Genomic DNA, 227331 nt, shown 5'->3' with positions numbered 1-227331 from the left:
AGCTGACCGTGAAGCGCCAGGCCGACGCCATGCGCGAACTGACCCTGACCGACGCCCTGACCGGCGTGGCCAACCGCCGCAGCTTCAACGAAGCCATGGACAACGAGTGGCGCCGCTGCGCGCGCTCGGGCACGCCGATGGCGCTCATCATGATCGACATCGACCACTTCAAGAACTACAACGACGCCTACGGCCACCAGGCCGGCGACCTGTGCCTGCAGCAAGTGAGCGCGGCCATGAAACGCTGCGCCGGCCGGCCCCCGGACATGCTGGCGCGCTACGGCGGCGAAGAGTTCATCATCCTGCTGCCGCAGGTGGGCGCGGAGGGCGCCGAAGTGGTGGCCCAACGCATCCTGGACGAAGTCCGCCTGCTGCAGATACCGCACAAGGCCTCGTCGGTGGGACCGCAGGTGACCGTGAGCATGGGCGTGTCCACCGCGCTGCCGGACGAGAATGTCGACCCCAGCGCCCTGATCCGCAGCGCCGACGCCCTGCTCTACCGCGCCAAGGAAACCGGCCGCAACCGCTATTGCATGTCCGCCCAGGACTGAGCGGGCGGACGCGCAACTTCCTGCGTTACGGCAGCAATTACGCGCTTCATCAGCGCTCCAGGTAAATTGCCATTGTAGACTTGGATTAAGTTATCGGATAATCAACAATCCAATTAATACCGACGCATCACAAACTCCGCCACGCACACCGGCTTGGCCTGCCCTTCGCGTTCGATCACCACGCCCCATTCCACCTGCGCGCCGCCTTCGATGTCTTCGATGGACTGGATGGTCATGCGCGCGCGCAGGCGGCTGCCGACCGGGACCGGGCCGGGGAAGCGCACTTTGTTGAGGCCGTAGTTCAGCCCCATCTTCATGTCCACCATGTGCAGCGCGCTCTCCAGCATGGCCGGCACCAGCGACAGCGTAAGGAAGCCGTGCGCGATGGTGCCGCCAAACGGCGATTCGCGCTTGGCACGTTCCACGTCGACGTGGATCCACTGGTGGTCGTTGGTGGCGACAGCGAACTGGTTCACGCGCTCCTGCGTGATCTCGATCCAATCCGATACCGCCACGTCCTCACCCACCAGCGTCTTCATTTCCTCCAGCGTGGCGATTTCACGCATGGGCCGCTCCCGCCGGCCGGCGCCGGAACATGCCCATCCCTTCCACCGTGCACACCAGCTCGCCGCGCTGGTTGGTGGCCTTCCAGACCGACACGATCACGCCCCGGTCCGGCTTGGAGCTCGATGGCCGCACTTCCTTGGTCACGTAGCTCACGCTCAGCGTGTCGCCCGCGTACACCGGCTTGATCCAGCGGATGCCGTCCAGGCCGGGCGAGCCTAAGCTGGAGGAATCGTTCAGGATGCCGTCCACCACCAGCCGCATCATCATGCTGCAGGTGTGCCAGCCGCTGGCGGCCAGCTTGCCGAAGATGGAATGCGCCGCCGCTTCGTGGTCCACGTGGAAAGGCTGCGGGTCGAACTGGGTGGCGAAGGCGATGATCTCCTCCTCCGTCACCAGCCGGCTGCCGAGCGCGATCTCCTGGCCTTCAACGAAATCCTCGAAATACCATTTCTTCATGCAGCCTCTCCTTGCCTTAAGCAGCGTGTTTGAATCCGGGTTGGGCGATAAAGCGTTCCAGGTGGTGGTCGGCGTCGCCCAGGGTCAGGTCTATCATGGTGAGGCGCTTGAAGTGGTGCGCCGCCGGCAGCTCGTCCGTCACGCCCATGCCGCCGTGCAGCTGCACCGCCTGCTGGCCGACGAATTTGCAGGCCTGCCCCACGCGCACCTTGGCGGCGGACACCACGCGGCGGCGTTCTTCCACGTCGCTGGAGGCCACTTTCACCGCCGCCAGCATGGCCATCGAGCGGGCCTGCTCCAGGTGGATGAACATGTCGGCCATGCGGTGCTGCAGGGCCTGGAATTTGCCGATGGGCGCGCCGAACTGCTGGCGCGTCTTCAGGTAGTCCAGGGTGGCGGCAAAGATGGCGTCCATGGCGCCCACGGCTTCCGCGCACAGCAAGGTGGCGCCGTAGTCGGCGGCCGCGTCGAGGATGTCCCAGCCGGCGCCGACGCCGCCCAGCAGCGCGGACGCAGGCACTTCCGCGCCAGTAAACTGCACGGTGGCGGCGCGCTGGCCGTCGATGGTGCGGTAGTCGGTGACTTTCACGCCCTTGGTATCGGCCGGCACCACGAACAGCGAGATGCCGCCCTTGTCGCGCTGCTCGCCGCCGCTGCGGGCGGAGACGATGAAGGCGCCCGCCTGGCCGCCGTGGATCACCACGGTCTTGGCGCCGTTCAGCACGTAGCCATTACCCTGCTCATGGGCGGTGACCGCGATGTCACTCAGGTCGTGGCGCGACTGCTGTTCGCCCAGCGCGCAGGCCAGCTTCAGCTCGCCGCCCGCCACTTGCTCCAGCAGCTGCTCGTGGCCGCCGGCCAGCTTGAGGAATTGCGCGCCCATCACGGTGGCCAGGTAGGGTTCCACCACCAGGCCGCGGCCCAGTTCCTGCATCACCACCAGCATGTCCACCGCGCTGCCGTTGAAGCCGCCCTGCTCTTCGGGCACCGGCAGCGCCAGCATGCCCAGCTCGCCGAGCGTGGCCCACGCTTCGTCCGACACGCCGGCCGGCGAATGGATGATGCGCTTGCGGGTTTCGAAAGTGTAGTCCTTGTCCACCCAGCGGCGCAGGGCATCGGCGAACTGCTGCTGTTCTTCTTTGAAAGTAAAGTCCATGCTGTCTCCCCTCACAGGCCCAGGATCATCTGGGTGATGATGTTTTTCTGTATCTCGTTCGAGCCGCCGTAGATCGACGTCTTGCGGAAATTGAAGTAGTAGCCGGCCAGCGGCGCGTGGTCGTCGTCGCCGGTGACCGCGTGCTCGGACTTGCCTTCCAGGTAGCTGGTGTCGAACGGCAGCGCGTCCGGGCCCAGCGCTTCGATCATCAGCTCGGTGAGGATCTGCTGGATCTCCGAGCCGCGCACTTTCAGCATGGACGCTTGCGGGCCGGGGGTCTGGTCTTCCTGGCAGATGGTGCGCAGCACCGTGGTCTCCAGCGCCATCAGCTCGATTTCCAGGTTGGCCACCTTGGCCGCGAACAGCGGGTCGTCCAGCAGCGGCTTGCCGCGCTTGAGCTGCTTGAGCGCCACCTTCTTGAGGAACTGCAGCTCGCGCTTGGAGCGGCCCACCGCGGCGATGCCGGTGCGCTCGTGGCCCAGCAGGTATTTGGCGTAGGTCCAGCCCTTGTTCTCTTTGCCGATCAGGTTGGCGACCGGCACCTTCACGTTGTCGAAGAAGACTTCGTTCACTTCATGGTCTTCGTCCAGCATGATGATGGGGCGCACGGTGATGCCCGGCGTTTTCATGTCGATCAGCAGGAAGGAAATGCCTTCCTGTTTGCGCACGGTGCTGTCGGTGCGCACCAGGCAGAAGATCATGTCGGCGTGCTGGCCCAGCGTGGTCCAGGTTTTCTGGCCGTTGACGATGTAATGGTCGCCCACGCGCTCGGCGGTGGTTTTCAGCGAGGCCAGGTCGGAGCCGGAGCCGGGCTCGGAGTAGCCCTGGCACCACCAGTCTTCGCAGCTCAGGATGCGCGGCAGATAGTAGGCTTTTTGCTCTTCATTGCCGAAGGCCATGATGACGGGCGCCACCATGTTGATGCCGAAGGGCAGCACGGGCGGCGTGCCGGCGATGGCGCATTCCTCTTCCCAGATGTGGCGCTGGGTGGCGTTCCAGCCGGGACCGCCGTACTCGACCGGCCAGGCCGGGGCCACCCAGCCTTGCTTGGCGACGATCTGGTGCCAGCGGACGATGTCCTCGCGCGATAGGCGCAGATGCTTGCGCACCTTCTGCTGCAGGTCGGCGGGCAGGTTGGCTTCGAGGAAGGCGCGCACCTGGTCGCGGAACGCCAGATCCTCGGACGAGTAGTTCAAATCCATGCTGTCTCCTTGTTTTGATCAGCCGCAAAAAGCACGACCGTTCATTTATTGTACCGCACAAGGAGACAGCTTCAACACCTTTTAATGCGCCACGGCCTCCAGTTGTACCATTTCACGTTTGAAGCCTTGCGGCGTCAGGCGTTGCTCGACCAGCGCCTTGGACACTTCCACCAGCCGCTCCTTGCGGACGGAGACGATCTCGTCGATGACGCTCAGTTCCGCCGGCATGCAGACGATAACCCAGATCGGCAGTTTCAGCAGCTTCTCCAGATAGTCCAGCCGCGAGCCCTGCATGGCGAACATCTGGTTGCCCTGCCCGCCGATATGCTCCACCGTGTGGCGGAAGTTGCCCACCTGGAGGCTGAAGGTGTCGGCTTCGCGCGCCAGTCCGGCCGGGCTCACGCCGGCCGGGAACAGGATGCCGGCCAGTTCGGCCAGCCCTTTCGGTGGACGCGGGCCTTTGGGGCCGCCGGTGCCGCACCAGTCGTCATCGTCCCAGCCGAAATAGCTGCGCGCTTGGCCGCGCGTGTACTCGGCGGCGGCCAGCAGTTCGCGCTCGTCGGCCGAGCCGCGTTTGCCGAAGAAGGGAAAGTGGTGCAGCGGCTTGCCGAACAGCGTGGCCGTTTGCGCCAGGTACAGCTCGGTGTCCAGGATGTGGTTGTGCCACGCGTAGTCCACATAGCGCGACGGCGAAATGGCTTTGCCCGGGTTGCTGTGGGTAAGGAACAGGAAGCCCTTGTAGCGGGTGATGGCGTCCGCCGCCTGCTCCAGCGACAGGCCGGGACGGTCTTCGGGATTCATCAGCTTGTAGGCCAGCGGACCGAAGTCCAAGCTGTTCAATTTTTGCAGGAATTCCTTTTGTGTCTCCGAAATTTTGGACATGACTCTACCTCCACGTAGTGGCCGCGGTTTTGGATAGGTTCCAACCACGCCGACCACTACGCGGCCGTCACCCCTGTCCCGTGCGGTGACGCCGGGACTTGTTTTGCTTGCGAACCATATTATTTCAATAATATTTCGAGATACTCACCAATTGTCACAGCGGGCCGCATATTTAACAATTGAGCGATCGTTCACCATAGTAGAGCGCGCTATCAATTGTGAACTTTCTCACAGGCGCGGCAGCCACATGATGGCGGCGGCGGCGAAGATGCCGAGGCCCATGGCGGCCGTCAGCACAGCGAGGCCGGCTGCCACGGCGAAGCGCGCGGCCGCCCCGCCGCCGTCCCGCGCACGCAGGTAGAGCTGCAGCACGGCCAGCGGCACCAGGAACTGGGCGAAGGCCAGGAAGGTGAGGAACGGGCCGGTGAAGGTCTTGGGATCGAATCCGGCCGGGCCCTGGTTGATGAAGATCCAGAACATCAGGCCGACACGGAAGAACCAAACGCCGCTCACCACCAGGAACAGGCGCAGCGCCCAGGCGCGGTGCTTGGCGAAATTGCGGGCGCGCGCGTGGCGCACGGCCATGGCGGCGCACAGCAGGATCAGCACGCCGTTCACGCTGACGCCGATGTGCTGCGACAAGCCGCCCACGGTGCCGCGCGCCCACACCATGTACAGGCCGGTGAGGCTGGCCACCGCTGCGAGCAGCACGTAGACCCGCCCGTTCCAGCGGTGGAAAGCGGGCGCGCGGCTGCGCACTTGCGGGATCAGCTGCAAGGCGCCGCCGACCATGATGATGACCGCCAGCAGCATGTGCAGTCCGAAGGCGGCGTTGCCTGCCGCGTCGCCCGGCACGTGCGCATGCGGCGCCACCGAGTTCCAGCGCGCCGGGTCGCCGCGCACCACGGCGCCGCCATAAAGCGCCGCAACGTACCAGGCGAACAGCAACTGGCCAATGACGGCCACGCTGAACCAGAGCCTTGCCGACGCTTTCAATGCTGTGGTGGCGGCCTGCGGGCCGAACATGTGCTGCGGGACGGGTTGAGCTTGAATACTGGTCATTAGAGGTCTCCGGTTGGTAGTCGTGCAAGCAAGATAGACCGGCACGCGCGCGTCCAGTCGCCTGGGGGTCATGCGGTGCGATGGGCTACGGTTTTCGGGGCGTGAACGACGGCCTGCGGCTTGAACGGCAAGCTGCGAACGGTTATTGTTGCAGGATGACTAAAGCGCCACCTCCACCCTCGCCGCCTCCACAGCCTTCCAGGCCGCTACCGGCTGCCGGCCGCGCGGCGCTGCCGACGTGGCGCCAGTTCCTGGTGGTGCTGTTCCTGACCGGGCAGCTGTCCTGGCTGCTGCATGCGCTGTCGAAGACCACCTTCATCACGGTGGCGGGCCACATCGTCTCCATCGGCATGGCCATGCTGCTGGCCTACACGGCGTCCACGCGGTGGCGCGTGCGCTGGGTGCCGCAGTCGCTGCTGCGGCTGGCGGCCGTGGGGATGACGGCGCCGGTCGCCGCGCTCGCCACGCTGGTGGCCGTGCAGCGCGGGAACACGCTGATCTTCATGCGCTCGTCCCGGGAAATGTCGGGCTACGCCATGCTGGCCATCGTGATGTTCGTGCTGGGCACCATCACCGCCATGGTCGGCTTGCGCATGGAGCGCCGGGCGCGCGAGCGGGCCGCACTGCTGCAGGCCGAGCGCGAGCGCAATACGCTGGAACGCGAGCTGCTGGACGCGCGCCTGCGCCTGCTGCAGGCGCAGATCGAGCCGCATTTCCTGTTCAACACGCTGGCCAACATCCAGGCGCTGGTCGAATCCGGCTCCGAGAATGCGGCGCCGGTGCTGCGGCACCTGATCGCCTACCTGCGCGCCGCCATGCCGCGCCTGCACGACGCCGATGCCACTCTGGGCAATGAATTACAGCTGGTGCGCGCCTACCTGGAGCTGATGCACCTGCGCATGCCGGACCGCCTGCGCTACAAGCTGGACGCGGCGGCCGAACTGCACGGCCTGGCCTTCCCCGCCATGGCCTTGCTGACGCTGGTGGAAAACGCGGTGCGCCACGGCATCGATCCGAGCACGGACGGCGGCAGCATCGAAGTAGGCGGCAAGGCCGATGCGGCAAGCGGGCTGGTCACCCTGTGGGTCAGCGATACCGGCGTCGGCATGTCCGAGTCCGCCCAGCCGGGCACGGGGCTGGGCAATGTGCGCACCCGCCTGCAGGCCTTCTACGGCGCCGCCGCCCGTCTTGACCTGCTGGAAACCGAGCCACACGGCCTGCATGTTGAACTGATCTTCCCTCCACGGAGCACCGCATGAACCGCACCACCGCCCTGATCGCCGACGACGAACCGCTGCTGCGCGAACACTTGCGCTCGCAACTGGTGCGGCTATGGCCCGAGCTGGACATCGTGGCGGACGCGCGCAACGGACGCGAGGCGGTGGAGCTGTTCGACGCGCACCAGCCAGACATCGTGTTTCTGGATGTGCACATGCCCGGGCTGAACGGCATCGAGGCCGCGCGCGCCCTGGCGCGGCGGGCGCAGATCGTGTTCATCACGGCGTACGAACAGTACGCGGTGCAGGCCTTCGAGCAAGGCGCGATCGATTACCTGGTAAAGCCGGTAGACCCGGCACGGCTGGCCGACACGGTACGGCGCCTGCAGGAACGGCTCAGCACAGGCTCAGGCACCGGGCACGGCGCGGCGACCGACGCGATGCTGGACGCGGTGCTGGAGCGCATGGCCAACGAGCTGCGCCAGCGCGCGCCGGCGCGCGCTTGGCTGCAATGGATCAAGGCATCCAGCGGCAGCCGCATGCGGCTGATCCCGGTGGAACAGGTGGCCTATCTGCGCGCGGACGGCAAGTACACCACGGTGGTGTGGGACGACGGCGAAGCGCTGATACGCAAGAGCATCCGCGAGCTGGCCGACGAGCTGGACCCCGAGCGCTTCGTGCAGATCCACCGTTCCGCCATCGTCAACCTGCACTACGTGCGCGAAGTGGTGCGCGGCGTGAACGAAACCGCCGACGTGCACCTGCGCGGGCACGCGGAAGTGCTGCCGGTGAGCCGCAGCTATCTGCACCATTTCCGGCAAATGTAGCCGCCGGGGATAGGCCTATTCCAGCGTGAACGGCAGGTCGCGCCCTTCGACGGCCTTGTTGCCGGCGTAGTCGGCGGCCAGCACGCGCAGGCGGTAGTTGCCGGGCGCGAGTTCGGCTACATTCCACATGCCGGGCGTTACCTGGCCGTGGATCATGCGGTTAGTCAGCGTGTAGGCGAAGCGGGTCGCTTTGCTGCCGTAGACGGTGATGCCGCTGTTCGGCGCGTAGGCATATTTCACAGCCTCGCGGTTGCGCGGCAGTTCGTCGTACACCTGCGTGATCTGCGGCTGTTCGTAGCCCGCCACCGGGCTGCCGTCCTCGCGCAGCAGCTGGTAGCCCAGCGCGTAGAGGCCGAGGCGGCGGCGCGCCTCGTTGCCGTCCATCTGGTCGTAGGCGTCCACCACGATGCTCAACTCGCCCACGCTGCGCTGCACGATCAGCGGCTTGCGCTTGGCGGCCTTGATGACCTTGCCCCGGCTGTCGAACAGGGTGATGCTGTTGATGCGCGGGAGTACCGTGTCCAGCTGGCCTTTGAACGGCAAGCTGAGAGGGTTGAGGGCTTTGCCCTGGTCGTAATAGTCGAGGTGGACGTGGGCCATGCCGTTGATGGTGCCCAGCGTGTCGCCCGCCGCGAAGCGCGCCCCGCGCCGCACGCGCACGCGCTCCGGTTTGCCCTTGGCGTTGCGCAGCAGCTGGAAGCGTTCGTCCAGCGCGGCGTTTTTGGTGTCGCGGCCCACGCGCATGTGGATGTAGGAGATGTTGCCGAGGGCGATGCCTTCGCTCAGGCTGCCGAAACCCCAGTTGGGCAAGGGGTCGTTGACCTTGACGGGCGCCACGGCCAGCACCGGTTTGCCGACGTCGGCCTGCACGTCGAGGCCGGCGTGGAAGTGGTGCCGGCTCTCGCCTTCGAAGCTGCCGCGCACTTCGCCCATCACGCCGACGATTTCATGTGGCTCGTTTTGCGGGCCGACCGGCCACAACATCGTGGCCACGGGGGCAGACCGCCGCCCTGTCCCGGCCGGAGCCGCAGCCGTAGCCGGCGCGGCGGAAGCGGCTTGCGCGGCGCCCATCGGCAATGCGGCCAGCGCGGCAGACTGCGGTGCGGTTGACGGCGACGCCGCAGCCAAAGCGGCGGCCGCTGGCGGCGCGGTGCCGCTGGCGACGGCGGGCGTTGTTGCGGGCGGCGGCGCGTCTGCGGGCGTGGCGGCGCTGAGGCGGTGGATGCGGAAGGTGGCGGCGTCGCTCACCACCAGGCTGCCGTTGCGCGCCAGCGCCAGGCCGCGCGGCGCGTACAGCTGCACTGAGCCGTCGCTGCCGTAGCCCGGCTCCACGCGCTGCCCGATATCGATCAGCCCGCCCAAGCCGCCCTGCGGCGTCAATTGCAAAATCCGGCCTTGCGATCCGGTGGCGATGTACAGGTGGCCGTCGTGCGTGCGCGCCAGCGCCATCGGGCGGCGCATGAGCGCCTGGCGGTCGCTGTCTGCCGTCCGCAGCACGGTGCTGACCATGCCGTCCTTGCCCAGCTTGCGGATGGCGTTGTTGCGCGTGTCGGCGATCAGCAGCGCGCCGTCGGCGTCCAGCACCAGCGCGCACGGCGTGTCGAAGCCGGCCTTCAGCGCCGGCCCGTCGGCGTCGCCGGGCGCGCCGCTGCCGGCCAGGGTGGTCACTGTGCCGTCCGGTGCAATGCGGCGGATGGCGTCGTTATAGGTGTCGGCCACGTAGACCACGCCTTCCTCGTCCACCGCCACGCCCACCGGGCCGTTAAACTGCGCTTCCCGGCCCTTGCCGTCAACCTTGCCGGCCACGCCGCTGCCGGCCAGCGTGCTGACCGTGCCGTCCGGCGCCACCTTGCGGATCGCGTTGTTGCCGGTGTCGGCCACGTACAGATTGCCCTTGCCGTCAATAGCGATGCCGGAGGGCGTGTTGAACATCGCTTGCGCGCCCGGCCCGTCGGCAAAGCCTTCCTTGCCGCCGGCCACGGTGGAGGTGGCGCCGCCGGGCGTGAGCTTGCGGATGCGGTTGTTGTCGCCGGCGTCGGCGATGTAGATATTGCCCGCCTCGTCCACCGCCACGCCATATGGGTCCGCGAAGCGCGCCACGCTCAGCGGCATATTGCCTTCCGCCGCGCCGGCCAGGCCGTCGCCGGCCAGCGTGGTGACGCGCGCGGTCCAGAAGACCGGCGTCTGCGCTGCCGCCTGCCCCTGCCCCGCCGCCTGAGTCGCCGGCTGCTGCGGCGCGCGTGCCTGCAGATAAAAATACACGCCCGCGCCGGTCAACGCCGCCGCCACGCCTATGCCCGCCAGGGCCAAATGATTCCGCTTCGCCGCCACGTTACAACCCATCCATGAATGAAGACCGAGCTTAACCGAAACGTGGTGCCGATGCTATAGTTACCTTTCTGATAACTAGCCCGGAGACTGCCATGCTGAAAGCCTCGCTGCTACCCCTTACCCTGATGCTGGGCCTGTGCAGCTTCGGCGCCGCCGCCAAGGTGCAGCAGTTGCCGGGCTTCGCGGCCAACAGCAAGGAGGCCAGCATCGCGGTCGACATCAACGCCAACGGCCAGGTGGCGGCCGTCATCGAGGACGAGGACGGCAAGCAGCGCGCGGTACTGTACGACAAAGGCGTGCTGGAACTGGGCACGCTGGGCGGCAGCGACAGCTACACCAAGGGCATCAACGACGACGGCCTGGTGGTGGGCTCGGCGCAGGACGCCAAGGGCCACTGGCGCGCCTTCCTGGTGCGCAAGGGCGAGCCGATGCGCGACCTGGGCACGCTGGGCGGCGGCAGCAGCTACGGCGCCGCCGTCAACGCCGCCGGGCAGGCGGCAGGCTTCGCCGACACCGCCGACGGCTATTTCCGCGCCTTCGCGCTGGACGTCAACGGCGAGATGCAGGATCTCGGCACGCTGGGCGGCAACATCAGCTACGCGTCCGGCATCAACAACAGCGGCGCGGTGGTGGGCACGGCCGCCCTGCCGGACGGCTACCGGCGCGCCTTCCTGTACCGTCCGGACACGGGCATGGTCAACCTGGGCACGCTGGGCGGGCGCTCCAGCGCGGCCACCGGCATCAACGACGCGGGGCTGGTGGTGGGCGCGTCCGAAATGCCGAACCGGCGCTGGCACGCATTCCTGCACGACGGCCGGAAGATGGTGGACCTGGGCGCGCTGATCGGCTACGGCAACAGTTACGCCACCGGCATCAACGCGGCGGGCCACGTGGTGGGCACCATCCTGATCGGCGAGGAGCGCCGCTCCTTCGTCTACCGCGACGGCAAGATGCTGGTGCACCAGGCGGGCAAGGGCCTGTACCTGACCAACGCCATCAACGACAACGAGCTGGTGGCCGGGGCGACCTATTTCAGCAAGCGCTACGCGGCCGCCACCATGCGCTCGGACATGATACCGGTGGTGCCGAAGGGTCACCGCGAGTTTGTCGGCATGGCGGCGATCGCGATCGGCACCGCCATGGCGCTGATGCTGCTGCGGCGGCGCTATCGCGGCATTGCGCTGGCGCGCTACTAGGCGCTATTTTTTCCGCACGCGCTTGAGGAAGGCCGGCAGCAGGTTGAACAGCTTGACCAGCGCGTGCATCTGCCACGGAAACACGCAGCGTTCGTCGCGCCGGGCGATGGCGGCGGCGATGCGCTGCACGGCTTCCGCTTCGGACATGAGGAAGGGCTTGTGGCTGGCGTCGCCGTGGTTCAGTTCGCGCAGGCGCGCAGTGTCCACATAACCGGGCACGATGACGGTGACGGCGATGCCGAACGGCGCCAGCGCCTTGCGGTAGGCGTCGCAGATGGCGATGGCGGCACGCTTGCTGGCGCTGTAGAGGGAGCCGTTCGGGTAGTCGTCCTGCAGGCCGGCGATGGAGGCCACCGCCACCAGGTGGCCCCGCCCTTTGCCGCCATCGCGCGCCATGATGGCGTCGGCTGCGGCGCTGAAGGCGTTCTCCAGGCCGCCCACGTTCACGCGCAGCACGGGCAAGGTGCTGCTGCGGTCGCGCGCGATGGCGGCGGCATCGGTGTACTGCCCGGCGGTGACGATGAGCAGGTCGATCCCCGCCGCCTCGGCCACTTCCGCCACCGCCCGCGCCACGGCGGCGCGGTCGGCGATGTCGCAGGCGTGGACGCTGACGCGGCCGTCCCGCGCGAATGGCACGCCGTCCAGCTTTTCCGGGTGCCGCCCGCAGACGGCCACGCGCGCGCCCCCAGCCCAGTAATGCTGCGCCAGCCCAAGGCCGATGCCGCTGGTGCCGCCGATAATCATCACGCTCATCGGCACGTTCATGCCAGCGCCTTGTTGTAGCGCGTGGCGCGGCGCATTTGCGGGCGGCGGCCCTGGGCGGCCAGCGCGTAGGCTTCCGCGCCGCGCTCGTAGCCGTACCGCCACTGCGCCTCCACCTGCTCCACATAGCGAGGATAGCTGGGCGGCGCCACCAGCCGCACCCGGTTGCGCAGCCAGTCCACGCGCTTCTGGAGACCGTTGCCGCGCAGCGCGATGCCGACGTCGCTGGTGTCCACCCACACGTCCACCGGCTGGCCGTGCACGTGCTGCATGCGGCGGTTGCCGTCAAAACCGAACACTGCGCGCAAGGCCGGGATGGCCATCAACTGGTCGTACGGCGGCTTCATTTCCATGGTGACGTGCCGCGCCAGGCTGCGCGCCAGCTCCACCGGGAACAGGTCCACCACGCCGCCTGTGTAGTCGCCGCCGGCCACGGAATGGCAGCGGAAGTAGTACATGTCCGAGATGGAGATGCGCACCGCGTCCGCCAGCGGCATGCCGGTGTCGACCAGCAGCGCCGGCGCCACCGCGTCGGTCCAGCCGCCGCTGCCGATGGCGGACGGCAGGCCCTCGGCCAGCGCAGCGGTACGGCTGCCGCAGAACAGCGTCACGCCGTACAGCTGGCGCCCCTGGCGGGCTTGCCCCACCTCGTGCTCGCCGAACAGCAGCTTGCCGCCGATGATGGCCAGCGCGGCGCCACCCTGCCCGGCCGCCGGCGGCAACGGCAGCACGGCGGGGATCTCGAACAGGTAGTCGTGGAACAGGTCCGGCAGGCGCGCGGCCCTGCCTGGGTGCAGGCGGCGCAGCGCCACGTTGGCCAGCGCGCGCAGCGGCGCGGCCTGCGGGCCGGACTGCAGGCCGCAGAAGAATTCATACATCTGCGGCGAAGCCACCCAGGCTTTGCGCGCGGCGCTGTCCGGCAGGCTGCGGATGATGGCGCCGGCCACCGCGCCGCCGCAGGTGGCCAGCAGCAGGTCCGGTTCCTGGCCCGCGTCCACGGCGGCGGCATGCATGCCGAGGTAGTAGCCGAAGCGGAAGCCGCCGCCGGCCAGCACCATGCAGCGTTCGTAGCGTTCATCTGGTTGAGCTTGCATCATGCGTGCCATAATGCACAATTACATAGTTAATAACAAGGACAGTTCGACCATGGAGCCGGAAGCCGTGCCCAGCATGCGCGAGCGCGTGACACAGCTTGCGCTGAATGGCGCCCTGTTCGGGCTATGTTACCCGCTGGCGAACCAGCTTGCCCACCGCGCCGGCATTACGCGCAGCGCGGCGCTGCCGTGGGATGCGGCGCTGCCCTTCCTGCCGTGGATGGTGCTGCCCTACATGACGTCCGGCTTGCTGTTCGTGCTGAGCTTCCTGCTGGCGGGCAGCCGCGCCGAACTGTCCGCGCTGAGCCGCCGCGTGGCGTTTGCCACCGTGGCCGCGTGCCTGGTGTTCGCCGCCTTCCCGCTGCGCTTCGGCTTCGAACGGCCCGCCGTGGACGCGGCGCTGCCGGCTTGGCTGTTCGCGCAATTGTCCGCCATGGACCTGCCGTACAACCAGCTGCCGTCGCTGCACGTGGCCTACTGCCTGATCTTCTGGCCGGCCCTGAGCAGCGCGCTCCGCAGCCGTGCGGTGCCGCGCGCCCTGCTGGCCGCCTGGCTGGTGCTGGTCGCGGCCGCCACCGTATTCACTTACCAGCACCACCTGGCCGACGTCGCCGGCGGCGCCCTGCTCGGCCTGCTGGCCATCCGCGCCCTGCCCGCCCACGCTGCAGCGGCGCATGCTGTGCCAGCCGGCTTGGCCGCCGCCGAAGGCGCCGCCGGGCGCGCCACCGCCAGGCCGGTCGCGTTCTGCTACACGCTGATGGCCGGCTTGTCCCTGCTGGCGTGGTTCGCGCTGGGCGGCCCGTGGTGGCTGTACCTGTGCGCCAGCCTGCTGCTAGTGGCCTGGGCCTACCACCGGCGGAACGCCGCCTTCCTGCACAAGCGCCACGGCCGCTATCCGCTGTGGGTGTGGCTGCTGTACGCGCCCTACCTGGGCGGCTACCTGCTGACCTGGCAGCTGGTGCGCTGGCGCGAACGCCACCGGCCGCCGTTCGACCGGCTCGGCGAGCGCCTGTGGGTGGGCCGCCGCCTGAGCAACGCCGAAGCGGCGCGCCTGCCCGCCGACTGCGCCGTGATCGACCTGTCCAACGAGCTGAGCGAAACGCAGGCGCTGCGCAGCCGCCCCTACCAGCACTTCCCGCTGCTGGACCTGCACACGCTGGACGCGCACTCGGCCCAGCCCATCCTGGCCGCCATCGCCGCCCACGTCGGCCAAGGCCGCAACATCTACCTGCACTGCGCCATGGGTTACCAGCGCAGCCGCGTGATCGCCCAACTGTACAAGGAGTATGAAAAGCAATGAGTCTTTCGATCTACCAGCTGAAACCGAAATTCCAGCAACTGCTGCAGCCGCTGATGCGCGCGCTGGTGCGCTGCCGCGTGACGCCGAACCAGATCACGCTGGCGGCCATGCTGCTGTCCGTGGCCTACGGCGCGGCGCTGGCGTGGCAGCCCGACTGCGCCGGCCTGTGGCTGGGCCTGCCCCTGTTCCTGCTGCTGCGCATGGCGCTGAACGCCATCGACGGCATGCTGGCCAGCGCCACCGGGCAGAAGACCCGCCTCGGGACACTGCTCAACGAGATCTGCGACCAGGTGTCCGACGCGGCGCTGTACCTGCCCTTCACGCTGGCCGCCGCGCTGCACGCGCCGCTGGTGGTGCTGTGCGTGGTAGGCGCGCTGCTGGCCGAGTTCTCCGGCGTGCTGGCGCTCAGCGTGGGCAGCGCGCGCCGCTTCGACGGCCCCATGGGCAAGAGCGACCGCGCCTTCTGGTTCGGCCTGCTGGCCCTGCTGATCGGCTACCAGGTTGCGCCGCTGCTGCTGAACGGCATACTGGTGCTGGTGATCGTGCTGTCCGCGTGGACCGTGTTCAACCGCCTGCGCCAGGCGCTGCGGGCTTCTGCGCCAGCGACACAGTAAAGATGCCTTCCAGGCCGATGCTGGTGGCGATTTTCCGGCCGCCGGCATAGGCCACCAGCCCGTCCATTTCCGCCTGCGGACGGGGCCGCATCTGCCACGGCGTGCCGCGGTGGCTGGTCAAGGTCAGCGCGATCATGTCCAGCTGCGGGTGCCAGGGCTGGCCGGTGTAGATCAGGTAGCCGCCCGGCCGCAGCACGCTGAAGATGCCCTTCAGCGACGCGGCCACCGGCTCGTTGTCGCTGAACAGCTCGTGCAGGCCGGACACGATGACGATGTCGTACTCGCCTTCGGCAAACTGGTAGCTGGCCGGGCTGAAAGCGTCGCGCAGCTGGAACTCCACGCTGGCGCGCAGCTGCAGCTGGGACGCCAGCGCGCGGGCCTGGTCCAGGTTGTGCTGCGCATAATCGCGCAGGGTGACGTGGATATCCTTGTCCTGGAAGCGCTTCACCGTTTCCAGCACGTAGCGGCCGGAGCCGGCGGCGATGTCCAGGATACGCAGCGGCCCCTGGCCCGTGTGCGCTGCGATGCGCTCGCCCAGCATCTGTTGCAGCTGGCGCTTGCGCAGGCGGATGCCGCGCCAGCCCACCGCGTCCAGGTAGCCCCGGTCCATGGTCTTGCCCATGATGAAGCGGCCGCCGGCCTGGTTGCGGTACACATAGTCCAGCGAGGCGCCGGAATCGAAGCCGTGTTCCAGGCCGATCTTCATGCCGTCGCTCACGCCGCCCATGGCGCCCAGCATCACGCGCTGCAGGCCGAACCAGGCCTTGGCCAGCGCGCCGCAGCTCTCGCCCGCCTGCATGGCGGCATAGCGGCGGGCGCTGTGGCTGTCGCGGTCCGCGTTCAGGTAGTGCGACGGCGCCAGCGGCGCGCGCTGGAAGCAGTGCTCCACGAACTGGCGGCTTTCGTGCAGCGCCACGCCGGTGTCCTGCTCGTAGTACAGCGCGTGGAACGCGTCCGGCAGGCGCACGTAGCGCTTGAGCGGCGAGGACAGCCGCTCGAAGAAGGTCTGCTGCGGGCCTTCCTTCACCACGTAATCCTTGCCGGCGGCCAGCATCAGCACCGGCGTGTCGATGGCGGCCGCGTCGTGCACGATGCGCTTGGCGGTGTCCGCCAGGCCGAGCAGCACGCAGGCGGAGATGGCCTTGGCGATCAGCGGGTCGGCGCCGTAGGCGGCCGCTTCCTGCGGCGAATGGGTCAGCATGCCGGGGCGGATGTAGCTGGTGACGAACAGCTCCGGCTTGAAGCGGCGCGCAAAACGCAGCGCGGGCTTGGCCAGCGGCACGTACAGCTTGATCTCGAACGCGGCGGCGGCCATGATGACGCCGCGCACGCGCGGTGCGTAGTCGTGCAGCCAGGTGGCGGCGATGACGGCGCCCACGCTGTTGGCCACCACCAGAATGTTTTCCTCGGCGAAGCCGTGCACCTCGCGGATGTGGCGGATGAAGGTGTCGAAGTCCTCCACCAGGGTCTCGAAGCTGGGCGCGTCGCCGCGCTCGCCGGGCGAATAGCCGTGGCCGCGCGCGTCCCAGGCAAAGGCGTGGTCCTGCGTGAAGCCGAACTGCTCCACCAGCGGCTGGATGCGGCCGGAATGCTCGTGTCCCCGGTGCAGGAACACCAGCGCGCGCTGAGGCCCGTCCTGGCGCGGCGCCAGCGGCGCCCAGGCGCGGTAGAACAGGCGCGTGCCGTCCTTGCAGTCGAAGCCGGATTCGGTGGTGCGCCAGGCCAGTGAACGTTCAGCTTTCATGCGAGCTTCCCTTGTGTGGTGGTGATGAGAAAGTACAACAGCGGCGCGGTGACCACCAGGCTGTCCACCCGGTCCAGTATGCCGCCATGGCCGGGGATCAATTGCGAGAAATCCTTTACGCCCAGCACGCGCTTGGCGGCCGAGAACATCAGATCGCCGCAAAAACCGCCCAGCGACAGCAGCACGGCGAATGCCGCCAGGTGGCGCGCATCGGACAGGTGCAAATAGCTGCCCAGCGCCAGCGACAGCAGCAAGGTCGCCGCCACCCCGCCCAGCAGCCCCTGCCAGGTCTTGTTCGGGCTGATGCCTGGCGCGATGCGGTGCCGGCCGAACAACGTGCCGCTGATGAATTGCGCCACGTCGTTCAGAGAGGTCAGCACGTACAGGTAAAACAGCCAAGCCAGGCGCTGGTGCGGCGCCAGCGGCAGCGCCTCGTAGCGCGGCAGGAAACTCACGCTGAAGCACAGGCCCAGCCACAGCAACCACACCAGCGCGCCGCTACTGCGTACTCGAAGGAAATATATCAGTGTTATAAGGATGGCAAGCGCCAGCAGCAGCGTAACTGCCACGGCGTTGACGAAAATCAATGCGATTGTGGCTGCCAGGGTAGCGGCGGCGGGCCAGCCGAAGCTCCCTACGCCTCCCTGGTCCCTGCCCCGGCTTGCAAACGGCGCCAGCTCGCGCAAGGCCAGCGCGCCGATGAGCAGCGCCAGCATCGGCGCACCCGCCGGATGCAGCAGCAGGCTGACCGTGACCACCGGGAAAATCCACCACCAGGCATGGACTTGCAGCCTGAGCTGGCTCTGCGGCCGCGCGCGCAGCGTCAAGCCGACGCCCAGTGTCGCCATGCCCAGCATCAGGTACAGCATGCCCAGCGCCGTCAGGATTTCCGTACCCAGCAGGGAAAGCACTAATTGCATAATCGCCTCAATTGCTTGAAATGCAATTATACGATGAACTTCCTCTTAGGCAACGTCCTGGGCCACCGGCAGGGCTTCTGACTTCCAGCGCAACATGCCGCCGGCCAGGTTGGCTACCTGCTTGAAGCCGGCCTTGGTCAGCAGCACGCTGGCCTGGGCCGAACGCACGCCGGAGCGGCACACGGCGACCACCGGGCGCTCGCGGTCGAAGTCGTCCAGCCGGTCTTTCAGCTGCGACAGCGGGACCAGCCGCGCACCGGGCAAATGGCCCAGGCGGTCGATGAACTCGGGGGGCTCGCGCACGTCCACGATTTGCACCTGATCGGCATGTTCCAGCAGCGCCATCGGTTCGATTTCCCACACGCCGCTGAACCGCAGCGTGAGCGGCGCCCAGGCGGGCGTGTCCGGCGGGGCCTCTCCCTCGCCCTCGCCTTCGGGCCGGCCGCAGCGCAGGTTGGCGGGCACGGCCACCGCCATCAGCTTGGGATGCGGCAGGTTCAGGTTGTTCATGTGCCCGGCGAAATCGCCCTCGTCCACGTCGCCGCCCAGGCGCGGGTTGAAGCGGCGCTCCTCGGCCACGCTGGTGACGGTGATGCCGCGATAGTCGTGCGCCGGATACAGCAGGCAGCTGGCGGGGAGCGTGAGGATCTGTTCGCGCACCGAGGCAAACAGCTGCTGCGGACTGCCGCCCTGGAAATCGGTGCGGCCGCAGCCGCGTATCAGCAGGCTGTCGCCGGTGAAGGCCATGCTCTCGTCGTCCAGCACATAGGTCAGGCAGCCGTTGGTGTGGCCGGGCGTGGCGCGCACGGTGAGGTGGCGGCTGCCGAACTGGATACGGTCGCCGTGGCGCAGCGGGCGGTCCGCCAGCGCCACGCCGGCCGCTTCCGCCACCGCCATGCTGCTGCCCACGCGCTGGTGCAGGCGCCAGGCGCCGGTCACATGGTCCGCGTGCACGTGCGTATCCAGCGAGGCCAGCAGGCGCAGGTCCAGCTCGCCCAGCAGCGCCAGGTCGCGCGGCACCTGTTCATAGACGGGATCGATCAGCACGGCCTCGCCGCTGTCGCCCAGCAGATAGGTGTAGGTGGAGGACGTGGGATCGAAAAGCTGGCGGAAGATCATGATCGTTCAAGGAAGAGTCGATCATTCAATCATAGCAAAGCGACATGGGAATGCCATGTTGCCGGGCAAAAAAAAAGCCCGCTACGGGAGCGGGCTAAATCTAATCTCTTGGAGGAGAATAGAGGAGACAGGAGCTATGATGCCGCGTCGCAGCATATAAATCCACTTTATCTTTCTGATGACAGAGATAACCAAAACGAATATGCCTCGCATCTTCAGCAGTCGTGTGGCCCCTACTGCACCGCCCTGCTGCCTGCGCGAGCCAGGCGTGCTGGATTCCTGGGGCGCAAAAAAAAAGCCCGCTACGGGAGCGGGCTGAATCTATCTCTTGGAGGAGAGTAGAGGAGACAGGAACTATGATGCCGCGTCGCAGCATATCCGTCCACCTTATCTTGATGCCCAGAGCGACAATTAAGTCAAACATAAGGAAATCCACTTTGGTGGTCCCGCCACCGACCAAAACCATCAAGCAATCAGCGCTTCGACTCACAGAGTCGTGGCAAAAAAAAGCCCGCTGCGGGAGCGGGCTAAATCTAATCTCTTGGAGGAGAATAGAGGAGACAGGAGCTATGATGCCGTAGCGCACCATATTTTGCTACTTTATCTTTCTGATGATAGGAATCATCAAAATGCATATCTCCCTACTACTGCGAAACGTGTGAGTACCCAGTTTGCGTGCGGCGCCGTTGCAGGCAAATATGCAATCTAGCAAATCGCGCAACGCGCCGAACCCAGGCAAAAAAAAAGCCCGCTACGGGAGCGGGCTGAATCTAATCTCTTGGAGGAGAATAGAGGAGACAGGAACTATGATGCCGTAGAGCATCGTATATTTCTACTTTATATTAGTGATGATAGAAATAAACGATGCGTATAACTTGGCAAAGATACTTACTTTCCCACGTCGGCTGCGTATGGGAGCACGCGGGAGGCCAGTCGGGTATCGGTCTTCAGCAGGCCTACTTCATCCGCCAGGATATGCACCGCTTCGTTCAGCAGCACGTCCTTGGCGGCCTTGGCGGCCTTCTCCGCGTCCAGCTCGGCGCTCAGGCCGCGCTCATCCGCCTGCAGGCCGTCGTCGGTGCGCAGCGCGCCCTTCACCGCCGCCACTTGGCGCGCGGCCTTGGCGTTGGCGTTGGCCGGCTTGGCTGAGATGGCCTTGTTCAGCGCTTCCTTGGCGTCCGGGATCAGCACCGGATCGTCCGGCGAAGCCACCAGGCTCAGCAGGCGGGCTTCACGCAGCTTGGCGCGCGCTTCCTGCTGGTCGCGCTCCTTGCGGCGCACGGTCTCGTTCAGCGAAATGGTGTTGTCCTTGCGCTGCTTCTTCACCAGGGCGATGTCCTCGGCCAGGTACTGGAAGTCCTTGTCCTTGGCCACGCGCGCCTCGTGCTTCTTGTCCAGCATCGGCACGATGTCCTTCAGCTCGCCTGCCGGGATGTAGACGGCCGGCTTGATGGCCACCCATGGCAGCGCGTTGTCATAACTCGACTCGCCGAAGCTTTCCGGATCCGACATGGACGGCAGGCTGATGTCCGGCGTGACGCCGCGCAACTGGGTGGTGCCGCCGTTGATGCGGAAGAACTGCGCCACCGTCATCTTCAGCTCGCCGTAGCGCGGCTTGTCGCCCTGCGAATAGCGGTCCAGGTTGACCAGGGTCTGCACGGTGCCCTTGCCGAACGACGGTTCGCCGATCACCAGGCCACGGCCGTAGTCCTGCAGCGCGGCGGCGAAAATCTCCGACGCCGAAGCCGAGCTGCGGTTGATCAGCACGCCCACCGGTCCGTCCCACGCCAGGCCGGCGTTGGTGTCGCTTTCCACTTCCACTTTGCCTTGCGCGTTGCGCTGCTGCACCACCGGGCCCTTGTCGATGAACAGGCCGGTCAGTTCCACCGCTTCGGTCAGCGAGCCGCCGCCGTTGTTGCGCAGGTCGATCAGCACGTTGTCGACTTTTTCCTTCTTCAGCTCGGCCAGCAGGCGCGCCACGTCGCGGGTGGCGCTCTTGTAGTCCTTGTCGCCACGGCGGCGCGCTTCGAAGTCCAGGTAGAAGGTCGGCAGCGAAATCACGCCGACACGGCGCTTGGCGGTGCCGTCGCGCACTTCGAGGATGGATTTCTTGGCCGACTGCTCTTCCATGGAAATTTTCTTGCGCACCAGCGACAGCTGCGACAGCTTGCCGTCCGGACCGGCGTCGGCCGGCAGGATCTGCAGGCGCACCACGGAATCCTTGGCGCCGCGGATCTGCTGCACCACGTCGTCGATGCGCCAGCCCACCACGTCGGTGAAGTTGCCGCTCTCGCCCTGCGCCACGCCGACGATGCGGTCGCCCACCTTCAGCTTGCCCGACAAGGCGGCCGGGCTGCCCGGCACCACTTCGCGCACCACGGTGTAGTCGTCGCGCTGCTGCAGCTGGGCGCCGATGCCTTCCAGCGACAATCGCATGGCGATGTCGAAGTTCTCGGCGGCGCGCGGGCCCAGGTAGTTGGTGTGCGGCTCGATCGACATGGCGTAGGCGTTCATGAAGATCTGGAACACGTCTTCATTGTTCAGCTTGCGCGAACGGCTCATGTAGTTGTCGTAGCGCTTGTCCAGCGTCTCGCGGATGGCCTTGTCGTCCTTGCCGGCCAGCTTCAGGCGCAGCCAGTCGTTCTTGACGCGTTTGCGCCACAGGTCTTTGACTTCGGCCTCGGTCTTCGGCCACTCGGCCTTTTCACGGTCGATCTGGTAGCTCTCGTCGACCGAGAAATCGAATTTGGTCTTCAGCAGCTCGCGCGCATACGTGATGCGCTCGTTGAAGCGTTGCTGGTAGAGGTTGTAGATGGCGAACGGCACCGTCAGGTTTTCCGACATGATGGCGTCGTCCATCTTGGTGCGCATGGCGGCGAACTGGTCCACGTCGGCTTGCACGAAGAACAGCTTTTCGCCGTCCAGGGACTTGAAGTAGCGGTCGAAGATCTTCTCCGACATCGCATCGTCCAGCGGGGTAGCCTTGTAGTGATAGCGCGACATGACGTGCGAGGCCCACAACGCGGCCTGCGACTGCACCGCTTGCGGCTTGACGACGTCCGCTGCCTTTTCGGGCGCTGCTGCGCCCACCTGTACCGAAACGGCCAGCGCAATCGCGCTCAACAGCATCTGCTTCTTCATCGGCTTACTCCGAAAACTTGATTTCATGGAAAACTGGGTCCTGCTGCGCTTTATTCTACAGGATAGCAGGCCTATGGCGGCCCGCTGGAGAGCACAGTTTCAGTGAGGAAGCTTAAGCCATGATTAAAGGCGGCTGCGCTTTAATCATGTAACAAATCGTGATCCTCCGCCCGGCGCCGGCCATTTTGCCAAGATTTCGTTGCAGCAAGAAAAGCAAGCTGGAACAATAGAGACCGGATTCCCAACAGACCTGAACGATGAGCGACAGCGCCCCCGTTACCAACGATGAACTCAAAAAATACCTGCTGCGCTACTGCACCCGGGAACTGGCGCCCCATTTCGCGGTAATGCTGCGCGGCACATGGGGCAGCGGCAAGACCTGGTTCATCGACCGCTTGCGCGGCGTCCTGATGGATGTACACGAGAAAAAGGTGATTTACGTGAGCCTGTACGCCGTTACCAGGCCATCCGACATCACCGACCAATTCTTCCAGCAGCTGCATCCCCGGCTGGCCAGCGCCCCGGTTCAGAAATCATGGTCCATTGTGAAAAGTCTCGTCAAAGGCACCATCAAGGTCGACCTGAACGGGGACGGCGGCGATAAGGATGAGCTTCAAGTCAGCATCCCGGACCTGGAAAAATCGGCCAACCCGGAAGACTCGGTGCTGATCTTCGACGACTTGGAGCGCAGCGGCATGCCGCCATCCGCCGTGCTCGGGTACATCAACCAGTTCGTCGAGCACGGCGGCTACCGCGTCATCATCCTGGCTCACGAACAGCAGATCGGCGACCCGGACTACCATCAGACCAAAGAAAAAGTCATCGGCAGGACCTTCGAAATCCAAGCCGACGCCCGCGAAGCACTCAACAGCTTCATCGGCGAGCTCAGCGCCGACGACGCGATCAACATTCTGCGTACGCGCAAGGATCGTATCCTGGCCGTGATGGACGCGGCAAACCACAAGAACCTGCGCCAGTTGCGGCAAGCGGTGCTGGACTTTTCCGATATCTGGAATTGCCTGTCCAGGCAGGACGGCAACCTGAAAGACCATACCGGGTTCCTGGACCGCCTGGTACACGACGTGTTCGCGCTCAGCATCGAGCTGCGCGCCAAGACCATCACCACCCGCGACATATACAAGCTCTTCAAGACCGAAACCAAGCGCACGTCGGCGACCATGGGCATGCCTCGATCGCTGGCAGAACCGACCGAGGCGGAAACGCGTTTCCAGCTGCACGACATGGCCTACACACGCAAAGTTGCCCTGCCGCCGGACACTTATGCAACATTCTTCGCCTGCGGCTGGCTGCCGGACGACAATGCGCTGGCGGGCATCCGGGCCAGCGCGTTTTTTACGACGGAAAAAGCGCCCGCCTGGAAGCGCCTGGTACACAAGCATCTGCTGAACGACGCCGATTTCGATGCCCTGAAGGCCGAAGTCTATGGACAGCTCGCAGAGGGCCGCTTCCCCGGCAAACCCGAGCTGTTCCACAACGCCGGCGTGCTGCTGCAGCTGTCGCAGGAAGGCCTGCTTGAGCACGGCGCAGCGCACGTGCTCACTCTCGCGAAAGCCGCCGTCAACAAGCTGTTCGCGCAGCCGCTCCCGGAAACGGACCTGGCGCCGGCCGGCTACGTCAAACCTATCGCGCAGGAAATGACCTTCGGCATGCAATACGCCGGAGTCGCCACCGCCGAGTTTATCGAGCTCGCCGCCTACTACGACGACGCCAAAGCAGCCGCCCGCGCGACCGAACTGGGCAGGCTGGCGCGCAGCTGGCTCGACGAACTGCGCACCGATCCTGTCCTGTGGGCCGACCGGATCCGCAGCGGCGGCGGTGACTTGGCACACTTCGCCTTCAGGCCGATTTTCTCCGAGCTCGTTCCGAAGGACTTCGCGGCACAGCTGCTGGTGGCGCAAACTCCCAAGCTGCACATCGTTGCCGACGCCTTGAAGTCGCGCTACGACCACATCAAGCCGGCCGAGTGGAAACTGGAAGAGCTGCCATTCTGGATGCAGGTGTCCCCTTTGCTGCACGAGGGCGTCGCATCCCGGTCAGACACCAGCCTGTCGGCGCATACGCTGCGGACCAAAGTCCTGCCGGACATCGACCGCTTCATCGCCAATATGCAGGCGGTAGCCGCTCTAGCCCCCGGCACTGGCGAGGCCGGGGACGCTCGGGATTAGCCCGGCGCCGAACCACACCAGCGCGATAATCGGCAGATATGGCCACGAGCGCAGCGAAATCTTCCAGTCCACCGAGGACGGCCAGCAGGCCAGGAATTGCGGCGCCACGGCGAACGCCAGCGGCAGGTCCAGCGGCTGGAACTGCCAGCCCGGCTGGGTGCGCCACAGCGCCACCGCCACCGGCACGGCCAGCACCAGGAACGGCGCCAGCGCCACCGGCGCCGCGTTGTACCAGCGCACCCGCGTCAGGCTCACCGAGCCGAGCTGCCAGCTGCGCCCCACCTTGCGCGGCATCACGGAAAAGCCGGCCGGCCGCGCGCCCGTCAGCAGGCCGACGCAGAAATGCGCCAGCTCGTGGCAGATGGTGCCGGCCACGGTGAACAGGAAAAACACGGGGTGGACGGAGGACAGGCGCCGGATCACCAGCGCCAGCGCCAGCGACGGCAGCAGGTACAGCAGCACGTCCTGCAGCACGTCGCGGTGCTGGCAGAACCAGGCGGGGGCGATGGCGGCGCAGTCGAACATGTCAGTTTCCGGCGCCGCGCATGGTCTTATTCGGAGTAGAAACAGCGGCCGCAGGCCTGGCGGTAGCTTTCATTGCCGCCTATGCTGATCTGCTCGCCTTCCTTCATGCGCTTGCCGTCCTGGTCCACGCGGATATTCATCGTGGCTTTCTTGCCGCAAGTGCAGATATTCTTCAGCTCCTCGATGTCGTCCGCCAGCGCCAGCAGGTAGGCCGAGCCGGGGAAAGGCTCGCCCCGGAAGTCGCTGCGCAGGCCGTAGGTGATGACCGGGATGCCGCGCACCTGCGCCAGCTTGTGCAGCTGCTGCACCTGGACGGTGGTGAGAAATTGCGCTTCGTCAATCAACAAGCACGCGATGCGTTGATCAATCTGCTTGAGGAAGTCGGTCTCGGCGTCGAATACTTCAGTCTCGCGCTGCGGACCGAGGCGGGAAGTGACTTTGCCCACGCCGTAGCGGTTGTCGATGGCGGCGGTAAACAGGCGCACGGTCTGGCCCTGCTCTTCGTAATTATGGGCGACCTGCAGCATCGCCGTCGATTTGCCGGCGTTCATGGCCGAGTATCGGAAGTAGAGTTTTGCCACAACTGTTGCTTGAAAAAATGATCAGAGCCGGATTATAAAGCGTCGCGGCAGCCGTGGGCAGGTCTTCGCCGCCCTTGCCGGGCCATTATGCGCGCTCTGCGTGCGGATGGCGCGCCCAAGTGCGCGGCGCGCGAAATAGGCGCATACTTTGAACATGCAAAAATTGCATATACAAGAACACAATGATTCCTTCCCAGCGTGTAGCGTGCGGCCTAACATCCGCCCTTTTCACGGAAGGCGCGGCCGACACAATCGGCCGGCGCCGTTTCTAAGCGAGGAGTGTTTATGAACAAACCCCACGAGGCCGCCCTCTTCGGCCTGATCGGCAATACCCCGCTGATCGAAGTCACCCGGCTGGACACCGGCCCCTGCCGCCTGTTCCTCAAGCTGGAATCTCAAAACCCAGGCGGCTCCATCAAGGACCGCATCGGCCTGTCCATCATCGAGGCCGCCGAGCGCGACGGGCGCCTGAAGCCGGGCGGCGTCATCATTGAAGCGACCGCCGGCAACACCGGCCTGGGCCTGGCGCTGGTGGGCCGCATCAAGGGCTATCGCGTGGTGCTGGTGGTACCCGACAAGATGTCCACAGAGAAAGTGTTGCACCTGAAGGCGCTCGGCGCCGAGGTCCACATGACCCGCTCGGACGTCGGCAAGGGCCACCCCGAGTACTACCAGGATTACGCGGCCCGCCTGGCGCGCGAGCTGCCCGGCGCCTTCTACGCCGACCAGTTCAACAACCCGGCCAACCCGCTGGCGCACGAAACCACCACGGCGCCCGAGATCTGGGAGCAGATGGAGCATGAAGTGGACGCCATCGTGGTCGGCGTGGGCTCGTCCGGCACCTTGACCGGGCTGAGCAACTTCTTCCGCAAGGTGCAACCGCGGCTCGAATTCGTGCTGGCCGACCCCAAGGGCTCCATCCTGGCCGAATACGTTGCCAGCGGCAAGGTGTCGGACACCAGCGGCTCGTGGGCGGTGGAAGGCATCGGCGAGGACTTCATCCCGTCCATCGCCGACATGACGGCGGTGCGCAAGGCCTACACCATCACCGACCAGGAAAGCTTCGACAGCGCGCGCGCCCTGCTCAGCGCGGAAGGCGTGCTGGGAGGCTCGTCGACCGGCACCCTGCTGGCGGCGGCGCTGAAATACTGCCGCGAGCAGACCGAGCCCAAACGCGTGGTGACCTTCGTGGCCGACACCGGCACCCGCTACCTGTCCAAGATGTACAACCACGGCTGGCTGGTGGACCAGGGCATGGTGCAGCGCCCGCAGACGGGCGACCTGCGCGACCTGATCGGCCGCCGCTACGACGAGGGCGACGTGGTCAGCGTGGCCCCGTCCGACACCTTGCTGGTCGCCTTCAACCGCATGCGCGCGGCCGACCTGGCCCAGCTGCCGGTGCTGGAACAGGGCAAGCTGGTGGGCATCATCGACGAATCCGACCTGCTGCTCAAGGTGGACAACCACGCCGAACAGTTCAGCAGCCTGGTGGGCGCCACCATGACGTCGCGCCTGGAGACCTTGCACCCATCCTCCAGCGTGCAGGCGCTGCGCAGCACCCTGGACCGGGGCCTGACCGCCGTGGTGGCCGACGGCGGCAAATTCTACGGCCTGATCACCCGCTTCGACCTTCTCAACCACTTGCGCAGGACTTTATCTTGAGCTCAAACACCGACCGCAAAGCCCACCTGGCCACCCGCGTGATCCACGCGGGCCAGTCGCCGGACCCCTCCACCGGCGCCATCATGCCGCCCATCTACGCCACCTCCACCTTCGTGCAGGAAAGCCCCGGCGTGCACAAGGGCCTGGACTACGGCCGCTCGCACAACCCCACCCGCTGGGCGCTGGAGCGCTGCGTGGCCGACCTGGAAAGCGGCGTGCAAGGCTACGCCTTCGCGTCCGGCCTGGCCGCCATCTCCACCGTGCTGGAACTTGCCGACGCCGGCTCCCACATCGTCGCCGGCGACGACATGTACGGCGGCACGTACCGCCTGTTCGAGCGCGTGCGCCGCCGCAGCGCCGGCCACGACTTCACCTATGTGGACCTGACCAACCCGGAAAACCTGCTGGCCGCGCTGCGCCCGGAAACCCGCATGGTGTGGGTGGAAACGCCGACCAACCCCATGCTCAAGCTGGCCGACCTGCAAGCGATTGCCAAGATCTGCCGCGAACGCGGCATCATCGCCGTGGCCGACAACACCTTCGCCAGCCCGCTGGTGCAGCGCCCGCTCGAGCACGGCTTCGACATCGTGGTGCACTCGGCCACCAAGTACCTGAACGGCCACTCGGACATCATCGGCGGCATCGCCGTGGTGGCGGGCGAGGAGCGCCAGGCCGCGTGGCGCGAGCAGCTCGGCTTCCTGCAGAACTCGGTGGGCGCGATCGCCTCGCCGTTCGACAGCTTCCTGGCGCTGCGCGGCGTGAAAACGCTGGCCATCCGCATGGAGCGCCACTGCGCCAGCGCGCTGCAGCTGGCCGAATGGCTGGAACGCGAGCCCAAGGTGAAGAAGGTGTTCTACCCGGGCCTGAAATCGCACCCGCAGCACGAGCTGGCCAGGCGCCAGATGGAAGGCTTCGGCGGCATCATCTCCATCGACCTGAACACCGACCTGGCCGGCGCGCGCCGCTTCCTGGAACGCTGCGAAGTGTTCGCGCTGGCCGAAAGCCTGGGCGGCGTGGAAAGCCTGATCGAGCACCCGGCGCTGATGACGCACGCCAGCATCCCGGCCGCCCAGCGCGCCGCGCTCGGCATCGGCGACGGGCTGATCCGCCTGTCGGTCGGCATCGAAGACCTGGCCGACTTGCGCCAGGACCTGCAGCACGCGCTCGACGCCATCTGAGCGGGCGCAGCGGGAGCCGGAGCCGGCCGGGAAGCCGACCGGTTCCGGCTAGCGCGGCTTGACCGGGTCCGGCACGTTGAACACGCGCCGCACGAAGCTCTCCATGGCCTGGAACACGCCCTCCACGCCGAAGCCGGCAATGAACGACAGCGCGGACCCGCTCAACGTCCACGCGCCCGCCAGCGCCGGCTCTGCCGTGCTGCCGGTGCCGCTGGCGTTGACGAACAGGCCGATGCACGCGCCTATGGTGGCGCCCAGCGCCAACTGCCCCAGCGCCAACGTATAGTCGCGCGGCGACAGCATGCTCTCCCGCATCTTGCGCCACAAGTCGCGCACCACCGCCGCGCCGGCACCCAGGATGCCATAGCACAGCGGCAGCACCGCGCTGCCCAGCACCAGCGTGAGGATGCGCGCCGTTTCCTCGTCACCGCCCTGGCGCGGCGAACGGCCCGCGCGCAGCCTCGGCTCGGGGATAGGCTCCAGGAAGTACGTCACCGTGTGGTACAGCGCCTTCCATGGCTGCAGCCACGCGGCCAGGTTGCGGCGCGTGACGGCGCGCTCGCGGTCCAGGCGGCTGTCCTGCATGCACAAGTGATATTCCTCCACGCTGCGGTAGCGCTGCGCCAGCGGCGTGGGGTCCAGGTCCGGCGCGCGGGCCGGGTCGCAATACACCACCAGCGGCGGCGCCGGCGGCGCGGCGGCCCCAGCCCCAGCCCCTGACTGCGGTGCGGCCTTTGCCAGCCGGGCCAGCTCGTCCGCCGCCAGCTTGGCCTCGGCGCTGGACACCTTGGCGGCATCGCCGTCCCGCGGCGCGCCGTTGCGCAAGCCGCCCGGGCCGGACGGCCCGCCCAGGCCGGGAACCGGTGCCGCACCGCCCTGGCCGCCGTCGGGGCCGGCCCGCCTGTCGTTGCCGCCCGTCCCGGACCCGGCGCCGCCCTGCCCGGCGCGTGCGGCCTGGTCCGTGCGCTCGCCGGAACGCGCCGCAGCGCCGCGCCGGTCCGTATGGCGCCCCCAGAATTTGCGCTTGCGCGGATCGTCCTCGCCCACCACCAGCAAGGTGAAGGCGATGGTCGCCCCGCTGGCCGGCTTGGCGGCGGCGTTCAGCTTGTCTTTGGCTTTCAGCAGAATGGCGGCCTGGTGCGCCTGGGCCCTGGGGCCGTCCTCGGGCGGCCAGCCGATCTCGCAAATTTCCTCGATCAGCATCTGCACGTCCGGCTCCAGCCCCTTGTCCCAGCGGCCGGAAATAAAGTCGAGCAGCAGGTAGACCTCGCTCAGCTCGCGCACAAAGATGAAGTCGCGTATCTGGACCGGACGCGCGGGTCCGTCGCGCTTTTCCAAGTCAGCCATGGCGCACCTCCCTACGCCACAGCATGTTCCCTCAAGGCTCAGCTGCCATGATCTGCGTCAAGCATGGCAACCGAACTCGCTATTCTCCCGGGCGATATTTGCGTTCCAGGTGCTTCTCCACGTCTTCCTTGTAGAACAGCACCTCCTTGAACTCGCCGCGCGCGTACATCTCGGCCTGGTCCATGAAATGCGGCGAGGCCGGGTTGCCGCTTTGGCCGCCGGCCAGGATGCTCTTGGCGCGCACCCGCTTGCCGAACTCCACCGCCGCCACGAAGCTGTTGCCGCGCTCGCCGTAAATGCGCCTGGTCTTGGGCGTGGAAGTCTGGCCGTACGCCGCCAGCGCGCCCCAGTTGCCGGAAGCGTAAGGCACGGGGATGCTGGGCTTGCTGTCGTCGAAAGGCTGCACCACGTCGCCGGTCAGGCGCTGGAAGCGGTTGATTTCGCCCCACGGCGTCTGCCAGCTGCCGAAGTCCTCGGTCAGCTTGGCCGACGCGCGCGCCAGCGCATACAGGCGCTCCTGCGGCGCCAGCTGGGTGGCGATATAGTCCAGCACCGGCATCTCCTTCTTCTTGGCAGCCGGGCCGAAAATCTTGGCCAGGTCCTGCAGCCAGAAGATGGCCAGCGAGGTCGGCACCGAGGACAGCGAATAGCGCATGTCCCAGCGCCGCAGCACGTGCACTTGCGGCGCCAGGCTGGACTTCAGCGCGTCGCCGTCCGGCAGCTCTTCCCAGGCCGCGAACAGCTGCGGCAGCAGCGGCTCGAAGGCGGTCAGCTGGCTGTCGTAGGCGGACGCGATCAGGCTGTCCAGCGTGAAGTCCTTCTTGTTCTCCAGTACCCGCACCGCGTGGATGCCGCGCGCATTCTCCGGCTGCGCGGCCATGTAGGCCGGGTAGTCGGCCGCTTTCGGGCTGTAGGGGCCGGCCGCCGTGTACGGCGTGCTGTTGGTGTTCTGGATCCAGCCGTTTTTCGGGTTGAACAGCTGGATGGTGTCCTTCACCGCGTGCAAGCCCTTCCAGTCGGTGGCCGGGTCGCTGCCGTCCACCGGCTTGCGGTAGTCGAACCGCGGGTCGCGCACCGGGATGAAGTTGCCGTGGAAGTAGGCGATATTGCCGTCCGCATCCGCGTACACGGTGTTGTTGGACGAGTTGGTGCGCAGCTCCATCACCTTGTAGAACTCGGCGTAATTGCGCGCCTTGGTGCGCAGCCAGGACTGCTGCAGCGCTTTCAGCGGCTCGTTCATCAGGCTCACCGACACCCAGCGGCCGTCCGCCGAGCGCACCACCGGGCCGTGGTGCGTGAAGTAGGCGGTGACGGTTTTCTCCGCCATGCCGGCGGCGGTCTTGTACGGCAGGCGGATCGGCACCGCCTTCACCGGGCGCTCCTCGCCGCCGTACTTGTAGAAGAACTTGCCGTCCCTGGCGCTCACCGTTTCCAGGAACTCGTCGATCACGTCGCCGCCGCCGGAGGTGTGCATCCAGCCCAGGCGGTCGTTGAAGCCCTGGTAGACGAAGAACTGGCCCCAGGTAACGGCGCCGTAGGCGTTCAGGCCTTCCTTGCTGCTGACCTGCACTTCGGGCCGGAAGTAGAAAGAGGTATGTGGATTGATCATCAGCAGCGCGTGGCCGGACTTGCTGATGGCGGGCGCGATGGCGAAGCCGTTCGAGCCGCTCGGCTCATGGTCCAGGTCGCTTCCGGCATGGGCCACGGCGGGGTTCGGCGACGGGCCGGTCTGCGGCGCCTTGCCGTAGAAGCGTTCCAGTTCCTTCAAGTCCACCGACTCGATGTCGCCGCCGATGCTGCCTTCGCTGAAGCTGAGCGCCATCCACGGCTCGAACTGCGCGATCAACGCCGGCTTCACGTCCGGGTGCGTCTGCAGGTAGTAGTTCAGCCCGTCGGCCCAGGCGTTCATCAGCTTTTTCAGCCAGGCCGGACTGGCCGCATATTGGGCTTTCAGACTGTCCGGCGAGATGAACAGCTTCATGCGCAAGTCGCGGTACAGCTCGGCTTCGCCCTGCACTTCGGCCAGGCGGCCCATGGCGTTGATGAAATTCAGTTCCACGCGCGGGAAGTCGTCCTCCGCCTGCGCGTACAGCAGGCCGAACACCGCGTCCGCGTCGCTCTGGCCGTAGACGTGCGGGATGCCCCACTTGTCGCGCAATATCGTCACCCGCTGCGCCAGCGCCTTCAGACGGGCGGCCTCTGCCTTTGAAGCGGGCGCGGCCGCAGCCGGCGCGGCTGCCGGCGACGGCGGCGACGCCGGCTGTAGGGCTTGCGCGGACAGGGGAACGGCACAGGCGGCCGCAAGCAGAAGACTCAATCTCGACATACGGCCCACTCCAGGTGCATTGTTTTTATTCAGGAAGCATCACTCGGCACGACTAACTCAGGAAGCATCGACCAGCTGCGCGATGCGCTCGCGCAGCTCCGCGTTCTCATTGCGCAGCTTGGAGACGCGGTCCTTCAGCTGCGCCACTTCGGCGCGCAACTGCTCCACTTCGCTCAGCGGCTCGGCGTGGCCGCCCTCCTCGCCGCCCTTGGCCTCCTTGGGCGGACGCGACGCGGCGCGCTGCTCGCGGATCTCCTTGGCGGCCTGCTGCAGCAGCTTCTTGCCGCCGGCCACCGCCGCCACCTGCTCGGCTTCCGGCAGCGAGGCCACCGTGGCGGCCGCGTTGATCGAGATGGTGCCGGCGCGCACCGCCTCCACCAGTTCCGGCGCGGCGGTTTTCTGGATCTTTTCGATCTGGCTGATGGTGTTGCTGCTCAGGCGGGCGGCGCGGGCGATATCCTCGCGCGAGGTGCGCACCTTGGCCGGCGGGGGCGCCGACTCGTCGGCCGGCTCGGGTGGCGCGATGCTCGCGTCCTCGGCGGCGGCCTTGGCGGCGATCTCGGCGGCGCGGGCGTCCATGATGTCCTTCTTGCGCAGCGCCAGCACGCCGCGCTGGAAGTCGGACACGCTGCGGCGGCCCAGGTGGTTGTCTATCATCCACAGCATCACGTCCTCCATGCTGTGGAAGGACTCGTTCTGGATCACCTTGAACGGAATGCTGTGGCGCTGGCAGATCGAATAGCGGTTGTGGCCGTCCACCAGCACGTCGTTCCACAGCACCAGCGCGTCGCGGCAGCCCTCGGCCAGGATGCTGCGTTCAAGCGCAGCGTACTCGGCCTCGGTGAGCGGGTCGATATAGCTGCGCAGCATGTCATTGATTTGGATTTGCATTCGGTATTCCTGGAAAAAGCAGGCGCGGCCGGCGCGCTACGCGCACCCTGCCCCATCGCCGTCCAGCATGCTACACCAATTGCGTGTCCAACCCAAGGTGCCGGGGCCGCCGCCACGCCGGCCCGCTGGCGCTGCCCCGTTCAAGCCCGGCGCACCCGCAGCACCCGCTCCGCGCCCACCGTGTTGACGGCAAAGCCATTGCGGCCCGCCGCCTTCACGCCGTACAGCGCCTGGTCGGCCGCCCGCATCACATCGTCGGCCAACACCGGATGCTCGGTGGTCAGCGCGATGCCGACGCTGGTGGTGACCGCCAGCGTCGTCGTGCCGATCACGAACGGCGCGCGCATGGCGTCGATGATCTTGCTGCCCAACAGGCTCATTTCCGCGCCGGACGGCAGTTGCTCGAACACGATGACGAACTCGTCCCCGGCCAGCCGCGCCACGGTGTCCGTATAGCGCACCGCCTGCGTCAGGCGGCGCGCGAACTCCACCAGCACCGCGTCGCCGGTCGCATGGCCGTGCAGGTCGTTGATGGCCTTGAAGTGGTCGATGTCGAGGAAAGCCATGCCCACCTGCTCGCCGCTGCGCTGGGCCCGGGCCAGCGCGCGCGGGAAGTATTCGTCGAACATGCGGCGGTTGTTGATGCCGGTCAGCGCGTCGGTGGTGGCCAGGCGGTGCAAGTCCTGTTCGGCCCGCTCGCGGCGCTGCGACAGCGAGAAGAACGCCCGGCTCAGCTGGGCGAACTCATCCCGGCCCCGCACGTCGAACACCTGGATATCGGCGGCGCCGTTCTCGATGTCCACCACATTGCTGTGCAGGCGCAGCAGCGGGCGCAGCATCAGCTTGACCAGCAGCCAGCCGAACAGGCCAGCCAGCAGCGTTACCATGGTGGCCGCGGCAAACGCTCGCACGCGCACGCTCACCATGGGCGCAAACGCGCTCTGGATCGGATAAGACACGGCGATGGTCCAGTCCACCTCCCGCAGGCGCTGGTGCGCCAGCAAGGTGGGCACGCCGTCGTCCAGCACCGCATCGGTCCAGCCTTCGGCGCTGCGCAGCACGGCGTCCACGATGGAACCGTCGCCAGCGTCGCCCCGGCTCAGCAGCATTGCCTTGTTCGGGTGGTGTACAAAGGTGCCGTCGCCGGCCACGATGAACAGGTAGCCGCCGGCGCTGGCGCGCAGATTGTCCAGCCGCGCCGAGAACGACGGCCGCAGCAGTTCGATGGCGCCCAGCAGCACGCCGATGGTCTTGCCCTCGGCGTTCAGCAGCGGCTGCGTCAGCACCACCACCGGCTTGCCCGACAACACGCTGCGGAACGGCGCCGACGTCACGCCCTCGCGGGTGCGCAGCGTATCCTGGAAATACTGGCGCGCCGCCACGTTCAGCGTGCCCTTGGCGCGGCGGTCGCGCAGGCTAGCCACCAGGTTGCCGGCGGTGTCGAACACCGTCACGTTGAAGAATTCGTCGCGCAGCGTGCCGTGCGCTTCCAGCAGCGTCTGCATGTCGTCCAGCGACGGTTCGCTGCCCGACACCTGCTCGGTGAGCGACTTGAGCAGCTGGCGCTTGGCGATGATGTCGCGGTCCACATAGGCTGCGGCGCTGGCCAGCAGCGTCATCTCCTGCTGCGCGATGGACTGCCGCATGGCCGACTCGGCGATCAGCAGCGACACGCCGCCCACGCCCAGCCCGGCGATCAGCACCATGGCGGTGACCAGCAAGGTGATTTTGAATTTGAAACTGAGGAAAAAGTGTAAAACCGGCCGCATCGAAGCCTCCTGCCGCGCACGGGGCGCATAGCGCTACAAACCAATGGCGGAGGTTGGGCCAGTTCAGTTGCCAAGCGCGAAGATCAGGCGCCGGCGGATATGGCGCAATTATAGGGGATATTTCCGTCAGGAATACAAGTAGAGGTAAGGCGTTGCAGCTCAGCAACGAGGAGACCGGGTTCAGCTACGCGCCGCAATGTGGCGGAAAGTGGTTAAATTAACATCCTTTTGGCCCGATGGGTCAGACTTACGCTGCTTGGAGGCGCAAAAATGAATACACATCGTGCACTGGTGGGCCTTGCCCTTGCCATGTTCGGTATAGACGGCCGTGCCGACGGCTTCGTGAACGTCTACGAAATTCCATCCAGTGTGTCGATGAATGTGATCGGCAACCAACTCACGCATGAAATACTGAACAGAACATTGCACCACTGGGACAAGCACGAGGCGCAGCAGAAGGCGGAGCGCGCCAAGGTGAAGTCGATAGCGCCGGCGTCCGGCGGCAGCGTCGCTGGCCGGCTGACGAGAGACCTGCCCGGCAAGGATGCGCGCGGCGCGGAGGCCACCTACAGGCAAGCTTTCCAGTACCACGAAATCGTCATCAAGAAATTCGGCCTCGCGTCCGGCGACCTGGGGGTGGCTATCGCGAGCAGCATCGCCGGGGCGTGGATGGCCTACAACAACAAGTCATTTCCGGATCAGTACTATTTGCCGCTGGTGCGGCAAATGCAGAAGCGCGTGCGCGAGAGCGCCGGCCTGAGCGCCCTGCCCGCGGCGGAACGCGCCACAGCGTACGAGGCCCTGGCGATCGTCGGCATGATGCTCGCGAGCAGCCAGATTACGCTGGAACGCAATCCACAAGCGGCAGGCGCTTCGGCATTAAGACAGAATATGCGAACACAGGGCGGTGAAATGCTGACACGCATGTTGAACTTGCCGCCCGAACAAGTGGGCATCAACGCGTCAGGCTTTGTTTCGCTTGCCGACGCGCAGCGCTAGTTCGCTGCCGCGCGCGAAACAAACAGAGTGGTCCCGAGCCGGAATCGAAAAGACAAAAGCGCGCCTTATCTTCATTGGCCATCGCAAATTTTTGTGGCACACATGCCCCTAAAAATGCCCCTAAAGGCCGAAATGTTACGGGTACCATTCCCATTCCAAGCCCTAAAACCTTGATTTAGCTTGAATTCCTGATCCTGCAAGGAAGCAATACCATCGGTAATACCATCAAAAAAACGCGTTAACAGTGCCGGAATCTCACACGATTTGCAGCGATCATTTTACACCGATGCACTGCATTGTTGGCGCGTGCAAGCTAGACCGACCTCGTCAGAACCGCCGTCATGCAAGCGACAGCAAAACCATGCAAAGAGCGATCAGCGCTATTGAGCTGTGTTTTGCGCAAGCCGATAGTAGAATCGGATCATGTCGCCGTAGGCTGTTGATTTGCGCCGAAAATTGACCCATTTTTGGAGTGAACCCCTCGGACTGGACCAAGGCCAGTCCGAGGGGATCACTCCAGTGCCGCGACTGCGACGACGGCGTCATCGAGATCGACAACTCGGCCGCCGAACGCGCCCTGCGAGGCATCGCCATCGGACGGCGCAATTACCTGTTCGCCGGCGCCGACACGGGTGACGAACGGGCAGCGGCCATTTACTCGTTGATCGGCACGGCCAAGCTCAGCGGCATCGATCCGGAGGCTTGGCTGCGCCATGTGCTTACTCACATCGCCGATCATCCCGTCAACCGTGTCGACGAGTTCCTGCCCTGGCATTGCGCCGGGCAGTTGGCCCCTGCCTAAGACTTCCTTGCCGCTTCCCAGCGGGATGCAGCTATATTGCAGCCACTGATCAGCTGGAACAATACGGTTCTGGGTGGATGCTTACCGTTTATCAATGGCCGCCGACTCTTCTAACATTCGAGCGTGTCTGCCTTGCCGTTAATTTGCGGCGCCTCCCCCTCTCTCTGCGCCGTTCTCCTGTACTGGCCGGGCGCAACAGCCATCACGCGCTTGAATGCGGCGCTGAAGGCGCTGTCGGATGTGTACCCAACCGAGGCCGCAGCTTCTGAGATCGAGGCCCCTGCCCGAAGCTCACGTCTCGCCAGATACATGCGCCATTGAGTCAAGTAGGCGAGCGGCGGGACGCCCATCATTTCTCGGAACCGCACCGCAAGTGACGTTCTCGACATCCCCGCTGTTTTCGCAAGTTCTTCAAGCCCCCAGTTCCGGAAAGGTTCGCTATGGATGCTACTAAGCACAGTGGCTAACCGATGGTCGCCGAAGCCCTTCAGCCATCCCTCGTCGCCATCCGAAGCATGTACGAGATAGGCTCGTAGTGTCTGGATGAATAACAGTTGGGCCAGTCCTGATATGACAACGTTTCGGCCAGGCCGACCGCCTTTCATTTCCGATACCAGTTGCTCAAGCAACCAGGCAAGCGGCTTGGCTTCGTCTTTGGTTCCTCGCACATGAATGAGTGGCGGCAGACCATTCAGAAGGAAGGCTTGCCGATCTGCATCAATCTGCACGGTGCCTCCCAGCATGGTGAAGTCACAACCTTCGCCAAGCTGATATTGATCGTCACCGTCCCGAACGACTGGCGTGGTCGCCGCATCAGGAACCAGCGCTGAGGCGCTGGCAAGAGTCAGGGTGCGTGTGCCATTGGTAATCAGGATGTCGCCAGTGTCCACTCGGGCCGGCTCAGCCATGCCGTCAATGGAATACCAGCAGAGCCCCTCTGTAACCGCACAAAACTTGATCGCATCCAGATTGGCAAAGCGGCGCGCCCAGGTGCCTCCTGCCACTACCCGCCCAGACAGTTCGCAGCGTGCCTGAAGAAAGTTCAGTAGGTCTGAAAGGGGATCAGCCTGAGAATTTGAACTATTGCGCATAAAAATTGAACTATTAAGTCTTCTACGTACACAACTATTAGCCTACCATGCAATGAACTAATTCGTCTCGGAGATATCGCATGCCTCTCAATCATTTCGTCACGCTCGGGCGTTCTGGCCTACGCGTCAGCCCGTATTGCCTCGGAACCATGACCTTCGGTGAAGACTTCGGCTGGGGCGCCAGCCCCGAAGAGTCGTTCGCCATGCTCGATGAGTATCGAAATCGCGGCGGAAACTTCGTGGATACGGCCAATATCTACACCGCCGGCCATTCCGAGCAGATCATCGGCGACTATCTCAAGCAGAACAAAGTCCGGCGCGACGAGATCGTGCTCAGCACGAAGTTCTATTGCAACCTGTTCCCGGGCGATCCGAACGGTGGCGGCGCCGGACGCAAGGCGCTCATCCAGCAGTGCGAAGCGTCGTTGAACCGGCTCCAGAGCGACTACATCGACATCTACTGGCTACACAACTGGGACCGGACGGCACCCATCGAAGAAACGTTGCGCGGGCTCGACGATCTCGTCACGGCCGGCAAGATCCGTTACGTTGGCTTCTCGGATATTCCCGCCTGGAAAACGGCTGAGGCACAGACCATCGCCCACTTCCGCGGATGGGCGCCGATTATCGCGCTGCAACTCGAATATTCGCTGCTGGAGCGGACCAGCGAAGGCGAACTGTTTCCGATGGCGCAGGCAATGGGAATGGGCATCATGCCCTGGTCGCCGCTCAAGAGCGGTTTCCTGAGCGGCAAGTTCCGGCGCGGTGGCGCAGGCCAGGTCGATACGAAGCGTACCAGCATGGTCGGCATTCCGGGCGAAGCGGATTACGACATCATCGAAGCCGTCGTCGAGGTTGCATCGGAACTTGGCATCAGCCCCGCGTCGGTCGCGCTGGCCTGGGTCCGTTCACAGGCGGGTGTCACGTCCACCCTGATCGGTGCCAGGAGGCTCGATCAGCTCAAAGCCAATCTCGACTCTCTTGAAGTGACGTTGTCCGCCGAACAAATCGGCAAACTCAGCCTGGGCTCCAAGCCGAAGCTGAATTTCCCGGCCGAGAACAACGAAACCCTGGCACCGATGCTGGCATTCCCCGGCCTGACGGTCGATGGCCGAACCGTGCCGTCATTTGCTCAGACCTGACGGGGGGAGCATGAAGGAACACTATATCGCCACACATGAAGTATCGCTGCATACTGTCGAGTATGGTGAGGGAACCGCTGTGCTGTTCTGTCACGGGTTCCCCGACACATCGCGTAGCTGGCGTCGTCAGATGGAGGCGGCCTCCAATGCGGGTTATCGCGCGATCGCATTGGACACCCGAGGGTACGGTGAGAGTTCCGGCCAGGACGATGCTTCCGCATAACCGGCATTTAGTACCGTCGGGGATCTTGTTGCCGTTCTGGATGCCTTGAATTGCGAAACAGCGACACTTGTCGGCCATGATTTTGGTGCAGTTGCTGCGTGGACTGCTGCCCTGATAAGGCCCGACCGATTCCGCGCGGTCTTCGACTTGAGCGTGCCGCCGTTAGAATTCGGGCGTGGAAACTTTCTGACTGATTTGCGGAAAAACGGTCAGCATGATTTCTACATGTTCCGGCAGATGCGTCCGGAGGCCGACGCAGAGTGGGCTGACGCAAAAAATGCGCTCCCCGCGACTTTCTGCTGGACGTCTGGGGAAGCTCCGAAAGAAGCGCATTGGCATCCGATGGATATCAACCGCGGCCTGCTCAGGTCAGTACCACAGGGCCTACTGAGCTTCGTTGATCCCGCAGATTTTGCCGTCATGGTCAGCCAGTTTGAGCGTAACGGATTTCACCGCCCGCTCAATTACTACCGTGCGCTGGAGTCCTATCTCAACATGACGTCGGCTTTCGCTGGCCGCAGGATTCAGATCCTGTCTTTCTTACTGGTTGGCGCAGCGGACGGTCTGAACGCGCTACATCCCGTCACACCAGAAGTTCTGAAGCATGTCCTTACGGACCTACGAAGATTTATTGCGCTGCCGGAAGTGGGTCACTGGCCTCAACTGGAGGCGGTGGAGCAAACGAACGCCGCGTTACTCGGCTTTTTAGATGCAAGCAATTAGTAGATCTACACACCAAATTACCACGAACTTATTTTTTATCCAGTAAAAGGAGATATAGCAATGAGCACAGCACAAGCACCCATCGGTTCAGGTCTTAGCCGCGCGTCCACGACCGTCGACATCATTAAGGGTGTCGACCTAGTCGGCAAGATAGCGATCGTCACAGGAGGCTACTCAGGCCTCGGACTTGAAACGGCGCGCACGCTCGCCTCCGCGGGCGCGAGAATCATCGTGCCGGCGCGTGACGTCGAACGCGCGCGCAAAACCATCGCCGAAGCGGGCGGCGGCATGGAGGTTCAATCGATGGATCTCACCGATCCCCGCTCGATCGACGACTTCGCACGCGACTTCATTGAAACAGGTATGCCACTTCATCTACTCATCAACAACGCCGGCATCATGGCGTTACCCGAGTTGAAGCGCGATGCGCAAGGCAACGAGCTTCAGTTTTCCACCAACCACCTCGGCCATTTCCGACTGGCTCTGCGACTCTGGCCGGCGCTCAAGCGAGCCGGTGGCGCGCGCGTCGTATCCGTCTCGTCCGCCGGGCACCGCTTCTCGCCAGTCGTCTTCGACGACATCAATTTCGAGCGTCGTGACTACGATGCTTTCAAGGCCTACGGTCAGTCGAAGACGGCCAACATCCTCTTCGCGGTCGGCCTCGACCGGCGAGGCAAGGACGACGGCATTCGCGCGTTCGCACTCCATCCGGGCGGGATCGCAGGAACGAATCTCGGCACGCACGTCGGCGTGGAAATGCTGAAAAAGACGGGGTTCGTCGATGCGAATGGCCGGCCGGTCGTCGATCTGGCCCGTGACCTGAAATCGGTGCCGCAGGGCGCGGCTACCCATGTCTGGTGTGCGGTCAGCCCGCAACTCGACGGTAAAGGTGGAGTTTTCTGCGCCGATTCCGATATCACGCCCGTTCTGCCGGAGGGCAATTCGTTCGATCTGTCTGAAGATCGTACCAATCGCGGCACCGGAGTCCAGGCGTATGCAGTTGATCCCAACGCCGCCGAAGAACTCTGGCGCAGAAGCGAAGAAATCACTGGCATCTCTATCGTAAGCGTCTGCCCAGTGACGTCTTGAATGCTTGGGAAATGTGATCGATGATGGCATCACTCCGCTGGGAAGCGGCGTGATCTCAAATGGCTGCTGGCAGGTTGCAGTTCCAGGGCAAGAAATCATCAACCCGGTTTACGGGATAGTCAGCGATATGCGTCAGCACGTGACGCAACCAGGCTTCGGGGTCGACACCGTTCAGCTTGGCCGTGCCGATCAGCGAGTAGATCGCGGCGGCGCGTTTGCCGCCACTGTCGGCGCCGGCAAACAGATAATTGCGTCGGCCGATGGCCACGCCACGCTGCCGGTAGTGGCCGCGTGCTGATCCGCTTGGGTTCGATGGACACTTTGGGTACGAGAATTTGGTCGGTTAATGGCCTATTTCAAGCCCTTCAGAAACCGTACTCCGAGCGAAGGCCGTAGGGGTTTGATCGCTGAGAGCCATGTGAGGCCGAATCTCATTGTAGTCCACGCGCCAGGCCTCCACGATGGCTTGAACCTCGGCCAAGGAGGTGAACCAGTGGACGTTGAGGCATTCATCACGCAGCGATCCGTTGAACGTTTCGATGTAGCAATTATCGGTCGGCTTGCCGGGCCGGCTGAAATCGATCTTGGCCTGGTGGTGATAGGCCCACAGGTCCAGCATCTGCCCCGAGAATTCGCTGCCGTTATCGACAAACAGGCACCGCGGCGGCGCGCATTTAGCAACGATGCGGTTGAGGGCCGCAACCACGTCCTCGCCACGGAGGCGATGTCCGGCCACGATGGCCAAGGATTCCCGGCTGTAGATGTCGATGATCGTCAGCAGCCGTATCTTGGTTCCATCTGCAAGTTGGTCGGCGACGAAATCCATGCTCCACGCGTCGTTTGCCCGACGCGGTTGCATACGCGCCTGGCGGGCAACAACACTTTTGCGCCGCTTCTTGCGCCAGGCGCGCAACTGCAACTGCTCCAAACAATACCAGCGGTAAGTCTGGTTGACGCCCAGCTGGAAGCCCTCGCGTTTGAGCAGCACGTGCAACCGCCTGTAGCCCCAACGTACCCGCACCTAGGCCAGCTCCCGCAAGCGTTGCCGCAGCGCCAGCTTGGGGTCCTTCCTGCTCGACAGATACTGCGTGCTGCGCACTTGCTTGATCAGCCGACAGGCCCGCGCCAGTTTCAATCCATAGTGATCGATGATGTAGGCCACCACCACTCGTTTCAGCGCGGGCCGTCCCACTTTTTTGACGCGACGTCCTGCAGGATCGCCTTGTCCAAGCTCAGCTCGGCCAAAAACTTCTTCAGCCGTGCGTTCTCGTCCTGCAAAACCTTGAGTTCCCGCACGCCTTCGGATTGCATGCCGCCGTACTGCTTTTTCCAGCGATAAAAGGTCTGCTCTGAAATGCCGAGCTGCCGGACAATGTCCCCAACCGCCATGCCCAGTTCGGCCTGCTTCAACACGGATACAATCTGTTCCGCCGGAAAATGTTTGCGCTTCATGGTCAAGCCCTCCCGTCAAGGAATTATTGACCAAAAACTCGCGCCCGGAAGTGTCTAATTTCGCCAGGGCAGATCACTAAGTCGCCTAACTCACACCAAACGGCCTCCTAATTTTCCGGGGCGAGTCAGCGCAACACGCACCGTCAAAGAAAGAGGCCGGCGCTTCATAGTTCTCCGTCCACAAAATAGCCCACGCCTCGCACAGTCTGTATCAGTTTAATCGGGAACGGATCACCGGTACCAGCAATCGCGCGCGCTTGACCTTGCCGATCGTTGCCAGATTTCGCCACCCCAAAATAGAAAAAGCCCCTGGAAATCAGGGGCTTAGTCTCGGTTTAATGCCGCGTGCTGCGTGCTGCAGCCAGACGGGGAATTATTCCCACTCGATGGTCGCAGGCGGCTTGCCGCTGATGTCGTACACGACACGGTTCAAGCCGCGCACTTCATTGATGATGCGGTTGGACACTTTGCCCAGCAGCGAGTGCGGCAGGTGTGCCCAGTGCGCCGTCATGAAGTCCTGCGTCTGCACGGCGCGCAGCGCCACCACGTATTCGTAGGTGCGGCCGTCGCCCATCACGCCCACCGATTTCACCGGCAGGAACACCGCGAACGCTTGCGACGTCGCTTCGTACCAGTTCTTCGGCAGCTCTTCCGTGTTCACAGCCTGGCCGGCCACGAACTCGTACGGGGTGTTGCGCAGCTCTTCGATGAAGATGGCGTCGGCCTGGCGCAGCAGGTCGGCGTATTCCTTCTTCACTTCGCCCAGGATGCGCACGCCCAGGCCCGGGCCCGGGAACGGGTGGCGGTAGACCATGTCATGCGGCAGGCCCAGCGCCACGCCCAGCTTGCGCACTTCGTCCTTGAACAGTTCGCGCAGCGGTTCCAGCAGCTTGAGCTTCATGGTGTCCGGCAGGCCGCCCACGTTGTGGTGCGACTTGATGGTCTGGCCCTTCTTGCCCTTGCCGGCCGATTCGATCACGTCCGGGTAGATGGTGCCCTGCGCCAGCCACTTGGCGTTGACCAGCTTGGCCGACTCCACCTGGAACACTTCCACGAATTCGCGGCCGATGATCTTGCGCTTTTGCTCAGGGTCGGTCACGCCGGCCAGGTGGCCCATGAACTGGTCGGTGGCGTCCACGCGGATCACCTTCACGCCCAGGTTCTTGGCGAACATGTTCATCACCATCTCGCCTTCGTTCAGGCGCAGCAGGCCGTGGTCGACGAAGACGCAGGTCAGCTGGTCGCCGATGGCGCGGTGGATCAGCGCGGCGGCCACGGACGAATCGACGCCGCCCGACAGGCCCAGGATCACTTCATCGGTGCCCACTTGCGCGCGGATCTTCTCGACCGCTTCAGAGATGTAGTCCGGCATGTTCCAGTCGGATTTGCAGCCGCAGATCTCGTGCACGAAGCGGCCCAGCATGGCCTTGCCCTGCTCGGTGTGCGTCACTTCCGGGTGGAACTGCACGCCGTAGAAGTTGCGCTCTTCGTCTGCCATGGCGGCGATCGGACAGCTCGGCGTGTCGCCCATCAGCTTGAAGCCCGGCGGCATGTCCAGCACCTTGTCGCCGTGGCTCATCCACACTTTCAGCATGCCGTGGCCTTCCGGCGTGACGAAGTCGTTGATGCCGTCCAGCAGCTTGGTGTGGTTGCGGGCGCGCACTTCGGCGTAGCCGAATTCGCGCACCAGGCCGTTCTCGACCTTGCCGCCCAGCTGGGCCGCCATGGTCTGCATGCCGTAGCAGATGCCCAGCACCGGCACGCCCAGTTCGAACACGGCCTGCGGCGCGCGCGGCGAGTCGCCTTCCAGCGTGGAGTTGTGGCTGCCCGACAGGATCACGCCGGAGGCGCCGTAGTTGCGCACGAAATCGTCGCCGATGTCGTAGGGGTAGACTTCGGAGAATACGCCGGAGTCGCGCACGCGGCGGGCGATCAGCTGGGTAACCTGGGAACCGAAATCGAGAATGAGGATTTTAGAGTGCATGGATGAGCGCTAGAACTTAAGGGGAATATATAAAAACGCCGGCGGAGCATGCCGCCGGCGTTTGAGGGAAGCGTTAGTCGCCGGAACGGTAGTTCGGCGCTTCCTTGGTGATCTGTACGTCGTGCACGTGCGATTCGCGCATGCCGGCCGACGTGATCTCGACGAATTCCGCTTTCTCGCGCAGCTCGTCGATGGTGGCGCAGCCGCAGTAGCCCATGGACTGGCGCACGCCGCCCACCAGCTGGAAGATGATCGCCAGCACGCTGCCCTTGTAGGCGACACGGCCTTCGATACCTTCAGGCACGAACTTGTCGGCCTTCATGGTGGCGTCCTGGAAGTAGCGGTCGGCCGAGCCGTCCGACATCGCGCCCAGCGAACCCATGCCGCGGTAGGACTTGTACGAACGGCCCTGGTACAGGATCACTTCGCCCGGCGCTTCTTCGGTGCCGGCGAACATGGAGCCCATCATCACGGTCGATGCGCCCGCTGCCAGTGCTTTCGAAATGTCGCCCGAGAAGCGGATGCCGCCGTCGGCGATGCACGGCACGCCGGTGCCGGCGAGCGCTTCAGCCACGTTGGAGATGGCGGTGATCTGCGGCACGCCCACGCCAGCCACGATACGGGTGGTGCAGATGGAGCCGGGGCCGATGCCGACCTTGACCGCGTCCGCGCCGTATTCCACCAGCGCCTTGGCGGCCGCTGCGGTGGCGATGTTGCCGCCGATGACGTCCACGTGCGGGAACTTGGTCTTGATCCACTTTACGCGGTCCAGGATGCCTTGCGAGTGGCCGTGGGCGGTGTCCACCACCAGCACGTCCACGCCGGCCGCCACCAGCAGCTCGATGCGTTCTTCGTCTTTGGCGCCCACGCCGACAGCCGCGCCCACCAGCAGCTTGCCGTGCTGGTCTTTGGATGCGTTCGGGTGTTCGGTCGATTTCTGGATGTCTTTAACGGTGATCAGGCCGCGCAGGTTGAAGGCGTCGTCCACCACCAGCACGCGCTCCAGGCGGTGCTTGTTCATCAGGCGTTTGGCTTCGGTCGTGTCTGCGCCTTCTTTCACGTACACCAGCTTGTCGCGCGGGGTCATCTTGGCGCGTACTTCAGCGTCCAGCTCCTGTTCGAAGCGCAGATCCCGGTTGGTGATGATACCAACTACTTGCTTGCCCTCTACCACCGGGAAGCCGGAAATGCCATACTGCTCCGTCAGCTTGATGACTTCGCGGATCTTCATGTCCGGCGGGATCGTGATCGGATCGCGCAGCACGCCAGCTTCGAAACGTTTTACGCGCGCTACTTCGCGGGCCTGGTCTTTCGGCTTCAGATTCTTGTGGATGATGCCGATGCCGCCTTCCTGCGCCATGGCGATTGCCAGGCGGCCTTCGGTGACGGTATCCATCGCGGCCGACAGCAGCGGAATATTCAGCGAAATGTTGCGGGTCAGGCGAGTTTTGAGAGACGTATCCGCAGGCAGAATATTGGAGTACGCAGGGACGAGGAGCACGTCATCGAAGGTGAGTGCTTTTTGAAGTAAACGCATAGTACGATTTCCTATAGGCGCAAAAGTCGATTATACAGTAAGTCACGCCCTACGTCTTTACCCCGGGGAAAATTGGCGACGCGGGTTGACAGCATAGTCAAAGCATGGAAATCTGCCGCAAGGAATAAAGGGATCTATCCACTATGAAACATTACCGAACGGCCCGCGCGCTCGCCGCATTGCTGGCGCTGGCTGCGCTGCCTGCGCTGTCCCATGCCCAATATATGTGGCTGGATGAAAAGGGCATGAAGCAGCTGTCGGACCAGCCGCCGCCGCCGTCGGTGCCGCAGAACCGCATCCTGAAGCAGCCGCGCGCCGCTGCGGCCGCCCTGGGGCCGGCTTACGCGCCCGCTGCTGGCCAGGCCCCTGCCCCGGCGGCCGAAGGCGAGCCGGCGGACGCGGCCGACGCCAAAGTAAAACGTCCGCCCACGCTGGCCGAGCGCAACGCCGAGTTCGCCAAGCGCAAAGCGGAAAGCCAGGCGGCCGAGCAGAAGGCCACGCAGGAAGCCACGCGCAAGGCCGAGCAGGCGGCCAATTGCGACAGCGCGCGCAGCAACCAGGCTGCGCTCGACTCCGGCAGCCGCATGACCGAATTCGACAAGAGCGGCCAGCGCGTGTTCCTCACCGACGAGCAGCGCGCCGAGCGCTCGCGGCGCAACCAGAAGATATTGGCAGATTGCTCTAAATAAAGACATCCAGCAGTATAAAATGATGTTATCGCTACCAAAAACCAAGAAAAATACCGGATGACCAAACCACATAATGGCAAGAGCCGCGCCAGCGGCCGAGTAACCCTGGCGGCAGTTGCTGCGCGCGCGGGCGTCGCAACCATGACGGCTTCGCGCGCCATCAGCCAGCCCGAGCTGGTATCGCCCATGCTGCGTTCGCGCGTCGAACTGGCCGTGGAAGAGCTGGGCTACGTGCCCAACCGCGCCGCGCGCGCCCTCGCCTCGTCGCGCTCGAATGTCATCGTAGTGCTGGTGCCGTCGCTGTCGAACGCCGTGTTCACGGCGGTGCTGCAAGGCATACAGGACGCGCTCGATCCCTACGGCTACCAGATCCTGATCGGCAACACGCGCTATTCGGACGCCGAAGAGGAAAAGCTGCTCAACGTCTACATGCAGTCCAACCCGGACGGCATCCTGCTGTCCGGCATGTCGCACAGCAAGGGCGTGCAGAAGATGCTGGACACGTCGCGCGTGCCGGTGGTGTCGATGATGGACCTGTCGCCCGACCCGGCGCAGCTGTCGGTCGGCTTCTCGCAGGTGCAGGCCGGCTACACCATGGCGCGCTACCTGATCGACAAGGGCTACAAGCGCATCGGCTTCATGGGCGCGCAGCTGGACGAGCGCACCATCAAGCGCGCCGAAGGCTACCGCAAGGCCATGGAAGAAGCCGGCCTGGCCGATCCCAAGCTGGAACTGATGGTGGCCGATCCGTCCACCATCGCGCTGGGGGCCGAGCTGGTGGGACGCATGCTGTCGGCCACGCCCAACCTGGACGCCATCTTCTGCTGCAACGACGACCTGGCGCACGGCGCCATCTACCAATGCCAGCGGCGCGGCATCAGCGTGCCCGAGCAGCTGGCCATCTGCGGCTTCAACGACCTGCCCGCCTCCGCCTGGATGAATCCGTCTGTCACGACCATCGGCACGCCGCGCTACCGGGTCGGCTTCGAAGCGGCCACGCTGCTGCGCGGGGTCATCCGCGGCGAGCAGCCGCCCGCCGCGCAAATCGACCTCGGTTTCACCCTCATGGCCCGCGAAAGCGCCTGACCCGTCTCCCCTCCTCCTCCGCTGCCGAGCCGAGCCGCATTTCGAATACGGCTCTGCCCAGCAAGACTTTGCTGCGGCGCAGCATCGAATCTTCTTTACATTTTTTCTCGCCACGTTAAACTCCGGTCCACTGATAGCGCTAACAGATAGCGCTACCAAACAGGACTGGATATGACTAAAAAAACGAAACCGACCCGTTGGGTGGTGATGGGTGTTTGCGGCTGTGGCAAGAGTTCCGTCGGCAGCCGCCTGGCGCAGGCGATCGGCGCCAGGTTCCTAGAGGGCGACGCCTTCCATTCGCCTGCCAACGTGGCCAAGATGTCGGCCGGCACGCCGCTGAACGACGCCGACCGCGCCGAGTGGCTGCTGCAGCTGATGGCGGAGATCCGCAACGCGCGCGAACGCGGCGAGAGCCTGGTCCTGTCCTGCTCGGCACTGAAACGCCGCTACCGCGACCTGCTGCGCGAGGGCGATCCGCAACTGCGCTTCGCCCACCTGAGCGGCGACCGCGAACTGATCGCCACCCGCATGCTGGCCCGCATCAACCACTACATGCCGCTGTCCCTGTTGGACAGCCAGTTGAACGTGCTGGAGCCGCTGCAAGCGGGCGAGGCAGGCATCACGCTGGATATCCGCAGGGAGCCGGCGCAGCTCATCAGCGACATCCTCAACAGCAATCCATAACTAAATCCTCAACGGAGACACGATGCTTATTACCCGCAACAAGATCCTGACCACTTCGCTGGTCGCCATGGCCGCCCACATTTCCAGCGCCTACGCGGCGGATGAGCCGCAGGCCGCGCAAGCCGCAGCCAAGGCCGCCGACAACGGCAACGTGGCCGAGGTGATCGTCACCGCCACCAAGCGCTCCACCTCGCTGCTGAAAACCCCGCTGGCCGTCACCGCGCTGAGCGGCGCGGCGCTGGACGACGCGCACGTGAAGAACCTGGAGGACCTCACGCACCTGTCGCCCAGCTTCCAGGCCACCAGCCAGGGCGACCACGCGGTGCTGCTGCTGACCATGCGCGGCATCGGCAACGACGGCGCCAAGACCGAACAGGCCGACCCGGAAGTGTCGGTCTACGTGGACGGCGTCTACTCGCCGCGCGCGGAAGGCGCCACTGCCCTGCTCTACGATATGGACCGCGTGGAGGTGATGCGCGGCCCGCAAGGCACGCTGTGGGGCCGCAACTCCACCGCCGGCGCGGTGAACATGGTGAGCGCCAAGCCGAAGTTCGGCATGACCGAGGGCAGCGCCGAGATCACGCTGGGCAACTACAACCGCACCGGCACCCGCTTCATGTACAACCTGCCGATCACCGAGCAGTTCGCGCTGCGCGTGGCCTATGCCGGCGAGTCGCACGACGGTTACGTGGACTACCAGCAGCCGCCCAACATTCCGGGCCTGGACAAGAACGCCTTCGTCACCAGCGGCGACAAGTACAACGCGCAGGACCAGAAGGCGCTGCGCATTTCCGCCGCCTGGCAGCCGAACAGCAGCCTGCGCACCGACCTGTCCTTCGAGACCTTCCGCGACGACGGCACGCCGTCCATGAACCTGAACCAGGAGCCGCGTCCGGGCCAGAAGCTGTGGTCCGCGCTGATCCAGATCGCGCCCTATCTGCACCGCAAGGTCGACACCATCCGCACCCGCACCGACTGGAACGTGAACCAGGATATCGACCTGGCCTTCATCGCCGGCGCCCAGCGCACCGACGGCGCCATGCAGTTCGACGCGCGCGGCGGCTACACCGTCCCGACCAGCAATACGACCGGCGGCGTGCTGCGCAACACGCGCATCAACTGGGAGCACTACACCAACGCCAGCGCCGAGCTGAACCTGAAGTCGTCCGGCAAGAAGACGGTGGACTGGCTGGTGGGCGCGTACGTATTCCACGAGAAGGCCGGCATCCGCCTGGACCAGCCGGCATGGTCCGGCACGCAAGCCGGCTACGGCTGCACCAATTGCGGCTGGCCGGCGCTGACGCAGAACAGCTTCGTGCAGCCCAACCAGGACACCAAGTCGCACGCCTTCTTCACGCAGAACACGTGGAACGTGGCCGAGACCTTCCGCCTCACCGGCGGCCTGCGCAAGACCTGGGACGAGAAGCACAACCGCGGCGGCACCAACTTCTACTGCCCGACCACGCAGCCGGCCAACGGCAAGCCCTGCCTGCCGATCACGGCGCAGGACGATCCGCGCAATGTGGGCTTCGTGCCCAATCCATCGGTGATCGGCCCGGACGGCAAGCCGGCGCTGAACAACGACGGCCAGCACAAGTGGAGCAAGCCGACCTGGCTGCTGAAGGCGGACTACGACGTGACCAAGGACATCATGGCCTACGCCAGCGTGAGCACCGGCTACAAGTCGGGCGTGCTGACCGACGGCGGCGTGCACACCGCGCCTGAAACGCTGACCAGCTACGAGCTGGGCGCCAAGGGCAAGCTGATGGGCGGCAAAGTCACCTGGGCCACGTCGCTCTACTACGCGGACTTCAAGGGCTACCAGATCTCGGTGCCGACCACCTTCCCGAACGGCGCCAGCTTCCTGCTGACGGCCAACGCGAAGGGCGCGACGGCCAAGGGCTTCGAGGGCGAGCTGACCGCGCGCGTGACGCCGGTGGACACGCTGAACGTGGCCATGGCGATCCAGCGCACCGAGATGGATACGCTGCTGACGGCGGACCCGAACAACTCCAGCTACAACAACCTGCCCGGCCCGAACGGCACCAAGGTGCGCGACCTGAAGGGCAACGAGCTGCCGCACGCGCCGCATTTCTCGCTGAACGTTGGCTACCAGCGCCACTTCAACCTGGAGAGCGGCGCCCGCATCTCGCCGCGCATCAATATGCACTACGAGACCGCGAGCTGGCTGGACGTGTTCAATGACGGCGAGCCGGACCGCCAGCGCGCCTACACCCGCAGCGACTTCACCGTGCGCTACAAGCCGGCCGGCGACAAGCACTGGCAGGTGGAAGCGTTCGTGCAGAACCTGGAGAACAAGGACATCAAGACCACCGTCAACATCGTGAACCTGCCGCCGGCAGCGAGCGACCGTCCGGTATGGCAGGCGATGTACCTGGCGCCGCGCACCTTCGGCGTGCGCCTGACCGCCGACTTCTGATAGCGCTTGCGCCGCCCCCGCCATCAATCGGGGGCGGCGCGTTCGCGTTAAACTCGGCATCGTTCCCTATCACCGAAAGCAATCCGTGGCTGTAGTGCTCAATTCCCCCTTGTCGTGGCGCGAGAAGTTCAGCTACGGCATTGCCGATATGGGTTTCAATTTCTATTGGACCAATATCGCCACCTTCCTGCTGTTCTTCTATACCGACGTATTCGGCATCTCGGCCGCCGCTGCGGCCTCCATGCTGTTCATGATCAAGATCGTCAACGCCTTCACCGATCCGCTGATCGGCGCCCTGGCCGACCGCACCACCACCCGCTTCGGCAAGTTCCGCCCCTACCTGGTGTGGATGGCGCTGCCGCTGGGCGCGGCCGCCGTGCTCACTTACACCACGCCGGACCTGGACCAGGACGGCAAGCTGGCCTGGGCCTACGGTACCTACCTGCTGATGATGGTGTGCTACACCGCCATTAACATCCCCTACAACGCGCTGTCCGGCGTGATGTCCGGCGACCCGCAGGAACGCTCCACCATCAACGGCCTGCGCTTCATCTTCGCCTTCGCCGGCAGCACGCTGGTGACCGCCGCCACGCCCTTCATGGTGCGCCTGCTGGGCGGCGGCGACGACAAGCAGGGCTGGCAGCTGACCATGCTGGCCTGGGGCATCGCCGCCTCGGCGCTGTTCGCGCTCACCTTCTTCAACACGCGCGAGCGCATCGCGCCGACAGCCTCCCAAAAGAGCAACGTGGCGCAGGACATCCGCGACCTCACCCGCAACGGCCCCTGGCTGGTGCTGTTCTTCCTGGCGCTGATCATCATGATCACCATCACGCTGCGCACCTCCACCGCCATCTACTATTTCAAGTACTACGTCGGCCGCCCCGAGCTGATGGCCACTTTCGTGCCGGCCTACATGGTGGCCGCTGCGGCGGGCGCCTCGCTCACGCCGCTGATGACGCGCTACGTGGACAAGAAAAGGCTGCTCATCATCCTCATGGGCTGCACCACGCTGCTGTCGAGCGCGTTCTTCTTCGTCGGCAAGGACCAGGTATGGCTGATGTACACGCTGCAGATCGCGCTCGGCTTCGTGCTCGGCCCCAAGTCGCCGCTGGCGTTCTCCATGTACGCCGACACCGCCGACTACAACGAGTGGCGCACCGGCCGCCGCGCCACCGCCATGACCTTCGCCGCCGCCACCTTCTCGCAGAAGCTCGGCACCGCGCTGGCGGTGGCGGTGATCGGCTCCCTGTTCACGGCGCTGGGCTATGTGCCCAACGCGGCGCAGACCACCGGCTCGCAGGCCGGCATCGTGTGGCTGATGTCGCTGATCCCGGCCTTCTTCGCCGCGCTGGCCGTGGCCGTGATGTTCTTTTATAACCTCGACAAACAAAAACTGGCGCTGATCCAGTCCGAACTGGCCGTCCGCAAGGCCACCTGAAATCCGGAGATACCCATGCTACGCCCCACCCACGATGGCGACCGCTACGAACTGACCAGCCCCACGGCCATGCCGAAGGCCGGCGGTTTCCTGTGGAACCAGAAAATGATGATACAAGTGACCTGCCGGGGCTACGCCACCGCGCAGTTCATGCAGCCCGAACCCGCCAAGTACGCCTACGCGCCCAACCTGGAGGCCAAGACCTTCATGCAGCCGGAGCAGAACTACTACGCCCATCATCCGGGCCGCTTCGTCTACGTCAAGGACGAGGAAACCGGCGAGTTCTTCTCCGCGCCGTACGAGCCGGTGCGCGCGCCGCTGGACAGCTTCCGCTTCTCGGTCGGCAAGAGCGACATCGAATGGACCGTGGAGCATCTCGGCATCCGCGTCGAGCTGACCCTCAGCCTGCCGACGCAGGACGTGGTGGAACTGTGGTCGGTCAAGGTGGTGAACCTGTCCGGCCGCCGGCGCAAAATCAGCGTCTATCCCTACTTCCCGATCGGCTACATGTCGTGGATGAACCAGTCCGCCGAGTACCGCGTGGACCTGGGCGGCGTGGTGGCCAGCTGCGTCACGCCGTACCAGAAGGTGGCCGACTATTTCAAGAACAAGTTCTTCAAGGACCGCACCTACTTCCTGTGCGAGACGCCGCCCGACTCGTGGGAAACCATGCAGCAGGCGTTCGAAGGCGAAGGCGGCCTGCACGCGCCGTCCGCCGTGCGGCAGGACGAGCTGGCGCGCGGCGACGCGCGCTACGAAACGCCCACCGCCGCCGTGCAGTACCGCCTCACGCTGGACGGCGCAGAAGAGCGCGCGCTGCGCTTCATCTTCGGCCCGGCCTTCGACGACGCGGAAATCCGCGCCATGCGCGGCAAGTACCTGAGCCAGTCCGGCTTCGCCGAAGCGAAGCGCGACTACGCCTGGTACATCGAGCAAGGCCGTGGCGTGCTGCAGATCGAAACGCCGGACCCGGAGCTGGACAATTTCGTCAACAACTGGCTGCCGCGCCAGGTCTACTACCACGGCGACGTGAACCGCCTGACCACCGATCCGCAGACCCGCAACTACCTGCAGGACAATATGGGCATGAGCTTCATCAAGCCCCAGGTGACGCGCGCGGCCTTCCTGCACGCGCTGTCGCAGCAGGAGGCCAACGGCGCCATGCCGGACGGGATTTTGCTGGTGGAAGGCGCGGAGCTGAAGTACATCAACCAGGTGCCGCACACCGACCACTGCGTGTGGCTGCCGGTGTGCCTGAAGACCTATCTGGACGAAACGGCGGACTACGCCATGCTGCGCGCAGTGGTGCGCGGCGAAGACGGCGTGCAGCAGACCGTGTTCGAGCGCATCTCGCGCGCCATGGACTGGCTGCTGGAAGCGCGCGACGAGCGCGGCCTGAGCTTCATCGCCCAGGGCGACTGGTGCGACCCGATGAATATGGTGGGCTACAAGGGCAAAGGCGTATCCGGCTGGCTGACGGTGGCCACGGCCTACGCGCTGAACCTGTGGGCGGACATGTGCGCCCAGGCGGGCCACGGCGAGCGCGCTGCGCACTACCGCGCCGGCGCGGCCGAAGTGAACGCCGCCGCCAACAAGCACTTCTGGGACGGCGAGTGGTTCTCGCGCGGCATCACCGATGACGGCGTCACCTTCGGCACCAGGAAGGACAAGGAAGGCCGCATCTGGCTCAACCCGCAAGCGTGGTCCATCCTGGGCGGCGCCGCCAGCGCGGAGCAGCGGGAAAAGATGCTGGCCCAGGTGGACCAGCAGCTGAGCACCCCGTACGGCGTGGCCATGTTCGCGCCGCCCTTCAGCGCCATGCGCGAGGACGTGGGCCGCGTCACGCAGAAGCATCCCGGCTCGGCCGAAAACGGCGCCGTGTACAACCACGCCGCGGTGTTTTATATCTATAGCCTGTACACCGTGGGCGAGAAAGACCGCGCCTACAAGCTGCTGCGCCAGATGATCCCCGGCCCGACAGAGGCGGACTACCTGCAGCGCGGCCAGCTGCCGGTGTTCATCCCCAACTACTATCGCGGCGCGTATCACCAGTATCCGAAGCAGGCCGGCCGTTCCAGCCAGCTGTTCAACACCGGCACCGTGTCCTGGGCTTACCGCTGCTTCATCGAAGGCCTGTGCGGCCTGCAGGGCGATGCCGACGGCCTGCGCATCAACCCGCAGCTGCCGGCGGAGTGGGACGGCATCAAGGTCACGCGCATGTTCCGGGGCGCGAAATTCGTGCTCAACATCCGCCGCACGGATGTGAAGGAAGTGATGGTGATGCATGCCGGCCAGTTCCTGCCGTCTGCCCACATCGGCAACATCGCTCCGGGCGCCACCTACAACCTGAGCGTGTTCATTCCGGCATGAGGGCCGGGCGCGCACTCGATACGGTCGCGGCCGCGGCCGCAGCCATGGCGCTGGCCTGCCCCGCGCAGGCCGCGCCACCGGCTGCCACCGCCGACGAGCGCGCCGCCCGCATGGTGGCGGCGATGACGGCGGAAGAGAAAATCCAGGCCGTCTTCGGCTACTTCGCCACCGACTTCAAGAAGAAGAACCATATCGCGCCCAAGGAGGCGCGGCGCGACTCGGCGGGCTACGTGCCCGGCGTGCCGCGCGTGGGCCTGCCGCCGCAATGGCAGGCCGATGCCGGCATCGGCGTGGCGACGCAAAGCAGTTCCGCGCGGCCGTACGAGCGCACCTCGCTGCCGTCCGGCCTGGCCACCGCCGCCACCTGGAATCCCGCGCTGGCCTATGCCGCCGGCGCCATGATAGGCAAGGAAGCGCGCCAGTCCGGCTACAACGTGATGCTGGCGGGCGGCGTGAACCTGATGCGCGATCCGCGCAACGGCCGCAATTTCGAGTACGCCGGGGAAGACCCGCTGCTGGCGGGCGTCATGGTGGGCGAGCAGGTGCGCGGCATCCAGTCCAACCACATTGTCGCCACGGTCAAGCATTTCGCCTACAACGGCCAGGAGACCAACCGCTTCACCGTCGATGCGGAGCTGGACGACGCGGCCGCGCGCATGTCGGACCTGCTAGCCTTCCAGATCGCCATCGAACGCGGCGATCCGGGATCCGTCATGTGCGCCTACAACCGCGTGAACGGCGTGTACTCCTGCGAAAGCCCTTACCTGCTCAATGAGGTATTGAAGCAGGACTGGGGCTACCAGGGCTACGTGATGTCCGACTGGGGCGCGGTGCATTCCACCATCCCCGCCGCCAATGCGGGGCTGGACCAGCAGTCCGGCTGGCCGTTCGACCAATCCCCCTATTTCAGCGACGCGCTGCGCGAAGCGGTAACCAACCGCCACGTGCCGCAAGCGCGGCTGGACGACATGGTGCACCGTATCGTGCGCGCCATGTTCAAGCACGGCGTGATGGACCACCCGGTCGCCGTCGAACCGGAATCGGGCATCGACTTCAACGCACACGCGGCCGTGACGCAGGCGGCCAGCGAGGAAGCCATGGTGCTGCTGAAGAACAGCGGCGCGCTGCTGCCGCTCGCGGCCGGCACGCGCTCCATCGCCATCATCGGCGGCCACGCGGACAAGGGCGTGCTGTCCGGCGGCGGCGCTTCGCAGGTGCACGCGCATGGCGGCATGGCGGTGCCGAACGAAGGCCCGGCGCATTTCCCCGGCCCCATGGTGTACCACCCGTCTTCACCGGTGCAAGCCCTGGCCGCGCGCAGCAAGGCGCGCCTTGCCTACCTGGACGGCAAGGACATCGCGGCCGCCGCCACGCTGGCCGCCGCGAGCGACGTGGCCATCGTGTTTGCCACCCAGTGGACCGCCGAAAGCGTGGACGCCCCTTCCCTGTCGCTGCCGAACGGGCAGGACGAGCTGGTTGCCGCCGTGGCGCGCGCCAACCCGCGCACGGTGGTGGTGCTGGAAACGGGCGGCCCGGTCACCATGCCGTGGCTGGGCAGCGTGGGCGCCGTGCTGCAGGCCTGGTATCCCGGCACGCGCGGCGGCGTGGCGATAGCACGTGTGCTGGCGGGCGAAGTGAATCCTTCCGGCCGCCTGCCCGCCACCTTCCCGGCCTCGGAGAACCAGCTGCCGCGCCCCGCCATCCCGCCGGAAGGGCAGCGCGCCGACTACAACATCGAAGGCGCGGCGGTGGGTTACAAGTGGCACGACCGCACCGGCCGCAAGCCCCTGTTCGCGTTCGGCCACGGCCTGTCCTACACCAGCTTCGACTACGGAGGGCTGACGGCCCAGTTGAAGGACGGCGCGGTCTCGGTCCGCTTCACGGTGCGCAATACTGGCCCGCGCGCGGGCAAGGCTGTGCCGCAGGTGTATGTGGCTCCAGCGGATGGCCGCTGGGAGGCGCCGCAGCGCCTCGGCGCCTGGGACAAGTTCGCGCTGGAGCCGGGTGCCAGCCGCACCGCCACTGTGGCGATCGATCCGCGCCTGCTGGGCGTGTACGACAGCGCCAGCAAGACCTGGCGCATTGCCGGGGGCGACTACGACTTCATCCTGGCCAGCGCTTCCGACGCGCCCGCAGCAACCGTCCGCCTTCGCCTTCCCGCGCACGCCGTGGACGTCCGGGGCCGCCCGGCGGGCGCGCGTTAGCCCCGCACGGCCCGGTTGTGCTTACTGATATTCCAGCTTGGGATACCAGTCGCTGCCCCGTCCCGCCGGCGTGAGGTCGAGGATATTCCACAGCGGCGTGGGATCGGGGGCAAGGCGCGGGTCCTGGCCGGGATCGCGCGCAAAGGCCAGCTGGCGCTCCACCGGCGAGCGCCCCAGCACAGCGAGCGCCGCCCGCTGCGTGATGTCGCGCGCCGGGATGTCCAGCAAACCGAGAAAGGCGGTGCACATCGGACACGGGAGCTCGCGCCGCGGGCCGTACATCCAGAAGTAAGTCACCAGCGTGTCGTGTTTGCCGAACAGCGCGGCCAGCGCGGCCAGCGCGCACGGTGGCGCAGTTCGATTTCCTCCTTCAGCAGCGCGGTGCGGTATTCGGCGCTGTCGTTCAGATAGGGCTTGCCGCCTGCTTCAGCGGCAAGGTCGGCGGCGAGTCTGGGCTGGGTCATGGCGGGCTTCCCGGCAACATTATCGATCTGCCTACCCCTACCCCGCCCCATCCGCGTTCACTGTGCGCCGTCCCACATATCTGGGGTATGATCGGTTTGTACTAAGCAAGTTTCCCCTTTTACTAATGCCCCCCCGGCCCCTTCATGAGACTCTCCCCGTTTATCACGCAATACCTCGAGAGCATCCTCGCTGAGTGGGAAGCGTTCGCGCGCACCCAGGAGCCATCGGCCATCCATATGTCCTCGCTGGCGTTGCGCGACCACGCAAAACTGATCCTCACCACCATCGCGGCCGAAATAGAAACGGCGCAAACGCCGCATCAGCAGCAGGAAAAGTCGCGCGGCCTGGCACCCGAGGCGCTCGGCCAAAGCGCGGCGGCCACCCACGGCACGCTGCGCCAGCTGAGCGGCTTTTCCCTGATCCAGCTGACGGCTGAGTTCCGCGCGCTGCGCGCCACCGTGCTGCGGCTTTGGCTGCCGCACGTGTCCACGGTGACGGAAACCACGGCCAGCGACATGGTGCGCTTCAACGAGGCCATCGACCAGGCCCTGTCGGAATCGGTAGTCACCTATTCAAAGCGGGCCGGCGCCGCGCGCGACACCTTCCTGGCCATTCTCGGCCACGATTTGCGCAGCCCGCTCGCCACCATCTCGCTGGCCGGCGCCTACCTGGCCACTTCCCCGCTCGATCTGGACAAGAGCCGCGAAGTGGGCAAGAAGGTGCAGCGCGGCGTGGCGTCCATGACTTCCATGGTCAACGACCTGCTCGAGTACGCGCGCGTGCAGCTGGACGGCGAAATACCGATTGCTGCCGAGATGATGGATTTGACGGAGATTTGCCAGCCGGCGCTGGAGAACGCGCGCGCCGTGCATCCGAACTGCCCGTTCGAGTTTTCCGCCTCGGGCGACCTGCGGGCGCGTTTCGACCGGCACCGCATGCAGCAGGTGCTGTCCAACCTGCTGAACAACGCGGCCCAGTACCGCGACCAGAGCGCCCCGGTCAAGGTCATGGCGGTGGGCGAGCCGGATGCGGTGGTGGTGACGGTGCAGAACCACGGCCAGCTGATCCCGCCCGAGGCGCGCCAGGCCATTTTCGACCCGCTGGTACGCCTGCCGAGCGACGACGGCGGCAACGGACGCTCGGCCCGCAGCATCGGCCTGGGCCTGTTCATTGCGCGCGAAATCACGGTTGGCCATGGCGGCACGCTGGAAGTGGAATCGGACGCGCAGAACGGCACCGTGTTCACGGCCCGCATTCCGCGCTGAAGACTTTACCCGGCCTTGCGCACCTTGCGGCGCCGGGCATTCTTCGGGTCGGCGATCAGCGGGCGGTAGACTTCCACCCGGTCGTGCTCGCGCAGCACGGTGTCCAGCGTCTTCTTCTTGCCGTAGATCCCGACCGCCATCGCGGCCAGGTCGATGCCGGGCACTTCGAGCGCCAGGCCGCTCACGTCCAGCGCCTGCTGGATGGTGGCGCCGGCTTCCAGCCGCAGCGCGCGGCGGAACTGCAGCGTGTCGGTGGCGTAGCACACCTCGATGTTCATTTGGCCCATGAGTTGATCAGCCGCCATATACCGTGTCGGCCCGCTTGCAGAAGGAATCGACCATGCTATTGGCGATCATGCCGAACACCGGCCCCACCACCTGCTCCAGCAGGCGGCTGGAAAATTCGTAGTGCAGGTCCAGTTCGACCTTGCAGGCGTCCTCGCGCAGCGGCTTGAAGGTCCAGGTGCCGTCGAGGGTCTTGAAAGGACCGTCCACCAGCGTCATCTTCATGCTGGTGGACGGCGTATTCACGTTGGACGTGGTAAAACTCTGGTGGATGCCGTGATAATGGATGGCCAGGCTGGCCACCACGGTGTTTTCGCCGCGTTCGCGCACTTCGACGCCGCCACACCAAGGCAGAAATTTGGGATAATCTTCGACCGTGGCCACCAGCTCGAACATCTGTTCTGCGCTGTAGCCCAGGATAACCGACTTGTGCACTACTGCCATTGTGTTACCGTTTGCTATGATGTTGGTTTATCCGCGCTCCGCGCGCGGCGAAACCGTAGTTTAACCGACCCGCACTGTTTTACCCACCACCCATGACTATTGCCGATAACAAAAAAGCCTTTCACGATTTCTTCATCGAGGACCGCTATGAAGCGGGCCTGGTGCTCGAAGGCTGGGAAGTGAAGGCAATCCGCGACGCGCGCGTGCAGATCAAGGAGGCCTACGTCACCATCAAGGGCGACGAGCTGTTCCTGTTCGGCGCCCATATCAGCGCCCTGCCCACCGCGTCCACCCACATCAGCCCGGAAGCCGTGCGCACCCGCAAGCTGCTGCTGCACCGCGCCGAGCTGGACAAGCTGATCGGCAAGGCTACCCGCTCCGGCTACACGCTGGTGCCGCTCAACCTGCACTACAAGGGCGGCCGCGTGAAGTGCGAGATCGGCCTGGCAAAGGGCAAGAAGCAGCACGACAAGCGCGCCACCGAGAAGGACCGCGACGCCTCGCGCGAAGTGGCTTCCGCCATGAAACAGCACCGTCGTTAATTTGTCACTTCGGTGCCACTTCCTTCCGTGGGCGCGTCGATCTAGTTTCTATCTAGAAACTCCCATGGTAAACTGCCGTGGCAAGATACTTTAACGACGGCGAGGAAGAACATGGTGACGAAAACCGCAGCAATCCTGATATCCGGCGCACTGCTGGCCGGCTGCGCGGGCCAGCAGCTACCCCAGATTCCTCTGACTCCGTACAGCCCGGCGCCGGTCGCCAGCAACTTCCCCACCTCCAACCAGTACACGCTGCAGGCCGCCGCGCACTGGGGGGCCATCGCCCAGCATATCGAAAAAGGCCTGGCGGCGGACTTGAAGAAAAGCCCGCAGCGCCCCTTCTACATCGCCGAGCCGGCGCCGCAGGCCTCGCCGTTCCAGCGCGCGCTGGCCGCGCAGCTGGTGTCCGCGCTGGTGCGCGGCGGCCATGTCGTCTCGCGCACCCCGGCCGGTTCGTACAAGGTGGATATCGACGTGCAGGCCTATACCTTTGCGCCGGGCCGCCAGCAGTTCCGCTATCCCGGCGAACCCACCGTCCTCACCGCCGGCGTGCTGGCGCTGACCGCGCTGGAACCCGTGGTGGGCTTGCTGGCAGGCGTGGCCGCCTTCGACGCCTACCAGTACCAGCATTCCAAGTTCACGTCCGGCGTCACGCCGCAGACCGAGCTGCTGGTGACGGTGTCCGTGTCCGACCAGTACCGCTACTACGCGCGCAGCAGCTCGGCCTACTACGTGGCGGACAACGACCGCTCGCTGTACGGCATTGCGCCGGACGTGCCGGCGGAATCCAGACTCGTTAAAACGTACCAAGTAAAGGGTGACCGATAATGCGCTACCTCGCGCCGCTGTGCGCCTTGCTGCTGCTGGGCGCCTGTTCCAGCACCCCGCCCAAGGAAGAAACCAACTACGCCACGGTGTCGTCCAACCAGTTCATCGCCTCCAACTACAAAGCGGCCGACATGCTGCTGTCGCAGCTGAACGGCAAGCTGTTGGCGGACAAGCCGCTGATCATGGCCACCGTGGTCAACATCGACGCGCTGGAGCAGACCACCACGCTGGGCCGCCTGGTGTCCGAGCAGATCTCCACCCGCCTGTCTCAGGGCAATCTGAACATGGTGGAGATGAAGCTGCGTAACAACGTGTACCTGAAGCGCGGCCAGGGCGAGCTGATGCTGACCCGCGAAATCGGCCAGGTGGCGCAGACGCACAACGCGCAGGCCATCGTGGTGGGTTCCTATGCGGAGACCAGCGACATGGTGTTCGTGAACGTGAAAGTCATCCAGCCCAACACCAACTTCGTGCTGGCGGCGCATGACTTCGCGCTGGCCAAGGAAGGCATCGTGCGTTCGATGCTGATGCAGCACTAAACGCTGAACTGAACTTCAGGCACGGCTGGCCAGCAGCGCCAGCACCTGTTCGGCGGACGCGGTGACTTTCAGCGCCAGCAGATCGTCCGCCCGCGTCACGCCCGCATTGATGGCCGCAATCGGCTTGCCCGTTTCAGCGGCCAGCTTGCAGAAGCGGTAGCCCGAAAACACCATCAGCGACGACCCCACCACCAGCAGCGCATCGGCGTCCGCCATGGCGTGCAGGGCCGCCTCGGTGCGCGGCTTGGGAATGGTGTCGCCGAAGAACACCACGTCCGGCTGCAGCACACCGGCGCAGCGCGCGCAATGCGGCACATGGAAGTGCTCCAGCGCTTCCGGCTCCAGCTGCGCATCGCCGTCCGGCAGCCGCTGGGCGTCGCTATCGGCCAGTTGCGGATTCTCGCGCAACAGTTGCTGCTGGATGTCGGCGCGGGCGTATTGCGCGCGGCACGCCAGGCACACCACGCCGTGGATATTCCCGTGCAGTTCGATCAGGTTAAGGCTGCCCGCGCGCTGGTGCAGGCCATCGACGTTCTGCGTGATGACGGTGGCCACCCTGCCGCCATGCTCCAGCGCCGCCAGCGCGCGGTGGCCGTCGTTCGGCGCCGCCTGCGCCAGCGTGGGATAGCCCACCATGCTGCGCGCCCAGTAGCGGCGGCGCACCGCGCCCGAACGGCGGAACTCCGGTCCTTGCACGGGCGCGCGGCCGCGCCGCACGCCGTCCTTGTCGCGGTAATCGGGAATGCCGGAGGCGGTGCTCAAGCCGGCGCCGGTCAGCACCAGCACTTTGCGGTGGCGTCCCAGGAAGGCGCCCAGCTCCTCGGCGCCTGCGTGGGCTTCGTGTTCGGAAAAGATCTGCATGAGGCCATGCTAACCGAAAGCGGTTTACTTCGCCTGCGGGAAGCTGAAACCAGCCTGGTACTGGTGATAGCCGTCGAAGTCTTCCTTGCCCACGGGGACGCCGTGGCTGCGCAGAATGGCGTGCGCGGTCACCAGGTGGAAGAAGAAGTTCGGCAGCGCGTAGGAGACCACGTAGTCACGCCCTGAAAACACCGGCGACACCAGTCCGGCCGTGGTCACCACCTGCATGTTCTCGGCCGCGTCGATGCGGTCTTCCGGCACTTGCTCCAGGAAGTCCACGGTGGCGGCAATGCGGGCGCGCAGCTGGTCCCAGTCCTGGTCGCCCCCGCCCAGCACCGGCAGGTCGGCCTGCAGCAAGGGGCAGCAGGCGCGCACGGCGAAGCTGCACGCGGTGGTCACTTGCTGGGCAAAGGGAAACATCCCTTCGGCCAGCGCCACGCGCACCAGCGGCCGGCCGGTGCGCCGCTCATGGTTCTCGGCCACGCGCAGCGTGGCATGCAGCTGCTGCAGATAATGTATGAACACCGGCACGCTGGCCGTGTAAAGCGTGGTCCCCACGATAATCTCTGTTTTATTGACGACAAGCTACACTCTGCCATTGTGGAGAGGCAATAGCAATATCTCTGAGCACAAGCGTCGTTTTACAGTGTTATCAATGCGTTCATTTCTCCCCACTTATCGACCACGGTTTCCACAAAACCGAAGCTGGCATACAGATCTTTCGCGGCACTATTGTCGGGCTTATAAGAAATGGAGATGAATTTTGCGCCGGCGCGCGACGATATTTCTTTCAGCCCCAATCCCAGCGCGATGCGCCCATAACCCTTGCCCTGATGGCGGCGGTCCACCATGAAACGGTAGATGGAATAGCTGCCTGGCGCCTCTCCTTCCTCTTCCATCGACACATACATCAGGAAACCGATAACTTCTTCTTCCTTGTAAATGGCGCGGGTATGGAAGTTGGGATAGAAACTCGCCTGCGCAATCGAGTAGGCATTGCTGGCAATATAATCTTCCTGGTGTTTCAGTAATTCGAGATTGCAAACCCAATCCCAGTTTTCTTCGGTAACGGCACGTATGGTTATAGTCATATTGATGCGCTGATGCGCTGCTTCAGTTCTTCCACGGACGCGCGCCATTCTTCATAGTGCTCGCTGTCCTGCCATAGTTCGCGCAGCTCGGAGCGTTCGGACAGAATATGTTCGATGGCGCGCTGCGATTTTTCGATCAGGTCGGTGCGGCGCCTGGCGGCCTTCTTGCTGACCTCCGCCACCCAGGCATCCACGTCCTCCGTGTTCTCGTCGTCCTCGCCCGCCGTGCCGCGCTGGCCGTACAGGCGCGCCAGCACCTCGATGGCCGCCAGCCCTTCGGCCCCGAACGGCGCCTCCAGGTAATCGGCGCTGTCCGGCGACAGCACGTTGTTCAGCGTATCCTCGATAAAGAACAAGTCCTTCGATTCCTGCAAATCCTGCGCCCAATCCAGCGCGAAGTCATTGCCGAATGCGTCCACCGCCCAAGTACCCATATTAATCCTTTGAAAATTTGACGAGATAATACGCCCGCAGTCACCGCTACGCCAACAGGAAATCCGGCTCGCGCTGGAACAGGCCGGCGATCCAGTCGGCGAACACGCGCAGCTTGGGGGCGGCCATGCGGCCTTGCGGGTACAGCAACGAAATCGGCATGGGTGTGGGCGGCCACGCGGACAGCACTTGCACCAGTTCGCCGGCCTGCAGATGCGGGCGGGCCTGGTAGGCGCCCACCTGGGCCAGGCCCAGGCCCTGCAAGGCGCAGCTCAAATAGGCGTCGGCGTCGTTGACGGAGATGGCGCCCGCCATGTCCACCTTCATCACTTTGCCGTCCACCTGGAAATCCCAGTCGAAGGCGCGGCCGGTACGGCCGGAAAAGTGGATCACGCCACGGTGCGCGCGCAACTCGTCCAGGGTGCGCGGCACGCCGTGGCGCTCCAGGTAGGCCGGCGCGGCGCACGTGAGAAAACGCATGCTGCCGATCTGGCGGCCCACCAGCGACGAGTCCTGCAACTGGCCCACGCGCAGCGCGCAGTCGATGCCCTCCTGCACCACGTCCACGATGCGGTCGGTCAGGCTCAGCACCAGTTCCACTTCGGGATACGCCGCCGTGAACTCGGCCACGCGCGGCATCACCACGCGGCGGCCCAGCGTGCCCGGCAAGTCGATGCGCAGCTTGCCCTTCGGCTTGCCTGCGCTGGCGCCGCGAAAGTTCGCTTCCGCCGCCTCCACCGCGCCCAGGATCTCCACGCACTGGCGGAAATAGTCGGCGCCGTCCGGCGTCAGCGACAGGCGGCGCGTGGTGCGCTGCAGGAGCCTGGTGCCGAGGAAGGCTTCCAGGTTCTGCATGGTGGCCGTCAGCGCCGCGCGCGGCAGGTTCAGCGTTTCGGCCGCCTTGGTGAAGCTGTTCGCTTCCACAATGCGGACGAAGGTTTGCATGGCTTTCAGGCGGTCCATTGTTCACTCATTGCTCATTGATTGTTCAATTAATCCGAAAAGTGTATGAGGATTATGCCCTAATTATCTTCTTATGACTTCTCTCTAGAATGGCCTCATCGCATATCCATTCCGAGAGGCACATATGAACAAGGACATTTCAAAAGGCATGGTCTGGCTGCTGGCCATCGCCTGCGGGCTGATCGTGGCCAATCTGTACTACGCGCAAACGCTGGTGGGCCCGATCAGCGCCGCCACCGGGCTGTCGCCGCAAGCCGCCGGCCTGATCGTGACGCTGACGCAGGCCGGCTACGCAGTGGGACTGCTGTTCGTGGTGCCGCTGGGCGACCTGCTGGAGAACCGCAAGCTGGTGGTGGGCGCGCTGCTGTTCACGGCCGTGGCGCTGGCCGCCGCCGCCGCCAGCACCAGCGCCTGGGCCTTCCTTGCCGCCGCGCTGGCCATCGGCCTGGGTTCGGTCGCCGCGCAAGTGCTGGTGCCGTACGCGGCGCACCTGTCGCATGAAGCCACGCGCGGCCAGACCGTGGGCAAGGTCGTCAGCGGCCTGCTGATGGGCATCATGCTGGCGCGGCCCGTGGCCAGCCTGGTGGCGGACGCCAGCAGCTGGCACGTGGTCTTCGGCGGCGCCGCCGTCGCCACCGTGGTGCTGGCCGCCGTGCTGCGCCGCAAGCTGCCCGAGCGCGTGCCGTCGGCGCCCGTGCCGTACCGCGAGCTGATGACCTCGCTGTGGCAGCTGCTGCTGAGCCAGCCCGTGCTGCGCCGCCGCGCCGCCTACCATGCGGGCCTGTTCGGCGCCTTCAGCCTGTTCTGGACCGTGACGCCGATGATGCTGTCCACGCCCGCCTTCCACCTGTCGCAAAGCGGCGTGGCCGTATTCGCGCTGGTGGGCATGGCCGGCGCCATCGCCTCGCCCATCGCCGGCAAACTGGCGGACTCGGGCCACACGCTGATGGCCACCGCCGCCGCGCTGGCGCTGGGCGTGGCGGGCTTCCTGCTGCCGCTGTTCGCGCCGGACTCGCCGGCCATGCGCAACGTGGCGCTGGCCGTGCTGACGGTGGCCTCCATCGTACTGGACATGGGCGTGGCCGCCAACCTGGTGCTGGGCCAGCGCGCCATCTTCAGCCTGGGGGCGGAACTGCGCAGCCGCCTGAACGGGCTGTACTTCGCGCTGTTCTTCGCCGGCGGCGCACTGGGTTCGGCAGCGGGCGGCTGGGTCTACGCCAACTACGGCTGGCACGCCGCCCTGCTGACCGGCGCAGCCTTCCCCGGCCTGGCGCTGCTGTACTGGATGACCGAATACCTGGCAAGCCGCAGCGCCTCACGGCCGATTCATTACACGATGTAATAACAGTAGCTCCTGGCGCGATCTTTATCGGCATGGTTGTTGGAAGTAAAGTCCTTCTCACCAACAACCCAGCCCATCCATCAGGAGCTAGTCATGACCCAACAGCAAAAAACCATCATCGTCACCGGCGCGTCGCAAGGCATCGGCGCAGGCATCGTCGAAGCCTTCCTGGCGCGCGGCTACAACGTGGTCGCCACCTCGCGCAGCATCAGCCGGTCCGAGGCGTTCAAGCCTTCCGCCCACCTGGCGCTGGTCGATGGCGACATCGGCGAGCTGGCCACCGCCGTCAAGGTGGTAGCGGCGGCAGTGGAGCGCTTCGGCGGTATCGACGGGCTGGTGAACAACGCCGGCATCTTCATCGCCAAGCCCTTCCTCGACTACACCCCGGCCGACTTCGCCGCGCTGTCGCACACCAACCTGGAAGGCTACCTGTACATCAGCCAGCTGGTCATCAAGCAGATGCTGGCGCAGGAGCGCGGCGGCAGCATCGTCGGCATCTCCAGCACGCTGGTGGGCAGTCCGAACCGCGCCCTGACCGCCGCCGTGCCGATGATTACCAAGGGCGGCATCGAAGCCGTGACCCGCAGCCTGGCGTCCGAATTCGCGCCGCAAGGCATCCGCGTCAACGTGGTGGCGCCCGGCATTGTCGACACGCCGCTGACCAATGGCATTCCGTCCGACTTCCTCAAGTCGCTGGCGCCGAACAATTCCACCGCCAGCGTTGAGGACATCGCCCATGCCGTGGTATATCTGACGGAAGCCAAACAAGTCAGCGGCGAAGTGCTGCGCGTCGACGGCGGCGCCCACAACGGTAAATGGTAAGGAGAAGAACATGAAAAAAGGATACTGGATAGTCGCTTACCGGTCGATCTCGGACCAGGCGAAAATGAAGGCCTACGCGGAATTGGCGCAGGCGCCGATCGAGGCCGCCGGCGGCCGCGCGCTGGTGTTCAACAAGCGGCCGCAGGTGGAGGAAGACGGCATCGAGCAGCTCACCGTGCTGATCGAGTTTCCCAGCATTGAAGCGGCGCGCCAGGCGTACGACAGCCCGGCCTACGCGGCGGCGCTGGAAGCCTTGGGTGACGCCGCCGAACGCGACTTCCGCATCGTTGAAGGCTTATAGCTGAAGCCGAGCCAGGCCGGACACAAGCAGCCCGCCTGGCGTCTGACGCAGATCAATGTGCGTCGCGTTTAGCTGTTTGAATAAAGGTATATCATGAAACTCACCCGGATTTCCTATAGTTGCGGAAGCGAGGTTCATCATGAAACGCAAACAACAGCAGACAAGCGAAGAGGCCGAAATAGCCAAACTCTTTAGAAAACGCCCCGGCGAGCGGAGGGTGCATCCTCCGCCAAGCCGCGGCCGTATTCCGCCCGAGGTGATCAGGGCAGCGGTTGCAGCAGTGATTCTTGAACGGAACAAGCCCTGAGCCGCCCGATGGACTATGCGGCGAACGTCTTCATCAATTGTCCTTTTGACGCTGAGTACGAGCCGCTACGTAATGCCTTGGTGTTCGCCATATTCGACTGTGGTTTTATCCCTCGCTGTGCACTTGAGTACGTCAATAGCGGGGACGTCCGGTTCGAGAACATCAACCGGCAAATATATGAATCGAGATTTGGAATACACGACATCTCCAGAACCGAACTTGACAGCGTCAACGGCCTGCCACGCTTCAACATGCCTCTGGAACTGGGGGTGTTTATAGGTGCGGCGCGGTACGGTGGTCCAAACCAGAAAAACAAGAGCCTGCTTATCCTGGACACCGAACAGCATCGATACCAGAAATTCATATCGGACATTGCCGGTCAGGACATCCGTGCTCACGCCAGCAGCGCCACCTCGGTTATCAAGCACGTCCGCAACTGGCTAAGCTGCGAATCGAAGAGGAGAGACGTGCCCGGTGGCGACCATATAGCACTGCGCTATGCTCGGTTCATGCTGGAGCTGCCCGAAATGTGCCGAAAGGCGCGTGTTGATCCGATTGAACTTATCTACAGCGACTACACCGCGTTCGTCTCCGATTGGGTGGCGGGCACATCTCACGCTTAGCCCTTTCTATTTAGTTTGCGTCTTCACCACCTGCATCGCGGTGGCGATCAGGCCGCTCATGTCGCCCAGGTTGGCGGGGACGATGAGCGAGTTGTTGGTCCGGGCCAGCTCGGCGAAGGCTTCCACGTATTTCTCGGCCACTTTCAGATTCACCGCGTCCGAGCCGCCCGGCGACTGGATGGCGGCGCCCACTTCGCGCAGCGCGCCTGCCGTGGCGTCGGCAATCGCCGTGATGGCGGCCGCTTCGCCCTGAGCGCGGTTGATGGCGGCCTGCTTTTCGCCTTCGGAGCGCGCAATCGACGCTTCCCGTTCGCCGGTGGCGATGTTGATCTGCTCCTGCTTGCGGCCTTCGGAGGCGGCGATCAGCGCGCGCTTGCTGCGCTCGGCCGTGATCTGCGCCTGCATGGCGTGCAGGATCTCGGTCGGCGGCGTCAGGTCCTTGATCTCGTAGCGCAGCACTTTCACGCCCCAGTTGGCGGCCGATTCGTCGATGGCGTTGACGATGGCGGTATTGATGTGCTCGCGCTCTTCAAAGGTCTTGTCCAGTTCCATGCGGCCGATCACCGAGCGCAAGGTGGTCTGCGCCAGTTGCGTAATGGCGGCGATGTAGTTGGACGAGCCGTAGGACGCGCGCATGGCGTCGGTGATCTGGAAGTACAGGATGCCGTCCACCTGCAGCTGCGTGTTGTCCTTGGTGATGCAGACCTGCGGCGGCACGTCGAGCGGAATTTCCTTGAGCACGTGCTTGTAGGCGATGCGGTCCACGAAGGGCACCACGATGTTCAGGCCGGGCCCCAGCGTGGCGTGGTACTTGCCGAGCCGCTCCACTACCCAGGCGTGCTGCTGCGGCACGACGTTGATGGTCTTGAAGACGAATACCAGCGCCAGGATGAAGATGACGAAGCTGACGTTGCCGATGCCGATTTCCATAAGATTCTCCACGTTTTGTCTGTTCTTTCAGGGTTCAGGCGCCGACGATCAGCCGGCTGCCGCGTACTTCGCGTATGGTGTACAGGCCCGGCGCGGGCAGCGCGGACGCGCCCGGCGCCAGTTCCACGTCCCACAGCGCGCCGCGGTACATCACGCGCGCCGTGCCGTCCTGCCAGGCCGGCACGCTGACGGTCTGGCCGATATCCATGTTCACGTTCGGGTCCACCGCCGCGTCCACGCCACTGCGCTTGCCGTACTTGCTGCGGTACAGCAGCCCGGTGGCCAGCACGCCCACCACCGCCGCCGTCACCGTCTGCACCGGCCCGGACGCGCCGCCGAACGCCACCGCCGCGCCCGCCGCCAGCCCGACCGCGATCATCAGCAGGTAGAAGGTGCCGGTCAGCAACTCCAACACCACCAGCACGCCTGCGGCCAATAGCCACATGCTCCAGTCAGACATGATGCCTCCTCGTTGTGAAAAATAAAAAACCCCCGCTGCCTGCGAAGGCGACGAGGGTTCTTGCTGCAATGTGTAAGGTTTTGATGATTTTTTGCTAAACGTTCCAATAGCTCCAGTCTAACTCAAATCACCCTTACGTCAACTTGTTTTATTGCAATGCTGCCAGTTTCTGCCAGGTATCGATGACCGAGTCCGGGTTCAGCGACATCGATTCGATGCCCTGTTCCATCAGCCACACGGCCAGCTCAGGGTGGTCCGAAGGGCCCTGGCCGCAGATGCCGATGTACTTGCCCTGCTTCAGGCACGCCTGGATGGCCATCTGCAGCAGCGCCTGCACGGCAGGATCGCGCTCGTCGAAGTCGGCCGCCAGCAGTTCCATGCCGGAATCGCGGTCCAGGCCCAGGGTCAGCTGGGTCAGGTCGTTGGAACCGATCGAGAAGCCGTCGAAGAACTCCAGGAAGCGGTCGGCCAGCACCGCGTTCGACGGCACTTCGCACATCATGATCAGGCGCAGGCCGTTTTCGCCGCGCTGCAGGCCGTTCTTGGCCAGCAGGTTGACCACTTTCTCAGCCTGGCCCAGGGTGCGCACGAACGGCACCATGATCTCGACGTTGGTCAGGCCCATGTCGTTGCGCACGCGCTTCATGGCCAGGCATTCCATTTCGAATGCGCCGGCGAAGTCGGCCGACAGGTAGCGCGCCGCGCCGCGGAAGCCCAGCATCGGGTTTTCCTCGTCCGGCTCGTAGCGCGAACCGCCGATCAGCTTCTTGTACTCGTTCGACTTGAAGTCGGACATGCGCACGATCACCTTCTTCGGCCAGAACGCGGCGGCGATGGTGGCGATGCCCTCGGCCAGCTTGTCCACGTAGAACGCCTTCGGCGAAGCGTGGCCGCGCGCCACCGACTCCACGGCCTTCTTCAGGTCGGCGTCGATGTTCGGGTATTCCAGGATGGCTTTCGGGTGCACGCCGATGTTGTTGTTGATGATGAACTCCAGGCGGGCCAGGCCCACACCGGCGTTCGGCACCGACTGGAAATCGAAGGCCAGCTGCGGGTTGCCCACGTTCAGCATGATCTTGGTTTTCAGCGGCGGCAGTTCGCCGCGCGCCACTTCCGACACTTCGGTTTCCAGCAGGCCGTCGTAGATCTTGCCCTCGTCGCCCTCGGCGCAGGACACGGTGACGAAGGTGCCGTCTTTCAGGATCTCGGTCGCGTCGCCGCAGCCGACAACGGCAGGCACGCCCAGCTCACGCGCGATGATCGCCGCGTGGCAGGTACGGCCGCCACGGTTGGTGACGATGGCGGAAGCGCGCTTCATGACCGGTTCCCAGTTCGGGTCGGTCATGTCGGCCACCAGCACGTCGCCCGGCTGCACGCGTTCCATTTCGGATGGGTCGGAAATCACGCGGACCGGGCCGGCGCCGATCTTCTGGCCGATGGCGCGGCCGGAGGTCAGCACGGTGCCGGTTGACTTCAGCTTGAAGCGCTGCTGCGCGTCGGTCGATTTCTGCTGCGACTTCACGGTTTCCGGACGCGCCTGCAGGATGTACAGCTTGCCGTCGCGGCCGTCCTTGCCCCACTCGATGTCCATCGGACGCTGGTAGTGGTTCTCGATGATGACGGCGTACTTCGCCAGCTCGACGATTTCCTCGTCGTTCAGCGAGTAGCGGTTGCGCATTTCGATCGGCACGTCCACGGTCTTGACGGAACGGCCGGCTTTCGCTTCGGCGGTGAATTCCATCTTGATCAGCTTGGAGCCGATGTTGCGGCGGATCACCGGCGACTTGCCCTGCTCCAGCATCGGCTTGTGCACGTAGAACTCGTCCGGGTTGACCGCGCCCTGCACCACCGTTTCGCCCAGGCCGTAGCTGGAGGTGATGAAGACCACGTCCTTGAAGCCGGATTCGGTGTCGATGGTAAACATCACGCCCGCCGCGCCCACGTCCGAGCGCACCATGCGCTGCACGCCGGCCGACAGCGCCACTTCGGCGTGCGTGAAGCCTTTGTGCACGCGGTAGGAGATGGCGCGGTCGTTGTACAGGGAAGCGAACACGTGCTTCATGGCGTCCAGCACGTTTTCAATGCCGACCACGTTCAGGAAGGATTCCTGCTGGCCCGCGAAGGACGCGTCCGGCAAGTCTTCGGCGGTGGCGGAGGAGCGCACGGCGAAGGACATTTCGGTTTCGGAATCGGCCACCAGGCGCGCGTAGAATTCCTCGATTTCAGCCTGCAGGCGAGGCTGGAACGGGGTTTCCACGATCCATTGGCGGATTTCGGCGCCGGCTTGCGCCAGCGAGCGCACGTCGTCGATGTTCAAGCCGTCCAGGCGGTCGGCGATGCGCTGGGCCAGCGGCTTGCCGCCGGCAACGCTGTGCGACAGGAAGTCGCGGAAGGCCTGGGCCGTGGTGGCGAAGCCGCCCGGAACCCGGACCCCGGCGCCAGCCAGCTGGCTGATCATCTCGCCCAGGGAGGCGTTCTTGCCGCCGACGGACTCGACATCCGTCATGCGCAAGTTCTCAAACGAAGCGACATAAACGGCATCGCCGTTCTGCTGCTCCTTCAGTGCTGCGTTAGTCATAGTGACACCTTTACTGATGATAGAAATCTTTACGCAGGCTGGCCGATATTGATTCTTGTTATTCTTAGCATCGTGCAGCACAATCTTACCGTTGCTGTGCATTCTACAGCCTGCGGCGCAAATTGACGATTCACAACATAGCTCTAAGCACTCCCTCATGACACAAGAACAACGTCCGCCCCTCCCCGCCGCCGCGCGCACCGTGTTTTTCGTCTCCGACGGCACCGGTATCACTGCGGAAACCTTCGGCCATTCCGTGCTGACGCAGTTCGAATTGCGCTTCCGCCAGATCCGTTTGCCGTTTATCGACACGCTGGACAAGGCATATGACGCGGCCCGCAAGATTAATGAAGCGGCCGCCACCGACGGCCAGCGGCCGATTATCTTTTCCACGCTGGTGAAAACGGAATTGTCGGAAGTGATCCGCAAATGCAATGGCATGCATATGGACCTGATCCAGACTTTCGTGGCGCCGCTGGAGCAGGAATTGGGCGTGATGTCGACGCACACCATCGGCCGTTCGCACAATATCGTGGACAGCGAGGAATACAAGAACCGCATCGAGGCGATTAACTTCTCATTGGCGCATGATGACGGACAGTCGCACAAGAACCTGTCGTCGGCGGATGTGATCCTGGTCGGCGTGTCGCGTTCGGGCAAGACGCCCACCAGCCTGTATCTGGCGATGCAGTACGGCATCAAGGCGGCCAACTACCCGCTGATCCCGGACGATTTCGAGCGCGGCAAGCTGCCGTCCTCGCTGTACCAGTTCAAATCGAAGATTTTCGGGCTGACCATCACCCCGGAGCGGCTGGCCGAGATCCGCAACGAGCGCCGCGCCGGCAGCAAGTACGCGTCCATCGAGAACTGCCGCTACGAGGTGAACGAGGCGGAAATGATGATGAAGCGGGAAGGCATCCGCTGGCTGTCCTCGACCACCAAGTCGATCGAGGAGATTTCGACCACGATTTTGCAGGAAATCAAGCCGAACCGGCGCGAGTACTGACCTCCACCCGCGCCGCCTGCCGGCGGCGCGTCAGCAAATACACCAGCGGGGCGAACGAGCCCAGCGTCAGGGTGGCCACGATCCAGGGCCATGGGTTGCGCCCCGTCGCCCTGGCGTCCTTCCATATCCACGTCAGCACCAGCACCAGCGCTATGGCCAGGTCGGCCAGCACCTGCATGCCGGCCCAGGTGCGGAACTGCACTTCCCAGATGCCGAAATAGCCGTGCTGCAGCAGCGCCGGCAGACTCAGGGCGCTGAACAAAACCAGGACGACGGTAATCAGGGTACGCTGCATGATGATTCCTTTCAAGGTGTGAATGCCCATTATCGGCATCGCCGTTTCGACGCGCCATTACCTGCAAGGTAATGCTCCCGCGCCGCCCTCCCCGGTTAGAATGGGCCGCATGAATAATTCAACTTTCGGCGAACATTTGCGCGAGTGGCGCCAAATGCGGCATCTCAGCCAGCAGGGCCTGGCGGAATGCGCGGACCTCTCGCCCCGCCATTTAAGCTTCCTGGAAACCGGCCGCTCCAGTCCCAGCCGCGAAATGGTGCTGCGCCTTTCGGACCGGTTGAACATTCCGCCGAGGGAGCGCAATACCATTTTGGAGGCGGCCGGCTTTGCGCCGATGTATAAAATCAGCGCGCTGGACGCGCCCGAAATGCAGGCGGCCAGGCATTCGCTCGATATTGTTTTAAAGAGCCATATGCCGAATCCATGCCTGGTGATGAATGGCCGCTACGAAATTGTTGCGATGAACCAGGCGGTGGGCGTGTCGTTGCGCGGGGCCAATCCCGCCTTCCTGGCGGAGCCGGTCAACGTTGTGAAATTCAGCCTGCATCCGGATGGATTAGGTTCCAGCATCATCAATTACACGCAATGGCGAACGCATATATTGGAGCGCCTCAACCGGCAGCTGGAATCAACCGGCGATCCTTATTTGAAATCGCTTATTGCCGAAGTGGAGGACTATCCGCTGCCAGCACTGCGGAACGATGCTGCCGGCCAGGAATATGACCCTCTCGGCGTATTATTGCCGCTGCGCCTGAGAAGCCCTCTCGGCATATTAAGCTTCATCAGCACGGTTACCATCTTCGGCACGCCGCACGATATAACGCTGAAGGAACTGGCCATCGAGACATTCTTCCCCGCCGACGATTTCACGGCAGCCGAACTCGCGCGCCAGTCTGCAGAAACGCCGCCCTCGTGCCCGATACCAGCTTGATCGCGCCAATAACTGGCATGGCCTGCCTATGAAACAACAGCGGCCGCATCTCTGCGGCCGCTGTTGAAAGTAGATTCCGATTAAAAGAACTGGCGCCAGTCGTTCAGCCAGTCCGGGAATTCTTCGACCGGCATCGGCTTGGCAATGTAATAGCCCTGCGCATAAGTGCAACCCAGGCCTTGCAGAAAATCCCAATCCTGTTTGGTTTCCACGCCTACCGCCACCGAACGGCGGTCCAGGCTGCGCGCCAGGCCGAGGCAGGATTTTAATACCGTGCTGATGGCGCGCCGGCGCGATGCGCCGTCGACGAAACTGCGGTCTATTTTCAATTCGGTAAATGGCACCGCCGCCAGCAATTGCAGATTCGAACGGCCGGTGCCGTAATCGTCAATCGCCAAACCGAATCCCTGCATGCGCAAACGCAGCAGCCTTTCCAGGAAATGCGGTTCGGCAGACAGCACCGCCGATTCCGTCATTTCAAAAGTAATATAATCAGCCAATATACGGTGGCGTTCCAGGCAGGCGCCGATCTGCGCCATGAATTGCGGATGCGCCAGCGTGGCCTGGTCCACATTAATCGACACCGAAATCGGAATGCCTTTATCGTGCAGCGCGCGGCAGGCGGCCACCGATTTCTCTATCATGCTCCAGTCGAGAAAATCGATGCGTTTATTTTCCTCCAGCGCGCGCATGAATGCGGCCGGGCCCAAAACGCCGTGTTCCGGATGCCGCCAGCGGGCGAACATTTCCAGCCCTTTCACCAGGCCGGTTTCCAGTTCGATTTTAGGCTGAAAGAATGGATCGAATTCGCGCGCCTGCAATCCGCGTCCCACTTCGGCAAAACTGAATACCGGCCCGGGATTGGCGCCGGCAACGGCGCGCGCTCCCTGGTAATTGCTGATTAAGGTCTGCAGGCGCTGCTCGCCCACCGGTTTGGCAATGGCGCCGAGTAAATCCACGCCATAAGCCTGAGCCATGGTTTCAATCGAAAACAGCACGTCTGATTTTTGAGCACCGGCAACGATAATACCGGCGCGGCTGCCTGCTTCGGCCAGGCGGCGTATCAATTCCAGCGCGTCGATGCCCGGCAGCGCCAGGTCGAGGATGGCGATATTCACCGCCGGCACGAAGTCCGCGCTCAGGTGGCGCAGCACGCCGTGGCCGTCCGGAGCGTCGACAACCTGGGCCGCGCCAAGGCGGCGCAGCATGTCCACCAGCGCCTGGCGCTGGCCAGGATCCCCTTCCGCTACCAGAAACTGCAACTGCGCGATGTCCATGCCTGCTCCAGAGAAACTAGTTTATTGCTGATTCTGCCTGACTTGTTCGAAAAAGCATACTGCCGCGCATGCGGCAACGTTCAGGGATTCGACTTGGCCGAGATGGGGGATGACCACGGTCTGGGTCGCCAGGGACAGCAAATCGTCCGCCACGCCCTGCCCTTCGTGTCCGAACACCCAGGCCACCGGCTTGCTCAGGTCGGCGTCGTACAGGCGGGTGCTGGCGTAGCCGCTGGTGGCCAGCGTGGGGATTTTGGAGGCGGCCATCAGCGGCGCCAGGTCCACGTTTTCAAAGATATCGAGCACGAAATGGGCGCCCATGGCGGCGCGCAGCACTTTCGGCGACCAGCAGAACGCCGTGCCGCCGCTGCAATACACCTGCTTGATGCCGGCGGCGGCGGCGCTGCGCAGGATGGAGCCGACGTTGCCGGGGTCCTGCACGTTGTCCAGCAGCACGGCCGAGACCGTCATGGCGTCCGGCACGGCGCGCTCGGGGGTGTCGATCAGGAACATCACGCCCACGCCGTGCTCGACCTGGCTGACGGCGTTGTACAGCGCGTCCGGCAAGGCGATGGTGTGGCCGCGCTGGTGCTCGATTTTGCCGACGATGTCAGCCACTTCCGGGTTGTTCAGGGCGGATTCGCCGACGATGCACTGCACCGGCAGGCCGCGCAGCTCCAGGTAGGCCTGGCACAGGTGCACGCCGTCCAGCAGCGTCTGGCCGGCCTTCTTGCGGGCCTGCGAGCTGGTGGCCAGGTGCTTCAGGTCTTTGTATTGCGCGTTATCGCGCGAGGTGATGGTTTTCATAACAGATTATTCATAAACAGCAGCTCGCGCACGGGTGCGAACGAGCGGCGGTGCACCGGCGACGGGCCGTGCTCGCGCAGGCGCTCCAGGTGCAGCGCGGTACCGTAGCCCTTGTGCTGGTCGAAAGCATACTGCGGATAGGCGGCGTGCAACCGCACCAGCGCGGCGTCGCGCGCGGTCTTGGCGAGGATGGAGGCGGCCGAGATGGCGTCTTCCTTGTCGTCGCCGCCGATGATGGCGATGGTCTGTATCATCATGCGCGGGCAGTGGTTGCCGTCGATCAGCGCCAGGGTCGGCTTGGTGCCGAGCGCTTCCACGGCCCGTTTCATGGCCAGCATGCTGGCCTGCAGGATGTTGAGCTTGTCGATTTCGGCTTCCGAGGCCTCGGCAATGGCCCAGGCCAGCGCATTGCTCTTGATCAGCGGCGCCAGCATGTCGCGCTTGGCTTCGGTCAGTTTCTTGGAGTCGCGCAGGCCCTCGATCGGACGCTCGGGATGCAGGATCACTGCCGCCGCGAACACAGGGCCGGCCAATGGGCCGCGCCCGGCCTCGTCCACGCCGCAAATGATCTCGTCAAGCGAGCGCGGCAGATCGTCGAACAGGCCGGGTTGGGGAGTTTTCATTTCTTCAGTACTTTCATCACTGCCGCCGCGCTTTCCTGCGCACTATTGCGCAGCAGGCTGTGGTGCATCTCGGTAAACCGCTCCGCCAGGTTCAGGCGGTGCGGCGCGTCGCTCAGCTGGCGCCACATGGCTTCGGCCAGGTTCTCCGGGCTGGCCGCGTCCTGCAGCAGCTCCGGCACCAGGAAGTCGCGCGCCAGGATATTCGGCAGGCCGATCCACGGCTGATAGCCAAAATGGCGCAAAATCTGCCATTCCAGCGCCATCATCTTGTAAGCGATCACCATCGGCTTCTTGAACAGCGCCACTTCCAGCGACGCCGTGCCGGAGGCGACCAGCACCGCGTCCGCCGCCGCGATGGCGGTGTGCGACTGGCCGTCCAGCAGCTTGATCTCGACGTCCTGCAGGCCGGCTTCGGCCACCAGCTGCAGGAAGTACTGGCGCTGCTTCTCGCCCGCCATCGGCGCCACGAAATGCAGCGAACGGTCGCGCTTCTTCAGCAAACGTGCCGCCTTCATGAACGCTACCGTGTTGTACTTGATCTCCGACATGCGGCTGCCCGGCATGATGGTGACCACGTTGGCCACCTCGGGCAAGCCCAGCTGGCGGCGCGCGCCGGCCTCGTCCGGCTCCAGCGGCACCAGCTCGGCCAGCGGGTGGCCGACGTAGCTGCACGGCACGCCGGCCTTGCGGTAGATCTCTTCCTCGAAGGGAAACACCACCAGCATGTGCGACACGGCGCGGATGATCTTCTTGATGCGCCCGCCGCGCCAGGCCCAGATCTGCGGCCCGATGTAGTGCACGGTGGGGATGCCGGCCGCCTTCAGCCGCTCTTCCAGCCCGAGGTTGAAGCCGGGATAGTCGGCGCCGATGAAGACGTCCGGCCGCTCGGCCAGCAGCTGGTCGCGCAGCGTGTTCTGGATGCCCTTGATTTCGCGGTAGCGCGGGATCACGGCCAGCAGGCCGCGCACGGTCAGCTTGTCCATCGGCCATTGCGATTCGAAGCCGTGCTCCATCATCGCCGGGCCGCCGATGCCGTGGAAGCGCGCCTGCGGCAGCTGCGGCCGCAGGCCGGACAGCAGGCGCGCCGCCAGCACGTCGCCGGACGGTTCGCCGGCGACCACCGCGACCGATATGTCAGCGGACGATGCCACGATTCGCCGTATCGAGGAATTCGCGCATGGCGCGCGCGTGCACGGCCACGTCCTCGGCCAGGGCATGCTCCTGTTCGAGCATGGCCGCCTTGGCCTCTTCCAGCGTGAGGCCGGAGCGATACAGCGTTTTGTAGGCTGCGCGGATGGCGTTGATCTGCTCGCGCGTGAAGCCGCGGCGTTTCAAGCCTTCGATGTTGACGCCGTGCGCCGCTGCCGGATTGCCGTTCAGCAGCACGAATGGCGGCACGTCCTGCGTCAGGCTGGTGCTCATGCCGACGAAGGCGTGCGCGCCGATCTTGCAGAACTGGTGCACATTGGCGAAGCCGCTCATGATGACCCAGTCGCCGATCTCCACGTGGCCCGCGATCTGGGCGTTGTTCGAGAAGATGGTGTTATTGCCAACAATGCAATCATGCGCCAGGTGGACGTAGGCCGAGATCCAGTTGTCGTTGCCGAGCCTGGTCACGCCCTTGTCCTGCACGGTGCCGGTGTTGAAGGTGCAGAATTCGCGGATGGTGTTGCGGTCGCCGATTTCCAGGCGGGTCGGCTCGCCCGACCATTTCTTGTCCTGCGGCGCGGCGCCGATGGACGAGAACTGGAACAGCACGTTGTCGCGGCCGATGGTGGTGTGGCCTTCGATCACCACGTGCGGGCCGACCTTGGTGCCGGCCGCGATGCGCACGTTCGGGCCGATCACCGAGTACGGGCCCACCGTCACGCTGCTGTCGAGCTGCGCTTTCGGGTCGACGATGGCGGTAGCATGAATTTTAGCCGATTCGTTGCTCATTACTGCCCCGCTGGCTGGCTCGCGTCGGTGCTGCTGCGGATGGTGCACATCAGTTCAGCTTCCACGGCGGTCTGGCCGTCGACGGTGCCGACTGCCTTGTATTTCCAGATGCCGCGCGCCACGCGCAGGATTTCCACGTCCATCTTCAGCTGGTCGCCAGGGCCCACCGGGCGCTTGAAGCGCGCGCCGTCGATGCCGACGAAGTAGACCACCGAGTTCTCGTCCGGCTTGATGCCCATGGACTTGAACGACAGCAGCGCGGCGGTCTGCGCCATCGCTTCGATCATCAGCACGCCCGGCATCACCGGCTTGTGCGGGAAGTGGCCGTTGAAGAACTCTTCGTTGACGGTGACGTTCTTGATGGCGGTGATGGACTTGTTCTCTTCGTAGTTCAGAACGCGGTCCACCAGCAGCAGCGGATAGCGGTGCGGCAGGTAGGCCTTGATCTCGCAGATATCCATGGTCTTCGGGGCGGTGCTCAATTCAGGTGTAGTGGTCATGATTCGTCTTGATCTTTTGTTTTAATGTTTTTTTCCAGCGCGCGGATTTTATCGCGCATTCCCGGCAAATTGCGAACAATGGCGGCCGATTTTTCCCAATCGGCGTTTTTTGCCAACGGATAGAAGCCGGTGTACTGGCCCGGCTCCAGTATCGAACGCGATACCATGCTGCCGGACGAGACGTGCACGCCGTCCACGATTTTCAGGTGGCCCAGCACCATGGCGGCGCCGCCGAAGGTGCAGTACTTGCCGATGATGGCGCTGCCCGCCACGCCGACGCAGCCCGCCATCGCCGTATGCGCGCCGATCACGCAGTTGTGGCCGATCTGGATCTGGTTGTCCAGCTTCACGCCGTCTTCAATAATGGTGTCCGCCAGCGCGCCGCGGTCCACCGTGGTGTTGGCGCCGATGTCGACGTCGTCGCCGATGACCACGCGGCCGGTCTGCGGAATCTTGATGTAGACCCCGCCCTCGTTGGCGAAACCGAAACCGTCGGTGCCGATCACGGCGCCGGAATGGACGATGCCGCGCTTCCCGATGATGCAGCGCGCATGGAAGGTCACGTTGGCGAAGAAGTGCGTGCCCTCGCCCACCTGCGCGTCGCGGCCGACGAAGCAGCCGTGGTCGATCACCGCGCCGGGGCCGATCACCGCGCCCGCCTCGATGCTGACGAAGGGGCCGATGTGCGCGCCGGGGTCCACCTTGGCCGTGGCGTGCACCGCCGCAGAGGCATGGATGCCCGGCTCGGGCACGATGGCCGTCAGCGCTTCGAAGTATTGCGCGGCGCGGGCAAAGTACACATAGGGGTTTTTGACAATGATGCGCGCGCCCTGGTAGGTCGCGGCCACGGTCTCGTCGTCCTGTGCGGAGACGATCAGCGCGGCGGCCTTGCTCTGGCCGGCCTGGGCGCGGAATTTGCTATTGCTGAGAAAGCTGATGTGCGAAACGCCGGCGTCCGCCAGTGGCGCGATGCCGGACACTTCCAGTGCCGCATCGCCTACCAGCTGCCCGCCCAAGCGTTCGACCAATTCTCCTAGTCGAGTGCCCATCGGGGTGTTCCAATCTATATCTGTGTGACTATTTGTTTTTGTCGAGCGCCGCCAGCACCTTGTCGGTGATGTCGATGCGCGGGCTGGCCCACACCGCGTCCTGCAGCACGATGTCGAAGCCTTCGGTCTGCGCCAGCTGCTTGATGATCAGCGTGGCCTTGTCGGAAATGACGGCGCGCTCCTCATTGGTGCGCTGGTTCAAGTCTTCGCGGAACTCGCGCTGGCGGCGCTGGAATTCCTTGTCCAGTTCGAAGTACTCGCGCTGGCGCTTCACGCGGTCGGCTTCGCCCAGCGCCGGCAGTTCCTTCTCCAGCTTCTCGGACGCGGTTTTCAGGCGCGAGGCCAGGTCCTGCATGGCCTTCTCGCGCGCCTTGAATTCCTCGGCCAGCTTGTCGCCGGCCAGCTTGGCCAGGCGCGATTCGTTATAAATCCGCTCGGTGCTGAGCCACGCAATCTTGGACGACTGCGCTTGCGCCGGCCCCAAAGCGCTCAAGCCCAGTGCAAGCACGGCCAGATACTTGGCGGCCTTAGCCGATGCGGTAGCGGAAGCAGTCTTCAACGTGTTTCTCCGAATCAAAGTTAGTACCCTTAGAATCCATTACCCATCTGGAACTGGAAGCGTTCCAGGCGGTCGCCAGGTTTGGCGTTCAAAGGCTTAGCATAACTCAACTTCAGCGGACCAACCGGGGAAATCCAGTTTACGCCCAGGCCGGTGGAGAAGCGCAGCTCCGAGAAGCGCATCTTCTGGCCTTCCTGGTAGACCTGGCCGCCGTCAAGGAAGCCGAACCAGCGCAGGCTGCGGTCCTGGCCGGAGCCCGGGAACGGCATCTGCAGTTCGGCGTTACCGATCAGGCGCGAGGCGCCGCCCAGCGCATCGCCGTAGCGGGTGTCGACGATACCGAGCGAGGAGCTCAGGTAGCCGCGCACCGAACCGATGCCGCCGCCGTAGAAGTTCTTGAACACCGGGTACGGCTTGTCGCCGATGCCGTGGCCGTAATCGATCTCGCCCTTCAGGGCCAGCGTGACTTTCGGGTGCAGCGGCTTGAACAGCTGGTGCTCGTACACGGCGCGGAAGTACTTCGACTCGCCCACCACGTCCAGTTCCAGGTTGATGCGCTGGTACTGGCCCACGGTCGGGGTCAAGGCGCTGTCGCGGCTGTCGCGCGCCCAGGCGGCGGTCAGCGGCACGGCCACGGTCTTGGCGGTGCCCACCGGGCTGCCGGTGATGTCGCGCACGTAGTCCTGGTAGCGCACCGGGCTGGTTTCGTCGGTGGTGATCGACGAACGTTCCAGGCCCGCGCCGAAGAACACGGTGTCCACTTCCGAGAACGGCACGCCCCAGCTGATACGGCCGCCGTGCTGTTTAATCGTGTAGGAACCGATGTTCAGCGCGGGCGGGTTCAGGGTGCGGATGTACAGGTCGAACGAGCGGCTCACGCCATCATCCGTGTAGTACGGATTGGTGTTCGAGAACTCGATGGTGCGGCTGTACTTGCTGGTGTTCAGGTTGATGCCGACGGTGTTGCCCGAGCCGGCGAAGTTGGCCTGCTGGATCGACGCCGAGAAGGTGAACTTCTCGGCCTGCGAGAACGCGCCGCCGATCTGGAAGTTACCGGTCGGCTTCTCGACCACGGTCAGCTGCACGTCCACCTGGTCCGAGGTGCCCTGCGCTTCCGGCGTGTCGATGGTCACGTCCTTGAAGTAGCCCAGGCGGTCCACGCGGTCGCGGGTCAGCTTGATCTTGTTGGCGTCGTACCAGGACGACTCGAACTGGCGGAACTCGCGGCGGATCACTTCGTCGCGGGTGGTGGTGTTGCCGGCGATGTTCATGTGGCGCACGTAGGCGCGCTTGCCCGGGTCGATCAGGAAGGTGAAGCTCACTTCGCGCTTCTCGCGGTCGATCTGCGGATCGACGTTGACGTTGGCAAAGGCGTAGCCGAAGGTGCCCAGGCGGTCGGTGATCAGCTTGTTGGTGGCGGTCAGGCGCTCGCCCGAATAGACTTCGCCTTTGCGCAGCAGCACCAGCTGGCGCAGCTCTTCCTCACGGCCGAACATCTCGCCTTCGAACTTGTAGTCGGCGACCTTGTACTTCTCGCCTTCGCTGATGTTGATGGTGATGTAGATGTCCTTCTTGTCCGGGGTGATCGAGACCTGGGTCGATTCGACCTGCATCTCGATGTAGCCGCGGTTCAGGTAGAACGACTTGAGCGATTCCAGGTCGCCGGTCAGCTTGGTCTTGGAGTACTGGTTGGCCTTGGTGTACCAGCTGAACCAGCCGCCGGTGTTCAGCGCCAGGTTCTCGCGCAGTTCCTTGTCGGAGAAAGCCTTGTTGCCCACCAGGTTGATCTGCTTGATCTTGGCGATTTCGCCCTCGTCCACCGCGAACACGATGTTGACGCGGTTACGCTCGATCGGCGTGACCGTGGTGGTGACCTTCACGCCGTACAGGCCGCGCGACAGGTACTGGCGCTTCAATTCCTGCTCGGCGCGGTCCACCGACGCCTTGTCGAAGGTCTTGGTCTCGCCCACGCCGATGTCCTTCAGCGCCTTGACCAGCATGTCCTTCTCGAATTCCTTGGTGCCGGTGAAGTCCACCTTGGCGATCGCCGGGCGTTCCTCCACGATCACCACCAGCACGTCGCCGTCCTGCTCCAGGCGCACGTCCTTGAAGATACCCGAACCGTACAGGCCCTTGATGGCGGCCACGCTCTTCTTGTCGTCGAAGGTCTCGCCCACGCGCACCGGCAGGTAGCTGAAGACCGTGCCGGCCTCCGTACGCTGGATGCCTTCGACACGGATGTCCTTGACGACAAAGGGATTGATGGCGAACGCGCTGCCGGAGCAGAGAGCCAGGGCGGCGGCGCCGATCAGGCTGCGGCGAAAGGAAGGCAAGGCAATACGGTCAGAATATAATTTCATTGGTGGTATTCGATGGCTCAAATCAATGGCTCAAATTACAGACTACATAAACTTATTAAAGCAGGCGCGCCACGTCGTTGAATACAGCCAGTGCCATTAATGTCACCAGCAGACCAACGCCGAGGCGCTGCGCTATCTCGCCAAAACGCTCCGGCACTGGACGCCCGGTCAAAACTTCCAGCGAATAATACAGTAAAAGTCCACCATCAAGAACGGGAATCGGTAGCAAATTCATCACCCCGAGACTGATGCTGATGAAGGCAATGAAGCTCAGGTAGCTGGCAACGCCTATCCGTGCGGTCTGTCCGGCGTAGTCCGCAATGGTGATAGGGCCGGTCACGTTCTTCCACGAGACTTCGCCGACGATCATTTTCCCTATCATTTTCAGGGTCAGGACGCTGGTGTCCCACACCTTGACGGCGCCCTTGCCCACCGCCTCCACCGGCCCGGCGGTCACTTCGATCATATCCGGGCCCTGTCCGGCGTAAGCGCCGATCTTACTGACTGTTACAGATCCTTTACGCTCCACATCCGGCGTCACGGTCAGTTCGAACCGCTCACCGCCCCGCGGGCCGCCGCGCAGGCCTTGCAGCCGCAGCGCTTTGCCGTTCGAGCCGCGCACCACGGTGAGGAAGGCGATCCAGTCCTCCACCGGCTTGCCGTCGACGGCTTCGATCAGGTCGCCGCTGCGCAGGCCGGCGCGTTCGGCGGCGCTGCCCGGCAGGATGTCGCCCAGCAGCGCGGGCGGGCGCGCCAGGCCGAAGCCCAGCTTGCCGGCCACGTCGGACTCCAGGTCCATGCCCTGCGTGGCGCTGGCCGGAATGTTCAGCGTGTGGCGCCCGCTGCCGGGACGGTCCACTTCCAGCACCATGCCCTGCTTGTCGATGGCGGTCTGGATCACGGCCCAGCGCAGGTCGGACCATACGCGCACGCGCTCGCCGTTCACGGAGGTGACGATGTCGCCGCCTTTCAGGCCGGCCGCGAAGGCGGCGCTGTCGGCGGCGGGCGGCGCCACTTTGGAGGAAGGTTCGGCAATGCCGGCCATGTACAGGCCGGCGAACAGGAAGATGGCCAGCAGGAAGTTGGCCAGCGGGCCGGCGGCCACGATGGCGATGCGCTTCCACACGTTCTGGCGCGTGAACTCGCGCGCCTTGTCGGCTTCGGACAGCGGGCCGATGTCGGTCTCGCGGCTGTCCAGCATCTTGACGTAGCCGCCCAGCGGCAGCGCGGACACGGCCCACTCGGTCTGGTCCGGGCCCACGCGGCGCGACCACACCACCTTGCCCATGCCGACCGAGAAGCGCAGCACCTTCACGCCGCACCAGCGCGCCACCCAGTAGTGGCCCAGCTCATGGAAAATGATCAGCGATCCCAGCGCGACCGCGAAAGCCAGCAGGGTCGTGAGCAGGTTCATGGTGTGCGCAAGCCCGCAATAGTACTGTTAATAATACGTTCGGCGGCGGCGCGCGCCAGGCCGTCCTGCTCCATCACGGCGGCGATGCTGGCGGCGGCGCCGTGCGGCAGCTCCTGCATCACTTCGGCGATGACGCGGTCGATCTGGCGGAAGCCGATGCGGCTGTCGAGGAAGGCGGCCACCGCCACCTCGTTGGCCGCGTTGAGCAGCGCGGGCGCGGTGCCGCCGGCCTTCAGCGCCTCAAAAGCCAGCGCCAGGCAGGGGAACTGCACGAAGTCGGGACGTTCGAACTGCAAGGTGCCCACCTGCGCCAGGTCCAGCTGCGCCACCCCGGAAGCGATGCGCTCCGGGTAGGCCAGCGCGTGCGCGATCGGGGTACGCATGTCCGGGTTGCCCAGTTCGGCCAGCACCGAGCCGTCGTTGTAGGACACCATGGAGTGCACCACCGACTGCGGATGGATCACCACTTCGATCTGCTCGGCGGAGGCGCCGAACAGCCAGTGCGCCTCGATCACTTCCAGGCCCTTGTTCATCATGGTGGCCGAGTCGACCGAGATCTTGCGGCCCATCGACCATTTCGGATGCTTGCAGGCCTCGTCCGGCGTGACCGTGTCGAGCGTGTCGACGGCGCGCTTGAGGAAGGGGCCGCCGGAAGCGGTCAGCAGGATCTTGGTGACCCCGCAAGCGCCCGGCACGCGGCTGTAATGCTGCGGCAGGCACTGGAAGATGGCGTTGTGCTCGCTGTCAATGGGCAGCAGCACCGCCCCGCTCTCGTGCACCGCGTCCATGAACAGCTGGCCGGACATGACCAGCGCTTCCTTGTTCGCCAGCAGCACCTTCTTGCCGGCACGCGCGGCGGCCAGGGTGGGCGCCAGGCCGGCGGCGCCGACGATGGCGGCCATCACGGTATCGGTTTCAGCGGCGCTGGCGATGGCGCACAGCGCCTGCTCGCCGTATTCGACTTCGGTGCGCAAGCCTTTCGCCTGCAGCAGCGCCTGCAGCTGCGCGGCGGCGGCGGCAGTGCCGACCACGGCGCGGGCCGGTTTGAACTGTTCGCACTGCGCGGCCAGCTCTTCCACGCGGCTGTGCGCGCTCAGCGCGTAGACCGAGTAGCGCTCCGGGTGGCGCGCCAGCACGTCCAGCGTGGAGACGCCGATGGAGCCGGTGGCGCCTAGAATGGTGATGCGTTGCATGGTACTCCTTATGCCCAGCCGGCGATCAGCGCGGCCAGCGGCAGCACTGGCACCAGGGCGTCAATACGGTCCAGCACGCCGCCGTGGCCCGGCAGCAGGTTGCTGCTGTCCTTGGCGCCGGCGCGGCGTTTCAGCATGGATTCAAACAGGTCGCCGATCACGCTGAACGCGCAGATCACGACCAGGATAATAATGGTCAAGCCCCAGCCGCGCCTGGCCTGCAGCGTGACCACGAAGGTGTCCTGCAGCCAGGGGAAGGACGGCGCGGCCAGCACGCTCACGGCCGACAGCAGCACCACGGCGATGCAGCCGCCGATGGCGCCTTCCCAGGACTTGCCGGGCGAAATGGTGGGCGCCAGCTTGCGCTTGCCGAAGGCCTTGCCGCTGAAGTAGGCGCCGATGTCGGCGATCCACACCAGCGCCATGGCCGAGATGAGGAACAGCGGCGACTTCAGGTACAGCGCCAGGATGGCCACGAAGCAGCTCACCAAGGTGATGGCGTACACCACGCTGAGCATCTTGTTGCCCAGGCTTTCGCTGGGCGGCAGGCCGGTGTACAGCGTGGGCGTGAAGCGCAGCAGCCAGATGGCGAAACCGAGCGCCAGCCAGAACGTGACCGGGCCGCTCAGGCCGTGCAGCAAAAAGGTGTAGCCGAAGGCCGCCGCCCACACCGCCGCCGCCAGCAGCGGCCGGGGGGTCTGGAACAGCCGGAAGCTCTCCCACACCGCCGCGCCGAAGAAGGCCAGCACCACCACGGCCACGGCCGGATAGTAGTTGAAGAACAGCACGGGCAGCAGGACCGCCAGCAGCGCGACAGCGGTGATAATCCGGGTTTTGAGCATCAGGTGGTCTTCTCGGCCAGTTGGTCGCCGGTGCGGCCGAAGCGGCGCTCCCGGTTCTGGTAGGACGCGATGGCCGCGTCCAGGCTCTCGACGTTGAAGTCGGGCCAGTAGGTGTCGGTGAAAAACAGCTCGGTATAGGCCAGCTGCCACAGCAGGAAGTTGGAGATGCGCTCTTCGCCGCCGGTGCGGATGAACAGGTCCGGCTCGGGCGCGTAGGCCATGGCCAGGTGCGGCGCCAGCTGCTCTTCGCTGAAATCGGTGGCGCCGGGGTGGGCGGCCACCATCTTGCCGACCGCCTGCATGATGTCCCAGCGGCCGCCGTAGTTGGCGCAGATGGTGACGGTCAGGCGGGTGTTGTTGGCGGTCTTGCGCTCGGCGGCGGCGATCATGCCGCGCAGTTTCTCGTCGAAACGGCTCAGGTCGCCCACCACCTTGAGGCGGATGTTATTCGCGTGCAGCTTGGACACTTCGCGCTCGAGCGCGGTGACGAACAAGCGCATCAGCAGCGACACTTCCTCTTCCGGCCGGCGCCAGTTCTCGGAACTGAAGGCGAACAGGGTCACGTATTCCACGCCGCGCAGCGCGCAGCCCTCCACTACTTTGCGCACCGCTTCCACGCCTTTGACGTGGCCGGCGACACGCGGCAGGAAACGCTTGGTCGCCCAACGTCCGTTGCCGTCCATGATGATGGCAACGTGGCGGGGCACCTTGGGCGCATCCGGAACCGCAGTCGTCGAACTCGAATATTTCATGAACTCTAAAGCCAAAAAAGGTGTCGCCACAATGGGGACAGGCCGCCTGGTGCGGCCCGTCCCCTGTTTCCGATACGGGTTATTCCCCGTACTGTAACCGTAATGTAACCGTACTGAGCTTAGACGGTCAGCACTTCTTTCTCTTTTTCAGCCAGCAGCTTGTCGATGTCGACGATGGCCTTGTCGGTCAGCTTCTGGATGTCGTCCGAACCACGGCGCTCGTCGTCTTCCGAGATGGCCTTGTCCTTCACCAGCTTCTTCAGCGTTTCGTTGGCGTCGCGGCGGATGTTGCGCACGGCGATCTTGGCGTCTTCGCCTTCGCTCTTGACCAGCTTGACCATCTCCTTGCGGCGCTCTTCGGTCAGGGCCGGGGTCGGCACGCGGATCTGGTCGCCCTGCGACGACGGGTTCAGGCCCAGGTCGGCGTCGCGGATGGCTTTCTCGATGGTGGCGCCCATCTTCTTCTCGAACGGCGTCACGCCGATGGTGCGCGCATCCACCAGGGTCAGGTTGGCCACCTGGCTCAGCGGGGTCGGGTTGCCATAGTACTCCACCATCACGTGGTCGAGGATGCCGGTGTGGGCGCGGCCGGTGCGGACCTTGGCCAGGTCGCCCTTCAGCGTCTCGATCGACTTGACCATGCGGTCTTGCGCGTTCTTTTTAACGTCAGCTACGGACATGCTGTGCTCCTGTATAACTTGAAAAGTATCTTGGTAAAAAATCAAACGTGAACCAGTGTACCCTCATCCTCGCCCATAATCACGCGCATCAGCGCGCCCGGCTTGGTGATGGAGAACACTTTGATCGGCAGTTTCTGGTCGCGGCACAGCGCGAATGCGGTCGCATCCATCACTTGCAGGTGCTTGGCGATGGCTTCGTCGAACGAGATCGTGTGGAACAGGGTCGCGTTCGCGTCTTTTTTCGGGTCGGCGGTGTAGATGCCGTCCACCTTGGTCGCTTTCAGCACGATTTCCGCGCTGATTTCCGAGCCGCGCAGGGCGGCGGCCGTGTCGGTGGTGAAGAAGGGATTGCCGGTGCCTGCGGCGAACACGACAACCTTGCCCTCTTCCAGGTATTGCAGCGCTTTCGGGCGCACATAGGGCTCGACCACCTGGTCGATGCCGATGGCCGACATCACGCGCGCGGTCACGCCGGCGTGCTTCATGGCGTCGGCCAGGGCCAGCGCGTTCATCACGGTGGCCAGCATGCCCATGTAGTCCGCAGTGGCGCGGTCCATGCCTTGGGCGCCGGGCGCAACGCCGCGGAAGATGTTGCCGCCGCCGATCACTACTGCCAGTTCCACGCCCAGTTTCGCTACCTCGGCCACATCGGCCACCATGCGCTCGATCGTGCCGCGGTTGATGCCGTAGGCATCGTCGCCCATCAGGGCTTCGCCGGACAATTTGAGGAGGACGCGCTTGTAGGCTGGTTTTGACATGAGCTGGGGCTCCTTAGTTGGGTTTATTCGGGTGTGGCGGACGGAGGCGAGGTTATGCGACGCATATGATACCCGCACCTCCGCTTGCTGCACCACTCGCTTGCATTCAAGCAACAAGCAAGTGGTTTGGGCTTAAAAAAACGGGCCTTGCGGCCCGCTTTTAATTATGCGCCTTTGGAGGCGGCCATTTGCGCTGCAACTTCAGCAGCGAAATCGTCTACCTTCTTCTCGATGCCTTCGCCAACCACGTACATCGTGAAGGCTTTCACGGATGCGTTGTTCGCTTTCAGCATGGCTTCGATGGTCTGCTTGTCGTTCTTGACGAAGGCCTGGTTCAGCAGGGACACTTCTTTCAGGAACTTCTGCACGGAACCTTCCAGACGCTTGGCAACGATGTCAGCCGACTGGGCTGGCTTGCCGGCGGCTGCGGCCTGGGCTGCATCTTCGTCAGCTTTAGCCTGGGCAACCGAGCGCTCTTTTTCGATCAGTTCGGCAGGCACCTGGTCAGCCGACAGCGACACTGGCTTCATTGCGGCGATGTGCATGGCCACGTCTTTGCCGACCTGGTCGTCCGCGCCTTCGAACTCAACCATCACGCCGATGCGGGTGCCGTGCAGGTACGACGCCAGCTTGGCGGTGGTTTCGAAACGCTGGAAGCGGCGGATCGACATGTTTTCGCCGATTTTGCCGATCAGGGCGGTGCGCACTTCGTCCAGGGTCTTGCCTTCGCCGGCTGGCAGGGCCAGCAGGGCTTCCACGGTGGCCGGGTTGTTTTCGGCAACCAGGCGGGCCGCGGTGTTGGCCAGGTTCAGGAAGTCGTCGTTTTTAGCAACGAAGTCGGTCTCGGAGTTGACTTCGATCAGGGCGCCAACGCCGTTGGCGATGTAGGTTGCCACCACGCCTTCGGCGGTGATGCGCGAGGAAGCCTTGGAAGCCTTGCCGCCCAGCTTAACGCGCAGCAGTTCTTCGGCCTTGTCCATGTTGCCTTCGGCTTCGGTCAGGGCTTTCTTGCATTCCATCATAGGCGCGTCGGTCTTCGCGCGCAGTTCGCCTACCATCGCTGCAGTAATAGCTGCCATGTAATTCTCCTGTGTATTCGATGAGTGGTATGGGGTGGCTCGCAAGCCTGCACGCCCATACGCTGTCGTTAAAAAAAAGGGGGAGCAGATGCCACCCCTTTTAAACTGCTGATTTGCTGCTTGGAAGCCTGCCTTGCGGCAGGCAGCCAATTAGGCTTGTTCGCTAACTTCTACGAACTCGTCGCCAGATGCGGTCTTGATCGTTTCCAGCACGTCGGCGGTCGAATTTGCACGGCCTTCGATGATGGCGTCGGCCACACCGCGAGCGTACAGCGTGATCGCTTTCGAGGAGTCGTCGTTGCCTGGAATGACGTAGGTTACGCCTTCTGGGGAGTGGTTGGTATCGACCACGCCGATGACTGGGATGCCCAGTTTAGCGGCTTCGGTGATGGCGCCTTTGTGGTAGCCAACGTCCACGACGAAGATTGCGTCAGGAACGCCGCCCATTTCCTTGATACCGCCGATGGACTTTTGCAGCTTGACCATCTCGCGTTGGAACATCAGCGCTTCTTTCTTCGACAGCTTCTCAACGGAACCGTCTTCGATCTGGGCTTCCATGTCTTTCAGGCGCTTGATCGAGGTCTTGATCGTTTTGAAGTTGGTCAGCATGCCGCCCAGCCAACGCTGGTCAACGTAAGGAACGCCAGCACGTTGCGCTTCAGCAGCGATGATTTCGCGCGCTTGACGCTTGGTGCCCACCATCAGGATGGTGCCACGGCTCGATGCCAGTTGGCGAACGTGCTTCATCGCCTCCTGGTACATGCCCATGGTTTTTTCCAGGTTGATGATGTGGATTTTGTTGCGGTGGCCGAAGATGAACGGAGCCATCTTTGGGTTCCAGAAACGGGTTTGGTGACCGAAGTGGACACCGGCTTCCAGCATTTCACGCATAGTTACGGACATATTAGCTCCAGGGTTTGGGTCTGGAATCCGATCAGTCACCCTTTGACAGGCACCCTTGGCGACCGGATTCGCGTTTAAAAAATTTAAGGATTTACTACGTTGCTCAAAAACGAATTCAAGCAACCCGAAATTCTACTCTGAAAACACCGTTTCAGGCAAGTGCGGCGACGGCTTTCGGGCCAATAAGCTTGCATTGGATGCAATTTCGCGCGCGCGGCGTTGCGCGACAGGCGTATGATGAGCGAAACGGCATCGCCACTCTCATCTTCAACTCAACTTGGAGAGCCCATGGACAAGGACGCGTCGCAGCCCGACCTTCAGGAAGATCAACGCCCGGCCATGCCGTTCCGGACCCTGCTCTACCGCTTCATGTTCTTCGACTGGCTGTTCAGGGACGTGAGCGCGGCGCGCGACCTCTTTGAGCGGCACGCGGCGCTGGCGCACAACCGCTTCATGAGCCGCTACCTGCCGGTCTACCTGCGGCGCTGGTCGGTGGTGGCGGCCCTCGATTTCGCGCTGGGCTTCCTGTTCGAGCGCGCGCTGCAGGCCACGCTGCTGTCGGCCTGGTTCTTCACCTGGTCCTGCGTCACCATTTCCGGCATGGTAGTGATTACCGCCGCCTGGCTGTTCCTGACCTTCGGGCGGCTCTCCTGATCAGAACTCGCCGCGCGCGCCGCGTTCCAGCATTTTCAGGATGGTGGCGCGCACGCGCTGCACGGTGGCGCCGACATGAGGCGGCAGCTCGCCTTGCATGTCAATTAACATATCCATGTCCATGGTGTAGATCCACAGGCCGTCGTCCTGCTCGACCACGGAGATCCGGCACGGCAGCAGCGCGGCCATGCTGGGGTTGAAGTCGACCATGGTGCGGGCGGCTGCGGGGTCGCAGTAGGAATACACTTTGAGGAATTTGCCGGGCTTGCCGGAGCGCAGTTCCAGCTCCTTGGACAGGGGCAGCTCGCCCACCGCGCGGATGTTGTCTTCTGCCGCCACGCTGGCGAAGGCGTCTTCTATTTCGGTTATCGTGACGCCGGGCCGCACTTTGCGCGCCCAGGTGATGCTGGCGGCTGGATTGCCCGGGCCGGCGGCGCGTCCCGTGGCGCCCCTGCCACCCGGGCTGACCGTGTCAGCCGTGCTGCAGCCGGCCAAGACCAAGGCCAGGCAGCACGCGGCGGCGAGGCCGGTCGCGGGAATCCTGATGGTGCTACGCATGGTCGCGCCCTTATGTGGCTGGCAAACCGCGAGCATAGTGGCAAGCAGGACGCCGCGCAAGTGGGCCGTGCGGCGGGATTCGGCCGAATCCGGCGGATCAAAGGTTCAGGTCGTCCAGGATGGCGTCCAGGCCGGCGCGGGCGCATTTGTCGTCCAGGTCGCCGGACGGGGCGCCGGAGATGCCGATGGCGCCGTAGGGCGCACCGGCCGCTTCGATCAGCAGGCCGCCGCCGATGGCCGCCACGCGGGGGATTTCGCGGATGCCGCTGGAGGCCGAACCCGGCAGCGTGGCCTTGGCCAGCTCGGTGGTGTTCATCTTGAAGCTGGCGGCGGTCCAGGCTTTGTTGATGGCGGTTTCCGGGGTGTGCGCGCCAGCGAACCGGTCGCGCAGCACCGCCTGGATCTGGCCGCTGCGGTCCACCACGGCCACCGCCACCTGGAAGCCGCCGCTGCGGCAGGCTGCCAGCGCGGCGGACGCGGCTTTCAGTGCGGTTTCGGGCGTCATCAGGCGGATGGCGTAGCTGGCGTCGGCGGCCAGGACGGAGGAAGGCGCTCCCGGGAGGATGGCGGCGGCGGCCAGTGCGCTGGCGATGGCGTGCTTCATGGGGCGGTCCTTTCGGGTGGTGATGTGGCGGAGATGGCTTGCCGCGCGGTGGCGAGGCGGGCGTCGAGGTAGGCGCCGTACATGCCTGCCGTGTCGCCGCCTTTCAGCGGCGGCGCGAGCTCGGCGCCGTTCGGACCGACAAACAGGACGGTTGGCGCGAAACGCACGCCAAATTGGCGAGCCAGCGCGGCGTGGCTGGTGGCGGCGCCTTCCAGTCCGGTGGCGGCAACGCCGCCGCCAACCTCGATTTCGCGGATGGTATAGGCGCTGTGCAGCATGGGAGCGAGGTAGTTGTGGCGCACGGTGTGGCAATAGCGGCAGTCAGGCAGCGAGAAGAACAGCACCAGCGGCATCCCTGTCCGCGCGGCATGGCGGCTGTCGCGCTGCAGGTTGGACGCCAGCGGTATTGGCGGTACTTGAGGCGCCAGCGCCGCGGCCGGGGCGCCGGCATTGGCGATGGCGGCGGGCGCGGCGGCTGACGCGGTCGAGGCGTCTGAGATGGCAAAAAAAGAGGCCAATGTGGCCAGCATGACCGCCGCCAGCGCCGTCTTCATGGCTTGCGCGCGTCGCGGGCGATGTCGTCGAAGTCCTCGTCGAGCATCTCGCCTATTTCAGTTCTTGCCAGCCTGCCCTGGCGGTCGAACACATACAGCGCCGGGATGCCTTTCGGCTTGCCAAGCGCCGATTCGAAGGCGCGGTAGTCCAGCGTTACCGGATGGGTCAGCCCGTACTTTCGCACCCAGGCAGCCGCCTTGGCCGCCTGCGCCGGATCGCCCGCCTCGATGTTGACGCCCACCACTTCGAGCACCTGGCGGTTGTCGCGGTACAGCTTTTGCAGCTTGGGCGCCTCGTTCATGCAAAACGGGCAGGTGCTGGAGAAGAACGCCACCACCGTGGTTTTGCCCATGAGGCGCGCAGGCGCAACCGCCGTGCCGTCCAGCGCGGTAAATGCGGGCAGGCGTGGCGTGGCGGCGGACAAACCGGGCTGCACCGCCAGCACGCAGGCGGCAAGCCATGCCAGCGCGCCGCGCATCATGCCAGTATGCCCGGATTGCCCTGCACCCCGATCAGGCGCGGCGCGTTCAGCTTGCGCGGCTTGACCGTCTTCTGGCTGCGCAGCCACGTGCCCACCACGTCCCACACCGGCTCGCCGCTCGCGCCCTCGGCCACCGGCGCCCAACCGGCCACCTTGTACACCTTGGCCGCGTCGATCGGCTTGCCGTTCAGGCGCATGTCCTGGATGCGCGCGCCCATCTTCGCTTTCGGATCGATGGCGTAGGTCATACCCCCTACCCTCACCATGTCGCCGCCCTGCTGGTAGTACGGGTCCGGGTTGAACAGATTGTCGGCCACGTCCTCCATGATGGTCTTGATGGTGGCGCCGCTCAGTTCGGACACGGTAGTGTGCGAGTAAGTGGTCGCCGTCTGGTCCATCAGGTGCTCCATCAGGATGGGACTGTTCGGCAGCAGCGAAGTGCCCCAGCGGAAGCCGGGCGAGAAGGCGATTTCGGCCTGCTTCACGTCCATCAGCGCATCGACAATCAGCTGGTCGAAACTGCCGTTGAAATTGCCCCGGCGGTACAAGGTGCCCTCGGTCACCGCCAGCCGTTCGTTCAGCTTGCCCTCGTACGGCGCGCGGATGCGGGTAATCAGCGCGTCCATCTCCCGGTCCGCCGGCAGGATGTTGGAGAACACCGGCAGCAGGCGGTACTGGTAGCCCTGCACCTGCCCGCCGCGCACGTCGAAGTCCAGCACGCCGAGGAATTTGCTGTTGCTGCCCGCATTGGTCACCAGCGTTTTGCCGCCGCCATTGCTGACGATGACCGGCGCCGGCACGCCGTCGTGCGTGTGGCCGCCCATGATGGCGTCGATGCCGCGCACGCGCGAGGCCATTTTCAAGTCCACGTCCATGCCGTTATGCGACAGCACCACCACCACCTTGGCGCCCTTGGCGCGCGCCTCATCCACCGTCTTCTGCATGCTCTCCTCCTGGATGCCGAAGCTCCAGTCGGGAATGAAGTGGCGCGGATTGGCGATGGGCGTGTACGGGAAGGCCTGGCCTATCACCGCCACCTGCACGCCATTCATCTCCTTCATGGTGTAGGGGCTGAATACCTGGTCGCCGAAGTCGTTGGTCTTGATGTTCTGGGCCACGAAATCGACCTTGCCCTTGAAGTCCTTGTCGACGATCTCCTGCACCCGCTTGTCGCCCAGCGTCATTTCCCAGTGCGCCGTCATCACGTCCACGCCCAGCGCCAGGCAGGCGTCCACCATGTCCTGGCCCTTGGTCCACAGCGCGGTGGCGGAACCCTGCCAGGTGTCGCCGCCGTCCAGCAGCAAGGCGCCGGGGCGCGAGGCCTTCATACGCTTGACCAGCGTGGCCAGGTGCGCAAAGCCGCCCACCTTGCCGTAAGTGGCCGCCGCGCGCTCGAAATCAAGGCTGGTGAAGGCGTGCGCCTGCGGCGTATTCGGCTTGAAGCCGGACGCGCGCAGCAGGTGCTCCCCCACCAGGTGCGGCATCCTGCCCTCGGCTTCGCCGAGGCCGATGTTGACGCTGGGCTCGCGGAAATACACCGGCTTGAGCTGCGCGTGGCAATCGGTGAAGTGCAGGAAGTGCACATTTCCGTAACGCGGCAAGGCGTACAGCGCGTCGGCCGATTGCGCCGCCAGCGCCCCCCGGGCGTTGAGCGCCATGCCGCCGGCCGCCGCAATGCCCAGCACCTGGATAAAATCGCGTCGATTCATACCCATCGGCTCAGTCCTTGTTGACGGGGGATGCCGGGTCGAGCAGCAGCGCCATCACATCCTTGAGCTGCTGCTCGTCGAGTATGCCCTTGTGGCCGAAGCGCGGCATGTTGGAACACGCGGCGTAAGCCTGCGAGTTGTACAGCTTGGCCCAGGTGTACTTCAGGATTTCTTCGCTCTGCCCACGCAGCTTGCCGAACTGGTACAGCGACGGCCCGATATTCCCGAACGAGATTTCAGCCTTGGCCAGCTGGTGGCAAGCGTAGCAATTGCCGCCGTTCGGCACGCCCGGCTTGTCGGACGATTGCATGCCGCGCCCGTTCTGGGCGATCTTCTCGCCTTCCTGCCAGCGGCCGATGTACTGGCCGTCCGAAGGATACTTCACCAGCTTGAGCTGCTCGGCCTCCAGCTTGGCCGCCAGCTTCTTCGGCCGCTTTTCCGGCGCCGGATACTGGCTGCACAGCTTCTGCGCCTCGTCCTGCTGCAGCACGCCTTCCACCGTGGCCGGCCCCTTGGAGCGGAAGTCCGCCCTCATCAGTTCCTGCGCCTGTTTTTCGTAGTCGGCCGCCAGCAAGGGCTGCGCGGTCAGCCCGAAGGCGGCGGCGGAGGCCAACATTAATACGCTGTATTTCATGTGGTTCTCCTTAGCGCTTCAGCGCCGGTGCGTTGTAGGTGCCGCCGTCGGCGTTCTTGGCCAGGAACATGGTCAGCGCCGTGATCAGGTCCGAACCGTAGACCGGCTCCGGGAAGCGCTGCTGGCGGAAGCAGTCGTTCAGGCGGTGCTGCATGGTGCGCACTTCGCCCTGCGACACGCGGTACGCCGGCCAGGTGGTGTAGGCCGCCTGCGCGTTGGCCTTGTTCAGGATGTTGGGCAGCTCCTGCAGCCGGATGCGCTGGCCGTTGACGGAGTGGCAGGTGGCGCAGGCGAAATCGTGCGCGCCGCCACGGTAGTAGAACAGCTTCTTGCCCACCTCGTAGGCGGCCTTTTCCTGCGGGTGGCGGGTGGAGACCGCCATCTTCATGCCCTTGGACTGCGCCGTGATGTAGGACACCAGCGCTTCGATGTCGGACTGCTTGCCGGCCGCGCCGAATGGCGTCTTGGTGGCCTGCTCGAGCGTCAGTCCCTGCAGGGTGGTGCGGCAGTGCACCAGGCGCTGCTCCAGGTCCATGACCTTGTTCACGTCCTTGAAGTAGCGCGGCAGTTCAACGTAGGCGCCCTTCAACACGCCCGGGCCTTTGCCCAGGTCGCACTGTTCCAACGTGGCCTCGCGCGGGCCGTCCTTCTTCATCCACAGCTCTTCGCCGCGCATTTCCCACAGCTCGGCGGGATTGCCGTCGGCCAGCAGCTGCCGGTACTTTGCGATTTCATCGGTGGCCGATGTCTGCGCCAGCGCCGTGCCCAGCGCGGACACGGCCAGTGCGGCCATCAGGTAGGAACTAGTCCGTTTCATTGCATCTCCGTTTCTTATCAGGTGGGTGGTCTGCGCCACTTGCTGCCGGGTGCTACTTTTAAGCTACGACTACTTCGTCGGTACGGCTGTCGCCCTTGTTGTCGGTCCATTTGATGACCACTTTGTCGCCCTTGGCGCCGCCCTTGAACTTGAAGGACAGGAAGGGGTCTTTCGACACCGAGGTGCCGAACTGCGCGTCCAGCACGGTCTTGTCCTTGCAGGTGGCGACCAGGGTCTGGATGAAGTGCGCCGGCACCGCCTGGCCGGAAGCGTCCTTGCGCTGGCCGGTTTCCATGTCGTGGCGGATCAGTACTTTGACTTCAACCGTGTCGCCGGTAGCGTTGGCGCGGATGCGCATCGGATTGCCCATGATGTTTTCCTTAAGTTGGTTGATGGGGGCGGATCAACCGCCGCAGCCGCCGAGGGTGACCTTGATTTCCTTGCTGGCGGCGTACCATTTGCCGTCCGCCTTCACCAGCGCGTGCACGTTCGAAGTGCCCCCCATCTTCACGCGGGTGCTCACCGCCGCCTCGGTGCCGGCCGGGATCTTGAAGGTGGCAGACAGCGGGCTCGGATTCTTCTCCACCAGGATGGCGATCATTTCGGTGTTCGGCACGCTGCTCGATACCGACACCGGCACCACGGCGCCGTTTTCAGCGATGTCCGGACCGGTCACGGCGACGTCCTTGCTGACGGAGAACGTGTTGCCGCCCATGGCTTTCAGCGCGTCTTCCAGGGTCTTGGCATCGAACATGCCGGCTTGCCAGTCGGCGGCAAACACGTCGCTCGGTTTGAGCAGGCCGGCCGTGATGGCCAGGCCGAGGATGGAACCGATGCGCAGGGCATCCCGTCGATTCTGATTCATTGAAGTCTCCCTTTATTAATATGGCTGTCCCGGATTGCGCCTACTTGGCGCCGTCCAGTATCCAGCCGACCATCACTGCAATGTCTTCGTCCTTCAAATGGCCCTGGGCCGGCATCGGCACCGGTCCCCACGCGCCCGCACTGCCCGCCTTCACCTTGCCGGCCAGACGCTGCGCCGCCGCCGCATCGCCCTTGTACTTGGCGGCGATGTCCCGCAATGCCGGGCCGACGATCTTGTTGCCAACGCCGTGGCAAGCCATGCACGCGTTCTGCTTGGCCAGCGCCAGTCCGCCGGCGGGCGTCTTGGCTGCGGCCGGCGCAGGCGCTGGTGCCGCCATCGACACGGCGGCAACTGCGGCAGCCACCGGCGCCTTGCCGGCCAGCGCGGCCTGTGGCGCCGGCTGCGTGGTGTCCACGCCGCGCACCGCGCCGAAGCTGCGGTTCTGCGCCGACAAGTCGCCGTGCACATTGCGTGCCGCCGCAGGCAGTTCCGAGCGTAGCTTCACATCGCCGCAATTGCTCATGCAGGCCGTGCTGCGCACATCGGCCTTGCCCTTCACGTCCCACATGCCATGCGCCTGCGTCATGCCGTTCCGGTTCGGCATCCGCGCCTGCACCTCGGCGATATTGCGGTCCGACAGCACAAAGTCATCCGGCACCACTTCCGCCATGTTCAGGATGTAGGCGGTGACCGCATACACTTCCTCGGTAGTCAGGCTCTTGGGCGCGGTCCACGGCATGGCGCGGTTGATATAGTCCCACAGCGTGGACACCGTGGCCACCTTCATCATCGTGGTGCGCTGCGGCTGTTTGTTATCGCGCAACGACGCCACCCGGCCGGACTTGACATCCTCTTTCGTCGTGCCGCCGACTATCGGTGTAAACACCTCGTTGGATTCGCCGAACGTGCCGTGGCAGGAAGCGCATTTGCCCTCCCATACCTCCATGCCCTTGACCACGCTGCCCGAACCTTTGGGCAAACCCTTGAAGTCCGGCCGCACGTCGATATCCCACGCGGCCACTTCCTGCGGCGTGGCGGGCCGGCCCACGTTGGCGTAGGGCGGCGCGGCCAGCAGCGTGCACGAGGCGGCTGCGCACAGCAGCGCTACGGCGGCCTTAATAAACCTGGACATTCGACACCTCCCCGGACGCCGCCACTTGCCACGACTGGATGGCGTTGTTGTGATAAATGGAGCGCGTGCCGCGTACGGCACGTAGCTCGTTGATCTTCGGCTGCACGTAGCCGGTTTCGTCGATGGCGCGCGCCTGCAGCACGGCCGGCGCGCCGTCCCAGGTCCAGTCGATGTTAAAGCGGGTCAGGCACTTCGGCAGCAGCGGCGACTCCAGCCGCGCGGTGCGCCAGTTGCGGCCGCCGTCGGTGGACACGTCCACGCGTTTGATCTTGCCCCGGCCCGACCAGGCCAGCCCGGTGATGTTGTAGAAGCCCGTGTCGAGCAGGCGCTGCCCGGCCGACGGCGTGGTGATCACGGACTTGCATTCCTGGATGGCGGTGTACTGTCGGTACATCCCGTCCGGCATCGCATCGATATAGTGGATCGCCTCGTCCTTGCTGGCATAAGGCTGGTCGCCGACCTCGATGCGGCGCAGCCACTTCACCCAGGACACGCCCTGCACGCCGGGCACCACCAGGCGCAGCGGGTAGCCGTTCTCCGGGCGCAGCATCTCGCCGTTCATGGCCCAGGCCACAATCACGTCGTCCAGCGCGCGCTCGATGGAGATGGTGCGCGTCATGCCGGAACCGTCCGCGCCTTCGGCCAGCACGAAGCGCGCCGTTTTCTTGTCGCAACCGCAGTCCTCCAGCAGCACCGACAACGGCACGCCGGTGAACTCGCTGCAGCTCAGCATGCCGTGCGAGTACTGCACCGACGGCACCGCCACATTGCCCCACTCCATGGCCGTATTGGCGCCGCATTCGATGAAATGCATGCGCGACACCGACGGCAGGCGCATCAAGTCGTCCATCGTGTAGACCTTCTGCCGGCACACCAGGCCGTTCACCATCAGGCGGTGCTGGCTGGGGTCGATATCGTGCCAGCCCTGGTGGTGGCGCTCGAAATGCAGGCCGCTGGGGGTGATGATGCCGAACAGGCTTTGCAGCGGCGTGAACGACACCGAGGCCGCGTTCACGCGCGTCAGCCCCGGCGACTCGCGCCGCTGCAGCGCGCCTTCGAAGCGCGATGGGATGCCGTAGGGATTGGTCGCCACCGGTTTGCCCAGCGACGTGGAATGCTCCGGAAGCTTCAGGATGGCGGGGTCGCCGCCGGCTGCCGCCTGGCCGAGGGCCGTGCCGCTGGCCATGGCCGCGCCGGCTGCCAGAAAGCTTTTGCGCAGAAAGCTGCGCCGCTGGTCGTTCATGCCGTTGCTGGTGATGTCCAGCGCCAGCTGGCTGTCCACGAAATTCTCAGGGGCGCGCAAAATGCGCCCAGGCTTCGGTGCTGCGCCTGCCATGCCGTCTCCTCGTTCTTGTTGACTGCCTGAACTGGAGTATATGACTAATCACGCATATTTGCGAAAGAAAATTTCGCGATGTGACAAAAAAACACGCGGCTGGATTCAAGCCTCGGCGGCGACCAGGACAGCTTGCGGCTCGGGACGCTGGCCGCTGCGGGCCAGGATGTCGGCGCTGACGCGCGCGCACACGCTCTGGCAGATGCCCAGCGTGGCAGGATCGTCGATGCGGTAGTAGACCTGCGTGCCCTCCTTGCGGCGGGCCAGGATCCTGGCGCGGAACAGCATATTGATCTGGCGCGACACGTTGGCCTGGCTGGCCTCGATCTCGACCACGATCTCGTTCACGGCCCGTTCGCCATGGCACAGGCTGTGCAGGATTTTCAGGCGTGTCGGTTCGGACAGCAAAAAGAAGACGTTCGAGACTTCCTCGAACAATTCGGCCATCTGCTCTTTGCTTAAGCGGTTATCCACGGGGTTCTCATCGACGGTTGGGGTAACAATTATATCAAGGCTTCAGATAGACGAAGCCCTCCTCCGCCTGCAGCCGCGCGATCTCGGCCACGCCGGACGGCACGATCTTCGTCTCCGGCAGCAGTTTCGACTTGTCCAGCTTGCGCGCGTCCAGCGTGTTTTTGCAGACCCGGAATTCCACGCCGCGGTCGGCCAGTTCCTGCACCGGGATGTCGTAAGGATTGCCGTTGGCATTCTTGGCGCCGTCCACCAGGAAGTCGATGCCGGGGCCGTGCGTGACCACCACGATCTTGGCCGCAGGGCTGGCGTTCAGGTGGTTGCGGATGTTGTTCAACACGGCGGTGGCGGCGTCGCTGTTGTTGACGTGGTAGACCACCTTGATTTGCGGCGCGGCCATGCCGGCGGCGGGAATCAGCGCCAGCAGCGCCAGCAGCGCGAACAGGACAGCAACAAACGAGCGCAGCACCTTCATCGACTTCTCCTCGGATTGGTTTTGTTATTTGCCCAGGCTTTCGCGCTCAAGCAGCAGGTAAGTGCCGTAGGCATTGATGCGGTTGGCTTCCTTGAAAGCAGGATACTGCTCAAAGCGGCTCCAGTCCATTTGTTGGTAAGCCTCGTCGAAAGTCTGCATGTCCGCCACCGCCCTGCCCATCTGCTCGCGCAGATAAAGCAGATAGCTGGTGGTGAGCGCCAGATCGGCCTGTGGCTTGCTGGACGCCGGGCCGTGGCCGGGGACCACCACCTTCGGCCCGGCGGGAAAGCGCGCCAGCGCCTGCAGCCAGGCCTTGCTGTCCGCCTCGCCCACGAAAGGGATGCGGCCGGTGAAGAACAGGTCGCCCGCGAACAGCACCTGCGCGTCCTCCACGTACAGCATCAAATCCTCCGGCGAATGCGCGCCGCCCACGTCGAGCAGCGTGAAACGGGTGCCGCCCAGTTCGAACTTGAGTTGCTTGTCCGCGCCGAACTCCAGCCAGCGGTCGGCAGGCAGCAGCCGCGTGGCGCCATCCACCCACGGCGCCAGCGACGCGCGGCGCTCGGCGAGCCGGGTCTGCGTGAACTCGGACATGAGCGTGGCCTTGCCCGCGCCGTGCGCCCAGATCTCGGCGCCTTGCTGCTTGAACGCTTGCAGGCCGTAGAAATGGTCGGCGTGATAGTGGCTCACCACCACCCGGCGCACCGGCTGATCGGTTACGCGCGCGATCGCCTTCAGCATGGCCTCGCCCAGCGCCGGCGTGGCCAGCGCATCGAACACCAGCACCCCGCCGCGCGTGACGACAAAGCCGGCGTTCGACATGAAGCCCTTGTTCTGCGCGCTCGCCATGCCGGCCTGGCCCTGGAAGTAATAGACCTGCGGCGCGACCTGGATGGGCGTCAGCTCGATCGGCGGCGCGGACGCGGCAGCCGGCGCGCATCCGGGCAGAAGAAGGAGCAACAGCGGCATCGCCATGCCCACCGCAGCGGCATATATGCGCATATGACTATCCTCGCAAGTTAGATGCTTACATCTTGCCACAAAGGGCCAAGCTTTAGGTCATGTCCGGCCAGCAACCCTGTAGTATTATCATCCTAACCACACTCCTGGAGACAACATGAAACTCGGCGCATTCTCTGTCAGCCTGGCCGTGAAGGACATCGCCGCATCGCTGGCCTTCTACGAGAAACTTGGTTTCAAGCCCTTCGGCGGCGACCTGGCCAACAAATGGATCATCCTCAAGAACGGCGAGCACATCATCGGCCTGTTCCAGGGCATGCTCGACAAGAACACCCTCACCTTCAACCCCGGCTGGGACCAGAATGCCCAGCCGCTGGCCGAGTTCACCGACATCCGCGACATCCAGCGCCAGCTCAAATCCGACGGCGTGACCCTGACCGCCGAAGCCGACGAAACCACCACCGGCCCCGCCTACGCCATCCTGCTGGACCCTGACGGCAACCCGGTTTTCCTTGATCAGCACGTATAAGTAGCCGCTGCGGCAGCTTGTGGCCGAGGGTTTCCTGCTATAGTCATTCTATGGAAACCCCGCTGAAAATTGTGGCTGTCTGGGACCAGGAAGCGCAAGTCTGGATTGCGGACAGCGAAGATGTGCCCGGCTTGGTAGCGGAAGCCGAGGCTATACCTGCCCTGCTGGCAAAGCTCAAGATTCTGATTCCTGAGATGTTGATCGAAAATGGCCGGCCACAGCCGGCTGGGACTGCGATCCCCTTCAAGCTTGCGGCGAGCATCCGCGCTGTCGCCACCTGATGCACGGTTATACAGCAGATCTCAAAAAAATCCATGCCGGCACATGGATGCCACTTTAAGCGCTCGGGCAAAGGCGACCACGAAATCTGGTACAGCCCGCTATCGGGACTATCCTTCCCTGTCGATCACAACATCAAATCGCGCCACACCGCAAATGCAGTACTAAAGCAGGCTGGTCTGCCCAAACTGTTTTGATATTTATCGCGCCCGCCGTTCCTAGTGAGAATGCACGCATTTTCAGTTCCTGATGAGATGCTATCCTGACAAGCCCTATTGGCTTACAAGGACTTCAATGAAACGCATCTTACGATTCCTCGCGTGCGCAAGCATGGTCGTCTGCATGGCAGCGCAGGCGCAAAGCGCGCAAGTTATCGAGCAGGCTAAATCCGCCGCCGGCAACTGGCTTGCTTTGGCGGACAGCAACCGGCATGCCTCCACCTGGACCGAAGCGGCAGAGCCGTTCCAGAAGGCTGTATCGCAGTCGGATTGGACACAGGCGCTGCAATCCCTCAGGGCGCCCCTCGGGCCGCTGAAAAGCAGGACAGTGAAATCGGCCACGTTCGCCAAGAATCCGCCGGGCGCGCCGGAGGGCGAATACGTTGTCATCGTCTACGCCAGCACCTTCGCGAACAAGCCGGACGGGGTCGAAACCGTGACGCCGGCACGCGACAAAGACGGCAACTGGAAAGTCTCCGGCTACTTCCTTCGGTAGGGAACGCGCCGGCGCTGAGAAGCGGATCATTTTGACGGGTAATAACGCCGGTCGATGAAGCTCACGACGTCACGCGCAAGGTCCACCAGATGCCCAGCCATGGCTGGTCGACGCCGGTAAGCAAGATCAGCCCGCGTTCATCGTACGCCTTCTGAATTTCGGGCAAGGGGAAGTACGCTCCCCGGCGCACCGGGACTGCAACGTCTATCGCGGCCGGGGGAGGAACTGCGGTATCGGCGGCAGCAAGGGGATGCCGTCCGGCCCCAGCCCCGGCGCGCGTGCTGGATCCGGTTCATGCATGCGCGATGGGACAGACTTCGGCAACGACTCGGCAAGTGCAAAGATTTCACCCTGGCGGCGCTCCAGCGCCACATTCGCATCCAGCCATATTTCGAGGTAGCGCCGCCCCTCCACCCAGCTCAGCGAGGAAACCGCCTTGCCATTGGGCTCCTGCATCACCATCAGCCGTGCGGGCGATGCGCCTACCCGGTCCGGTTCATCTTTCGGATCGCGCCACATTGTTACGCCGTCGACCGACATGTCATGCTCGAACAGCGTCAGCACGTGGCCATCGCTCATGCGGAAGCTTCTGTAAAGGCGGGACCTGATATTACCCACGTCTTCCGTCATCCCGCCCAGGCTGGCCAGGCCAGCCAGCGGTGTGCCGGCCAGCTCGACGGGCCGGAACGGCAGACCTTGCAGCGCCACGGGCAGCGGCTGCAGCCTGGCGCCGATCTCGTAACGATTGAGATCGCCGCCGCAAACAGCCACATATCCAGTGCGCGCAAGCGTTTCCGCCGCCTGCGCCTTGTGCGCCGCGTAGTCCGGGGAAGTAGGCGGCGGCCCCAAGCCACACGATTCCGCGTGCGCAGGCAGCGCCAGCACGACTGTGGCGGCGAGAATTCATTGCTTAACTTGCATCTTTTCCTTAATGAAGGTCGCGCAGCAGGGTTGCCGGGATAATGTTATCCATACTACAACGACATGAATCCCGCGAGAAGGTGGTGGGTCGTTTATAATTTCACCTATACATTCACACAGATTACCTACCCCATGGCTATTACCATCCATACCGCCGAAGATATCGAAGGCATGCGCATTGCCGGCCGCCTCGGCTCCGAAGTGCTGGATTACATCACTCCGTTCGTCAAACCGGGCGTCACGACCGGCGAACTCGACCGCCTGTGCCACGAGTACATGGTCAACGTGCAGGGCACCATCCCGGCCCCGCTGAACTACTGCCCGCCCGGCTACACGCCCTACCCGAAAGCCATTTGCACCTCCGTCAACGACGTGATTTGCCACGGCATCCCGGGCGACAAGGTGCTGAAGAACGGCGACGTGGTGAACCTGGACATCACCGTCATCAAGGACGGCTACCATGGCGACAACAGCCGCATGTTCTTCATCGGCGAGCCGTCCATCCTGGCCAAGCGCCTGTCCGACATCACCTACGAATGCATGTGGCTGGGCATTTCCAAGGTCAAGCCGGGCGCGCACCTGGGCGACATCGGCCACGTTATCCAGCAGCACGCTGAAAAAGCGGGCTACAGCGTGGTGCGCGAATTCTGCGGCCACGGCATCGGCAAGGTCTTCCACGAGGAACCGCAAGTGCTGCACTACGGCCGCCCCGGCACGCTGGACGAGCTGAAGCCAGGCATGATCTTCACCATCGAGCCGATGATCAACGCCGGCCGCCGCGAAATCCGCGAGATGAACGACGGCTGGACCATCAAGACCAAGGACCGCAGCCTGTCCGCGCAGTGGGAACACACCGTGCTGGTGACCGAAACCGGCTACGAAGTGCTGACCATGTCGGCCGGCACCCCGCCGCCGCCGGCCATCATCGCCGCCCAGGCAGCATCCGCACCAGCAGCAGCGCCGGCCGCAGCCCCTGCCGCCGCCTGATCTGCGCATGCCAGCTGCCGCCATGAAGAAGGAGCTGCGCGAGCAGCTGAAAAGCCAGCTCAAAGCCGGCCGCCAGACCGTCATCGCCGGTTTCCGCGAGGACGGCATGCCCGAAAAACTGCTGCGCAACCTGCGCCAGGTAGTGGACGGGGTGCTGTGCACCGCGTGGCAGGAGGCGGCGCTGCCGCCCGAAACCGCACTGGTGGCGGTGGGCGGCTTCGGGCGCGGCGAGCTGTTCCCCTATTCCGACGTCGACCTGCTGATCCTGCTGCACCAGGCGCCGGATGCGGACACCCGCGCGCGGCTGGAAGAGCTGGTGCAGCTGCTGTGGGACCTGGGCCTGGAAATCGGCTCCAGCATCCGCACGGTGGACGAGTGCATGAGCGAGTCGCAGGCCGACATCACGGTGCAAACCAGCCTGCTGGAAGCGCGCCTGGTGTGCGGCAACCAGGCGCTGTTCGACGAGATGCAAACCCGCTACGACGCGGCGATGGACCCGCAGGCCTTCTTCCACGCGAAAATGCTGGAGATGAAGCAGCGCCATGCGAAGTATGAGGACACGCCCTTCAGCCTGGAACCCAACTGCAAGGAAAGCCCCGGCGGCCTGCGCGACCTGCAGGTGATCCTGTGGATGGTGAAGGCAGCCGGCCTGGCCAGCTCCTGGCGCACCCTGGCCACCAGCGGCCTGATTACGCAGACCGAAGCCAAGCAGCTGATGGAGAAGGAGCGCGCCTTCAAGGATATCCGCGTGCGCCTGCACCTGCACGCCGGCCGCCGCGAGGACCGCCTGGTGTTCGACGTGCAGACCGCCATCGCCGAAACCCTGGGCCTGACCGCGCAAGGCAGCGGCGCCCACATGCGCCGCGCCAGCGAGTTCCTGATGCAGCGCTACTACTGGGCCGCCAAGACGGTGACCCAGCTGAACACCATCCTGCTGCAGAACATCGAGGCGCAGCTGTTCCCGCAGCCTTGCGGCCAGACGCCGATCAACGCCCGCTTCAACGAAGTAAACGGCTTTATCGACATCGCCGAGGACGACACCTTCGTGCAGACGCCGTCGGCCATGCTGGAAGTGTTCGTGCTGATGACCGAGCGCCCCGCCCTGAAAGGCATGACGGCCCGCACCATGCGCGCGCTGTGGCACGAGCGCTTCAAGATCGACGCGGCCTTCCGCCACGACCCGGTGAACCGCGCCTACTTCCTGCGCATCCTGCAGGCGCCGGTGGGCATGCTGCACGCGCTGCGCCGCATGAACGAGCTGTCGCTGCTGGGCCGCTACCTGCCCAACTTCCGCAAGATCGTGGGCCAGATGCAGCACGACCTGTTCCACGTCTACACGGTGGACCAACACATCCTGATGGTGGTGCGTAACATGCGCCGCTTCACGATGACCGAGCATGCGCACGAGTACCCGTTCTGCAGCCAGCTGATGGCGAACTTCCCCAACCACTGGCTGCTGTACGTGGCAGCGCTGTTCCACGACATCGCCAAGGGCCGGGGCGGCGACCACTCCAAGCTGGGCGTGGCCGACGCGGCGCAGTTCTGCCAGGACCACGGCATGAACGAAGCCGACACGGAACTGGTGACCTTCCTGGTGGAGCAGCACCTGACCATGTCGCAAGTGGCGCAGAAGCAGGACTTGTCGGACCCGGACGTGATCGAAGCCTTCGCCAAGCTGGTGAAGGACGAGCGCCACCTGACCGCGCTGTACCTGCTGACGGTGTCCGACATCCGCGGCACCAGCCCGAAGGTTTGGAACGCCTGGAAGGCCAAGCTGCTGGAAGACCTGTACCGCATCACCCTGCGCGTGCTGGGCGGCGAACCGCATTCGGCCGACCGCGAACTGAAGAACCGCCAGCAGGAAGCGCTGGCCACGCTGCGCCTGTACGGCCTGCCGCCGGACGCGCACGAGCCGCTGTGGAAGCAGCTCGACATGGCCTACTTCCTGCGCCACGACGCGTCCGACATCGCCTGGCAAACCCGCGCGCTGTACGACCGCCTGGACAGCACCAAGCCGGTGGTGAAGTGCCGCCTGGCGCCGATCGGCGAAGGCTTGCAGGTGGCGGTCTACGTGCAGGACCAGCCGGACCTGTTCGCGCGCATCTGCAGCTATTTCGACCGCAAGAACTTCAGCATCCTGGACGCCAAGATCCACACCACGCGCCACGGCTATGCACTCGACACCTTCCTGGTGACGGAGCAGAACTTCGCCAAGAGCTACCGCGACATCATCAGCCTGATCGAGCACGAGCTGTGCGAGCTGCTGCAGTCGCAGGCCGAACTGCCGGCGCCCACCAAGGGCCGGCTGTCGCGCCTGTCGCGCACCTTCCCGATCCAGCCGACCGTCGACCTGCGGCCGGACGAACGGGGCCAGTACTACCTGCTGTCGGTGGCGGCCAACGACCGCACCGGCTTGCTGTATTCGATCGCCAATGTGCTGACCAAATACCGCATCAACCTGCACACGGCCAAGGTGATGACCTTGGGCGAGCGGGTCGAGGACGTGTTCCTCGTCGACGGCGCCGCGCTCAACAACGCACGCAACCAGCTCCAGCTGGAAACCGATTTACTGGAAGCGCTCAAGGTCTAGGCCCGCGCTTTCCTCCTTACCGAAGCAGAAAATGTCTGAAGAACTCTTACGCCTGTCCAAACGCATGTCCGAACTGGGCCTGTGCTCCCGCCGCGAAGCCGATGAATGGATCGCGCGCGGCTGGGTGCGCGTGGACGGCCAGGTGGTGTCCGAACTGGGCACCAAGATCTATCCGAGCCAGCGCGTGACCGTCGAGCGCCAGGCTGCCGCCGAGCAGTCCAAGCGCGTCACCATCCTGATCAACAAGCCGGTCGGCTTCGTCAGCGGCCAAGCCGAAGACGGCTACACGCCCGCCATCGCCCTCATCAAACCGGAAAACCGCTGGGCCGAGGACGACGCGCCGGAGAACTTCCACCCCACCCAGCTGCGCAGCCTGGTGCCCGCCGGCCGCCTCGACATCGACTCGGTCGGCCTGCTGGTGCTGACCCAGGACGGCCGCGTGGCCAAGACGCTGATCGGCGAGCATACCAACGTCGACAAGGAATACCTGGTGCGCGTACAGTACACCAAGGAAGGCAAGCTGCCGGACGCGGACTTGAAGAAACTGAACCACGGCCTGTGGATGGACGGCAAGCCATTGCTGCCGGCCAAGGTGCGCTGGCAGAACGACGACCAGCTCAGCTTCACGCTGCGCGAGGGTAAAAAGCGCCAGATCCGCCGCATGTGCGAGATGGTGGGCTTGCGGGTGGTGGGCCTGAAGCGCGTGCGCATCGGCAAGGTGAAACTGGGCAATTTGCCGGAAGGCCAGTGGCGCTATCTGCGGGCAGACGAGCAGTTTTAACCACAGATATGCCATGCCATCCGCTTTTCCTTGCTGTTTGGCAAGCCAAAGTCCTGATATGCTTGTAAACTACCCGGACCGGCCGGTAACCGCCCCTTATCAAAGAGACACGCAGCTGTGAACGATCCTATCCCTAACGAATTCCGCAAAGGCCCGCCCCGGCTGCAAGACGCCGTGGAACCCATTGCGGCCGGTTCCAAGCCGCACGAGATCACGGATGTGGACGATATCGGCGATTCGCTGGCGATCCTGGCGGAGAACGGCGACGCCGTCTCCGTCTACCCTTCGAGCAGCACCAACGTGGTGATGGCGCGCATCCAGTCGGTGTCGGACGACCAGCCGCGCTTCGTGCTGGAACTGAACGAGGGCGAGAAGCTGCCGCCGGGCGAAGCCACCTTCGTGGCCTGGCTGCGCAGCGCCAAGCTGCAGTTCACGCTGTCCGATCCGGCCTGGAATTCGTTGCCGGAACAGCCGCAGCTGATCCCGCTGGAATTCCCGGAACGCTGCCAGGTGCTGAACCGGCGCGCCACGGCGCGCCTGGAAACGCCGCTGGGCGTGTACTTCACGGCCTCGTTTGTCCTGAACGGCAAGCCTTACGAGTTGCAGCTGTACGACTTTTCGCAAGGCGGCGTGGGCATGCGCTGCGCGCCGCGCGACGCGCAGGGCTTGCACGTGGGCCGCAAGCTGCAGCGCGTGCGGCTGGAGCTGGGCCCGGACGCGGTGATCATCGCCGACCTGGAAATCCGCCTGTCGCGCACCTACCGCTCCTTCCTGCTCGGCGAGCAGGTGCAGATCGGCTGCCAGTTCCTGAACATGTCCGAGACCATGAAGGACGACCTGGCCAAGCTGATCGACAAGATGAATTCGCGCCATAAACGTTAATTACTAACGTTAATTACGTTAGTTGCGACGCTAGCTTATTTCGCCAGCGGCAGCGTCACCTGCACCAGCAAGCCGCCCCCTTCCCCATCCAGCAAATCGATCCGCCCGCCGTGGCGGATGGCGGCCGCCTGCGCGATCGCCAGTCCCAGGCCGCTGCCGCTCTGCGACTGCGCGGGGTCGCGGAAGAAGCGGTCGAACACCCGTTGCCGCAGCGCCGGCGGAATGCCCGGCCCCTGGTCTTCCACCGACAGCAGCGCCGTCGCGGAACCGGCGCGCTTCAGCGCCACCCGCACCACCCCGCCTTCCGGGCCGTATTTGATGGCGTTCTCCACCAGGTTGTCCACCAGCGAGATCAGGCTTTCGCGCTGGCCTTGCACGGCCACCTCCGGCTCGGCCGCCAGCTCCAGCTCCACGCCGCGCACTCCCGCCAGGCCGGACAGCACGGCCAGCCTGTCCTGCAGCAGCTCGGCCAGCGCCACGCGCCCGGCGACCTCGCTGGAGGTGGCGTCGCTGCGCATCAATGTCAGCAGCTGGCTCACCAGCCGGGTGGCGCGCCGCACGCTGCTGACGATGCCGTTCAGCAGCGTGCGGTCGCCGCCGGCCTCGGCCTGGCCCAGCAAGGCTTCCACATTCACCCGCATGGCGGCCAGCGGGGTGCGCAGTTCATGCGCCGCGTCCGCAATGAAGCTGCGTTCGCGGGCCTGGCTTTCGGCCACGCTTTGCATCAGCGTGTTGATGCTCTCCACCATGTCCGACAATTCCTGGTGGCGGTCGCTGTAGCCCAGCGCGGCCAGGTTGTGCGGGCCGCGCGTGGCCACTTCGCGCGCCACCTTGCTCCATGGCCGCAGCGCCAGGCGGATCGACAGCCAGGCAGGCAGCAGCAGTACCGGCAGGCTGAGCACCAGCGGCAGCAGGTAGAAGCCGCGCGAATTGAGCGTCACGAACACGAACCAGCCGCCGGCGGGCGTCATCACCGTCACCAGGCTGCCGGTATCGGGCGCGCGCATGGTGCGCGCGCGCCAGCGGCGCTCGCCCGAGCCCATCACCACCACCTTGTCCAGCACGTCCACATGCCGCGCGCCCTCGGGCGCCTTGGGTGAGCGGAAGATCTCGCGGCCGCCCTGGCTCACCAGCATGCTCACCGCCAGGATGGGGTCGCCCATGCCGTACCCGGCCGTGGCAGCGGCGTCCAGCAGCGCCAGCGTCCGCCGCCGCCGCTCGGGCTGGTCCGCCAGGTTGTCCGCCACGGCCAGGGCGGTTTTATACAGGTTCTCCTCATGCAAGGCCGCCTGGTCGTTGCCGGTCTCGTAGGTGATATAGCCGGTGAACATGGTCCACAGCAGCGTGAGCAGCAGCAATTGGGCCAGCAGCAGGCGGCGCACCAGGCTGGGCTGGGAAATGCGGCGCCACAGGCCGCGCAGCATGCCTTCGCGCCGCTGTGCGCCGACAAAGCTGAGCGGGGCGCTCATACCCGCTCCGGGCCGGCCGGCGACTTGGCGTCGATCACATAGCCCACGCCGCGCACGGTGCGCACATAGCCCTCGCCTATCTTGCGGCGCAGGTTGGCCATGTGCACGTCCAGCGAATTGCTGGCGTTGGCCTGCGAGCCGGGCAAGGCCTGCTCTTCCAGCATGCGGCGCGTCACCACGCGGTCGGCGCGCATCATCAGCATCTTCAGCAGCTCGTACTCGCTGGCGGTGAGCTCCACCGGCTTGCCGCCGGCGGTGACGCGGCGCGTGGGCGCATGGATCTCCAGCCCGCGCAGCTCCAGCGTTTCACCGTCGAAGCCGTAGCTGCGCCGGGCCAGCGCGCGCACCCGCGACAGCAGCTCGGCCAGTTCGAAGGGCTTGACCAGGTAGTCGTCCGCGCCCGAATCGAGGCCGCGCAGGCGGTCGCTGAGTGCATCGCGCGCGCTCAGTATCAATACCGGCAAGTCGCGCCGTTCGCGCCGCAAGCGGGTCAGCAAGGTGATGCCGTCGCCGTCCGGCAGGCCCAGGTCCAGCAGCACCAGGTCGCAGCCGCCGCTCTCCAGGTGGCGCGCCGCGTCGTCCAGCTGGCGGGTCCACACCACTTCCATGCCCTGGTCGGCCAACGCGATGCGCACACCGTTGCCCAGGTCCAGGTCATCTTCTATCAGCAGTATCTTCATGTCCCATATTAGAGCACGGCAAGCTGAAGATCAGCTAAAGCGTTGTCTTCATGGAATCTTCATAAACGGCTCAGGTTGGCTTCATGCCAAGTCATCACACTGCAGGCCTTCCCAACTCATTCCCAAAAATTGGAAAACTTATGAAGACCCGCAATCTGAAACTGATCCCCGCCCTGTTCGCCTTGATCGCCGGCGCCGCCGTTGCCGCCGACGGAGCCGTTACCACCATAGGCGCCGGGGTGGCGCTGGCGCCGCGCTATTCCGGCTCGGACGAAAACATGGTGGTGCCGGTGCTGGCGCTGGACTACTCGATGGCCAGCGGGTTCTACGCCAGCACGCTGCGCGGCCTGGGCTACGGCGCCAGCGCCGGCCCGTTCAGCTACAGCGCCGCGCTGGGCTACCGCGCGCCCCGCAAGGAGGACGGCAAGTTGCCCTTCGGCGGCAAGGCCAGCAAGTACCTGCGCGGCATGGGCGACGTGAAAGGCAGCGCCACCGCCAACCTGAGCCTGGGCTACGCCATCTTCGACGGCCTGGACATCAACCTGCACACGGCGCAGGCGCTGAGCGCGCGTGAAACCGGCAGCACCTACGGCGCGGGCCTGACCGGCACGCTGGTCAAGAGCGACTCCAATACGGTGACGCTGAGCCTGGGCTTCGAACTGGCCGACAAGAAGTATGCGCAAGCCTATTACGGCGTCACCGCGCAGCAGGCGCTGAAGTCGGGCTACAAGGTGTACAAGCCGAAGGCCGGCATGTACCAGGCGGAGGTGGCGATGAGCTGGCAGCACAAGCTGGACGACCACTGGGGCGTGACCGGCATGCTGGGCGCCACCAGCCTGCTGCGCGACGCGGCCAACAGCCCGCTGGCGCGGCGCACCACCTCGCCCACGGCGGCGGTGTACGCCAGCTATACGTTCTGAAACCGGCTAGCGCAGCGCCGCAAGCCGCTGCTGCTGATGGCTTGCATCGTTCTGCAGCATGGCGGCGCGCGCGGCGCGCAGCGTTATCGCGTCGCGTTCCAGCTGGCGCGCGGGCGCCTGCGGTTTGACGGCGGCATATGCGGACCGCACCCTGCCCGCCGCCGGTAGCTCGTCCGCAGTCAGCACGATGCGGGTGATGCTGCGCGGCTGCGGCGACGGCGCTTCCGCAGGCGTGGCGGCGGCGGGGGCAAGAGGCACGGTGTCGGCCAGCGCGGGCGGACTCTGCTCGCCGGCTTGCTGGCCGGAAGCGTACGCAGGGGCGGTGGCCGCCATGAAGAGCGCGCCGCGCAGCAGCGCGCGGCCAAGGCTTGCAATGGATGAGTTCATGGTGGCCTCCTGATTGAATGCCTCCATGATTGCGCGCGGCGGGTGCCCGCCTCTGTGCGTCTGCGCACGGACCGGGCCGCAACGGGCCGCAGTCCTACAGCGCGGCCCGGTTTATTTTTTGCAATCGCAGATATCTTGTCCTTTATCGAACACAATGCGCCACTTGCCGGGCGCTTCCTGGCGCCATACCGAGTTGAAGCGGGCGATGAGCTTGCCCTTCGGGTCGTACACCGGCCCGGACGAGTGGGCCAGCGTGCCCGAATCGGTCACATCCACCTGGTCCGGTTCCCACGAGAACGGCGCTTCCTTGCCCTCGTAAAACTTTTTCCAGAATGCCGTCACCTGCTCCTTGCCGCGCAAGGGCGTGGGGCCGGAATAGAACACGGTTTCATCGGACAGGAAACTGGTGAACGCGGCCAGGTCGCGCTGCTTCATGGTGGCGGCGAAGGCGCGTTCGGTGTCGGCCACCTGCTGCTTCAGCTCGGCGTTGGACGGCGCCGCGCCCGCGGCGGCAGTAGCCAGCGCGAGCGCGGTGATGGCGGCAAATTTGGGAAGGCTCATCGATAATCCTCAGGGAGTCGGCGAGCCTTCGATGCTACGCCTGTTTAGTGGCCTTCGGAAGCGTTGAACATGGACTTGGCGTAGATCAGGCCCAGGCCGTAGCCGCCGCCGTGGGCGATGGAAGTGGCCACGGTTTCGTCGTAGGTCTCGCTGCGGGCCCAGTCGCGCTGCAGTTCCAGCAGGTATTGCAGCGAGGTGATGGGCTTGGCGCCGGCCTGTATCATGCGCTGCATGGCGCGCTCGTGCGCTTCGTCGGTGACGTCGCCGGAAGCGTCGGCAATCACGTACACTTCAAAACCCTGGTCCAGCGCCGACAGTGCCGGGCCGACGATGCACACCGAGGTCCACAAACCGGCCAGCACGATGCGGCCACGGCCGATTTCGTTGACGCGGTCGGCGATGCGCTGGTCTTCCCAGGTGTTCATGCTGGTGCGGTCGATCGGCTGCTGCTCGGGGAACACGGACTGGATCTCGTCGAAGATCGGGCCGGAGAAGCTTTTCGCGGCCACCGTGGTCAGGATGGTGGGCACCTTGAATTCGCGCGCCGCCTTGGCCACCAGCGCGGCATTATTGCGCAGCAGGTTGAGGTCGATGGACTTGGTGGCGAACGACATCTGCGACTGGTGATCGATCATGATCAGGGTGTGGTCGTTGGCGTTCAGCAGTTCTTTACCTGGTTGGGCTTTTGCGAATGGCATGGTAGTTCTCCTTAGGGTTGTACATCGATTTTTTCGAAGGCCTGCTGTGTCTTTCAACATCTGCAGTGCCGATGAAATGAAGTATGAACCTGCCGGACCGAAAAGAAAAACGGAAAAAATGCCGCTCTATTATCGAATTTTTCGAATTTGCCTTTCATCCGAAATCGGAGTATAAATAATCCAGAAACGGAGGATTTATGCAAGCCGCCTATGCCTACCCAAGAAGCCGCTTTGAACCGGTGATCCCGGTGGACCTGAATGCCCGCGAAGAACGCGAGCGCCTGTCGAAATCGGCGCTGACCGCCTTTTTCCGCCTGGTGGAAGCCTGGTCCGTGCGCGAGAGCGACGCCCGCGAACTGCTGGGCGGCCTGTCCAGCAGCAGCTACTACGACTGGAAGAAGAACCCGGACCGGGTGCTGGAAGTGGACCGCATCACGCGCATTTCCTACCTGGTGGGCATCTACAAGTCGCTGCACATCCTGTACGGCGACCAACTGGCGGACCGCTGGGTCACGCTGCCCAACAAGAACATCATCTTCGGCGGCCGCACGCCGCTGGCCTATATGCTGGGCGGCGGCCTGCTGGCCATGCAAACGGTGCGCAAGCTGGTCGATGCGCGGCGCGGCGGGCTTTGATGGCGGCGGCGAACCTCCCTCCCCTGACCCTGCTGCGGCAATTCGACACCTGCCGCCTGATCCAGTCGCGCTTTGCCGACGTGGAGGATTCCGTGCTGGCCCCGCTGGCCGGCAGCGAAGACGAACTGCATGACCTGTTCGACCTGGACAACGCCACCAACGCGCGCCTGATCGCCGAACACGGCGGCGCGCCCGGCATCGGCATCGACGAGCTGGTGTTCCGCGTGCCGAACTACCGCATCGTCAACGCCGCCTTTACCTACGCGCGCCCCGAAGGCAGCCGCTTCAACGACGGCGAGCGCGGCGCCTGGTACTGCGCGTTCGACATCGACACGGCGCTGGCCGAAATCACCTTCCACAAGACGGTGGAATACGCCGAGATCGACTATTTCCACGACAGCGTGAGCTACCAGTGCATGCTGGCCGACTTCACCGCCCAGTTCCACGACCTGCGCCGCACCGAGCAGCACAACGACTGCCTGGACCCGGCCAGCTACGTGCAGTCGCAGCGGCTGGCCGAGCGGCTGCTGGAAGAAGGCTCGACCGGGGTGATCTTCCCCAGCGTGCGGCGCGCCGGCGGCGTCAACCTGGCCTGCTTCCGGCCTGCGCTGGTGGGCAATGTTCGCAAAGGCGCGGCCTATCGGTTAACATGGGAGGGAGCGCCCGAACCGCGCATTTCCCTACTGTGAGCTTCACTATGCAAACCAAACCTGAAAAAGACATCGAACTGCACGCCAAGATCAACCGTGAAACGGCGCGCCTGCCGTGGAGCGAGCTGGCCAAGCACTTCGCCTCCGGCACCGTGGTGTGGATCGCCGACGAACTGGACCTGGTCGACGTGGCCGTGCGCATCTCGCACGACGACAAGGCCAGCATCACGCAGTGGATGGCCGCCGGCCAGATCGCCAAGGTGTCGGACGAACAGGCCCAACGCTGGAACGATGCCAACGCCAGCCTGTGGGCCAGCGTGGTCAGCCCCTTCATCCTGGTGCAGCAAGAAAAGGGCAAAACGCACTAAGCGTCCTGCCCGGCCGCCGGCAGTAAGCTAGCGGCAATAAGCTACCGGCAGTCCAGCGGGCCGAAGTGTTCGGCCAGCGTGCGCCCCAATCCCTTCTCGACGGAATCCTCGACCTGGCGCGCCAGGCTGGCCGCTTCGCGCGCGGCCTGGCGGTCGCGCTCGTCCTCCTCGTCGTCCGGCATGCCGCTGTTGACGGCCACGCCGCCAAACACGAACACCCGGTACACGTCGGCCAGCGTCAGCTTCTCGGCGTTCGCCAGCAGCACCCAGTTGTCCGCGCCCTCGCTGACGCGCTTGCCCCACTGCACGCGCGGCGGCGCCTCAGCCTTCACCTTGCCCACCCAGCCCTGCGCCTGCATGCGCTCCAGCAGCGCATCCATTTCGTCGTACCCCATGCGGGTGGCCTGGCGGATCGCCGCCGAATTGACCAGCGCCGTATCTCCGCTATGGCCGGCCATGTGCAGCACCTTCAGGATCGCCATCGCGTCCACGAACTCGCCGCCCGGCACCGCCTCGTGCCACCAGCGCTCGTACTTCACCACCGGCAGCGCCGCCGTGAACAGCGCGCCCACCAGGGTGATCAGCCAGGACAGATAGATCCACAGCAGGAACAGCGGCAGCGCCGCCAGCGCGCCGTAGATGCGTGAATAAGTCGGGAACTGCGTGATGAAGACCGCGAAGCCGCGCTTGGCCAGCTCGAAGAACAGCGCCGCCATCAGGCCGCCCCACAGCGCGTCGCGCCAGTCCACCTGGCGGTTGGGCACCACCACGTACATCAAGGTGAAGCCGGCCGTGGTGGCCGCGATGGACAAGGTGGTGTACAGCAGCGCGCCCAGCACCGGTACATTGCCCACCAGGTCGCTGGTGGTGGTGTAGACGTGGGTCGACATGCTGAGCGACACGCCCACCAGCACCGGCCCCAGCGTCAGGATGGCCCAGTACACCAGGATGCGGCGGGTCCAGCTGCGCTCGGCCTTCACGCGCCAGATGCGGTTGAACACGCGCTCGATCATGCCCATCATGGCCACCGAAGTCAGCACCAGCGCCACCGCGCCCACCGCCGACAGCCGGGTGGCCTTGGCGGCGAACATGGTGAGGTTGTTCAGGATCGGCGTGGCGATCTGCTTCGGCATCACGCTCTGCGTGAAATACACCTCCAGCGCCTTGCGCAAGGCGGCGAACATGGGGAAGGTGGTGAAGATGGCCAGCGCAATGGTCAGCAGCGGCACCAGCGCGAACACGGTGGTGAACGTGAGGCTGCCAGCCACCTGCGGCAGGCTCTCCTCCCTCAGGCGGCGGCGCGCAAACAGGAACATGTCGCGGATCTCATGCCACGACAAGTCGCGCAGCACCGCTAAAAATGGATGGATATACTTGGAAAACATTGAACCCCGGGTTGAAAGCACTGTTGTTGCGGGAGCGCGGCATGCCTGCCGGACTCCAAAGCGCCCTATAATACCAAGATGACCACACCAGATCTGATAATTCTCGTCCTGTACTATTCGCGCCATGGCGCAACCCGCAAGCTGGCTGAGCTCATCGCGCAGGGCATCGACTCGGTGCCGGGCTGCGAAGCGCGGCTGCGCACCGTGCCGGCCGTGTCCACCGTGGCCGAGGCCACCGCGCCGGATGTGCCGTCCGAGGGCGCGCCCTACGTGGAGCTGGACGACCTGCGCGACTGCGCGGCCCTGGCGCTGGGCTCGCCCACCCGCTTCGGCAATATGGCCTCCGCCATGAAGTACTTCTGGGACGGCACCTCGGCCGAGTGGCTGTCCGGCACGCTGGCGGGCAAGCCGGCCTGTGTGTTCACCTCCACCGGCAGCCTGCACGGCGGCCAGGAGTCCACCCTGCTGACCATGATGGTCCCGCTGCTGCACCATGGCATGATGGTGATGGGCCTGCCCTATACCACCCCCGAACTGATGACCACCGCGAGCGGCGGCACGCCCTACGGCGCCAGCCACTGGTCCGGCCTTGACGGCAACAAGCCCTTGACCGAAGATGAAAGGCGCCTGGCCACGGCGCAGGGCCGCCGCCTGGCGGAGGTTGCAACCAAGCTGCGCGCCGGCACGCTGCAGGGAGCATGATGGAAACCAAGTCGCAAAAATTCTTTCACCGGGGCGCCATCGCCAGCATGGTGCTGCTCATCCTGTGGTGCATCGCCTGGGAGGTGTGGCTGGCGCCGCTCAAGCCGGGCGGCTCCTGGATGGCGCTGAAGGCCGCGCCGCTGCTGTTCCCGCTGGCCGGCATCATCAAGCGCGACGTCTACACGCTGCAATGGACCTCGATGGTGATCCTGCTGTACTTCACGGAGGGCGTGGTGCGCGGCTGGAGCGATATCGGCACGCTGTCGGCCTGGCTGGGTTGGGGCGAAGCGCTGATCGTGACGGTCTACTTCATCTGCGCCGTCATGTATGTGCGGCCTTACAAAAAGGCCGCCAAACAGCTGACCAAGGACCTGCTGGACAAGGTCAACCGGGTCAATTCGGCAAAATGAGCTCAACAAGATGAACGTCCCGTCCACCGCCATGCGGCACGCCTTCCTGGCCCATTGCCGCACGCTGCTGGGCGACAGTCACGTGCTGACCGTCGCGGCCGACATGGCGCCCTTCCTCACCGACTGGCGCGGCCGCCATACCGGCACGGCGCTGGCGGTGCTGCGGCCCGGCAGCGTGCAGCAGGTGGCGGAGGCGGTGCGCGCCTGCGCGCGCTGGGGCATCCCCGTGGTGCCGCAGGGCGGCAACACCGGCCTGGTGCTGGGCGGCGTGCCGGACCGCAGCGGCGCGGCGGTGGTGCTGTCGCTGGCGCGCCTGAACGGCATCCGCGAAACCGATGCACTGAACCGCACCATGACGGTGGACGCCGGCTGCATCCTGCAGCAGGTGCAGGAAGAGGCGGCGGCGCACGACTGCCTGTTCCCGCTGTCGCTGGCGGCTGAAGGCAGCTGCACCATAGGCGGCAACCTGTCCAGCAATGCGGGCGGCACCGCGGTGCTCCGCTACGGCAACGCGCGCGAGCTGTGCCTGGGGCTGGAAGTGGTGACGCCGCAGGGCGAAATCTGGAACGGCCTGCGCGCCCTGCGCAAGGACAATACCGGCTACGACCTGCGCGACCTGTACATCGGCGCCGAAGGCACGCTGGGCGTCATCACCGGCGCCGTGCTGAAGCTGTACCCGCAGCCGAAAGCCTGCATCACCGCGCTGGCCGCGCTGGCCTCGCCCGCCGCCGCGCTGCGGCTGCTGGCGCTGATGCAGGACTATTGCGGCGCCAGCCTGACCGGCTTCGAGCTGATGTCGTCGTTCTGCCTGCAGCTGGTGGCCACCCAGTTCCCGCGACTGCCGCGCCCCTTCAACGGCGAACACGCGCAGTACGTGCTGCTGGAACTGTCCAGCAGCGAATCGGAAGAGCATGCCGTGGGCCTGCTGGAGCGCGCCATCGACGCGGCGCTGGAGAACGGCGCCATCGAGGATGCCGTGGTGGCCACTTCCGTGGCGCAGTCGCGCGGCCTGTGGCAGCTGCGCGAGCATATCCCGCTGGCGCAGGCCAAGGCCGGCAAGAACATCAAGCACGACATCTCGCTGCCGGTATCCAGCATCCCCGGCTTCATCGAGAAGACCGCGCCGCTGCTGCAGCAAGCCTTCCCGGGCTGCCAGCTGGTGTGCTTCGGCCACCTCGGCGACGGCAACCTGCACTTCAATGTGGCGCCGCCGGACGGCGTCTCCAATGAAGCCTTCCTGGCCAACCAGGACGCGGTGAACCGCGTGGTGCACGACAGCGTGGCCGCTTTCAGCGGCTCGATTTCGGCCGAACACGGCATCGGCGCGCTGAAGCGGGACGAGCTGGCGCGCTACAAGTCGCCGCTGGAGCTGAACCTGATGCGCGCGATCAAAACGGCGTTGGACCCGCAGGGCATAATGAACCCGGGGAAAATACTGTGAAACCACGCGCCTTTGCCATGCTGCTGATGCTGTGCTCTGCCGCCGCCGCTGCGGAAGGCGGCGCGCAGGCGGTCCACAAATGCACGCTGGACGGCAAGGTCACGTACACCGAACAGCCCTGCCCCGGCGGCACGGTGATTGCCGTGCCGGACGCGCCGGCGCCGGACAAGTCGGCCGCCGCCGAACTGAGACGCGCGAAAAAGCAGGCCGACGCGCTGGAAAAAGACCGCCTCAAGCGCCAGGCGGCCGACGGGCGGGAGGACGCCGCAGCCAGCCGCGCGGCGGCGGCCCGCCACCAGAAATGCGAAAAACTCAGGCTCGACAAGAAGTGGGCCGACGAGGACCTGCGCCGCGCCCAGCCGCAGCACGAGGAGCGCGCCCGCATCAAAGCCCAGCGCGCAGCCGATAAACTCAACCTGTCGTGCGCCAGTTGAGCGCTGCGCGATCGGCCGCATCGCCCGCCGCAGCCGCGCTGCGCAAGCTGTCGCGCTGGCTGCTGCTGGGGGAATGGCGCGCGCATCCGGTGCGGGCCATCACGGCCATTGCCGCCATCGCCATCGGCGTCTCGCTCGGTTTCGCCATCCACCTGATCAACGCGGCCGCGTTCAACGAGTTTTCGTCCGCCATCAAGAGCCTGTCCGGGCAGGCCGACGTGCAGGTCAGCGGCGCCGAGGCCACCTTCGACGAGCAAATCTATCCGCGCCTGGCCGAGCGCGCCGGCGTGGCGGTGGCCTCGCCCATCCTGGACGTGCAAGCCTCGCTGCCGGGCCAGCGCCCGGCCCTGCAGATCATCGGCCTGGACGCCTTCCGCGCCGGCTTTGTGACGCCCGACCTGCTGGGCACGCCGGACCCGGAGCGCCTGGCCGACACCCTGGCCGACGATGCCATCTTCCTTTCCCCTGCCGCGCAAGCCTGGCTCAAGCCGCAGGGCGGCGTGCTGGCGCTGCAATCGGGCACGCGGACGGTCACCTTGCGCGTGGCCGGGCCGCTGCAGCGGGCGCGCGCCGGCCAGCGCCTGGGCGTGATGGACATCGGCGCGCTGCAATGGCGCCTGAACCGCCTCGGCCAGCTGTCGCGCGTGGACCTGAAGCTGCGCGGCGGCGTGGACCGCGAAGCGTTCAAGGCGCAGCTGGCGCGCGACCTGGAGCGCGACTATCCGGGCCGCTTCCACGTCGGCAGCCCGAACGACGGCGACCAGAACAGCCGCAACAACAATATGAGCCGCGCCTACCGCGTCAACCTGAGCGTGCTGGCCCTGGTGGCCCTGTTCACCGGCGCCTTCCTGGTGTTCTCCACGCAGGCGCTGTCGGTGATGCGGCGCCGCAGCCAGTTCGCGCTGCTGCGCGTGCTGGGCATGGAGCGCGGCCGCCTGCTGCGCCAGATCCTGCTGGAAGGCTGGGCGCTGGGCGTGGCCGGTTCGCTGCTCGGCATCGCGGCCGGCTACGGCCTGGCCGCCGCCGCCCTGCGCCTGTTCGGCGGCGACCTGGGCGCGGGCTATTTCGCCGGCGTGCAGCCGCAGGTGCAGTTCACGCCGATAGCGGCGCTGGTGTATTTCGCGCTGGGCGTGGGCGTGGCCATGCTGGGCTGCGCGGCGCCCGCCATGGAGGCGGCGCGCGCCACGCCTGCGGTGGCGCTCAAGTCGGGCAGCGAGGAAACCGCCTTGGCCCGCCTGGCGCGCGCCTGGCCCGGCCTGGCCTGCCTGGCGGTGGCGGCGCTGCTGTCGCAATTGCCGCCGCTGTGGGAGCTGCCCATTTTCGGCTATCTGTCGATCGCGCTGATGCTGGTGGGCGCCATCGCGCTGATGCCGCGGCTGTCGTCCGTCGTGTTCCGCTTCCTGCATGCGCGCTGGAGCGCCGCCACGGCGGGCCGCACGGACAGTTCGCCCGTGCTGGCGCTGGCGCTGGCGCGGCTGGCCAATGCGTCCGGCCAGGCCGGCATCGCGCTGGGCGGCGTGCTGTCCAGCTTCAGCCTGATGGTGGCGATGGCCATCATGGTGTCCAGCTTCCGCGTTTCGCTGGACGAATGGCTGCTGCAGATTCTGCCGGCCGACCTGTACGCCAGCAGCGCCAGCGGCGGCGCCACGGCGGGCCTGAACCTGCGCGAGCAGGAACAGGTGCGCAGCCTGCCCGGCGTGGCGCGGGTCGATTTCCTGCGCGCGCGCGGCGTCAGCCTGGCGCCCGAGCGCCCGCCCGTGCTGCTGATGGCGCGCGACATCGAGCCGGCCAACGCGGAAAAACTGCTGGCCATGGACGGCCCCACGCTGCCGGTGCCCGAGGGACGGCGGCCGGTGTGGGTGTCCGAGCCGATGTCCGACCTGTACGGCGTGACGGCCGGCAGCATCCTCAAACTGCCGCTGCAGGGCGGCCTGCATGAATTTTTCGTGGCCGGCGTGTGGCGCGACTACGCCCGCTCCTCCGGCTCGGTGCAGATGCGGCTGGCCGATTACCGCGCCATCACGGGCGACATGGATATCAACAGCACGGCCATCTGGCTGGCCAAGGACGGCGATGGGAACGAGGACGGGGATGACCGCCTGGCCAAGGTAAAAGCGGCGCTGAAGGCGCTGCCGTTTGGCGCATCGCTGGAACTGAGCGCGCTATCCGAACTGCGCGCCATGAGCCTGACGATATTCGACCGCAGTTTCGCGGTCACTTATCTGCTGGAGGCTATAGCGATTATTATCGGGCTGTTCGGCGTGGCCGCCACGTTCTCGGCGCAGACGCTGGCGCGCTCCAGGGAATTCGGCATGCTGCGCCATATCGGCGTGACGCGGCGCCAGATCCTGGCGGTGCTGGCGCTGGAAGGCGGCGCGCTCACCGGACTGGGCATCGCCACCGGCGCGCTGCTGGGCTGGATCATCAGCCTGGTGCTGGTGTTCGTGATCAACCCGCAGTCCTTCCACTGGACCATGCAGATGCACCTGCCATGGCCGCTGCTGGGCAGCGTGGCCTCGGCGCTGCTGGCGGCCGCCGCGCTGACGGCCCTGCTGGCCGGCCGCCAGGCCTTGTCCGGCGCGCCGATCCGCGCAGTGCGGGAGGACTGGTGATGTCGCGTCACCTTTTGCGTACTTTACTACTCGCCCTGCTCGCCGCCGCGTCGCTGCTGATGGCCGCGCACGCGGCGCCGCCGAACTTCCCGCCCGTCACGCCGTTGCCTGCCGGCAGCGCGCTGGCCTTCCCGCACGACTTCGGCGCCCATCCGGACTACAAGACCGAATGGTGGTACGCCACCGGCTGGCTGAAGACGGCCGACGGTAAGGAACTCGGCTACCAGGTCACCTTCTTCCGCCGCGCCACCGGCATCGACCCCGCCAACCCCAGCAAATTCGCGCCGCAGCAGCTCATCATCGGCCACGCCGCCCTGTCCGACCCGGCGCTGGGCAAGCTGCTGCACGACCAGCGCAGCGCCCGCGCCGGCTTCGGCCTGGCCTACGCCAAGGCCGGCGACACCGACGTGAAGCTGGACGACTGGCGCATGGCGCGCCGCCCGGACGGCAGCTACCAGGTCACGCTGGCCGCCGCCGGCTTCACCCTCAACCTCACGCTGGCGCCCACCCAGCCGGTGCTGCTGCAGGGCGAGAACGGCTACTCCCGCAAGGGGCCGGACCCGCAACAGGCCAGCTACTACTACAGCGAACCGCACCTGAAAACCAGCGGCACCATTACCCGCAGCGGCGGCAAGCCGCAGGCCGTCGCCGGCAGCAGCTGGCTGGATCACGAGTGGTCGCAGCAGGTGCTGGGCGACGACGCGCAGGGCTGGGACTGGATCAGCGCCAACCTGGACGGCGGCGGAGCCCTGATGGCTTTCCAGATCCGCAGCAAAACAGGTGCTAAACTATGGGCGCACGCGACATGGCGCGATGCATCCGGTAAGATCACGCATTACCCGCCGGACCAGGTCAGTTTTACCCCGCAACGGCGGTGGCGTTCGCCCCGCACCAATGCCGAGTATCCCGTCGCCACCCAGCTCGCCACAGGCACCACGCTGTGGCAGATCGCGCCCCTGCAGGAAGACCAGGAGCTCGATTCGCGCCGCAGCACGGGCGCGGTGTACTGGGAAGGCGCGGTGACGGTCAGCCGTGACGGCGCGCGCGCCGGGCGCGGCTACCTGGAACTGACCGGCTATGCCAGTGCCATGAAACTATGAATACGCTTACGAATAACAACACGATGACCGACAGTATCAACCGCAACGCCAGCGCAGGGGCAGCCAGCAGCAATAGCAGCAGTAATGGCAGCAGTAGCACCGGCAGCGCCGCGCCCTCCCCCCACAGCGAATCCCGCGAACTGAAGAAAGGCAGCCTGGCCGCATTCAAGGGCCTGCTGCCCTTCCTGCGCCCCTACCGCAAGCAGTTCGCCATGGCCGGCGTGGCGCTGGTGGTGGCCGCCGGCGCCACGCTGGCCATTCCCGCCGCCTTCAAGCAGATGATAGACCTGGGCTTCGGCGCCTCGGCCGGCGTGCGCAGCATCGAGCACGTGAACCTGGTGTTCCTGGCGCTGTTCGGCGTGGCCACCATCCTCGCGCTGGCCACGGCGGCGCGCTTCTACACCGTGTCCTGGCTGGGCGAGCGCGTCACGGCCGACATCCGCAGCGCGGTGTACCGCCACGTGGTCACGCAAAGCCCGGAATTCTTCGAAACCACACAGACCGGCGAGGTCCTGTCGCGCATCACCACCGACACCACGCTGATCCAGGCCGTGGTGGGCACCAGCATCTCCATGGCGCTGCGCAACGTGCTGCTGTTCATCGGCGGCCTGGCCATGCTGTTCGTCACCAGCGTCAAGCTGTCGTCCATCATCATCGGCCTGCTGATCCTCACCGTGCTGCCGATCGTGATGTTCGGCCGCCGCGTGCGCAAGCTCTCGCGCGACTCGCAGGACCGCATCGCCGACGCCTCCGCAGTGGCTGGCGAAATCCTGAACGCCATGCCCACCGTGCAGGCCTTCACACATGAAAAGATCGAGACCGACCGCTTCGGCGCCTCGGTGGAAGGCGCTTTCGTCACCGCCATGAAGCGCATCCGCGCGCGCGCCATGCTGACCGCGCTGGCCATCGTGCTGGTGTTCGGCACCATCGTGTTCGTGCTGTGGCTGGGCGCGCACGCCGTGCTGGAAGGCGCCATGACCGGAGGCGACCTGGGCCAGTTCATCCTGTACGCCTCCATCGTGGCCGGCGCCATCGGCGCCCTGTCCGAAGTCATGGGCGAAGCCCAGCGCGCCGCTGGCGCCACCGAGCGCCTGCTGGAACTAATGTCGGTCAAATCCGAAATCCAGTCGCCCGCGCATCCCCTGGCGCTGCCGCCGCGCGCCGCCAACGGCGCCGCGCTGACCCTGGCCGACGTCACCTTCAACTACCCGTCGCGCCCCGAGACGGCGGCGCTGGCGCACCTGTCGCTGGACATCAAACCCGGCGAAACGGTGGCCGTGGTGGGCCCTTCCGGCGCCGGCAAAACCACGCTGTTCCAGCTGTTCCTGCGCTTCTACGATCCGCAGGCCGGCGCCATCAAGCTCGACGGCGTGGACATCCGCCAGCTCGACCTGCACACCCTGCGCGACGCCATCGGCATCGTGCCGCAGGATACCGTGATCTTCTCGACCGACGCGATGGAAAACATCCGCTACGGCCGCGCCGGCGCCACCGACGCGGAAGTGATCCAGGCCGCCAAGCTGGCTGCCGCGCACGAATTCATCGAGCGGCTGCCGAACGGCTACCAGTCCTTCCTGGGCGAGCGCGGCGTGCGCCTGTCCGGCGGCCAGCGCCAGCGCATCGCCATCGCGCGCGCGCTGCTGAAGAATCCCCCGCTGCTGCTGCTGGACGAAGCCACCAGCGCGCTGGACGCCGAATCCGAACGCCTGGTGCAGGGCGCGCTGGAAGCGGCGATGGAGGGCCGCACCACGGTCATCATCGCGCACCGCCTGGCCACCGTGCAGCGTGCCGACCGCATCATCGTCATGGAAGACGGCAAAATCGTCGAAACCGGCACCCACGCCTCGCTGGTGGCGCTGGGCGGCATCTACGCCAACCTGGCGGCGCTGCAGTTCCACAACGTGCACGTGGTGCATTAACGTGCTGTCTTGACCCGGGTGCTGGTTTCCGGGATTTTCCGCGTGCTGCCGGCCAATGCCGCCGCGCCGACGCGCCAGTCCCGGTTCCGTTCCCTTAATTGAGCCGCAACCCTTGCGGCCGGCGCCAGTCCTGTAAAATCACGTTCTTTCAGGAGATTGAACGTGACCGACGCCGAACTGCGCCAGACGTGCCATACCGTATTGCCCGGCCATCGCCAGCCCGCGCCGGCCGAAACGTTCGCCGCCATGGCCGCCTGGTGCGCCGCCAACGACGTGGTGCACGACGTGTACGGCGAAGGTGCGCTGATCCAGTCTTTCGAGCGCAAGGTGGCCGACCTGCTGGGTTTCGAGGCTGCCGCCTTCTGCATCACCGGCACCATGACGCAGGTGACGGCGCTGCGCCTGGCCTGCGTGGAGCGCGGCAGCCCGCTGGCGGCGCTGCACCCTACCGCCCACATCTTCAGGCACGAACGCGGCAACCACCAGCTGCTGGGCCATTTCCAGGCTTTGCAGATCGGCGATCCGCACCGCCCATGGACACTGGAGGAGCTGCAGGCCCTGCCCGACCACCTCGGCGCCGTCTCGCTGGAACTGCCCGCGCGCGAAATCGGCGGCCAGTGCCCCAGCTGGGACGAGCTGCAAGCCATCAAGGACTACTGCCGCGCGCGCGGCATCCACCTGCACATGGACGGCGCGCGCCTGTGGGAAACCGCCGCAGCCTACGGCAAGCCGCTGCACGAGATCTGCGCCGGTTTCGACACTGTCTACGTGTCGCTCTACAAAGGCATCGGCGGCCTGGGCGGCGCCATGCTGCTGGGCGGCGTAGGCTTTGTGGCCAGGGCGCAGGAATGGTTCCGCCGGCAGGGCGGCAACGTCATCCACCGCACGCCCTACGTGGTGGCCGCCGCGATGCAGTTCGACGCGCGCCTGGCCGCCATGCCGCAGTACTTCAAACGCACCGAAGCGCTGTTTGAAACGCTGCGCGGCCATCCGCTGCTGGTGCCGAATCCGGCGCGGCCGCAAGCCAGCCTGCTGCACCTGCACATGCCCGTCAGCCGCGAGCGCGCCATCGCCATCCGCAACGCCTTCGCGGAAAAGCACGGCGTGTGGCTGTTCAACCGTGTCGGCCACGCTCAGCTGCCGGGCCATAGCGCCACCGAATGGTATGTGGGCGACAACCTGCTCGCCATCGGCGACCAGCGCCTGCACGACATCCTTACCCTGTGGAGCGCCGAACTGGCCGCTCCCGACCTATAACAATAAAGATCCCCATGACTTTCGCATCCCTCGGCCTCATCGATCCCCTGCTGCGCATGCTGGACACGGTAGGCTACACCACGCCCACCCCGGTCCAGAAGCAAGCCATTCCCGCCGTGCTGGCCGGCCGCGACCTGATGGCCGCCGCGCAGACCGGCACCGGCAAGACCGCCGGCTTCGCCATCCCGCTGCTGCAGCGCCTGAGCGAGGGAGAACGCGCCGCGCCGAACCACGTGCGCTGCCTGGTGCTGGTGCCCACCCGCGAGCTGGCCGAGCAGGTGTACGAGAGCTTCCGCAGCTACGGCCGCAACGTGCCGATGCGCTGCCACGTGGCCTACGGCGGCGTGCCGATCGAGCCGCAGATCGCCAAACTGAACAAGGGCCTGGACGTGATGGTGGCCACCCCCGGCCGCCTGCTGGACCTGTTCCGCCAGGGCGCCGTGCATTTCGAGCAGCTGCAGTCGCTGGTGCTGGACGAAGCGGACCGCATGCTGGACCTGGGCTTCGCGGCCGACCTGGAAGCCATCCTGCTCGCGCTGCCGGACGAGCACCAGACGCTGATGTTCTCGGCCACCTTCTCCGACGACGTGCGCGACCTGGCGCAGATACTGCTGAACGACCCGCTGTCGATCCAGGCCAGCCCGCGCAATGTGGCCGCCAAGTCGGTCAAGCAGTGGATCATCACCACCGACAAGGCGCACAAGGCGGAACTGTTCCTGCACCTGTTCAAGAAGCAGCGCTGGGGCCAGGTGCTGGTGTTCGTGAAGACGCGCAAAGGCGTGGACGTGCTGGTGAAAACGCTGGTGGAGCATGGCATCAGCACCGACTCCATCCACGGCGACAAGCCGCAGCCGGCCCGCCTGCGCGCGCTGGCGCGCTTCAAGGCCGGCGAAGTGCAGGTGCTGGTGGCCACCGACGTGGCCGCGCGCGGCCTGGACATCGAAGCGCTGCCTCTGGTGGTGAACTTCGACCTGCCCACCGTGGCGGAAGACTATGTGCACCGCATCGGCCGCACCGGCCGCGCGGGCGCCGAAGGCGTGGCGATCTCGCTGGTGTGCGCGGACGAGGTGGACCTGCTGTCGGCCATCGAAAAGCTCACCCGGCAGGTGCTGCGCCGCGAAGAGGAATCGGGCTTCGAGGCCGACCACCGCGTGCCCGAAACCGGCACGCCGAAACCCGCCGCCAAGGAGGCCGTGGCCGGCAAGAAGAAACGCCCGTTCACCGGTGCGCCCGGCGGCAAGGCTGCGCTGGCAGCCAAGACAGCGGCGGCGCCACGTCCTGCCGGGGGCGCGGCGGGCGGCGCTGCAGGCGGCAAAGGACGCGGCAATGCAGGCGCAAACGCGGGCAAACCCGGCGCCCCGGCCGCCAAGGCGCCCGCACCGGGCAGCCGCGGCAGCAATGCCGCCGCCCTGCGCGCGATGGCCGAAGCGGCCGGCGGCGGCCGCAATGCGGGCCAGGGCCAGGGCAAAGTCATCGTCGCCGGCGGCCGTGGCGCCAAGTCCGCAGCCCGCGCCGAAGGCCGCGCACAAGCCATCGCGCCGGGCAGGAAGACCGGCCGCGGCAGCGTGAAACGCTGAGCCGCCCCTGATACAATCACCGCCTTTGACGAACACGCACCACGCTGGAGAACCGCATGCAGCAATACCTTGATCTGATCCGTACCGTCCTTGAAACCGGCAGCTGGCAGGACAACCGCACCGGCATCCGCACGCTCAGCGTGCCGGGCGCCATGATGCGCTTCGACCTGCTGAAAGACGGCTTCCCGGCCGTCACGACCAAGAAGCTCGCGTTCAAATCCGTGGTGGGCGAACTGTGCGCCTTCCTGCGCGCCTCGCGCAGCGCGGCCGACTTCCGCGCGCTGGGCTGCAAGGTGTGGGACCAGAACGCCAACGAAAACCAGCAATGGCTGGACAACCCCTACCGCACCGGCACCGACGACCTCGGCCCGGTGTACGGCGTGCAGTGGCGCGAATGGCCGGGCTACAAGCTGCTCGACGCCTCCGCCTCCGCGCAGATCGCCGACGCCGAAAAGAACGGCTACCGCCAGGTGGCGCCGCTGGAAGAAGGCGGCGTGCAGAAAGTGCTGATGTATAAAGCCATCGACCAGCTGCGCGAATGCCTGGACACCATCGTCAACAATCCCGGCAGCCGCCGCATCCTGTTCCACGGCTGGAACCCGTCCGTGCTGGACCAGGTGGCGCTGCCGGCCTGCCACCTGCTGTACCAGTTCATCCCGAACGCCACCACCAAAGAGATCTCGCTGTGCCTGTACGTGCGCAGCAACGACATCGGCCTGGGCACGCCGTTCAACCTGGCCGAAGGCGCCGCCCTGCTGGCCTTGGTGGGGCGCCTCACCGGCTACGCGCCGCGCTGGTTCAGCTACTTCATCGGCGACGCCCACATCTACGAGAACCACATGGAGATGGTGCAGGAGCAGCTCACGCGCGCGCCCTTCCCGGCCCCCAGGCTGGTCATCTCCGAGCGCGTGCCCGACTTCGCCCAGACCGGCAAGTACGAGCCCGAGTGGCTGGAAAAGGTCGAACCCGCCGACTTCGCGCTGGAAGGCTACCAGCACCACGCGCCCATTACGGCGCCGATGGCGGTCTGACCCGGCTTTGTGTAGGATAGGCTGACCCGTCAAAGGAAAGCCTCATGAATACGTTCGAACTAGTCCGCAGCCACCGCATCGCCGCCCTGCAAGCCACCGTGGAAGAGTACGTGGCGCCGTCGTCCGGCGCGCGCCACATCCACCTGGCCACCGCCGGGGCCGACCTGGCCTTCCTGGTCGCCTTCCCGACCGTCCCCGACACCAGCGACGGCCGCGCCCATATCCTGGAGCACCTGGCCCTGAGCGGCTCGCAGCGCTATCCGGTGCGCGCGCCCTTCTTCTCCATGCTGCGCCGCTCCACCGCCACCTTCATGAACGCGATGACGTATGCCGACCGCACCGTCTATCCCTTCGCGAGCACCGACCGCAACGACTTCTTCAACCTGCTCGACGTGTACCTGGACGCCACCTTCTTCCCGCGCCTGGACTATCTGAACTTCCTGCAGGAAGGCTGGCGCCACACGCTGGAAGACGGCAAGCTGCGCTACCAGGGCGTGGTGTTCAACGAGATGAAGGGCGCGTTCGCCGAGCCCACGCGGGCGCTGTACAACGGCATCACCGCCGCCCTGCTCAAGGACACCACCTACGAGGTGGTGTCCGGCGGCGATCCGCTGGCGATCCCGGAGCTGAGCCACCAGATGCTGAAGGACTTCCACGCCAGCCACTACCATCCGTCGCAGGCGGTGTTCATGACGGCGGGCGACATTCCCGCCGCCGAGATCCAGCGCCACCTCGCCGAGCGCGTGCTGAACAGGCTGCCGGGCGCCGCGCCGCGCCGCATGCCGCAGCTGGCCACCGCCGCCGCGCCGCGCCAGGCCACCATACGGGTGCCGTCGCAGAGCGCGCGCGCCGACGAGTTCGGCTTCCAGCTGACCTGGCTGATGGGCGAATCGTCCGACGCCACCGTGCAGCACCACGCCAACCTGCTGCAGGCCGGCCTGCTGGGCGACGCCTCGGCGCCGCTGAAAAAAGCCATGGAATCGGCCGGCTACGGCAGGCCTTCGCGCTTGAACGGCATGGATAGCGGGCCGCGCCAGTTGCTGTTCCACCTGGGGATGGACGGCCTGGCCGAGCACCAGCTGGCCGATGCCCGTGCCCGCGTCTGGGCCGCGCTGGAGCAGACCGCCAGCGCCGGCGTGCCGCAATCGGCGCTGCAGGCCGCGCTGCGCGACATCAAGTACAGCCAGCGCGACACCTCCAGCGGCCGCATGCCGAACGTGATGGGCCGCATGCTGCAGGCGCTGCCCGTGGCCATGCGCGGCGGCGACGTGGTCGGCGCCTTCGACAGCGAACCCGTGCTGCGCCAGCTGGAGCAGGACATCGCCGATCCGGCCTTTTTCAAGGGCCTGGTGCGCCGGCTGCTCGATTCGCCGGCCCGGCTGGACGCCGCCATCGTGCCGGACGCGGACTTCTTCACGGCGCGCGCAGCCATTGAAGAGGAAGGCCTGGCCGCCAGGCTGGCGGCGCTCAGCGGCGAGGAGCGCGCCCGCATCGAGGCCGACAGCGCGGCACTGGATGCGCACCAGCGCGTGCCGTCGGACACCTCGCTTCTGCCCCGCATCAAACCGGGCGATGTCAGCCCGCATCCGCGCCCGCTGCCCGCCATTCCCGAGGCGCAGGACGGCAAGTACATCTTCCCCATCGCCTCCAACGGCATTTCCTACGCGCTGGCGCAATTCGACGTGAGCGCCCTGCCCGCCGCCGAGTGGCCATGGCTGCAGCTGTACGCGGACCTGCGGCGCGACCTGGGCGTGGCCGGCTACGGCTACGACGAAGCCGGGGCGTGGCGCCAGCGCATGGTGCCGGCCTTCAAAGTCGGCGTGGAAGCCGTGGTCCGGGCCGACGATACGCTGGAACTGGCGCTGCAATTCTCCGTTACCGGGCTGCGCGAGGAGCATGCCAATATGGCGGAGGTGCTTGCCGCCTATATCGGCAAGCCGCGCTTCGACGAGCATGACCGCATCGCCTTCCTGGTCGGCCGCATGGTGAAGAACCGCGTCAACAGCTTGGCCAGTTCGGGCAACGTCTATGCGTCGCTGGCCGCCACCGCGCCGCTGTCGCCGCTGCGCCGCTTCGAGAACGCCAGCGGCGGCGTGGCCATGCTGCCCTTCCTCGGCGAACTGCGGCGCCTGGCGGCCACTCCCGAGGGCGTGGCGCACATTGCGGCGCGCCTGGCGCAGATCCACGCGCAAGTCGTGTCCTGCCCCTCCACCGTGCTGTGCGCCGGCACCGGCGACGACGCGCAGGCGCTTGCCGGCATGCTCGCCGCGCCGGCCGCCGCATCCACCGCCGCGCGGCGGCAGCCGGCGGCAACGGCCGACGATGGCGCCGGCCAGCCCGCCAATCTGGCCCTGTACGCGGTCGGCCAGGTCAACCATTGCAGCATCGCCTGGCCCGCGCCCTCCCAGACCCATCCGCAAGCGCCGGCGCTGGCGGTGGCGGCCGAACTGTTGACGCACCAGCTGCTGCACCAGGCGGTGCGCGAAAAAGGCGGCGCCTACGGCGGCTCGGCCAGCTACGCCGGCGGCGTGCGGCTGTTCAGCATGAGTTCCTACCGCGACCCGCGCCTGGCGGCGACCTACGCCGACTTCGCCGGCGCCATCGACAGCCTGCTGGAAACGGATTTCAGCCCGGAGCAGATAGAGGAAGCCATCATCTGCGTGATCAAGTCCCTGGACCGTCCCGCGTCGCCATTCGATGCGGTGCTGAACGCCTGGAACCTGAAGGCGCGCGGCATCGGCGCGGCGCAGCGGCAACAGTTCCGCAGCGGTGTGCTGGGCTGCACGCTGGACGACGTGCGGGCGGCGGCGCGCCAGTGGCTGAAACAGGGCACGCCCAGCCGCGCGGCTTTCGTGGGCAACACCACGCAAGACCTGGACGGCATGGAAGTGGCCGACCTGCACGCCCTCAGCGGAGAAAGCCCGGCGCAGCCGACGGCGCCGGGGCAAGGCGGCTAGCAGTTGGCAGCCAGGTTCAGCGTCGCCCGGATCAGAACGGGCGGGTGGCGCTCAGCACCAGGCTGCCCCGGGAGTTCGGTGCTGCGCCGCCGTACCACGAACTGTAGCCGTTGCCGCGCGTCTGCGCCTTGGCCCAGGCCGCCTGCCAGCGCCAGCCGGCCCATCCGGTGCCCAGGCCCACCCGGCCGTCAAGCGTATGGCGGCTGGCATACAGCGGCACCCTGGACAGGTAGCTGAGGCTGCCCGCATGCAGGTACAGGCTGACGTCGCCGCCCAGCGCATAGCTGCCGTTCAGTTCCACATAAGCGGTGCGCGCGTTCAGGCCCAGGTAGTCGGGCGAATAGGAAAACCGGGCGTTGAGCTTGTCGACCGCCAGGCTGGCGTAGATTTCGCTGTAATTGAGGTTCGCCCCCGGCGTATAGCCGTAGCGCGACACGCCCGTGTCCAGCGTCAGACCGGATGCCAGGCGCTGCGCGTAGCCGGCGTAAGCGATGTATTGCGTGCCGCTGCGCCGGTCGCCCTGCAGTTTGTAGCGGGATGCGAACGCGCCCGCGTACCAGCCGGCGGCGCCATCATAATTGAGATTGAGCTGGGGCGCGGGACCGCCGTCGCTGAGGCTGACGCCGCGATACACGTGCTCGGACACCAGCGCGGCGCTGCCGCTGAGTTGCGCGCCGGCTTCGCGTGCCTGCCAGCAGCACAGCAGCAGGACCGCCCAGGCTCTACGCAACGGCGCCTCCGCCGCACGGGCGGCCGGCGCGCGGCCGCCTTTGTCGGCATGGCCGCAGCAACTGCTGCGAACACTGCTGCGAAAACTGCTGCACAAACATGTAAACTCCCCGATCAGGTGCGTAACAAACCCATCATGCCAGAGATGCGCGCCGCTGAACAGGACGATACAGGCTCCCGGCTGGAGTCAGCGCCACCCTCGCGCGGGAACCAAATCCGCAACAAAATCGCGCAATCCCATCCGGTCCATCTCATTTATTGCTATCCAAACTGCCCCGCCTGGGCTATTCTGAAATCTCACCAAATGTAACTCAAAGCAACACCAATTTCTTTCAGGCCACACCCTCGCCTGCTGATGCCGCGCCAGACGCTCCCCGTTCGCGTCCCCCAAGCCGCCGCATCGTGTGTGTTCCCTACCCTGGAGGCAATCATGAAATTCACCAATCTGTCCATTGGCACCCGGCTGGCTGCGGGCTTCGCGGTGGTATTGGCGCTGCTGGCCGGCGTCGCCCTGTCCGGCATCGCCGGCCTGAACACCGCCAGCCACGCGCTGCACCACATCGTCGACGTCAATCTCGAGAAAATCCGCCTGCTGGAGGAAATGTCCCAGTCCACCCACGTGGTGGCCCGCGTCATCCGCACCGTCGCCCTGCAGTCGGACGAGGCGGCCGCGCGCGCCGAGTCGCAAAAGATCGCGGACGCCAAGGCGCGCTACGACAAGGCCTACGCAGAGCTGGAGAAGATGCCGCTGAACCAGGCCGGCCGGAAGCTGATGGCCGAGATCAAGGCCGACCACGACGCCGCCCTGCCCATGTACGACCGCTTCCTCCAGTTGAGCAAGAGCGACCGGGAAGCCGCGGTTGCCTACCTGCTGGGCCAGGCCGGGCCGGCCACCAACGCCTGGCAGGACGCGATACAGCAATACGTGGAAGTGCAACTGGCCGCCAGTCGCCAGGATGAGCAGGAGGCCGACGACAGCAATGCGCGCGCGCTGGCGCTGATGCTGGGGGCTTCCACCCTGGCGCTGGTGCTGGGCGGCCTTACCGCCTGGGCGGTGGGACGCTCGATCACCGCTTCCATCAACCAGGCGGTGCGCATCGCGCAGACCGTGGCATCGGGCGACCTGGGCAGCGTGATCGAAGCGCGTTCCAGCGACGAAACCGGCCAGTTGCTGCTGGCGCTCAAGGACATGAACGGCAGCCTGGCCGGCATTGTCGACCAGGTGCGCGGCGGCGCCGACGCCATCGCCACCGCCTCGCGCGAGATCGCCAGCGGCAACGCCGACCTGTCCGTCCGCACCGAGCAGCAGGCCAGCGCGCTGGAGGAAACCGCCTCGTCGATGGAAGAACTGGCCTGCATCGTCAAGCGGAACGCCGAGAACGCGGTGCGCGGCAACCAGATGGCGGCGTCGGCGTCGGCCGTGGCAGCCGAAGGCGGCAAGGCCGTGGCGCAGGTGGTCGAGACCATGGACGCCATCAACGCCTCCTCCAGGCAGATCGCCGACATCATCGGCGTTATCGACGGCATCGCTTTCCAGACCAACATCCTGGCCCTGAACGCGGCCGTGGAAGCGGCGCGCGCCGGCGAACAGGGGCGCGGCTTCGCCGTGGTGGCGGGCGAAGTGCGCAACCTGGCGCACCGCTCGGCGGCGGCGGCCAAGGAAATCAAGGCGCTGATCGGCAACTCGGTGCACCAGGTGGAACAGGGCGTGCAGCTGGTGGGCAAGGCCGGCGCCACCATGCAGTCGGTGGTCCAGGGCATAGGCGGCGTGGCCGGCGTGATGGCCGACATTGCCAGCGGCAGCCAGGAACAGAGCGCAGGCCTGGACCAGATCAACCAGGCCATCTGCCAGCTGGATGAAGTCACGCAGCGCAATGCCGCGCTGGTGGAAGAGGCGGCGGCGGCAGCCCTTTCCCTGCAGGAGCAGGCGGCCTGCCTGACGCAGGTGGTGTCTACCTTCAGTACCGGCTGCGGCGACGCCGCCCCTGCGGCGCCCGAAGCCGCGCCGCGCCGCGCGGCCGCCCCCACGCTGCGGCTGGTGCCCGGAGGGCTGATCGCCGCGTGAGCGCGCGGCTATCATCTCTGCGATACCGAATTCGTTATCGACAACAGAAAATTTGGCATTAGTCCCGGTTTGAATATTCTGCTAACGTCCGGCTTCGTCCAGGCCGTAGTCAATATATTCACAGACCAGGGAAACAGATGGGAAAACATACCCCACTACCGGTGTTTGCGCTGCTCGCCGCTCTCGCCGCGCTCGCTGGAGGGGCGAGAGCGGCGCCCTCCCCCTTCTCGTACTCGCCGATCGAGCACGGCGTGCAGGTCCGCGTGGCCGGCGTAACCAAGAACGTCACCTTTTACGGCCCCGCCACGGTGCGCGTGAACACGACGCTGGGCGAGAATTTCTGGCGCCATCCGAGCATCGTGGTGACGGGCAAGCCCGCCGCCATCGACTTTGAAACGCGCGACAGCGCCGGCGCACTGACGCTGGAGAGCAAACAGCTCCACATCGTCATCGACAAGTCGAGCGGCGCCATCACCTTCAAGGACGCCAAGGGCAAGGTCTATACGCGGGAAAGCCAGGCCGCGCCGCAGACCCTGAAAAAGATCGAAGTGGCCGGCGCGCCGACCTATGAAGCCCGCAACACCTTCACGCTCAAGCCCGAAGAAGCCATCTACGGCTTCGGCTTCACCGGCGAAGGCGAGCTCAATCGCCGCAACAAGGAACTGCTGCTGGTGCAGACCAATGTCGGCATCATCATTCCCGTCATGATGTCCTCGGAACGCTACGGTATCCTGTGGGATACCTATTCCAAGATGCGTTTCAAGGATAGTCCCGAGGGCGCGTCCCTGTGGGCCGAAAGCGCGCCGGGCGGCGTGGACTACTACTTCATGGGCGGGGCCACGCTGGACCGGGTGGTGGCCGGCTACCGCGACCTCACCGGCGCGGCGCCGCTGTATCCGAAGCAGGCCTTCGGCCTGTTCATGAGCAAGGAGCGCTACGAAACGCAGGAGCGCCTGCTGGAGGTGGCACAGACCTTCCGCAAGGAGCGCTTCCCGCTCGACTATATCGTCCAGGACTGGCAGTACTGGGGCAGCGACAAGGACGGCAGCTGGAGCGGCATGACCTGGAACCGCGAGCGCTTCCCCGATCCGAAGGGCTTGACCAAAAGCCTGCACGGCATGAACCTCAAGCTGATGGTGTCGATCTGGCCGTCGATCGGCAACGACACGGCGCTGGCCAGGGAGCTGGACCAGCAGGGCCTGCGCTTCGAACCGCTGCACTGGATTTCGAAGAAGGCCCGCATCTACGACGCCTTCAGCCCCGAGGGACGCAAGATCTACTTCAAGCACGTGAAGCAGGGCCTGCTCGATGCCGGCGTGGACGCGCTGTGGATGGACGGCACCGAAGTGGAAGTCGGCACGGCGGTCCATGACGCCGGCGAGACGGAGCGCGACATCAAGGGGCTGGGCAACAACGCCATGGGCGATTTCACCCGCTACCTCAATCCCTATTCGCTGATGACCACCCTGGGCACGTACGAGGGACAGCGGGCCACCAGCCGGCAGCGCGTGTTCACCCTGACGCGCTCGTCCTGGGCCGGCGCGCAAAGGACGGCGGCCGCCTCCTGGTCCGGCGACACGCGGGCCAGCTGGAAAACCTTGCAGGAGCAAATCAACGGCGGCGTCAACGTCACCATCACCGGCACCCCGTACTGGACCCAGGATACCGCCGGATTCTTCGTCTCGGATTTCCCGGGCGGCGAAAAGAACGCCTCGTACCGCGAGCTGTACGCCCGCTGGCTGCAATACGCGGCCTTCAATCCGCTCATGCGCATCCACGGCACCGACGTCGAGCGCGAGCCGTATATCTTCAAGCAATCGGATCCCGCGATGTACAAGGCGCTGCGCGACGCCGTCCACCTGCGCTACCGGCTGCTGCCCTATATCTATAGCCTGAGCTGGAAGGTGACCAACGACGGCTACACCATGATGCGCGCCCTGCCGATGGACTTCCCGGACGACCACGCGGTCCACAATATCAACGACGCGTTCCAGTTCGGCCCGTCGTTCCTGGTCCATCCGGTCACGCGCCAGATGTACCGGATTCCGCCGCCGCCCGCCGCCACCATTCCCGCCACCGCGCTGCGCACGCCGGACGGCAAACCGGGGCTGGCCGGGCAGTACTTCGAAGGCACCCGTTTAGAATCGCCGAAAGGCCAGACCATCGACGCCACCATCGACTTCCAGTGGCCGGGCCCGCCGCTGGCGGACATTCCCGCCGGGCTGACGAGCCTGGACAATTTCTCCGCGCGCTGGAGCGGCTCCATCGTGGCGCCGGAGGACGGCGAGTACGAACTGGGCGTGGAAGGCGACGACGGCTTCCGCCTCTTCATCGACGGCAAGCTGGCCCTGGAAGACTGGAAGAACGGCGGCAAGCGCTATGTGAGCGCGAAAGCCGCGCTGAAGCGGGGCCAAAGCGTGCCGGTCACGCTGGAGTACTACCAGGGGCTCTCCGAGCGCAACCTGCGGCTGGCGTGGCGCACGCCGTCGCAAATCGCCAGCGCGGGGATGGATGCCGGCGCGCCGGACACCACGATGCGGACCTACCTGCCCGCCGGTACGGACTGGTACGATTTCTGGACCCATGAACGCTTCGGCGGCGGCAAAACCGTGAGCAAGGACGTGCCGCTCGATGTGTTCCCGCTCTACGTGCGCGCCGGCGCCATCGTGCCGATGGGGCCTGTGGTCCAGTATGCGACCGAGCGCGCCGATGCGCCGCACGAGATCCGCATCTACCCCGGGGCCGACGGCAAGTTCACCGTCTACGAGGACGACAACGAAACCTATAACTACGAAAAGGGACAGTACGCCACCTATGAGCTGGCCTGGAACGATGCCGCCAGGTCCTTGACCGTGGGCGCCCGCAAAGGGACTTATCCGGGCCTGGTCAAAACGCGCAAGCTGAACCTGGTGCTGGTCAGCCCGGCGAACGCCAGCGCGATCGAATCGGCAAGCGCCACCAGGTCGGTCACTTACTCGGGCAAGCCGCTGTCGGTAAAGTTCCAGCGGTGAAGTTCTAACCGCCCGGCGCCACGATCCCCAGGCCGCGCAGGAAACTGCGCACGGCCTGGAAGGCCTGCTGGTGCTGCTCGGGCGCGAAGTCTCCGTGGCCGCCGCCCTTGATGGTGAACAGCTCGTTCTTCTCGCCGGCCTTGTCCATCGCCTGCTGCAGGCGCTGCGCATGCGCGTAAGGCACCAGCGGATCGGCGTCGCCGTGGATGGTCAGCACCGCCGGCCCGTCCTTGCGCACATAGCTCAGCGGCGAGAGGCGGCGCGCCAGCTCCATGCGGCCGTCCATGCTGCCGAACCACGCCACCGCATACGAGCGCACGTTCGGTCCCTGCAGCATGTCGGCCACGTCGGTGATGCCGAACCAGTTGACCACGGCCGCCACTTTCGGGGCCGCATTGACGTACGGCCCACTCCAGCTGTCGTTCGCCGCGCACTGGTTGGTGAACGGGGAATCGGACGGAATCATCGCAGTTGCCAGCGCCAGGTGCCCGCCCGCCGAGCCGCCCGTCGCCACCACCTTGGACAGGTCGAAGTTGTAGCGCTTGGCGTTGCGGCCCACCCACTGCAGCGCGCACAGCGTGTCCTGCACAGCGGCCGGCGCCAGCGCGGTCTTGGCCAGCCGGTATTCCACATTCACCACCGCGAAGCCCATCTGCATGTACGGCATCAGACGCAGCAAGTCCCCTTCGCGCGAGCCCGCCACCCAGCCGCCGCCGTGGAAGTTCAGCACCACCGGCGTGGCCGCCTTGCTGGGCCAGGGCTGGTAGACGTCGAGCTTGAGATCGCGCCCGCTGGCGGTCAGGTAGGTCAGGTTCGCGTTCACGTTGTAGCCGCTGCCCACCTGGACGGCGGCGCGCAGGCCGTCGTCGCCCGCGCCTTGCGCCGGCGCCGGAACCGGCAGGGTCAAACACAGGGCCGAGCCCAGAAGTACCAGTGCAATTCGCATCGTTCGTTCCTTACAGATAGGGGTAATGGGGCCGGCCAGGCCGCAATGCCGTCATGCCGTCACGCGCAGCAGCGCCGAGCCATGCGGCGCCAGCGCCTGGCGAATGGCCCCGCGCACCGGCGGCAGGTCCTGGCGCCGCCACAGATCGCGCAGCGCCACCGTCTTGTCGCCAAGATTCAGGCGCGACAGGTCGAATTCTATCTCCACCGGCGCCTCTTCAGTGTTAAACAGCGCCAGGTAGTGAACCGGGACCGGTTTGGCGCCGTTCGCCAGGGCACTCCAGATACGCGTGCCCGGATCGGCGCGGTGCGGACGGTTCTGATGGCTCTGCTGATTCACCGCCAGCACTTCCGGATTGGTCAGCAAGGCCAGTGTCGCCGGGTCCAGGCGCCGCAGGTCGCCTCCCATGATGAGCGGCGAGCGCGCGATGCTCCACAAGGTCATCAGCGTCTGCTGCTCATCCCGGGTGAACTTCGTGTCCCGCTCACCCATCGCAAGACGGCCCAGCGGCAACATGTCGGCGTCGGGCCAGGCGTTGGGCGCCATGCTGGGATTCCAGTTTTCGAGGCGCTGGAACTGCTCCTTCAGCAATCTCCACTCGTCCCAGAAATCGTCCGAGATGCGCCACATCTGCGCGTAGTGCGGCACGTGGCTGGCCCATTTGAGATCGGTTTCACCGGGCGACAGGCTCAGCGTCATCGCGCGGCCGGACGCCTGGATGGCTTTGTGCGCCGCTTCCACTTCGCGCCAGTTTTTGTCATAAGGCCGCGACATGTCGTCCATCTTGACGAAGTCGACGCCCCACGACGCATACAGCTTGAAGATTGAATTGTAGTAGTCCTGCGCACCGGGCCGTGTCATGTCGATGCCGTACATGTCGCCGTTCCATGCGCAGGTGGAACTGGTGTCGGCGATGTCTCGCGCGCGCAGATTCGTACCCAGGATCGGCGTATTCATCCGCACCGCCTGGCGTGGAATGCCGCGCATGACATGGATGCCGAACTTCATGCCCATGCGGTGAATCTGATCGGCGAGGCCCTGGAATCCCTTGCCCTTGGCGGCGGACGGAAATCTGTTCGGCGCCGGCAGCAGGCGGCCGTACCCGTCCATCGTCAATTCGGCGTCCTTGCGATATTCATAGCCGCTGGCGTTCGGCTCGTACCACTGAATGTCGACCGTGAATATGTCGTAGCCCGAAGGCAGCAGCTGCTGCGCCATGATGCGCGCGTTCTCAAGCGCCTGGGCTTCGGTGATGGTGGTGGCAAACGAGTTCCAGCTGTTCCAGCCCATCGGCGGCCTGGGCGCCAGCGGCGTGCTGCCGGCGGTTTTGGGTGCTGCCGCTGGTGCTGCGGCTGGTGCTGCGCCGGACAGGGCCGTGGCGGCGGCAGCGGCAATGGAGGTGGCAAGGAGTCGGCGGCGGGGCAGGTTTGGCATGGGATCTTTGACGAAGCGAGGGTTGGCAGGCGGGCGTACGGCCGTGCGGCTGTACTGCTGTGCGGGGCAGCATAGCGCAGCCTGCTCTCCTGATCTATTACGAATTTCACCAAACCGGGGGCAAAAATTGTCGTCAGGGGGGGCGCACCTCCTTCAACTGGGCCGTGCTGGCGCACAGGCAGGTGCACTTCCCGGTCAGGTGGCTGACCGTGGCGCACAGGTCGATGCCGGCCGACTGGGCCTGGCCCGCGGGTTGGGTGACGATGCTGGCGCGCAGCCGGGGCAGCGCCATGGTGGGCCGCAGCTCGCTCAGCAAAGCCATCATGCCTGAAATGTGCGCCGCCGAATAGGACGATCCGGACACCATGCCCCAGCGCGCGCCGGGTGCGGCGGTGGGAATGTCGCGCCCGGGCGCCAGCAGCACGCGCCCGGCCACCATCTGCGCCACCACGGCCGTGGCGGCGAACACGCCCGGATGCGAGGCCGGAAAGCCGCCGTTGGCGCTGGCCGGATCGACCGCGCTGACCACCCGCACGCCGCGCGCGCAGGCCACGTCGATCAGCTCGCGCAGCAGGCGGTCCGGCGGTCCGGACAGGCTGAGGTTGATCACCTGGGCGCCGTGCATCAGCGCGAAGTTCATGGCCTTGCCCAGCGTGAAGCTGTTGCAGCGGGTGGCGCCGTCGGCCAGCTCCCAGCACGCGCGCAGCGCCATCAGGCGCGCTTCCGGCGCCACGCCTTCGATGCCCACGCCGTTGCCGGCCCGCGCCGCAATCACGCCCGCCACGCCGGTGCCGTGGCGTTCGGCGGTGTACGGCTGGCCGTCGACGAAGTTCTCCTGGAATACCAGTTGCCCGGCCAGGTCGGGATGGGCCGCTTCCACGCCGCTGTCGATCACCGCCACCGTCACGTTGCGGCCGGTGGCGGCCTTGCGCATATCGGCCAGTTGCCATTGCTGGGCCGCCGGCTGCACCGGAAACAGCGGGTCGCTGCCGCCCTGCGCGGAAAAGGTTTCAATCGGCTGCGCCCACTTCACGCGCGGATCGCGCGACAGCGCCTCGACGATCTTGCCCGGTTCGGCGCCCTCCGGTTCGGCCATGCGGTAGCAATCGACGTTCAGCAGCGGCATGGCCCAGTCTTCCAGCAGGCGCAGGCCGTACTCGCGGGCCAGCGCTTCGGCGATGCGGCGCCGCGCGGCGTGGCCGGCGTCGTCGCGGTAGTTGGGCGGATAGTAGGCGTCGGGCCGGAAATGCGTGGCCGGCAGGCGCAGCATGACCAGGATCTCGCGCGCCGGCTGCGGGGCAGCAGTTGCCTGGGCTTGGGCCGCCTGCGGGTTTGCATGCTCGCTGGCACGCTCGCTCGCCTGCACGGTTGCCGGCGCCAGTTGCCTGGCGGCGGCGGACGCGGCGACGGCCAGCAGCGCGCAGCACAGCAGCCATGGCAAAGCGCGCTTCATGGCGCGCGCCGTGCGTTGAGCGGCTCCGCCAGCTGCACCACGGGGTAGGCTTTGAGCGCGGTCAGCGCCTGCGCCTGGTTCGCGTCCGGCACGTCCAGCACGTAGGCGCCGGTAACGGTCGGGCCGTCCACCACCCGCGCGCCCTGCGTCTGCAGGATCTGCTGCACCTGGCCAAGCTGCGCGTCGGGACGAAACACCACCACCACGTTGCCGGCCGGCGGCGGCGCGGCGTTGCCGCCGTTGCTCAGCGCACGGTAGTCGCTTGTGTCGCCTGGCAAAAGCTGGAACGCCAGACCGGCGATCAGCATGCCCTGCCCGGCCAGCGCCCACGGCATCCAGCCGCTGCCGCCGGACCAGAATGCCTGCCAGCGTGCGGCCAGCTGCCGCAACCAGCCGTCGGCAGGCGGCATGGACGGCTGCGCAACGGGCCGCACAGCGCTCTGCGGCGCAAGCTGTGAATCCAGCTGCGGTCCAAGCTGCGGCATCAGGCGCGCCAGTGCGCGTTCCGGGTCCAGCCCCGGCGGCAAGGCCGGTTCGGCAGCGCGCAGGCGCTGCTGCCAGGCCGCGTCGTCGCGGCATTGAGGGCACTCGCGCAGGTGCTCGCGCACCAGCGCCAGCTCGTCGGCCGTCAGGGTGCCGTTGGCGAACCAAGGCAGCAAGTCCTGCACCGCGCCATGCGTGTCCGCTAATTGATTGGTACTCATGATAACTCTTCCATATGGGCGGACAGCATGCCGCGCAAGCGCTGGCGGGCGTGAAACATCCGCGTCTTCACCGTATTGACCGGGCAATCCATCGTCAGCGCGATCTCCTGGTAGGCCATGTCGTGATAATAAGCCAGGCTCACCACCACCCTCTGCTCCAGCGGCAGCGCCTCCAGCGCGCGGCCCACGTCCTGCTGCATCTGCTGCTGCAAGGCCGCTTGCTCGGGTTCCTGGCTGGCGCAGCCGGGCTGCTGCTCGAAATCCGACTCCACCGGTTCGTCGAGCATGTTCACCGCCTTCAAGCCCTGGCGGTAGGCAATGCCAAAAATCCAGGTCGACACCTTGCAGCTGTGATCGTACGTTTGCGCCTTCTGCCACACCACCAGCATGGTGTCATTGATGATCTCCTCCAGCAGCGGCGCATTGCGCACCATGCGGTCCAGAAACCTGGCCAGCCTGGGGAAATAGAGGCGGTACAGCGCCTGGAACGCCGTCCTGTCTCCTGTCGCGATCTGCCGCAACAATTGCGGCTCGCCGCCATCCGCCCCCGCCAAGTTCCGCATCTGCCTGTTTCTCCCGCTGCCGCCCGTTATTTCTTCGTTGATTCTGCTGGTGACGGTTTATACGCCCGAGCACGGAAAAGGTTCAAAAAATTCCCAATCCATTTTACACGCCGCCATCACGTCAAAAATATTTCGCGTCCCTTTGAACCTTTTTCCAACTTACCAGTATTGACCGGGTGACATGACCACTTTGCTACTACTCCCGGCCCTGTGCGGCCCGTCGCTGCTGAAGACGAACCCGGCCACGTTGCTGCGCCTGCTGGTGCTGGCGCCGCTGCTGGAGGAATGGATCGTGCGTGCCGGCCTGCAGGAATGGCTGATGCGGCGTTTGGCGGCGCCAGGCACCGGGCCGGCGGCAACGGCGGCGGTGCTGGCGCCGACGGTAGCCGTGCTGGCGCCGGCGGCCTGTTTCAGCCTGCTGCACCTTGGCGCCGGCTGGTTCGCGGTAGCCGCCGTGTTCCCGCCGGGACTGGCCCTGGGCCTGCTGTACTGGCGCTGGCGGGACTGGAGGCTGTGCGCCGCCGCGCATGCGCTGTGCAACGGCTTTGCCCTTATTTTTTGCAACATGAATTTTTAACAACAAATTTGACAACGAACCGACCAGGAGCAACGATGACACGATCCACACCGCATCACCCAAGCTGGCTGCAACTGCGCCGTAACGGCCTCGCCACGCTGCTGATGCTCGGCGCCGGCCTCGGCAGCGCGTCGGCCCAGAACGCCCTCAACGGCAGAAGCCTGTACCTGAACGGCCCGGTGGGCGGCGGCGCGAACTGCGCCTCCTGCCACAGCGCCAATCCCGCCAACAACGTCAGCGGCATCCTGCGCGGCGCCAACTCGCCGGCCGTGATCAGCGCCGCCATCGCGGCCAACCGGGGCGGCATGGGTGCGCTGTTCAACGGCCGCTTCAGCGCCGCCGAACTGGCCGACCTGGCGGCCTTCATCGGCGACCCGACCGTGACGCCCGCGCCAACCGCCTCGCTCACCCCCGCCAGCCTCGCCTTCAGCAGCACCGCCGTGGGCCAGACCAGCGCCGGCCTGTCCGCCACGCTGGCCAACACCGGCTCGGCCGCGCTCAACATCAGCAGCATCGCGCTGGGCGGCGCCGCCGCCGGCGACTATGCCGTCAGCGGCGGCAGCTGCAGCGCCGGCGGCGCGGTGGCCGCAGGCGCCAACTGCTCCCTGGTGGTCAGCTTCAAGCCGGTGGCGGCAGGCACGCGCGCAGCCACCCTCACCATCGGCCACAACGCCACCGGCGGCGCCAGCACGCTCGCGCTGAGCGGCACCGGCAGCGCCGTGGCGCAGCCCACCATCGCCCTGTCGCCCACCAGCATCAACTTCGGCGCGCTGGTGGTGAACGCCCCGTCCACGCCGCAGGCCATCACCGTCAGCAACAGCGGCCAGGCCACCCTCAGCTTCACCAGCATCGCGCTGGGCGGCGCCAACAGCGGCTACTTCACGCTGGGCGGCAGCTGCTCCACGGCCGTGCCGCTGCCGGCCGGCGGCAGCTGCGCGCTGACCGTGCAGGCGCAGCCCACGGCGGCGGGCGCGTTCTCCGGCAATATCGTGCTGGCCTCCAACGCGTCCAACGGCAGCGCCGCCATCGGCCTGTCGGGCAGCGGCGCTGCCGCCGCGCCGGCGCTGGCGGCCAACCCCAGCGTGCTCGCTTTCGGCACGCAAACCGTGGGCGGCGCGGCCGTCACGCAAAATGTCACGCTGACCAACAGCGGCAACGTGGCCCTCGCCATCAGCTCCATCACCGCCAGCGGCGCGGCAAGCGTGACGGCCAGCGCCGGCACTTGCGGCGCCTCGCTGGCCACCGGTGCCAGCTGCGTCGTGCCGGTGACCTTCGCCCCTGCCGCCGCCGGCAACGTGGCCGCCACGCTGCTGGTGCGTTCCAACGCGCCCGACCTGCAGGTTGCCATCAGCGGCGCCGGCACCACGGCCGCCGTGGCCAAGCCAGTGCTGTCCGACAGCGGCCCGCTAGTGTTCGCCGACACCCAGCTCGGCAAGAGCTCTGCGCTGCGCAGCACCGTGCTGCGCAACGACGGCAGCGCGGCGCTGAAAATCGCCACCCTGCTGCTGGGCGGCACCAACCCGGGCGACTTCGTACTGGGCGGCAGCTGCGCCGTCAACGGCTCGCTGAGCCCGGCGGCCAGCTGCACCATCGACAGCAGCTTCAAGCCCACCGCCGCAGGCGCCCGCAGCGCCGGCCTGGTCCTGGTAACGGACGGCGGCGTGCAGCTTAACCTCAACCTGTCCGGCAACGGCGTGGCGGTGCCCGCCGGCGCCGCGCTGGCCGTGTCGCCGCAGTCGTTCGACTTTGGCGCCGCCACCGTCGGCGGCACCGCGCCCACCAAGCGCTTCACGCTGACCAACACCGGCAGCGCGGTGCTCAACCTGGCCAGCGCCACCTTCACCGGCCCGTTCTCTGCCGTCACCGACAGCACCAGCTGCGCAGCCGCGCCGTTCACGCTGCAGCCGGGCGCGTCCTGCGAACTGGCGGTGCGCTACGCGCCGACCGCCGCAGGCGCCAGCACCGGCGACGTCAAGCTGCAGGGCGACGCTGGAGCCAGCTGGAGCATCGCGCTGACCGGCCAGGCCAGCGCCGCAGCAGCCAACCCGACCGCTGCGCAGCCGCAGAACAGCGGCGGCGGCGGCTGCTCCGCCGCGAAAGACGGCAGCGACCCGATGCTGCCATTCCTGGTGCTGCTGGCGCTGGGCGTGATCGGTTGGCGCAGGACGACGCAACGGCAGGCGCGCCAGTCCGGCAAGAATCAACCAATGAACAAGGAGGCAGCATGAACTTCATCAACCAAGCCAGCCGCGTCGTTTCCGCCGCTGCCGTCACGCTGCTGCTCGCGCTGCCGGCCGGCGCGGCGGTGGTCCCGGGCCAACAGGCGCCCGCCTTCGAGCTGCCGGGTCCGGCCGGCGCCGTGCGCCTGGAGCAGTACCAGGGCAAGCTGGTCTACCTGGACTTCTGGGCTTCCTGGTGCGGCCCCTGCCGCCACTCCTTCCCGTGGATGAACGAGATGCAGGCCAAGTACGGCGCGCAGGGTTTGCAGGTGGTCGGCATCAACGTCGACGCCAAGACCGACGACGCGCGCAGCTTCCTGGCCAGCACGCCGGCGCGCTTCGTGGTCGCCTTCGACCCTGCCGGCGCGGCGCCGCGCCAGTACGGCATCAAGGGCATGCCGAGCAGCGTGCTGATCGGGCCGGACGGCAAAGTGCTGTTCGAGCATAGCGGCTTCCGCGAAGGCGACCGCGCCGAGCTGGAAAGCCGCATCCGCGCCGCGCTGGGAGCGAAGAAATGAGCCCGCGCGTGCATGCCTCCGTGCGCGCGCTGGCGCGCCTGGCGGCGCTGGCGGCCATCGCCGCCGGCGCCGCCGGCTGCAGCGCCATCAAGCCGGTGCAGGTGTGGGAGAAAGGCGCGCTGGCCAAGCCGGAGATGCTGATCGAGGGCGATCCGCTGGAAGCACGCTTCAACGAACATATCTACGCCAGCAAGGAAGCCGCCTCCGGCGGCAGTGGCGTCGGCGGCGGCGGCTGCGGCTGCAATTGAAGCGGGATATGGACAAGAACAAGGACAAGCATGAAACCACAAAACCCTGACCGCCCTCCGTTGGGCAATGCGCTGCTGGCGGCGGCGCTGCTGCTGCCGGGCCTGACCGCGCACGCCGAGGAGCCGCCGGAACGCACCACCCTCAGCTTCAAGTACCTGAACTACGAGGAAAGCCAGTCGGGCCTGGACCGGGTGAAAGTGACCGCGCCGTCGGTGGCGCTGGTGACGCCGATTGCCGGCGAATGGTCGCTGGCCGGCTCGCTGACCTCGGACCACGTGTCCGGCGCCTCTCCGCGCTACCACACGGCGGTGTCGGGCGCCTCGCGCATGAAGGACATGCGGCGCGCCGGCGACATCGCCGTTACCCGCTATCTGCCGTGCGGCAGCGTGACCGTGGGCGCAGCCTACTCCACCGAGCACGACTATGTGTCGCGCGCCCTGTCGCTGACGGGCACCGTGTCCAGCGCCGACAAGAACACCACCTGGTCGTTCGGCGTGGGCGGCTCGGACGATTCCATCGACCCGGTGAACAACATCGTCAGCGGCCAGACGCGCCAGACCGTCAATGTGATGCTGGGCGTGACCCAGGTGCTCAGCCCTGACGACATCGCCCAGCTGACGCTGACGCGCACCCAGGGCCACGGCTACTATTCCGACCCCTACAAGGCCTTCGACAACCGGCCGCGCGAGCGCGACCAGAACACCTTGCTGGCGCGCTGGAACCACCACCACGAGGGCAGCGGCGGCGCTACGCGCCTGAGCTACCGCTACTACAACGACAGCTACGGCATCCGCGCGCACACGCTGGGCGCCGAGTACGTGCAGCCGCTGGCCGATGGCTGGCGGGTGACGCCGTCGGCGCGCTATCACAGCCAGCGCGCGGCCAGCTTCTATTACGACCCGGTGTACGACGCCACGCTGGGCGAACCGTTCCCGCCCGGCTATGTGTTCGGCAGCACGCGCTTCTCGTCGGCCGACCAGCGCCTGTCAGGCTTCGGCGCGGTGACGCTGGGGATCAAGGTGGCAAAGGCCTTGAACCGCGACTGGACCGTGGACGTGAAAGTGGAAGCCTATCAGCAGCGCGGCGCCTGGCGCGCCTTCAGCAGCGGCAGCCCCGGACTGGACGCAATGCGCTCGCGCAGCATCCAGCTGGGCCTCACGCGCCAGTGGTAAATCATTTTGGGAGGATGTAATGCAACGTATTCTTAACTGGCTGCTGGCGCTCTGCGCCATGCTGGCCTTGGCCGGCCTGCCCGGCACGGCGGCGGCGGCCGACGACTTTCTCGCCCCCGAGCAAGCTTTCCAGCTGCGCGGCGAGCTACGCGACAGCGACACCCTGGTGCTGACCTGGGCCATCGCTCCGGGCTACCACCTGTACCGCGAACGGCTGGCCTTCAAGGGTAGCGCAGCGCTGGCGCAGCCCACGCTGCCGGCCGGCATCCGCAAGTTCGACGAGAACTTCAACAAGGAGATGGAGACGTACCAGCGGCAGCTGGTGGTCACGCTGCCGCTGACCGGCGGCGGCACCGCCGCGCCCTTTACGCTGACCGTGGGCTACCAGGGCTGCGCGGACGCGGGCCTGTGCTACCCGCCGCAGGAGCTGGCGTTCAAGGTCGACCCGGCCCAGCCTGGCGCACTGGCGGCAATCCCCGCCGTGGACGGCGGCGCCGCCGCAGCCACCGCAGTTGCCTCAGCCACCGCGCCCGCAGCACCCGCCACGGCGGCGCAAGCCGCCGCACTGCCCGAGGACGACAGCACGCTGGCCCAGCGCACGCTGCAAAGCGGCAGCCTGTGGCGTATCGGCGGCGCCTTCCTGGTGTTCGGCCTGCTGCTCTCGTTTACCCCGTGCGTGCTGCCGATGGTGCCCATCCTGTCCTCCATCATCGTGGGTGAAGGCAGCGTGTCGCGCAGCCGCGGCCTGCTGCTGGCGGGCGCCTACTGCATCGGCATGGCGCTGGTGTACACGGCGCTGGGCGTGGGCGCCGGGCTGGCGGGCGAAGGGCTGGCCGGCGCGCTGCAGAAGCCATGGGTGCTGCTGACCTTCGGCGCCCTGCTGGTGGGCCTGGCGCTGTCCATGTTCGACGTCTACCAGCTGCAGCTGCCGAGCGGCCTGCAGTCGCGCCTGAGCGAAACCGGCGGCAAGCTGCGCGGCGGGCGCTTCCTCGGCGTGTTCGCCATGGGCGCGCTGTCGGCGCTGATCGTCGGCCCCTGCGTGGCGGGTCCGCTGGCCGGCGCCCTGCTCTACATCAGCCAGACCGGCAACGCCTGGATAGGCGGCTGGGCGCTGTTCTCGATGGCGTGCGGCATGAGCGTGCCGCTGCTGCTCACCGGCCTCTCCGCCGGCAGCCTGTTGCCGCGCGCCGGCGCCTGGATGAACGGCGTGAAGAAAGTGTTCGGCCTGCTGCTGATCGCGGTGGCGGTGTGGATGGTGTCGCCGGTGTTCCCGGTTCCCGTGATGATGATGCTGTGGGGCGGCCTGGCCATCCTGTGCGCCGTGTTCCTGCACGTCGGCCAGGCGCTGCCGCCCGGCAGCAAGCCTGGCGCCTACGCCGCCAAGGCGCTCGGCCTGCTGTTCCTGGTGGGCGGCCTGTTCGAGCTGGTGGGCGCAGCCAGCGCCGGGCGCGACGTGCTGCAGCCGCTGGCCCACCTGCGCGGCGGCAGCGCCAACGCGGCCACCGTCGCCGACGAGGGCCACGGCGAGCCGCGCTTCACCCGCATCCGCACCGTGGCCGAGCTGGAAACCGTGCTGGCCGAGGCCAGGGAGCCGGTGCTGCTGGACTTCTACGCCGACTGGTGCGTGGCCTGCAAGGAGATGGAACGCATGACCTTCTCCAAGGCCGCCGTCGGCGCGGAGATGAAGAAGATGCGCCTGATCCAGGTGGACGTCACCGCGAACAATGCCGACGACCGCGCGCTGATGAAGAAGTTCAGCCTGTTCGGGCCGCCCGGCATCATCCTGTTCGACGCCAGCGGCAAGGAGATCCCGCAGGGCCGCCTGATCGGCTTCATCCCGCCCGAGCCCTTCATCCAGCAGCTGCAGCGCGCGCAGCGGGCGGGCTGAGTTCAACCATCGAAAAACGGAAAACCATGACCAAGAAACATGCCCGCGTACTGATACTCGGCTCCGGCCCGGCCGGCTACAGCGCCGCCATTTACGCCGCGCGCGCCAACCTGAACCCCATGCTGGTGACCGGCGTGGACCAGGGCGGCCAGCTGATGACCACCACCGACGTGGAAAACTGGCCGGCCGACCCGATGGGCGTGCAAGGCCCGGACCTGATGCAGCGCTTCCTGCAGCACGCCGAACGCTTCAACACCGACATCGTGTTCGACTATATCCACACAGCGAAGCTGAGCGAAAAGCCGATCCGCCTGATCGGCGACAGCGCCGAATACACCTGCGACGCGCTGATCATCGCCACCGGCGCGTCGGCCCAGTATCTCGGCCTGCCGTCCGAGCAGGCTTACATGGGGCGCGGCGTGTCCGCCTGCGCCACCTGCGACGGCTTCTTCTACCGTGGCAAAGAGGTGGCGGTGATCGGCGGCGGCAACACCGCCGTCGAGGAAGCGCTGTACCTTTCCAACATCGCCTCCAAGGTGACGGTGGTGCACCGGCGCGACAAGTTCCGCGCCGAAGCCATCCTGATCGACCGCCTGATGGCCAAGGTCGCCGAAGGCAGGATCGAGCTGAAACTGAACCACACGCTGCACGAAGTGACCGGCGACCAGGGCGGCGTGACCGGCCTGACGCTGGCGGCCACCGCCGACGGCGCGCTGAGCCAGGTCAAGGTGCACGGCCTGTTCGTGGCCATCGGCCACAAGCCGAACACCGGCATCTTCGAAGGCCAGCTGGAAATGCACAACGGCTACATCAAGACCCGCACCGGCACCGAGGGCATGGCCACCGCCACCACGGCGCCGGGCGTGTTCGCGGCCGGCGACGTGCAGAACCATGTCTACCGCCAGGCCATCACCAGCGCCGGCACCGGCTGCATGGCTGCGCTGGACGCGCAGCGCTACCTGGAGCAGTGAGTGAAGCGGTGAGCCGGAAAGTCTGCATTCAGCTCCGCGCTGCTCCCCTCTGCTCCGCAATGTCTGTACAATTTGACAGCGCGGAGCATACGGAAATCAACATGGAGACGAACATGCAGACCGAACAAACCCCTTTGCTGCTGCGGGAAGAGCGCGGCGGCGTGGTAACGCTGCGCATGAACCGGCCCTTGCAGTTCAACGCGCTGTCCGAGGCCATGCTGGACGCGCTGCAGAACGCGCTCGACGCCGTGGCCGTCGACCCGGCCATGCGCTGCGTGGTACTGGCCGGTGAAGGCAAGGCCTTCTGCGCGGGACACGACTTGCGTGAAATGCGGGCGCAGCCCAGCCTCGACTACTACAAGGCGCTGTTCGCGCGCTGCGGCCGGGTGATGCAGGCGATCCAGGCCTTGCCGGTGCCGGTGATCGCCCGGGTGCACGGCATTGCCACCGCAGCCGGCTGCCAGCTGGTGGCCAGCTGCGACCTGGCGATCGCGGCCAACAGTGCGCGGTTCGCCGTTTCCGGCATCAACGTCGGCCTGTTCTGCGCCACCCCGGCGGTGGCCTTGTCGCGCAACGTCTCGCCCAAGCGCGCCTTCGACATGCTGGTCACCGGGCGCTTCATCGACGCGGCGACGGCGGCGGGCTTCGGCCTGATCAACGACGCCGTTCCCGACGATGAGCTGGACATGGCGGTGGCGCGCAAGGTTGCCGACATCGTGGGCAAGAGCCCGGCGGCCATACGCCACGGCAAAGCGATGTTCTACCGGCAGCGCCAGATGGCGCTGGGCGAAGCCTACGACTACGCCGGCGACGTGATGGCGCGCAACATGATGGAAGAGGACGCCGGCGAAGGCATCGACGCCTTCCTGGAAAAACGCCAGCCGGCCTGGCGCGCCGCCTCCTAACTCATCGACGCCATCAAGGATTCGTAGTACTGCGGCTCGCGGGTGGAATACAGCTTGAACCAGGCGTCCACCGTCGCGGGCCGGAACAGGCCCAGCATCTTCATCACTTCGTACGAGAACTCCAGCGGCGCCAGGCCGGAAGCGGTGATCAGGTTACCGTCGCGTACCGCTGGCGCGTCCACGTAGCGCTGCTCGCCGGTGTAGCCGGGGCACACCGTCTTCAGGTAGCCCTTGTCGTTGCTGGTGTGCTGCCTGTCGTCCAGCGCACCCACCTGCGCCAGGCCGATGGTGGCGCCGCAGATGGCGGCTACGCGGTAGCCGCGCACCACCAGGTCCTTGGCGAAGGCCAGCAGCGGCGCCGCTTCCGGCGTCTGCCACAGGTCCGCGCCCGGCATCAGCAGCAAATCCTCCGCTTCCATTTTCACCGCGTCGAAGGTGATGTCGGGCGTCATCGCGATGCCGCCCATGGTGGCGATCGGCTCACGGGTCAGGCCTACCTTCACGATCTCGCACTCCACGCCGGGGTCCGCCATCATCCGCTTGCTGTGCAGCTCCGCCGTCAGGTAGCCGATTTCCCAATCGGCCAGGGTGTTCAGAACAACCAGGTATATCTTCATCGCTGCCTCCACAAATCAGAACGGGTCAAAAGCACATCTTATTGGCAATCTGGCCAATAAGCTAACGAATTCATCGATAGGCAACTTAATGGTTGCATATGTACTGAGCGCCGACTAACATGCAACCAGGAGGTGGCAAATGAAAAACCAGATTGAAAAACAGACTGAACTGAAAGCGCCCGTATCCCGCGTGTGGCGCGCGCTGACGGACCACGCGGAGTTCGGCCAGTGGTTCGGCGTAAAGCTGGAGGGGCCGTTCGTGGCGGGACAGCCGAGCCATGGGCACATCACCATCAGCGGCTTCGAGCACGTCCAGTGGACCACCGTCACCCAGGCAATAGAGCCTGAGCGGCTGTTCTCCTTCACCTGGCATCCCTACGCGGTGGATCCCGAAAAGGACTATTCCAGCGAACCGTCCACGCTGGTGGAGTTCCGGCTGGCGCCATCGCCGGCGGGCACGCTGCTGACGGTGACCGAATCCGGCTTCGACGCGCTGCCGGAGGAGCGCCGCTTCGAGGCTTTTCACATGAACGAGGGCGGCTGGGAGGCGCAGCTGGCAAATATCGCGGAACATCTCGATGCCAACCCAGGCTGACTCCGCGCGCGGCAAGGCTGTGCCGCCCCCGGCGGTGGTGTTCTCGGCGCTGGGGGATGAGACGCGGCTTTGGCTGGTCGAACGGCTCGCCGGCGGCAAGCCGCGCAGCATTGCCGAGCTGACGGACGGCTCGCACCTGACCCGGCAAGCGATCACCAAGCATTTGCGCGTGCTGCAGGACGCGGGCATGGTGCGCAGCGTGCGTGCCGGCCGCGAAAGCCGGTTCGAGTTCGAACCGGAGACGCTCACGCAGGCGCAAGCCTATCTGCAGCAGGTATCCGCGCAATGGGACCGCACCCTGGCAAGGCTCAAGGCGTTCGTGGAAAGCTAGACGGGTTGCAGGCTTACTTTGCTTTGGCCAGTTGGCTCACCAGGACGAACACTTCGTGGCGGATGGCGGATTTGGCGGCCTGGAATTCCTTGTCGGCCTTGATGTAGGCCGGCTTGGCCAGCTCCGCCTTTTCGGCCGGCGTCGGCTTCGGCGCTTCATCGTACATGCTAGGGCCGCCGTTGTAAGTCTTCTGCAGCACTTTCTGGCCGTAAGTGGACTGGTAGAAACGCGTCATCTCCACCGCCGTCTCGGCGGACACCAGCTTGGCCACCGGCGCGGAGAGGCGGTTGTAGACTTCCGTTGCAGGCACCTTGTCCAGCTTGGCCATGAAGGCCACGCGCTGCTGCTCGTTGGCGAAGCGGCTGCCGCCGGCCACCGTGCGGGTCAGCTTTTCGGCTTGCATGGCGGCCAGCAGGTCGTACGCGGCCTTCACCTGCATGGCGCTGGGGGCCGCGGTGCTGGCCGGGGCGGCGGCCGGGGCGGCGGCCAGGGCCAGGGTGGACATTGCCATCAGGCCGGCGGCGGCCAGCAATTTTAGTGAAATCATGCTCTTCCTTAATCAGTGGCCGCGCTGGCGCAGCGCATCCTGGATCTTCTGGTCGGTGCTGTACTGGCTGAGCGCATACACGGCCCAGATGGCGGCCGGAACCCAGCCCAGTACGGTCAGCTGGAGAATCAGGCAGATGATGCCGGCGAATGGACGGCCGATGGTGAAGAAGGTGAGCCAGGGCAGTACCAAAGCAATCAGCAAACGCATGTAAAACCTTTCGGAAAGATAAAAACGGCCGTGCAGCACGGCACGGCCGTCAAGTTAGCACAAAATACAGAAAATCCAAACCCGACTCCGCACGCCCGAGGATCAGCGGCGGAGCTTCTTATACGTCAATAGCGGGGATATTCCGGCCAGCCACATGGCGTATTGTTCCGGCTCGGGCCCCGGCGCCAGCACGTAGCTGGTGGCCTGCGCCACAACGGCGCCGTTATGAAAGCAACAAATTGACCGGCAAAATATGCCGGTCAATTAGATCACGATCAGAAACAGGGGACCGTTCAGCTCGCCCGCTTAAAACTCTTCCCAGTCGCTATCGGCGCCATTGGCGACGCGCGGTTTGGGCATGAATTTAGACTTGGGCGCATTGCCGCCCGCAGCGCCGGCCAGCTTGCGCACCGGGGCGGCGGCTTTGGCTGCGGTGGCAGGCTTGGAGGCCGCCGTCAGCGCGCGGGCCCTGGCCGGCGGCGCGTACGCGGCGGCGGCTTGCTTGCCGTCCAGCTTGAACACGCTGACCACGCGGGTCAGGCCCTGGGCGCGCTCGTTCAGCGCATCGGCGGCGGCGGCAGCCTCCTCCACCAGCGCCACGTTCTGCTGCGTCAGGCCGTCCATTTGCGTGATGGCGGAGTGGATCTGGTCCAGGCCCATGGTCTGCTCCTGGCTGGCCTGCGTGATCTCGCTCATGATGCTGGTGACGCGCTGGATGCTGGTGACGATCTCCTGCATCGTGGCGCCGGCCTGGTCCACCAGCTTGGCGCCGCTGCCCACCTTGTCCACCGAGTCGTCGATCAGGGCCTTGATTTCCTTGGCCGCCGCCGCCGAACGCTGCGCCAGGTTGCGCACCTCGGAGGCCACCACCGCGAAGCCCCTGCCCTGCTCGCCCGCGCGCGCCGCCTCCACCGCAGCATTCAGCGCCAGGATGTTGGTCTGGAAGGCGATGCCGTCGATCACGCCGATAATGTCCACGATCTTCTTGGACGAATCGTTGATCGAACCCATGGTGTCCACCACCTGCGACACCACCACGCCGCCCTTGATGGCCACTTCGGAGGCCGACTGCGCCAGCATATTGGCCTGGCGCGAGTTCTCGGCGTTCTGCTTGACGGTGCCGGTCAGCTCCTCCATCGAGGACGCGGTTTCCTCCAGCGAGCCGGCCTGCTGGCCGGTGCGGTCCGACAAATCCATATTGCCGGCGGCGATCTGGCCCGAAGCGCTCGAGATGGTGTCGGTGCTGCCGCGCACCTCGGCCACGATGGCCGCCAGGCTGGTCTTCATCTTGTCCAGCGCCGTCAGCAGCTGGCCGATCTCGCTGTTGCTGCGCTGTTCCACCTTGCCGGTCAGGTCACCCTCGGCTACCTGGATAGCGATGTCCATGGCTTGCTGCAGCGGACCGGCAATGGCTTTCACCAGCAGCATGCCGACGAACACGGACAAGGCCACGCCCAATACCAGCACCACGATGGTGGTGTTGCGCGCGCTGTCCAGGCCGGCCTGCACCGCCACGTCGTTGGCCTTGCCGCGCTGGTCGCTATGCTCGGCCAGCGCCTTCAGTGCCACGTCGCCGACGCGGTAGGAGGGGTTGATCTTTTTGATCAGCACCATCTCGGCGTCATCCCACTGGTCGGCCTTGATGGCGGCGGCCGCCGCCTTGATGTGCTCCAGGCCCAGGCCCGCGCTTTTCTCGTACCAGTCCTGCGCCAGCTTCTTCTCCTCCTCGGACTTGATGCTGGCCAGGTAGTGCTCCCAGCGCTTGGCCGCGCGCGCCGACGCTTCGTCGATGATGCCCCAGTGGACGGTCAACGCGTGATCGTGCAGCTTGGACCAGTCGAAGGCCGTGTTGTGCTGCAGCGCCTGCAGGATCTGGCTGCGGTTGGTTTCCATATCCAGGCGTATGGCGTTGCGCTCATTGGCGTTCGATTGATCGCTCAGCGTGACCTCCTTGAGCAGGCTGACGGAGCGATTGGCACTGTAGATACCCATCGCGCCGATCACCATGATCATTGATATCAGGATTGCCAGCGCGATTATCACCAGGTGTTTGATCTTCATATTAGCCAACATGTGATACTCCTTGCTTAGTCTTGGATTTTTAATGCCGTATTGCCAAAGAAACGGTGCAAGCCGCTTCGCAGTTCTTCCACTTCGTCAAACTCGATATAAGTCACGTCGCACAGGTCGTCCAGCTCGCGCAGCAAGGTGGTCTTGATCGGCGCGCCTTTCCACACCAGGAACAGCACCGGCGTGCGGCGGCCCTGGAAGATGTGGTAGGCCAGCTCGAAGGCGCTGCTCTCGCTCATGCCGACGCGGATGTTGATCATCACGTCCGCCTCCTGCAGCAGTTGCAGCCGGTGGCGGCGGAAGTTCTTCGGCGTGAACGGCTGCTGCTGTTTGCGCTCGAAAGACACGCGGAAGGTGTCCGCGCTTTCGGCCTCGGTGCCGGTCAGGTACTGGAACGGATGCGGCAGGCCGTTGGCGCTGTCGATCAGCTGCAGGATGTCTGCGATCATGCGCTGCTGCCGCTGGTCCGATTCGGTGAACGGCTGGCGGATGAACAGCCGCAGCGGCGGCACGCCCACGCTGCGTTCGCGCGCGCTGCGGCGCCGTTCCGGCAGCTCGGCCGCTGCGGCGGCCAGGTCCGCGGCGCTCGGCTCGCGGCGCGCCCGCGCCGCCGCGCTGGCCACGGCGATGGCTTCGCGCGTCGCTTGCGCCACGGATGCTTCCAGGTGGGCCTGCGCGGCCTGCCGGTGCAGTTCCTGCAGCGAATGCAGCGTGGTGTCGTCCGCGTGTCGCATGGCGTCCAGCGCCGCTTCGCCCGCCGCGATGGTGGTGAAGTAGGCCGCGCCCGACGCCAGCGCCGCCACCCGCAGCGCGCGCGAGGCGCCGATGGCGCTGCGCTTCTCGTCCACCGTGATGACCACCAGGCCGATTTCCTTGTTGGCCAGCATGGCCATGGCTTGCTCGTCCTGCAGCTCGCGCACCGGGATCTCGGCCGCGCCGATCACCAGCGCCGTCACGTGGCTGGCCAGCAGCTCGAAGCCGGCCGCAGACAGTTCGCGCGCCAGTGCCACCGCGCGCGCCTGGTCGCCCTTGCGCACCCGCAGATAGGCTTGGCCGCCGCGCGGCAGGCGCACATTGGCGCCCAACAGCGCCTTGAAATAGGCTTCGCCGAAAGTCGGGCCGCAGCCCATCACTTCGCCGGTCGATTTCATTTCAGGTCCGAGGATGGTGTCCACGCCGAGGAATTTGGCGAACGGCAGCACCGCTTCCTTCACGCTGAAGTACGGCGGCACGATCTCGGCCGTCACGCCCTGCTCCGCCAGCGACTGGCCGGCCATGCAGCGCGCAGCCACCTTGGCCAGCGCCAGGCCGGTGGCCTTGGACACGAAGGGCACGGTGCGCGAAGCGCGCGGATTCACTTCCAGCACGAAGATCTGGTCGCGCACGCGGCCGTCCACCTTGTTGCGCTGGACCGCGAACTGCACGTTCATCAGCCCCACCACGTGCAGGCCGCGCGCCAGGCGCTCGGTCTGGCGCTTGATCTCGGCCACGGTGTCGTGCGCCAGCGAATACGGCGGCAGCGAACAGGCCGAGTCGCCGGAGTGGATGCCGGCTTGCTCGACATGCTCCATCACCCCGCCGATCACCACCTGGGCGCCGTCCGACACGCAGTCCACGTCCACCTCGATGGCGTCGTTCAGGAAGCGGTCCAGCAGCACCGGCGAGTCGTGCGACACCTTCACCGCCTCGCGCATGTAGCGCTCCAGGTCGGCGCGCTCGTGCACGATCTCCATGGCGCGGCCGCCCAGCACATAGGACGGGCGCACCACCAGCGGATAGCCGATTTCCTCGGCCAGCATCACCGCGTCCTGCTCGGTGCGGGCGGTGCGGTTGGGCGGCTGGCGCAGGTCCAGCTGGTGCAGCAGCTGCTGGAAGCGCTCGCGGTCCTCGGCCGCATCGATCATGTCCGGCGAAGTGCCGATGATGGGTACGCCGTTCGCCTCCAGGTCCAGCGCCAGCTTCAGCGGGGTCTGGCCGCCGTACTGCACGATCACACCCATGGGGCGCTCGATGGCGACGATTTCCAGCACGTCCTCCAGGGTCAGCGATTCGAAGTACAGGCGGTCGGACGTGTCGTAATCGGTGGACACGGTTTCGGGATTGCAGTTGACCATGATGGTCTCGTAGCCGTCCTCGCGCATGGCCAGCGCTGCGTGCACGCAGCAGTAGTCGAACTCGATGCCCTGGCCGATGCGGTTCGGGCCGCCGCCCAGCACCATGATCTTGCGCGCATTGGTGGGCTGCGATTCGCATTCCTCGTCGTAGGTCGAGTACATATAGGCGGTGCGGGTGGCGAATTCGGCGGCGCAGGTGTCCACCCGCTTGTACACCGGGCGCACGCCCAGCAACTGGCGGTGGGTGCGCACGGCCTGCTCGGTCACGCCCAGCAGCGCGGCCAGGCGGCGGTCGCCGAAGCCCTGCTGCTTCAGGCGGAACAGCACCGGCTTGTCCAGCCCTTCCAGCGTTTGCGTCTGCACCCACTGCTCCACTTCCACCAGGTCGTGGATCTGGGCCAGGAACCAGGGATCGATGCCGGACAGGCGGTGCACTTCGTCCTGCGTCATGCCCTGCGCGAAGGCTTCGCCCACGTACCAGATGCGCTGCGGGCCGGGCGAGGACAGCTGTTCGGCGATAACGGCGGCGCCGGTGCTGGGGCGGCGCAGGCCGTCCACGCCCACCTCCAGCCCGCGCAAGGCCTTCTGGAACGACTCCTGGAAGGTGCGGCCCATGGCCATCACCTCGCCGACGGATTTCATCTGCGTGGTCAGGCGCTCGTCGGCGCCGGGGAATTTCTCGAAGGCGAAGCGCGGCACCTTGGTCACCACGTAGTCGATGGACGGCTCGAACGAGGACGGGGTGGCGCCGCCGGTGATGTCGTTCTGCAGTTCATCGAGAGTAAAACCAACAGCAAGCTTGGCCGCCACGCGGGCAATCGGGAAGCCTGTGGCTTTCGAGGCCAGCGCGGAGGAGCGCGACACGCGCGGGTTCATTTCGATGACGATCATGCGGCCGTCGGCAGGGTTCAGCGCGAACTGCACGTTGGAGCCGCCGGTATCCACGCCGATCTTGCGCAGCACCGCCAGAGAGGCGTTGCGCATGATCTGGTATTCCTTGTCGGTCAGCGTCTGCGCAGGAGCGACGGTGATCGAATCGCCGGTGTGCACGCCCATCGGGTCCAGGTTTTCGATGGAGCAGACGATGATGCAGTTGTCCGCCTTGTCGCGCACCACCTCCATCTCGAATTCCTTCCAGCCGATCAGCGATTCCTCGATCAGCAGCTCGGAGGTGGGCGACAGCTCCAGCCCGCGCGCGCAGATCTCGTTGAACTGGGCCGCGTCGTGCGCGATGCCGCCGCCGCTGCCGCCCATGGTGAACGAAGGCCGGATGATGACCGGGAATCCCAGCTCCTCCTGCGCGGCCCAGGCTTCGGCCATGCTGTGGGCGATGCCGGAGCGCGCCGATTCCAGGCCGATCTTGCTCATGCAGGCCTTGAACTTGGCGCGGTCCTCGGCCTTGTCGATGGCTTCCGGGGTGGCGCCGATCAGCTCCACGCCGTACTGTTCCAGCACGCCGTGGCGGTGCAGGTCGAGCGCGCAATTGAGCGCGGTCTGGCCGCCCATGGTGGGCAGCACCGCCTGCGGGCGTTCCTTCTCGATGATGCGCGCCACCACCTGCCAGGTGACCGGCTCGATATAAGTGACGTCCGCCATGTCCGGGTCGGTCATGATAGTGGCCGGGTTGCTGTTGACCAGGATGACCTTGTAGCCCTCCTCGCGCAGCGCCTTGCAGGCCTGGGCGCCGGAATAGTCGAACTCGCAGGCCTGGCCGATGACGATGGGGCCGGCGCCGATAATGAGGATGCTGTTGATGTCGGTACGCTTAGGCATGCTGCTGGCCTCCCATCAGATTAACGAAACGGTCGAACAAGGGCGCCAGGTCGTGCGGACCGGGCGAGGCTTCCGGGTGGCCCTGGAAGCAGAAGGCCGGACGGTCGGTGCGCATGAAGCCTTGCAGCGAGCCGTCGAACAGCGAGATATGGGTGACGCGGCAATTGGCCGGCAGCGACTCCGCATCGACCGCGAAGCCGTGGTTCTGGGACGTGATCATCACCTTGCCGCTGGCCAGCTCCTGAACCGGGTGGTTGGCGCCGTGGTGGCCGAACTTCATTTTCAGCGTGCGCGCACCCGAAGCGAGCGCCATGATCTGATGTCCCAGGCAGATGCCGAAGGTGGGGATGCCGCGCTCTATCAGTTCGCGCGCGGCCTCGATGGCGTAGCCGCAGGGCTGCGGATCGCCGGGGCCGTTGGACAGGAAGATGCCGTCCGGTTCCAGCTCCAGCGCGGCCCGGGCGCCCGCTTCGGCCGGCAGCACGGTGACGCGGCAGCCGCGTTCGGCCAGCATGCGCAGGATATTGGTCTTGACGCCGTAGTCGTAGGCCACCACGTGGAAGCGCGGATTGTCCACCCGGCCGAAGCCTTTGCCCAGGCGCCACTCGGTGGCGTGCCACTCGTAGGCGCTGGCCGTGCTGACGGTGCGCGCCAGGTCCATGCCGGCCAGGCCGGAGAAGCTGCGCGCCAGTTCCAGCGCCTGGGCGGACAGCTGCGCGGGCGTTGCGGCGCCGGCCACGATGGCGCCGTTCTGGGCGCCGTCCTGGCGCAGGATTCGGGTCAGCTTGCGGGTATCGATGCCGGCAATGGCGACGATGTTCTGTACCCGCAGCCAGTCGGACAGGCTTTGCGAGGAGCGGAAATTGGAGGCCAGCAGGGGCAGGTCCTTGATGACCAGGCCGGCGGCGTGGATGCGCGGCGATTCGCCGTCCTCGCCGTTCACGCCGGTGTTGCCGATGTGGGGATAGGTCAGGGTAACGATCTGGCGGCTGTAGCTGGGGTCGCTCAGAATTTCCTGGTAGCCCGTCATCGCGGTATTGAACACCACTTCGCCGCTGGTGTGGCCTGCGGCGCCTATCGCAACGCCTTGAAATAAAGTTCCGTCGGCAAGCGCCAGAACCGCGTGTCCTACTTCGCCCAAGGCATGCTTGAGTGGATGTTTCATTGCCGTCTCCTTCGTGACATCCATTTAACAATTCGTGCGGGTTTTCGCTTTCCTATGGGGAATACCGGCCACCGCTGGAAGTCACAATACGGGAAAAAGACGACGCCAATTCTCTCCAATCCTCACCTCACAGGAATATGCGGGCCAGCGTCCTGAACAAACTTATTTCCGTGATGCAATTACGCAACGTTCGTTGATCAAACTTTAATTCTAATTGTCCGCTTGATAAAAAGGCTGACCCAGCCAACAACATTGCCGATGCCGGACTGGGCGCCAAATTAATAGTCGCGCGATATTCAATTTTTGCCCTGGACAATATCTGCTATCTATAAAAATCGAAATGTCTCATGGTTGACTTTTCTCACACTTCCGCGTCCGCGACGCCGCCATTGCGCACCGCCCAGGACGGCCAGCCCCGCCGTCACCCTCCCATCAGGTCCGCTTCCAGACTGGCGATCGCGCCAGGGTATTGGGCGTAAGAACAAATGGCATGGTCTGGCTGCCGCTGCTGTAAGCCAGCGAATCGGCATTAAAGGCCTCCACGTTGCCGCTGCCGCTGTCCGGCAAGACAGTGGTAATGGCGATGCCGGTGCCGTTTGCGCCATGCAGCGTGCCGTAATAGCCGCTGTAATCCTCTAAATAGTCGCTGCGGTTGTAAATGCCGATAAATGCCTGCACCCAGGGTTCATAAGGAAAGGAGATCGCCGGCGTAATGCCGTCAGCGGTATTCATATCGATTAATTCGATCTTGAAGCCCGTGATGTCCGCATGCGCCGAGGCAGCGAAAGCGTTGGCCATGCACAGCGCGCACAACAGCGCTGCCGAAACTGAGTTTCTTTTAAACATAATTCCTCCGATGAATCGTCGCACCCACATATTCAAAATGAAGTCGGTGCTCGTCCGTTTAGCTCGTCTATTTAATCAGCGGAGGAACTACCGCTCTCGTCGCCTCACGCCACGCGTGGCACCCCAATGCAAAGAACCCATGGCGCGCGGCAAGCAGACGGCTTGTTGGCTGCCAGCTATAATGTCGGGCCAAGCAACATTGCCCGCGAGCGCACATGACACTCCTGACCATCATCGTCGCCACCGACGCCCAGCGCGGCATCGGCATCAACAACACGCTGCCGTGGAAGCTGCCGGAAGACATGGCGCATTTCAAGCGCCTGACCACGGGCCACCCCGTCATCATGGGCCGCAAGACCTATGAGTCGATCGGCCGGCCCTTGCCCAACCGCCGCAACATCGTCGTCACCCGCAGCGCCGAATGGCGCGCCGACGGCGTGGAGACGGCGCAGTCGCTGGGACAGGCGCGCGCGCTGGTGCAGGACGCGGAGGAGGCCTTCATCATCGGCGGCGCCCAGATCTACGCCGAAGCGCTGGCCGCAGGCCTGGCGGACCAGGTGATCCAGACCGAAATCGGCCAGGCTTTCCAATGCGACGCCCATTTCCCGCCGCTGGGCGCAGAATGGCAGGAGCTGGAGCGCCAGCAGTACACCTCCGCCAACGGCCTGCCGTACGCCTTCGTCACCCTGCGGCGCCGGCCGCAGTAAGCCCTCATTCGTTATCTCAACAAAGCAGCAAAGGAACCATCAATGTCAGGACACGGCTTTCACGTCCACGGCCCGCACGACCACGCTGTGGAGCATGCCGCCCACAGCGACGACAAATTCTCCGGCAACATCGCCGTCACCACCGCCATCCTGGCCACGGTAGGCGCGCTGTTCGGCTACCAGGGCGGCGCCACGCAGAACGAGGCGGCCCTGTACAAGAACAACGCCGCCATCGACAAGACCCAGGCCGCCAACAGCTGGAACTACTACCAGGCCAAGTCCAACAAGCAGAACCTGGCCGAGCTGGCCATGACGCTGCCGAACGCGGACCCGGAAAAGTACAAAGCCGAGGTGGCGCGCTACCGCAGCGAGAAGGAAGACATCAAGAAAGACGCCGAGAAGTGGGAAGCCTCGTCGGCCGAATGGAACAAAAAGTCCGACGCCGCGCTGCATCAGCACCACCAGTGGGCGCTGGCCACCACGGCCGAACAGATCGCCATTTCGCTGGCGGCGATCACCCTTCTGACGCACCGCCGCTGGCTGCTGTACACTGCGTACGCGGTGGCCGGCGCCGGGATCGCGCTGGGGCTGTTCGCGGCCCTGCACATCGATCCGGTCGGCGCGCTGATGGGCGGCGGCGCGGCCGCCGTCCACCATTAGGCACCACCAGGCACTGATATGAAAGACTATGCTGCCAGCAACGTAACTTTTTTCCCCGTTGGCGGCATTTTCTGCGAGAATCCCGTTCTTATTTTTTTTCGCCCAGCCCGCTCCGGCCACAGATCGCCCGGGGCGGTTCTTCTTTTTGGAGACAAGTAATGAAATTTCGTTTCCCCATCGTCATCATTGACGAGGATTTCCGTTCCGAGAACACGTCTGGTTTAGGCATCCGCGCCCTGGCCGCGGCGATGGAAAAAGAAGGCATGGAAGTGCTGGGCGTAACCAGCTACGGCGACCTGTCCCAGTTCGCGCAGCAGCAGTCGCGCGCCTCGGCCTTCGTGCTGTCCATCGACGACGAGGAATTCGGCGGCGGCACGGTGGAAGAAACCGACCACGCCCTGAAGTCGCTGCGCGCCTTCGTCGAAGAGATCCGCTACAAGAACTCGGACATCCCGATCTACCTGTACGGCGAGACCCGCACCTCGCGCCATATCCCCAACGATATCCTGCGCGAGCTGCACGGCTTCATCCACATGTTCGAGGACACCCCGGAATTCGTGGCGCGCCACATCATCCGCGAAGCCAAGTCCTACCTGGACGGCCTGTCGCCGCCCTTCTTCCGCGCGCTGGTGCACTACGCCAACGACGGCTCCTACTCCTGGCACTGCCCCGGCCACTCCGGCGGCGTGGCCTTCCTGAAGTCGCCCATCGGCCAGATGTTCCACCAGTTCTTCGGCGAGAACATGCTGCGCGCCGACGTCTGCAACGCGGTGGAAGAACTGGGCCAGCTGCTGGACCACACCGGCCCGGTGGCCGCCTCCGAGCGCAACGCCGCCCGCATCTACAACGCCGACCACTGCTACTTCGTCACCAACGGCACCTCCACCTCGAACAAGATGGTGTGGCACTCGACGGTGGCCCCGGGCGACATCGTGGTGGTGGACCGCAACTGCCACAAGTCGATCCTGCACTCGATCATCATGTGCGGCGCGATTCCCGTGTTCCTGATGCCGACCCGCAACCACCTCGGCATCATCGGCCCGATCCCGCTGGAAGAGTTCTCGATGGAGAGCATCCAGCGCAAGATCGACGCCAACCCGTTCGCGCGCGACGCCAAGAACAAGAAGCCGCGCATCCTGACCATCACCCAGTCGACCTACGACGGCGTGGTGTACAACGTCGAGACGCTGCGCGAAATGCTGGACGGTAAAATCGACACCCTGCACTTCGACGAAGCCTGGCTGCCGCACGCCACCTTCCACGATTTCTACAAGAACATGCACGCCATCGGCAAGGACCGTCCGCGCGCCAAGGAATCGATGATCTTCTCCACCCAGTCCACGCACAAGCTGCTGGCGGGCCTGTCGCAGGCCTCGCAGGTGCTGGTGCGCGAATCGGAATCGGTCAAGCTGGACAAGGACGCCTTCAACGAGGCCTACCTGATGCACACCTCCACCTCACCGCAGTACTCCATCATCGCCTCGTGCGACGTGGCGGCGGCCATGATGGAAGCGCCGGGCGGCACCGCGCTGGTGGAAGAATCGATCCTGGAAGCGCTGGACTTCCGCCGCGCCATGCGCAAGATCGACGAAGAATGGGGCAAAGACTGGTGGTTCAAGGTATGGGGCCCGAACGAGTTCGCCGAAGAAGGCATCGGCACGCAGGAAGACTGGATCTTCAGCGCCGACAGCCAGGAGTGGCACGGCTTCGGCAAGCTGGCGCCGGGCTTCAACATGCTCGACCCGATCAAGGCCACCATCGTCAACCCGGGCCTGTCGCTGGACGGCCAGTTCGGCGACACCGGCATTCCGGCCTCGATCGTGACCAAGTACCTGGCCGAGCACGGCGTGATCGTCGAGAAGTGCGGCCTGTACTCCTTCTTCATCATGTTCACCATCGGCATCACCAAAGGCCGCTGGAACACGCTGCTGACCGCGCTGCAGCAGTTCAAGGACGACTACGACAAGAACATGCCGCTGTGGCGCATCCTGCCGGAGTTCTCGCAAGCGAACCCGCGCTACGAGCAAATGGGCCTGCGCGACCTGTGCCAGCAGATCCACGACTTCTACAAGGCGTATGACGTGGCGCGCCTGACGACCGAGATGTACCTGTCGGACATGATCCCGGCCATGAAGCCGTCGGACGCCTTCGCCAAGATGGCGCACCGCGAGATCGAGCGCGTGGCGATCGACGAGCTGGAAGGCCGCATCACGTCCATCCTGCTGACGCCGTACCCGCCGGGCATTCCGCTGCTGATCCCGGGCGAGCGCTTCAACAAGACCATCGTCGACTACCTGCGCTTCGCGCGCGACTTCAACGAGCGCTTCCCCGGCTTCGAGACCGACGTGCACGGCCTGGTCAAGCGCGAAGTGAACGGCAAGCGCGACTACTTCGTGGACTGCGTCAAGCAATAAGCCACTAAGCAATAAATTGCTGTAAAAACAAATGGGGTCAGGGTTAATTATTTATTTAATTAACCCTGACCCCATTTTGCTTTTCGGCACGCTCGGCTCTTTCGGCGCGGCGGCGGCGCGCACCTTTGGCGCGCGTCAAACCGCGTGCGCGCGGCTGGGCATATAGTGCTGCCCTCGCCCTCGCCGAAACTGCTATGGAACGCCTGGATGCGCTTGCTGTGTGGCTGCATATGGTCGAACAGACGCAGCCGGACATCGGCCGGGTGTTGGTGGATGAGCTTGACAAGGCGGGCATCCGCGCGCGGACGGCGAATGCGGGCGCCGTGCCGGCCGGCAGCCTGGGCATCGTGCTGTTCGGCCAATGGGACGATGGACTGGCGGCGCAACTGGCGGCCCTGTCCGCGCGGGCGACCGTGCTGGCCGTCGCCTGCGGCAGCGAACCGCTGGCGCCGGACGCCATGTGGGCGGCGCTGGCGGCGGGCGCGGCGGATTTGCTGCAGTGGCCGGGAGGCGCTGCCGTCGAGCTTGCGGCGCAGGCGGCGGCCAGGCTGCGGCGCTGGCAGGCGGTGCAGCGGATGATGGAGTCGCGCGCCGTGCAGGCCAGCCTGGTGGGCGACAGCCCGGTGTGGCGCGCGCTGGTGCGCAACGTGGTCGAGGTGGCGGCATTTTCGCACTCTTCCGTCCTGATCACGGGCGAAACCGGCACCGGCAAGGAGCAGATTGCACAGTTGATCCACCGTCTCGGCGGCGCTGGCGGCGAACTGGTGGTGGTCGACTGCACCACGCTGTCGGCCGAGCTGGCGGGCAGCGAATTCTTTGGCCACGAGCGCGGCGCCTTTACCGGCGCGGCCAACGCGCGCGACGGCGCTTTTGCGCTGGCCGACGGCGGCATCCTGTTCCTGGACGAGGTGGGCGAACTGCCGCTGCCGATGCAGGCGCAGCTGCTGCGCGTGATCCAGGAGCAGAAGTACAAGCGGGTCGGCAGCAATACCTGGCAGCCGACCCGCTTCCGCCTGGTCTGCGCCACCAACCGCGACCTGGAGGCCGGCGTGGCCGACGGCAGCTTCCGCGCCGACCTGTACTACCGCATCGCGGGCTGGCGCTGCCGCCCGCCGCCGCTGCGCGAGCGGCCAAGCGACATCCTGCCGCTGGCCGAGCACTTCATCCGCCTGCTGGCGCCGGACGGCGCGCGCTGCGAGCTGGATCCGGCCGTGAAAGCCTACCTGCTCACGCGCGACTATCCCGGCAATGTGCGCGACCTGCGCCAGACGGTGGCGCGCATCTGGCACCGCCATTGCGGGCCGGGGCCGGTAACCATAGGCGATGTGCCGCCGGACGAACGGCCGCGCTGCAGCGCCGTGTGGCCGGACAGCTGCTTCGCCAACGCCATCCGGCAGGCAGTCGACCTGGGCATGGGACTGGGACGCATCACGCAGGCGGCGGGCGACATGGCAATCCAGCTGGTCCTGGAACAGGAGAGCGACAACAACCAGCGCGCGGCAGCGCGGCTGGGGGTGACGGACCGCGCGCTGCAGTTGCGGCGCAAGGCCTGGGGCGAGGCGGCCGGCGGCTTGCCCGCAGCGCCGCGCTAAGCCGTGGCCTGCCCGATCAGCCGCAGGAAATTCTCGCCCAGCACCAGCCGTTCGTCCCGCTCGGGCAGGTGCAGCAGCCGGATCTTTTCCAGTTCCAGGCCGGGATGCAGCCAGGGGCCGTCGGAACCGAACAGCATCTTGTGCGGCCCGGCGCGGCGCACCGCCTGCTCCAGCAGGTCGAAGCGCCGCACGCCGGAGCTGTCGGCGTAGATGTTCTTGTGCCGCGCCAGGTGGTCGATCAGCGCCAACTGCGCGGCCCAGTCGTCGCCGAAGCTGCCCAGGTGGGGGAAGATGAAATTGACGTCGGGGTACTGCGCCGCCAGCAGTTCGGCCACGGCCACGTCCCCCATCGGGTCGTACAACACCGGTACGCCGAAGGCGCGCGCCGCGTCGCACACTTCGCCGCTGATGCGCGCATCGTGCCGGTGCACCTTGATGCCGATGAAGCCGTAGTCCTGCACCGCCGTGCTCACCATGGCGGCGATCCGGCCCCGGTCGCGCGCGGCGTGCACGAAGGCGTAGGCGTAGAACTGCTGCGGACGCGACGCGGCCAGGCGCGCCACCTCGCGGTTGGCTTGCGCGTAGTCGCTATGGAAGGTGGCCAGCAGCGCGCTGCGGCCGATGCCGGCGGCGCGCGCGCGGCGCAGGTAGCGTCCCAGTCCCGCGTCGCTGTCCCACGGTCCGCTCAGGCCGTCGCCCGGGCCGGCATGGCAGTGGCAATCGATGATCACCGCCGCCTCACCATCCGTCGCTGTAGCCGGTGCCGTAGCCGCCGCCATAGCCGTACCCGCGCTGCGCGCGGCGCTTGCGCCAGCGCCCGCCGTACGCTTCGCCCGCCTCCTCGCCTGCCAGTTCGTAGTGCGGCACATGCTGCACCAGCGCCTCGCCCAGCGCCTTGCGCAACGCTTGCGGGCTGCCGTCGCTGCCGGCGGCCAGCTGCGCCGCCGTTCCCGCTATCCGCACGAAGCGGCGCGCCATTTCGAACTCCTGCTGCTCGTACTCCATGCCGCTGAACTCCAGCTCCAGCGCCTTGGCCACCGCACCGCCCAGCGCGGAGCCGATGGCGGTGCCAACGCCGGGGATGGGAATGAAGGAGCCCAGCGCGCCGCCAACGAAGGGCAATGCTTTCTTGGCGATGCCTTTCAGCGCGCCGCCCAGCGGCTTCGCCACCTTGCCTATCGCCGAACAGACCTTCTTCAGGCCCTTCAAGGCGCCCTTGAATACGCCGCCCAGGAACTGATCCAGCTCGGCTTCACTGGTGACCGACAGCAGCTCCAGCGCCAGTTCCATTTCCTGCGCTTCGTTGAACGGGCCTTCTTGCGCCGTGGTGAATTCCATCACCTCGAAGCCGCCTGCGGAGGTGGTGCGGCACAAGGTGCAGTTGCATTGTTTGCAGTACATGGTGCTCTCCTTTATTGGTGCATCGTTCAGCGACATTCTTCAGCGCCATTCATGGCCGAACAGCTCGGCTTCCAGCTCGCGGCGCTGGTTGGTCAGCACGCCGGCGCTGGTGCGGAACATGTCGTCGTGGATGCGGTATTCGACGGCGCGGCGCTGGGCCTCGGGCAGGCTGGATTGGGCCACGTAGACCGAATGCGCGGCCAGCGGCAAACCCATCATCTGCCCGCACAGCGCGTGCTGCTGGAGGCGGCGGTGCAGGTTGCCGGTCTGTCCGCTGTAGGCGCGCTGCACGCCATTGACGGTGAACTCGATCAGGTAGAACCCGGCGCCGGTGGCGCGGGGATCGCGCAGCGCGGCGGTGATCGGGCCCAGCGCAACGTATGCTGGCCGCTGCGCGGCGGGCAGGCGTCCTATGGTGGCTGCAATGGTGGGCGGGACTTCGCCCGATTCGGGTGGCGCATAGCCGTCATCGAAGACCGGCGCGCCGTCCGGCGGCGAGGCCGCGTCGGACCAGTCGTCCGGTTCGGACGGCAGCACCGTCACCTGGGTATAGGGCCAGAGCCCGCCATAGCGCGGACCGTAGTAGTAGGGCCAGGCGGGCCAGGGACGGGGACGCGGGCGGGGAAAGCCTGGACGGCCGGGGATGCCTGGACGCCCGGGCCGGCCCGGGCGGCCCACCATGCCGGTTCGCCCGCCGGCTTGCGAACCGCGCGAAACTGCGCTGCGCGGTCCGCGCGCCGGCCCGCGGCCCATGGACGGCGCCCGCGCAGCGCCGATCCGGCCGCCGCGCGCGGCGCCGCGCATCGCGCCCATCGCGCGGCCGCCGCGCTCCTGTTCGAGCTCCTGACCGAACTCGTACCCAAGTTCATATGCCTGCTCATATCCCATTCCGCCTTCCAGTTCGAAAGGCAGGGCTTCGAATTGCTGATTCATGCCAGCTCCTTCATGTGATGTTCAAGCGCGGCCACGGCGCGCGCCACGTCGTGCGCACTGTGCCCTGCGCGCAACAGGAAAGTCAGGCCTGCCGCGCCGCGGTGGACTTGCAGCAGCGCCAGTACGCCTTCGGACTGCAGCGCCGCCTGCAATGCCGCACCGTCGACGCCGGCCGCCAGCGGCACCACCTGCACCGGAAACGTGCCGCCACGGCACGCAATGCCCGCCTCCGCCATCCCGGCCCGGAATTGCCTCACACGCCGCAGCAAGGCCTGGCGCAGTGCGTCGCCGCAGGCGGCGTTGATGCGCAAGGCCTGCCGCGCGGCAGCCACGGCGGCCGCGCTGGGCGGGCTGGCGTGCACGCGCGTCAGGCTGCGCGCCTCGAAGCGCGCCAGCATCGCCGCGCTCCCGCCCAGCACCGCCAGCGGCGCGCCGAACGCCTTGGCCAGCGATGCGCCCACCAGCACCGCCCGGCCACCCGGGGCGGGCCGCTGTGTCCCCGCTGCGCCAAACGTTGCGCCAAACGCCGCGTCCAGGCCATGCAGCGGCAGCGAACCGCCGCCGTGGCGGCCCAGCAGGCCCAGCGGCTGGGTGTCGTCCAGCACCAGCCAGCCCCCTCCCCGCGCGGCGATGTCCGCGTAGGCCGACAAGGGCGGCGGCTGTTCGTTTCCGGGGCTGTAGCCGTCCGCCAGCACCACCGGCCGCCGCCCTTGCGCGCGCCAGCGCCGCGCCAGCCGCGCCAGGCCCGCCGCGTCGCCGTGGCGGAACACCTGCATCGGCGCGCCGCGCGCCACCGCCTGCTGCGCGCCCCAGCGCGCAATCGGGTAGGCGCCGCCATCGATCAGCAGCGCCACCGTCTCCTGGGCCAGCATGCCGAACAAGTCCCAGTACAGATGCAGCGTGGACGGCAGCACCAGCGCCGCTTCGCAGCCCAGCAAGGCCGCCAGCCCGCGCGCCAGGCCGGCCGCGCCGGGCGGCTGCTCCAGTGCCGCAGGCTTGCCCAGCGTGAGCGCGGCCCACGGCTCCAGCGCCGCCGCTGGGTGGCGCATGTCCAGATACAGTGCGCTCGTAAAATCCAGCACGCCCATCGCGCCGCTTCAGGCGCGGGCCTGCTGCGCGGCCAGGCGCTGTCGCAGCAGCACCGACGGCAGCGTGGCGTCCGACGCGGCATCGGCGCCGTCGACCGACAGGTCGACCCCGGTGGCCGCGCGGTAGGCATGGATGTAGCCCTGCGCCTGCGGCCGCCAGAAGCGCGCCCAGTTGAAAGCCTGGGTCGATTCGTAGATGTCGCTCCAGTTGCCATAGCGGATGGACAGCAGCAGTTGCTCGCCGAACATGGCCAGCGAGCGGAAATGCATCACGCTGGTGTCGGTCCACCCCTGCAGCTTCTTCATCGCGTCCACCCGGTCCATCCACGGCTCCGGGTAGGCCACCATCACCCGCGTGGGCAGGAACTCGCGGAACTCCGGGCGGCCCAGCAGCCATTGCTGCATCAGCATTTCGATGCGCGCCGTGGACGGCAGGTCGCCAAACTGGTTGTGCGCGCCCTGCGACAGGATCAGGTGCACTTCCTTGAGCGCGTTCAGCACCGGGAAGGCGTCCGCCTTGACGGTGGTGTCGTCGTCCTGCTTGTAGAACGACGTGAGCAGGCGCAGCAGATGGTGGAAGGCCTCCAGGAATTTCGAACGGCTGTCCGCCGGCCGGAAGTGCTGCACCGCCTTGCCGTCCAGCCGCACGCCGTAGTGGTGGTCGTACTCGTAGTTGCGGCGCACCACGGTGAGGCGGTGCTGCTCGTCCTGCGTATAGCCCCACAGCAGGTTGTTCAGCGGGCGCAGCATGTCGATCTCGGTGTTGGCCAGCGGGTCCAGGCCATGGCCGCTGCCCGGCGGGCGCAGATTCTGGAAGCGCTGCGTGATGGCGTTCATGGTCTGCACCAGCATGCCCTCCTCCAGCCAGTAGGACCAGATCAATTCGATCAGGCAGGGATTCGACAGGCGCTCCTGGATGATGCCGAAGCACAGGTCCGCCTCGCTGCCGCTGGCCGGGATGTTGATGGGGATGTCGGGCAGCTTGCGGCGGATCACGGCCAGGTAGGGCAAGGCCAGCGTGTTGCCGTCCACCGTCTCCAGGTATTCGTTGGCCAGCACGTCGGCCAGGCTGCCGCCGTTGGGAATGTCGCGCCGGTCCAGGTAGGCCGCGTCCTCGGCAGGATTGAAGGCCAGCGGCAGGCTTAGCACGCCGCAGTTGACCATCACGAACGCTTCCGTCGCCGCCTTCAGCACGCGGTAGGAGTCGGAGTCGCTGAACGGCAGCGCGCGGCGCGACTTGATCGCGTTGAAGGCCGCGTTCTTGCCGGCGAAGCGCAGGCGCTCAAATTCGGACACGGCCACGTTGGCGTCGCAGAACAACTGGTCCAGGAAGGCCAGGTAGTTGGTGAAGGACAGCGCCTCGGTGCTGTTGCGGATCAGGGTCCACAGCGGCAGGTCCTCGGTCGGCTCGGTCTCGGTGCGCGTGAGCGACACGCCGAGGTTGCCGCTGATGGGCTGCGGCACGCGCTGGTCCGCGTCGAAGTCGGCCGCCACGCCCAGCGAGGCCATCGAGCCGGGCGCGATCACGCCGGCCAGCTGGTCCGCCGTGAGCGAGGCGCCGGGGCCGCCGCTGCGCACCATGGGCATGCCGGCCGCGCCCTGCGCCGCCGCGCCTGCGGGCCGGCCGCGCCGCGCGAACAGCACCTGCGCCTCGAAGCGCTGCGGCCCGGCGTGGCGCATGATGCTGCTGAAACGGTGGCGGTCGCCGTTGCGCGCCTGCCACGGCGAACGGGGCACGATGCGCAGCGCGTCGTCGGCCAGGCCGGCGTCGCCGTCCACGTGCACCTCGGCGATCGCCTTGTCGCCGACGAAAGCGCAATTCTGGTCCAATTCACGGCAGTTCGACTCGAACGTCATCACCACCGAGGGGTTGAAGGCGAAGTCGAAGCAGACGTTCTCGGTGCAGCCGTTGCGCACCGCCGCGCACTGGTAGAACAGGGCGTCCATGCGCATCGGCACGATGTTGTCGAAGGCGGCAATGTAGGCGCCAGCGTCCAGCGCCGGGAACACCACCGCGCCGTCGGCGGCGGTGAAGCCCACGGCCACCAGCAGCGCTTCGTCCGGCAGCCACTTCTTGACCTCGTCCACGTCGCACTCCAGCATGGGCACGCCCTGCTGCGTTTGCGCCTTGTACAGCTTGATGGCGGCGTTGACCAGCGGCGCGCCGGTGAGGCTGTCGTGCACCGTCACCTGGACCGCCCCGCGCAGATCCGCCTTGGCCGCCGCGTTCTTGATGTTTGCCATGTCTATCTCCTTAAAGGATGGTGCTACGGTATTCGGTGCGCCGGTGCTGCCGGTGCTGCCGGTGCTGGGCCGCGTCGCCGCACAGGGCGCTCAGGTCCAGGGTGCTGCGCAAGGCCCAGTGGGTGAGCAGCCTGCCCAGCAGCAGGCTCTCGTGCTCCGGGCTGAGGCGGCCGTCGGCGCGGGCCTGTCCCAGCACGGCGAACGCCAGCGAGGGCGCGGCGTCGTACATCTTCTGCGGCGCCGCGCTCCATAGCCGGAACAGGCCCGCCAGGCGGCGCGGCTGGCGCGCGCGCACCGCCAGCACGTCCGGCAGGGTGCGCCCGCGCAGCAGCGCCGGGCGGTGCCGCGCCAGCAGCGCCGCCAGTTCCGGCAGGCTGTCCTCCAACTGCAGCAGCAGGCGGCGCTGCTCCGCCGGCAAGCCGGTGAGCGGATAGAACGATTCCCACAGCGCCGCCACGCGCCGCCACTGCGGATGCGGAAACAGCTGCTGGCCCAGCGCGCAACTGAGTTTCACCCGTATCCACGGCGCCGGGTGCGGGTCGTCCGGGTTCACGCGGAACACGAACACGCGCGGCAGGCTGACCACGCCGATCAGCCCCATGGTGGCCGCCACGCCCACCCGCGCCAGCGACCACAGGTCGGCCACCACCTCGGAAATCCAGCGCTCCCACAGCTGCCACACGTGAGCCGGAATCCCGTTGCCATCGCCGCTGCCGGCGCCGCGCTGCATGGACTGCAGCACCGGGCGCAGGGAATTGACCAGGTCCAGCAGCGCCGCGCCCTGGTGCCCCACTTCGTGGAACAGCGAGGATGCGATGCTGCTGCCGACCATGCGCTCGCGCGGCACCCGCACGATGGCCACCGGGTTGTCGCCGCCGCCGGGCAGCCGGGTGCGCGCGCGGCGGATGGCCGCGCCCGGACCGCGGTCCAGGTAGCAGATCACCGGCGGTGCGCGGTAGTAGTTGCCGGGCAGCGCCAGCGCGTCGGCCGACACCACGTCCAGCCCCGATAGCCAAGTGCCGTTCTTGTGTTCACTGCGTTGGGTGATGACGTCGTTGAACAGGTCGAACTGGGTCAGCGCCGCGTTGAACTTCAGGCGCAGGAAGGTGAAGCGGCGCTGGGCCTCGGCGGCGGTGGCGTTGCGCGCCGCCGGACCTTGCAGCCACGCCAGGAAAGCCATCACCATGCCATGCAGCCCGCGCCGCCCTTGCGCCAGGTGCGCCTCGATCGCCGTCTGCGCCGAGGGCAGCAAGGCCGCCGCCGGCACCATGGGCTCGATCAGCACGAAGGGGCGCACGCGCCGCAGGCGCGTAAGCAGCGAACGCGCTTCCTGCGCCAGAATCCACCGGGCATAGGAGCTGATGGCCATGGCAAATCAGGCTCCGTACAGGACGATTTTGCGGCCCTGGCGCGCCCAGCGGCCCGACGAACCAGCCGCGCCGCCCGAGCCGCCCATGCTGCCGCCCATGCCACCCGCACTGCCGCCACAGCTGCCGCCGCGCTGCCCGCCGGCCATGCCGCCCTGCTGGCCCCGGCCCTGCTGCCCGGCCGCCTTCAGCAGGCCTGGCGCATGCTGGCGCGCCGCAGCCGTGGCGGCAGCCTGCGCCACCGCGCGCGGATCGCCGCCGCGCGCCTGCGCGGCGCGGTTCACGGTGTCCGCCGCCAGCCGCACGAAAGTCTTGGCGCCTTCGTACTCGCGGTCCTCGCCCATCATTTCGCCCTCGGCCTCCAGACCCAGCGCGCCGCCCGCCGCCGACGCCAGGCCGCTGCCGATCTTGGCGCCCAGCGGGCCGCCGAAGTAGCCGCCGATGGCGCCCCCGGCCAGCGGCAGCGCCTTCTTGGCCACGCCTTTCAGCACCCCGCCCACGGCCTGGCCGACAGGAGACCGGATCACGGAACCGGCCACCGAGGCGGCCTTCTTGAGGAAATTGCCAAGGAACTGTTCCAGCTCGGCCTCGTTGGTGACGGACAGCAGCTCGTTGGCCAGCTCCATCTCGTCCGCTTCCGACAGCAAGCCGCCCTCGCCGCTCCATTCGCCCTGGCCAAACTCGTACTGCTCGCCTTCATATCCCATTTCCTGGCCAAATTCCAGGGTGGTACGATCGATGTCATGCATGATTAGCTCCCGATGGTGGTTAACAATTGAGGACCACGATGCGCTTGCCGCTGCGCTGCCAGCGTCCCCCTGCCGGCTCCTGCTGTGACGGCCGGTGCAGCAAGCCCGGCGCGTGCTTGCGCGCTGCCTGCGCCAGCGCCGCCTGCACTCTGCTTTCGGCCTCCGCCGTGTCTACGCCCGCTGCGGCCGGGCCGGAGGCCAGCGTACCGGCGATCAGCTCCCGCGCCATGCGGATGAAGTGGCGCGCCAGCGCGAACTCCTTGTCTTCCGGGCTGAGGCCTTCCAGCTCCAGGCCAAAGATGGCCGCTGCCCGCTGCTGCCCCGCCCTGCTGCTGAAGGGCATGACCGCCGTTGCCGCCTGCACCAGCGCCGACATCAGCGCCCGACCCAGCGGCGTGCGCAGCGCGGCGCGGCCGGCCGGGCCCGCGCTTGCCACCAGGCCGGCCAGGAACGGCGCCAGGCCGGCGCCGTTGCCAAGGCCGGCCTCCAGCAGCTCCGCGCCATAGGACATTTCCGTGTCGGCCTCCAGCGCCAGCGCGGATGCGGATGCCGCCACCGGCGCAGGACCTGCAGCGCCGGGCGGAAACGCGATCTCAAGTTCAGGCATGTAGTCGAGCAGACGGTTCATACGAAGCTCCAGTCAGGCGTGTGTACACCTGCCATTGCAAGCCGCGTGCCTGCCCGCATAAGGCGGAACGGCCGCCGCGATGCCGAAGAAGGCTTCGCGGCGGCCGCCGTGAGGGGGAAGTTGCGCGAAGCGGACTTCGCGCGGAGGGGTTGCCGGGGGGATTAAGCGACCACGGCCAGCGTCAGCGTGGCGACATAACCGTCGGTGACGTTGCCCGTTACGCTCGCCAGCTGCAGCGAGTAGCCGTCGCTGAAGATGTTATCGGTGGCGAAACTGATCTGCGAGAAATTGCGCACGCTGGCGCTGTAGCCGGTGGTGGCGTACACCTCGTTGCAGGTCGCGTTGGGGAAGGCGAACTGCGAAGTCTTGATGCGGTTGGAGGCGTTGCTGGCCTTGGCCAGCGTGGGATACACCTCGAAGTGCACGTGCGGCATGCGGCCCGCGTAGCAGCCGGGGAAGATGGTGGTGAAAGTGACTTCGCCGTTGGCGTCCGCTTCCTGTACGCCGCGCAGGTAGTTCTGGTTGGTGACGCCGCTCGAGTACAAGGAGTAATTGCCGTCGCGGTCGCAATGCCACAGGTAGACCGCGAAGCCGCCCGCCGCGCCGCAGCTGCTGTTGGCGTTCTGGATCTTCAGCTTGATGGTCAACAGCACGCCGGCGGCCGCGCCGGTGGCGCCGCCGAAGCTGCCGCGGATATCCTGGCGCACCACGCCGCTCTGGGTCAGCACATTGACCACGCCGCTGCTGTTGCTATTGGTGCCGTCGCCCGGATAGGGGCCGCCGGTCTCCTCGGGGATCACGGTGCAGGAGCCGGTGGTGGTGGTGGTGCCGCTGGTGGTGCTACCGGTGGTGGTGGCCGTGGAATCGCTGCTGCCGCTTGATCCGCCGCAGCCGAGCATGGGCAGCGCCGCTGCACTGGCCATCATCCAGCGCAGGGTCTTGCGGCGGCCGGTCGCCATTTGCATCATCTTGTTCATGTCTTCGGCCAGGCTGTGTCCGTGCTTTTGCATGATTTCTCCGCTTATACCGAGGTGTTGATCAAATTGCCGCTGCTGCCGGCATTGGGCAGCTTGTCCGACAGCGCTTGCAGGAAGCTGGCCAGTTTGCCGCTGGCGTCGGACGTATCGCTGCCGAGTGCTTCGAGCAGGCTTTGGAACGAGGTTTCCAGCGAGCTGCCGGCAGCATCCGTGCTGTCGTCCGCGCTGCCGCTGGTTTCGCTGCTTTCGCTGGATGAGCCCAGTTTCGCGATCAGGCTTTGCAAGTCCGCCTCCAGCTTGCCGGGGCCGCCGGCACCACCCGGGCCGCCGGGACCGCCGCCGCCCTGCGGGCCGTACGCATGAGCTTCGCCGGAGGAAGAAGTTGAGGACGAGGACGCGCCCTGCTCGTGCAATGCGCCCATCAGCTCGTGCAGGAAACTGCCTAGTGCCTGCGCGGCGTTGCCATTGCCCGTGCTATCCGTGGTGCTGCCATCGGCGCCGTCGGCAGCGGTGCTGTCGCTGCTTGAAAAGCCCAGCGACTCCAGCGCGCTGGCGATGGCGCCGACAAAGCCGCCGCCGTCCGGCGGTGGCGGCGGGCGGCTGCCCACTTGGCCGTTCTCGCCGCCGACGCCTGCGGCGCCGGAACCGGATTTGCTCACATAGCTCAACTGGCTGGCTGCGCTGCTGGAAGTCAGGGAACTGATCGTCATACTTTACTCCTTGCTAAGGTTAAGGGCGCGGGGGCTTGCGTTGGTCCAGCTGCTTGCGCTGCTCTGCGTTCAACACGCCCAGCAGCTTCTGATCGGTGCGCACGCGCTGCAGTTCCAGGTTGGACATGGCTTGCGCGGCGGCTTGCGCCAGCGAGGCGGCTTTGGCGTCGTCGTATTTGTCGGCCTTGCCCATGCTGTCCAGCGCTTGCTGCGCCTTGCGCAATGCCCTGGATTGCTCGCGCACATACGGCTGCTGGGCGTGCAGGATGCCGAACACCTGGTCTTGCTGCGCCTCGCTCAGGTCCAGGCCGTGCAGGAAACCGGAGCCGCGATGCGGGCCGGGGCCAGCGAAGCCGCCAGGACCGCGCTCGCCGGCGGGGCCGCCCGGCGGCATCCCGGGACCGCCGCCGGCACGGTGGCCGGGGCCGTGGCCAGGCCCGTCGAACGGGGCGTCTGCTGCGTCGGACGCCCCCGCGGCGTGCGATGCCAGCGGCAGCGTCAATGGCAGCGTCAGCGCCGCCGCCAGCAGCAGGTGATGCAGGGAGATCTTCTTGGTTTTCATGTCTGCTCCGGAGTGTTCGTAAGGAGCAGCCATTGTCCGGCCGGCGCATGTAAAGCGCGGTTAGCGCAACGTAAAACGGTGTAAAGAGCGCAGGTGTAAATCGGGGTAAAAGCGCGCTTCGGTGGCTATCTTGTTTGTTATGATGGGTCAATCGACATTCACGAAGCACGCCGCAATGAGCAAGGTACTGTTAATAGACGACGACATCGAACTGGTGGGCATGTTCCAGGAATACCTCGAGCAGGAAGGCTTCGAGGTGCGCACCGCCCACGATGGCGAAGCCGGCGCCGCCGCCGCCCTGTCCGGGCTGTACGCCATCGCCGTGCTGGACGTGATGATGCCGCGCATGAACGGCCTGGAGACACTGCGCCGCATCCGCGCCCATAGCCGCATGCCCATCCTGATGCTGACCGCGCGCGGCGACGATACGGACCGCATCGTCGGCCTGGAACTGGGCGCGGACGACTACGTGGCCAAGCCCTGCACGCCGCGCGAGCTGACCGCGCGCATCCGCGCCATCCTGCGCCGCACGCTGGGCACGCCGATGGACGCCGGCGGCAGCGCGCAGCTGACCGTGGGCCAGCTCACCATGTGGTCCGAGCAGCGCCGCGCCACCTGGGCCGGCACGCCGCTGGAGCTGACCAGCACCGAGTTCAATCTGCTGGAAGTCCTGGCCCGCAACGCGGGCAAGCCGGTCAGCAAGAACACCTTGTCCGAACAGGGCCTGGGGCGGCCGATGGCGCGCTTCGACCGCAACATCGACGTCCACCTGAGCAGCCTGCGGCACAAGCTGGGCACCATCGCCGACGGCCGTTCCTGCCTGCAGACGGTGTACCGGCTGGGCTACCAGTTGATCAAGGAGTAGCCGTGGGCCGCCTGTTCTGGAAGTTCTTCTTCTCCATCCTGCTGGCGCAGGTGGTGGCGGCGGTGGGCATCGGCGGCGCCATCTGGCTCAAGAACCGCGATGCAGCCGCGCCGCGCCAGCAGGACATCGACACCGGCCCGCGCGCGGAGGACGCGATCGAATCGGCCGCCGCCACGCTGGAATTCGGCGGCGTGAACGCCTTGCAAAGCCTGCTGGAGAATATGAACCGGCACCGCGTGTACGCGGTGAACGAGCAGGGGCGCGAGCTGCTGGGACGCATCGTCAAGCCGGCCGCGATACTGGAGGCGCGCCGCCTGCTGAAGCAGGACGGCGCGCGGCGCGTGGTGCGCGAAGTGAAGGCGGCCGACGGCCACCGCTATGTGCTGTTCCTGCCGTCACGCGAGAACCTGGGCGGCATCGGCATGCAGGCCGGCGGCACGCCGCTGCTGCGCAGCCTCGCCAATATCGCCAGTGTACCCATCGACAGCCGCGATCCCGCCTATCCGCGCGGACCCGGCGACTGGCGCGGACCCGGCGGCGGTCCGGGTCCTGGTCCGGGTCCAAATCCGGGCCCTGGACCTGACATGGGCCCCGGCCATAACGCCGGGCCCTTCCCCGGCACCGGCCCGGCCCCGGGCATGGGACCTGCCCCCGGCCCGCCAGGCCCGCCGCAGCGCCTGAAGCCGATAACGCCCTTCATCCCCATCGCCGCCGCCGTGCTGGCCAGCCTGCTGTTCGCAGCCCTGCTGGCCTGGTACTTCTCGCGCCCGATCCGCTCCCTGCGGCAAGCATTCGAGGCCGCGTCCCACGGCGACCTGGCGCCCCGCTTCGCCCACGCCACCGGCAAGCGCGGCGACGAACTGAGCGGCCTGGGACGCGACTTCGACCGCATGACCGCCCGCCTGCGCAGCCTGATGGATGCCCAGACCCGCTTGCTGCATGACGTCTCCCACGAGCTGCGCTCCCCGCTGGCGCGCCTGCAGGCGGCGATCGGCCTGGCGCACCAGCAGCCGGAAAAGGCCCACGCCACCATGGAACGCATCGAGCGCGAAAGCGTGCGCATGGACAAACTGGTGGGCGAGCTGCTGACGCTGGCGCGCCTGGAGACCAGCCCGATCAACCCGGCCCACGAGCAGATCAGCATGGCCGAGCTGCTGGACGAAATCGTGGCCGACGCCGAATTCGAAGCGGCCTCGCACGACCGCGCCATCGAGCTGCGCGGCAGCGCCGACGTGGCGGTGAGCGGCCAGGCCGACCTGCTGGCGCGCGCCATCGAGAACATCGTGCGCAACGCCATCAAGCACAGCCCGGCCGGCGGCACCGTGCGCGTGGAAGTGGACGCCGACGAAGCCACCGACCGCCTGCACATCCGCGTGCTGGACCGAGGCCCCGGTGTGGCGCAGGCCGACCTGCAAGCGATCTTCGAACCCTTCTTCCGCAGCAGCGACACGCTGAAGGACGTGGAAGGCCACGGCCTGGGGCTGGCGATCGCGCAGCAAGTGGTGCTGGCGCACGGCGGCAGCATCGCCGCCCGCAACCGCGAAGACGGCGGCCTGTGCGTGGAGATCGCGCTGCCGATTGCGCAGCACGATAGCGAAGAACGGGCTTAAGACCGGGGCTGGTTTACAGCTCCAGCCGCGAAATCTTGGTCCCTTCCAGCGTCAGGTTCGCCATCAGCCCGGCGTTGGTCAGTACCAGCGCCTGCACAGGGCTGTTGACGGTGGCGGTGTCGATCTCGCCATTCACGCCCACCTTGACGATGGCCACCGACGCATCCACGCCCGCCGTCCAGCCCTTGCTCTGGCCGAACTTGTTGAACGCCTCCTGCGTCATGAACAGCAGCACCACGGCCTTGGACTGCGCGCCCGCCTGCAAGCCCACCGACGCCGACGCCATGCTGTAATAGCCGCCATGCTCGCCCTTCACGCGCAGCGCTCCCTTGCCGTACTCGCCGCCCACCACCAGGCCGGCCGCCAGCACGCGCGGGAACACCAGTACCGCATTGGATTTGCCCACCAGCTCGCGCGAGCCCTTCACTTCCGCGTACAGGCGGTTCAGCGTGCTGTCGACGCCATGGTCGATTTCAGTGCGGACCGCGCTGGGTTCCGCCTTGCCGGACGTGGTGGTGGTGGTGCAGCCGGACAGCGCAGCGCCGGCGAACGCCAGCGCCGCTGCGGATTTGAACAGGAAGGTACGCTTATGCATGGAGCTCTCCAGTCGTCAGGGTCAGGGATATCTTTGCGATTCTGACACCTTCCGAGCAGGAGAACCTCTCCCTTCCGAAGCAGGCTTGAGGAAAATCAGGCTTTCGGCAGGGTAACGCCGTGCTGGCCCTGGTACTTGCCGTTGCGGTCCTTGTACGAGATTTCGCACACTTCGTCGCTCTCGAAGAACAGCACTTGCGCGCAGCCTTCGCCGGCGTAGATCTTGGCCGGCAACGGCGTGGTGTTGGAGAACTCGAGCGTCACGTAACCTTCCCACTCCGGCTCGAACGGCGTCACGTTGACGATGATGCCGCAGCGCGCGTAAGTCGATTTACCCAGGCAAACGGTCAGCACATTGCGCGGAATGCGGAAATACTCGATGGTGCGGGCCAGCGCGAAGGAATTCGGCGGGATGATGCAGACGTCGCTCTTGATATCGACGAAGGAGTTGGAATCGAAGTTCTTCGGATCGACGATGGTGCTGTTGATGTTGGTGAAGATTTTGAATTCGTCGGCGCAGCGGATGTCGTAGCCGTACGACGAGGTGCCATAGGAAATCACCTTGCGGCCGTCTTCCATCCGCACCTGGCCCGGCTCGAAGGGTTCGATCATGCCGTGCTGCTCCGCCATGCGGCGTATCCATTTATCGCTCTTAATTGCCATCGAAAAACCATTTCTCAAGATTGCAGGGAGGCCCCGGCCTGCGCCAACGCCATTTCACCCGGGATTTTACGCGAAAGCCCTGCTTCCAAGAACAATTCTGCAAGTTTTTGCTGGCTTCAGCCGGAATTGATTTCAGCAGCCGTCAGCGCCCTACGCTTATGCAAGACGCCCAACACAGCGAGCGCGCCATGGTCGACACGGTAAAAAATCAGAAAGGGAAAGTGCTTGAGTTGCCAGACTCACAAGGATCTATCAGGTAAGAAGTGCGCGTAGCGAGGCGATCCTATGGCGGGATTGCCACTCAGCCTCTTTACGAGGACCGGCAGCACCGTCATCAGGCAGGATCTCTCCGAATTCGTCAGATTTGGCTCGCGTAGTCATTCGACCATTATATGCCGCGCCGGGGCTTTGACTTTGCTCAATAGGCGACTTCGGCAAAAACGCTGGTTACGCCAGTCGAAAGCAAACCCTGGATCATCTCGTGCGTGACCTGGGCCGTCAGCTCGGGAGATTCCATGGGGAACAGGTGGCCGCCGGGGATGATGCGGAAGTTGTCGCCGACCAGGCGGCGGGTGGCGTCCAAGCCGGCCTGCCGGTTTTCCACGGACTCCGTGCCGCCGATGAAACCGGCCGGCACTTTCAGGCCCGGCTTGACCAGCGCGCCGATGTGGTGCGGCAGGCTGCGGTAGACGGCGGTTTCGTTTTCGCGTGTGAAGCGCAACTGCACGCCCTCAGGGTGCGGCTTGAGGCCGGCGGCGATGTAATCTTCCAGCACGCCGGGCGCCCAGGCGGCGAACATCTCCTTGCTGGCGAAGTGCTGGTAGGCGGCAGCGGCGTCGGGCCACACGTTGCGGCGCCTTTCCGAGAAACGCGCGGGGGAGAATTTATTGGCCAGCGACCAGTTGCGCGTGACCCGCAGCAGCATGGCGCGCCAGCCCGCCACCACCGGCGAATCGAGCATCACCACGCAGCGCACCAGGTCCGGCCGCATGGCGGCCACCATCACGCTCAGCATGCCGCCCAGCGAGTGGCCCAGCAGGATCACCGGCTCCGAATGGCGGCTTTCCAGCTCCGCTATCAGCTCCCGTACCAGTTGCGGCCAGCCGGTGTCCACCGGATAGGCGGGATTGTGGGCGTGCATGTCCAGCGCCGAAATGTCGTAATGCTGGCCCAGCAGCTCGAACAGGCGGCGGTAGGTCCCCGCCGGATAGCTGTTGGCATGCGAAAAGTGCAGCTTGGGTTTGTTCATTTTTATAGTATCTCCTTAGCTGCATTGTAAGGAGAGTCGCGGCCGGAAAAATAGAACGGTTGCTCTAATTTTTCACCTTGGCCTGCAAATACCGGTGCAGCTGCGACACCACCGCCGCGCCTTCGCCCACCGCCGACGCCACGCGCTTGGTGGAGCCGGCGCGCACGTCGCCAATGGCGAACACGCCTTCCACGCTGGTCTGCAAGGGCAGCGGCTGCGCGCCAGCGCCGGGCACGTCCGTTCCGGTCATCACGAAGCCCTTGCTGTCCAGCGCCACGCCGCAGGTCTTGAGCCACGCCGTGTTCGGATCCGCCCCGATGAAGATGAACAAGTGGTGCGTGGTCATGCTGCCCTCCACGCCGCCGGCGCCGCGATAATGCACCCGCTCCAGCCGCGCCTCGCCTTCCAGCGCGCGCAGTTCCACCCGCGCGTGCAGCGTGACATTCTTGAGCGCCATGATGCGTTCGATCAGATAGTGCGACATGCTGTGCTCAAGGCTGCCGCCCCGTATGAACATGTGCACGTGCTCGGCGTGCGACGCCAGGAACACCACCGCCTGCCCCGCCGAGTTGCCGCCGCCGACCAGCAGCACCGGCTCCTTGCGGCACAAGCGCGCCTCGATCGGCGTGGCCCAGTAATAGACGCCGCCCTGCTCGAAGCGCGCCAGCCCTTCCACGGCGGGACGCCGGTATTCCGCGCCGCTGGCCACCACCACGGTGCGCGCCAGGATGCGGCGGCCGTCGCCCAGCTCCACGGTGCGGGGCTCCCTGGCGCAGCACAGCGACTTCACTTCGCACGGAATGCCGATGTGCGCCCCGAACTTCTGCGCCTGCACGAACGCGCGGCCGGCCAGCGCGTGGCCCGTAATCCCGGTCGGGAAGCCCAGGTAGTTCTCGATGCGCGCACTGGAGCCGGCCTGGCCGCCCGGCGCATGCCCGTCGAACACCACCACGGACAGCCCTTCGGACGCCGCATACACGGCCGTCGCCAGCCCGCCCGGTCCGGCGCCGACGACGGCCACGTCATACACCTTGGCCGGCTCGAACTCGGGCACCAGGCCGAGGCAGGAGGCAAGCTGGCCCTCGTCGGGGTTGCGCAACGTGGTGCCGTTGGGGCAGAACACCAGCGGGAAGTCGTCCGGCTGCGGCATCAGCCGTTCCAGCAGCGCCACCGCGTCGGCATCCATGCCCGCGTCCAGCGTGGAATGGGGAAAGGTATTGCGGCGCAAGAAGTTCTGCAGCGCCAGCAGCCGCGCGTTCCCGGGCGAGCCGACCAGTATCACGCCCTCCCCGCGTTCCAGCACCAGCACGCGCCGCAGTATCAGCGCGCGCATGATGGTCTCGCCGATATCGGCCTCGACGACCATCATGGCGCTCAACTCGTCCGGCCGCAGCAGCACGGCTTCCACGTCGGCCACCACGTGCGCGTCCACCACGGCCGGCTTGCTGGACAGTTGCGCCACGTCCGACGTGAATTCGCCGCGCTTGGTGTAGGTGTGGATGGTGCGCTCGTGGCCCAAGCCGTCGCGCGCAACGATGCGCACCTGCCCGGACAGCAGCACGAACATGCCCGGGCAGATGCTGCCGGCGCGGTACAGCAGCTCGCCCTTGGAAAAGTGCGTGAGGTTGCCGAATCGGCATACCCGGGCCACGTCGTCTTCCGACAGCACGGGGAACATCTGGTGGTAGCGGGGATGGTCGCGCACCGTCGAGTCTTCGGTGGCCGAGGCGTCATCCGGCGGGGACTTGGTCATGGCAGGCGCTCCAGAAGGACTGCTGCAAAACTCCTGCAATGATACTCCTGTCCACGGTCAAGGCCGGCGCCAGTAACGGGGGTGGGATTCGCGGTAACGCTCCACGCCGAGGCGGCCGTTGAAATCCAGCGTCAGCGCGCCGGATTCGTCGGTGCGCAAACGGTCCGCCCCGAGGCTGCCGTAGCGCTGGTAGACCTGCGCTTGCGGGTGCTGGTAGCGGTTGCGGTAGCCGACCTGGAAGACCGCATAGCCGGGCCGTACCGCCGCCAGGAACGCTTGCGTCGACGAGGTGCCGCTGCCGTGATGCGGCGCAAGCAGCACGTCGGCCGCCAGGCGCCCGGCCGCGCGGCCCAGCAGCTCGGCCTCCTGCGCCGCTTCGATGTCCCCCGCCAGCAGCATGGCCCTGCCGCCGGCGCTGATCTTCAGCACGCAGCTGCGGCCATTGGTCTTCAGCGCCTTGTCCGCATAGCTGACGGCGGCGGGATGCAGCACCTCGAACAGCACGCCGTCCCAGGTCCAGCTCTGACCCGCCACGCAGCGCGTGTGCAGCCGCGAGGCGCGGACGACCGGGTGGCCGGACGGCAGCGAGCTGAGTGTCCATGCGGCGCGCACGTTTTCCATCACGGACAGGGCGCCGCCCGCGTGGTCGGCGTCGGCGTGGCTGACCACCATGGCGTCCAGCGCCGTGATGCCGCGCGCCCGCAGATAGGGCGCGATCACCCGGTTGCCGCCATTGGACTCGGGCGTGTAGGCCGGCCCCGTGTCGTACAGCAGGCGATGGCCGGCCGTCTCCACCAGCAGCGCCATGCCCTGCCCCACGTCGAACGCCAGCACCCGGAACGCGCCGTGGGGCGGATGGCTGGGCGCCGCCGCCAGCAGCGGCACCCACGTCACCACGCCCAGCCAGCGCACCGGCCAGCCTCGCGGCGCCAGCATCCATGCGGTGCCGAACAGGGCCCAGCAGAACACCCACGGCGACGGCACCGGCGCGGTCCAGACCGCGATGCGGCTCGCGCTCAGCCATTGCAGAGCCTGGGCCAGCAGCCAGATGATGGCGTGCGCCAGCTGCAGCAGCGGCGCCGCCAGCAGGTCCGGCAGCACGGCGCCCGCCAGCGCCAGCGGCGTCACCAGCAGGCTGACCAGCGGAATCGCAACCGCGTTCGCCAATGGACTCACCACCGACACCTGCGCAAACAGCAGCATGGTCAGCGGCACCAGCCCAACCGTGACGGCGTACTGCACGCGCGCGCCCATTTTCAGGTCCGCCATCCAGCGCTGGCGGCGCGTTAGTCGTATGCGGTGCGGCCGCCGGTGCGGCTGCATGTGCGGCAGCGTGCCGCTGCTGGCGGCACCGGCGATCGCCGCGCCCACGCCCAGCGCCACCATATCGCCGCTGCGGTGATGGGCTTCGGTCCGCCCCACCGTGGCATACAGGATGGTGGCGACAGCACCGAACGACAGCCAGAATCCCGGCCACATCACGGCCCATGGATCGAGCAGCACGACCACGCCCGCCGCCAGGCAAAGCACGTGGGTGACGCTAGTGAGCCGGTCGGTCCACAGGGCCACGGCGATCACCGCCAACATATATAGCGTGCGCTGCGCAGGCACGCCGAAGCCCGCAAGCAGCACATAGGCCAGCGCAGCCGCCATGCCCGCCAGTGCCGCCACCTTCTGTGCTGGCAGCAGCAACGGCAGCTGCGCGCGCGTGAAGAAGGAGCGCCGCCACAGCGCCGACGCGGCCAGCGCCACCAGGCCGGCGATCATGGTGATGTGCAGGCCGGAGATGCTGATCAAGTGGCTGATGCCGGTGCGGTTGAAGACCTGCCAGTCGGATTGCGGAATGCCGCGCTGGTCGCCCACCACCAGCGCCACGATCACGCCTGCGTACTCCTTGCCCTCCAGCGCTTTGAGTATGCGTTCCCTCAGCACCGCCCGGCAGCGTTCGACCACGTTGCCGAAGCTGACCACGAACGGCGCCAGGCGCTGGTTGCGGCCGTTCTGCCGCACATAGCCGGTCGCGCGCACGCCCTGCTCCAGCAGCCACAGTTCATAGTCGAAGCCATGGGGATTGGCATTGCCGTGCGGGCGCTGCAAGCGCACCGTGAGCCGCCAGCGCTCGCCCGGCTGCACCTCGCCTATCGGCAGCACTTCCCCGCGATAGCCCGCATACCAGGACAATGCAACCAGCGGCGGCACGCGCATCGTCCGTCGCTCGACCTCCTCCACCGCGAAATTGAAGCGCGCGCCGCCGTCGAAGCGGTTGGGCAAGTTGGCGATGGTGCCGACCAGCGTGACGTCGCGGCCTTCATCGGCCTTGGCCAGTTCGGGCTCCAGGGCCGATTGCGCCAACAGCGCCGCCCAGTAGAACCCGATGGCTGCGCCCGCGAGCGCCGCCAGCACGTGCCGCAGCCACTGGCCCCGTTCCGGCAGCCAACGCCGCAGAGGCACCAGCGCCAGCGCCCCGGCAGCGGCGCCCGCCAGCGCAACCGGCACGTGCGCTGGCAGCGCCGCCTGCATCTGCAGGCACGCCGCACCACCGACAAAGCCAAGAATCGCGCATCGCATACCGGCACCAGCCAAAAGAACCGATTATTGCGGAGCAATGGCCAGCGCGTACTACGCGCGATCAAACTTTGTTGCTGCAGCGGCGCGGGACGTTTTGCGAGTCAAACCTGAAGCACGGGAGCGCTTAGTTCGGTCCGGCACTGCGGCACCTCAACAGCGCCGGCAGTCATGGCAAGGGAATCGCAAATCGCGGCACTATTTGTCCGAATATCAGGCCTCGCTGCGCTTACCGCTCCGCTTGCACGCCACGGCACCTACTACGGCTAGTCCGCCAAGCAGCATGCCCCATGTTCCCGGCTCAGGCACTGCTGAATTTGCATACGCTTCCGTGGTAAAACGCAATTCGCCGTAGGTCACAGAAGTATCACTGAGGAACTCTCCATAGAGCACGCCAGTTGATGTGTTGACGGCCGGAGTCCCCAGCGAGCGAAGCTCGTCGAAGAAGTATTGGTCCGACCCGCCAGAGCCGAACATCGAGGCGATGCCACGCGCCCAGCCGCCGCCTTGCCGGTCCATGGTGAATATCACTTCCGCACTAAATTTCGCCAACGTATTTGGCGTCAGGTCGAATGCCAGGGTATGCACCGCGTTGCTGAACGCCAGTGAGCTCCCGCCCCAGTTCGTGGCCTCACTGCTTTGACTATCGGGCAGCACCGTTGTAACGGCCACACCGGTGTCACCTCCCTCGATTGTTACGCCGTAAGAATAAGCGGCGCTTTCCCTGACGTCGTACGGGTTATACACGCCGGCGAATCGAAACACATCACCGGTGCCGAAGGTCAGCGCAGGGACGATGCCATCCCCGGTATCGGTATCGATCAGCTGTACTGAAAAGCTTTTGATTTCAGTCTTGCCCTCAGAAGCGTGTACACTCGCACTAATGAACGTCAGGCCCAAAAAAATCATGCAGGAAACTAATTTTTTCTTATTAAGCATAATTTCTCCTTATAATTAAATATTGAATTTATTAATTAATAAGTCTGAATTGCCGTTCTATTTAACCAGAAATAAAAACTGTAAGCGAGCGATATTAATGGCTGCGTGCGCGGCGAAGAGTGTTCCGGCCGCCCCCGTGAATTGAACTTAGGACGGTAACTGTATGTGAACTGATTTTATGCGGAGGTGCGTCATGATGTGTCGGTCAATGCTACCAGGCGCCCCGTTTGCCGCAGCAGTACTACCAGCGCACGTTGTCACTATCCAAGGAACTGGATGCCGGTCATGCCACGGTTGAGCTCAAGAACGGGGGCTGACAGTGCGGATCCCGAAAACCCAACAGGCGCAGCCGAGGAAAATCGAGATCACGAGCACGTGAGCACCCATGCCAGCAAAACGCGGAGGCGCCATGAGCAGAAGGCAACGCTATACGAACATCGTCGAACGAGCCTTGCTGGCTAAGTGGGCCGCGCTGGCCGTACTGGCCTGCGCCGGCGCGGGCGGATGTTCCCGCTCCGATCCGCCGGCGCCGCCGCCCCCCGCGCCGGTGGCCCAGGCCGCGCCGTCCGGCAGCACAGGCGCGACGGTTGAATTGCCGCGCTTTGTGGATCTGGTCAAACAGCAAGGCGGCGCGGTGGTCAATATCAGCGCGGTTCGCACGCTCGCCCGGCCGCCGGTGCCGCCGGGCCACCCGTTGTACGAGTTCTTTCGCCGCTTCGGCGGCTTGCCCGACACTGGCGAACCCGACATCGGCAGCGTGGGCTCGGGGTTTGTTATCCGCCCGGATGGCTACATCCTGACCAACGCGCACGTGATTGACGGCGCCGACGCGGTAAGGGTCCGGCTGACCAACAAGCGCGAATACGCCGCCAAAGTGATCGGCGCCGATCCGTACACCGACGTTGCGCTGCTCAAGATCGACGCCAGCGGTCTGCAGACCGTGCACGCTGGCGACCCGGCACGGATGGAACCGGGCGAGTGGGTCGCTGCCATCGGCTCGCCGTTCGGGTTCGACAACAGCGTGACGGTCGGCGTGGTCAGCGCCAAGGGCCGCTTGCTGCCGAATGGAAGTTACGTTCCATTCATCCAGACCGACGTCGCCGTCAATCCCGGCAATTCGGGCGGGCCGCTGTTTGACACGCGCGGCAATGTCATCGGCATCAATTCCCAGATCTATAGCCAGACCGGCGGCTACATGGGGATCTCGTTCGCGATCCCGATCGATATCGCGATGGACATATCGGAGCAGCTGCGCCAGCACGGCCGGGTTGTGCGCGGACGCATCGGGGTGCAACTGCAGGAACTGACCTACCAGCTTGCCGACACGCTCGAGCTTGCCGACACCCAGGGTGCGCTGGTCACCGCAGTCGAGCGTGGCGGCCCAGCGCACCGCGGCGGCATCCGGCCCGGCGACGTGATTCTGTCGCTGGACGGCCAGGCGGTAGCAACCACGGCCGACCTTGCGCGGCTGATCGGCAGCGCCCGCCCCGGCTCCACCGTTACTGCGGAAGTCTGGCGCAACGGCGCGAAATCCAGCGTGAAAATTGAAGTGGACGAACAGCGCGGCATGGGATAGTCCTTGGCTGCACGATAACGACGGGCCGTCGGTGGCGCCCTCCTACCGATCAGCGCCTTATACTGGGCTTGTGCACCGCACGAACCCGCTGCGGTCCCTTCCACCTGGCCTAAAGGAACCGCCATGCTTCCCTACTTCCCGAATTTCACTTCGCTAACCATTCCAGCGGTGTCCTCCGCAGGCAGCATGTGGGACCAGATCTTTTCCGTGTACCACCGCGCGTTCGAGCGCAGCAATCACGAATTGTGGACCAGCTCGGCCTGCATCATCCAGGAGCATGCCACCCGTGCCTGGATAGACGCGTCGCAATCGTGCATGGCAGCGCTTGCTGAGAACGCCGCCGAAATCCAGCAGCGTGCAGTCGCAGGAATGCTTGGCGCCCAGCAGCAGGCGGCTACGATTGCCGCTACGGAAGTTACTCAGGCTCTCAATGGGCAGTAAGGCACTGCGGAAAAAGTTCAAAGAGAAATGACGTATCTCAAGAAAATAAAGGTAGCCGCAGAACAGCCAGGTCCAATTATGGGGAGCACGTCATGAGGGCGTACTAATCGAAATCAAACTCGGTGGCGGCGGCGAGGCGCTTGGGGGCTTTGCGGGTCCAGCTTTGCGCCAGCAGACGGTGCACGGTAGCCGGCTTGGCCTGGGCAAGGGTCACGCGGACGCCGGCCACGTGCGCGCCCCATGGCAGCGGGGCATAGATGTCGGGATCGGCCGCGATCAAAGGGTCGCGCTGCTCGTCGTCGACGAAGATGTGGAGAAACTCGCCGCCCGGCGGGGAGGTGGCGAAAATCTTGCCCTTCACACGGAACGAGGTGTAGTCGAAATGCGGCTCTTCCGTCGTTTCAGGAAGGGACAGGGCGTACTTGCGCGCTTGCTCGAGTTTCATCTAGACCTCCAGGAGACTGGACATCCGGGGCAGTATGGCGCGCGCGTTGGCGCCGGTGGCGATGCGGACTTCGTCCACGCCAATGCCGCGCAGCTCGGCCAGCACTTCGCCGATGCGCGGGATCTGCTGCGGGGTGTTCACGCCGGGATGGACCCAGGCCGGCGAGATGTCGGGCGCATCGGTCTCCAGCACGATGGACGACAGCGGCAGCTCCGCCGCCAGGCGCCGGATCTGCAAGGCGCGCGTGAAGGTCATGTTGCCGCCGAAGCCGAGCTTGAAGCCGACGTCGATATAACCCTGCGCCTGCTGGAAGCTGCCGTTGAAGGCGTGCGCAATACCGCCGTTGGGCCTGATCTGGCGCACGTGCTTGAGCACCTGGTCCTGCGACTTGCGCACGTGCGTGAGCACCGGCAGGTTGAAGTCGCGCGCTATCCTGAGCTGCTCGCGCAGGAAGTGCACCTGCTTGTCGCGCATGGCCGGTTCGGCCAGCTCGGGAATGAAGAAGTCCAGCCCGATCTCGCCGACGGCCACGAAGCGCGGATCGTCCATGGACGCTTCCACCTTGGCGCGCAGCGCGGCCAGATCCTCGTCGGTGGACTTGGGCACGCAAATCGGGTGGATGCCCAGCCCGTAGCAGGCGTTGGGCGCCTGCGCGCCCAGCCCGGCCACGGTGTCCAGGTTGTGCCGGTCAATCGCCGGAATCACGATCATGGACACGCCCTGCTCTGCCGCCAGGCGCGCCACGTCCAGCGAGGCGCCGCCGTACTCGCGCGCGTCCAGGTGGCAGTGCGTGTCTATCCACATAACTATCTCTCCGGGTGCAGGCCTTCATCGGTCAGGCGCAGCACGCGGTCGCAGCGGCGCGCCAGTTCGGGGTCGTGCGTGACGATGACGAAGGCCGTGCCAAGGGTGCGCGACAGCTCCAGCATCAAGTCGAAAATCTGCTCCGCCGTGCTGTGATCGAGGTTGCCGGTCGGTTCATCGGCCAGCACGCAGGCAGGCTGCGTCACCAGCGCGCGCGCCAGGGCCACGCGCTGGCGTTCGCCGCCCGACAGTTCGCCCGGCACGTGCGTGACGCGCTTGGCGAGGTTCACGCGGGTGAGCACCTTCTGCGCTTCTTCCTGCGCCTGCGAGCGTTTTACGCGCCGTATCATCAGCGGCATGGCCACGTTGTCGAGCGCCGAGAACTCGGGCAGCAGGTGGTGGAACTGGTAGACGAAGCCGAGCGACTGGTTGCGCAGGTCGCCGCGTTCGCGTTCGCCCAGGTTGGCGAAGTCCTTGCCCAGCAGGGTCACGTTGCCGCTGCTCGGCGTATCCAGGCCGCCCAGCAGGTGCAGCAGCGTGGACTTGCCGGAACCGGATGCGCCGACGATGGCCACGCGCTCGCCGCGCCGCACGTCGATGTCGATGCCGTTCAGTACCTGCACCGAGTAAGTGCCCTGGGTGAAGGTCTTGCCCAGCCCGCGGCAGGAGAGGACGATGGATTGCTCATTCATAGCGCAGCGCCTCCGCAGGTTTCACGCGGGCGGCCCACCAGCTTGGATAGATGGTGGCCAGGAAGGCCAGCGCCACCGCCACCACGCCGATCTTCGTCACGTCCGGCCAGCGCATGTCCGAAGGCACGGTGCTGATGTAGTAGATATCCTTAGACAAGAACTGCACTCCCAAAGTTGATTCAATAAACGGTACGATCACATCGATATTCAAGGCCACCAGCACGCCGCCGGCCACGCCGATCGCGGCGCCCATGATGCCCACCAGCGCACCCTGGATGACGAAGATGCGCATGATGGACTGCGGCGAGGCGCCCAGCGTGCGCAGGATGGCGATGTCGGGCTGCTTGTCGGTCACCGTCATCACCAGCGTGGACACCAGGTTGAACGCGGCCACCGCCACGATCAGCGCCAGGATGATGAACATCATGCGCTTCTCGGTCTGCACCGCCGCGAACCAGTTGGCGTTCAGCTTGGACCAATCGCGCACCTCCATCCCGGCGGGCATGATCTGCTTCAGGTCCTGCGCCACCTGCGGCGCGCGGTGCATGTCCGCCAGGCGCAGGCGCAGGCCGGCCGGCGCGGACAGGCGCAGCATTTTTTCGGCATCGACAATATGGATGAAGGCCAGGCCCGCGTCGAACTCCGCGTGGCCGGCCTGGAAGATGCCGGTGACGGTGAAGGAGCGCATGCGCGGCACGATGCCGGCCGGCGTGACCGTGCCTTGCGCCAGCGCCATGGTCACCTTGTCGCCCAGGTTCACCTGCAGCGCGCGCGCCAGGTCGATGCCCAGCACGATGTTGAACTCGCCCTGGCGCAGCGCGTTGAAGTCGCCGTACTTGGTGTGCTTGGCCACGTCCGACACATTCGGTTCCTGCTCGGGCAGCACGCCGCGCACGATGGCCGGGCGCAGGGTGTCGCCGCCATGCTGCAGCATGGCCTGCGTTTCCACGAACGGCGCGGCGCCCTTCACTTCCGGATTCTTGAAAGCGTTCTTGGCCTGCTGCTCCCAGTCCGGCATGCCGTCGCCCTCGGTGTTGAACACTTCCACGTGGGCCAGCACGGACAGCATGCGGCCGGTGACTTCCTTCTGGAAGCCGTTCATCACCGACAGCACGATGATCAGCGCCGCCACGCCCAGGGCAATGCCGCCCATCGAAATCAGCGAGATAAAGGAGATGAAGCTGTTGCGCGAGCTGCGCTTGCCGGCGCGCGTGTAGCGCAGGCCCACCAGCCACTCGAATGGTAAGTTCTTAAGCATATTCATAATCATTCATAGCGCAGGGCGTCGGCCGGCTTCACGCGCGCGGCGCGCCAGCTCGGATACAGGGTGGCGACAAAGGCCAGCGCCACCGCCGTGGCGGCGATCACGGTCACGTCATGCAAACGCAGGTCGGAAGGCACGGCGCTGATGAAGTAGATGTCCTTGGCCAGGAACTTCATGCCCAGCATGCGCTCGATGGCCGGCACGATCACGTCCACGTTCATGGCCAGCAGCACGCCGCCCGCCACGCCCAGCGCGGTACCGATGATGCCCACCAGCGCGCCCTGCACCATGAACACATACATCACCGAGCGCGGCGAAGCGCCCAGCGTGCGCAGGATGGCGATGTCGGCCTGCTTGTCGGTCACCGTCATCACCAGCGTGGCCACCAGGTTGAAGGCCGCCACCGCGATAATCAGCGTGAGGATAATGAACATCATGTTCTTCTGGGTCTGCACCGCCGCGAACCAGTTGGCGTTCTGCTTGGACCAGTCGCGCACCAGCAGTTCGCCCGGCACCGACAGCTTCAGCTCATGCGCCACTTCCGGCGCGCGCTGCACGTCGGCCACGCGCAGGCGCAGCCCGAACGGCAGATCCAGGTGCAGCAGCTCCATGCCGTCGCCCAGATGGACGTAAGCCAGCCCGGAATCGAATTCGTTGTGACCGGCCTCGAATATGCCGGTGACGGTGAAGTAGCGCATGCTCGGCGTGCCGCCGCTGGTGAGGTCCTGGCCGCGCTGCGCGAGAGCCAGCGCCACCTTGCCGCCCACTTCCACGTCCAGCGCCTTGGCCAGGCCCACGCCCAGCACGATATTGAATGCGCCGGGCTGCAGCGCATCGAAGCTGCCCTGCTTGAACTGCTTGTTCACGTCGGACACGGTGGCCTCGGCCTTCGGCAGGATGCCGCGCACGATGGCGGGACGCAGCTTGTCGCTGCCGTGCACCAGCATGGCCTGGGTTTCGACGAAGGGTGCGGCGCCGCGCACCTCCGGATTCTTGAACGCTTCCTTGGCCGTGGCCTTCCAGTCCTGCAGGCCGCCGCCGCGCAGGTCGTACATCTCGATATGGCCCAGCACCGACACCATGCGCTCGGTCACTTCCTTCTGGAAGCCGTTGTACACCGACAGCACGACAATCAGCGCGGCCACGCCCAGGCCGATGCCGAGCATGGAAATCGCCGAGATAAACGAGATAAAACTATTACGCCCGCTGCGCTTGCCCGCGCGCGTGTAGCGCAGGCCGACCAGCCATTCGAAAGGCAGATTCTTGATGATGCTCATGGGCCCTGTGAAAGATGAATTACGTTCCGAGCCCGAAGTGTGCCATACAAATCACATTTCGTGAGTGAAACACCGCACCCAGGCCGCAAGGTCCGGGCGGCGGGCTGATACAATCGCGGGTTATGAATCAGCTTACCCTCGTCCTGCCCTTTGCCCTCACCCCGCCCGAACTCGCCTCCGACCTGGCCCGCGCCCTGCAAGTGCCGTCGCTGGAGATGTTGCTTGAACGCAATGGCGCGCACCGCGTAACGGAGGAAGACGGCGGCAACCGCCTGCTGCCGCACGAAAGCTGGCTGTCGCGCGCCTTCAGCACCGGCGCCGACACCGCCCCCTTCGCACCCGCCATGATGCGCGCGCTGGGCGTGGCGCAGCCGGAAGGCTACTGGTTCGCCGTGCAGCCGGTGCACCTGCAGCTGACCCGCACCCACATGGTGCTGGGCGATCCACGCTCCCTGAATGTGAGCGAAGCCGACTCGCGCGCCCTGTTCGACCTGGTCCAGCCCTACTTCGACGAAGTGGGCAAGCCGCTGATCTACGCCGCGCCGGACATGTGGTTCATGCGTGCGGACGACTGGAGCGAACTGCGCACCGCCTCGCCCGACGCCGCCGTGAACGACAACCTGGCCGACTGGATGCCCGAAGGCGCGGCCAAGCGCGACTTCCGAAAGCTGCAGAACGAGGTGCAGATGCTGTGGCATGAACATCCCATCAACGAAGCGCGCCAGCAGCGCGGCCTGCAGCCGGTGAATTCGTTCTGGCTGTGGGCCGGCGCACCGGCTGCCCAAGAAGCAAGAACCGGCACGCTGGCGGTGGACAATTGCCCGGCATGGCTCACGCTGCTCGCGGACCCCGCCCTGCGCGCTGCCACGGTTGAACAAGTACTCCCGCTGCCCGGCGACGCCACCGTCGTGCTGGGCGAACTGATCCCGGTCGGCAAAGCGGGCGACTGGTCGCCCTGGCTGGCCCACATGCAGCAGATCGAGCAGCAATGGTTCGCGCCCCTGCTGGCGGCCCTGAAATCCGGCCGCCTGGGCAGCCTGAAGCTGGTCTTCAGCAGCCACCTGAAGCTGGCCGAATTCACCATCACCAAGGGCTCATTGCGCAAATTCTGGCGCAAGCCCGCCCTCACCAAGTTGACCCCATGACCCGTATCGCCACCCGCCCCTGCCCATTCCGCACCTCGGAAATGCTGCGCCAGGGCGGTATCCACCCTGTACTGGCCCGCCTGTTCGCCGCGCGCGGCCTGACCGACCCGAAAGACCTGTCCAGCGAACTGGCCGCGCTGATCGCGCCCTCCGGCCTGCTGCACATCGACGCCGCCGCCGTATTCCTGGCCGACTCCATCGCCGCGCAAAAGCGCATGGTGATCGTGGCCGACTACGACTGCGACGGCGCCACCGCCTGCGCCACCGCGCTGCGCGGCCTGCGCGCCATGGGCGCCAACGTCGACTTCATCGTGCCCAACCGCTTCGAATACGGCTACGGCCTCACGCCCGAAATCGTGGCGCTGACGGCGCGCGAGAAGCAGCCGGACATCATCATCACCGTCGACAACGGCATCGCCAGCATCGACGGCGTGGCCGAAGCGAACCGGCGCGGCATCGAAGTGGTCGTCACCGACCACCACTTGCCGGCCGACGTGCTGCCGGACGCGCGCGTCATCGTCAACCCCAACCAGCCGGCCTGCGGCTTCCCGAGCAAGAACCTGGCAGGCGTGGGCGTGGTGTTCTACGTGCTGCTCGCGCTGCGCGCCGAACTGCGCCGCCGCGGCGTGTTCGACGCCGCCACCCAACCCAAGCTGGACCACCTGCTGGACCTGGTGGCGCTGGGCACCGTGGCCGACGTGGTGAAGCTGGATCCGAACAACCGCATCCTGGTGGCGCAAGGCCTGAAGCGCATGCGCGCCGGCCGCATGCATCCGGGCGTGGCCGCGCTGTTCCGCGTGGCAGGCCGACAGGCCCGCACCGCCAGCCCGTTCGACCTCGGCTTCGCGCTCGGCCCGCGCCTGAACGCGGCGGGGCGGCTGGAGGATATGTCGCTCGGCATCGAATGCCTGCTCACCGACGACGAAGACCGCGCATGGCAGTTGGCGCAGCAGCTCAACGAAATCAACCTGAAACGCCGCGAAATCGAAGCCGAGATGCAGGACGCCGCCTTGCTGCACCTGGACCGCTTCGAACCGTCCGCCAGCAGCACCATCAGCGTATTCGACGAAACCTGGCACCAGGGCGTGATCGGCATCGTCGCCTCGCGCCTGAAAGAAAAATTCTTCCGCCCGACGATCACCTTCGCGCCTGCGGGCGACGGCTGGATCAAGGGCTCCGGCCGCTCCATCCCCGGCTTCCACATGCGCGACGCGCTGGACCTGGTATCGAAGCGTGCCCCCAGCCTGATCGACAAATTCGGCGGCCACGCCATGGCGGCGGGCCTGAGCCTGCGCGCCGAAGCGTTCGACGCGTTCTCGGAAGTCTTCGAAGCCGTCGGCCGCGCATGGCTGACGGAGCAGCAGCTGGAACGCGTGATCGAAACCGACGGCCCGCTGGAGGACGCCTACTACACCACCCAATTCATCGAGCTGATGGACGGCCAGGTGTGGGGCCAGGGCTTCGCGCCGCCCGTGTTCTGCGACGAATTCCGAGTGGTCAGCCAGCGCATCCTGAAAGAGCGCCACCTCAAGCTGCTGCTGGAAAAGAACGGCACGCGCTACGACGCCATCTGGTTCGGCCACACCGAGTCGGTGGGCGAACGCGCCCGCGTCGCCTTCAGGCTGGACGCCAACGAATACAACGGCACCACCAAGGTTCAGCTGATGGTGGAGCACGCCGAACCGGCATAAGCCCGGCCTCCAGGGACCTCGAAAAGGCCGCGCCCTATCCGTATTTCACTAGAGGGTCTGCCTTCATTGCTTTGTAGATATCATTCACTTGTTTTCGCACTTCTAACAACACGGCCGGGCCAACAACTACTCCCATGCTGGTATGACCATTCACAGTCAAACTCGACGGTTCATGCCCATGGAACCATTGTTCCCTGTGAAAATATCCCTCAGTGGGCCTATGGAATCCGCCATGTTCACTTCTCAGCCTTCTGTATTCGGCCCTCGAAAGCTTCGGCTTTCCTAATGCGTGCAATGCTCTGACAAAGTTTTCCAACTCGATTTTCGTAGGAAAAAACGCGTGCGTATAATGCTTTACAATATTTTTTATCAGAGGCCCACTGGGGTGCTCTTGCCTCAATCTACCAGACCCATGATTGGTTCTGAAATATAAGGTCGGTTTACGACCCGGCGATTGAGTACAAAATATTAAGTTTTCAGGCAGATACACCTGATCCATGGTGTAAGGCACTTGATTCTCCTTTGAGAATACACACGGCACTACCGGGTGTTCGGTTCCTGTCAGGACCCCAATTCCTGCGCATTGCAATTGACATTATGATCTTATTTGGATCAACCAATTCTATCGAATCGTCACATTTCTTCGCAGTGCAAGAGCAGGATTCAAGGCCGAGAAGCGGCCTTGCCGGCCTTAGTCGTCGTCGTTCGGATCAAGGTCGGGGAACATCACCGAGGTGTAGCCGAACTGGCTGAAGTCGGTGATGCGCATCGGGTACAGGATGCCGTGCAGGTGATCGACCTCGTGCTGCACCACGCGCGCGTGGAAGTCTTCCGCGTCGCGCACGATGGGCTTGCCGTATTGGTCCACGCCTTCGTAGTGCAGCTTCTTGTAGCGCGCCACGCTGCCGCGCAGGCCGGGCACGGACAGGCAGCCTTCGAAGCCGTCTTCCTTCTCTTCCGTAATCGGCGTGAGCACGGGATTGATCAGCACCGTCTCCGGCACTTGCGGCGCGTCCGGGTAGCGGGCGTTGTTCTTGAAGCCGTAGATCACCAGCTGCAGGTTCACGCCGATCTGCGGCGCGGCCAGGCCGGCGCCGTTGGCCGCGTGCATGGTGTCGAACATGTCCGCGATCAGCGCGTGCAGTTCCGGGGTATCGAATTCGAGCACCGGCTCGGCCACGCGCAGCAGGCGCGGGTCGCCCATTTTCAGAATTTCACGTACCGTCATTTTGCCTCCGCTCCCTTAGCCAATTCGAGCTGCATCTCCTGCAGATATTTGCGGAACTCGTCGCCCATCTCCGGGTGCTTCAGGCCCATCGCCGTGGTAGCTTTCAGGTAGCCCAGCTTGGAGCCGCAGTCGTAACGGGTGCCGTCGTAGCGGTAGGCCAGCACGCGCTCGTGCTTCATCAGCGCGGCGATGCCGTCGGTGAGCTGGATTTCGCCGCCGGTGCCGGCGCCCAGGTGTTCCAGGTAGTCGAAGATGCGGCCGGACAGCACATAGCGCCCCACCACCGCCAGCGTGGATGGCGCCTCTTCAGGTGTCGGCTTCTCGACGATGCCGGACACCAGCTCCAGCCGATTCTGGTATGGCGACGCGCTGACGATGCCGTACTGGCGCGTGTTCGCACGCGGCACGTCCTGCACCGCCAGCACGCTGGCGCGCTCGTAGGAATACACTTCCGTCATCTGCGCCAGCACAGGGCGGGCGCCGTTGTCGGTGTCCATGAAGTCATCCGCCAGCAGCACGGCGAAGGGCTCGTCGCCCACCACCGGACGCGCGCACAGCACCGCGTGGCCCAGGCCCAACGGCTCGGACTGGCGGATGAAGATGCAGTTGATGTGCTTGGGGATGATATTGCGCACCTGCTCCAGCAGCGCGGTCTTCTGCGCCGCCTCCAGCTCGGCTTCCAGCTCGTAGGCCTTGTCGAAATGGTCTTCGATGGCGCGCTTGTTGCGGCCGGTGATGAAGATCATGTCGGTGATGCCGGCGGCAACGGCCTCCTCCACCGCGTACTGGATCAGCGGCTTGTCGACGATGGGCAGCATCTCCTTCGGCTGCGCCTTGGTCGCGGGAAGGAAGCGGCTGCCCAGGCCTGCGACAGGAAATACGGCTTTGCGGATCTGCGTCATTTATTATTCTCCAGCAGGGCCAGCAGGCCCGCTTCGTCAAGGATAGGGATCTCGAGTTCTTCCGCCTTCGCCAGTTTGCTGCCAGCCTCCGCGCCCGCCACCACATAGCCGGTTTTCTTCGACACGGAGCCGACCACCTTGCCGCCGGCCGCTTCGATCATGGCGCCGGCCTGGTCGCGGCTCAGGTTCGGCAGCGTGCCTGTCAGTACAAAGGTTTTTCCGTTCAGCGCGCCCGCAACTTCCACCACTTCCGGCAGCTGCGCCAGCAAATCCTTGCGCAGCGCGTCCAGCGCCAGCAGCTGCTCGCGGTTGCCCGGTTGCGCCATCCATTCTTCCAGCGCGCCCGCCACGGCGGCAGGCAGGCCGAAGACGGTGAACACGCCCAGATGCGCCAGCACTTCCAGCGTCACTTCCTGCTCCACCAGCTGCTTGCAGCGCGGCTCGGTCATCTTGGGAATGCCGAGTGCGGCCATCAGCTTGACGGTGTCCAGCTTCTCGCGCAGCTTGGCGCTGGGCGGATGCTCGCCTTGCGGCGTCACGCCCGCAGCCAGCAGCGCGTCGATGGCTTCCTGGTTTTTCGGCTCGGCGAAGAATTCGGCGATGGCCTCGGCCACGGTGCCGCCAATGTCGGGCAGCACGCGCAGCAGCGCCACCGGGGCGCGGCGGATCAAGTCAAAGCGGCCCAGCCATTCGGCCAGGGTCTTGCCGGTCGACTCGCCCACGTGGCGGATGCCCAGCGCAAACAGCAGCCGCTCCAGCGGCGGGTTCTTGCTGGCGGCGATGGCTTCCAGCAGGTTGTCCGCCCACTTGGTGGCGATCTTGCCTTGCTGGACGGTCTCTGGAGTGGTGCCGTCGCGTTCGTCGGCCAGGCGCTTCATCTTCAGCAGGTCGTCCAGCGTCAGCTTGTACAGATCGGCCACGCGCGTCACCAGGTCGCATTCGACCAGGTTGTCGATGTAGCGGTCGCCCAGGCCTTCGATGTCCATCATGCGGCGGCCGGAGAAGTGGCGGATGGCTTCTTTGCGCTGCGCGCGGCAGAACAGGCCGCCGGAGCAGCGCGCAATCGCTTCGCCCTCTTCGCGCACCACGTGCGAACCGCACACCGGGCATACCTTGGGCAGCACGTAGCGCGGCGGTTCCGGCTGCGGGCGCTTTTCCAGCACCACGGCCAGCACTTCGGGGATCACGTCGCCGGCGCGGCGCACGATCACCGTGTCGCCCACGCGCACGTCCTTGCGCTGCACTTCGCCTTCGTTGTGCAGCGTGGCGTTGGTGACGTTCACGCCGCCCACGAACACCGGTTCCAGGCGCGCCACCGGCGTGATGGCGCCGGTGCGGCCCACCTGCACTTCGATGTCGTGCACGACGGTGGTGGCTTCCTCGGCCGGGAATTTATGGGCGATGGCGAAACGCGGCGCGCGCGAAACGAAGCCAAGCTGCCGCTGGTCTTCCAGGCGGTTGGCCTTGTACACCACGCCGTCGATTTCGTACGGCATGCCGGGACGGTCCTGGCCTATCTTCTTGTAGTAATCCAGCAGGCCGGCGGCGCCGCGCACCACGGCGCGCTCCTTGGCCACCGGCAGGCCCAGGGTCTGGTACCAGTCCAGCAGCGCGGAGTGCGATACGGGCATGTCCGCGCCTTCCAGCGCGCCGATGCCGTAGGCGAAGAAACGCAGTGTGCGCAGTGCGGTGATGCGTGAATCGAGCTGGCGCAAACTGCCCGCCGCAGCATTGCGCGGGTTGACGAATTCCTTCTGGCCAGCTTCGCGCTGGCGCTCGTTCATGCGCGCAAAGTCGCCCTTGAACATCAGCACCTCGCCGCGCACGTCCAGCACGGCCGGCACCTTGTCGCCGTGCAGGCGCAGCGGAATGGCCTTGATGGTGCGGATATTGGCGGTAACGTCTTCGCCGGTGTAGCCGTCGCCACGGGTGGCGGCCTGCACGAACAGCCCGTTCTCGTAGCGCAGGTTGATGGCCAGGCCGTCGAACTTCACTTCGGCGGCGTACTCCACCTGCAGCACGTCCAGGCCTTCGCGCACGCGGCGGTCGAAGTTCTCCACGTCCTCGTCGCTGAAGCCGTTGTTCAGAGACAGCATGGGCACGGTGTGCGTCACCTGCGCGAACTGCGGCAGCGGCGCCGCGCCCACGCGCAAGGTGGGCGAGTCCTGCTTTTGCAGCTCAGGGTATTCCACTTCCAGTTTCTGCAGCTCCAGGTAGAGCTGGTCGTATTCGGCGTCCGGGATGGTGGGCGCATCGAGCACGTGGTAGGCGTGCAGATGGCGGTTCAATTCGGCCGTCAGCCAGGCCGCGCGTTCAACCTTGGCCTGGTATTCCTTGTCACTCATTGCTCACCCTTAGCAGAACAGGCGCAGCGCGCGGGTGGAACCGGCTGGAATGTCGGACGACTCCATGTCGGCGTAGAAGTCGCGCACCTGGCCGGCGATTTCAGCCAGCGCTTCGTCGGACAGCGGCTGGCTGTAGTCGTCCACGATGGTGCCGTCCAGGCGGCCCGCCAGCGACTTGGCGCAGGCGATCATGGCGCCGAAGCCGTCGCGCGCGGGCGCCACGCACGGCACGTCCAGGAGCAGCGTCAGGCGCGGCGTGGTTTCCTCGGCCAGCGTGACGTTGGTCGACAGCGAGAACAGATGCCCGCCTTCGCCGTCCGGCATCACGTAGCGGCCGTCCGGGCGCACGTCGAAGCCCTGCTTCTCCAGCGCGCCCAGCAGCGTGCTGATGGCCCACGGCGCGCCGTTGGTGTGCAGGTTCACGCCCAGCTGGGCGTCGTGGCTGGAGACGAAGCGGTGCAGCGTTTTGGCTTCGGCCATCACTTCCATCATGTCCGGGATGGCCGGTTCGGCGCCGATTTCGTCTGCCATGGCGCGCAGGCGCGTCACCAGCTCGGAGTATTCCAGTTCGTTCAGCGCGGTGCTGCGGCTGGCCAATTGCACGCCGCCTTGCAGCTCGGTGTACACGCCGCCGTGGACGATGGGTTCCCAGTCGCCGTTCACGTGCAGACCGATGTAGTGCACCGGCTTGTTGCCCACCAGGCGCAGCTTCTGCAGCACCGGCAGGATCTTGTCGCCGCGCACCGGCGCTTCCAGCGCTAGCGGCAGCAGGCAGTCGATCAGCGGATCCACCAAGGCGGTGGCCTGCTCGGCGGCCGGCGTCAACGTGCCGGCCTGCTGCACGGGCGGGACGTAGGCTTCGCCGTCGGCGTCGCCCCCTGCGGCCGCACCTGCACCGGCCGTGGCGCCGGTGGCGCCTGTGGCGCCCGTCCCGGCAGCGTCGTGGCCATGTGCGCGCGCGGCGGCCGCGTCGTCGTCCAGCGAGAAGCTGGGTTCATGGCGCGGTGCGGCGGGCTCGCCGTCGGGCCGCATCAATACGTCGTCATGGTCGGACGAAAAGGCCCGCTCCACGGTTTTCTTGGCCTTGTACTCCTGCCATTTGTTGTACGAGAAAACGCCGACGATAAAGACGCCGCCGGCTGCGATCAAACTCATTTGAAGATCTGTCATGCTGCTTGTGCCTCGGAAGCGAAATTGGCGGCGGCTTCCATATCCACCGCCACGATGCGCGATACGCCCTGCTCCTGCATCGTCACACCGATCAGTTGATTGGCCATCTCCATCGCAATCTTATTGTGCGAAATGAAGAGGAATTGGGTCTGGTCGGACATCCGTTTCACCATGCGGCAGAAACGTTCCGTATTGGCGTCGTCCAGCGGTGCATCGACCTCGTCGAGCAGGCAGAACGGCGCCGGGTTCAGGCGGAACATGGAGAACACCAGCGCGGTTGCCGTCAGCGCTTTTTCGCCGCCGGACAGCAGATGGATGGTGGCGTTCTTCTTGCCCGGCGGCTGCGCCATGACCTGCACACCGGAGTCCAGGATTTCATCGCCGGTCATGATCAGCTTGGCCTGGCCGCCGCCGAACAGGATCGGGAACAGCTCGGAGAAGTGGCCATTCACGCGGTCGAAGGTGTCCTGCAGCAGGTCGCGCGTTTCCTTGTCGATGCGGGCGATGGCGTCTTCCAGCGTGTTGATCGCTTCGGTCAGGTCGGCGTTCTGCGAATCGAGGAAGTTCTTGCGCTCGGACGCCTGCGCCAGCTCCTCCAGCGCCGCCAGGTTGACCGCGCCCAGCATCGAGATGGCGTTGGTCAGGCGCGTGACTTCGCCCTGCAGGTAGGACGGCTTCATGTCCGGGTTCAGCTTTTCGCTCAGCGCCGCTTCGTCGGCGCCGGCTTCGGCCAGCTGCGCGGCGAACTGCTCCTGGTTCAGGCGCGCGGCCTGCTCCTTGAGCTGCAGCTCCATGATCTTGTCGCGCTGCGGCTGCAGGCTGCGTTCGTTGTTCATGCGCGCATCCTCGAAGGAACGCAGCTGCTGCGTGATCTGGTCCAGCTCATGGCGCGCGTCCGACAGCGCGCGCTCCTGCTGCGTGCGGCGGTCCAGCAGTTCCTGCAGGCCTTCGCTGGCGGTGCCGGCCTCCAGGCTTTCCAGCTCGCGCTGGCCCGCGTGCAGGCTCTCGGCCACCTGCGCCGCCTGCGCGGTGGCGGTGGCGATGCTGCGGCGCAGTTCCTCGATCTTGCTGCGCTGGGATTTCTCGGCGAATTCGGCTTCCTGCGCACCGCGTTCCAGGTCGCGCAGCGCCTGGCGCGCGTCGGCCAGCTTCTGTTCCTTTTCCATGAACAGGGTCTGGCCGTCCTCATGCTCGCCCTGCAGGTTGCCCAGTTCCATGTCGAGCTGCTCGAACTTTTCCTCGGACTCCATCTTGACCTGCATCTGCTCCGCTTCCTGCGCGGCGATTTCAGCCAGGTCGGCGCCGATCTGCGTGCTGCGCTGGTTGAAGCGCGCCTCGATCTCGGACAGCTTCACCACCTCGATCTGCAGCGCGTGCACCGACTGCTGCAACTGCTGCACCTTCTGGCGCAGCTCGGCCAGGTTGCGCGCATGGTTTGCCACTGCGGCGTCCGCGCGCACCGAGCGGGCACGCGCCTCGTCGGCCAGCAGGGTCTGCGCGCGCAGCTGCTTGGTGATGTTGTCGATCTCCTGCTGGCGCGCCAGCATGCCGTCCTGCTCCGCGTCGGCGGCGTAAAAGCGCACGCTGGACTGCGTGATCACGTGACCCTGCGCGGTGACGAACACGCCGCCCGCAGGCAGCGTGGCGCGCGCCTTGAAGGCGGCGTCCGCATCGGCGGCGATGAAGACGTTGTGCAGCCAGTCCTGCAGCACCGCGCGCAGACCGCTGTCGTTCAGTTTGAGCAGCGAAATGAAGGGCTTCAGGCCGTTCTGCTCCGGCGGCATGGCGGGAGCGGAAGCGCCGGGCGCGAACAGCGCCAGCTTGGCCGGCGGCGCGTCGCTGAAGAAGTGCTTGGCCCATTCGATGTTGGACACCTGCAGCGCCGAAGTGCGTTCGCGCAGGATGGCTTCCATCGCCGTCTCCCAGCCCGCTTCGATCTGCAGTTTCTGCCACAGGCGCGGCAGCGCGTCCAGCTCGTGCTTCTGCAGCCATGGCGTGACCTTGCCCTGGGTCTGCACCCGTTCCTGCAACTGGCGCAGCGCATTCAGGCGCGCTTCCAGCTGCGCATTGGCGGCCGCCTCGGCGTTCACCTGCAGCTGCGCGTCCTGGCGCTCGGCTTCCAGCGCGGGCTGCTGCTCCAGCGCTTCTTCCAGGTGGTAGGTCTGCTCCTCCAGCGCCTGCTGCTTTTCCTCCAGCTGCATCTTCAGGTTGGACAGGTGCGCCGAATCCGGCAGGCTGAGGCCATTCTTCTCCTGCTGCAGACGCTCGCGCCGCACCGCCAGGCCGTTCAGGATATTGCTGGCGTTGCGCTGGTGCGCCGACTCCAGCTCCAGCTGCTGCTGCGCCTGCATGATGCGGGCGCGCGACTCGCTGCTCTTGTCCTGCGCGGCGCGCCAAGCCGCTTCCAGCACCGGCAGCGACTCGGCCTTCTGCTCGGCCATCATGCGCGCCTGCTCCACCTTGGCCGACAGCTCTTCCAGGTTGAATTCCGCTTCCTCGATCTGCTCCGAATACTCGGCCGCCTGGTTCTGCCACTGGTCGCGCTGCGCGGCCAGGGTGCCCAGCTGGTTCTGCAGGCGGGTGCGCGATTCGACCACGAACTTGATCTGCGCCTCCAGGCTGCCGATTTCCGAATTGGTCTGGTACAGGTGGCCCTGCGCGGTGTGCAGGCGGTCGCCGACGGCGAAGTGCGACTGGCGCATCTGCTCCAGCGTCAGCTCCACGTTGCGCAGCTTGGCGGTCTGCTCTTCCAGGTCGGTCTGGGCCTGCTCCACTTCGCGGAAGTACTTGGCCTGCTCGTACTGCGCCTCGTTCTTGCGCAGCAGCCAAAGCAGTTTCTGCTTCTCGTCCTGGTCGGCCTGCAGCTGGTGGAAGCGGTGCGCCACGGCGGCCTGCGCTTCCAGCTTTTCCAGGTTGGCGTTCAGTTCGCGCAGGATGTCTTCCACCCGCAGCAGGTTCTCACGCGTGTCGTGCAGGCGGTTCTCGGTTTCCCGGCGGCGCTCCTTGTACTTCGATACGCCCGCCGCCTCTTCCAGGAACACGCGCAGCTCTTCCGGGCGCGATTCGATGATGCGCGAGATCATGCCCTGGCCGATGATGGCGTAGGCGCGCGGACCGAGGCCGGTGCCGAGGAAGATGTCCTGGATGTCGCGCCGGCGCACCGGCTGGCCGTTGATGTAGTAGGTGGAGGTGCCGTCGCGCGTCAGCGTGCGCTTGACCGCGATCTCGGCGTACTGGCCCCACTGGCCGGCGGCCTTGCCGTCATTGTTGTCGAACACCAGCTCGACCGAGGCGCGCCCGGCCGGCTTGCGGTGCGTGGAGCCGTTGAAGATCACGTCCTGCATCGACTCGCCGCGCAGCTCCGACGCTTTCGATTCGCCCAGCACCCATCGCACGGCATCGATAATGTTCGATTTGCCGCAACCGTTTGGACCTACCACGCCGACCAGTTGACCGGGCACCTGGAAATTGGTGGGATCGACAAACGACTTAAATCCCGACAATTTAATGGAAGATAGACGCACGTTTTAGGACGAATTGAATTGCCACAATGAAAAGTGGCTTATCATACCATTTCAAAGCCGGATTCAGGCTAAAAACGCGCGCGCTGCGGGGCGAGACGTCCCTCCAGGCGGCACAGCGGATCGGGCGTTGCTATACTGGCAGCGCCGGGCAGGTCCGCCCGCCTCATGGGAGAACATTTTGCAGATACAAGCGGGAGCCGGAGCCGGCTCGAACAGGACCGCCGCCAGCATGGATACGCCGGCGCGCATCGCCATGCTGCGGTCGCAGATCAAGGGCTTGCTGAAGAAAATCCAGACCTTGCGCAAGGCGCTGATGGAAGCCACCGATCCGAAGGAACGCATGGCGATCATGAAGCAGATCATCGACCTGCAGGACCAGGTGCGCATGGCGGAGGCGCAGATCGCCGAACTGCAAATGCGCGCCAAGCGCCGCGCGCAGCCTGCACCCGAGCCAGCGCCAGAGCCCGAGGAAAAGGATAAGTGGGAGGATGCTTATGGCCCAGCCTGACTCCTCATCCGGCGCCCCGCCCGGCGCCCGCAAGCCGGCCGTGCTGTTCGTCTGCATGGGCAATATCTGCCGCTCGCCGACCGCCGAAGGCGTGTTCCGCCAGCGCGCCGAAGCGGCCGGCCTGCAGCTTGAGATTGATTCCGCCGGCACCCACGCCTACCACGTCGGCAATCCGCCGGATGCGCGCTCGTCGCGCCACGCCGCCCTGCGCGGCTACGACCTGAGCGCGCAGCGCGCACGGCAAGTGTCGGCCAGCGACTTCGAGCACTACGACCACCTGCTGGCCATGGACCACGAGAATTTCGCCCGCCTGCAAGCAGCCTGCCCGCCCCGGTACCGCCACAAACTGGCGCTGTTCATGCAGTACGCCACCCGTTCCGGCTCGGACGTGGTGCCGGACCCGTACTACGGCGGCACCAACGGCTTCGACCAGGTGCTGGACTATATCGAGGACGCGTCGGACGGCCTGATCGCCGCGATGAAGAAAGCCTGAACGGATTGATCAGGCTGCCACGCCGGCCGGGAGATCGAGGTTGTCGTCGTTGACGGCCAGACCGCCCATGGCGGCGGACAGGGCGCGCGCCACCACGCCGTCGGCGCGCACCGCGCGCACGCTGCGTTCGCGGAATTTCTGCACCAGCGCTTCGCCCGACAGCGAAAACGCTTCCTGCCGCGTGCTGGTGGAGAAGATGTAGAGCGTGCGCAGCGGGCTGATCCAGGCGAGCTTGACCTTGCGGGTGCTGCCGTCGTCCTGGTCGAACTCCAGCCACATGCCGCGCGCCAGGCTGTCCGCCTCGATGGTGGCGTCGTCGTCCAGCGGCAGTTCCGGCTCGGGCTGGCTCTTCGCGGCCGCTGCGGCGGCCTTCGCTTCCAGCTCCAGGCGCCGCTCGGCGGCTTTCTGCGCCACTTCCATGGCGATTTCCACCTGGCGTTCAGGCGACAGCTCCAGCGGCGCGCGCACGATGGACGCGTGGCACTCGGCCAGCTCGGCGAAGAATTGCAGGCGGTCGGCGTCCTGCCACTTGATAACATCCAGCCACTTGTTCAGCGTGGAGAGCAGCTTGGGCAGCTTGGAGATCAGCTGCTTGCGCTCGTCGGCAGTGATCTTCGGCTTGACGCTCCAGATCAGGTCGTCCATGGTCTGGGTGGCGCTCTGCACCGCGCCCGGCTTGCCCTCTTCCACGCTGTAGGCGATGGTCAGCACGGACACCCATTTGTTTTCCAGGAAGGCTTCCACCATGGCGATCACTTCGCCGGTGCCGATGCGCAGCGCGACGGCGTTCTTGGCGGACTTGGCCGCCACGGCCATCTTTTCCTGCTTCAGCGCGGCGGCGATCGGCTCGGCGATGGCGGCGGCCGACGCGGCCTCCTCGGCCTTGATCGACGCTTCCAGTTCCTGCACCGCCTCGCTGAAAGCCGAGACTTCCAGGTCGTGGTCGCGGCCGACGCGCTCGACGCTGCGCTGCATGGCCTGGAACAGCGGATCTTCCGGGCTCTTGCGCTGCTCCCAGCCCATCTTGGACAGCAGGTCGATCATGCGGCGCGCCGGATGGCTGTCCTGGAAGAAGAAGTCCTTGTCCACCAGCGCAGCCTTCAGCACCGGGATCTGCAGGAAGCGGATCAGGTCGCGGATTTCCTGCGAAATGTTCTGGTCGCGGAACACCGTGTCGAAGATGGCCGACAGCAGGTCGATGGTGCTTTCGTCCGAGCGCGTCAGGCTGCCTTGGGGGGCGTTTTTCTTGATGTTGGGCAGGTAGAACACATTGGGCGCCGCGCTGCCCGCAGTTGCGTCGCCCGCCTGCGCGGCTGCACCCAGGCTGGCCACGCCCTGCACGCCTGCGGCGCCTGCAGCGGCGTTCAGCAGACCGAGCAGGCCTTGCGCGCTGCCGCCCTGCCCGCCGCCTGGTCCACCCGCAGCGCCACCCGCCATGCCTGCCAGGGTCACCGGCACCGCAAAGCTACCGGCCGGCACCGCCACCATGCCCCCGGCCGGCACGAAGCCTGCCGCAGGCGCGGGGTAGCCGCCATGCGCTACGCCGGCCGGGCCGGAGACGCCATGCAGGCCGAACATGCCCGGCGCGGCCGCAACGAAACCGCCGCCAGCAGCCGCAGCCGAGAATCCGGCGCCGGCCGGCGCGGAACCCGCCGCCGCCACGCCAGCCTGCATGAAACCGGTCGACGCCGCGCCGCCGGGCATTGCGCCCGCCGGCACGAATCCGGTCGCAAAGCCGGTGGCGAAACCCGGATAAGGCACAGCCACGCCGCCGCCCTGCCCGCCCGCCATCATGAATCCGGCAGCCGGAATCGCGCTCTGCTGCACCTGCGCCAGGTAATTCATCAACGGCTGCTTGGACGCCGTCTGCACCGCGCGCTGCGCCACTTCATTCGGCACCCCGCCCAGAGGCCCCTGCGCCGCGCCTTGCGCCCACGCGCCCGCCTTCAGATTGGCGATATCGGGCAAATCGGGAATCATCAGGTCAGGATCGAGCGGCGCATCCTGCGTCGCCGAGAAGAACTGGCGCAACTGCTGGGCCAGTTCGGCCTGCTGCTTGCGCTTGCGCGCCGGACTGGCGCTGCTGGCGTCGTGCGAATCGGCCTTGCGCATCTTGTAACTGTCCGTCGAACCCGGCAGCACGCCCTTGCGCTGCAAGGTCAGGCTCAGCTCCTCCAGCATGGCCGACAGCTCCATGAACATGCCGGGCTTGAGCAAGCCCAGCAACAACCCGGCCGCTTCCTCCTCCGGATTGAACTCCAGCCAGGCCAGCTGCAGCGCATTCAGGAATACTTCGGGCCGGAAGGGATTCTGGTTCACGCGCAGGATGTCGCGGTCCAGCAGGAAGGCCAGCCGCACGTTCAGCGTGGCCAGCGCGTCCGAATACTGCACTTCAAACGGCTTGCTGATGCCGCCCAGCGTCACCTTGTTGTCCATCTCTTCCATCGACACCAGCGACAAAGGCTGGTCCAGCACGCGCGGCTTGGCCTTGGCGCCCGGGGCCAGCTCGGCGATCTCGTGCCGCAACGCCCGCTCCAGCTCCTTGATGGCCAGGTTCAGATAGCGATAGTGATCATTGCGCAACAGATTGCCGGCCCGGATGCGGGCCTGCAGCTCGCGCACGTCGCCGCCGCCGTCGACCACGTCGACCAGCGCCCCGGCGATGCGGGTGGTGAAATCCAGGAATTGGTCGCCGACATGCCGCTTGACGATCTCGATCAGGTTCTCCAATAGCGCATGCCGCGGGGTGACCGCTTTTTTTGGCGCTGCCGGAGTTGTCGGATGTGAAAGCATGGTCTAACCTGAATGCGACAGGCTGCGCGGCCGGCCTGTCCGTTTCATGTTAACAGCCGCGATACCGCATTCTTGCACATTCTTGCCACATGGCAATAGCCTGCGAGAAACAAAAGTGATTTTGTTTGATTTTTCCCTCACTGCATAAAGGACAGCGACATGAAATCGAAGCAAAGAAGCGACCGGCAGAGCAAAGATAGTGATGCCAACAGCGCCAGCCGTCAATCCGGAAATCCCGGCTCGGCCTCGGTAGGCCGCGCCGACGTCCAGGGCGGCGCTATCGACCGCAAGGAAGAAAGCCGCCGCTCGCGCAGCGACGAAGCACGCAGCGAGGTCAGCCGCAGCACCAGCCGCAGCGGTTCGCGCAACCGCTAGAGGGCGTTCCTGTCCGCGCCAATCGCCGCCCGGCCCCTGAGCCGGGCGATTTCACGTGGGGCTCAGATGTTGGTGATGCGGCGGCCCGGCGGCGGGCGGAAGTCGGCCACCTTGTCGATCATGTTCACCTTCACCGCCTCGGCGGCGGTCATGTGCAGGTCCGAATAGGCGTGGATGCGCCAGTGCTCCTCGCTGAACTGCACATGGCTGCGCAGGATTTGCTCGGTGCGGGCGTCGTCCGCCTGCAGGCCTTCGACGATGATGCGCAGCGCGTCAGGCCGCGCCCCGGACGGCGCGCTGGCGTGCGACTTGTGCACCATGAAGCGGGCGGTGCTGCTGGCGTAGCGCTTGTGGCCGGCCAGGAAAACGATCACCGCGATGGACGCCACCGCGCCGGCGTTATACAGGTGGAAGCGGACCGGCAGGTTGCTCATGTAGTTATACAGGCAGATGCCGTCGCTCACGTAGCCGCCATTCGACTGCAGCAGCACGTGCGCATCGGTCACCATATCCTCGCTCATGTCCGCCGCCGCATCGAACATGCGGTGCACCATGTCGCTGTTGACGTCGCCGGACAGGGTAAACCACGAATGGCCCTGTAGTTTGTCCTGGTCTTCCATGAATGTATCCTCACTTTTATGCATGCAATGATTCTAACAAAACACGCGGCTTCATAGCGGGACCGTACGGCATTCGTGCGCGCCGGGCCCTACCGCAAGCAGGCGCCAGCCGCGCTACAATCGGGGCCAGATCATAAGGACACAGATGGACAACCTCACTTCGGCATTAACCAGACTCTACCTTCCCGCCGGCGCGGCGCAAACCACCCTGCTGGCCCAGCGCGCGCAAGGCCAGACCGGCGTGGACGTCCGCCTGGCTGCGGACGGCCGCACGCGCGCCATCGCCATCCCGTTCCGCCCCATCCAGGGCGGCCTGGAGGCCCAGCACTGGACCCAGCTGTGCGACGTGGCAAATGCACTGCAAGCGGATCTGGGCTTGCCGGCGCCCGCGGTAAGCATCTCCGGCGACAGCGGCTACGGCCTGTGGCTGTCGCTGGCCACGGCGGTGCCGGAAGCGCTGGCGCAGCGCTTCGCCGCGCTGCTGTGGACCAAGTACGTGCCCGACGTGCCGCCGCCGGGCAGCGCCGTGATGGACCTGCCGCCCTATCTGCATCAAAGCACCGGCAAATGGGCCGCCTTCATCAATCCCGGCCTGGGCGCCTCGTTTGCGGAAGAGTCGGGCCTGGAGATGCCGCCGCCCCACGCCGGACAAGCGGCGCTGCTGGACGGTCTGCACAGCATCAGCGAGGAACAGTTCCGGCATGCGCTCGGCATGCTGCAGCAGTCGCCCGCTGCCGAGCAAAGCGCCGCGCCGCCAGCGCCCGCCTCACCGCCCGCTGCCACGCCAGCCGACGGGCTGCTGCTGAAAGACGCCACGCTGGAAGACATCGTTCAGTTCCTGCACGCGAAGAACATCGAGCCGACCTTCCGGCATTTGATCCGGAAATAAAGAGCCGTCACTTCAGGTTGTACTTCCCCCAGAGCTTTTTAAGGATGCCGGCGCTCTCCATATCCGACAGGATCTTGTTAAGTTCGGCGACATCCGGCTTGATGCCTTTACGAACAAGAATAGTGTACGAATTTACGGCATCATATTTTGTAGAGATCAGGATTTTCTGTTGCACTTCAGGATGCTTAAGGAGGTAAATCTGCAGATACTCTTTAACCACCACTGAAATATCGGCACGTCCAGAAACTGCCGCTTCAATAATACCGTCTTGCGAGGTCGTCATGTGGGCGTTGAAATTTCTCTTCAGGAATTCGTAGTCAGAATTAAAGTTTGCGAAGCCGTAGTGGTAACCAAGAATCCCCCAAACCGTCTTCCCTCTGAGATCGTCAAAATACCGCTGATCCTTGTATTTTTCCTTCCGGGTAATGTAGACAGTGCCACCATGCATGATGACATCGGACGCCTCAATCTCTCTCCCCAGCCAGCCCCAGTCGAGTGCTTCAAAAAAAATAAGATCAAATCGCTTTTCGTCAAAATGAGAAAAGCGGCGCTTCGACGACGTGTGAACAAACTCGAAGACATACTTCTTCTGAAACGCATTCAAGGCTGCAATCAGGTCAAACGTGAGGCTCGCGCTTCCCGCAGTTTTATCCACAAATGGTGGAAAATCATATCCGCCGACTTTGACAACTTGCTGCGCATTTGCCGGAATAGCGCCTAGTCCAAAAAGAAAAGCAAGGGCGAAAGTACCGATAATCGGACCGAGCCTTTTGCAAAACCGTGGATTGGCGAGCATCGTGGATTTCCGTTCTATCGACGAGGAAGGACGGTATCCACTCTACCAGCATGTTGCCGGTACGCGCCGCAGCGCTGCGAATTCAGCCGCCCACCCGCCTCCCCGGCCGACGGGCTGTTGCTGAAAAACGCCACGCTGGTTCAGCCCAGCTTCTTGGTCAGCGCATACCTGGCGCCGCCGGGAGGGAAGTCCGGCAGCCGGCTGAAGACCTGGTAGCCGCATTTTTCATAGAATGGGAGCGCCTGGAAACTGAGCGTTTCAACATACGCTTGCTTGCAGCCGCGCCGTAGCCCCTCGGCTTCCGCCACGGCCAGCAACTCCCTGCCGTAACCGTGCCCTCGCTGGGCTTTGTGCAGCCACATGACCTGCACATGCAGCCAGCCCAAGTAGGTGGCGCCGAGCAGGCCGCCGGTGAGCTCCCCGGCGCGAACCAAGTCAATCTCACACCAGGACGTGACGGACGCTGTTGAAGTACTTGAAAATTTCCGCCTCAACGTCGAGTGCGATCATTTCCGCCGGCCGCCGGCCGTTTGGACAGGCGAGGCGCGGCGTGGCGCCAAACAAGCGGCAAATCAACGGACGCTCGGCGTAGACCTCACATCCTCGATCGCCGAGATAGGGGCAAGTCCAAGCGGCAAGCGCGGCCTCACGATCAGCCGCGCTCTTCACTGGCAGCCTGGCCATCTCTTCCGTCGATGTCATAACCGGGCCACAACAATCGTGACAGCCCGGTACGCAATCGAACGCCGGAATTCTGCCACGAAAGAATTTAATCGTCTGACTATGTCCAACCATTCAGGATGCCTCCTCCTGGCGCTTGCAGGAAATTTCCGGGCTTTCGGCTGCAACCGCCTCCAACTCCGTAACATGACCTGGTCTGCAAACCAGCGTATACAATGATAATCACATTATCATACAATGGTAACACGGACACACTGGGTTCCAGCTGAGAAGCCAGCCCGTCAACCGTCTCGCCAGCACGCAAGGAGTCTCGCAAATGGAAACAACGACAACTGAGCATTACTGCGGTGCCATGACCGGCATCAAGACATGCCCCCGGCATGCCGACACGGGAAGCCCCTGGCAAATCAGACCGCGCACAGTTATGGAAAATGCGCAGCGCATGCTAGCGATCAGCTGCACACACTTGTGCTACGAACCGGACTGCAGTGGCAGCACTCCGGCTAACCGTGCCCACACTGAAACGGCCTGAGCTTGAATGTGAATTATGCGATATCAACAATTACCCTCGCCCAGCCCCGCACCATTCTTTGAATTGCAGGTAAGAACCAATTTGGAACAGTGTCTGGCCGTCATCCAATCATCGATGCTGCCCCCCAGCCTGGTGAGAGCATTGACGTTTTATATTTGCTCCATGCTGCTTGCCAACAACCTTCCACCGCACCCGGACTACATCATCAATTTCCTGGAAAAATTCTCGCAATTACTCATTCACCCCAGCGGCGGCAAACCAATCTTGCATAAGAAGGGCAACACGCTTTCTTTGATGTTCGACGCATTTTCGGTCCAAAGCGAAATGAATCTCGAGGAGCCAGACGACTTGATACTGGCTTACACGCAGACAATGATGGGATGCCTGCTGTTTAAGCAAGCCCCACGGAATATTGGAATGGTCGGGTTAGGTGGCGGTTCATTGGTGAAATTCTGCCACCGGCATCTGCCGCAAGCCACCATTTCCGTGGCGGAAATTGATTCGCAGGTCATCGCGCTTCGAGACCACTTTCTCATTCCAGGCGACAGCGAGCGACTCGCCATTGTCTGCATGGATGGCGCCGAGTTCGTTCGGCGAGACGAAGCCAGGTTTGATGTGTTGCTCATCGATGGATTTGACAACCATGGTCAACCCCGACAGCTTTGCAGCCAGCAATTCTATGACGATTGCTATCGATCCCTGACGCCCGATGGCGTAGTGGCGGTGAATTTGCTGGGGGGCGATATTTGGGAAACAGAAGGATATCTCAATAGAATGCGGCACAGTTTCAAAGGCTCTGTCATCGCGGTCCATTCACTGGACTCCTTTAACATCATCGCATTCGCCTGGAAAGATAAGGCATTGAATCTGGATCGGGAAAAATTATCAGCACGCATGCGCCAGCTGACCATGCTGCATCCCGTGATATTGCGCTCAACGGCGCGGGAAATATTATCCGGTAGAGAGGAAATCGCCCGGCGCCTTGATTCAAGCGCGCAGTACATGCATCGCATTGCGACGCGCACATAAGAAAAAGTATTATGAGCGTTGAAGAATTTCGCAAACGCCCGCGCCAGACAGCCGGCTCCAAAGATGCGCCTATTGTCTACACGGACGGGGATCGCCGTGTGTTGATGTTCGGCGACGCGATAGTGCAAAGTGAAATGCAGCTGTCGGCGCCAGACGAGCTGGTGCTGGCATATACGCGGGCCATGATGCTCTTTGTGCTGTTTTGCCCCAGGCCACGCCGCATCCTGCTGCTCGGTCTCGGTGGCGGGTCGCTGGCGAAATTCTGTTGGCGTTACTTCCCAGGTGCCGACATTACAGTGGTAGAGGTCGATGCCCGGGTCATTGCTTTGCGCGAACAGTTCAGGGTGCCGGACGACGGGCCGGATTTTCGGATCATCCACGCCGACGCCATCGACTACGTTGCGAGTCAAAACCCGCAAGTCGACGTGATCCTGGTCGATGTCTATGCGCTGGGCGGCATGCCGCCTGCGTTTGGATCGGCAACATTCTATGCGGATTGCCGACGGGCCTTACGCGATGGTGGCGTCCTGGTCGGCAACCTTCATTGCCGTGAACGCGATTATCAGCCGATCACCAGGCGCCTGGCCAGCGCTTTCGATCAAAAGACTTGCCGCCTCAAATGGGTCGCCGGCCCCAACCATATTTACTTTGCGGTCGCCTCGCCGCCGCCGGGCGGCCGCCTCTCTTTGCCACCGCGCGCGCTGCTGGCGCACGGCCTCATTGCGCCGTGCGGGGGATTCGGCCGCCTCCTCAACAACTTATTGATGCGCAGGACTTATCAATCCCTGTGCCGCCAGTCTCCGCGCGCCTGACTCAGACTGGGATGCCAGCCACGGCCCGCTCGGTCCGCAAGGCACGCGCCAGGGCATAGAGCGCCACGGGAGAGACGATATCCAGCTGGTCAATGCGTTGTTGCAGCTCGCCCGTGTCCAGGACTGGCATCCCATTCTTGCATGCGAAAATGATGCGGTTGGAAGAGTCCAGCGCGTCGATGGCAAGTACCGCTCCGTGAAAGCTGGCGCGCATGCGCCCAACGCACTGGAGCGTTTCCAGCATGCTGTCCCCAAGCAAATTCACGACCATGACGCCGCCTGGCGCCAGCGACCGGTAACAGCTATCGTAGAAGGTCTTGCTGCAAAGCTGCGCCGGCTGCCCGCGCCGGTCGAAACCATCGACCATCAGGACGTCGTACTGCTTCTTACTCTCCCGGACAAACTCCGCCCCATCAACGCAATGCACGGTTAACCGCGCGTCGTCGGCGGGAATGCCGAATTGCTCGCGCAGCGCGATCACCTCAGCGTCAATTTCCGCCACCTCGATCACGGCACGCGGCAAGTGGCGATAACAGAACTTGACCAAGGAACCACCGCCGAGGCCGATCATGGCGATATCGCGGGGGGACGGCCTCAGTAACAAGACGCCCATCATAGACTGCGTGTAACCCAGGATCAAATCATCGGGGCTGCCTATGCTCATTTCGCTTTGAACTGAGAAGGCGTCGAACATCAATGCCAGCGTGCCGCTGCGTCTTTGCACGACCGGCTTGCCGGATGCAATCTGTCGGGAGAATTGCTTATACCTGTGCAGCAATGCCAAGATGGCAGCGGCACCGGGCGCATGGTTTTCTGCGAGCAACATGGATTCGATGTAATAACGCAGCCGCACACGCAAACGCGGCGGGGGCATTACATCGGGAAAGGCCGGTGCCAGCCGCGCCAGCACGCTCGTCACGCCCAGTTCGAACAACGGGGGCGGACGTGAGGGCATCGGCTGGTATTTCATTACACTATCACCTTATGATAATACTATTCACCCGAAAGATCATAGCACGCACATCTGATGTGTGTACATTAAGGCGTAGCACTGAATCGCGTTGAGACATGCAAGCGATCGCAAGCCGCAACGGCAAGGAAGCGCAAGCCTGGCGATGCAGGAGCGCGTATGCTCAACGATTCGTGGGATAGAGGCGGACGGCTGGCTTAGCCGAACTGGTCAGACGAACTTATTTCGTGGCGCCAATTTTTGCTTTGGTCGCATAATCGACATTGTGCCGCTCGAGGTATTCGCGGATCATCTGCCGGATAACTTGCGAAGGGGTCTGGTCCTGCATGGAGCACAATTCTTCAAACGCCTTCTTCTTTTCGGGATCGATCAGTATCGTCAGCCTTGCAGTCTTGGATTCCATGGCACAGCAAACCTATATGTAAATGTGATTAGCATTATACACACATCCCATCCTCCATTTCGTTCCACGTCCGGAAGCGCCGACGCCTTGCTGGCATCGAACGGGCAAGGTGCCAGCTACCGGGCCGAATCAGGGCTGAGATTGACATAAAGCCCCTTCTGACATATATTCCTCAGTCTTGATCGGGAGAGGGCAAACTCGCGTTGCCGCCGAAGGGGCACTACCCAAAAACTCTCAGGCAAAAGGACCGGTCAAGGGCCAGCGGCGCACTGCGCAGCTGGGTCAAACTCTGGAGAGCGGCTGCGGCAACATGCCAGCAGCCCACCGAAGGGGCGTGCGGATTTTCATCCGCTATCTCTCAGGTACCAAGGACAGAGGGGTTCGTCGCATTGTGCTGTGCATTCTGCTTCCGTAAACCCCTTTATCTATTGGACTGCCCCATGACGCTCAAAGCGACCCCACTCAATAACGCTCACCGCGCCCTGAACGCTCGCATGGTCGATTTCGGCGGCTGGGACATGCCTGTCAACTACGGCTCGCAAATCGAAGAGCACCACGCCGTGCGCACCGACGTCGGCATGTTCGACGTGGCCCACATGTGCGTGGTCGATATCAAGGGCGACAACACCCGCGCCTTCCTGCGCGGCCTGCTGGCCAATAACGTCGACAAGCTGCAAGTGTCCGGCAAGGCGCTGTACTCGTGCATGCTGAACCCGCAAGGCTTCGTGATCGACGACCTGATCGTCTACTTCATCAACGAGGGCTGGTTCCGCCTGGTGGTCAACGCCGGCACCGCTGAGAAAGACGTGGCATGGATGCAGTCCCGGAACGAAGCCACCGGCTCGGGCGTCACCATCACCCAGCGCCGCGATGGTGCCGACGCCATGGCCCTGATCGCCGTGCAAGGCCCGAACGCCCGCGCCAAGGTGTGGGAAGTGATCGCCGGTTCGCAAGCGGCAACCGCGGAAATGAAACCCTTCAATGTGGCCTTCGTGCAGGATACGCCGTTCGGCGAGGCGATGATCGCCCGCACCGGCTACACCGGCGAAGACGGCTTTGAGATCGGCGTAGCCGCCGACAAGGCCGAGGCGCTGTGGAACGCGCTGAACGCGGCCGGCGTGAAGCCTGCCGGCCTGGGCGCGCGCGATACGCTGCGCCTGGAAGCGGGCATGAATCTGTACGGCCAGGACATGGACGAAACCGTGAACCCGCTGGACGCCGGCCTGGCGTGGACCATCGACCTGGTGTCCGAGCGCGACTTCGTCGGCAAGGCAGCGCTGCAGGCCATGGGCCAGAACGCCCAGTTCGTGGGCCTGATCCTGCGCGAAAAAGGCGGCGTGCTGCGCGCGCACCAGAAGGTCATCGTGGCCGGCTCGGAGCAGGCCGGCGAGATCACCAGCGGCACCTTCAGCCCGACCATGCAGCAGGCCATTGCGCTGGCGCGCGTGCCGAACGGCGTGGCCGTGGGCGACACCGTGCACGTGGAAATCCGCGACAAGAAGCTGGCCGCCACTGTTGTGAAGCTGCCGTTCGTGCGTAACGGTAAAATCCTGGTAGCTTGACCCCAATCCTTAAGAACATAACCAACTGGAGCCACACATGAGCAATATTCCTGCAGACCTGAAGTACACCGAGTCCCACGAGTGGGTACGCGCTGAAGCGGACGGCACCGTGACCGTCGGCATCACCGAGTTCGCGCAGGACGCACTGGGCGATATCGTGTTCGTCGAACTGCCGAAAGTCGGCACCACCTACGGCGCCGGCGACGACGCGGCCGTGGTGGAATCGGTGAAGGCCGCTTCCGACATCTACGCGCCGATCGCCGGCGAAGTAGTGGCCGTGAACGACGCCGTGGTCGATGCGCCCGAGTCGATCAACACCGACGCCTACGCCGCCTGGCTGTTCAAGATCAAACCGGCCGACGCCGGCGCGATCAACGGCCTGCTCGACGCAGCAGCCTACGGCAAGACCACCGACGCTTAATTCCGCATGCCCCCGGGCCAGCATTCCGCTGGCCCATTTTTTTGCCCGCCCCCATATCATGACCCGTACCAGCCTGACCCAACTCGAAGCCCGCGATGCTTTCATCGCCCGCCACATCGGCCCGGACGCCAACGAGCAGCAGCAAATGCTCGACGTGCTCGGCTACGCCACCCGTACCGCGCTGATCGATGCGATCGTGCCGCCGTCCATCCGCAACAAGAGCGCCCTGCCTCTCGGCCAGTTCTACGAGCCGATGCCGGAAACCACCGCGCTGGCCAAGCTGAAAGGCATCGCCGGGCAGAACAAGGTGCTCAAATCGCTGATCGGCCAGGGTTACTACAACACCCACACGCCTGGCGTGGTGCTGCGTAACATCTTCGAGAACCCGGCCTGGTACACCGCTTACACCCCATACCAGCCCGAGATTTCGCAAGGCCGCCTGGAAGCCATCCTGAACTTCCAGCAGGTGATCACCGACCTGACCGGCATGGGCATCGCCAACGCGTCCATGCTGGACGAAGGCACGGCCGCCGCTGAAGCCATGACGCTGATCCAGCGTGTCGGCAAGTCGAAGTCGAACACCTTCTACGTCGCCAACGACGTGCTGCCGCAGACCCTGGAAGTGGTGCAGACCCGTGCCCTGCCGCTGGGCATCACCGTGAAGACCTTCGACCCGGCCGAACTGGCCGGCGTGACGGACGCCTTCGGCGTGCTGCTGCAGTACCCGGGCGTCAACGGCGTGGTGCGCGATTACCGCGCCGCCGTGGAAACCGTGAAGGCCACCGGCGCCATGGTGGTCGTGGCAGCGGACCTGCTGGCACTGACCATGCTGACGCCACCGGGCGAATGGGGCGCGGACGTCGTGGTCGGCAACTCGCAGCGCTTCGGCGTACCGCTGGGCTTCGGCGGCCCGCACGCCGGCTACCTGTCCACCCGCGACGACTTCAAGCGCTCGATGCCGGGCCGCCTGGTGGGCGTGACCATCGACCAGCAGGGCAACAAGGCTTACCGCCTGGCCCTGCAGACCCGCGAGCAGCACATCCGCCGCGAAAAAGCCACCTCCAACATCTGCACCGCGCAGGTGCTGCTGGCCGTTATCGCTTCGATGTACGCCGTCTACCACGGCCCTGCCGGCCTGCTGCAGATCGCCAACCGCGTGCACCGCTACACCGGCATCCTGGCCGCCAACCTGCGCACGCTGGGCTACAGCATCAACGACACCTTCTTCGACACGCTGACCGTCAAGACCGCCAACGCCGCCGCGCTGCACGCCGCCGCTGAAGCGAACGGCGTGAACCTGCGCAAGATCGACGCCAACCACGTCGGCATCTCGCTGGACGAAACCATCACCCGCGACGACATCGCCACCCTGTGGACCGTGTTCGCAACGGGTGTCGCCAACGCCCCTGCCGCGCCGGACTTCGACGCCGTGGAAGCAGGCGTGGACAACAGCTTCCCTGAAGCGCTGGCCCGCAGCTCGGCTTACCTGACGCACCCGGTGTTCAACCGCTACCACTCCGAGACCGAAATGCTGCGCTACCTGCGCAGCCTGGCGGACAAGGACCTGGCGCTGGACCGCACCATGATCCCGCTCGGTTCGTGCACCATGAAGCTGAACGCCACCAGCGAGATGATCCCTGTCACCTGGCCCGAATTCTCGTCGATCCACCCGTTCGCGCCGAACGAGCAGACCGTGGGCTACCGCGAGATGATCGCCCAGCTGGAAGAGATGCTGTGCGCCGTCACCGGCTACGCCGCCGTGTCGCTGCAGCCTAACGCCGGTTCGCAGGGCGAATACGCCGGCCTGCTGGTGATCCAGAAGTACCACCAGTCGCGCGGCGAAGGCCACCGCAATATCTGCCTGATTCCGTCCTCGGCGCACGGCACCAACCCGGCATCGGCCAATATGGTCGGCATGCAGGTGGTGGTCACCGCCTGCGACGAGCGCGGCAACGTCGACCTGGCCGACCTGAAAGCCAAGGCCGAGCTGCACTCGAAGAACCTGGCCTGCGTCATGGTCACCTACCCTTCGACCCACGGCGTGTTCGAAGACGGCATCCAGGAACTGTGCGACATCATCCACTCGCACGGCGGCCAGGTCTATATAGATGGCGCCAACATGAATGCACTGGTAGGCGTGGCCGCACCGGGCGCGTTCGGCGGCGACGTGTCGCACCTGAACCTGCACAAAACCTTCTGCATCCCGCACGGCGGCGGCGGTCCGGGCGTCGGCCCGATCGGCGTGGGCGCGCACCTGGCCAAATTCCTGCCTAACCAGCGCTCGAACGGCTACGTGCGCAGCGAAGACGGCATCGGCTCGATCTCGGCAGCGCCGTTCGGCTCTGCATCGATCCTGCCGATCTCGTGGATGTACATCGCCATGATGGGCGGCGAAGGCCTGACGGCAGCCACCGAAACCGCGATCCTGAACGCCAACTACATCGCGCGCCGCCTGGCGCCGCACTACCCGGTGCTGTACTCGGGCCACGACGGCCTGGTGGCGCACGAGTGCATCCTGGACCTGCGTCCGCTGACCGATGCCACCGGCATCAGCAACGAAGACGTGGCCAAGCGCCTGATGGACTTCGGCTTCCACGCCCCGACCATGAGCTTCCCGGTGCCGGGCACGCTGATGATCGAGCCGACCGAATCCGAAGCGAAGGCCGAGCTGGACCGCTTCATCGACGCCATGATCGTCATCCGCAGCGAGATCGCCAAGGTGGAAAGCGGCGAGTTCGACAAGCTGAACAACCCGCTGAAGTTCGCGCCGCACACCGCCGAAGTGCTGACCTCGGACAACTGGGACCGCAAGTACAGCCGCGAAGTGGCGGCCTTCCCGGTGCCGGCGCTGCGCAAGCAGAAGTACTGGCCGTCGGTAGGCCGCGCCGACAACGTGTACGGCGACCGTAACCTGATGTGCGGCTGCGCACCGATCAGCGACTACGAGTAAAACCAAAAACCCGGCACTGCCGGGTTTTTTTTGGCCTGCTTACCGGGCTTGCCGGCTTACCAGCCGAGATCCAGCTCGATATTGCCGTCCTCGTTCAGCTGCACGCGGCGGCAGCCCGGCTGCGGGCCGTTCGGCAGCACCAGCTGTCCCGCCATCTGGTTGAACAGTTCCGTGGCCGCCTCGCCGAAGCCGCCCACCACTTCCTGCTGCAGCGCCGCCAGGCTGGCCGGGTTGCCTTCCCATTCATTGCTCAGCTTGTTCATATTGAGCAGGTGGCCCAGCGCGTCGGACACCATATACATGCCCACCACGCCAGAATCCGTCGCCGCTGGCGAACGCTTGGGCGTGACCGCCAGGCGGATTGCGCCATGGTCGTCGGCCACGAACTGCAGCCGCATCGCCCAGTGCATGGTGCTGCGCGCCCAGCCCTTGCCCAGGTTCACCTTGCGGTTGAACAGCGCCATCTTCTGGCTGGCGCGGTCCCACTCGTAGCGCATCAGCGAGCTGTACAGGTCTACCGTCAGGCGCGGCACGCCCATGCTGTCCGGCTGGCTGGACACGGTCACGCTGAACTGCAGATCCTGCTCCGATTCGCGCACATGCGACAGGCGGTTGCCTTCGCGCCAGTGCAGCAGCACGTGGTCGCGGTAGCCCCAGCCGCTGGCGTTGGGCACGAACACGGCGCGCGCCGCGTTGTCCATGGTGGCCGAGACGCCGGATTTCTCGTTGAACGATTCCTCGCGGTTCAGCGCGCCGTCCGGCGCCACCCGCAGGTTGCGGTAATCCGGCAGCTGGGTCAGGCGCTGCTGGATGGGGTCGATCAGCAGCGGTTTCAGGAAACGCTTGAAGAACACCTCGCGCGACAGCACCGCGCGCGCGGCGCAGCCGGGCGCATAGCCGGGACGCAGCGTCGCCAGGCCGGGGCCGCCCGCAGCGCCGCGCCCGTCCGTGCTGGCCTTGCGGCCCAGCATGTGCAGCAGGTTCAAGGTGCCGGCCGCCGCCACGCTCACGCTGCCGGCCTGCAGCTTGCTCAGCGCGTCCTCGCCGGGAATGGCGCGCACGGCGGCGTAGCCGAGCACGAACGGCGTGCCCGCTTCGGCCAGCCCTTTCAGCCAGGCGCCGATGAAATTGACAAAATTACCAGCCAGCACCTTGTTCTCGGTGCCGAGATGGGTGCGGGCCGGATCGGCGTGCATCAGGTCGCTATGGTCGAAGTCCAGCGCCAGCGCATGCAGGCGGTAGCGCGTTTCGTCGAAACGCATCAGGGCGCGCGCGCAGTCCGGGCTGGCGCCCTTCATCGCATCGCCCAGGGCCACCGGCTCCAGTTGCAGCTTCACGTTGAACGTTAGTTTCCATCCAGCAACAGACTGCTTGAGCACATTGTGGCGGCTGCCGACGCTGTCGTAATAGCTCATGTTGCCGCTGGTAAACAGCAATTCCAGGCTGGCGCTGCGCGGGGCGCCGGCGTCCAGGGTCAGGTGCGGCACCGCCAGGCGGACGCGGTCGGCCTCGGCGCCACCTATCATCAGCCCCGATTCTTCGAGGTTGCCCACCAGCACTTCGGCGGGCAGCTTGCCCGCTTTTTGCAGACCGGACAACTGGGCGCGCAGGGTCTCCGGCGCCAGCGCCCAGACCAGGTCGTAGCCGCCCAAAGCGGCCGGCGTGTGCAAGGCCGAGCCCTGGGGCGGCAAGCTCAGCGTGCGCATGCCCCCGGCTTCAACGGCGTTGCTAAAGGTAAACATGGATACGTTTGACATCTTATATTCTTTCTTGAGGAAATGCTAATATCTAGCCTGATGGCATGGATCTACTGTAATGTTGAATACCTTCCGGCGCCTTCCTGAAATCTTCCGGTGACGCAAGGCATTGATTTTTATCAAGAAATAATTTGATCATAGGCAGCACAATGAGCGACAGGGGCTTTCGTTTCGGCGAATGGCAAATCAATCCAGACAGCAATACGTTGCATAATGGAAATGAAAGTAGTCAATTGGAACCACGTGCGATGGATGTCCTGCGCTATCTGTGCCGTCACGCCGGTGCCGTAATCCCGGCCGAGGAGCTGCTGCAAGCCTGTTGGGGCAACGTCGAACTGGGCGACAATCCGGTGCACAAAGCCATCACCCAGCTGCGCCGCGCACTGGGCGATTCGAGTACCGAGCCGCGGTTTATCGAGACCATCCGCAAGCGCGGCTACCGCGCCATTGCGCCCGTGGTGGCCAACGTGGCCGCCGACGAGGGCGGCTGGCTGCAAGGTTCCCCCTTCCGCGGCCTGGAAGCCTTCCAGGAAAATCACGCCGCCGTGTTCTTCGGCAGGATGCAGGCCATCGCCCAGCTGCGCGACGTGGTGCGCAAGCAGGCCGCCTCCGGCTGCGCCATGGCGCTGGTGCTGGGGCCGTCCGGCTCGGGCAAGACCTCGCTGGTGCGCGCCGGCCTGCTGCCGCAGTTGATGAAAAGCCTGAGCAGCGTGGCCGAACCGGTGGCGCTGGAATGCACGCTGTACATGGATTGCGCCGACCTGGCCGAAGGCGGCCTGTTCCAGGCGCTGGCCGCCGTGCTGCTGGATACCGAACTGGACGGCAAACTGATGTTCAGTGGCGACAACGCCGAAGCCCTGGCGCGGCGCCTGGAAAGCGCGCACAGCGAGGCGGTGGTCGAGCGGCTGCGGCTGGGCGGCCGCCGCCCGCGCGTCGGCCTGTTTGTCGACCGCCTGGAAGCCATTTTCCGCGCGCCCGGCATGAACGACGAGACCCGCGCCCGCTTTATTGCCCTGCTGGAACAGCTGGCGCGGTCCGGCGCGGTGCTGGTGATGCTGGCCTGCCGCAACGATTTCTACCCGGACGTGATCGCCCTGCCGGCGCTGATGGCGCTCAAGGCGCGCGGCGGCCACTTCGACCTCAGCCCGCCGGAAGGGGCGGACATCGCCCAGATCGTGCGCCAGCCGGCGCGCGCGGCACAGTTGCATTTCGAGCAAGACCCGGTCAGCGGCGCCAGCCTGGACGACGTGCTGTGCGACGCCGCGCGCGGCAGCCCCGACACCTTGCCGCTGCTGCAATATTGTCTTAACGAGCTGTACCGCCAGCGCAGCGAGGACGGCATGCTGCGCTTTGCCGTGTTCGAACAGCTGGGCGGCATCGACGGCGCCATTGCCGCCCGCGCCGAGCAGGTGGTGGAAGCGCTCGAGCCCTCGCAGCGGGCCGCCTTGCCGCACGTGCTGTCGCTGCTGGTGGACCTGTCGGAAGAGCAAGGCGCGGTCACCGCGCGCCGCGCCGCCTGGTCCTCGCTGCACGGCGCCGAGGCGCAGGCGCTGGTGCGGGCGCTGGTCGAGGCGCGCCTGTTCGTCAGCGAACTGGCCAGCGACGTGGCCAGTTTCGGCGTGACGCACGAGGCGCTGCTGCGGCGCTGGCCGCGCGTAGCCGAATGGATCGAGCAGCACCGCCATGCGCTGCAGGTGCGCACCCGCATCGGCCACGACGCCGAACGCTGGGCCGCCGCCGGCCGCCCGCGCGACCTGCTGCTGCCGCGCGGCAGCCAGGTCAACCAGGCGCGCGCGCTGCTGGACCTGGACGGTTTCACGCTGGCGCCGCTGGAACAGGAATATGTGCGCGTCTCGGTGCAGGGGGTCAAGCTGGCCGAGCGCGTCAAGGTGGCCATGACGGCGGGCGTGACCCTGCTGGCGGTGCTGGCGGTGATCCTCGGCATCGCCGCCCGCAACGCCGAGCGCGACGCCGAGCAGCAGCGCACCGAGGCCGAAGGCCTGATGAGTTACATGCTGGGCGAATTCGTGGAAAAACTGCGCCCGCTGGGCCGGCTCGACCTGTTGGACGGCATCAGCGGCAAGGCGCTGGCCTATTTGTCGTCGGCCCAGAGCGCCGACGTCAGCCCGACCACCCTGTCGCAGCGCGCCAAAGCGCTGCACGTGATTGCCGAAGTGAACATTGCGCGCTCCAATTTCGCCAAGGCCAGCGAAGCGCTGCAGGCGGCGCACACCATCCTGCTGCGGCTGGAGCATACCAATAGCGACCGCAAGGTGCTGTACAAGACGCTGGGCGCGAACGCGTTTTACCAGGGCCAGATCCACATGATGCGCAGCGAGCTGGAGCTGGCCAAGCAGCAATTCGACGCGTACCGCGTGCACAGCGACAGCCTGGCCGCCGTCGACCCCGACGACAGCGACGGCTGGATGGAGCAGTCCTACGCGTACAGCAACCTCGGCGCGGTGGCCATGTCGGGCGGGCGCTACGCGGCGGCGGCCGACGCCTTCGCCGCCTCGGTGCAACTCAAGCAGCGCGCCCTGACCGCGCAGCCGGGCAGCACCAAG

204 protein-coding genes, 5 pseudogenes and 2 riboswitches (2 of these 211 running past the window's edge) are annotated in these 227331 nt (G+C 65.5%); of the genes and pseudogenes, 87 read left to right on the top strand and 122 right to left on the bottom strand.

Annotated elements, in window-relative coordinates:
• Positions 1–551, top strand: the 3' portion of a protein-coding gene (locus AC56DV_RS29270; protein WP_496317722.1) for a diguanylate cyclase domain-containing protein. 373 nt of this gene lie to the left of the window's left edge; only the last 551 of its 924 coding nucleotides appear in the window; its start codon lies beyond the left edge, outside the window; its stop codon occupies positions 549–551.
• 113 nt (positions 552–664) lie between these two features.
• Here AC56DV_RS29270 and AC56DV_RS29265 read toward each other — a convergent pair whose 3' ends face one another.
• From AC56DV_RS29265 to AC56DV_RS29240, 6 genes are all read right to left on the bottom strand, one after another.
• Positions 665–1117: a MaoC family dehydratase gene (locus AC56DV_RS29265; protein WP_496317721.1), complete on the bottom strand. Its 453-nt coding sequence runs from the start codon at positions 1115–1117 to the stop codon at positions 665–667.
• Entirely contained in the window at positions 1110–1574 is a 465-nt protein-coding gene (locus tag AC56DV_RS29260; protein WP_496317720.1) for a MaoC family dehydratase, read from the bottom strand. The genes AC56DV_RS29265 and AC56DV_RS29260 overlap by 8 nt, the downstream gene beginning before the upstream one ends.
• A gap of 16 nt (positions 1575–1590) precedes the next feature.
• Positions 1591–2730 carry an acyl-CoA dehydrogenase family protein gene (locus tag AC56DV_RS29255; protein WP_496317719.1) on the bottom strand — a complete coding sequence of 380 codons (1140 nt, stop codon included), beginning with the start codon at positions 2728–2730 and terminating at the stop codon, positions 1591–1593.
• A gap of 11 nt (positions 2731–2741) precedes the next feature.
• Positions 2742–3932 (bottom strand): acyl-CoA dehydrogenase family protein, encoded by a 1191-nt coding sequence (locus tag AC56DV_RS29250; protein ID WP_496317718.1) that lies wholly within the window; start codon positions 3930–3932, stop codon positions 2742–2744.
• An 81-nt stretch (positions 3933–4013) separates the two neighbouring features.
• A complete protein-coding gene (locus AC56DV_RS29245; RefSeq protein WP_496317717.1) occupies positions 4014–4814 on the bottom strand; it encodes a glycine-rich domain-containing protein in 801 nt (266 codons plus the stop codon).
• Positions 4815–5042: 228 nt separating this feature from the next.
• Complete coding sequence (locus AC56DV_RS29240) at positions 5043–5876, bottom strand: DUF2306 domain-containing protein (RefSeq protein WP_496317716.1); 834 nt, start codon at positions 5874–5876, stop codon at positions 5043–5045.
• 155 nt (positions 5877–6031) lie between these two features.
• On the opposite strand from AC56DV_RS29240, the gene AC56DV_RS29235 reads away from it, so the two are divergent.
• Together AC56DV_RS29235 and AC56DV_RS29230 are read left to right on the top strand one after the other, a co-directional pair.
• On the top strand, positions 6032–7135 hold the full coding sequence (locus AC56DV_RS29235) for a sensor histidine kinase (RefSeq protein WP_496317715.1): 1104 nt from the start codon (positions 6032–6034) through the stop codon (positions 7133–7135).
• On the top strand, positions 7132–7920 hold the full coding sequence (locus AC56DV_RS29230; RefSeq protein ID WP_496317714.1) for a LytR/AlgR family response regulator transcription factor: 789 nt from the start codon (positions 7132–7134) through the stop codon (positions 7918–7920). Before AC56DV_RS29235 ends, AC56DV_RS29230 begins: the two co-directional genes overlap by 4 nt.
• 15 nt (positions 7921–7935) lie before the next feature.
• Here the strand turns inward: AC56DV_RS29230 and AC56DV_RS29225 are convergent, their stop codons facing one another.
• Positions 7936–10230 (bottom strand): gluconolaconase, encoded by a 2295-nt coding sequence (locus AC56DV_RS29225; RefSeq protein WP_496317713.1) that lies wholly within the window; start codon positions 10228–10230, stop codon positions 7936–7938.
• 113 nt (positions 10231–10343) lie between these two features.
• Here AC56DV_RS29225 and AC56DV_RS29220 point away from each other — a divergent pair, with 113 nt between their 5' ends.
• Complete coding sequence (locus AC56DV_RS29220; protein WP_496317712.1) at positions 10344–11447, top strand: HAF repeat-containing protein; 1104 nt, start codon at positions 10344–10346, stop codon at positions 11445–11447.
• A gap of 3 nt (positions 11448–11450) precedes the next feature.
• On the opposite strand, the gene AC56DV_RS29215 is transcribed toward AC56DV_RS29220, so the two are convergent.
• A complete protein-coding gene (locus AC56DV_RS29215) occupies positions 11451–12212 on the bottom strand; it encodes an SDR family NAD(P)-dependent oxidoreductase (protein ID WP_496317711.1) in 762 nt (253 codons plus the stop codon).
• Positions 12209–13303 (bottom strand): patatin-like phospholipase domain-containing protein, encoded by a 1095-nt coding sequence (locus tag AC56DV_RS29210; protein ID WP_496317710.1) that lies wholly within the window; start codon positions 13301–13303, stop codon positions 12209–12211. Before AC56DV_RS29210 ends, AC56DV_RS29215 begins: the two co-directional genes overlap by 4 nt.
• A 13-nt stretch (positions 13304–13316) precedes the next feature.
• Here AC56DV_RS29210 and AC56DV_RS29205 point away from each other — a divergent pair, with 13 nt between their 5' ends.
• Both AC56DV_RS29205 and AC56DV_RS29200 read left to right on the top strand, forming a co-directional pair.
• The gene (locus AC56DV_RS29205; RefSeq protein WP_496317709.1) at positions 13317–14603 is read left to right on the top strand and encodes a phosphatase PAP2 family protein; all 1287 of its coding nucleotides are present in this window, start codon (positions 13317–13319) and stop codon (positions 14601–14603) included.
• Positions 14600–15217 (top strand): CDP-alcohol phosphatidyltransferase family protein, encoded by a 618-nt coding sequence (locus AC56DV_RS29200; RefSeq protein ID WP_496317708.1) that lies wholly within the window; start codon positions 14600–14602, stop codon positions 15215–15217. Before AC56DV_RS29205 ends, AC56DV_RS29200 begins: the two co-directional genes overlap by 4 nt.
• Here the strand turns inward: AC56DV_RS29200 and AC56DV_RS29195 are convergent.
• The 4 genes from AC56DV_RS29195 to AC56DV_RS29180 all read right to left on the bottom strand — a co-directional run bounded on the left by AC56DV_RS29195 (position 15168) and on the right by AC56DV_RS29180 (position 22141).
• Positions 15168–16961: a bifunctional alpha/beta hydrolase/class I SAM-dependent methyltransferase gene (locus tag AC56DV_RS29195; protein ID WP_496317707.1), complete on the bottom strand. Its 1794-nt coding sequence runs from the start codon at positions 16959–16961 to the stop codon at positions 15168–15170. The genes AC56DV_RS29200 and AC56DV_RS29195 overlap by 50 nt on opposite strands.
• On the bottom strand, positions 16958–17881 hold the full coding sequence (locus AC56DV_RS29190; protein WP_496317706.1) for a phosphatidate cytidylyltransferase: 924 nt from the start codon (positions 17879–17881) through the stop codon (positions 16958–16960). Before AC56DV_RS29190 ends, AC56DV_RS29195 begins: the two co-directional genes overlap by 4 nt.
• 45 nt (positions 17882–17926) lie before the next feature.
• The gene (locus tag AC56DV_RS29185; protein ID WP_496317705.1) at positions 17927–19000 is read right to left on the bottom strand and encodes a rhodanese-like domain-containing protein; all 1074 of its coding nucleotides are present in this window, start codon (positions 18998–19000) and stop codon (positions 17927–17929) included.
• 888 nt (positions 19001–19888) lie between these two features.
• Positions 19889–22141 carry a carboxy terminal-processing peptidase gene (locus AC56DV_RS29180; RefSeq protein ID WP_496317704.1) on the bottom strand — a complete coding sequence of 751 codons (2253 nt, stop codon included), beginning with the start codon at positions 22139–22141 and terminating at the stop codon, positions 19889–19891.
• A gap of 257 nt (positions 22142–22398) precedes the next feature.
• Between AC56DV_RS29180 and AC56DV_RS29175 the strand changes: the two genes are divergently transcribed.
• Positions 22399–24327 carry a P-loop NTPase fold protein gene (locus AC56DV_RS29175; protein ID WP_496317703.1) on the top strand — a complete coding sequence of 643 codons (1929 nt, stop codon included), beginning with the start codon at positions 22399–22401 and terminating at the stop codon, positions 24325–24327.
• On the opposite strand, the gene AC56DV_RS29170 is transcribed toward AC56DV_RS29175, so the two are convergent.
• Complete coding sequence (locus AC56DV_RS29170; protein WP_496317702.1) at positions 24286–24852, bottom strand: hypothetical protein; 567 nt, start codon at positions 24850–24852, stop codon at positions 24286–24288. The genes AC56DV_RS29175 and AC56DV_RS29170 overlap by 42 nt on opposite strands.
• A gap of 26 nt (positions 24853–24878) precedes the next feature.
• Positions 24879–25433: a thymidine kinase gene (locus tag AC56DV_RS29165; RefSeq protein WP_496317701.1), complete on the bottom strand. Its 555-nt coding sequence runs from the start codon at positions 25431–25433 to the stop codon at positions 24879–24881.
• Positions 25434–25718: 285 nt separating this feature from the next.
• On the opposite strand from AC56DV_RS29165, the gene AC56DV_RS29160 reads away from it, so the two are divergent.
• Both AC56DV_RS29160 and AC56DV_RS29155 read left to right on the top strand, forming a co-directional pair.
• Entirely contained in the window at positions 25719–27095 is a 1377-nt protein-coding gene (locus AC56DV_RS29160; protein ID WP_496317700.1) for a pyridoxal-phosphate dependent enzyme, read from the top strand.
• Positions 27092–28273: a trans-sulfuration enzyme family protein gene (locus tag AC56DV_RS29155; protein WP_496317699.1), complete on the top strand. Its 1182-nt coding sequence runs from the start codon at positions 27092–27094 to the stop codon at positions 28271–28273. Before AC56DV_RS29160 ends, AC56DV_RS29155 begins: the two co-directional genes overlap by 4 nt.
• A gap of 48 nt (positions 28274–28321) precedes the next feature.
• Here AC56DV_RS29155 and AC56DV_RS29150 read toward each other — a convergent pair whose 3' ends face one another.
• From AC56DV_RS29150 to AC56DV_RS29135, 4 genes are all read right to left on the bottom strand, one after another.
• Positions 28322–29620, bottom strand: coding sequence for a hypothetical protein (locus AC56DV_RS29150; protein ID WP_496317698.1), 1299 nt, complete (start codon positions 29618–29620; stop codon positions 28322–28324).
• A gap of 79 nt (positions 29621–29699) precedes the next feature.
• Complete coding sequence (locus tag AC56DV_RS29145) at positions 29700–31946, bottom strand: penicillin acylase family protein (RefSeq protein WP_496317697.1); 2247 nt, start codon at positions 31944–31946, stop codon at positions 29700–29702.
• A 57-nt stretch (positions 31947–32003) separates the two neighbouring features.
• Positions 32004–32837 carry a hypothetical protein gene (locus tag AC56DV_RS29140; RefSeq protein ID WP_496317696.1) on the bottom strand — a complete coding sequence of 278 codons (834 nt, stop codon included), beginning with the start codon at positions 32835–32837 and terminating at the stop codon, positions 32004–32006.
• Between the two features lie 140 nt (positions 32838–32977).
• Positions 32978–34606: a diguanylate cyclase domain-containing protein gene (locus tag AC56DV_RS29135; protein ID WP_496317695.1), complete on the bottom strand. Its 1629-nt coding sequence runs from the start codon at positions 34604–34606 to the stop codon at positions 32978–32980.
• Between the two features lie 270 nt (positions 34607–34876).
• Between AC56DV_RS29135 and AC56DV_RS29130 the strand changes: the two genes are divergently transcribed.
• Positions 34877–35605: a DUF6683 family protein gene (locus AC56DV_RS29130; RefSeq protein ID WP_496317694.1), complete on the top strand. Its 729-nt coding sequence runs from the start codon at positions 34877–34879 to the stop codon at positions 35603–35605.
• A gap of 523 nt (positions 35606–36128) precedes the next feature.
• A pseudogene (locus tag AC56DV_RS29125) lies at positions 36129–36407 on the top strand (transposase domain-containing protein); the annotation flags it as partial.
• A 110-nt stretch (positions 36408–36517) separates the two neighbouring features.
• On the opposite strand, the gene AC56DV_RS29120 reads toward AC56DV_RS29125, so the two are convergent.
• Positions 36518–37498, bottom strand: coding sequence for an AraC family transcriptional regulator (locus AC56DV_RS29120; RefSeq protein ID WP_496317693.1), 981 nt, complete (start codon positions 37496–37498; stop codon positions 36518–36520).
• A gap of 80 nt (positions 37499–37578) precedes the next feature.
• Here AC56DV_RS29120 and AC56DV_RS29115 point away from each other — a divergent pair, with 80 nt between their 5' ends.
• The 3 genes and pseudogenes from AC56DV_RS29115 (at position 37579) to AC56DV_RS29105 (ending at position 40675) form a co-directional block, all read left to right on the top strand.
• The gene (locus AC56DV_RS29115; RefSeq protein ID WP_496317692.1) at positions 37579–38640 is read left to right on the top strand and encodes an aldo/keto reductase; all 1062 of its coding nucleotides are present in this window, start codon (positions 37579–37581) and stop codon (positions 38638–38640) included.
• Positions 38606–39586 (top strand): annotated as a pseudogene (locus AC56DV_RS29110) (alpha/beta hydrolase). The gene AC56DV_RS29115 and the pseudogene AC56DV_RS29110 overlap by 35 nt, the downstream one beginning before the upstream one ends.
• 60 nt (positions 39587–39646) lie before the next feature.
• Entirely contained in the window at positions 39647–40675 is a 1029-nt protein-coding gene (locus AC56DV_RS29105; RefSeq protein WP_496317691.1) for an SDR family NAD(P)-dependent oxidoreductase, read from the top strand.
• 55 nt (positions 40676–40730) lie between these two features.
• Here the strand turns inward: AC56DV_RS29105 and AC56DV_RS29100 are convergent.
• From AC56DV_RS29100 to guaB, 4 genes and pseudogenes are all read right to left on the bottom strand, one after another.
• Positions 40731–40949: pseudogene (locus AC56DV_RS29100) on the bottom strand (transposase domain-containing protein); the annotation flags it as partial.
• Between the two features lie 69 nt (positions 40950–41018).
• Positions 41019–42127, bottom strand: a pseudogene (locus tag AC56DV_RS29095) (IS3 family transposase).
• A gap of 373 nt (positions 42128–42500) precedes the next feature.
• The gene (gene guaA / locus AC56DV_RS29090) at positions 42501–44111 is read right to left on the bottom strand and encodes a glutamine-hydrolyzing GMP synthase (RefSeq protein WP_496317690.1); all 1611 of its coding nucleotides are present in this window, start codon (positions 44109–44111) and stop codon (positions 42501–42503) included.
• Between the two features lie 73 nt (positions 44112–44184).
• Complete coding sequence (gene guaB, locus AC56DV_RS29085) at positions 44185–45648, bottom strand: IMP dehydrogenase (RefSeq protein WP_496317689.1); 1464 nt, start codon at positions 45646–45648, stop codon at positions 44185–44187.
• Between the two features lie 143 nt (positions 45649–45791).
• On the opposite strand from guaB, the gene AC56DV_RS29080 reads away from it, so the two are divergent.
• From AC56DV_RS29080 to AC56DV_RS29050, 7 genes are all read left to right on the top strand, one after another.
• The gene (locus AC56DV_RS29080; protein ID WP_496317688.1) at positions 45792–46337 is read left to right on the top strand and encodes a DUF4124 domain-containing protein; all 546 of its coding nucleotides are present in this window, start codon (positions 45792–45794) and stop codon (positions 46335–46337) included.
• A 57-nt stretch (positions 46338–46394) separates the two neighbouring features.
• Positions 46395–47423, top strand: a complete 1029-nt coding sequence (gene gntR, locus AC56DV_RS29075; RefSeq protein ID WP_496317687.1) for an HTH-type transcriptional regulator GntR — start codon at positions 46395–46397, stop codon at positions 47421–47423.
• A 171-nt stretch (positions 47424–47594) separates the two neighbouring features.
• Complete coding sequence (locus AC56DV_RS29070) at positions 47595–48107, top strand: gluconokinase (protein ID WP_496317686.1); 513 nt, start codon at positions 47595–47597, stop codon at positions 48105–48107.
• A gap of 22 nt (positions 48108–48129) precedes the next feature.
• Positions 48130–50547 carry a TonB-dependent receptor gene (locus AC56DV_RS29065; RefSeq protein ID WP_496317685.1) on the top strand — a complete coding sequence of 806 codons (2418 nt, stop codon included), beginning with the start codon at positions 48130–48132 and terminating at the stop codon, positions 50545–50547.
• 85 nt (positions 50548–50632) lie between these two features.
• Positions 50633–51985 carry an MFS transporter gene (locus tag AC56DV_RS29060; protein ID WP_496317684.1) on the top strand — a complete coding sequence of 451 codons (1353 nt, stop codon included), beginning with the start codon at positions 50633–50635 and terminating at the stop codon, positions 51983–51985.
• Positions 51986–52000: 15 nt separating this feature from the next.
• Positions 52001–54355 (top strand): GH36-type glycosyl hydrolase domain-containing protein, encoded by a 2355-nt coding sequence (locus tag AC56DV_RS29055; RefSeq protein WP_496317683.1) that lies wholly within the window; start codon positions 52001–52003, stop codon positions 54353–54355.
• Entirely contained in the window at positions 54352–56559 is a 2208-nt protein-coding gene (locus AC56DV_RS29050) for a beta-glucosidase family protein (RefSeq protein WP_496317682.1), read from the top strand. Before AC56DV_RS29055 ends, AC56DV_RS29050 begins: the two co-directional genes overlap by 4 nt.
• A gap of 21 nt (positions 56560–56580) precedes the next feature.
• On the opposite strand, the gene AC56DV_RS29045 is transcribed toward AC56DV_RS29050, so the two are convergent.
• Positions 56581–56949, bottom strand: a complete 369-nt coding sequence (locus tag AC56DV_RS29045; RefSeq protein WP_496318498.1) for a DUF899 family protein — start codon at positions 56947–56949, stop codon at positions 56581–56583.
• A 218-nt stretch (positions 56950–57167) separates the two neighbouring features.
• On the opposite strand from AC56DV_RS29045, the gene AC56DV_RS29040 reads away from it, so the two are divergent.
• Positions 57168–58289 (top strand): sensor histidine kinase, encoded by a 1122-nt coding sequence (locus AC56DV_RS29040; RefSeq protein ID WP_496317681.1) that lies wholly within the window; start codon positions 57168–57170, stop codon positions 58287–58289.
• Positions 58290–58294: 5 nt separating this feature from the next.
• Here the strand turns inward: AC56DV_RS29040 and AC56DV_RS29035 are convergent, their stop codons facing one another.
• Both AC56DV_RS29035 and AC56DV_RS29030 read right to left on the bottom strand, forming a co-directional pair.
• A complete protein-coding gene (locus AC56DV_RS29035) occupies positions 58295–58576 on the bottom strand; it encodes an RnfH family protein (protein ID WP_496317680.1) in 282 nt (93 codons plus the stop codon).
• A 7-nt stretch (positions 58577–58583) separates the two neighbouring features.
• Entirely contained in the window at positions 58584–59018 is a 435-nt protein-coding gene (locus AC56DV_RS29030) for a type II toxin-antitoxin system RatA family toxin (RefSeq protein ID WP_496317679.1), read from the bottom strand.
• A 92-nt stretch (positions 59019–59110) separates the two neighbouring features.
• Between AC56DV_RS29030 and smpB the strand changes: the two genes are divergently transcribed.
• From smpB to AC56DV_RS29015, 3 genes are all read left to right on the top strand, one after another.
• Positions 59111–59560 carry an SsrA-binding protein SmpB gene (smpB, locus tag AC56DV_RS29025; RefSeq protein ID WP_057157190.1) on the top strand — a complete coding sequence of 150 codons (450 nt, stop codon included), beginning with the start codon at positions 59111–59113 and terminating at the stop codon, positions 59558–59560.
• Positions 59561–59671: 111 nt separating this feature from the next.
• Positions 59672–60388, top strand: a complete 717-nt coding sequence (locus AC56DV_RS29020) for a hypothetical protein (protein ID WP_496317678.1) — start codon at positions 59672–59674, stop codon at positions 60386–60388.
• A complete protein-coding gene (locus AC56DV_RS29015) occupies positions 60388–60927 on the top strand; it encodes a FlgO family outer membrane protein (RefSeq protein ID WP_496317677.1) in 540 nt (179 codons plus the stop codon). Before AC56DV_RS29020 ends, AC56DV_RS29015 begins: the two co-directional genes overlap by 1 nt.
• 15 nt (positions 60928–60942) lie before the next feature.
• Here AC56DV_RS29015 and AC56DV_RS29010 read toward each other — a convergent pair whose 3' ends face one another.
• The 5 genes from AC56DV_RS29010 to AC56DV_RS28990 all read right to left on the bottom strand — a co-directional run bounded on the left by AC56DV_RS29010 (position 60943) and on the right by AC56DV_RS28990 (position 64274).
• Positions 60943–61788 (bottom strand): NAD-dependent protein deacetylase, encoded by an 846-nt coding sequence (locus tag AC56DV_RS29010; protein ID WP_496317676.1) that lies wholly within the window; start codon positions 61786–61788, stop codon positions 60943–60945.
• A 24-nt stretch (positions 61789–61812) separates the two neighbouring features.
• Entirely contained in the window at positions 61813–62346 is a 534-nt protein-coding gene (locus tag AC56DV_RS29005) for a DUF1993 domain-containing protein (RefSeq protein WP_496317675.1), read from the bottom strand.
• Between the two features lie 83 nt (positions 62347–62429).
• A complete protein-coding gene (locus AC56DV_RS29000; RefSeq protein ID WP_496317674.1) occupies positions 62430–62879 on the bottom strand; it encodes a GNAT family N-acetyltransferase in 450 nt (149 codons plus the stop codon).
• Positions 62876–63313 (bottom strand): DUF4259 domain-containing protein, encoded by a 438-nt coding sequence (locus AC56DV_RS28995; RefSeq protein WP_496317673.1) that lies wholly within the window; start codon positions 63311–63313, stop codon positions 62876–62878. The genes AC56DV_RS29000 and AC56DV_RS28995 overlap by 4 nt, the downstream gene beginning before the upstream one ends.
• A gap of 46 nt (positions 63314–63359) precedes the next feature.
• Positions 63360–64274, bottom strand: coding sequence for a LysR family transcriptional regulator (locus AC56DV_RS28990; protein WP_496317672.1), 915 nt, complete (start codon positions 64272–64274; stop codon positions 63360–63362).
• 124 nt (positions 64275–64398) lie between these two features.
• Here AC56DV_RS28990 and AC56DV_RS28985 point away from each other — a divergent pair, with 124 nt between their 5' ends.
• From AC56DV_RS28985 to AC56DV_RS28965, 5 genes are all read left to right on the top strand, one after another.
• A complete protein-coding gene (locus AC56DV_RS28985) occupies positions 64399–65616 on the top strand; it encodes an MFS transporter (protein WP_496317671.1) in 1218 nt (405 codons plus the stop codon).
• A 93-nt stretch (positions 65617–65709) separates the two neighbouring features.
• A complete protein-coding gene (locus tag AC56DV_RS28980) occupies positions 65710–66438 on the top strand; it encodes an SDR family NAD(P)-dependent oxidoreductase (RefSeq protein WP_496317670.1) in 729 nt (242 codons plus the stop codon).
• Between the two features lie 10 nt (positions 66439–66448).
• The gene (locus AC56DV_RS28975; RefSeq protein WP_496317669.1) at positions 66449–66739 is read left to right on the top strand and encodes a DUF1330 domain-containing protein; all 291 of its coding nucleotides are present in this window, start codon (positions 66449–66451) and stop codon (positions 66737–66739) included.
• Between the two features lie 139 nt (positions 66740–66878).
• Positions 66879–67046, top strand: coding sequence for a hypothetical protein (locus AC56DV_RS28970; RefSeq protein WP_496317668.1), 168 nt, complete (start codon positions 66879–66881; stop codon positions 67044–67046).
• A gap of 8 nt (positions 67047–67054) precedes the next feature.
• Positions 67055–67669, top strand: coding sequence for a hypothetical protein (locus AC56DV_RS28965; RefSeq protein WP_496317667.1), 615 nt, complete (start codon positions 67055–67057; stop codon positions 67667–67669).
• Positions 67670–67675: 6 nt separating this feature from the next.
• Here the strand turns inward: AC56DV_RS28965 and AC56DV_RS28960 are convergent, their stop codons facing one another.
• The 3 genes from AC56DV_RS28960 to ppsA form a co-directional block, all read right to left on the bottom strand.
• Complete coding sequence (locus AC56DV_RS28960) at positions 67676–68599, bottom strand: SPFH domain-containing protein (protein ID WP_496317666.1); 924 nt, start codon at positions 68597–68599, stop codon at positions 67676–67678.
• A gap of 34 nt (positions 68600–68633) precedes the next feature.
• On the bottom strand, positions 68634–69059 hold the full coding sequence (locus AC56DV_RS28955; RefSeq protein ID WP_496317665.1) for an NfeD family protein: 426 nt from the start codon (positions 69057–69059) through the stop codon (positions 68634–68636).
• Between the two features lie 148 nt (positions 69060–69207).
• Entirely contained in the window at positions 69208–71637 is a 2430-nt protein-coding gene (gene ppsA / locus AC56DV_RS28950; protein ID WP_496317664.1) for a phosphoenolpyruvate synthase, read from the bottom strand.
• A gap of 157 nt (positions 71638–71794) precedes the next feature.
• Between ppsA and ppsR the strand changes: the two genes are divergently transcribed.
• Entirely contained in the window at positions 71795–72643 is an 849-nt protein-coding gene (gene ppsR, locus AC56DV_RS28945) for a posphoenolpyruvate synthetase regulatory kinase/phosphorylase PpsR (RefSeq protein ID WP_057157175.1), read from the top strand.
• On the opposite strand, the gene AC56DV_RS28940 is transcribed toward ppsR, so the two are convergent.
• Positions 72618–72938 (bottom strand): DUF2834 domain-containing protein, encoded by a 321-nt coding sequence (locus AC56DV_RS28940; protein WP_496317663.1) that lies wholly within the window; start codon positions 72936–72938, stop codon positions 72618–72620. The genes ppsR and AC56DV_RS28940 overlap by 26 nt on opposite strands.
• 22 nt (positions 72939–72960) lie before the next feature.
• Here AC56DV_RS28940 and AC56DV_RS28935 point away from each other — a divergent pair, with 22 nt between their 5' ends.
• A complete protein-coding gene (locus AC56DV_RS28935) occupies positions 72961–73869 on the top strand; it encodes a helix-turn-helix domain-containing protein (RefSeq protein WP_496317662.1) in 909 nt (302 codons plus the stop codon).
• An 80-nt stretch (positions 73870–73949) separates the two neighbouring features.
• Here AC56DV_RS28935 and AC56DV_RS28930 read toward each other — a convergent pair whose 3' ends face one another.
• The 17 genes from AC56DV_RS28930 to rpsB all read right to left on the bottom strand — a co-directional run bounded on the left by AC56DV_RS28930 (position 73950) and on the right by rpsB (position 90603).
• A complete protein-coding gene (locus tag AC56DV_RS28930; protein WP_496317661.1) occupies positions 73950–75146 on the bottom strand; it encodes an EAL domain-containing response regulator in 1197 nt (398 codons plus the stop codon).
• A gap of 21 nt (positions 75147–75167) precedes the next feature.
• Complete coding sequence (locus AC56DV_RS28925) at positions 75168–75953, bottom strand: TrmH family RNA methyltransferase (RefSeq protein ID WP_496317660.1); 786 nt, start codon at positions 75951–75953, stop codon at positions 75168–75170.
• The gene (gene rnhB / locus AC56DV_RS28920) at positions 75950–76576 is read right to left on the bottom strand and encodes a ribonuclease HII (protein WP_496317659.1); all 627 of its coding nucleotides are present in this window, start codon (positions 76574–76576) and stop codon (positions 75950–75952) included. Before rnhB ends, AC56DV_RS28925 begins: the two co-directional genes overlap by 4 nt.
• Positions 76573–77727, bottom strand: coding sequence for a lipid-A-disaccharide synthase (gene lpxB, locus AC56DV_RS28915; protein WP_496317658.1), 1155 nt, complete (start codon positions 77725–77727; stop codon positions 76573–76575). Before lpxB ends, rnhB begins: the two co-directional genes overlap by 4 nt.
• Positions 77711–78514: an acyl-ACP--UDP-N-acetylglucosamine O-acyltransferase gene (lpxA, locus tag AC56DV_RS28910; RefSeq protein ID WP_496317657.1), complete on the bottom strand. Its 804-nt coding sequence runs from the start codon at positions 78512–78514 to the stop codon at positions 77711–77713. Before lpxA ends, lpxB begins: the two co-directional genes overlap by 17 nt.
• Positions 78514–79014 carry a 3-hydroxyacyl-ACP dehydratase FabZ gene (fabZ, locus tag AC56DV_RS28905; protein WP_496317656.1) on the bottom strand — a complete coding sequence of 167 codons (501 nt, stop codon included), beginning with the start codon at positions 79012–79014 and terminating at the stop codon, positions 78514–78516. The genes lpxA and fabZ overlap by 1 nt, the downstream gene beginning before the upstream one ends.
• On the bottom strand, positions 79011–80063 hold the full coding sequence (gene lpxD, locus AC56DV_RS28900; RefSeq protein WP_496317655.1) for a UDP-3-O-(3-hydroxymyristoyl)glucosamine N-acyltransferase: 1053 nt from the start codon (positions 80061–80063) through the stop codon (positions 79011–79013). Before lpxD ends, fabZ begins: the two co-directional genes overlap by 4 nt.
• Before the next feature lie 28 nt (positions 80064–80091).
• Positions 80092–80622: an OmpH/Skp family outer membrane protein gene (locus tag AC56DV_RS28895; RefSeq protein ID WP_496317654.1), complete on the bottom strand. Its 531-nt coding sequence runs from the start codon at positions 80620–80622 to the stop codon at positions 80092–80094.
• Positions 80623–80651: 29 nt separating this feature from the next.
• Entirely contained in the window at positions 80652–82982 is a 2331-nt protein-coding gene (bamA, locus tag AC56DV_RS28890) for an outer membrane protein assembly factor BamA (protein ID WP_496317653.1), read from the bottom strand.
• Between the two features lie 55 nt (positions 82983–83037).
• Entirely contained in the window at positions 83038–84396 is a 1359-nt protein-coding gene (gene rseP, locus AC56DV_RS28885) for an RIP metalloprotease RseP (RefSeq protein WP_496317652.1), read from the bottom strand.
• The gene (gene ispC, locus AC56DV_RS28880; RefSeq protein ID WP_496317651.1) at positions 84393–85589 is read right to left on the bottom strand and encodes a 1-deoxy-D-xylulose-5-phosphate reductoisomerase; all 1197 of its coding nucleotides are present in this window, start codon (positions 85587–85589) and stop codon (positions 84393–84395) included. The genes rseP and ispC overlap by 4 nt, the downstream gene beginning before the upstream one ends.
• A gap of 8 nt (positions 85590–85597) precedes the next feature.
• Positions 85598–86431, bottom strand: coding sequence for a phosphatidate cytidylyltransferase (locus tag AC56DV_RS28875; RefSeq protein ID WP_496317650.1), 834 nt, complete (start codon positions 86429–86431; stop codon positions 85598–85600).
• Positions 86431–87183, bottom strand: coding sequence for a polyprenyl diphosphate synthase (gene uppS / locus AC56DV_RS28870; RefSeq protein ID WP_496317649.1), 753 nt, complete (start codon positions 87181–87183; stop codon positions 86431–86433). The genes AC56DV_RS28875 and uppS overlap by 1 nt, the downstream gene beginning before the upstream one ends.
• A 119-nt stretch (positions 87184–87302) precedes the next feature.
• Complete coding sequence (gene frr / locus AC56DV_RS28865) at positions 87303–87863, bottom strand: ribosome recycling factor (RefSeq protein WP_496317648.1); 561 nt, start codon at positions 87861–87863, stop codon at positions 87303–87305.
• A 41-nt stretch (positions 87864–87904) separates the two neighbouring features.
• On the bottom strand, positions 87905–88621 hold the full coding sequence (gene pyrH / locus AC56DV_RS28860; protein WP_496317647.1) for a UMP kinase: 717 nt from the start codon (positions 88619–88621) through the stop codon (positions 87905–87907).
• A 164-nt stretch (positions 88622–88785) separates the two neighbouring features.
• Positions 88786–89700 carry a translation elongation factor Ts gene (gene tsf, locus AC56DV_RS28855; RefSeq protein ID WP_057157158.1) on the bottom strand — a complete coding sequence of 305 codons (915 nt, stop codon included), beginning with the start codon at positions 89698–89700 and terminating at the stop codon, positions 88786–88788.
• A 150-nt stretch (positions 89701–89850) separates the two neighbouring features.
• Positions 89851–90603, bottom strand: a complete 753-nt coding sequence (rpsB, locus tag AC56DV_RS28850; protein WP_496317646.1) for a 30S ribosomal protein S2 — start codon at positions 90601–90603, stop codon at positions 89851–89853.
• A 288-nt stretch (positions 90604–90891) separates the two neighbouring features.
• Here rpsB and AC56DV_RS28845 point away from each other — a divergent pair, with 288 nt between their 5' ends.
• Positions 90892–91257, top strand: coding sequence for a hypothetical protein (locus AC56DV_RS28845; protein ID WP_496317645.1), 366 nt, complete (start codon positions 90892–90894; stop codon positions 91255–91257).
• On the opposite strand, the gene AC56DV_RS28840 is transcribed toward AC56DV_RS28845, so the two are convergent.
• From AC56DV_RS28840 to AC56DV_RS28775, 14 genes are all read right to left on the bottom strand, one after another.
• Positions 91258–91815, bottom strand: coding sequence for a DUF302 domain-containing protein (locus tag AC56DV_RS28840; protein WP_496317644.1), 558 nt, complete (start codon positions 91813–91815; stop codon positions 91258–91260).
• 97 nt (positions 91816–91912) lie between these two features.
• Complete coding sequence (locus tag AC56DV_RS28835; RefSeq protein ID WP_496317643.1) at positions 91913–92419, bottom strand: GlcG/HbpS family heme-binding protein; 507 nt, start codon at positions 92417–92419, stop codon at positions 91913–91915.
• A complete protein-coding gene (locus tag AC56DV_RS28830) occupies positions 92416–92949 on the bottom strand; it encodes a thioredoxin fold domain-containing protein (protein ID WP_496317642.1) in 534 nt (177 codons plus the stop codon). The genes AC56DV_RS28835 and AC56DV_RS28830 overlap by 4 nt, the downstream gene beginning before the upstream one ends.
• A gap of 20 nt (positions 92950–92969) precedes the next feature.
• Complete coding sequence (locus AC56DV_RS28825) at positions 92970–93455, bottom strand: TlpA family protein disulfide reductase (RefSeq protein WP_496317641.1); 486 nt, start codon at positions 93453–93455, stop codon at positions 92970–92972.
• Positions 93452–95164 carry a thiosulfohydrolase SoxB gene (soxB, locus tag AC56DV_RS28820; RefSeq protein ID WP_496317640.1) on the bottom strand — a complete coding sequence of 571 codons (1713 nt, stop codon included), beginning with the start codon at positions 95162–95164 and terminating at the stop codon, positions 93452–93454. Before soxB ends, AC56DV_RS28825 begins: the two co-directional genes overlap by 4 nt.
• Before the next feature lie 10 nt (positions 95165–95174).
• A complete protein-coding gene (gene soxX, locus AC56DV_RS28815) occupies positions 95175–95798 on the bottom strand; it encodes a sulfur oxidation c-type cytochrome SoxX (RefSeq protein ID WP_496317639.1) in 624 nt (207 codons plus the stop codon).
• 10 nt (positions 95799–95808) lie between these two features.
• Positions 95809–96615 (bottom strand): sulfur oxidation c-type cytochrome SoxA, encoded by an 807-nt coding sequence (gene soxA, locus AC56DV_RS28810; protein ID WP_496317638.1) that lies wholly within the window; start codon positions 96613–96615, stop codon positions 95809–95811.
• Between the two features lie 58 nt (positions 96616–96673).
• Positions 96674–96985: a thiosulfate oxidation carrier complex protein SoxZ gene (gene soxZ, locus AC56DV_RS28805; protein ID WP_496317637.1), complete on the bottom strand. Its 312-nt coding sequence runs from the start codon at positions 96983–96985 to the stop codon at positions 96674–96676.
• A 33-nt stretch (positions 96986–97018) separates the two neighbouring features.
• Positions 97019–97480, bottom strand: a complete 462-nt coding sequence (soxY, locus tag AC56DV_RS28800; RefSeq protein ID WP_496317636.1) for a thiosulfate oxidation carrier protein SoxY — start codon at positions 97478–97480, stop codon at positions 97019–97021.
• 40 nt (positions 97481–97520) lie between these two features.
• The gene (locus AC56DV_RS28795) at positions 97521–98612 is read right to left on the bottom strand and encodes a c-type cytochrome (protein WP_496317635.1); all 1092 of its coding nucleotides are present in this window, start codon (positions 98610–98612) and stop codon (positions 97521–97523) included.
• Positions 98596–99948 (bottom strand): sulfite dehydrogenase, encoded by a 1353-nt coding sequence (soxC, locus tag AC56DV_RS28790; RefSeq protein ID WP_496317634.1) that lies wholly within the window; start codon positions 99946–99948, stop codon positions 98596–98598. The genes AC56DV_RS28795 and soxC overlap by 17 nt, the downstream gene beginning before the upstream one ends.
• 105 nt (positions 99949–100053) lie before the next feature.
• On the bottom strand, positions 100054–100422 hold the full coding sequence (locus AC56DV_RS28785; RefSeq protein ID WP_496317633.1) for an ArsR/SmtB family transcription factor: 369 nt from the start codon (positions 100420–100422) through the stop codon (positions 100054–100056).
• 34 nt (positions 100423–100456) lie between these two features.
• Entirely contained in the window at positions 100457–100888 is a 432-nt protein-coding gene (locus AC56DV_RS28780; RefSeq protein ID WP_496318497.1) for a DsrE family protein, read from the bottom strand.
• A gap of 30 nt (positions 100889–100918) precedes the next feature.
• On the bottom strand, positions 100919–101896 hold the full coding sequence (locus tag AC56DV_RS28775) for an MBL fold metallo-hydrolase (RefSeq protein ID WP_496317632.1): 978 nt from the start codon (positions 101894–101896) through the stop codon (positions 100919–100921).
• 115 nt (positions 101897–102011) lie between these two features.
• On the opposite strand from AC56DV_RS28775, the gene AC56DV_RS28770 reads away from it, so the two are divergent.
• The 3 genes from AC56DV_RS28770 (at position 102012) to AC56DV_RS28760 (ending at position 103376) form a co-directional block, all read left to right on the top strand.
• Positions 102012–102383: a VOC family protein gene (locus AC56DV_RS28770; protein WP_496317631.1), complete on the top strand. Its 372-nt coding sequence runs from the start codon at positions 102012–102014 to the stop codon at positions 102381–102383.
• A 50-nt stretch (positions 102384–102433) separates the two neighbouring features.
• Positions 102434–102664 (top strand): DUF1902 domain-containing protein, encoded by a 231-nt coding sequence (locus AC56DV_RS28765; protein WP_496317630.1) that lies wholly within the window; start codon positions 102434–102436, stop codon positions 102662–102664.
• Positions 102665–102956: 292 nt separating this feature from the next.
• Positions 102957–103376, top strand: coding sequence for a DUF4019 domain-containing protein (locus AC56DV_RS28760; RefSeq protein WP_496317629.1), 420 nt, complete (start codon positions 102957–102959; stop codon positions 103374–103376).
• Positions 103377–103580: 204 nt separating this feature from the next.
• Here the strand turns inward: AC56DV_RS28760 and AC56DV_RS28755 are convergent, their stop codons facing one another.
• On the bottom strand, positions 103581–104261 hold the full coding sequence (locus AC56DV_RS28755) for a hypothetical protein (RefSeq protein WP_496317628.1): 681 nt from the start codon (positions 104259–104261) through the stop codon (positions 103581–103583).
• Positions 104262–104429: 168 nt separating this feature from the next.
• Between AC56DV_RS28755 and map the strand changes: the two genes are divergently transcribed.
• From map to AC56DV_RS28735, 4 genes are all read left to right on the top strand, one after another.
• Positions 104430–105284: a type I methionyl aminopeptidase gene (gene map, locus AC56DV_RS28750; protein ID WP_496317627.1), complete on the top strand. Its 855-nt coding sequence runs from the start codon at positions 104430–104432 to the stop codon at positions 105282–105284.
• A gap of 7 nt (positions 105285–105291) precedes the next feature.
• Positions 105292–107874 carry a [protein-PII] uridylyltransferase gene (locus AC56DV_RS28745; RefSeq protein ID WP_496317626.1) on the top strand — a complete coding sequence of 861 codons (2583 nt, stop codon included), beginning with the start codon at positions 105292–105294 and terminating at the stop codon, positions 107872–107874.
• 31 nt (positions 107875–107905) lie between these two features.
• Positions 107906–108655: a pseudouridine synthase gene (locus AC56DV_RS28740; protein ID WP_496317625.1), complete on the top strand. Its 750-nt coding sequence runs from the start codon at positions 107906–107908 to the stop codon at positions 108653–108655.
• Positions 108656–108772: 117 nt separating this feature from the next.
• A complete protein-coding gene (locus AC56DV_RS28735; RefSeq protein WP_496317624.1) occupies positions 108773–109537 on the top strand; it encodes a flagellar brake protein in 765 nt (254 codons plus the stop codon).
• A gap of 35 nt (positions 109538–109572) precedes the next feature.
• Here AC56DV_RS28735 and AC56DV_RS28730 read toward each other — a convergent pair whose 3' ends face one another.
• Both AC56DV_RS28730 and AC56DV_RS28725 read right to left on the bottom strand, forming a co-directional pair.
• Positions 109573–111006 (bottom strand): sensor histidine kinase, encoded by a 1434-nt coding sequence (locus AC56DV_RS28730; RefSeq protein ID WP_496317623.1) that lies wholly within the window; start codon positions 111004–111006, stop codon positions 109573–109575.
• Positions 111003–111686, bottom strand: coding sequence for a response regulator (locus AC56DV_RS28725; protein ID WP_496317622.1), 684 nt, complete (start codon positions 111684–111686; stop codon positions 111003–111005). Before AC56DV_RS28725 ends, AC56DV_RS28730 begins: the two co-directional genes overlap by 4 nt.
• Positions 111687–111826: 140 nt before the next feature.
• Between AC56DV_RS28725 and AC56DV_RS28720 the strand changes: the two genes are divergently transcribed.
• Positions 111827–112606: a MipA/OmpV family protein gene (locus tag AC56DV_RS28720; RefSeq protein WP_496317621.1), complete on the top strand. Its 780-nt coding sequence runs from the start codon at positions 111827–111829 to the stop codon at positions 112604–112606.
• Between the two features lie 6 nt (positions 112607–112612).
• Here the strand turns inward: AC56DV_RS28720 and AC56DV_RS28715 are convergent, their stop codons facing one another.
• From AC56DV_RS28715 to AC56DV_RS28705, 3 genes are all read right to left on the bottom strand, one after another.
• Positions 112613–112993 (bottom strand): hypothetical protein, encoded by a 381-nt coding sequence (locus tag AC56DV_RS28715; RefSeq protein WP_496317620.1) that lies wholly within the window; start codon positions 112991–112993, stop codon positions 112613–112615.
• Positions 112994–113104: 111 nt separating this feature from the next.
• The gene (locus tag AC56DV_RS28710; protein WP_496317619.1) at positions 113105–113554 is read right to left on the bottom strand and encodes a YybH family protein; all 450 of its coding nucleotides are present in this window, start codon (positions 113552–113554) and stop codon (positions 113105–113107) included.
• 44 nt (positions 113555–113598) lie between these two features.
• Positions 113599–114252 (bottom strand): hydrolase, encoded by a 654-nt coding sequence (locus AC56DV_RS28705; protein WP_496317618.1) that lies wholly within the window; start codon positions 114250–114252, stop codon positions 113599–113601.
• A gap of 197 nt (positions 114253–114449) precedes the next feature.
• Between AC56DV_RS28705 and AC56DV_RS28700 the strand changes: the two genes are divergently transcribed.
• Genes AC56DV_RS28700 through AC56DV_RS28690 form a run of 3 tightly spaced genes read left to right on the top strand, consistent with a single transcriptional unit; the run spans position 114450 to position 115905 of the window.
• Positions 114450–114887 (top strand): MbcA/ParS/Xre antitoxin family protein, encoded by a 438-nt coding sequence (locus AC56DV_RS28700; RefSeq protein ID WP_056390938.1) that lies wholly within the window; start codon positions 114450–114452, stop codon positions 114885–114887.
• Positions 114887–115576, top strand: coding sequence for an RES family NAD+ phosphorylase (locus AC56DV_RS28695; protein WP_496317617.1), 690 nt, complete (start codon positions 114887–114889; stop codon positions 115574–115576). The genes AC56DV_RS28700 and AC56DV_RS28695 overlap by 1 nt, the downstream gene beginning before the upstream one ends.
• 8 nt (positions 115577–115584) lie before the next feature.
• Positions 115585–115905, top strand: a complete 321-nt coding sequence (locus AC56DV_RS28690; RefSeq protein WP_496317616.1) for a DUF2288 domain-containing protein — start codon at positions 115585–115587, stop codon at positions 115903–115905.
• A 41-nt stretch (positions 115906–115946) separates the two neighbouring features.
• Here the strand turns inward: AC56DV_RS28690 and AC56DV_RS28685 are convergent, their stop codons facing one another.
• Positions 115947–117290 carry a YihY family inner membrane protein gene (locus AC56DV_RS28685; RefSeq protein WP_496317615.1) on the bottom strand — a complete coding sequence of 448 codons (1344 nt, stop codon included), beginning with the start codon at positions 117288–117290 and terminating at the stop codon, positions 115947–115949.
• A 78-nt stretch (positions 117291–117368) separates the two neighbouring features.
• Here AC56DV_RS28685 and wrbA point away from each other — a divergent pair, with 78 nt between their 5' ends.
• The 11 genes from wrbA (at position 117369) to AC56DV_RS28630 (ending at position 132730) form a co-directional block, all read left to right on the top strand.
• A complete protein-coding gene (gene wrbA, locus AC56DV_RS28680; protein WP_496317614.1) occupies positions 117369–117992 on the top strand; it encodes an NAD(P)H:quinone oxidoreductase in 624 nt (207 codons plus the stop codon).
• Positions 117992–118402 (top strand): DUF2069 domain-containing protein, encoded by a 411-nt coding sequence (locus AC56DV_RS28675; RefSeq protein ID WP_496318496.1) that lies wholly within the window; start codon positions 117992–117994, stop codon positions 118400–118402. Before wrbA ends, AC56DV_RS28675 begins: the two co-directional genes overlap by 1 nt.
• Positions 118403–118412: 10 nt before the next feature.
• Positions 118413–119843, top strand: coding sequence for an FAD-binding oxidoreductase (locus AC56DV_RS28670; protein WP_496317613.1), 1431 nt, complete (start codon positions 118413–118415; stop codon positions 119841–119843).
• Positions 119840–120277 (top strand): DUF4124 domain-containing protein, encoded by a 438-nt coding sequence (locus tag AC56DV_RS28665; protein WP_496317612.1) that lies wholly within the window; start codon positions 119840–119842, stop codon positions 120275–120277. Before AC56DV_RS28670 ends, AC56DV_RS28665 begins: the two co-directional genes overlap by 4 nt.
• A complete protein-coding gene (locus tag AC56DV_RS28660) occupies positions 120274–122889 on the top strand; it encodes an ABC transporter permease (RefSeq protein WP_496317611.1) in 2616 nt (871 codons plus the stop codon). The genes AC56DV_RS28665 and AC56DV_RS28660 overlap by 4 nt, the downstream gene beginning before the upstream one ends.
• Positions 122889–123989, top strand: a complete 1101-nt coding sequence (locus tag AC56DV_RS28655) for a lipocalin-like domain-containing protein (protein ID WP_496317610.1) — start codon at positions 122889–122891, stop codon at positions 123987–123989. The genes AC56DV_RS28660 and AC56DV_RS28655 overlap by 1 nt, the downstream gene beginning before the upstream one ends.
• 23 nt (positions 123990–124012) lie before the next feature.
• On the top strand, positions 124013–125908 hold the full coding sequence (locus tag AC56DV_RS28650; RefSeq protein ID WP_496317609.1) for an ABC transporter transmembrane domain-containing protein: 1896 nt from the start codon (positions 124013–124015) through the stop codon (positions 125906–125908).
• 162 nt (positions 125909–126070) lie between these two features.
• The gene (locus tag AC56DV_RS28645) at positions 126071–127165 is read left to right on the top strand and encodes a threonine aldolase family protein (protein WP_496317608.1); all 1095 of its coding nucleotides are present in this window, start codon (positions 126071–126073) and stop codon (positions 127163–127165) included.
• A gap of 14 nt (positions 127166–127179) precedes the next feature.
• A complete protein-coding gene (locus AC56DV_RS28640) occupies positions 127180–128742 on the top strand; it encodes a DEAD/DEAH box helicase (protein WP_496317607.1) in 1563 nt (520 codons plus the stop codon).
• Positions 128743–128798: 56 nt separating this feature from the next.
• Positions 128799–129773, top strand: a complete 975-nt coding sequence (locus tag AC56DV_RS28635; protein ID WP_496317606.1) for a thymidylate synthase — start codon at positions 128799–128801, stop codon at positions 129771–129773.
• A 44-nt stretch (positions 129774–129817) separates the two neighbouring features.
• Positions 129818–132730 carry an insulinase family protein gene (locus AC56DV_RS28630; protein WP_496317605.1) on the top strand — a complete coding sequence of 971 codons (2913 nt, stop codon included), beginning with the start codon at positions 129818–129820 and terminating at the stop codon, positions 132728–132730.
• Positions 132731–132761: 31 nt separating this feature from the next.
• Here AC56DV_RS28630 and AC56DV_RS28625 read toward each other — a convergent pair whose 3' ends face one another.
• Positions 132762–133460 carry a TorF family putative porin gene (locus AC56DV_RS28625; protein WP_496317604.1) on the bottom strand — a complete coding sequence of 233 codons (699 nt, stop codon included), beginning with the start codon at positions 133458–133460 and terminating at the stop codon, positions 132762–132764.
• 429 nt (positions 133461–133889) lie between these two features.
• Between AC56DV_RS28625 and AC56DV_RS28620 the strand changes: the two genes are divergently transcribed.
• Together AC56DV_RS28620 and AC56DV_RS28615 are read left to right on the top strand one after the other, a co-directional pair.
• Positions 133890–135524 carry a methyl-accepting chemotaxis protein gene (locus AC56DV_RS28620; RefSeq protein WP_496317603.1) on the top strand — a complete coding sequence of 545 codons (1635 nt, stop codon included), beginning with the start codon at positions 133890–133892 and terminating at the stop codon, positions 135522–135524.
• Between the two features lie 137 nt (positions 135525–135661).
• Complete coding sequence (locus AC56DV_RS28615) at positions 135662–138535, top strand: TIM-barrel domain-containing protein (RefSeq protein ID WP_496317602.1); 2874 nt, start codon at positions 135662–135664, stop codon at positions 138533–138535.
• 4 nt (positions 138536–138539) lie between these two features.
• On the opposite strand, the gene AC56DV_RS28610 is transcribed toward AC56DV_RS28615, so the two are convergent.
• From AC56DV_RS28610 to AC56DV_RS28590, 5 genes are all read right to left on the bottom strand, one after another.
• The gene (locus AC56DV_RS28610) at positions 138540–139481 is read right to left on the bottom strand and encodes an alpha/beta hydrolase fold domain-containing protein (protein WP_496317601.1); all 942 of its coding nucleotides are present in this window, start codon (positions 139479–139481) and stop codon (positions 138540–138542) included.
• Between the two features lie 51 nt (positions 139482–139532).
• Positions 139533–140915, bottom strand: coding sequence for a glycoside hydrolase family 27 protein (locus AC56DV_RS28605; RefSeq protein WP_496317600.1), 1383 nt, complete (start codon positions 140913–140915; stop codon positions 139533–139535).
• Between the two features lie 133 nt (positions 140916–141048).
• Entirely contained in the window at positions 141049–142368 is a 1320-nt protein-coding gene (locus AC56DV_RS28600; protein WP_496317599.1) for a S8 family peptidase, read from the bottom strand.
• Positions 142365–143072 (bottom strand): zf-HC2 domain-containing protein, encoded by a 708-nt coding sequence (locus AC56DV_RS28595; protein ID WP_496317598.1) that lies wholly within the window; start codon positions 143070–143072, stop codon positions 142365–142367. Before AC56DV_RS28595 ends, AC56DV_RS28600 begins: the two co-directional genes overlap by 4 nt.
• Positions 143069–143635, bottom strand: a complete 567-nt coding sequence (locus tag AC56DV_RS28590) for an RNA polymerase sigma factor (RefSeq protein WP_496317597.1) — start codon at positions 143633–143635, stop codon at positions 143069–143071. The genes AC56DV_RS28595 and AC56DV_RS28590 overlap by 4 nt, the downstream gene beginning before the upstream one ends.
• A gap of 181 nt (positions 143636–143816) precedes the next feature.
• On the opposite strand from AC56DV_RS28590, the gene mrtJ reads away from it, so the two are divergent.
• The 8 genes from mrtJ to AC56DV_RS28550 all read left to right on the top strand — a co-directional run bounded on the left by mrtJ (position 143817) and on the right by AC56DV_RS28550 (position 152134).
• The gene (gene mrtJ, locus AC56DV_RS28585) at positions 143817–144212 is read left to right on the top strand and encodes a JDVT-CTERM system glutamic-type intramembrane protease MrtJ (protein WP_496317596.1); all 396 of its coding nucleotides are present in this window, start codon (positions 143817–143819) and stop codon (positions 144210–144212) included.
• 35 nt (positions 144213–144247) lie between these two features.
• Positions 144248–146440 carry a choice-of-anchor D domain-containing protein gene (locus AC56DV_RS28580; RefSeq protein WP_496317595.1) on the top strand — a complete coding sequence of 731 codons (2193 nt, stop codon included), beginning with the start codon at positions 144248–144250 and terminating at the stop codon, positions 146438–146440.
• Positions 146437–146949, top strand: coding sequence for a TlpA family protein disulfide reductase (locus AC56DV_RS28575; protein WP_496317594.1), 513 nt, complete (start codon positions 146437–146439; stop codon positions 146947–146949). The genes AC56DV_RS28580 and AC56DV_RS28575 overlap by 4 nt, the downstream gene beginning before the upstream one ends.
• On the top strand, positions 146946–147197 hold the full coding sequence (locus tag AC56DV_RS28570) for a DUF4266 domain-containing protein (RefSeq protein ID WP_496317593.1): 252 nt from the start codon (positions 146946–146948) through the stop codon (positions 147195–147197). The genes AC56DV_RS28575 and AC56DV_RS28570 overlap by 4 nt, the downstream gene beginning before the upstream one ends.
• 30 nt (positions 147198–147227) lie before the next feature.
• Positions 147228–148370, top strand: a complete 1143-nt coding sequence (locus tag AC56DV_RS28565; protein ID WP_496317592.1) for a DUF3570 domain-containing protein — start codon at positions 147228–147230, stop codon at positions 148368–148370.
• A 19-nt stretch (positions 148371–148389) separates the two neighbouring features.
• Positions 148390–150258, top strand: coding sequence for a protein-disulfide reductase DsbD (dsbD, locus tag AC56DV_RS28560; RefSeq protein WP_496317591.1), 1869 nt, complete (start codon positions 148390–148392; stop codon positions 150256–150258).
• Positions 150259–150284: 26 nt separating this feature from the next.
• Positions 150285–151229 (top strand): thioredoxin-disulfide reductase, encoded by a 945-nt coding sequence (gene trxB, locus AC56DV_RS28555; RefSeq protein WP_496317590.1) that lies wholly within the window; start codon positions 150285–150287, stop codon positions 151227–151229.
• 101 nt (positions 151230–151330) lie between these two features.
• The gene (locus AC56DV_RS28550; protein WP_496317589.1) at positions 151331–152134 is read left to right on the top strand and encodes an enoyl-CoA hydratase; all 804 of its coding nucleotides are present in this window, start codon (positions 151331–151333) and stop codon (positions 152132–152134) included.
• Here AC56DV_RS28550 and AC56DV_RS28545 read toward each other — a convergent pair.
• Positions 152131–152751, bottom strand: a complete 621-nt coding sequence (locus AC56DV_RS28545; protein WP_496317588.1) for a type 1 glutamine amidotransferase family protein — start codon at positions 152749–152751, stop codon at positions 152131–152133. The genes AC56DV_RS28550 and AC56DV_RS28545 overlap by 4 nt on opposite strands.
• 139 nt (positions 152752–152890) lie before the next feature.
• Here AC56DV_RS28545 and AC56DV_RS28540 point away from each other — a divergent pair, with 139 nt between their 5' ends.
• Together AC56DV_RS28540 and AC56DV_RS28535 are read left to right on the top strand one after the other, a co-directional pair.
• Positions 152891–153346, top strand: coding sequence for an SRPBCC family protein (locus AC56DV_RS28540; RefSeq protein ID WP_496317587.1), 456 nt, complete (start codon positions 152891–152893; stop codon positions 153344–153346).
• The gene (locus tag AC56DV_RS28535; protein ID WP_496317586.1) at positions 153330–153677 is read left to right on the top strand and encodes an ArsR/SmtB family transcription factor; all 348 of its coding nucleotides are present in this window, start codon (positions 153330–153332) and stop codon (positions 153675–153677) included. Before AC56DV_RS28540 ends, AC56DV_RS28535 begins: the two co-directional genes overlap by 17 nt.
• A gap of 13 nt (positions 153678–153690) precedes the next feature.
• On the opposite strand, the gene AC56DV_RS28530 is transcribed toward AC56DV_RS28535, so the two are convergent.
• The 6 genes and pseudogenes from AC56DV_RS28530 to AC56DV_RS28505 all read right to left on the bottom strand — a co-directional run bounded on the left by AC56DV_RS28530 (position 153691) and on the right by AC56DV_RS28505 (position 162402).
• Positions 153691–154224, bottom strand: a complete 534-nt coding sequence (locus AC56DV_RS28530) for a hypothetical protein (RefSeq protein WP_496317585.1) — start codon at positions 154222–154224, stop codon at positions 153691–153693.
• Between the two features lie 12 nt (positions 154225–154236).
• Positions 154237–154434 carry a YqaE/Pmp3 family membrane protein gene (locus AC56DV_RS28525; RefSeq protein WP_496317584.1) on the bottom strand — a complete coding sequence of 66 codons (198 nt, stop codon included), beginning with the start codon at positions 154432–154434 and terminating at the stop codon, positions 154237–154239.
• Between the two features lie 306 nt (positions 154435–154740).
• A complete protein-coding gene (locus AC56DV_RS28520) occupies positions 154741–156507 on the bottom strand; it encodes a methyl-accepting chemotaxis protein (RefSeq protein WP_496317583.1) in 1767 nt (588 codons plus the stop codon).
• Between the two features lie 680 nt (positions 156508–157187).
• Positions 157188–160391: pseudogene (carB, locus tag AC56DV_RS28515) on the bottom strand (carbamoyl-phosphate synthase large subunit); the annotation flags it as partial.
• Positions 160384–161556: a glutamine-hydrolyzing carbamoyl-phosphate synthase small subunit gene (gene carA, locus AC56DV_RS28510; protein WP_496317582.1), complete on the bottom strand. Its 1173-nt coding sequence runs from the start codon at positions 161554–161556 to the stop codon at positions 160384–160386. The gene carA and the pseudogene carB, both read right to left, overlap by 8 nt.
• Positions 161557–161988: 432 nt before the next feature.
• Complete coding sequence (locus AC56DV_RS28505; protein WP_496317581.1) at positions 161989–162402, bottom strand: hypothetical protein; 414 nt, start codon at positions 162400–162402, stop codon at positions 161989–161991.
• A gap of 215 nt (positions 162403–162617) precedes the next feature.
• Between AC56DV_RS28505 and AC56DV_RS28500 the strand changes: the two genes are divergently transcribed.
• From AC56DV_RS28500 to AC56DV_RS28485, 4 genes are all read left to right on the top strand, one after another.
• Positions 162618–163109, top strand: coding sequence for a dihydrofolate reductase (locus AC56DV_RS28500; protein WP_496317580.1), 492 nt, complete (start codon positions 162618–162620; stop codon positions 163107–163109).
• 42 nt (positions 163110–163151) lie between these two features.
• Positions 163152–163769, top strand: a complete 618-nt coding sequence (locus tag AC56DV_RS28495) for a DUF4337 domain-containing protein (protein WP_496317579.1) — start codon at positions 163152–163154, stop codon at positions 163767–163769.
• Positions 163770–163927: 158 nt separating this feature from the next.
• Positions 163928–166183 (top strand): Orn/Lys/Arg family decarboxylase, encoded by a 2256-nt coding sequence (locus AC56DV_RS28490; RefSeq protein ID WP_496317578.1) that lies wholly within the window; start codon positions 163928–163930, stop codon positions 166181–166183.
• Positions 166184–166377: 194 nt separating this feature from the next.
• Positions 166378–167775: a sigma 54-interacting transcriptional regulator gene (locus AC56DV_RS28485; RefSeq protein ID WP_496317577.1), complete on the top strand. Its 1398-nt coding sequence runs from the start codon at positions 166378–166380 to the stop codon at positions 167773–167775.
• Here AC56DV_RS28485 and AC56DV_RS28480 read toward each other — a convergent pair.
• The 11 genes from AC56DV_RS28480 to AC56DV_RS28430 form a co-directional block, all read right to left on the bottom strand.
• Positions 167772–168506, bottom strand: coding sequence for an amidohydrolase family protein (locus AC56DV_RS28480; protein WP_496317576.1), 735 nt, complete (start codon positions 168504–168506; stop codon positions 167772–167774). The genes AC56DV_RS28485 and AC56DV_RS28480 overlap by 4 nt on opposite strands.
• Positions 168507–168513: 7 nt before the next feature.
• Positions 168514–169176, bottom strand: coding sequence for a hypothetical protein (locus AC56DV_RS28475; RefSeq protein ID WP_496317575.1), 663 nt, complete (start codon positions 169174–169176; stop codon positions 168514–168516).
• A 39-nt stretch (positions 169177–169215) separates the two neighbouring features.
• A complete protein-coding gene (locus AC56DV_RS28470) occupies positions 169216–170109 on the bottom strand; it encodes a hypothetical protein (protein WP_496317574.1) in 894 nt (297 codons plus the stop codon).
• Positions 170106–171191: an aminotransferase class I/II-fold pyridoxal phosphate-dependent enzyme gene (locus tag AC56DV_RS28465; RefSeq protein WP_496317573.1), complete on the bottom strand. Its 1086-nt coding sequence runs from the start codon at positions 171189–171191 to the stop codon at positions 170106–170108. Before AC56DV_RS28465 ends, AC56DV_RS28470 begins: the two co-directional genes overlap by 4 nt.
• A gap of 15 nt (positions 171192–171206) precedes the next feature.
• On the bottom strand, positions 171207–173441 hold the full coding sequence (locus AC56DV_RS28460) for an 8-amino-7-oxononanoate synthase (RefSeq protein WP_496317572.1): 2235 nt from the start codon (positions 173439–173441) through the stop codon (positions 171207–171209).
• 10 nt (positions 173442–173451) lie between these two features.
• Positions 173452–174810 carry a hypothetical protein gene (locus AC56DV_RS28455; protein ID WP_496317571.1) on the bottom strand — a complete coding sequence of 453 codons (1359 nt, stop codon included), beginning with the start codon at positions 174808–174810 and terminating at the stop codon, positions 173452–173454.
• A gap of 6 nt (positions 174811–174816) precedes the next feature.
• A complete protein-coding gene (locus AC56DV_RS28450; protein WP_496317570.1) occupies positions 174817–175557 on the bottom strand; it encodes a hypothetical protein in 741 nt (246 codons plus the stop codon).
• A gap of 19 nt (positions 175558–175576) precedes the next feature.
• Positions 175577–176185 (bottom strand): hypothetical protein, encoded by a 609-nt coding sequence (locus AC56DV_RS28445; protein WP_496317569.1) that lies wholly within the window; start codon positions 176183–176185, stop codon positions 175577–175579.
• Between the two features lie 161 nt (positions 176186–176346).
• The gene (locus AC56DV_RS28440; RefSeq protein ID WP_496317568.1) at positions 176347–177195 is read right to left on the bottom strand and encodes a peptidase associated/transthyretin-like domain-containing protein; all 849 of its coding nucleotides are present in this window, start codon (positions 177193–177195) and stop codon (positions 176347–176349) included.
• 11 nt (positions 177196–177206) lie between these two features.
• Positions 177207–177872 carry a hypothetical protein gene (locus tag AC56DV_RS28435; RefSeq protein ID WP_496317567.1) on the bottom strand — a complete coding sequence of 222 codons (666 nt, stop codon included), beginning with the start codon at positions 177870–177872 and terminating at the stop codon, positions 177207–177209.
• A 19-nt stretch (positions 177873–177891) separates the two neighbouring features.
• A complete protein-coding gene (locus AC56DV_RS28430; RefSeq protein ID WP_496317566.1) occupies positions 177892–178434 on the bottom strand; it encodes a Spy/CpxP family protein refolding chaperone in 543 nt (180 codons plus the stop codon).
• Positions 178435–178609: 175 nt separating this feature from the next.
• On the opposite strand from AC56DV_RS28430, the gene AC56DV_RS28425 reads away from it, so the two are divergent.
• Complete coding sequence (locus AC56DV_RS28425; protein ID WP_496317565.1) at positions 178610–179299, top strand: response regulator transcription factor; 690 nt, start codon at positions 178610–178612, stop codon at positions 179297–179299.
• A 2-nt stretch (positions 179300–179301) separates the two neighbouring features.
• Positions 179302–180909 (top strand): sensor histidine kinase, encoded by a 1608-nt coding sequence (locus AC56DV_RS28420; protein WP_496317564.1) that lies wholly within the window; start codon positions 179302–179304, stop codon positions 180907–180909.
• Positions 180910–180922: 13 nt separating this feature from the next.
• On the opposite strand, the gene AC56DV_RS28415 is transcribed toward AC56DV_RS28420, so the two are convergent.
• From AC56DV_RS28415 to AC56DV_RS28390, 6 genes are all read right to left on the bottom strand, one after another.
• Positions 180923–181504, bottom strand: a complete 582-nt coding sequence (locus AC56DV_RS28415) for a BPSL1445 family SYLF domain-containing lipoprotein (RefSeq protein WP_496317563.1) — start codon at positions 181502–181504, stop codon at positions 180923–180925.
• Between the two features lie 95 nt (positions 181505–181599).
• On the bottom strand, positions 181600–182166 hold the full coding sequence (dcd, locus tag AC56DV_RS28410) for a dCTP deaminase (RefSeq protein WP_496317562.1): 567 nt from the start codon (positions 182164–182166) through the stop codon (positions 181600–181602).
• Between the two features lie 418 nt (positions 182167–182584).
• On the bottom strand, positions 182585–183415 hold the full coding sequence (locus AC56DV_RS28405; RefSeq protein ID WP_496317561.1) for an alpha/beta fold hydrolase: 831 nt from the start codon (positions 183413–183415) through the stop codon (positions 182585–182587).
• Between the two features lie 64 nt (positions 183416–183479).
• Positions 183480–185168 (bottom strand): FAD-dependent oxidoreductase, encoded by a 1689-nt coding sequence (locus AC56DV_RS28400; protein WP_496317560.1) that lies wholly within the window; start codon positions 185166–185168, stop codon positions 183480–183482.
• A gap of 57 nt (positions 185169–185225) precedes the next feature.
• Positions 185226–187736, bottom strand: coding sequence for a DNA internalization-related competence protein ComEC/Rec2 (locus tag AC56DV_RS28395; RefSeq protein ID WP_496317559.1), 2511 nt, complete (start codon positions 187734–187736; stop codon positions 185226–185228).
• 210 nt (positions 187737–187946) lie between these two features.
• Entirely contained in the window at positions 187947–188672 is a 726-nt protein-coding gene (locus tag AC56DV_RS28390) for a PEP-CTERM sorting domain-containing protein (RefSeq protein ID WP_496317558.1), read from the bottom strand.
• A 409-nt stretch (positions 188673–189081) separates the two neighbouring features.
• Here AC56DV_RS28390 and AC56DV_RS28385 point away from each other — a divergent pair, with 409 nt between their 5' ends.
• Both AC56DV_RS28385 and AC56DV_RS28380 read left to right on the top strand, forming a co-directional pair.
• Positions 189082–190248: a trypsin-like peptidase domain-containing protein gene (locus AC56DV_RS28385; RefSeq protein WP_496317557.1), complete on the top strand. Its 1167-nt coding sequence runs from the start codon at positions 189082–189084 to the stop codon at positions 190246–190248.
• Positions 190249–190371: 123 nt separating this feature from the next.
• Complete coding sequence (locus AC56DV_RS28380) at positions 190372–190689, top strand: hypothetical protein (RefSeq protein ID WP_496317556.1); 318 nt, start codon at positions 190372–190374, stop codon at positions 190687–190689.
• A gap of 103 nt (positions 190690–190792) precedes the next feature.
• Here the strand turns inward: AC56DV_RS28380 and AC56DV_RS28375 are convergent, their stop codons facing one another.
• Genes AC56DV_RS28375 through AC56DV_RS28355 form a run of 5 tightly spaced genes read right to left on the bottom strand, consistent with a single transcriptional unit; the run spans position 190793 to position 195171 of the window.
• Positions 190793–191134: an MmcQ/YjbR family DNA-binding protein gene (locus tag AC56DV_RS28375; RefSeq protein ID WP_496317555.1), complete on the bottom strand. Its 342-nt coding sequence runs from the start codon at positions 191132–191134 to the stop codon at positions 190793–190795.
• Positions 191135–191938 carry a TatD family hydrolase gene (locus tag AC56DV_RS28370; RefSeq protein ID WP_496317554.1) on the bottom strand — a complete coding sequence of 268 codons (804 nt, stop codon included), beginning with the start codon at positions 191936–191938 and terminating at the stop codon, positions 191135–191137. It abuts the gene before it with no gap.
• 2 nt (positions 191939–191940) lie between these two features.
• Positions 191941–192630, bottom strand: coding sequence for a lipoprotein-releasing ABC transporter ATP-binding protein LolD (lolD, locus tag AC56DV_RS28365; RefSeq protein WP_496317553.1), 690 nt, complete (start codon positions 192628–192630; stop codon positions 191941–191943).
• Complete coding sequence (locus tag AC56DV_RS28360) at positions 192623–193894, bottom strand: lipoprotein-releasing ABC transporter permease subunit (RefSeq protein ID WP_496317552.1); 1272 nt, start codon at positions 193892–193894, stop codon at positions 192623–192625. Before AC56DV_RS28360 ends, lolD begins: the two co-directional genes overlap by 8 nt.
• A gap of 2 nt (positions 193895–193896) precedes the next feature.
• On the bottom strand, positions 193897–195171 hold the full coding sequence (locus tag AC56DV_RS28355; protein WP_496317551.1) for a lipoprotein-releasing ABC transporter permease subunit: 1275 nt from the start codon (positions 195169–195171) through the stop codon (positions 193897–193899).
• Positions 195172–195293: 122 nt separating this feature from the next.
• On the opposite strand from AC56DV_RS28355, the gene AC56DV_RS28350 reads away from it, so the two are divergent.
• A complete protein-coding gene (locus tag AC56DV_RS28350) occupies positions 195294–196316 on the top strand; it encodes a hypothetical protein (protein ID WP_496317550.1) in 1023 nt (340 codons plus the stop codon).
• Positions 196313–198007, top strand: coding sequence for a single-stranded-DNA-specific exonuclease RecJ (gene recJ, locus AC56DV_RS28345; protein WP_496317549.1), 1695 nt, complete (start codon positions 196313–196315; stop codon positions 198005–198007). The genes AC56DV_RS28350 and recJ overlap by 4 nt, the downstream gene beginning before the upstream one ends.
• 691 nt (positions 198008–198698) lie before the next feature.
• On the opposite strand, the gene def is transcribed toward recJ, so the two are convergent.
• Genes def through smc form a run of 5 tightly spaced genes read right to left on the bottom strand, consistent with a single transcriptional unit; the run spans position 198699 to position 207176 of the window.
• Positions 198699–199235, bottom strand: coding sequence for a peptide deformylase (gene def, locus AC56DV_RS28340; protein ID WP_496317548.1), 537 nt, complete (start codon positions 199233–199235; stop codon positions 198699–198701).
• On the bottom strand, positions 199232–200137 hold the full coding sequence (gene galU / locus AC56DV_RS28335) for a UTP--glucose-1-phosphate uridylyltransferase GalU (RefSeq protein ID WP_496317547.1): 906 nt from the start codon (positions 200135–200137) through the stop codon (positions 199232–199234). The genes def and galU overlap by 4 nt, the downstream gene beginning before the upstream one ends.
• A complete protein-coding gene (gene ligA, locus AC56DV_RS28330; RefSeq protein ID WP_496317546.1) occupies positions 200134–202482 on the bottom strand; it encodes an NAD-dependent DNA ligase LigA in 2349 nt (782 codons plus the stop codon). Before ligA ends, galU begins: the two co-directional genes overlap by 4 nt.
• Before the next feature lie 9 nt (positions 202483–202491).
• Positions 202492–203652, bottom strand: a complete 1161-nt coding sequence (locus AC56DV_RS28325) for a cell division protein ZipA C-terminal FtsZ-binding domain-containing protein (protein ID WP_496317545.1) — start codon at positions 203650–203652, stop codon at positions 202492–202494.
• Complete coding sequence (gene smc / locus AC56DV_RS28320) at positions 203649–207176, bottom strand: chromosome segregation protein SMC (RefSeq protein WP_496317544.1); 3528 nt, start codon at positions 207174–207176, stop codon at positions 203649–203651. The genes AC56DV_RS28325 and smc overlap by 4 nt, the downstream gene beginning before the upstream one ends.
• Before the next feature lie 229 nt (positions 207177–207405).
• Between smc and AC56DV_RS28315 the strand changes: the two genes are divergently transcribed.
• Both AC56DV_RS28315 and AC56DV_RS28310 read left to right on the top strand, forming a co-directional pair.
• Positions 207406–207684, top strand: coding sequence for a FlxA-like family protein (locus AC56DV_RS28315; protein WP_496317543.1), 279 nt, complete (start codon positions 207406–207408; stop codon positions 207682–207684).
• Positions 207671–208177, top strand: coding sequence for a low molecular weight protein-tyrosine-phosphatase (locus tag AC56DV_RS28310; protein WP_496317542.1), 507 nt, complete (start codon positions 207671–207673; stop codon positions 208175–208177). The genes AC56DV_RS28315 and AC56DV_RS28310 overlap by 14 nt, the downstream gene beginning before the upstream one ends.
• A gap of 9 nt (positions 208178–208186) precedes the next feature.
• Here AC56DV_RS28310 and AC56DV_RS28305 read toward each other — a convergent pair whose 3' ends face one another.
• Positions 208187–210907, bottom strand: a complete 2721-nt coding sequence (locus AC56DV_RS28305) for a DUF1631 family protein (protein WP_496317541.1) — start codon at positions 210905–210907, stop codon at positions 208187–208189.
• Between the two features lie 222 nt (positions 210908–211129).
• Here AC56DV_RS28305 and AC56DV_RS28300 point away from each other — a divergent pair, with 222 nt between their 5' ends.
• Positions 211130–211345, top strand: a complete 216-nt coding sequence (locus AC56DV_RS28300; RefSeq protein ID WP_496317540.1) for a hypothetical protein — start codon at positions 211130–211132, stop codon at positions 211343–211345.
• A gap of 62 nt (positions 211346–211407) precedes the next feature.
• Here AC56DV_RS28300 and AC56DV_RS28295 read toward each other — a convergent pair whose 3' ends face one another.
• Positions 211408–211965, bottom strand: coding sequence for an ATP-dependent Clp protease proteolytic subunit (locus tag AC56DV_RS28295; RefSeq protein WP_496317539.1), 558 nt, complete (start codon positions 211963–211965; stop codon positions 211408–211410).
• A gap of 145 nt (positions 211966–212110) precedes the next feature.
• Here AC56DV_RS28295 and AC56DV_RS28290 point away from each other — a divergent pair, with 145 nt between their 5' ends.
• Complete coding sequence (locus AC56DV_RS28290) at positions 212111–212854, top strand: hypothetical protein (protein WP_496317538.1); 744 nt, start codon at positions 212111–212113, stop codon at positions 212852–212854.
• A gap of 7 nt (positions 212855–212861) precedes the next feature.
• Here the strand turns inward: AC56DV_RS28290 and AC56DV_RS28285 are convergent, their stop codons facing one another.
• The 3 genes from AC56DV_RS28285 to AC56DV_RS28275 form a co-directional block, all read right to left on the bottom strand.
• On the bottom strand, positions 212862–213650 hold the full coding sequence (locus tag AC56DV_RS28285; RefSeq protein WP_496317537.1) for a substrate-binding periplasmic protein: 789 nt from the start codon (positions 213648–213650) through the stop codon (positions 212862–212864).
• Positions 213651–213790: 140 nt separating this feature from the next.
• Positions 213791–214084 (bottom strand): GNAT family N-acetyltransferase, encoded by a 294-nt coding sequence (locus AC56DV_RS28280; protein ID WP_496317536.1) that lies wholly within the window; start codon positions 214082–214084, stop codon positions 213791–213793.
• A 7-nt stretch (positions 214085–214091) separates the two neighbouring features.
• Complete coding sequence (locus AC56DV_RS28275; RefSeq protein ID WP_496317535.1) at positions 214092–214445, bottom strand: YkgJ family cysteine cluster protein; 354 nt, start codon at positions 214443–214445, stop codon at positions 214092–214094.
• Between the two features lie 433 nt (positions 214446–214878).
• Between AC56DV_RS28275 and AC56DV_RS28270 the strand changes: the two genes are divergently transcribed.
• Positions 214879–215892: a fused MFS/spermidine synthase gene (locus AC56DV_RS28270; RefSeq protein ID WP_496317534.1), complete on the top strand. Its 1014-nt coding sequence runs from the start codon at positions 214879–214881 to the stop codon at positions 215890–215892.
• An 11-nt stretch (positions 215893–215903) separates the two neighbouring features.
• Positions 215904–216704 (top strand): spermine/spermidine synthase domain-containing protein, encoded by an 801-nt coding sequence (locus AC56DV_RS28265; RefSeq protein WP_496317533.1) that lies wholly within the window; start codon positions 215904–215906, stop codon positions 216702–216704.
• A 1-nt stretch (position 216705) separates the two neighbouring features.
• Here AC56DV_RS28265 and AC56DV_RS28260 read toward each other — a convergent pair whose 3' ends face one another.
• Positions 216706–217674, bottom strand: coding sequence for a fused MFS/spermidine synthase (locus tag AC56DV_RS28260; RefSeq protein ID WP_496317532.1), 969 nt, complete (start codon positions 217672–217674; stop codon positions 216706–216708).
• Between the two features lie 220 nt (positions 217675–217894).
• Positions 217895–218077, bottom strand: a complete 183-nt coding sequence (locus tag AC56DV_RS28255; RefSeq protein ID WP_496317531.1) for a ribbon-helix-helix protein — start codon at positions 218075–218077, stop codon at positions 217895–217897.
• Positions 218078–218250: 173 nt separating this feature from the next.
• Positions 218251–218337: riboswitch (glycine riboswitch) on the top strand.
• A gap of 19 nt (positions 218338–218356) precedes the next feature.
• A riboswitch (glycine riboswitch) is annotated at positions 218357–218462 on the top strand.
• 55 nt (positions 218463–218517) lie between these two features.
• Between AC56DV_RS28255 and gcvT the strand changes: the two genes are divergently transcribed.
• Genes gcvT through gcvP form a run of 3 tightly spaced genes read left to right on the top strand, consistent with a single transcriptional unit; the run spans position 218518 to position 223010 of the window.
• Positions 218518–219639 carry a glycine cleavage system aminomethyltransferase GcvT gene (gene gcvT / locus AC56DV_RS28250; protein WP_496317530.1) on the top strand — a complete coding sequence of 374 codons (1122 nt, stop codon included), beginning with the start codon at positions 218518–218520 and terminating at the stop codon, positions 219637–219639.
• Positions 219640–219676: 37 nt separating this feature from the next.
• Positions 219677–220060, top strand: a complete 384-nt coding sequence (gcvH, locus tag AC56DV_RS28245; RefSeq protein WP_057157031.1) for a glycine cleavage system protein GcvH — start codon at positions 219677–219679, stop codon at positions 220058–220060.
• 58 nt (positions 220061–220118) lie between these two features.
• Positions 220119–223010: an aminomethyl-transferring glycine dehydrogenase gene (gene gcvP, locus AC56DV_RS28240; RefSeq protein ID WP_496317529.1), complete on the top strand. Its 2892-nt coding sequence runs from the start codon at positions 220119–220121 to the stop codon at positions 223008–223010.
• A 56-nt stretch (positions 223011–223066) separates the two neighbouring features.
• Here the strand turns inward: gcvP and AC56DV_RS28235 are convergent, their stop codons facing one another.
• Positions 223067–224767, bottom strand: a complete 1701-nt coding sequence (locus AC56DV_RS28235; protein ID WP_496317528.1) for a hypothetical protein — start codon at positions 224765–224767, stop codon at positions 223067–223069.
• A gap of 149 nt (positions 224768–224916) precedes the next feature.
• Between AC56DV_RS28235 and AC56DV_RS28230 the strand changes: the two genes are divergently transcribed.
• A protein-coding gene (locus tag AC56DV_RS28230; protein ID WP_496317527.1) for an nSTAND1 domain-containing NTPase crosses the window boundary here: on the top strand, positions 224917–227331 show its 5' portion. The gene runs 873 nt beyond the window's last position; the window shows 2415 of its 3288 coding nt (coding positions 1–2415); the start codon lies at positions 224917–224919; its stop codon lies off the right edge, out of view.

Source organism: Massilia sp. BGA-UO-ETr-WB1, assembly GCF_059567845.1.
The sequence above is the reverse complement of the archived record's forward strand: the minus strand, read 5'-3'. Positions and strand labels throughout refer to the sequence as shown.

Coding starts and splice junctions, on each gene's coding strand:
- AC56DV_RS28260 (WP_496317532.1), bottom strand. CDS start 217,674: ATGAAATACCAGCCGATGCCCTCACGTCCGCCCCCGTTGTTCGAACTG.
- AC56DV_RS28570 (WP_496317593.1), top strand. CDS start 146,946: ATGAGCCCGCGCGTGCATGCCTCCGTGCGCGCGCTGGCGCGCCTGGCG.
- AC56DV_RS28965 (WP_496317667.1), top strand. CDS start 67,055: ATGGACTATGCGGCGAACGTCTTCATCAATTGTCCTTTTGACGCTGAG.
- AC56DV_RS29255 (WP_496317719.1), bottom strand. CDS start 2,730: ATGGACTTTACTTTCAAAGAAGAACAGCAGCAGTTCGCCGATGCCCTG.
- AC56DV_RS28620 (WP_496317603.1), top strand. CDS start 133,890: ATGAAATTCACCAATCTGTCCATTGGCACCCGGCTGGCTGCGGGCTTC.
- AC56DV_RS28775 (WP_496317632.1), bottom strand. CDS start 101,896: ATGCGCATATATGCCGCTGCGGTGGGCATGGCGATGCCGCTGTTGCTC.
- gcvP (WP_496317529.1), top strand. CDS start 220,119: ATGACCCGTACCAGCCTGACCCAACTCGAAGCCCGCGATGCTTTCATC.
- AC56DV_RS29235 (WP_496317715.1), top strand. CDS start 6,032: ATGACTAAAGCGCCACCTCCACCCTCGCCGCCTCCACAGCCTTCCAGG.
- guaB (WP_496317689.1), bottom strand. CDS start 45,648: ATGCGTTTACTTCAAAAAGCACTCACCTTCGATGACGTGCTCCTCGTC.
- AC56DV_RS28600 (WP_496317599.1), bottom strand. CDS start 142,368: ATGAAGCGCGCTTTGCCATGGCTGCTGTGCTGCGCGCTGCTGGCCGTC.
- AC56DV_RS28575 (WP_496317594.1), top strand. CDS start 146,437: ATGAACTTCATCAACCAAGCCAGCCGCGTCGTTTCCGCCGCTGCCGTC.
- soxX (WP_496317639.1), bottom strand. CDS start 95,798: ATGAAATACAGCGTATTAATGTTGGCCTCCGCCGCCGCCTTCGGGCTG.
- AC56DV_RS29180 (WP_496317704.1), bottom strand. CDS start 22,141: ATGAAGAAGCAGATGCTGTTGAGCGCGATTGCGCTGGCCGTTTCGGTA.
- AC56DV_RS29135 (WP_496317695.1), bottom strand. CDS start 34,606: ATGCGGCCGGTTTTACACTTTTTCCTCAGTTTCAAATTCAAAATCACC.
- AC56DV_RS28960 (WP_496317666.1), bottom strand. CDS start 68,599: ATGGAAATCGGCATCGGCAACGTCAGCTTCGTCATCTTCATCCTGGCG.
- AC56DV_RS28990 (WP_496317672.1), bottom strand. CDS start 64,274: ATGGACCGCCTGAAAGCCATGCAAACCTTCGTCCGCATTGTGGAAGCG.
- AC56DV_RS29000 (WP_496317674.1), bottom strand. CDS start 62,879: ATGACTATAACCATACGTGCCGTTACCGAAGAAAACTGGGATTGGGTT.
- AC56DV_RS29190 (WP_496317706.1), bottom strand. CDS start 17,881: ATGCAATTAGTGCTTTCCCTGCTGGGTACGGAAATCCTGACGGCGCTG.
- AC56DV_RS29010 (WP_496317676.1), bottom strand. CDS start 61,788: ATGCAGATCTTTTCCGAACACGAAGCCCACGCAGGCGCCGAGGAGCTG.
- AC56DV_RS28455 (WP_496317571.1), bottom strand. CDS start 174,810: ATGGCCATCAGCTCCTATGCCCGGTGGATTCTGGCGCAGGAAGCGCGT.
- AC56DV_RS28650 (WP_496317609.1), top strand. CDS start 124,013: ATGACCGACAGTATCAACCGCAACGCCAGCGCAGGGGCAGCCAGCAGC.
- AC56DV_RS29070 (WP_496317686.1), top strand. CDS start 47,595: ATGACTAAAAAAACGAAACCGACCCGTTGGGTGGTGATGGGTGTTTGC.
- AC56DV_RS28495 (WP_496317579.1), top strand. CDS start 163,152: ATGTCAGGACACGGCTTTCACGTCCACGGCCCGCACGACCACGCTGTG.
- rnhB (WP_496317659.1), bottom strand. CDS start 76,576: ATGAAAACTCCCCAACCCGGCCTGTTCGACGATCTGCCGCGCTCGCTT.
- AC56DV_RS29080 (WP_496317688.1), top strand. CDS start 45,792: ATGAAACATTACCGAACGGCCCGCGCGCTCGCCGCATTGCTGGCGCTG.
- AC56DV_RS29265 (WP_496317721.1), bottom strand. CDS start 1,117: ATGCGTGAAATCGCCACGCTGGAGGAAATGAAGACGCTGGTGGGTGAG.
- AC56DV_RS29250 (WP_496317718.1), bottom strand. CDS start 3,932: ATGGATTTGAACTACTCGTCCGAGGATCTGGCGTTCCGCGACCAGGTG.
- AC56DV_RS28470 (WP_496317574.1), bottom strand. CDS start 170,109: ATGAATCAGCAATTCGAAGCCCTGCCTTTCGAACTGGAAGGCGGAATG.
- AC56DV_RS28390 (WP_496317558.1), bottom strand. CDS start 188,672: ATGCTTAATAAGAAAAAATTAGTTTCCTGCATGATTTTTTTGGGCCTG.
- AC56DV_RS29215 (WP_496317711.1), bottom strand. CDS start 12,212: ATGAACGTGCCGATGAGCGTGATGATTATCGGCGGCACCAGCGGCATC.
- AC56DV_RS28710 (WP_496317619.1), bottom strand. CDS start 113,554: ATGAGCCTTCCCAAATTTGCCGCCATCACCGCGCTCGCGCTGGCTACT.
- gcvH (WP_057157031.1), top strand. CDS start 219,677: ATGAGCAATATTCCTGCAGACCTGAAGTACACCGAGTCCCACGAGTGG.
- soxC (WP_496317634.1), bottom strand. CDS start 99,948: ATGGCAGGCGCAGCACCGAAGCCTGGGCGCATTTTGCGCGCCCCTGAG.
- dcd (WP_496317562.1), bottom strand. CDS start 182,166: ATGGCAATTAAGAGCGATAAATGGATACGCCGCATGGCGGAGCAGCAC.
- AC56DV_RS28310 (WP_496317542.1), top strand. CDS start 207,671: ATGGCCCAGCCTGACTCCTCATCCGGCGCCCCGCCCGGCGCCCGCAAG.
- AC56DV_RS28770 (WP_496317631.1), top strand. CDS start 102,012: ATGAAACTCGGCGCATTCTCTGTCAGCCTGGCCGTGAAGGACATCGCC.
- frr (WP_496317648.1), bottom strand. CDS start 87,863: ATGTCCGTAGCTGACGTTAAAAAGAACGCGCAAGACCGCATGGTCAAG.
- AC56DV_RS28435 (WP_496317567.1), bottom strand. CDS start 177,872: ATGACGATCAGTTCCCTGACTTCCAGCAGCGCAGCCAGCCAGTTGAGC.
- wrbA (WP_496317614.1), top strand. CDS start 117,369: ATGACCACACCAGATCTGATAATTCTCGTCCTGTACTATTCGCGCCAT.
- AC56DV_RS28540 (WP_496317587.1), top strand. CDS start 152,891: ATGAAAAACCAGATTGAAAAACAGACTGAACTGAAAGCGCCCGTATCC.
- AC56DV_RS28875 (WP_496317650.1), bottom strand. CDS start 86,431: ATGCTCAAAACCCGGATTATCACCGCTGTCGCGCTGCTGGCGGTCCTG.
- AC56DV_RS28655 (WP_496317610.1), top strand. CDS start 122,889: ATGTCGCGTCACCTTTTGCGTACTTTACTACTCGCCCTGCTCGCCGCC.
- AC56DV_RS29185 (WP_496317705.1), bottom strand. CDS start 19,000: ATGATCTTCCGCCAGCTTTTCGATCCCACGTCCTCCACCTACACCTAT.
- guaA (WP_496317690.1), bottom strand. CDS start 44,111: ATGCACTCTAAAATCCTCATTCTCGATTTCGGTTCCCAGGTTACCCAG.
- AC56DV_RS28505 (WP_496317581.1), bottom strand. CDS start 162,402: ATGTTTAAAAGAAACTCAGTTTCGGCAGCGCTGTTGTGCGCGCTGTGC.
- dsbD (WP_496317591.1), top strand. CDS start 148,390: ATGCAACGTATTCTTAACTGGCTGCTGGCGCTCTGCGCCATGCTGGCC.
- AC56DV_RS28565 (WP_496317592.1), top strand. CDS start 147,228: ATGAAACCACAAAACCCTGACCGCCCTCCGTTGGGCAATGCGCTGCTG.
- AC56DV_RS28450 (WP_496317570.1), bottom strand. CDS start 175,557: ATGCATGACATCGATCGTACCACCCTGGAATTTGGCCAGGAAATGGGA.
- AC56DV_RS28930 (WP_496317661.1), bottom strand. CDS start 75,146: ATGGACATCGCGCAGTTGCAGTTTCTGGTAGCGGAAGGGGATCCTGGC.
- AC56DV_RS28535 (WP_496317586.1), top strand. CDS start 153,330: ATGCCAACCCAGGCTGACTCCGCGCGCGGCAAGGCTGTGCCGCCCCCG.
- AC56DV_RS28695 (WP_496317617.1), top strand. CDS start 114,887: ATGGCGGCGGCGAACCTCCCTCCCCTGACCCTGCTGCGGCAATTCGAC.
- AC56DV_RS28720 (WP_496317621.1), top strand. CDS start 111,827: ATGAAGACCCGCAATCTGAAACTGATCCCCGCCCTGTTCGCCTTGATC.
- AC56DV_RS29150 (WP_496317698.1), bottom strand. CDS start 29,620: ATGGCTGACTTGGAAAAGCGCGACGGACCCGCGCGTCCGGTCCAGATA.
- mrtJ (WP_496317596.1), top strand. CDS start 143,817: ATGACCACTTTGCTACTACTCCCGGCCCTGTGCGGCCCGTCGCTGCTG.
- AC56DV_RS28315 (WP_496317543.1), top strand. CDS start 207,406: ATGGATACGCCGGCGCGCATCGCCATGCTGCGGTCGCAGATCAAGGGC.
- def (WP_496317548.1), bottom strand. CDS start 199,235: ATGACGGTACGTGAAATTCTGAAAATGGGCGACCCGCGCCTGCTGCGC.
- AC56DV_RS28475 (WP_496317575.1), bottom strand. CDS start 169,176: ATGTACTGCAAACAATGCAACTGCACCTTGTGCCGCACCACCTCCGCA.
- AC56DV_RS28370 (WP_496317554.1), bottom strand. CDS start 191,938: ATGTGGATAGACACGCACTGCCACCTGGACGCGCGCGAGTACGGCGGC.
- soxZ (WP_496317637.1), bottom strand. CDS start 96,985: ATGGGCAATCCGATGCGCATCCGCGCCAACGCTACCGGCGACACGGTT.
- AC56DV_RS28355 (WP_496317551.1), bottom strand. CDS start 195,171: ATGAGCATCATCAAGAATCTGCCTTTCGAATGGCTGGTCGGCCTGCGC.
- AC56DV_RS28940 (WP_496317663.1), bottom strand. CDS start 72,938: ATGCAGCGTACCCTGATTACCGTCGTCCTGGTTTTGTTCAGCGCCCTG.
- soxB (WP_496317640.1), bottom strand. CDS start 95,164: ATGAATCGACGCGATTTTATCCAGGTGCTGGGCATTGCGGCGGCCGGC.
- AC56DV_RS28430 (WP_496317566.1), bottom strand. CDS start 178,434: ATGAAAACCAAGAAGATCTCCCTGCATCACCTGCTGCTGGCGGCGGCG.
- AC56DV_RS28425 (WP_496317565.1), top strand. CDS start 178,610: ATGAGCAAGGTACTGTTAATAGACGACGACATCGAACTGGTGGGCATG.
- AC56DV_RS29020 (WP_496317678.1), top strand. CDS start 59,672: ATGGTGACGAAAACCGCAGCAATCCTGATATCCGGCGCACTGCTGGCC.
- AC56DV_RS29040 (WP_496317681.1), top strand. CDS start 57,168: ATGAGACTCTCCCCGTTTATCACGCAATACCTCGAGAGCATCCTCGCT.
- AC56DV_RS29245 (WP_496317717.1), bottom strand. CDS start 4,814: ATGTCCAAAATTTCGGAGACACAAAAGGAATTCCTGCAAAAATTGAAC.
- AC56DV_RS29050 (WP_496317682.1), top strand. CDS start 54,352: ATGAGGGCCGGGCGCGCACTCGATACGGTCGCGGCCGCGGCCGCAGCC.
- bamA (WP_496317653.1), bottom strand. CDS start 82,982: ATGAAATTATATTCTGACCGTATTGCCTTGCCTTCCTTTCGCCGCAGC.
- AC56DV_RS29170 (WP_496317702.1), bottom strand. CDS start 24,852: ATGTTCGACTGCGCCGCCATCGCCCCCGCCTGGTTCTGCCAGCACCGC.
- AC56DV_RS28415 (WP_496317563.1), bottom strand. CDS start 181,504: ATGCATAAGCGTACCTTCCTGTTCAAATCCGCAGCGGCGCTGGCGTTC.
- AC56DV_RS28955 (WP_496317665.1), bottom strand. CDS start 69,059: ATGTCTGACTGGAGCATGTGGCTATTGGCCGCAGGCGTGCTGGTGGTG.
- lpxA (WP_496317657.1), bottom strand. CDS start 78,514: ATGAGCAACGAATCGGCTAAAATTCATGCTACCGCCATCGTCGACCCG.
- AC56DV_RS28255 (WP_496317531.1), bottom strand. CDS start 218,077: ATGGAATCCAAGACTGCAAGGCTGACGATACTGATCGATCCCGAAAAG.
- AC56DV_RS28925 (WP_496317660.1), bottom strand. CDS start 75,953: ATGAAAACCATCACCTCGCGCGATAACGCGCAATACAAAGACCTGAAG.
- AC56DV_RS28375 (WP_496317555.1), bottom strand. CDS start 191,134: ATGAAACTCGAGCAAGCGCGCAAGTACGCCCTGTCCCTTCCTGAAACG.
- AC56DV_RS28740 (WP_496317625.1), top strand. CDS start 107,906: ATGTCTGAAGAACTCTTACGCCTGTCCAAACGCATGTCCGAACTGGGC.
- AC56DV_RS28360 (WP_496317552.1), bottom strand. CDS start 193,894: ATGAATATGCTTAAGAACTTACCATTCGAGTGGCTGGTGGGCCTGCGC.
- AC56DV_RS28285 (WP_496317537.1), bottom strand. CDS start 213,650: ATGCTCGCCAATCCACGGTTTTGCAAAAGGCTCGGTCCGATTATCGGT.
- AC56DV_RS28760 (WP_496317629.1), top strand. CDS start 102,957: ATGAAACGCATCTTACGATTCCTCGCGTGCGCAAGCATGGTCGTCTGC.
- AC56DV_RS28265 (WP_496317533.1), top strand. CDS start 215,904: ATGAGCGTTGAAGAATTTCGCAAACGCCCGCGCCAGACAGCCGGCTCC.
- AC56DV_RS29145 (WP_496317697.1), bottom strand. CDS start 31,946: ATGTCGAGATTGAGTCTTCTGCTTGCGGCCGCCTGTGCCGTTCCCCTG.
- AC56DV_RS28460 (WP_496317572.1), bottom strand. CDS start 173,441: ATGGCAAACATCAAGAACGCGGCGGCCAAGGCGGATCTGCGCGGGGCG.
- AC56DV_RS28385 (WP_496317557.1), top strand. CDS start 189,082: ATGAGCAGAAGGCAACGCTATACGAACATCGTCGAACGAGCCTTGCTG.
- AC56DV_RS28705 (WP_496317618.1), bottom strand. CDS start 114,252: ATGCCATTCGCAAAAGCCCAACCAGGTAAAGAACTGCTGAACGCCAAC.
- ispC (WP_496317651.1), bottom strand. CDS start 85,589: ATGCAACGCATCACCATTCTAGGCGCCACCGGCTCCATCGGCGTCTCC.
- AC56DV_RS28825 (WP_496317641.1), bottom strand. CDS start 93,455: ATGATGCGCGGCGCGCTGGCATGGCTTGCCGCCTGCGTGCTGGCGGTG.
- AC56DV_RS28715 (WP_496317620.1), bottom strand. CDS start 112,993: ATGAACTCATCCATTGCAAGCCTTGGCCGCGCGCTGCTGCGCGGCGCG.
- AC56DV_RS29130 (WP_496317694.1), top strand. CDS start 34,877: ATGAATACACATCGTGCACTGGTGGGCCTTGCCCTTGCCATGTTCGGT.
- gntR (WP_496317687.1), top strand. CDS start 46,395: ATGACCAAACCACATAATGGCAAGAGCCGCGCCAGCGGCCGAGTAACC.
- AC56DV_RS28985 (WP_496317671.1), top strand. CDS start 64,399: ATGAACAAGGACATTTCAAAAGGCATGGTCTGGCTGCTGGCCATCGCC.
- AC56DV_RS29160 (WP_496317700.1), top strand. CDS start 25,719: ATGAACAAACCCCACGAGGCCGCCCTCTTCGGCCTGATCGGCAATACC.
- AC56DV_RS28400 (WP_496317560.1), bottom strand. CDS start 185,168: ATGACCAAGTCCCCGCCGGATGACGCCTCGGCCACCGAAGACTCGACG.
- AC56DV_RS29115 (WP_496317692.1), top strand. CDS start 37,579: ATGCCTCTCAATCATTTCGTCACGCTCGGGCGTTCTGGCCTACGCGTC.
- AC56DV_RS28610 (WP_496317601.1), bottom strand. CDS start 139,481: ATGCGAATTGCACTGGTACTTCTGGGCTCGGCCCTGTGTTTGACCCTG.
- AC56DV_RS28405 (WP_496317561.1), bottom strand. CDS start 183,415: ATGAACAAACCCAAGCTGCACTTTTCGCATGCCAACAGCTATCCGGCG.
- AC56DV_RS29030 (WP_496317679.1), bottom strand. CDS start 59,018: ATGGCAGTAGTGCACAAGTCGGTTATCCTGGGCTACAGCGCAGAACAG.
- AC56DV_RS28300 (WP_496317540.1), top strand. CDS start 211,130: ATGAAATCGAAGCAAAGAAGCGACCGGCAGAGCAAAGATAGTGATGCC.
- AC56DV_RS28745 (WP_496317626.1), top strand. CDS start 105,292: ATGCCAGCTGCCGCCATGAAGAAGGAGCTGCGCGAGCAGCTGAAAAGC.
- gcvT (WP_496317530.1), top strand. CDS start 218,518: ATGACGCTCAAAGCGACCCCACTCAATAACGCTCACCGCGCCCTGAAC.
- AC56DV_RS28295 (WP_496317539.1), bottom strand. CDS start 211,965: ATGGAAGACCAGGACAAACTACAGGGCCATTCGTGGTTTACCCTGTCC.
- AC56DV_RS28325 (WP_496317545.1), bottom strand. CDS start 203,652: ATGACAGATCTTCAAATGAGTTTGATCGCAGCCGGCGGCGTCTTTATC.
- AC56DV_RS28490 (WP_496317578.1), top strand. CDS start 163,928: ATGAAATTTCGTTTCCCCATCGTCATCATTGACGAGGATTTCCGTTCC.
- AC56DV_RS29140 (WP_496317696.1), bottom strand. CDS start 32,837: ATGCAAATCCAAATCAATGACATGCTGCGCAGCTATATCGACCCGCTC.
- rseP (WP_496317652.1), bottom strand. CDS start 84,396: ATGAACCTGCTCACGACCCTGCTGGCTTTCGCGGTCGCGCTGGGATCG.
- AC56DV_RS28700 (WP_056390938.1), top strand. CDS start 114,450: ATGCAAGCCGCCTATGCCTACCCAAGAAGCCGCTTTGAACCGGTGATC.
- AC56DV_RS29200 (WP_496317708.1), top strand. CDS start 14,600: ATGAGTCTTTCGATCTACCAGCTGAAACCGAAATTCCAGCAACTGCTG.
- AC56DV_RS29015 (WP_496317677.1), top strand. CDS start 60,388: ATGCGCTACCTCGCGCCGCTGTGCGCCTTGCTGCTGCTGGGCGCCTGT.
- AC56DV_RS29260 (WP_496317720.1), bottom strand. CDS start 1,574: ATGAAGAAATGGTATTTCGAGGATTTCGTTGAAGGCCAGGAGATCGCG.
- AC56DV_RS28685 (WP_496317615.1), bottom strand. CDS start 117,290: ATGTTTTCCAAGTATATCCATCCATTTTTAGCGGTGCTGCGCGACTTG.
- AC56DV_RS28970 (WP_496317668.1), top strand. CDS start 66,879: ATGAAACGCAAACAACAGCAGACAAGCGAAGAGGCCGAAATAGCCAAA.
- ligA (WP_496317546.1), bottom strand. CDS start 202,482: ATGAGTGACAAGGAATACCAGGCCAAGGTTGAACGCGCGGCCTGGCTG.
- AC56DV_RS28580 (WP_496317595.1), top strand. CDS start 144,248: ATGACACGATCCACACCGCATCACCCAAGCTGGCTGCAACTGCGCCGT.
- AC56DV_RS28235 (WP_496317528.1), bottom strand. CDS start 224,767: ATGTCAAACGTATCCATGTTTACCTTTAGCAACGCCGTTGAAGCCGGG.
- ppsR (WP_057157175.1), top strand. CDS start 71,795: ATGACACAAGAACAACGTCCGCCCCTCCCCGCCGCCGCGCGCACCGTG.
- AC56DV_RS28380 (WP_496317556.1), top strand. CDS start 190,372: ATGCTTCCCTACTTCCCGAATTTCACTTCGCTAACCATTCCAGCGGTG.
- AC56DV_RS29175 (WP_496317703.1), top strand. CDS start 22,399: ATGAGCGACAGCGCCCCCGTTACCAACGATGAACTCAAAAAATACCTG.
- AC56DV_RS28635 (WP_496317606.1), top strand. CDS start 128,799: ATGCAGCAATACCTTGATCTGATCCGTACCGTCCTTGAAACCGGCAGC.
- AC56DV_RS28395 (WP_496317559.1), bottom strand. CDS start 187,736: ATGCGATGCGCGATTCTTGGCTTTGTCGGTGGTGCGGCGTGCCTGCAG.
- AC56DV_RS28725 (WP_496317622.1), bottom strand. CDS start 111,686: ATGAAGATACTGCTGATAGAAGATGACCTGGACCTGGGCAACGGTGTG.
- AC56DV_RS28595 (WP_496317598.1), bottom strand. CDS start 143,072: ATGAGTACCAATCAATTAGCGGACACGCATGGCGCGGTGCAGGACTTG.
- map (WP_496317627.1), top strand. CDS start 104,430: ATGGCTATTACCATCCATACCGCCGAAGATATCGAAGGCATGCGCATT.
- AC56DV_RS28485 (WP_496317577.1), top strand. CDS start 166,378: ATGGAACGCCTGGATGCGCTTGCTGTGTGGCTGCATATGGTCGAACAG.
- AC56DV_RS28530 (WP_496317585.1), bottom strand. CDS start 154,224: ATGATTTCACTAAAATTGCTGGCCGCCGCCGGCCTGATGGCAATGTCC.
- AC56DV_RS29195 (WP_496317707.1), bottom strand. CDS start 16,961: ATGAAAGCTGAACGTTCACTGGCCTGGCGCACCACCGAATCCGGCTTC.
- trxB (WP_496317590.1), top strand. CDS start 150,285: ATGACCAAGAAACATGCCCGCGTACTGATACTCGGCTCCGGCCCGGCC.
- AC56DV_RS29220 (WP_496317712.1), top strand. CDS start 10,344: ATGCTGAAAGCCTCGCTGCTACCCCTTACCCTGATGCTGGGCCTGTGC.
- AC56DV_RS28550 (WP_496317589.1), top strand. CDS start 151,331: ATGGAGACGAACATGCAGACCGAACAAACCCCTTTGCTGCTGCGGGAA.
- AC56DV_RS29055 (WP_496317683.1), top strand. CDS start 52,001: ATGCTACGCCCCACCCACGATGGCGACCGCTACGAACTGACCAGCCCC.
- uppS (WP_496317649.1), bottom strand. CDS start 87,183: ATGAAATATTCGAGTTCGACGACTGCGGTTCCGGATGCGCCCAAGGTG.
- AC56DV_RS29065 (WP_496317685.1), top strand. CDS start 48,130: ATGCTTATTACCCGCAACAAGATCCTGACCACTTCGCTGGTCGCCATG.
- AC56DV_RS28795 (WP_496317635.1), bottom strand. CDS start 98,612: ATGTCCAGGTTTATTAAGGCCGCCGTAGCGCTGCTGTGCGCAGCCGCC.
- AC56DV_RS28615 (WP_496317602.1), top strand. CDS start 135,662: ATGGGAAAACATACCCCACTACCGGTGTTTGCGCTGCTCGCCGCTCTC.
- AC56DV_RS28525 (WP_496317584.1), bottom strand. CDS start 154,434: ATGCGTTTGCTGATTGCTTTGGTACTGCCCTGGCTCACCTTCTTCACC.
- AC56DV_RS28440 (WP_496317568.1), bottom strand. CDS start 177,195: ATGCAAAAGCACGGACACAGCCTGGCCGAAGACATGAACAAGATGATG.
- AC56DV_RS28840 (WP_496317644.1), bottom strand. CDS start 91,815: ATGCGTAGCACCATCAGGATTCCCGCGACCGGCCTCGCCGCCGCGTGC.
- AC56DV_RS29230 (WP_496317714.1), top strand. CDS start 7,132: ATGAACCGCACCACCGCCCTGATCGCCGACGACGAACCGCTGCTGCGC.
- AC56DV_RS29120 (WP_496317693.1), bottom strand. CDS start 37,498: ATGCGCAATAGTTCAAATTCTCAGGCTGATCCCCTTTCAGACCTACTG.
- AC56DV_RS28500 (WP_496317580.1), top strand. CDS start 162,618: ATGACACTCCTGACCATCATCGTCGCCACCGACGCCCAGCGCGGCATC.
- lolD (WP_496317553.1), bottom strand. CDS start 192,630: ATGAATGAGCAATCCATCGTCCTCTCCTGCCGCGGGCTGGGCAAGACC.
- galU (WP_496317547.1), bottom strand. CDS start 200,137: ATGACGCAGATCCGCAAAGCCGTATTTCCTGTCGCAGGCCTGGGCAGC.
- AC56DV_RS28590 (WP_496317597.1), bottom strand. CDS start 143,635: ATGCGGAACTTGGCGGGGGCGGATGGCGGCGAGCCGCAATTGTTGCGG.
- AC56DV_RS29240 (WP_496317716.1), bottom strand. CDS start 5,876: ATGACCAGTATTCAAGCTCAACCCGTCCCGCAGCACATGTTCGGCCCG.
- AC56DV_RS28270 (WP_496317534.1), top strand. CDS start 214,879: ATGCGATATCAACAATTACCCTCGCCCAGCCCCGCACCATTCTTTGAA.
- AC56DV_RS28670 (WP_496317613.1), top strand. CDS start 118,413: ATGAACGTCCCGTCCACCGCCATGCGGCACGCCTTCCTGGCCCATTGC.
- AC56DV_RS28605 (WP_496317600.1), bottom strand. CDS start 140,915: ATGCCAAACCTGCCCCGCCGCCGACTCCTTGCCACCTCCATTGCCGCT.
- AC56DV_RS28845 (WP_496317645.1), top strand. CDS start 90,892: ATGGACAAGGACGCGTCGCAGCCCGACCTTCAGGAAGATCAACGCCCG.
- AC56DV_RS28350 (WP_496317550.1), top strand. CDS start 195,294: ATGAATCAGCTTACCCTCGTCCTGCCCTTTGCCCTCACCCCGCCCGAA.
- fabZ (WP_496317656.1), bottom strand. CDS start 79,014: ATGACCACTACACCTGAATTGAGCACCGCCCCGAAGACCATGGATATC.
- AC56DV_RS28275 (WP_496317535.1), bottom strand. CDS start 214,445: ATGGTTGGACATAGTCAGACGATTAAATTCTTTCGTGGCAGAATTCCG.
- AC56DV_RS28980 (WP_496317670.1), top strand. CDS start 65,710: ATGACCCAACAGCAAAAAACCATCATCGTCACCGGCGCGTCGCAAGGC.
- soxA (WP_496317638.1), bottom strand. CDS start 96,615: ATGAAACGGACTAGTTCCTACCTGATGGCCGCACTGGCCGTGTCCGCG.
- AC56DV_RS28630 (WP_496317605.1), top strand. CDS start 129,818: ATGAATACGTTCGAACTAGTCCGCAGCCACCGCATCGCCGCCCTGCAA.
- AC56DV_RS28690 (WP_496317616.1), top strand. CDS start 115,585: ATGCAAACCAAACCTGAAAAAGACATCGAACTGCACGCCAAGATCAAC.
- AC56DV_RS28290 (WP_496317538.1), top strand. CDS start 212,111: ATGGACAACCTCACTTCGGCATTAACCAGACTCTACCTTCCCGCCGGC.
- rpsB (WP_496317646.1), bottom strand. CDS start 90,603: ATGTCCGTAACTATGCGTGAAATGCTGGAAGCCGGTGTCCACTTCGGT.
- ppsA (WP_496317664.1), bottom strand. CDS start 71,637: ATGACTAACGCAGCACTGAAGGAGCAGCAGAACGGCGATGCCGTTTAT.
- AC56DV_RS29035 (WP_496317680.1), bottom strand. CDS start 58,576: ATGGGCCAAATGAACATCGAGGTGTGCTACGCCACCGACACGCTGCAG.
- tsf (WP_057157158.1), bottom strand. CDS start 89,700: ATGGCAGCTATTACTGCAGCGATGGTAGGCGAACTGCGCGCGAAGACC.
- soxY (WP_496317636.1), bottom strand. CDS start 97,480: ATGAATCAGAATCGACGGGATGCCCTGCGCATCGGTTCCATCCTCGGC.
- pyrH (WP_496317647.1), bottom strand. CDS start 88,621: ATGTCAAAACCAGCCTACAAGCGCGTCCTCCTCAAATTGTCCGGCGAA.
- AC56DV_RS28935 (WP_496317662.1), top strand. CDS start 72,961: ATGCCCATTATCGGCATCGCCGTTTCGACGCGCCATTACCTGCAAGGT.
- AC56DV_RS28520 (WP_496317583.1), bottom strand. CDS start 156,507: ATGTTGGCTAATATGAAGATCAAACACCTGGTGATAATCGCGCTGGCA.
- AC56DV_RS28830 (WP_496317642.1), bottom strand. CDS start 92,949: ATGCTGGCCACATTGGCCTCTTTTTTTGCCATCTCAGACGCCTCGACC.
- AC56DV_RS28765 (WP_496317630.1), top strand. CDS start 102,434: ATGGAAACCCCGCTGAAAATTGTGGCTGTCTGGGACCAGGAAGCGCAA.
- AC56DV_RS28640 (WP_496317607.1), top strand. CDS start 127,180: ATGACTTTCGCATCCCTCGGCCTCATCGATCCCCTGCTGCGCATGCTG.
- AC56DV_RS28730 (WP_496317623.1), bottom strand. CDS start 111,006: ATGAGCGCCCCGCTCAGCTTTGTCGGCGCACAGCGGCGCGAAGGCATG.
- AC56DV_RS29210 (WP_496317710.1), bottom strand. CDS start 13,303: ATGCAAGCTCAACCAGATGAACGCTACGAACGCTGCATGGTGCTGGCC.
- AC56DV_RS29105 (WP_496317691.1), top strand. CDS start 39,647: ATGAGCACAGCACAAGCACCCATCGGTTCAGGTCTTAGCCGCGCGTCC.
- AC56DV_RS28445 (WP_496317569.1), bottom strand. CDS start 176,185: ATGAACCGTCTGCTCGACTACATGCCTGAACTTGAGATCGCGTTTCCG.
- AC56DV_RS28975 (WP_496317669.1), top strand. CDS start 66,449: ATGAAAAAAGGATACTGGATAGTCGCTTACCGGTCGATCTCGGACCAG.
- AC56DV_RS28675 (WP_496318496.1), top strand. CDS start 117,992: ATGGAAACCAAGTCGCAAAAATTCTTTCACCGGGGCGCCATCGCCAGC.
- carA (WP_496317582.1), bottom strand. CDS start 161,556: ATGAAACATCCACTCAAGCATGCCTTGGGCGAAGTAGGACACGCGGTT.
- AC56DV_RS28835 (WP_496317643.1), bottom strand. CDS start 92,419: ATGAAGCACGCCATCGCCAGCGCACTGGCCGCCGCCGCCATCCTCCCG.
- recJ (WP_496317549.1), top strand. CDS start 196,313: ATGACCCGTATCGCCACCCGCCCCTGCCCATTCCGCACCTCGGAAATG.
- smpB (WP_057157190.1), top strand. CDS start 59,111: ATGACTATTGCCGATAACAAAAAAGCCTTTCACGATTTCTTCATCGAG.
- AC56DV_RS29205 (WP_496317709.1), top strand. CDS start 13,317: ATGCACAATTACATAGTTAATAACAAGGACAGTTCGACCATGGAGCCG.
- AC56DV_RS28545 (WP_496317588.1), bottom strand. CDS start 152,751: ATGAAGATATACCTGGTTGTTCTGAACACCCTGGCCGATTGGGAAATC.
- lpxD (WP_496317655.1), bottom strand. CDS start 80,063: ATGGGCACTCGACTAGGAGAATTGGTCGAACGCTTGGGCGGGCAGCTG.
- AC56DV_RS28995 (WP_496317673.1), bottom strand. CDS start 63,313: ATGGGTACTTGGGCGGTGGACGCATTCGGCAATGACTTCGCGCTGGAT.